The sequence below is a fragment of the Zoogloea sp. GW822-FHT05C07 genome, from assembly GCF_058800215.1.
The window spans coordinates 850,206-1,074,955 of record NZ_CM179510.1 but is presented as its reverse complement, the minus strand read 5'-3'; the positions used below and the strand labels follow the sequence as shown (position 1 = coordinate 1,074,955).

Here is a 224,750-nt window from a genome sequence, read left to right as displayed (position 1 = left end):
CCCGGAAATTTGCATGCCCACCATCCTCGTCACCGGCGGAGCCGGTTACATCGGGTCCCATACCTGCGTCGAATTGTTGGCCGCCGGCTACGATGTCGTCGTTGTGGACAATTTCTGCAACAGCAAGCTGGAGGCCCCGCGCCGCGTTGAGGAGATTGCCGGGCGTGCGCTGGCTGCCGTGCATCATGTGGATGTCCGCGACAAGGCGGCGATGCGCGAGGTCTTCCGTGCCCACGCCATCGATGCGGTGATCCACTTTGCGGCCCTCAAGGCGGTTGGCGAGTCGGTGGCCAAGCCGCTGCTTTACTACGAGAACAATATCGCGGGGACGGTGGCGCTGGCCGAAGTGATGGCCGAGGCAGGCGTCAAGTCCCTGGTCTTCAGCTCGTCTGCAACGGTCTATGGCGATCCGGCCAGCGTGCCGATCCGCGAGGATTTCCCCACCGGTCCGACCAATCCCTATGGCCGCACCAAGTGGATGATGGAGTTCGTGCTGTCTGATCTGGCGGCGGCCGATCCCGAATGGCGGGTCGCCCTGTTGCGTTACTTCAATCCGGTCGGCGCCCATCCGTCCGGCCGCATCGGCGAGGATCCGAACGGCCTGCCCAGCAACCTGATGCCCTACGTCAGTCAGGTGGCGGTCGGGCGCTTGCCGCAACTGCGGGTTTTTGGCGGCGATTATCCGACCCTGGATGGAACCGGCGTGCGGGATTACATCCACGTCGTGGATCTGGCGGTCGGGCATGTGGCGGCGGTGCGGCGTCTCACGGAACGACCTGGCGTTCTGACGGTCAATCTGGGTACGGGGCGCGGCTATAGCGTGCTCGAAGTCGTGAAGGCCTTCGAAAACGCCAGCGGTCGCAAGGTGGCTTATGAGATCGTCGCGCGGCGCCCCGGCGATGTGGCCCAGTGCTATGCGGAACCCGGTCTGGCCGAGCGTGAGCTTGGCTGGCGGGCGACTCGCGGCATCGAGCAGATGTGTGCCGACGCGTGGCGCTGGCAGAGTTCCAATCCCCAGGGGTATCCCGATTGAGCACTGAAGATCTTCCCGTCAGCAATGCCCTGAACGTGCTGGGTGGTCCGCTGCTGGCCTGCAGCTACGATCCGCTGACCGGCTGGGAGCGTACCGGCTGTTGCGATGCCAGCCCGGACGATCTCGGTCGCCACCACGTGTGTGTGAGGGTGTCGGCCGAGTTCCTGCGCTTCAGTGCGATGCGCGGCAACGACCTGAGCACGCCGCGCCCGGAATTCCGCTTTGCCGGCCTCAAGCCGGGCGACCGCTGGTGCCTGTGCGCGATGCGCTGGCGCGAGGCTTGGGAGGCCGGTTATGCGCCCCCGGTGGTGCTGGCCGCGACCCACATCGCCGCCCTCGAAGTGATTCCCCTGGAAGCCCTCCGCGAGCACGCCCACAAGGGCTGACCGACGCGGCGTAAGTTTTTCAGCGGTCCGCCACCCATTCCAGCATCGCGTCCTGGCTGTCGCGGCCGGCGCTGGCATTGGGGTGATTGATCAGCAGTACCACTGCGTAGCGGTGCCCGTTGCGTGCGAGCACATAGCCGGCCAGGCTGCGTACGCCGTCCAGCGTGCCGGTCTTGACGTGGGCCGAGCCCCGCGCCGGGCTGCCTGCCAGGCGCTTGCTGGCCGTGCCGTCGATGCCGGCAATCGGTAGCGACGCGATGAGTTCCGGCATCGTGCGGCTGCGCCAGGCGGCCACGAGCAGCTGACCGAGGCTGCGCGCGGTGACGCGTTCGACGCGCGACAGGCCGGCACCGTTCTCGATGACCAGTTGGTCGGTGTCGATACCGTTTGCCGCGAGGCTGCGGGCAACCCGCCGGGCGCCAGCCGTGGGCGAATCTTCTCCGGGTTCTGCGGTTGCGCCCAGCGTGGCGAGGAGGGTCCGCGCGATCACGTTGTTCGACCACTTGTTCATGTCCCGCAGTACCTCGGGAAGGCTGGCAGAACGGTTTTCGGCGAGCAGGCGCGCGTCGGGCGGTGTCCGTCCATCCCGGACGCGCCCATCCAGCTCGCCGCCCAGTTCGCGCCACAGGCTGCGGAACAGGCCTTCGAAGAGCTGGTCCGGCGGCAGTGGGGCGAAGTTCCAGTCGAAGCTCTCTGTGCAGGCCAGCGGCAGGCTGCCCTCGATGTGCAAGCTGGTGCCGCCGCCGGGGCTGGCTGCGGTCGTTGCGCTGAGCTGGGCGGTCGGGTCGCCGCAGGCTCCGTTCCCCGTCCGGCGGATGCTGCTGTCCAGCGACAGGCCGCTAGGCTGCGGGTCGATGGTAGCGCTGACACCCTCCGCGGAAGGCCTGAAACGGACGCTCACCGCGCCGTAATCCACGCTCAATGCGTCTGGGCCGACGTTGTAGGGGCGCAGCGGGCGCCTGTCGAAGGCCCCTGGGTCGTGCGGAGGGAGCCTGAAGAACGAGCGGTCGGTGATCACGTCGCCGGCGATGCGCCGGATCCCCTGGGCCCGTAGCTCGCGCAGCAGCAACCACAGCCGCTCCCGTGACAGCCTGGGGTCGCCGCCGCCGGTGATGAACAGGTCTCCGGGCAGCGTGCCGCCTTGCGGTTTTGTACCGGCGGCGCTCGATATGCGGGTGGTCCAGCTGTATGTGGGGCCGAGCTGGTCCAGCGCCGCAAAGGTGGTGACCAGCTTCATGACCGAGGCGGGGTTCATGGCCTGGGTGCTGCGGTGCTCCAGCAGCGCGGGGCTGCCGTCCACATCCTGTACGAGCACTGCAACCGCGGTGCGAGGGATGCCCGCACGGGTGAGGCTGGCCTCGAGCGCCGCCGGCAGCTCTTCTCCATGGGCATGGCCGGCGAGGATGAGTGGCAGCAGCAGGGTCAGCCTGCAAGCAAGGCGAGAGGTAATTCGTTTCAAGGCGTTGGCGAAGGCAGGCGCGGTCGGCGGCGGTTCCGGATTATGCCGTCGCTGTGTCTCAATTGCCTGTCGCGCTGCAATAAAAACGCACTTTCGATAGGCACGAAAAGGATCTTTCATGCCTCGATAAAGAACCCTCGAATTCCATATTTTCCAATGCTGGCGCGGGTTTAGCGTATTGGGACTTTTTTTGGATAAGGGTTTTCGCTATACTCCGCAAGTTTTCCGTATTGCGATCTTCGAAGTCTCTTTTATTGAGGTTAGTGGGCCATGAGCGTGGATCAAAAAATGGACGGTGGGCGACGCCAGTTGTTGCTGGCAACGTCGGCTGCGGGGGGCGTGGCCGCAGTGGCCGTCGCCGTTCCGTTCGTCGGTAGCCTGACTCCGTCCGAACGAGCAAAGGCAGCCGGTGCTCCGGTTGAAGTGGATATCAGCAAGCTGCAGCCGGGTCAGATGATGACCGTCGAGTGGCGCGGCAAGCCGGTGTGGATCATCAACCGCACCAAGGACATGCTGGATTCCCTGAAAAAAACGGATGAGCTGGTCAGCGACCCGAACTCCGACAAGCCGCAGCAACCGGCGTACGCCAAGAACGAAACCCGCTCCATCAAGCCGGAGATCATGGTTGCGGTCGGCATCTGTACTCACCTGGGCTGTTCTCCCTCCGACAAGTTCAAGACCGGTGCCGAGAGCGGCGTGAGCGCCGACTGGGCAGGCGGCTTCCTGTGCCCCTGTCACGGTTCGACCTTCGATCTGGCTGGTCGCGTCTACAAGAACAAGCCGGCGCCGGACAACCTCGAGGTTCCGCCGCACAAGTACCTGGCCGATACCAAGATTCTGATCGGCGAAGACGGAAAGGCATAAACGATGACCACCAAAGCTCAAGCGGTACTGGATTGGGTTGACGCGCGCTTCCCGCTGACGTCGTCCATCAAGGGGCACCTCACCGAGTACTACGCACCCAAGAACTTCAACTTCTGGTACTTCTTCGGTTCGCTGGCCCTGCTGGTGCTGGTGATCCAGATCGTGACCGGCATCTTCTTGGTCATGCACTACAAGCCGGATGCCGCACTGAACGCTTCCGGCATCCCGGCGGCCTTCGCATCCGTCGAGTACATCATGCGTGACGTGCCGGGCGGCTGGATCATCCGCTACCTGCACTCCACCGGCGCTTCCGCGTTCTTCGTGGTGGTGTACCTGCACATGTTCCGCGGCCTGCTTTACGGTTCCTACCGCAAGCCCCGCGAACTGATCTGGGTCTTCGGCACCCTGATCTTCCTGGCCCTGATGGCCGAGGCCTTCATGGGCTACCTGCTGCCCTGGGGTCAGATGTCCTTCTGGGGCGCCCAGGTCATCGTGAACCTGTTCTCCGCGATCCCCGTCATCGGCCCCGATCTCTCCATCGTGATCCGTGGCGACTTCGTGGTGTCCGACGCGACCCTGAACCGCTTCTTCTCCTTCCACGTCATCGCCGTGCCGCTGATCCTCATCGGCCTGGTCGTTGCCCACATCGTTGCGCTGCACGAAGTCGGTTCCAACAACCCGGATGGCGTCGAGATCAAGAAGAAGAAGGGCGCTGATGGCCACCCGCTGGACGGCATCCCCTTCCACCCCTACTACACCGTCAAGGACATCGTGGGCGTGGTTGGCTTCCTGATCGTCTTCTCCTTCATCGTGTTCTTCGCACCTGAAGGCGGCGGCTACTTCCTCGAGTACAACAACTTCATCCCGGCCGATCCGCTGAAGACCCCGCCGCACATTGCGCCGGTGTGGTACTTCACCCCGTTCTACTCCCTGCTGCGTGCGATGGTGTGGCCGCTGTTCGGCCTCGACGCCAAGTTCTGGGGTGTGGTTGCGATGGGTGCCGGCGTGGTGATCCTGGCCTTCCTGCCGTGGCTCGACCGTAGCCCGGTGAAGTCGATCCGTTACCGTGGCCCGATCTACAAGTCCCTGCTGGCTCTGTTCGTCATCGCCTTCGCTATTCTTGGCTTCCTCGGTACCAAGCCGCCTTCCTATGCTTTCTTCGGCGTGATCCCGGGCGCTCCCGTGGCCCAGCTGTTCAGCCTGTACTACTTCCTGTTCTTCATCACCATGCCGTGGTGGTCGAAGATGGACAAGTGCAAGCCCGAGCCCGAGCGTGTGACCGGTTAATGAGAATGAAAGCCATGAAAAAACTTTTGACAGCTCTTCTGTTCACGCCGCTGATGGCCCTGGCCAACGGCCCTGAACTGCACCTGGACAAGGCTCCGGTCTCCACCGAGCCGGCTGCGCTGCAGAACGGCGCCAAGCTGTTCGTCAATTACTGCCTGAACTGCCACGGCGCCAGCTACATGCGCTACAACCGCCTGCAGCAGATCGGTTTGTCCGAGCAGATGATCAAGGACAACCTGATGTTCACGGCCGACAAGATCGGCGAGCCGATGCGCATCGCGATGCAGCGTGACGAAGCCAAAGCCTGGTTCGGTGCCGCGCCTCCGGATCTCACCGTGATCTCCCGTTCGCGCGCGTCCGAGTTCGGCAGTGGCGCTGACTGGCTGTACACCTACCTGCGCAGCTTCTACCGCGACGACGCCCGTCCGACCGGCTGGAACAACAAGGTCTTCGAAAACGTCGGCATGCCGCACGTACTGTACGAACTGCAGGGAGAACCGACCGCCAAGATCAACGAGCACGACGACGGCCATGGCGGCAAGTCGAAGGAAATCGAGATCGAAGCGCCGGCCAAGCCGGGCAAGATGACGGCCGAAGAGTACGACCACGCCGTGGCCGACCTCGTCTCCTACCTGGTCTGGATGGGTGAGCCAATGGCCGAGACGCGCAAGTCCATCGGTACTGCCGTGATCGCTTTCCTTGGCCTTCTCTTCGTTCTTTCCTATCTTCTGAAGAAGAACTACTGGAGAGACGTGCACTAATCGGCGCATTCCGGTCGATGCAGTGCCTTGCTGTCTTTTAGCAAGACGCACCACGCGCTCGGCGCGTGGTGCATGTTTTTTTGTATCCGTGGGGTAACACAACGATGATGAATTTGTATTCCGGAACGACAGATCCTTTCAGTCACCGGTGCCGTATCGTGCTCTTCGAAAAGGGCATGGATTTCCAGGTGATTGACGTCGATCTCTTCAACAAGCCGGAAGACATCGCGGTCATCAATCCGTACAACCGGGTTCCGGTGCTGGTGGATCGCGATCTGGTGCTGTACGAATCCAACATCATCAACGAATACATCGACGAGCGCTTCCCGCATCCCCAGCTGATGCCGCCTGACCCGATCATGCGCGCCCGCGCTCGTCAGCTGCTGCACACCTTCGAGTTCGAGCTGTTCTCGCATATCGACGCCCTGGAGAAGAATCCCAAGGGTGCCGACAAGGAGCGCGCGCATGTGCGCGACCAGCTGACCCAGCTCGCGCCGATGTTCACGAAGCAGAAGTTCCTGCTCGGTGAAGAGTTCTCCATGCTCGACGTGGCGATCGCGCCGCTGCTGTGGCGCCTGGACCACTACGGCATTGAACTGCCGCGTTCCGCGGCGCCGCTCATGAAGTACGCCGAGCGCATCTTCAGCCGCCAGGGCTTCATCGATGCGATGACCCCGTCTGAAAAGGTCATGCGGCGCTGATTGCCAAACGGGGGCCGCCGCGTGGCGGCCCCGCTGCGACTCTTCATTTTGGCATTCGCCGGAAGGTCTTCGTCATGAGCGAAATCTCTACCAAGCCTTACCTGATCCGGGCGATCTTCCAGTGGTGTACCGATCAGGGCCTGACGCCCTATCTGGCGGTCGCCGTGGACAAGCATACGATCGTCCCGCTCAATTTCGTGCAGGACGGCCAGATCGTGCTGAACGTCAGCCCCACCGCGACCCAGAGTCTGGTGATGGGGAACGAGCTGATTGCCTTCCAGGCCCGCTTTGGCGGTGTCGCCCAGAACATCTCGGTTCCGGTCGACAACGTGGCGGCGATCTATGCCCGCGAGAACGGGCACGGCATGGCCTTCGAGGTTTCCGGGCTGCCCGACGGCGAGGCTGGTCTGGACGCCGAAGAAGCGCCCGAGCTTGCGGCGGCAACGCCCGACGACGACACGCCTGAGCCGCCCAAGGGGGGCCTCCGCAGTCACCTCAAGCTCGTCAAATAAAACTGCGCCGGGGCCTGGGTGGTGCTTGATCTGGCTCAGGGCCAGGCCGCGCCATTCGGGTTAGAGTGGCGCCCCGTTTCACTCTTTGAGGTTTTCCGTCATGGCTGCCATGGAATGGACTGACAAACTTGCCCTCGGCCTGGGGCCGATGGATCAGACCCACCAGGAATTCGTCGAGGCCTACAACGCCATGCTGGGCGTGTCCGGCGAAGCCCTGCTGGTGGCGATGGATGCCTTCATCGAGCACACCGTCGAGCATTTCGACCAGGAAAACCGTTGGATGGAAATCGTCGGCTTTCCCGGCTGCCACAAGGCCGAGCACGATCGCGTGCTGGCGGTCTGCCGCGATGTCCGTCAGCGCCTGGAGCGGGGGGATGCCGCCCTTGGCCGGCAGCTGATCCAGGAACTGCCGCTGTGGTTCGACAACCACGTGGCCTCGATGGATGCGGCACTCGCCGCGTATCTTGAGTCCATCGGTTTCGATACGGAAACCGGCGAGATCCGCAATCCGCCGAAGGACGAAGGCTGCGCCGACGGTTCGTCCGCCTGCTGCACGCCGCCCGCGAAGGCCGAGGCAGAGTCCGAAGCCGCTTGATCCGGGCTCCCTGGAGCAGGGCTGTGAACATTTTCGACGGTCTGGCGGAACAACGTATCTGCGAGGCCATCGCCCGCGGACAGTTGTCCGGCCTGCCCGGCGAAGGGCAGCCTCTGGTGCTGGACGACGATCTCCTGGTTCCCGCCGAAGTCCGCATGAGCAACCGAGTCTTGCGCAACGCCGGTTATTTACCGCCGGCGCTGGCCGATCTGAAGGAGTTGCGGCGACTGTGTGAGGATGACGGTAAAGTGGACAAGTTGGCCTCCGTGCGGCGGGGCCAGCGGATCACCGCATTGCTGGCGCGAATCGAGGCGGCGGGGTTGGCCCACGTGTCCGCGGCACTGTTGAGGCGCATGGCGACCAATCCAGACGCAAAATAGTGTTGCCGGCTGCTTGCTGGCCCGGTTGCTCCTAAAGTCGTAACGCGGCGTGTCGATATCTGCCCCATGTTGGGCAGACTGTGGGTGGCTTATGTCTTACATGCGAATCAAGACCGGTGACATCGAGATTGGCAAGCCGGTCGAGTGGCCGCTCTACGATGAGAACAGGCAGTTGCTGCTGGCCCGCGGCGTGGTTGTCGAGACGGAGAGCCAGAAGCGCGCCCTGATGGAGCGCGGGCTGTTCCGCAAGCTCAACGTTCGTGAGACGCGGTTGAATACGGACAGCGGAGAGCGCCCGTCGGACGACTTGTGCGCGTTCGATGACATCAAGCTGGATATCGGTGACACGCTGCAACTGCAGATGCAGAACGATGCGGGGCAGCAGCGCTACTACGTTAAGCTGATCGGCTACCTGAAGGGCAAGAGCATCCTGGTGACCACCCCGACCCAGGATGGCAAGGTGCTGCTGATGCGGGAAGGGCAGACCTTCGTGGTCCGCATGTTCTCCGGCAAGAGCGTGTATGCCTTCGGCACGACGATCTTCAAGGTCACCAATGTCCCGTTTCCCCATCTGCACCTGACCTATCCGAGCCAGGTCCGTGGCCTGGTGGTCCGTCGCGGGGCCCGTGCCAGGGTCAATCTGATTGCCGCGGTGAGCGGAGCGGACGGGCGTTCCCACGCGGCGACGATTCTCGATTTGAGCGTTGGCGGGGCGATGCTGCTTGCCAAGGCGCCGATGGGCGTCAGGGAGGATCGGATTGCGATCAAGTTCCGCGTGGTGGTGAATGAGATCGAGCAATATCTGACCATCCCGGCGGTGCTGCGCTCGGTGCATGCTACGGCCACGGTGGAGGGGGAGAAGCCCCAGGTCCACCACGGTGTCCAGTTCGAAGATATGCCGCACGCCGAACAGGTCGTGCTGTCGGCCTTCGTCTATCGCATCCTGTTCGAGGAGTCGGCCGACGCCTGAGGCGCCTAGCTGCGCTGCAGGAAGGGGAAGTCCGGCTCGGGTTGCCGCCCGCTGATGATGTCGGCGATGGCCTGGCCCGAACCACAGGCCAGCGTCCACCCCAGGGTGCCATGTCCGGTGTTGAAGAACAGCCTGCCGGTGCGGGCCGGGCCGATCAACGGCACGTTACCCGGTGTCGTCGGGCGCAGGCCGCACCAGTGTTCGGCCTGGCTGGCATCGGCGACGCCCGGCAGGTATTCGTCGAGCCAGCGCACGATCGCCGCGCGGCGAGCCGGGTCGGCCTCCAGGTTGTAGCCATCGAGTTCTGCGGTGCCGGCTACGCGCAAGGTATTGCCTAGTCGTGAGCACACCACGCGCCGCGCCTCGTCGGTCAGGCTGAGCTGCGGTGCGCGCTCCGCGTCGATGATCGGTGCGGTGATGGAATAGCCCTTGACCGGGTAGATCGGCAGCCGCTCACCTAGCGAGCGGGCCAGAAGGGGGCTGTAGCTGCCGGCGGCGAGCACGTAGGCGTCGGCCTGCAGCGTGTCCTGTCGATTGTCCGCGTCCCTTACGCGCAGGCCCTGGATGCGCTGTTCGCGCGCCTCGAAGGACTCCACTCTCGTATTGAACAGGAAGCGGACGCCGGCCTCCTGCGCCTTTGCGGCAAGCGCGCGGCAGAACAGGTGGGCATTGCCGCATTCGTCGTCGATGCCGTGCAGCACGCCGACGAGTTGATTGCGCATGGAGGCGAGGCCGGGTTCCAGTGCCACGGCCTGGTCCGGGTCGAGGATCCGGGCGCGGATGCCGAGGTCCAGCAGGATCTGCAGTTTGGCCGGGACGTGTTCAAACTCCTTGGCGTCCATGAACAGGTGCAGGATGCCGCCGGTGCCCGCTTCGTATTCGATGCCGGTGGCGGCGCGCAGGGCCCGCAGCTGATCGCGGCTGTAGTCGGCCAGGTGGGCGATGGCCGCGGTGTTGCGCGCCGTGCGTGCCGGAAGGCATTCTCTCAGGAAGGCCAGGGCCCAGCGCCACTGGGCAGCATCGGCGCGGGGATGGAACAGCAGCGGGGCGTCCTTGCGGCCGAGCCAGCGCAGCACCGTGGCTGGCGCGCCGGGGTTGGCCCAGGGTTCGGGGTGACTGACCGAGATCTGCCCGCCGTTGGCATAGCTGGTTTCCAGGCCCGGACCGGGCTGGCGCTCCACGACGGTGACCTTGCAACCGGCCTGGCTGAGATACCAGGCACTCGTGACGCCAGCCAGGCCGGCGCCGATGACGAGGACTTCCATGATGCCTTGTTTATAGTTTTCGGAAGGGGCGGGCGACCGTCCCGGGCAATCCAGCTGCTAATCATAAACGACGGAAGGCATCGTTCCGGGCGATAATCCGTACTTTCACAGGCAATTCCGGAGAATCGAGTCATGCGTCGAGTCACGCTTACCCAGTTTTTGATCGAACAGCAGCGCAAGGGCCTGATGGGCGCCGACCTGCGCCTGCTGATCGAAGTCGTCGCGCGTGCCGTCAAGGCCATCGCCGTCAATGTGTCCAAGGGCGCCCTGGCCGGCGTGCTCGGCGAGGCCGGCAGCGACAACGTGCAGGGCGAGGCCCAGAAGAAGCTGGACGTGATCGCCAACGACATCCTGATCCAGGCCAACGAATGGGGCGGCCACCTGGCGGCGATGGCCTCGGAAGAAGTCGAGGAGATCCGTCCGATCACCGGCGAATACCCGAAGGGCGCCTACCTGCTGCTGTTCGATCCGCTCGACGGCTCGTCCAACATCGACGTCAACATCTCGGTCGGCACGATCTTCTCGGTGCTGCGCTGTCCGGAAGGCGTCAGCGCGCCGACCGAAGCGGACTTCATGCAGCCTGGCACCGCTCAGGTGGCGTCCGGCTACTCGGTGTATGGCCCGTCCACCCAGTTGGTGCTGACCGTCGGCGACGGCGTGCATGGTTTCACCCTCGATCGGGAAATGGGCAGCTTCATCTACACCCACCCGTATATGACGATCCCCGAGGACACCAAGGAATACGCCATCAACGGCTCCAACGAGCGCTTCTGGGAAGCGCCGGTGCAGCGCTACGTGCGTGAACTGCGCGAAGGCACGGAAGGCCCGCGCGGCAAGGATTTCAACACCCGCTGGGTGGCCTCGATGGTGGCCGACGTGCATCGCATCCTGACCCGCGGCGGCATCTTCATGTACCCGCTCGACAGCAAGATGAAGGATAAGGGCGGCAAGCTGCGCCTGATGTACGAAGCCAACCCGATGGCGATGATCGTCGAGGCCGCCGGTGGCGCCGCCACCACCGGTCGCGAGCGCATCCTCGACATCCAGCCGACCAAACTGCACCAGCGTGTGCCGGTGGTGCTCGGCTCCAAGAACGAAGTGGAGCTGGTGACCCGCTACCACCTGGAAGGCTGACCGCCGTTCCTGCTTGAAAACCGGGCCCGTGTGCGGGTCCGGTTGAATCGTTTTCTCCGGCCGTGGTCGAACCGGGCGTACGCAGCTCTCGCCTGGTGATGACATGACCGCGCCGTTCGACCCCTCATGCCTGTCTTCCGATGCCGACCTGGCCGCCTTGCGCCGTCGGATCGAAGACGCCGCCCGACGACCGGAGGCGGAGGCGCTGGCGCCGCTGATCGACGGAGCCCGCTTTCCCCGACTGCAGGCCGCGCGCATCTCGGCGCTTGCCGAATCCCTCGCCACCAGCGTACGCAGCACGCGCCGCCGGGCCACCGGCGTCGATGCGCTGATGAACGAGTTCTCCCTCGACAGCAACGAAGGCGTGGCCTTGATGTGCCTCGCCGAAGCGCTGCTGCGCATTCCCGATGCGGCCGGGCGCGACGCGCTGATCCGCGACAAGCTGTGCCACCGGGACTGGGCGGCCCACATCGGGCGCAGTCCGTCCCTGTTCGTCAATGCGGCGGCCTGGAGCCTGTCACTGACCGGCCGCCTGCTGACGCCCGACGAGGAGCGGCGCATGCCGGGCGCCTTGCTCGGCCTGCTGCAGCGAAGCGGCGGGGCGCTGGTCCGCGAGGCGATGGAGCGGGCGATGCGTCTCGTCGGCCAGCAGTTCGTCGTCGGGCAGACGATCCACGAGGCGCTGGAGCGCACCGCCAGCGGCGCCGCGGCAAGTTATCTGTACTCCTTCGACATGCTCGGCGAAGCTGCTGTCACTGCGGACGATGCGGCCGGCTATGCAGCGGCCTACGCCCAGGCCATCCACGCGGTGGGCGCCCACGGCCGCTGGCGCGGCGTGTATCAGGGCAACGGCATCTCGATCAAGCTGTCGGCCCTGCATCCCCGCTATGGCTGGTCCCAGCGCCAGCGCGTGATGCGCGAGCTGGTGCCGCGGGTGCGCCAGTTGTGTCTGCTGGCCAAGGCCCAGGACATCGGCCTGACCATCGACGCGGAAGAGTCCGACCGTCTCGAACTGTCCCTCGACGTCCTGGCGGCGCTGGCTGCCGACCCGGCACTGGCCGGCTGGCAGGGGCTGGGCTTTGTCGTACAGGCCTACCAGAAGCGCGCGCCGGCGCTCATTGACTGGCTGGTGGCGCTGGCGCGCCGTCACCGCCGGCGCCTGATGGTGCGCCTCGTGAAAGGCGCCTACTGGGATGGAGAGATCAAGCGAGCGCAGCAGGATGGACTGGCCGATTACCCGGTCTATACGCGCAAGGTCCATACCGACGTGGCCTACCTGGCCTGCGCCCGCGCCCTGCTGGCGGCGCCGGATGCACTGTTCCCGCTGTTCGCCACACACAATGCGCACTCCGTGGCGGCTGTGCTGGAGCTCGGCGGCAACTTCCACCCTGGTGATTATGAGTTCCAGTGCCTGCATGGCATGGGCGAGAGCTTGTTCCAGCAGATCGCGCTGGCGGAGGACCCGGCCCTGCGCCGTCCGGTCCGTGTGTATGCCCCGGTGGGCAGCCACGCCACGTTGCTCGCCTACCTGGTGCGGCGCCTGCTGGAAAACGGCGCCAACAGCAGTTTTGTGAACCGGGTCGTGGATGAAGCGGTGCCCCTGGCCATGCTGGTGGCCGATCCCCTGCCCGGCGTGCTGGCGAGCGGCGGCAGGCCCCATCCGCTGATCCCGCTGCCCGCTGATTTGTACGCCGAACGCCGCAACGGCCGTGGTTTCGACCTGGCCGCGGCCGGGGTGCGGAGGGCCTTCCTGAGCGCCCTCGAACACAGCCGGGCGGACGTTCCGCAGGTGGGGCCGCGCATCGCGGCGGAGGTGAGTGATGGGATCGACAGGGCCGACGAACGGCCGGTCTGCAACCCGGCGCAGCTCGACGAAGTGGTCGGCCTGGTGCGCTGGGCCAGCATGGCGGACGTGGAGGTGGCACTGCAGACGGCCGCCGCCCACGCGTCGGGCTGGGCTGCGGACGCGCCGGAACAGCGCGCCCTGTGCCTGGAGCGGGCGGCCCTGGCGCTGGAGGCACGCAGCCATGCGCTGGTGGCGCTGATCGTGCGGGAGGCCGGCAAGACCTATGCCGCCGCCCAGGGCGAGGTCCGCGAGGCGGCGGACTTCTGCCGCTACTACGCCAGCCGCCTGCGCGCCGGCGATCTGGCCGGCAGCCGCCCGCTGGGGCCGGTGGTGGCGATCAGCCCGTGGAATTTCCCGCTGGCGATCTTCGTCGGGCAGATTGCCGCCGCACTGGCCGCCGGCAACCCGGTGCTGGCCAAGCCCGCCGAACAGACGCCCCTCATCGCCGACCGGGCTGTGGCGCTGCTGCATGAGGCCGGCGTGCCGCGCCCGATGCTGCAATGCCTGCCCGGGCCGGGCGAAACCGTCGGCGCGCGCCTGGTGGCCGACCCGCGTGTCTGCGGCGTGATGTTCACTGGTTCGACAGCGGTCGCCGCAGCCATCCACCGGGTGCTGGCGGCCCGGGGCGATGTGCCGCTGATCGCCGAAACCGGAGGCCTCAACGCGATGATCGTCGATTCGACGGCCTTGCCGGAGCAGCTTGTCGCCGATGTGCTCGCTTCCGCCTTCGACTCCGCCGGCCAGCGCTGCTCGGCGCTGCGCCTGCTGTGCGTGCAGGAGGACATCGCCGACCATGTGCTCGACCTGCTCGACGGGGCGATGGCCGAACTGAGCGTCGGCCGCCCCGACGACTTCGCCACCGACGTGGGCCCGCTGATCGATGCCGCCGCCCGCGTGCAGATCGACGCCTACGTGGATGCCATGCGCGCCAACCGCTACCCGGTGCTGGCCTGCAGCCTGCCGGATGGCTGCCTGAAAGGGCATTTCGTGGTGCCGACGGTGATCGAGCTGAATGCGCCGGACGACCTGAAACGGGAAGTCTTCGGCCCCGTGCTGCATGTGGTGCGCTACGCGGCGCACGAACTGGACGCCTTGCTCGACATGCTGGCGGCCAGCGGCTACGGGCTGACGCTGGGCATCCAGTCGCGGGTGGATGCCTTTGTCGAGCGCATCGTCCGGCGCATGCCGGTTGGCAACGTGTATGTGAACCGCAACATGATCGGTGCGGTGGTCGGCGTGCAACCCTTCGGCGGCGAGGGTTTGTCCGGCACCGGGCCGAAGGCCGGCGGGCCCCTGAGCCTGCGCCGTCTCGTGCGCAGGGCGCTGCCACCCTTGCCGGATCTGCCGCGTCCGGCAAGGCCGGCGCTTGATGTGCTGGATGCCTGGCTGGCGGGGCCAGTACTGTCCCTGCCTGACGAGTCGATCAAAGTTGGACTGCGCGAACGGATTGCCACCTATCGTCGGTCATCCCTGGCCGGCCTGAGCCTGTCGCTGCCTGGCCCGACGGGGGAGCGCAATACGCTCCATTTCCATTCCCGTGGTGCCGTCCTGGGGCTGGCAGACCGTCCCGAGGCGTGGTTGCACCAACTGGCCGCCGCGCTGGCCACCGACAATCGCCTGTTGTTCCCGGCGGAGGACGAGGCTGCGGCAGCCTGGTTGTCGTCGCTGCCGGAGGTGCTTCGTAGCTGGGTCGAGCCCAGCGCGGATGTGCTCACCTGCGTGTGGCTTGCCGTGCTGGCGGACCTGCCGCCGGAGGATACGGCGCGCTGGCGGAAAGTGTTCGCTGAGAGGGGCGGTGCGATCCTGCCCTTCCTCGCCCCCGCTCCGGATTACGCGCTGGAGCGCCTGGTCCACGAGCGTTGCGTCACCGTCAATACCTCGGCGACGGGCGGTAACACCGGCTTGCTGCGGATGGGGGATGGGTAGCACATGGCGCCAGCGGCAGAACGCGGATGGAATAGGGGCTGCTGGAAGGGGCTGCTAGAATTTGCCCCGTGCTGCGCCGTCCATTCGCCCTTCGCCTGCTGTTCGCTTGCCTCGCCCTTGGGGCGGCGGCCTGGGTGCAGGCCGTCGACACCCGTGTCGAGCTGGAGGCTCCGGATGAATTGCAGGCCCTGCTCAAAAAACACGTGGACTTCCTTGAGCAGCGGCCCGAAGGCGGGCTGGACGAGGGCGGGCGGGTGGCCATCCTGCGCCGGGCGCGCAAGGAAATCGGCGAGATTCTGGCGACCGAAGGCTATTTCTCCCCGTCCATCGAGAGCGCCGAGGCGGGCGGGGTCTTCCGCATCGTCGTGACGCCCGGGCGGCGGACCACGATCGGCCAGGTCAACCTGCATTTCAGCGGCGACGTGAGCCGCGCCGAAGGCGAGCGCCCGGCGCGCATCGCGGCCTTGAAGGCGGCTTGGGGCCTGCCCGCCGGCCATCCCTTCCGGCAGGCCGACTGGGACACCGCCAAGCAGCAACTGATGGACGCGCTGGGCGCCCGCGATTACGCCGCGGCGAGCATGACCGCCAGCCATGCGCTGATCGACCCGGAGACGGCCAGCGCGACGCTGTCGGTCGATGTGGACTCCGGGCCCGTCTTCCGTTTCGGGCAGATCGAGATCACCGGCCTCAGCAGTTACGAGCCGTCGCTGATCGAGCGCTATCAGCCGCCGAAGGCCGGTGAACCCTACAGCCTCGACCGCCTGCTGCGCTTCCAGACGGCGCTGCAGAACACGCCGTACTTCGCCTCGGTGGTGGTCGATGTGGACCGCGAGTCGGCCACGCCGGAGATGGTGCCGGTGCGCGTCCAGCTCACCGAAGCCCTGCCGCGCCGCCTCGGTTTCGGTGTCGGTGCCAGCAGCAACACCGGCTACCGGATCGAAACCACCTATCGGGATGCTCACTTCTTCGACCGCGCCTACAACCTTGTCAGCGGCATCCGCCTCGAACAGCGCCGTCAGCTCGGCTACGCGGATGTGTTTCTGCCGCCGTCTTCGGCGGGCTATCTGGACAGCGTCGGTGCGCTGGCCGAGCACACCGACATCTCCGGGCTGCAGACCCAGCGCCAGTCCATCGGTGTGGTGCGCACCATTCCGCGCGGCAACATCGAGAATCGTCTGTCCCTCAATTTCCAGCGCGAAACCCTGACCCCCGACGGCAGCCTGCCGTCCAGCCGCAAAGCCCTGGCGGCCAACTGGTCGTGGACCCGGCGGGCGGTGGACAACATCCTCGACCCGCGGGATGGCCAGGTGCTCAACCTGCAGGTGGGCGGCGCGGCCCAGATGCTGCTGTCCGACCGCAATTTCGCACGCTTCTATGGGCGTTATCAGCTCTTCGTGCCGGTGGCCAGGCGTGACGTGCTGATCCTGCGGGCGGAGGGCGGTGTTACGGTGGCGCCGTCCCGCGACGGCGTGCCCCAGGATTTCCTGTTCCGCACCGGCGGCGCCCAGAGCGTGCGCGGCTACGCCTACCAAAGCCTGGGTGTGCGCGACGGCACCGCCACGGTCGGCGGGCGCTATCTGGCGGTGACCAGCGCCGAGTACGTGCATTGGTATTCCGGCGACTGGGGCGTGGCGACCTTCGTCGATGCCGGCAACGCCAACGACGAGCGCCAGCTGTTCAAGATGAACTTCGGCTACGGTTTCGGCCCGCGCTGGAAGAGCCCGGCGGGGCCCATCGCGCTGGATCTTGCCTACGGCCAGCGGGACCATCGGGTGCGCCTGCAGTTCGCGGTGGCCATCGCTTTCTGAGCGCCCCCAGGGCCGGGCGCAGTCCGGCCCGTCCCCCGCGGGGGACGCGGAAACCGGGTCGGCCCGACGTCTCCTTGACACACACTGCACAACTTTTGCTTGGACCGGGGCTCCAACGCACGACGCCCTACAAAGCCGACAAAACCCAGCGGGAGCCCCCCAATGCCCAACCGACTGCAGCACGAAACCTCACCCTACCTCCAACAGCATGCCGACAACCCGGTGGACTGGTGGCCGTGGAGCCCGGAGGCCCTCGACCTGGCCCGCCGGGAAGATCGGCCGATCCTGCTGTCCATCGGCTACTCGGCCTGCCATTGGTGCCACGTGATGGCTCATGAGTCTTTCGAAGACCCTGAGGTGGCCGCGGTGATGAACCGCCTGTTCGTCAACATCAAGGTGGACCGGGAAGAGCGGCCCGACCTCGACCAGATCTACCAGGCCGCCCACCAGATGCTGGCGCGGCGTGGCGGCGGCTGGCCGCTGACGGTGTTCCTCACGCCGGACGGCAGCCCCTTCTTCAGCGGCACCTATTTCCCCAAGGAGCCGCGCTACAACCTGCCGGGTTTCCCGGATCTGCTGCAGCGGGTCCATGAAGCCTTCACGACCCAGCGTCAGACCATCGACGAACAGAACCGCGGCCTGCGCGCCGCGCTGGCCCGCAGCGAGACGACCGGAAGCACCCATCCGTCGGATTTCAGCGGCGCGCCGCTGCGTGCGTTGCAGGAGGGGCTGGCGTCCACCTTTGACGAGGAACACGGCGGCTTTGGCGGCTCGCCCAAGTTCCCGCACCCGGCCGACCTGGATTTCCTGCTGCGCCGTTTTGTCGCCACCGGCGACGTGGCGGCCCGCGACATGGCGCTGAAAACCCTGCGCGGCATGGCCGAAGGCGGCATCTTCGACCAACTGGGCGGCGGCTTCGCCCGCTACAGTGTGGATGGCTGGTGGAACATTCCCCACTTCGAGAAGATGCTCTACGACAACGGGCCCTTGCTTGCGCTGTATGCCGATGCCTGGGCGCTCACCGGCGAGCCGCTGTTCGCCCGGGTTGCCGAGCGCACCGTCGAATGGGTGTTGCGGGAGATGCGCCTGCCGGAAGGCGGTTTCGCGTCGTCGCTGGACGCCGACTCGGAACACGAGGAGGGCAAGTTCTACGTGTGGGACAAAGCCGAGGTGCGCGAATGCCTCGACGATCTGGAGTACCGCGTGCTGTCCCAGCACTACGGCGTGGCGCGGCCGCCCAACTTCGAGGAGACGCACTGGCACTTCTACGTGGCGAAACCGCTCGCCGGCGTGGCCGACAAGCTCGGCATGACGCTCCCCGACGCGGAGGCCGTGCTGGAGCGGGCCCGCGCCAAGCTGTGCGCCCGCCGGGAGGGCCGCGTGCGTCCCGGCCGCGACGACAAGCTGCTGGTCAGCTGGAATGCGCTGATGATCCACGGCCTGGCCCACGCAGCGCGCATCTTCGGCCGCGACGACTGGTTGGCGGCGGCGACGCAGGCCATCGATTTCATCCGCGGGACCCTCTGGCAGGATGGCCGCCTGCTGGCGACCTACAAGGACGGGCGGGCCCATCTGAACGCCTACCTGGACGATCATGCGCTGCTGATCGCCGCGCTGATCGAGAACCTGCAGGCGGCCTACCGGCCGGAGGACCTGGAGTTCGCCGAAGACCTGGCCGACGTGCTGCTCGATGCCTTCGAGGACCGGGCCGGCGGCGGTTTTTTCTTCACCCGCCACGATCATGAAGCGCTGATCCATCGTCCGAAGAGCGGCCACGACAACGCGATGCCATCCGGCAACGGCATCGCCGCGCAGGTCTTTGGGCGGCTCGGCCACCTGACTGGCGAGACGCGCTATCTGGCCGCTACCGAGCGCACGCTGCAGGCCTTCCACGCCGCGCTGGTGGCCAGTCCTATGGGCTTCGCGAGCCTCGCCGTGGCGCTGGCCGAGCATCTGCAGCCGCCGCCCCTGCTGGTGCTGCGGGGGGCGTCGAGTGCGCTGCCCGAGTGGTCACGTCGGGTGGCGGGAAGCTATCGACCCGGCCTGTTGTGTGTGGCGCTGCCGCCGGGCGTGCCCGACCTGCCGCCGGTACTCGACAAGCCGGCCGGGGAGGCCGTCAACGCTTGGCTGTGCTCGGGCGTTACTTGTCTGCCTCCGTTTGCTGCCTGGTCGGCGCTTGATCCCGCTCTCGCGGCAATTGGCAAACCCGAAGGCGGGGCGTAGACTCCGCGCAGCTTTTTTCCGCCACACAACTCGAGAGGATCACAATGAAGAAACTCGTTGCTGTCGCCGCCATCGCCGGCCTGATGGGCACGTCCGCCGCCTTTGCCGATGCCGGTATGGATCTGGCCAAGGCCAAGAACTGTCTGGCCTGCCACGCTGTGGACAAGAAGGTCGTCGGCCCCGCCTACAAGGACGTGGCTGCCAAGTACAAGGGCGACAAGACCGCCGAAGCCAAGCTGGTCGAGAAGGTCCAGAAGGGTGGTTCCGGCGTCTGGGGCCAGGTCCCGATGCCCCCCAACCCGCAGGTCACTCCGGCCGAAGCCAAGACCCTCGTGTCCTGGGTGCTCAGCCAGAAGTAAGTCGCCGGCTTTGCCGTCGCAAAAAAAAACCAGCCTTCGGGCTGGTTTTTTTTGCCTTGTCCCGCCCGCTCAGTGGTGTCCGGCGGCCTCGGCGGAATGGCCTGGCTTGTTGTTCGACGCCTGCTCCCAGCCGCCGCCGAGGGCCAGGAACAGGTTGACCTGATCCAGCGCCAGCTGGCTGTCCGACACGGCGAGGGCGGCATCGGCGCTGGTGAGGTTGCGTCGGGCGTCCAGGTCGTTGAGGTAGGGGGCGCGTCCGCCGCGGTACAGGGTTTCCACCTGGTGGGCCGCTTCGGCAGCGTCCTGGCGGGCGGTGCGCAGCGCGGCATTGCGGTCGAGTTCGCGGGCATAGACGGCCAGTGCGGTCTCGGTGTCGCGCAGGGCACCGAGTACCGCGCCGTCGAAGTGGGCGAGGGCTGCTTCGGCGCCGGCCTTGGCGATCTCGATGCGGGCGTATTCGGTGCCGCCGGGAATCGTCCAGCTGATCAGCGGACCGATGCCCCAGCGCCGGGTGTCGGGCTGGCCGAGGTCGTGGAGAAGGCCGGTAAGACCGGCGCTCAGACCGATGGACACCGTGGGGTAGAGGGCGGCCGTCGCCACGCCGATGCGCGCGGTGGCGCCGGCCAGCGCCCGTTCGGCCTGGCGGATGTCAGGGCGGCGCTTGAGCAGCGCGGTGCCGTCGCCGACCGGGATCGGTGCGTTCAGTCTGGGAAGCTGCATGCAGCTCGCAACGGCCTTCGGAAACTCCGCCGGCGGGCGGCCGGTGAGCGCGGCCAGTGCATACAGTGCGGTGCTGCGGCGGGCATCGTAAGTCGGCAGCGAGGCACGGATCTGCTCGACCTGGGCTCTGGCGCGGGTCACGTCGGTGACCGTGCCGCGCCCCGCGTCGACCAGCTTGCGAGCGACGCGGAGGTTGTCTTCCTGCTGTTGCAGGGCGCGTTCGGTGACCTGCTTCTGGTAGCCGGCCGAGCAGGCTTCGACGTAGGCGCGGGCCACGTCGGCGACGATATTGACGCGCACCAGGTCGACGGCGGCCTGGCTGGCTTCGGCGTCGGCTTCGGCCGCTTCGGTGAGGCGCCGCAACTGGCCGAACAGGTCGAGCTGGTAGGAGGCGGCGAGGCCGCCGATGCCGAGGTTCATCGGCGGAATGCTCTCGTTCAGCAGGTAGGCCTGGCCGGCGACCTTTTCGCGGGCCACCGCGGCGCTGAGGCGTCCGCCGGGCTCGCTGGCCGATTCGGCCTCGGCGACGATGGCGTGGGCCCGCAGCAGATTGGCAGAGGCCACGCGCAGCTGGGCGTTGGCGGCAAAGGCGGTTTCGATGAGGCCGTTGAGCGTGGCGTCGTCGTAGAGCTTCCACCAGTTGGCGGGCAGCGGCTCGCTGCGGACGCTGGCGTTGCTGCTGCCGATGAAGGCGCCCTGGGCGGCGGGCAGGTTGACGACGGCCTTTGCCGGCAGGTGGTAGTCGGGGCCGACCGTGGTGCAGGCGCCCAGGCCGAGGGCGAGGCCGACCACGCCAAGGGTGTGCAGGGCTTTCATTTGCCGGCTCCGCCCTTGTTTGCCGGGGCGACGCCTTCGACCTTGCCGTCCTTGTCGACGACGGCCACCGTGGCGGTCAGGCCGGCAACCAGCTGGAGGTCCTTCGGCACTTCGTCGAGGGCGATGCGCACCGGAATGCGCTGGGCCAGGCGCACCCACGTGAACACCGGGTTCACGTTGGGCAGCAGGTTGTTGCCGTTGGCGCGGTCGCGGTCCTCGATGCCGGCGGCGATGCTCTCCACGTGGCCGCGCAGTTCCTGTTCGCGGCCCATGATGCGGATCTTGGCGGCCTGGCCGATCTTGACGCCCTGCAGCTTGGTCTCCTCGAAGTAACCGTCCACGTGGAAGGAATGGGTGTCGAGCACGGCGAGCACCTGCTTGCCGGCGGTCACGTAGTTGCCCGAGCGCAGGGACAGGTCGCTGAGGTAGCCGTCCACCGGCGCGACGATCTTCGTGCGCCCCAGGTTGAGGGCGGCGAGCTCGCGATTGGCAATGGCCTGGGCCAGCTGGGCTTCGCCGAGTTCGACCTTTTCGCGGCTCTGTTCGACGGTTTCCTGGGCCACCAGGCTGGATAGCTGCGCGTTGCGGCGGGCTTCGCGGCGGGCCTGCTCGAGGTTGGCGCGCACGGTGGCGACCGCTGCGTCGGCCTGCTTGACGGCCAGGCGGTAGCGCTCGGTGTCGATCTGGAAGAGCTCCTGGCCCTGCTTGACGAACTGGTTGTCGTGGATCGCCACGTGGGTGACGAGGCCGGACACGTCGGGCGTGACCGGCACGATGTCGGCGCGCACGCGGCCATCGCGGGTCCACGGTTCGACCTGGTAGTGATCCCACAGACGCTGGGAGGCGAAGAGGGCGAGGACGACGGCCGCCAGGGTGACGGCGATGCGGAGCAGTTTGAGATGGAGCGGTTTCACGGGAGCATCACCTTCAATCAGAGGGAGGGCATGGGCAGGCGGATGACGAGGGACCAGACGATCATGAAGATCGCGGCGTCGAACAGGGCCGGGTGCCACACGATGCGGTACAGCCCGACCAGCGAGAACACGCGGCGCAGCAGGAAGGAGCAGACGAGCGCCAGGGGCGTCGACACGAGGATCGACGAAACCAGGACGCCGTCGAGGTTGAGTTCCCCGATCATGCGGAAGGTCCTTTCATCGAGAGCGGGCCGGTGGCGTGATAAGCCACGGCCTTGGGAAACAGGTTGCCGCGCAGGCCGACCATGGCCGACAGGCCGGCGAGCTTGGCCGTCGACGCCGGCTGTTCGGCGATGGCGTGCAGCGCCTGGTCGATATTGGCCAGCAGGCTGGCGGGGGCGTCCATCAGGCGGCCGGCGGAACGCTGCGAGTAATGTTCGCCAACACCGGCCAGCGCCCTCTCGGCCAGATCGCGCGTGATGACGTCGAAGCTCGGGCTGGCCTTCTGCAGCGTGACCAGGTTCATACCGATGCGCAGGTCGTGCAGCACATCGACGCCGCGCAGTTCGCCGCTCTGGGACGCAGCGGCGAGCTTGGGAGTGAGCAGGGTCAGGCGGTCGAGCAGGCGGCCGGCCAGCGCGATGGGGTCGGCCGACGCGCCGGCCCGGGCGTGGTGGGCGAGATCTCGCCAGTTGTGGCGCAGCAGGCGGCGCGCGCTGGTCTCGACGCTGATCGAGCGCATGAAGCCGGTGACCCACAGGGCGATGAGGACGCCGACGAACATCGCGGTGTTCACGTTCATGAAGTCGGCGAAGTCCTGGCGGCTCAGGGTCTCCTGCAGGGCCAGCGCGTTGCAGAAACCGGTGATCATGGCCATGGCGGGCACCAGGGTGCGCGGTGCGGCCATATAAACGCCCATCGGCAGCAGGATTGGCGCCAGCACCAGCACCAGCATCGGGAAATCGCTGATCTGCGGCATTACGGTGAACTGGAACACGGCGGCGATCGGCAGCGCGACCAGATTGAACAGGCCGAAGCTGGCGATGGTCGGCTTGGGGTCGTCCATCGTCGCGAAGAAGCAGCACACCACGGCAGCGATCATCGCGGCGGCGGCTCCGTCCCGCCAGCCGCTGGTGATCCACAGGGCACAGCACAGCAGCACAGCGATGCTGGCGGCAGCAGCGGACAGCAGAGCCATGCCGTAGTCCTTGTGCAGCGGACGGTGTTCGTGTGTGCCTACCTGCCCGGCTAGTTCTGCCGACAGGGGCTTGTTGCGGCGTACGTGATCGAGCAGGGTGTGGCTGTCGCCGAGAGTTTCGACGAGATCGACCAGGCGGGTCAGCAGGCTTGCGGAGAGCAGCGTGGCCCAGTCGGCGTCGTGGGGTGTGGCGGCTGCGACGGATTTCAGTTCGCTGAGCAAAGGGTCGGCACGGTCACGGTCCGCACCGTCCGAGATCCATGCCGCGACGGCGTCGATCAGGCGAGCGACCTCGGGCGAAAGCGCATGGCCATCAGCCCGCAGTGCGCTGAGCCGGTCGTTCAGGCCATCAATGATCGGGATCAGGACCAGCGTGCGGCTGTGCAGCGCATGGACGACGTTGGTGATCTCGCGCAGGTTGGACGTGTCGAAGGGCAGGTGCTTGGAGAGCAGGTGGATCTCTGTCTCCGCTGCGGCGAGCTGGCGGCGCTCGCGGTCCGTTTCGGCGGCGCTGCGCCCGTGGAGCACGTCGAGGGCCCACTGGTCGGCGCTGCCCAGCCAGCTGGTGAGGCGGCCGACGAGGGGCCCGCCGACCGGGCGCGGAAAGATGAGGCTATGGACGACGGTGGCGCAGACGATGCCGATCGAGATCTCCTCGAAGCGTGCGACGGCCACGTCGAAGATCAGGTCCGGTGCATTGACGCTGGGGAAGGCGATGATCGCCGCCGTATAGCCGGCAAGCATCAGCACGTAGCTGCGAGGGGTGCGGTCGAGCAGGGAAACGAACAGGCATGCGCCGATCCACAGCGAGATCACCAGGCACAGCAGCACCGGCGAATCCACCAGCGGTGGCACCAGCAGCAGGGCGACCGTCGAGCCGACCAGCGTGCCGCCCAGCCGGAAGATCGCCTTTGAGCGCACGGCGCCGGCCAGCGGGTGGCTGACGATATAGGCCGTCATCATCGCCCAGTAAGGCCGCGGCAGGCCGATGCTGAAACCTACGTACAGCGCGAGCATGGCCGCCGCGAAGCTGTTGAAGGAGAACAGCAGCGCACTCCGCTCGAAGCGCAGGGCCGTCAGGAGCTTATTCATTGCCGCTCTCGGGATGGAGTGCGGCATCGAAGGCGGCAAAGACCCGCAGGGCGGCCTCCAGGTCTTCGTCCGCCACGCGGGCGAGCAGCTTGCTGCGCAGGTCCTCGATCAGCTTCTCGACGGTGGCCGCCATCGCGTGGCCTTGCTCGGTGAGGTACAGCAGCTTGGCCCGCTTGTCGGCCGCGTCGCCGCGTCGCTCGATGAGGCCGGTCAGGCACAACTGGTCGAGTAGACGGCCCAGCGACGGCCCCTCGATCCCCATGTCTTCGGCCAGCACGCCATGCCGCACGCCGTCGCCGAGGCGGCTCAGGTGGATGATGGGCAGCACACGCGCGTCCGACAGGCCGTGGGCGAGGGCGGCGTCGTTGACGGCGCGGCGGTAGATGCGCGACAGGCGGACCAGGTTGCTGGTGACGGCGGCTTCACGAAGGATTCGGTTCTTGTCCATGATGGAAACGGGTCCGGTTGCAACGACGCTTAATAATATATAGCAAGCTTCCTATATTAATGCTGTGCCGCACACTGTGTAAAACCCGTACATCTGCAAGCCTTGTCATGCGGCTGTTGCACGGCGCGCCTGCTCTCCGTCTTCCGTGTTGCGAACTTGCAACACTCCATTGCTGCTTCGCATCCAAAAAACAACGCTGTCCTTGCCCTCGGCTTTGCCAAGCGCTGACAATGCAGGCCAACTTCTCGTTAGAGAGGTGAAATTGGTCGGCCCTGCGCAAGCAGCGCGTGCCAGTCTTCAATCAAGAGGAGAAACATATGCAAAAGAAACTGATCGCTCTGGCCGTTGCCGGCCTGGCCTCCACCGGCGCCTTCGCTCAAGCCAACGTTACCGTCTACGGTATCGCTGACGGCTCCTTCGACGTGGTTCGTGTTTCCAACACCAACGGCAACACCGACCTCGGCAACACCACCCGTGTTTCCGCCAACTCTTCCTACATCGGTTTCAAGGGCGCTGAAGCTCTTGGCAACGGCCTGACCGCCGTGTTCCAGTACGAAAGCGGTGTTTCCTTCGACAACAACGGCGGCCTGTCCACCAGCCGTGACAGCTTCGTTGGCCTGGCCAGCGGCTTTGGTACCGTGGTTCTGGGCAACCTGACCGGCCCGACCCGCGCTCTGGGCGTGGCTCTGGACGTCAACGCTGGCGCTACCGGCATCGGCGGCAATGCTGCTCTGCTGGGCAAGCTGGGTAACAACCTGGTTGGCACCACCAGCTCCACCGGTGGCTACGCTGGCGGCGGCGCTTGCGACCGTTCCACCACCTGCGCGTCCATCTTCGACACCCGCTGGAAGAATGCCATCGCCTACGTCTCCCCGACGTACTACGGCCTGAACGTTACCGCTGCTTACGTGGCTAACGAAAACAAGACCTTCCACAACGTCGGCGTTGCTGCTGCCAACACCACCGGCTACGACGTGGGTGTCAAGTACGCCAACGGCCCGATCATGGGTGCTGTGACCTACAACGCTGTTAGCCTCGGCAACGACGCTGGCACCAACATTGCCGATTTCCGTATCGGTGGTTCCTACGACTTCGGCATCGCCACCGTGCGTGCTCTGTTCGACCAAGCTCGTGCCAACCACTTCGGCGGCGCCACTGCTACCCAGAACGTCTGGGGCCTCGGCGGCACCTTCAACGTGACCCCGGCTGGCAAGGTGCTGGCTCAGGCTTACTTTGCTCGTGACGTCAAGGTTGACGGCAACAGCCAAAGCGACTCCGGCGCCAAGCTGTTCGAAGTCGGTTACGAGTACAGCCTGTCCAAGCGCACCATGCTTAAGGCTGTGTACGCTCACCTGAACAACGACAACAACGCCCGTTACGACTTCGGCAACAACGCTGTCGGCATCAACCCGACCACCAGCGTTGCCGGTCTGAACACCACTGGCGCTACCGTTCAGGGTATTCAGCTGGGCCTGCGTCACTCCTTCTAATTCAGACTTCGTCTGAATCGGAAATTGACGGGCACCTTCGGGTGCCCGTTTTTCATGGGCTTGTCGTTCGGTGTAGTGAAGGGCAGCCCCAAAAGCAAATGGCCACCGTTTGGTGGCCATTTGCTTTTGGGGCTTAGATGGGTTTTATCGGCCGATCTGAACCAGGTTGTCCCGATGAATCAGTTCCGGCTCCTCTGAGAAGCCGAGCAGCTCCTCGATTTCGCTGGACGCGTGGCGGGCGATGCGGCGGGTGTCGTTGCTTGCATAATTGATCAGGCCGCGGGCGACTTCTTTGCCGTTTTCTCCGCGGCAGGCGACGACGGAGCCGCGGAAGAACTCGCCGTCCACGGCGATCACGCCGATCGGCAGCAGGCTCTTGCCGTCTTTCAAGGCTTCGACTGCGCCGGCATCCAGGGTCAGGCTGCCCGCCAGTTGCAGGTGGTCGGCGAGCCACTGCTTGCGGGCGGCCAGTGGCGTGCTGGTGGCGTAGAGCAGGGTGCCGATGCTGTCGCCGGCAGCAACGCGCAGTAGTGCGTCGGCTTCGCGGCCGCTGGCGATGCAGGTGTGGGCGCCGCTGCGAGCGGCGCGCTGGGCGGCGCGCACCTTGGTGATCATGCCGCCTTTGCTGATGCCGGTGCCGGCACCGCCGGCCATGGCTTCGAGGGCGGTGTTTTCGGCGCGGTCCTCGGAGATCAGCGTGGCGGCCGGGTCCTTGCGCGGATCGGCGGTGTACAGGCCTTGCTGGTCGGTGAGGATGATCAGCGCGTCCGCGTCGATCAGGTTGGCGACCAGGGCGCCCAGCGTGTCGTTGTCGCCGAACTTGATCTCGTCGGTGACGACGGTGTCATTCTCGTTGATGATCGGCACTACGCCCAGTTCGAGCAGTGTGACGAGGGTCGAGCGGGCATTGAGGTAGCGCGTGCGATCGGCCAGGTCCTCGTGAGTCAGCAGGATCTGGGCAGTGTGCAGACTGTTCTGCGAGAAGACGCTTTCGTAGGCCTGGGCCAGGCCCATCTGGCCGACGGCGGCGGCGGCTTGCAACTGGTGCATTTCCTGTGGGCGGCTGGTCCAGCCCAGGCGCTGCATGCCCGCCGCGATGGCGCCGGAGGAGACGAGGACGATCTCCTTGCCGGAGGCCGCCAGGGCGGCAATCTGCCGGGCCCAGTCGGCCAGGGCTTCGACGGCCAGGCCTTCGCCGTTGTTGGTGACGAGGGCGCTGCCGACCTTGACGACCAGTCGGCGGGCGTTACGAATTGCGGATCTCATCGTCGTCTTCTTCGTCTTCGTAATCGGTTTCGTCGTCGTCGATATCCTCAGCGCCGTCCGCCTCTTCCTCGTCATCGATGCTGGCGGCGGTGCGGGCCGCTGCTGCGGCATCGGCGGCAGCCTGGGCGGCGGCCTTTTCTTCGTCGAGGATGTCCTGGATCGCGAAAACGACCTCCTGGCAGCCCGCGCGGCTGATGGCGGAGACCTCGAAATGGCGCTCTACCGGGCCGTAGGCTTCGAGGAAGGCGACGATGCGTTCCTGGCGTTCGTCGTCGTCGGGAATCAGGTCGAGCTTGTTCAGAACCAGCCAGCGGCGCTTGTTGACCAGCTCATCGTCGTACTTGCGCAGCTCTTCGATGATGGCATGGGCGTCGCGGACGGGGTCGGCCTCCGGGTCGAAGGGGGCGATGTCCACGATGTGCAGCAGGATGTGGGTGCGTTGCAGATGGCGCAGGAACTGGTGGCCGAGGCCGGCGCCGTCGGCGGCGCCTTCGATCAGGCCGGGAATGTCGGCGATGACGAAGCTGCGGTTCTCAGAGGTTCGCACCACGCCCAGATTGGGGGCGAGGGTCGTGAATGGGTAGTCGGCAACCTTCGGCTTGGCGGACGACACGGCGCGGATGAAGGTGGATTTGCCGGCATTCGGCATGCCGAGCAGGCCAACGTCGGCCAGCACCTTGAGCTCCAGGTTGAGGCTCTTGCGCTCACCTTCCTGGCCCATCGTCTTCTTGCGTGGGGCGCGGTTGGTGCTGGTCTTGAAGTGCAGGTTGCCGAGGCCGCCGCGACCGCCCTTGGCGATCATCACGCGCTTGCCGTCGTGGTCCAGGTCGGCGATGACTTCGCCGGTTTCCTGCAGCGTGATGATGGTGCCGACCGGCATGTGCAGCTCGATGTCGTTGCCGCCCTTGCCATAGCAGTCGGCGCCGCGGCCGTTCTCGCCGCGTTCGGCGAGGAAGGTGCGCTTGTAGCGGAAATCGATCAGGGTGTTGAGGTTGCGGTCGCCAATGGCGTATACATCGCCGCCCTTGCCGCCGTCGCCGCCGTCCGGGCCGCCCATGGGGATGTATTTTTCGCGGCGAAAAGTGGCGGCGCCGTTTCCGCCGTCGCCGGCGATGACTTCAATACGGGCTTCGTCGAAAAACTTCATGGGAGCTTCCGGTTGGGGCGTTTGATGATGCCCTGAAAGAAAAAAGCCCTATCCACAGATAGGGCTTTGAACGTGCGCGAGCTGAAATTATTCAGCGGCGGCGGGCACGATGTTCACGGTGCGACGCTTGCTGGCGCCCTTGACGGTGAACTGAACGGTGCCTTCGGTCAGCGCGAACAGGGTGTGATCCTTGCCGATGCCGACGTTTTCGCCCGGGTGGTATTCGGTGCCGCGCTGGCGAACGATGATGTTGCCGGCGAGGACGAATTGACCGCCGTAGCGCTTGACGCCAAGGCGTTTGCTTTCTGAGTCGCGGCCGTTACGTGAACTGCCGCCAGCCTTTTTGTGTGCCATGTCGGATTCTCCTTAGGCCGAGATCGCGTCGATGCGCAGCTCGGTGTAGTTCTGACGGTGACCCTGATGCTTCTGGTAGTGCTTACGACGACGCATCTTGAAGATCTTGATCTTGTCGTGACGGCCGTGGGAAACCACGGTGGCCGTTACGGTGGCGCCAGCCACAACGGGGGTGCCGATCTTGACCGACTCGCCTTCGCCGACCATGAAAACCTGGTCGAGAGTGATTTGCGAGTCCACGTCAGCCGGTATCTGTTCTACTTTGAGTTTTTCGCCGACGACGACGCGATACTGCTTGCCGCCGGTTTTTATGACCGCGTACATGGATGTACTCCGAGTAAAGAGTTTGCAGGGAACGCGCAAGTATATGTGAAGAAAGGGCAGTCGTCAAACTGACCTTGCCGGCCCTTCAGGGAAGGCGCAACAGGATGCGGGCGCCGGGCGGGACGTCGGCGCGCTCCATGTAACCGACCAGGTTGGGTGTATCGATCAGCCACTGGCGTGCTTCGGCGATCGAGCCGGCTTCCCGGGGGGGCAGGGCGCGGCCGGTGAATACCAGGCGGGACCAGTACGCGCGGATCTGAGCCGGGTTCTTGCCGGTGAGCTTCAGATAGAAGTCGTCGCGCGAGGCCCCGTTGGGCAGGTCGATGAGCTTGACGGGGGTGCCGTCGGCCAGGGTGGTGGTGGTGCCCAGGTAGAGGTTTTCGGCGCGCTCATGGCTGAGCTCGATGGCCGGGTTGCGGCCGTTGGCAACCAGTACGAGTTCTGCATGGCTCACGGCCGGCGCGAGCAGGCCGGCAAAGAGCAGGAGGAGGATTCCGGCCGGGCGCATGGGGCTCAAAACACGAAGTCCACGGCAAGGCTCAGGACGTGCGTCGGCCCGTCCGGCTTCAGGTAGTCGCTGACCTGGCTGGGCATGAGGATGCCGAGTCCGCCGGGACCGGGCTGGATGCGTTCGAGTTGGGCCTTCACTGCGATATTGCGTCCGGCGTCCCAGCGCAGGCCGGCGCCGATGCTGCGCTGGGATTTGTTGCGTCCGGCGTTGAAGGCTGCCAGACCCAAATCGAGCGCAGGGGTTCCGATGACCTCGGAGCTGACCGGCGCGATCTCCCGCTGGCGGGCGAAGGTCAGGTAGGGTGTGAAGCTGGCCATCCGGTAGCCGGCGGTGACGTACCAGCCAATTGCGGAGTCGATGTAGCGGTCCACATTGCGGCGCGCGACTTCGGTGATCAGCAGGATGCGGTCCTGGTCGTATTGCAGGGCTGCCGACATGAAGCTGGTCTTGCCGTCGGTGCCGGAGAGTTCCGGCACGATGGCGCCGTGGCCGGTCGCGATGAGGGCCTGCCGCAGGCTCAGAAAATGGTCGTCCGACCAGCGCAGGGACATGTCCGCCCGGGCATAGCTGATCTGGGCTGTGAGGCCGCCGCGGCTGAAGGAGGCTTTCAGGCCGCGGATCTTGTCGAGATTGGCCGAACCGCCGCGGATGTTCATCGCGCTGTTCCCGGTGTAAGCATGCAGTTCGACGTCGGTGTCGGCGAACTGCCGGCGGTACAGCGCGTCGGCACCGTCGATGTCGGACAGCGGGTTCAGGCTGTAGACCTCGACCGGCGGCCGGATCCACGGATTCGCATAATTGACGTTCAGCGAATCGGAGTACATGAAGAAGGGCAGCCGGGTGCGGCCGATCCGCAGCAGCAGTTCCGGGGTGGCCTGGTAGCTCGCGAATGCCCAGGTGATGCGTGGGTCGTAGCTGCCGGTAGGGCTCTTGCGGACCACGGATTGCACGGTCAGGTCGAGGCGGTTGCCGATCTGCAGGGATCCCTGCACGCCGAGCACGGAATCCACCGACAGGTCGAACGATGCGCCGGCGCCGGAGTCGCTGACACTGTTGGCGCGGAACGCGCGTGCGGCGTTGTCGGTGCGCACCGCGCCGAGGGTGCCGAAGCCGGACAGGCTCAGTGGGGATGGGGTGTCCGCCTGTGCTACCTGGGCAAGCGCCGCGGTGAGCGATAGCAGCAGAATATTCAGGCGCTTCATGTTCCACCTCTCTGGGCTTCGAGCCGCAGCTGGATCTTGTCGGCCGGTTCGGCGGCGGCAAACAGGTAGCCCTGGCCGTAGTCGCAGCCCAGATCCCTGAGCATCTCGGCCTGGCTGGGGGTTTCGATGCACTCGGCAACGACACTCATCCCCAGCTCGTGCGCCAGGCGGATGCTGCCTTCGACGATGGTGCGCAGGCGGGGAATGGTTTCGATCTCGCGGACGAAGGAGCCGTCGAGCTTGATCGTGTCGCAGGGAATCGAATGCAGGTAGCTGAGGGACGAATAGCCGGTGCCGAAGTCGTCGATGAGGATGCGCAGCCCCTTGGCCCGCAGCTTGCCGAGCTGGTGCATGGCCAGTTCCTTGCGCGTGACCAGGGTGCCTTCGGTGATTTCCAGCTTGAGGGCGCCCGGCGGCAGGCCGTGGCGCTCGATGCAGGCGACGATCTGGTCGGCCAGGTCGGCCTGGGTCAGCTGGCGGGCCGACAGGTTGACGCTGATCGACAGGTTCTCGTCGGCCAGGCCTTGCTCCCGCCAGTGCTTCATGCAGACACAGCTTTGTTCGAGCATCTGCATGCCCAGTTCATGGACCAGACCGAGGGATTCGGCGACGGGAATGAACACGTCCGGGCCGATGCGCCGGGCGCTGGCCTGGGGCCAGCGGACGAGGGCCTCGAAGCCGACCATGCGGCTGTCGCGCAGATCGACGATGGGCTGGAAGTGGGCAACCAGGTGCTGGTCCTTGAGGGCGGCCCGTAGCTGGGATTCGAGTTGCAGGTCGCGCAGGACCTGCTGGTGCATGGCCGACTGGAACACCGTGATGGAGGCTTCGGCACTGCTGCGGGAGCGGTGCATCGCATTGTCGGCGTCGCGCATCAGGTCTTCCGCGCTGTGGAAGCCGCCGCTGCCGAGGACGACGCCGATACGTGTTTTGGGGTAGAGCTGGTGGCCGTTGAGCTCGGCGCTGACGGCCAGTCGGGTCTGCAGGTTTTCCGAGAAGCGGATTGCCTCGCCGGCATCCGGGATGTCGTTGAGCAGCACCGCGAACTGGTCGCCGGCGACCCGCCCGACCACGTCGCCGGGGCGGGCCAGTGCGCAGATGCGCGAGGCGACGAGGCGCAGCAGGTCGTCGCCGGCAGAATAGCCGAGGCTGTCGTTCACCACGTGGAAGCGTTCGATATTGACGTGCAGCACCGCGAACAGGTTGTCGGTGGCCCGGTCGGCGTGGCGCAGGGTGTTCTGCAGGTGCTCGACGAACAGCGCGCGGTTGGCGAGCCCGGTGAGGCCGTCGTGCAGCGCATCGTGGATCAGCTGGTCTTCGGCGCGCTTGCGCAGATGGATGTCGCTGATCGAGCCGGCCATGCGGATTGCGCGTCCGCTGGTCGGGTCGTATACCGCCATGCCACAGATGAGGATCCAGCGGTAGTCGCCATCCGCATGAAGGATGCGGTGCTCGGCCATCAGCTGGGCGGATTCCCGCTTCAGGTGGGCGATCACGCGCAGGCGGAAGGGCTCCCGGTCGTCCGGGTGGAGGTGGTCGATGATCGAGCGCTGGTCGTCGGTGAAGGCGTTGAAGGACAGGCCAAGGATCTCGGCGAAGCGCGGGGCGAAGTAGGTCTTGCCGTTGGCGATGTCCCAGTCCCACAGGCCATCGTTGGCGGCCCGCGTGGCGAGGGCGTAGCGTTCCTCGCTGAGGGCCAGCTGGCGGGCTGTGCTCTCGAGTTCCTGGATGCGCGACTGCAGCGCGGCGGCCATGCGGTTGAAGTGGCGGCATAGTTGCGCGAGTTCGTCGTTGCCCTGCTCGGGCAGGCGGTGGGACAGCCGCCCCGCCGCGATGGCCTGGCTGCCGCGCAGCAGACGTCCCAGATTACGGGTCAGCAGGTAGCCGAGCGCGCCGAGTAGCAGTAACGTGAGCAGCACCTCGGCGCTTGCGATGGCGATGCCCTGGTTGAGGATGCGTTGCCTGGCCAGCACCAGTGGTGCGACGGAGACGCCGAACTGCGCGAAGCCCACCTGGTTGTGCTCCAGCAGCACCGGGCGGCGCACGTGGATCAGCGAGTGTCCGGTGTAATTGCCGAGGCTGCCGGCGCTCTCTTCGTTCGGTGGCGGCAGGGTATCCATTTCCGGCATGCCGGCACGGACCCGCAATTGCCCGGCGCTATCGGCGATGCGCACATAGACCAGGCCTTCATGGCTGCTGCCGAGCAGTTCGCCAAGGGCGTCCTGCAGATCCTGATAGCGCCCCTGGGGAACGTAGGCGGCAGTGACGACGTTGAGGATCGCGGCGTTCTGGGTGATGAGGGTGCTCAGGCTGGCTGTCGTCGCCTCGTTGATCAGTCGTCCGCTATTGGTCAGCAGCAGGGTCAGCATGACGACCTGAACCGCAGTGCTGGCCAGCAGCAGACGGACGCGGATCGAGAGCTTGCTCAGCATCGTGTCAGGCCTTGGGGGATGGCGGGGCTTCGGATGGTGGAAGGCCGGTCTCGCCGGTGCATGGCTGGCGTGATCGGTCTGTATTCACTTGTACTCGACTATTGTGCCAATAGCTTGAGACAAGTGCATCCTCGGTGGTATGTCAAGTGTGGGCAATTCCACAGGCATGCGCCCGCGGTGTTGTGGGCAGACACGCCCCCCGGCACTGCTGTCGCCGTGTCGGGGGGGAAATTGCCGGAATGACGTCCGGGCACGAAGTGGGCTTATTTCTTCCAGGTGTCCCGCAGGGTGACGGTGCGGTTGAAGATCGGTGCTCCGTCGTGGGAGTCCACGCGATCAGCCACGAAATAGCCGTGACGTTCGAACTGGAAGCGGGCTTCCGGCCTGGCGGCACGCAGCGCCGGCTCAAGCTGGGCGGTGATGACCTTCAGGCTGTTCGGATTGATGTCGTCGAGGAAGCTGCGCTCCAGGTCTTCCGCGTCGCCTTCCCGGCGGGCGCCGGGATAGGCATGGGCGAACAGGCGGTCGTAGAGGCGCACTTCAGCCGTGTAGGCGTGGGCCACCGATACCCAGTGCAGGTTGCCCTTCACCTTGTAGTTGTCGGCGCCCGGGGTGCCGGACTTTGAGTCGGGCATGTATTCGCACCGCACGGCGGTCACGTTGCCGTCGGCGTCCTTCTCGCAGCCGGTGCATTTCACCACGTAGCCGTAGCGCAGGCGCGCCGTGTTGCCCGGATAGAGGCGGTGATAGCCCTTGACCGGGGTCTCCATGAAATCCTCGCGCTCGATCCACAGCTCGCGGCCGAAAGGCATTTCACGCTTGCCGAGTTCCGGGTGCAGCGGATGGTTGGGCGCGTGGCAGCGCTCGGTGTGCCCTTCCGGGTAGTTGGTGATGATCAGCTTGAGCGGGTCGAGCACCGCGACGCGGCGTTCGGCGGCCTCGTTGAGGTGCTCGCGCATGCAGTCTTCGAGCACGCTCATGTCGATCCACGAGTCGGACTTGGAGACGCCGATACGCTCGGCGAACATGCGGAAACCTTCCGACGTGAAGCCGCGACGGCGTGCGCCGACGAGGGTCGGCAGGCGCGGGTCGTCCCAGCCGGCCACATGCTGCTCGTCCACCAGCTGGATCAGCTTGCGCTTGGACAGCACCACATAAGTGAGGTTGAGGCGTGCGAACTCGATCTGGCGCGGCACCGGGCGCGGGAAGAAGCCGCCTTCGGCGAGGCTGTCCAGCAGCCAGTCGTAGAACGGGCGCTGGTCTTCGAACTCGAGGGTGCAGATGGAATGAGTCACGTCCTCCAGCGCATCCTCGATCGGATGGGCGAAGGTGTACATCGGATACACGCACCAGCGGTCACCGGTACGGTGGTGGGTGGCGTGGCGGATGCGGTAGATGGCCGGGTCGCGCAGGTTGATGTTGGGCGAGGCCATGTCGATCTTGGCGCGCAGGATGTGCGTGCCGTCGGGGAACTCGCCGGCCTTCATGCGCTGGAACAGCTCCAGGTTTTCGGTGACGCTGCGGTTGCGGTAGGGGCTGTCCTTGCCCGGGGCCGACAGGGTGCCGCGGTAGGCGCGCATTTCCTCGGCGGACAGGGAGTCCACATAGGCCTTGCCAACGGTGATCAGGTGCTCGGCCATCGCGTACATCTTGTCGAAGTAGTCCGACGCGAAATACAGGTGTTCGCCCCAGCCGAAGCCCAGCCACTGTACGGCCTCGATGATCGCGTCGACGTATTCCTGTTCTTCCTTGGTCGGATTGGTGTCGTCGAAGCGCATGTGGCAGGCGCCGCCGTAGGCTTCGGCGAGGCCGAAGTTCAGGCAGATGCTCTTGGCGTGGCCGTAGTGCAGGTAGCCGTTCGGCTCCGGCGGGAAGCGGGTTTCGACCCGTCCGTCCCATTTGCCGAGGCGACGGTCCTCGTCGATGAGGCTGCGGATGAAATTGCTGGGCGTAGCGGCTTCGTCGGCCGGAGAAGTGGGTGCAGTCATCTGGTCTTACCTTGAGGCGGGCTGTTTGCCGCCGGAATGCCGGGGAAGGAATGTTGCAATTGTATCCGATGGTCGCCGGGCGACGGGCGGGCCGGCGGTGCGTGAATTTTCGCACAAGAGCCCGCCGACTCGTTGCGAGTTGGTTCGGGGTGCGCATTGTTAGGCATTCGGCGGGACGATGTTTGGGTAAAACGGTCGCCGGTGGCGGGGCCACAGCCCCTGCTGCCGTTGCAGACCTTGCTTCCGGTGAAACCCTTGAAACATCGAACTTCCGCCAAATCCCTCTTCCGGCCCGCCACGGATCGGACGCCGCCGCTGCCGGCGACCGATTCGCCCGGCGAGCCGGCGCTGGACCTGGACGCGCTGATGGCCCTGCCCGGGGTGAACGGCGATCGTGCGGCGCCGATGTTGAAGCGCTTGCTACCCTTGTTCGTCGCCGAAACCGAGCGCCACATCCAGGGGCTGCGGGACGGCCTGGCGGCGGGCAACGCGGAAGCCGTGCGCGCGCTGGCCCACAAGATGAAGTCAGGTTGCCATGCGGTGGGGGCGCTGCGCCTGGCCGCGTGCGCGCGGCGCCTGGATGAACGCATCAAGGCCGGAGAGCCGCCGCGGGCGGTGGACGTAGAGGGGATTGCGGATGCCTGGGAGGCCTGCCGCCAGGTTTTGCACAAGGAAGCCCTGATCGGGGAAGATGCGCCGAAATGAAGATGGTCCGGAGGGAAGGCCGGCTGGGACGATGACTGAGAGCGAACGCGCACGCATCCTGGTGGTGGATGACGATCCGGTGACCCGCATGATGGCAACCGAGGTCCTGCGGGATGACGGTTTTGTGGTGACGGAAGCCGAGGATGGGGTGCAGGCACTGGCCCTGTTCGATGAGATCCAGCCCGACCTGGTGCTGCTCGACGTGATGATGCCGGGGCCGAGCGGCTTCGACGTATGCCGGCGTCTGCGCCAGTTGCCGGCGGGGCGCCTGGTGCCGGTGATCATGCTGACGGGCCTCGACGACAGCGAATCGGTCGAGCGGGCCTTCGACGCCGGGGCGACCGATTTCATCTCCAAGCCGATCAACTGGACCCTGTTGCGTTTCCGCCTGCGCTACGTGCTGCGTTCCGCCGAAGTGCTGCAGGCACTGAGCCTCAGCCAGGAGAGCCTGTCGAACGCCCAGCGCATTGCCCGCCTGGGCAGCTGGGAGTGGGCGGTGAGGACCGGACGGGTACGGCGCTCGGCCCAGTTCTACCGGCTGTTCGGCTGCGAAGAGGAGGCCTTCGGCGATGACATGGAGGCTGTTCTCGAACGCGTCTATGGCCCCGACCGCGCCGCCGTGCAGCTCGCCCTGGCTGGTGCCCGGGATGGCGTTGGCTACCAGCTGACCTATCGGGTCGTGTGGCCCGACGGCAGTGTGCGCACGGTGCAGGAAACCGTCGAGCCGGCCCGTCGCGATGACGGGCGCGGTGCCAGCGGGCTGATCATGGAAGGCAGCGTGCAGGACATCACCGAACAGGTCGATGCCCAGCGGCGCATCCGCCAGCTGGCCTACTTCGATCACCTCACCGGCCTGCCCAACCGGGAGTATTTCCGCGAGAACCTGCTTGGCGCCACGGCCCGTGGCCTGCGCTACGACAGCCGTTGCGCGGTGATGGTGGTGGACATCGACCGCTTCGCGCGCATCAACGACAGCCTGGGGCCGGACAGGGGCGACCAGGTGCTGCAACTGATCGCCCATCGCCTGCGTGAAGCCATGGGCGATCGCCTGCCGGCGGAAGGCGCGGGGGGCGGCTATTCGACCCGCTTCCGCGTGGCGCGCCTGGCGGCCGACGAATTCGGTGTGCTGGTGAATGACGTGAGTTCGGTGGCCGATCTGCTCGATACGGCGGAGCGTCTGCTGGAGGTAGTGCGGGCACCGATCCGCGTGCCGGGGCAGGAGATCACCCTGTCGGCACGCATCGGCCTGGCCGTGATGCCGGATCATGCGACCGACGCCGATGCCTTGCTGAAGGCGGCCGAAACGGCGCTCAACCACGCCAAGCGTGGGCGGGGCGATCCGCTGGCGCTGTTCTCCGAGGACATGAAGGTGGCGGCTTTCCTGCGCTTCACGCTGGAGAGCGACCTGCGCCGGGCGATTGGCGACGATGAAATGCACATGTGTTACCAGCCGATCGTCGACATCCGGCGGCGAGTGGTCGTCAAGGCCGAGGCGCTGCTGCGCTGGCCCCACGCCAGCCGGGGGGCGGTGCCGCCGCCGGAATTCATCTCGCTGGCCGAGGAAACCGGGCTGATCGTGCCGCTGACCCGCCGCGTGCTCGAGAAGGTGTGCGCCGACCTACTGCGCCTGGAGCACCGGCTGGCGCCGGATTTCCGCATCAGCATCAACCTGTCCGGCGTCAATTTCATGGACGCCCAGCTGATCCCCACCGTTCGCGAAGTGCTGGCGAGCACCGGCGTGGCGGCGTCGCGGCTGGAGTTCGAGCTGACTGAGACCGTGCTGATGCGTGACCTCGACCATGCCACGGCCATCCTCGCCCAGTTGCGCGACATGGGGGTGCGTGTCGCGGTGGATGATTTCGGCACCGGCTACTCGTCGCTGGCCTACCTGCGCCGCCTGGCGGTGGATGCGCTGAAGATCGACCGTTCCTTCGTCAATGAGCTGGATGACGGGCAGGGCGTGGCGATCGTCGAGGCAGTGATCGGCCTGGCCCACAGCCTGGGGCTGGAGGTGGTAGCCGAGGGGGTCGAAACGGTCGCTCAGTTGGAGGCGCTGATCCAGCGGGGTTGCCACCTGATTCAGGGCTATCTGTTCGCGATGCCGATGGGCTGCGAAGCGCTGGTCGACATGCTCGGCAGCGCCTTCTTCATTCCGGAGGACGTGCTGCCGCTGTTGCCGCCACCGGCGGCGGGCTGAGGCGCTGCGGCCTACTTGCGCTCCGGGCGGATGGCGATCGTCAGCCGGATGCCTTCGGATGCCTCGAGTTCGCGCAGTTGGCGGATCAGGTTTTCGTCGAGGACGAAATCTGCCGCCAGCAGCATCACGCCGTCGCGGGTCACCAGGTCGCGGGCCAGCACCATGCCGGGCTTGAGGGATGACGGGGGATGTTCATTGCCGATCGCGGCTGCGGTGTCGGTCGCGCCCAGCTCGGCGATCAGCGCGTCCACCACCTGAGGGCAGTAGCGCTTGCCGCGGTTCTGCTGGATGAAGGTGACGGCCTCCTCGGCCTTGAGCTTGCGTGGCGACATGGCCCCGATCTGCAGGCTGTCGAAGTCGTTGGCCACCGCCAGTACCCGCGCGCCATAGGGAATCGCCAGGCCGGACAGACGGTCGGGGTAGCCCTGGCCGTCCCAGCGTTCGTGGTGGCCGCGGATGAACGTGCCGGCGCGGCGCAGGTTTTCCAGGCCCATCAGCGCGGCCTGGCCAGCCATCGGATGTTTGCGCAGCACGCCCAGTTCGTCGCCGCTCATGTGCGATATCGGCTTGGCGAGCAGTTCGTCGGGCAGCCCGATCTTGCCGATGTCGTGAAGCAGGCCGGCGATCATCACGTCCTGCGCTTCGGGTGGCGGGAAGCCGAGTCGGTTGGCGAGCTTGCGGCCGAGGTCGGCAACCCGGCGGGAATGCCCCGAGATGAGGCCTTCGCGCAGTTCGATCAGGTTGGAGAACACCCGGATCGAGGTCAGGAAGTTCTGCTTGAGCTTCTCGTGGGCGGCTTTCAGCTCAGCGGTGCGGGCTTCGACCTTTTGTTCGAGGCTGGCGTTGAGGCTCTTCAATTCTTCGTTCTGGGCGTGGGTGAGGGCTTCGAGGCGGGCTTTTTCCCGTTCCAGCGCCTTGCGCTCGAGGGCTTCCCGCACCGTCAGGACCACGTCCTGGTCGTTCCATGGTTTGGCGACGTAACGGGCGATCTGGCCGGCGTTGATGGCGGCGATCGTCGAATCCATATCGGCATAGCCGGTGAGCAGCAGGCGTACCGTGTCGGGGTACAGACGCCGCGCCTCGGCCAGGAAGGTGGCACCGTCCATGCCGGGCATGCGCATGTCGGAGATGATCAGGTCCACATGCTCCTTGGCCAGGGTCTCCAGGCCTTCGGCACCACCGCCCGCCACCAGGACGGTATATCCATGGGGGCGGAACAGCCGACGCAAGGAGGACAGAATGTTGGCCTCGTCATCCACGCAGAGGATCGTGAAGTTGGCGTTGTCGGTTGTCGGGGCGAGGGTCATTGGAGGGTTCCGGCCGGGGCCTTGCGGTGAATGGGAAGGGTGATACGAAAGGTGGTGCCGACGCCGGGCGTGCTGTTTACCGTGATCCGGCCCTGGTGTTTCTGGATGATGCCGTAGGAAAGCGACAAGCCGAGCCCGGTGCCCTTGCCAACCGGCTTGGTGGTGAAGAACGGGTCGAAGATCCGGTCGCACACGTCGGGGGGCATGCCGTTGCCGTCGTCTTCCACCTCGATCCACACCTCATCGCCCGCCGTGCCGGTGCGCACGGTGATGGTGCCGCGGCGGCCGTCGGGCATCGCCTGGGCGGCATTCACGAAGAGGTTCATGAACACCTGGTTGAGCTGCGGCAGCAGGCATGCGACGGGGGGCAGATTGCCGTATTCGCGCAGCACGTCGGCCTTGTACTTGATCTCGTTGCTGGCGATGTTGAGGGTGCTGTCCAGCCCGTGGTGCAGGTCGGCGGCTTGCCATTCCTGGCTCGTGTCGGCGCGGGAGAAGTCGCGCAGGTCCTGCACGATCTTGCTGACCCGCTCGGTGCCTTCCTGGGATTCGTTGATCAGCTGGCCGATGTCTTCGCACAGGAAGTCGAAATCCGCCGCTTTCCTGGCGGCCTGGATGCGCTGGCGCTCGGCGTCCGGCAGTGCCGCCGCGCAGGATTCGTAGACATCGACGACGTCCAGCATCTGCGCCATGTAGTCCTTGAGGCTGCGAAGGTTGGAATTCACGTAGCCGATCGGGTTGTTGATCTCGTGGGCGACGCCGGCAGCGAGTTGGCCGATGGATGCGAGTTTCTCCGACTGGACCAGTTGCTGTTGGGTTTCCTGCAAGCGGCAGTTGAGCTCGGTGAGTTCGGCGTAGCGCTTCAGGAGTTCCGTTTCCGCGGTTTCCCGCCGCGCGATGTCCTGTTCCAGGGAAGCCTTGGCCTGCTGGAGCTGGGCCGTGCGCTCGGTGACCTTGGCCTCCAGGTCGGCCTGCATGGCACGCAGCTCCATCTCGGCGGTCTTGCGCTCGGTGATGTCCTGCAGGGTCTCGATCGCGCCGATGACGGCGCCGAGGGCATTGCGCAGGGGGACGGCGGTGAAGTATAGCCAGCGCCCATGCTTGCCCATGCCTGGAAAGAAGTCTTCGGCTTCGTAGGCTCCTTCTATTACCGGCGAGCGGCGCAGCTTCTTGCGGCCGTAGAGGTGCAGCAGGTTGTCGATCTCGCCCGATACGATCAGGTCGGCCATGATCGGCCGTTCGGCTGGATAAAAGGCCGCCCATTGGCGGGTGGTGCCGACCATTTCGGTGGCCGGGATTCCGATGACCTGTTCGCAGGCGCGATTCCAGTGCGTGACCGTGTGGCGGGCGTCGATGACCAGGGTCGGGACCGGGTCACCGTCGATGATCTGCGTGAGCAGCTGCTGGGCCTGTTGCTGGGCGGCCTCGGCCTGCTTGCGGATGGTGACGTCGATGAAGCAGCCGATCACCGTGCGTTCGCCGAGGATCTCCCGGTGGGAAATGGACAATTCGATCCAGCGCAGGTCACCGGCTTGCGTGACGATGGCGGTCTCGCAGCGGGTTGTCGGTACGTTCTCCTGCACAAGATGGGCCTCGGCCCGCTCGCGGACGCGCTGCTGCACGCTGGGCGGAAAGAAGGCCCAGTGGTCGAGCGTCATCAGCTCGCCCGGCGAATAGCCGGTGAGGCGCGACATGGTGCGATTGGCGAACAGGATCTTGCCGCCCCGGTGCAGCGCAATGCCGGCGCTGACGGATTCGGCCAGGGGGAACAGGCTGGCGGGCAGCGGGTAGGCGTCGTGATCAGGCATGGCCTAGCCCAGCATCAGCCGGTAGCTGTCGAAACGGGTTTGTGTCTCGGCGAGGACGGCCAGCAAGGTATCCCAGTCAAGGCCAAGGCCATTCACCGCGTTGTCCTGCAGGCGTGCAACCTGGCTGTCTTCCGCCTCCTCCAGGTCCAGGGCCTGGGCGATGGCGTCGGCGTAATGGACGATGGCCGCCAACCCGTCGGCCTTGCCCCGGTCCGGTTGGTGATGCCAGGCGAGGGCGTCCACGATGTTCTCGGGAAAGTGCCAGTGTTCGGCGAGGCTGGCGCCGACGGCCGCATGATCGAAGCCGAAGTGTTCCAGTTCGATGTCCCGCAGCGTGCGGTCCTGTTCAAGGGCTGCGGCCAGCGTGGCCGCATAGCGGGCGGGATAGAGCACAACCAGCGCAAGGCGCCCGATGTCGTGCAGCAGGCCCGCGATGAAGAGGGCTTCCGACGGGCGGCCGAGGCGTTTGCCGATGGCCTGGGCCGCAGCGGCGGTACCCAGCACGTGGCGCCAGAAGCGATCCTGGCTGAACCCCGTGCACGGGCCGCCGGGCAGGCTGGCCATCACGGCCGCCGCGAGTACCAGGGAGCGGACCGCCGAGAAGCCGAGTACGGTGATGGCGTCGTGGATGGAGGCAACCCGCGATTGCAGACCGTAGAACGGCGAGTTGGCTACCCGCAGCACGCGGGCGGTGATGGCCTGGTCCTGCGCGATGCGGCGGGCCAGATCGGTCAGATCGGCCGATGACGCATCGATTTCAGTGAGGGTGTGCAGCAGTTCAAGGGCGACTGCGGGCATGGCCGGCAGGCTGCGGATACGTCCAGCCACGTCGGCCAGGTTTGGCGTGTCAGTCATTGCTCCTGCTCCTGACGGAAGGCCAGCACCGCTTGCTGCAGGGCCAGGGCTGCCGGGTCGTCGGCACTGTGGCGGAACAGGAACAGGATCCGCTCGCGGATCTTTTCGTGGCGGCGGGCAAGTTCCGCCGGATCGGGTGGTGCGGCGACGGCCAGCATGGAGATGTTGCGGCGGCGCAGGCTGGCGAGGTGTGTCTCGGTCAGGCTCAGTCCGGCCGGCAGCAGCACGGCGCCGTGGGCGTCGGCGACAGCTTCGGCCAGTACTGCGCCAGGCTGGATTTGATCGAGGGGCAGGCGTTGGATCTTGCTCATGGGTCAGGCCGGGTTCCGGCAGGTGAAGCTCAGCAGGGTGCCGCGATGAGGGCCGTTGCCGCCAAGGGGGCGGGCCTCGACGCAGAAGTGTACGCCGTCGAACAGGGCTTCGCAGTGTCCTTCCATGCTACCGGAGAGGGCGGCGAGCGGCGGTGGCAGGACTTCGTCAGCGCTCATGCCCATCAGTGGGGCCCGGTCGGCGAACAGGTGCTCGGCGGCTTGGTTGGCGAAGGCGATCATCCCGTCCGGATCGATGCCCAGCAGTGGCAGCGGCATGACCGCCAGCGCTTCCTGGGCCAGCGTCAACGCGGCTTCGTCCACGCCGAGGCGATGTTGCTGGGCGGCCAGCAGTCCTTCGAGGCGGGCATTGATGCGGGCCAGTTCCTGGTTGGCGTGCTGCAGTTCGGTGGCGAGGCGCTGGTTTTCATCGGACAGGGCCTTGCGCCGGAAGGCCTCTTCGATGTTGGCGCGCAGCATCGCGTCGTCCCACGGTTTGGTGAGGAACTTGTAGATGGCGCCTTCGTTGATCGCGTCGGTGACCGATTGCAGGTCGGTGTAGCCGGACAGCACCAGGCGCACGCTGTCCGGGCACATGTCCTTGGCTTTGCGCAGGAACTCCACGCCGGTCATGCCGGGCATGCGCTGGTCGGAGACGATCACGTCCACCTGATTGGCGGCGAGCACCTCCAGGCCCTGCTTGCCGTCGCTGGCGGTGAGGATCGTGTAGCCGTCGCGGCGCAGCAGGCGGCGCAGGGCGGACAGGATGTTGTCCTCGTCGTCCACCAGCAGCAGCGTGCGCTCGGTGGCCGGCCCCCGCAGCAGCGCTGCATCGAGCCGATGGTCGCTGGTCAGCAGCGCGGAAAAGTCGTCCGCCGGCAAGGGGGGGGCGATCAGCGAGCCCTGCAGCGTGTCGGCGCCGGCCGCCGTCATCACGGTGCTGGCCTGGGGGCTGGCAATGTCCGTCGCGCATACCTGGCGCCCCATCCGGTGGGCGCGGGTCAGCAGGGCCCGTACGATGGCGACTCCTTCCGGAGCGGCCGCCACGTTCTGGACGAGGCCGGCCGGCACTTCGATGCTGTCGATCGGCAACTGGGCCGTCCACGCCACCCGCGTGCTGGCCGGGCTGGTGGCGCAGATGGCGAAGCGGATGCCCAGTCGGTGCAGTTGCACCAGCGCGGCCAGCATCTCGTCAGGTACTTCGTCGCGGGTCGTGATGATGCTGATTTCCAGGCTGCGGGGGGCCAGCCTTGTTTCGAGCAGGATGGCGCCGAGGGCGTGGACGAAGCCCGGTTCGCACAAGGGCTCGAGGCGGGCGCCGAGCGCCAGGCACAGCGGCCGGCCGGTACTGCCCTGCCAGGCCGCAAGCTGCTGGCAGGCGCCGCGCAGCGTGTCGAGTTCGCTATCGCTGCCGGAAACCAGGAGCTGCACCTCGGGATGGGGTGAGCCTGCCGCCAGGACCTGCATGCCCACCAGATCGCCGGAGCGGGAATCGAAGCGCGCCTGGTAGAGGAGGGGGGAGGTCGCCGCGGGGCGGCTGTCGGGGGTGTGCATCGTGTCTCCATGTGCTGCGGGGTTCCGGTGTTCCTGTGCCACCAAGGTGGCTGCCGCGGCTCCGGTCCGGAAGGCATCCCGGCGAACATGATAGCTATCGGCTGCGGGATTGCTGTTCTTGAGTGCGCGGCCGGCCGGCAAGGGTTGCTGAAGTGAGCTCATCGGGCCGATTTGCAGCCTCGTCGGGCGGGGGGCGCGTCGCCGGGGTAAAATCCGCAGCCTTGTTCGATCACGCCCAACGCTTTCCGAGGCTGGCTTTCGTCGCCATTGGTGTCGGTGTGGCCTTCGGCACCTGGCTGCGCGGGTGTTTCGGTCTGCACTTCAACGTGTTGGTGCATATGCTCCTGGGGACGCTGTCGATGCCCGCACTGGGTATGGGATTGGGTCATAGTCTGCGCAGCTGAGCGCACCGCCTCGCCGCCCGCTGTCTGTCCTGGTTGTCACGGCAGGTCGGGGCACCTTCAACCGTTTTTTGTCGTATTCCCGCATGGCATCACCGCAACATCGGTCCGAACGTAACGATCCCCGCATGGATCCTTATTCCCTGCTCGAAGAATGCCTGTCCGCCGACCGGCCCGGTCTGCGCCGTGACCTGCGCCGTCTGCCCAAGCGCCCGCGCAGCCTCGACGAGCTGCCGGAGGCGCTGCGCTTGCGCATCGCCGACTCGGCGGCCAAACGCATCGCCCGTGCCAACGCGCTGCCCAAACCGGACTTCCCGCCCGATCTGCCGGTCAACCAGCGCAAGGACGAGATCGCCGCGGCGATCCGCGAGCACCAGGTGGTCATCGTGTGCGGCGAGACCGGCTCCGGCAAGACCACCCAGCTGCCCAAGATCTGCCTGGAACTTGGCCGTGGTGTCGCGGGCCTGATCGGCCACACCCAGCCGCGGCGGATCGCCGCCCGCGCCACCGCCAGCCGCATCGCCCAGGAACTGAAGAGCGAGCTGGGCAGTACCGTCGGCTACAAGATCCGCTTCACCGACCGCATCGGCCCGCAGAGCTACATCAAGCTGATGACGGACGGCATCCTGCTCGCCGAAACCCAGGGCGACCCGCTGCTCTCGGCCTATGACACTTTGATCATAGACGAGGCCCACGAACGCAGCCTGAATATCGACTTCCTGCTTGGCTACCTGCGCCAGCTGCTGGCAAAGCGGCCGGACCTGAAGCTGATCGTCACCTCCGCCACGCTGGACGCGGAGCGCTTCGCCCGCCATTTCGGCTCCGACGACAAGCCAGCGCCGGTCATCGAAGTGTCCGGCCGCCTGTTCCCCATCGAGATGCGCTACCGGCCGGTAGAGCGAGACGAGCCCAAGCCGGCCCGGCCCGGCGAGCCGCCACCGCGCCAGGACAACCGCGGCCCGGACCGCGACCTTTACGACGCGCTGGTGGACGCCGTCGACGAAGCCCACCGCAGCGGCCCCGGCGACGTGCTGGTTTTCCTGCCCGGCGAGCGGGAGATCCGCGAGGCTGCCGAAGCGCTGCGCAAGGCCCATCACGCCGCCGGCACCGAGATCCTGCCGCTGTTCGCGCGCCAGTCTGCGCAGGAGCAGGCACGGGTGTTTGCGCCGTCGAAGGGGCGTCGCGTCGTACTGGCCACCAATGTGGCGGAAACCTCGCTGACCGTTCCGGGCATCCGTTACGTGGTGGATACCGGCCTGGCGCGGGTCAAGCGCTACAGTCACCGCAACAAGGTTGAGCAGTTGCAGATCGAGAAGGTCGCCCAGTCCGCAGCCCGCCAGCGGGCCGGCCGTTGCGGCCGGGTGAGTGATGGCATTTGCTTCCGCCTCTACGACGAGGACGACTTCAACAAGCGTCCGGCCCACACCGATCCGGAAATCCTGCGCTCGTCTCTAGCCGGGGTGATCCTGCGCATGAAGTCCCTGAAGCTCGGCGAAGTGGCCGAGTTTCCGTTCATCGACGCGCCGCTGCCGCGCATGGTGGCCGACGGCTACCAGCTGCTGGCCGAGCTGGGCGCGGTGGAGGAGGTCGAGGGCGCGGCGACGATGAACCTCACGCCGATCGGGCGCGAGTTGGCCAAGCTGCCCCTCGACCCGAAGATCGGCCGCATGATCCTGGCCGCCCGCGACCGGGCCAGCCTTTCGGAGGTGCTGGTGATCGCCGCCGCGCTGTCGACGCAGGACGTGCGCGAGCGTCCGCCCGAGCGGCAGGCTGCCGCCGACCAGGCCCACGCCCGCTTCCGCGGTCCCGAGGAGAGCCAGAAGTCCGAGTTCCTGTGGTACTGGAACCTGTGGAAGGCCTGGGACGAAGTCCAGCGCCACGAGAGTTCCAGCAAGCAGAAGGCCTGGTGCAAGCAGAACTTCCTGTCCTGGCTGCGCCTGCGCGAATGGCGCGACGTGTTCACCCAGCTGCACACCCTGTGCACCGAGCACGGCTGGAAGGAGAACAAGGAGTCGGCCAGCTACGAGGCGATCCACAAGGCCTTGCTGACCGGCCTGATGGGCCACCTGGGCTGCAAGATCGAGGACGCCTCGGGCCCCGCCGCCGGCAGCTACCTGGGGGCCCGCGGCATCAAGTTCTGGCCCCATCCGGGCTCCGCCATCGCCAAGAAGGCCGGTAAATGGATCATGTGCGCCGAGCTGGTGGATACCTCGCGCCTGTTCGGCCGCTGCCTCGCGCGCATCGAGCCGGAATGGCTGGAGGAAGTCGGCGGGCACCTGCTCAAGCGCAATATCTCCGAACCCCACTGGTCGAAGGCCAGCGGCGCGGTGCGCGCCTGGGAGCGCGGCACGCTGTACGGGCTGACCGTCTATCCGCGCCGCGGCGTGAGCTACCGGGAGATCGACCCGGCCTTGTGCCGCGAGCTGTTCATCCGCGAAGGCCTGGTGCAGGGCGAGATCGCCGAGGGCCCGGCCCGCGGTATGGCCTTCCTGGCCCACAACCGGCGCCTGGTGGCGGAGATCGAGCGCCTGGAGCACAAGTCCCGCCGCCCCGACGTGCTGGTGGATGAGGAGCTGATCTACGCCTTCTACGACGCCAAGCTGCCGCCGGAAGTGCTCGACATGGCCAGCTTCGAGGCCTGGCGCAAGGCCGCCGAGAAGAAGGCGCCCAAGCTGCTGCAGCTGTCCCGCGACCAGCTGATGCGCCACGACGCCGAAGGCATCACCACCGACCGCTTCCCGTCGAGCCTGGAAGTGCTCGGCCAGAAGCTCAAGCTCGCCTACCTGCACGAGCCGGGCGAGGCTGACGACGGGGTGACGCTGACGGTGCCGCTGGCGATGCTAAACCAGATTCCCGCCAACCGCTGCGAATGGCTGGTGCCGGGCCTGCTGGAGGAGAAGGTGCATGCGCTGCTGCGCACCGTGCCGCAGAAGCACCGCCACCGCCTGCAGCCGATGGCAGACAGCGCGGCGGCCTTCATGGAGCGCTATGACGCCGATGAGTTCGACACCGACGAGTCGCTGGTCAAGATGCTGCAGCGCTTCGTCGAGGAGCGGGTGTCCCTCAAGCTGCCGATGGAGAGCTTCCGTCCGGAGAACCTCAATCCCCACTGCTTCATGAACTTCCGCGTGCAGGACGAGCACGGCCGCATCCTCGGTCAGTCCCGCAACCTGGCCGAACTGCGCGCCAAGTTTCGCGACCAGGTGGCGGCGCGCTTCCAGAGCGCGCGCATCGTCCCAGCGGCGCCGGACGCGCCGGCGCCAAAGAAATCCGCACCGTCCGCCGGCGGCAAGGCCACAGCGGCACCTGCCGCGGCGCCGGCCACCGTTGCCGAAAAGACCTTGTCCGGCTTTACGGGCTGGACCTTTGGCGCGCTGCCGGAACTCCTCGAAGTAAAGGTCGCCGGCCGCGAGATCGTCGGTTTTCCGGCGCTGCACGACGACGGCAACAGCGTGTCCCTGCGTCCCTACGACACCCCGGAGGAGGCCGCCAGGGTCCATCGCGGCGGCCTCGCGCGGCTGTTCGCGCTGGAGCTGTCGGCCCAGGTGAAGGCCATCGAGAAGCTGCCGGGCATCCGCGAGCTGGCCCTGCAGTTCATCAACTACGGCACCGAGGCGGAGCTGAAGGCCCAGCTGGTGACGGCGACGCTGGAGCGCTGCTGCCTGCTCGAACCCCTGCCGACGGACGCCGATGGCTTCGCCAAGCGCTGCCAGGAAGCCAAGCCGCGCATCACGCTGGTGGCCCAGGAGTTGATGCGCCTGACCGGCCAGCTGATCGTCGAACACGCCACGCTGACCAAACGCCTTGCCGGCCTGAAGACCTTCCCGGACGTGGTCGCCGACATCAATGCCCAGGTTGCCAAGCTGATGCCGAAGAACTTCCTGGTGGCCTTGCCCTACGAGCGCATCGCGCAGATTCCGCGCTACCTGAAGGGGGCCACCGTGCGCATCGACAAGCTGCGCACCAATCCCGCCCGTGACGGCCAGCTGATGGCCGACTGGAAGAGCCTGGCCCAGCCCTACGAGCGCGAATGGTTGGCCAAGGCAAAGGCCGGTGTCACCGATCCGCAGCTGGAGGAGTTCCGCTGGCTGCTCGAAGAGCTGCGCGTCGGCCTGTTCGCGCAGGAGTTGAAGACGCCGATGCCGGTGTCGGTGAAGCGTCTGCAGAAGATCTGGGAAAGCCGGCCCCGCTGATCGCGCCCCCCGGCGCGCAGGGCGCCGGGGTTCCAGACTGGCTTACTCGGTGAAACGGAACTCGATCCGGCGGTTCTGGGCACGCCCCTGGGGCGTGTCGTTGCTCCGGATCGGGGAGTCCGGGCCGGCTCCGGTGGTGCTCAGGCTTGCGGCGGGAATCCCTTTTTCCACCAGGTAGCTGCGCACCGCATTGGCTCTGGCAAGGCTGAGCTCGATGTTGGATTGGCGGCTTCCTGCGTTGTCGGTGTGGCCGATGAGACGAATGCTGGGGGTGTTGATGCGTTTCATGACTGCAGCCATCTCGTCGAGAATGGTCTTTCCTGCAGGCATCAGAGTGGAGGATCCGCTTTCGAATTCGATGATCCGGTTGGAGAGCGTCTGGTCGAGCAGATCCTGGCGGGAGTTGGAAACGGCAAGCGTATTGACCACCGAATAGCCGGGGCTCACGGATGCGGCAATGGAAGATGAGATTTGCTCGCGTAGCGCCGCATTGGCGACGTTGCCCTGGAGTGAAATCCGGGTTCCGTTGATCTGCATTTTCCCGTCGTGCACATTCCTGATGTTGCCGGTGAGTATCTTCTCCATGTTCTCAACCCAGTTGGGGCTGGGAAGTACGCCACCGACTTCAATCCGGTCCACAACCCGGTCTTCGCCGTAGAGGGCGATCAATCTTCCAATGATGGCCCGGCGCGCCGCCGCGTCAGGGACGTTGCCGGAGGCGACGACCTTGGCTCCGCTGTCATCGGCTGGCTTGGAGGGACGGGTGGAGGCGTCGGCCGTCTGCTGGGCGGTGGCATGCAGGCAAGACAGGGACAGGAGGCCGGCGGCAATGCGTGGAAGGATGTTCATGTTCATGCCGTCAGGAAGGCTTCCCGGAAGGTGACGAGAATGTGCTCCAGGCTCATGTCCGGCTGGGCGAGGTAACTGGTGAGCTTGGTCAATCCCTTGTCGCTGTGACGAAGGAGATGCTCGTCGACCCAGGGCGGGTCGATCAGGCATAGCCCGTGTTCGTCGGCGTGCGGCCCCATGAAAGCCGTGCACAGCGGTGCGGCGGTTGCTCCACTGAGTCCGACGCGCATGTGCGGCCGCGTTCCGTCCTGCTCGAATATGAGCTGCAATTCCATTGATGGGGCCCGGACAAAGGCGGTGATCAGGTACAGCCATAGTCCGGCCACCTGCCAGTACGCCTCATGGTTCCGGATGGGAAGCGGAAGCTCCAGCGCCTTGTCGATGGGGGAATTCCTGCCGCTGAGAAGCTGCTGCATGACGAGACCGACCGCGAGGACCGTTCTGGCCACGGCTTCTGTGCCGCTTCCTCCACCAAGGATGGTGGACAGCCCGGCCAGTGTCGTCCCGCGCAGGAAGTTGCCGAGCGGGTCGCAGGCCATCGCGTTGTCGACATCAAGGGCGCAATCCAGGTGGTCCAGCTTTTCCTGGAGGACGTCCAGGCTCATGCCCGTCAGCGCGGCATCCGCCAGGCCGGATAGCGTGTCACAGGTTTTTCCCGCTGCGGCCGGTGCGCATCGAAACAGGTTGGCATCATTGTTGTCGATCGTTGATGTCGTCAGGAACGGGAAGCGTCGGCCGGAGCTGTCCCGGCTTGTGCGCATGCTGCCGATCAGGGCGAGCTTGTTGGCGGGGCTGACGAAGGCGAAATCCAGCGCGCCGGTATTGTCGTAGGTGGCTTTCCAGTCCGTTTCGTAGGACAGGCGCTCCATGGCTCGCGACAGCCAGTCATCCAGCAGGCGGATGAGTTTCTGCTGTCCCTTGCCGCGTACGAAGTCGGCATGGTGCTGGGTCTTGCCGAAATAGGTCGCACGGGGATCCATCAGCGGGCCTCCACGGCTTGCACCTGTGGCTGCGGGGGCGCAAGCAGGACTACTTTGTCGGGTAGGGATAGGCCGCCCAGTCCGCGCTGCCCCTGGCTTTCGGCTGACGATCCTTGCGCTTGCGTGTTGCTCACAACTTTCAGATCGAGGCTTATTTCGGTGCCTTCGTTCTTCCAGCTCAAGCGGAAGCTCCCGTCCGCCTGCTTGCTGCGCTGGGCCGCGTTGATCATCTTTTCGAGGCCGAACCGGCCGGGGTGATTCACGATATCGACGGTCTTGCCGTCGTTGGTGATGGCGGTGATTCTTGCGCCGGGCGTACCCGAGGTGCTGGGCCACACGAAATTGGCCCATTGGGGCGCACTGTTACGGTAGCTGAGCTTCTGGCCGTCGATTTCCAGCGTGTAGGACGTCGTGCCGGGGGACGGCTGTGGCCTCAGCATGAAGACCGCCTGCGTCGGGATGTTCCCGCCCTGCCCGGAGTCACTTGCCGCACCGCCTTCCAGGGGCGAGACCCAGCGGGAAAAGCCGGCCGTGAATTCGGGCTGCAGGCTCAGCCCCAGATCTCCCCATGTGCGGGAGGTGATGGTGTTGCCGCGACGAATGACCAGGGCGCCCATGGTGGATTCCACATACTTCGAGATCGCGCCTTCCGGGCCGAACATCTGGGCAATCTCGGTAGGCGAGGCCTCGATCCCCGCCTTTGGGGAAAAGGGATATTTGATCGCCAGCCGGCTCGCGAAAGGGGCATGCACCTGAGCTGACCAAGTCTTGTTCAGATCCTCCGCGGCGGGTTTGATGATTGCCGCGTAGGTCTCCAGCAAGGGGCGGAGCAGGAGGGGACGAAGGGTGGCGCGCTGGCTGTCGGGGATTCCGGTCAGCATCTGCTCATCCACGAACTTGAGCGTGTCAGCTAACTCCGAGTTGTTGCCGTCCAGGGTTTCCCGCATGACCTTGAGCGCGCCAGGGCCGGGGTCGCCCTGGTTCTTCAACTGGTTCAAGCGGGAGCGGATCTTTGACAGGAGCTTGAGGTAGGTCTCGAGCAAAGGCTCACCGCCCTCCCGCGGGGCGGCAAGGTGGTCGATACCCGAGAATTCCCGGCCTACCGGCCCGAGGACCGGCTCCGCGGTCTTGGCGAGTGAGCTGCCATCCAGCGTGACCTGGGCCGGTGCCATCTGCAGCACGGATTGCTTGAACCATTCCATGAGCCCGCCCTGGGCTTTCTGCAGCGCGACGTGGGTCAGTTTCGGATTGTCCCAGGCCGTCTGTTCAAAAATGGTCCTGAGCAGTTTTCCGACGGGGGATGCCTGGGTGTCGCCGAGGCGTCCCATGGCGGTCACGGCATCCGGGAAGGTGGGGAAGGGGGTGATGCTGACCCCCAGGATGAATTGTTTCCATTCCTCGGCGAAATCGCGTTTGTACATCGCGGTCAGGGTCTTCTGGATCTGCTCGGGACTGCCTTCCAGCGTCAGATCGTCCTTGTTGGAAGTCTGCAGGACCCAGTCGACGCTCTTCTGGACACTGGTTGCCGCATCCTTGATTGCCGGCTGAACGTATTCCTTCCAGGCCTCGGCGGTCATGGCGCCCGAGACCACGCGGCTGCCACTCATCAGCGGGGCATTGTCAGTGCCGACGATGCTGGCTACGGTCATCGGTGCGAAGCGTGTCGAGGCCCTCGCGCGTATTTCTCCATATACGCGTTCGGCCGCCGGCATTCCACGGACGACCCGTCGCAGCTTCTCGCGTACCCCATCCACCAGCGCGACGTTGTTGCTGATCGTCGGCCAGTCGGCGGAGCCGGCGTGTTCCAGATGGAAGGACACGATGCGTCCTGCCAGGGCAATCATCCTGTCCCGCTCCATGGCGCCGCGGTTGGCTTCGAGCCAGCCGCGCCAGAAGCGGGTAATCTGGTCTGAAAGGTGCCCGACGTCGATATGTTCGTGGCTGGACAGCATGAGGTAGGTCTTCAGGGCGTTATAGCCATCCTCCACATCGGCGGCATTGGCGTTCTTGTATTGCGTGAGTGCGCGGGCGGGGGCTTCATTGGCCTGGGCCGGGGAGGCGGGCGTGTCGCTGCGCTGATTGACCTCACCAAGGAAGCCTTCCAGCGCGTTCTTGACGGGATGGAGCATCACGGCACTGACGCCCGCGAAGTACTCCCGGCGCAGTTTGTCGGCCATCTGCTGGCCGTGGTACAGGCCCAGCCCCAGGGACATCGGATGGGTTTCGTTGAAGTGCTCCAGTTGGAACAGTCGGTCCTGCAGAATTTCCAGTGCTTCGAGCCGGGACTGGAGGTCGGCGCGGCCCTCCTGGACCTTGATGGCCTTGGCAAGGTCCTGCTCGACGTTCCGGAGCAGGCTGAGGTTGTTCATGTGCGACCAGCTCCATCCGGCCAGTGCGAAACCGAGGGCTGCGAGTCCTCCGACGATGACGGCCTGACGCCACAGGTAGCGGGAACGGGTCGTGTGCTGTCGGACCAGGTTGCGGTCCGCAAAAATGACGTCCGAGAAGAGCTTCTTGAGAAAGTAGCCCTGGACCGAGTTTGCTGTATCCGGCGGGGGCGGAAGACCTGAAAGTCCGAATTCCTGGGCAATGCGTTCGCTGGAAAGTGCCGGCGCATGCGTGGTCTGGATGGCCGAGGTGAGGTAGAAGCCACGAAAGACCGGTTTGAACTGGAATGGGTTTTCCTCGAACAGGGTCGCAATGAATGAACGCAGGGCCGGCTTGACGGCTGCGAATTCGGCCGGGAAGGTCAGCAGCTCCGGTGAGGTGTCCCCGCTATTGTTGTGGGAGAGGTGGGCAATGCTCGCCGCACGCAGTCCGAGATAGAGCTCATCGAAATATTTCTCGAAGAGCGCGACTGCATCGAGTTTGCTCGCGTGTTCGTAGGGAATCGTCGCCCCCCATGCGCGCTCTCTTTCGGTCCAGTCCATGTCGGCAAAGAAATGGTGGAAGCCGCGCAGCAAGTCCGCCTTGGTGAAGAGGACATAGACGGGCGCGAAAACCTCCAGTTGCTCGGTGAGTTCCTGAACCCGCTGGCGGAGATCCTTGGCCAGGTTGAGTGCAAATTCGGGTTCATTGTGGATGAGCTCACCGATGCTGACGGCAACGAGGATCCCGTTGATGGGCGCGCGTGAGCGGTGCTTTTTCAGAAGGTGTAGAAAGCTCAGCCATTCAGGCTGATCTTCCTCGTTGACGGCGTATCGGCCGGCCGTGTCCAGCAGGATGCCTTCCGATGTGAAGAACCAGTCGCAGTTCCGCGTCCCGCCGATACCCTTGATGACAGCGTTGCCGCCATCGTCGAAGGGAAAGTGCAATCCCGAATTGACGATGGCGGTGCTCTTGCCGGCAGCCGGATTGCCGATGGTGATGTACCACGGCAGTTCGTACAGTGCTTCAGGGCCCGACAGCTGGCCAAGCTTGGAGGTCTTGATCTTCCTGACCGCGTCCTGCATGCGGCGTTTCAGGTCGTCCACCTGGTCGGGGTCTGCGTCCTCCCGGGGGCGTGGGGCATCGTGCTGGGCTTCCAGCATCTCGCCGATGGCCTGTCCTTCCCGCCGCGCCTTCAGACGCCGGGCCAGCCACACGCCACCTCCGACAAGCGCCAGCACAGCGCAGGTGACGAGTGCCCATGTCATGGGCAGATCGAGCAGCCGTGCGCCGAGGAGAAGCATGAGGGCCAGTGCAGCCATTCCGAGAAGGGCGAGAGTCCTGGGGGCGGTAAGTAGGTTTCGGTATATGGACATCGTAGATTTGTCAGCCGATCACACGGGGAGGTATCTGTTCAGGTCGCGTTTTAGCGAGCCGCCTGGCCTAGTACATTTTTCCGACGGAGTTCCACATGGCCGAAATCCTTGAGTTGCCATCGTCCACCCCAGGTCAGTCCAAGCTGCTCGGCAATCTGTCCGTAAAGCTCATAGCCGCGCATGGCCCAGGGATCGCGTTCGGAAATCACGATCTTTCCGTCCCTGAAAAATGCACAGTCCGCGGCCAGGCCATATTGGTGATAACTCATGTTGGCCTTGGCTTTTGTCACGTGTTCGCCTTCGGCAAATAGCTGTGCCTGCCGCTCCGGGCTCCGGTAACCCTCGATCAGCGTCATGCGGTATCCATGCCGCTCCTCCATCAATCTGAAGGCGATCAGAAGCCGCTGGGTGAACTCCGGGTCCAGCTGCTGCCAGTTGCGGCTGGCATGGGCGATGCCGGGGTGGACGATTTCCACTTCACGGGTCGTGAACACTTCGGGTGGAAGCGGAGGGGGCGGAATGAGGCGCTCGCCTTCGAGCAGGGCGGTGATCTGACGGTCGGCGCTGGTGCCATTACCGTCGAATTCGAAAACTCGGGAGATGTTCAGGCTGAAGATCGCCAGGGACGGGGCGGTCAACAGGATAACGACTCCAAGGCTGAGAACAGGGCGCTGCCATACCGCCTTAAGCAGATCCCTCGTCCTTGACAGTACGTTGCCAGTCCATTTGTTGGCCCGCGTATCCCGTGTGGGTGCCTGGTGTTGCTGCGGGAATGTTCTGTCGGGCTCGTGTCGTTTGCCCAGGAGGCGCCAGATCCGGGGTGAGGAGCCGGGCAGGACGAACAGGACCACCCCTGCCGCGATCAGCAGGAAGTAGGCCAGTACGCCATAGAGGATCACTCGGTTCGTCCTCGCCCCACTCCCCGCAGCGGGCGGGCCGGGACGCTGGACGTCATTGCATTGAGCCCGTCATTTTTCTTGAGGAGAGACATGGGTGGATATGTCATATGGGAAATTTTTGGTATTTTATCGAAATGGAAAAATATGACAAAGGAAAATTCATCATGGTGGATGCTGAAGTCGGGACGGCTCGCGAAAGGCGTCACGGGATGCCTGTGGATGCCGTGGCTTCACCGGTCAATATCCTGAGCGATCTGAGTTCGTCTGGAGGCGTGCAGGCATTGCCGAAGAGGGCAAGGAGGGTGGGGGGGCGCATCGCAGGCGTGGGGGGGCTCGTTGCTGGAGCGCTCGCTGTTATTGCGTGGATGGGACACGTCGGAGAGCGGACGGAGGAGGTTGGCGCTGCGCGTGACGCGCGGATGGCGGAAGAAAAGCGCATCGAGGTCGCCTCTTTGCGAGATGGCGGTGCTGCCCGAATCGTCGAGATCATGCGCGAGCCGCCCTTGCTGGAGGTGCCGCCTGAGCACGGTACGCCGGTGCGAACCGCGATGCCCGTCAATGCGGAAAAGAGGGTTCCGGTTGCGCATGCGGACGGTGTAAAGCCCTCCCGGGCGAAAGTGTCGCCCAAGCGAGACGTGCGTTCTGGCGTTGCACGAAAGCCGGTCGGTGTCGTCGCTGTGCGCAAAGAGCGGCAGCGTGGTGCCGTGCTTGCCGCAACTGGCCGAGTGGCAGCACAAAAGCCAGTCGATAGACGCCTCGCCGGCGTTACAAAACCGGCGGTGATCAAGGGGCAGGGAGCCGCTAGCGTAGGTAGGCCTGCTCCTGATGCGGGCGTTCAGCGAGTCGAACGCGATGTGGACATCATTACCGCCATCGTGAAGTAGCCGGGCCGGCTTCACTTGTTCGCCGGCAGGCCCAATCTGACAGTCACGGCAGCGTGATCGTCAGATTGGGTTGGTTCGCCGGTGACTGCACGACATTGGTGTATGCGCTGAGTGCGTCGGAGATGCTGTCCCGGCCGTGCCATAGCAGGGTGGAATAAGCCAGCAGGCCGAGCAGTGCAAGGACCGACATGACGATCCAGACGGGAATGTCGTTCCTGATGGTATGGATGATGTTGTCCGGTGGCGCCCAGTTGGGGGCGAACCCGCTGGGTTTGCCCTTGATATGCGTGATTTGATCGCCAAGTTGCGAGGTCAGGTAGCGGAGTTTCTCCGGGCCTTCGAGCACGTAGCGGCCCTTGAATCCGGTCAGCAGGCACATCTGGAATACCTCGAGCACGGCGAGGCGCCGCGTGCCATGGCTGCGTGCTTGCTCGAGGCGGTCAAAAAAGTGCTCTCCGGCCAACTGCTCGCCAAACAACAGGAGCTGGAGTGGCCGGCGCTCCCATGTCTCCCTGATCTGATTCCGGGAGGACAGGATGAACTCGTCCACGACTGCGCAAAATGCATATTTGGCATCGTGGATGTCGTCGCTGTCGAAGTTGAGCTTCTTCGCCTTGCGTTCGAATGCATCCAGCAGGTGTTCGACGGCGCTGGAAAACCGCTCCGCGTCTTCCGGCAGGCGGCCCGTGCGGAGCAGCATGAGCATGTGAAAGCCATCGTAGAGCAGGTCGACCAGCGTGGGCGTTCCCGGTTGGGGGATTTCGCTGACGGTCGTTGTGGGTTGCGGCGTTTCCGCAAAGAGGCTGGGTATTGAATTCATGCTGTGACCGCAATCATCTCGATTTCCAGATCCCGATAGCTTTCAGGGGCGTAGATCATGACGGACCGGGCCTTCAGCATCCGCTCATGGAGAGGGCCGTGCCCATCGAGGGAGAAGTAGCATGCGCCGGGCCGCACTGGGATGGCGGCTGGCACCTGAACGGCATGACTGAGCCGTACGCCGGCCATCGCTGAGAGAACCAGCTTCTCCACGTCATCCGGGGCTCCGACCTTCAGGCGGAACGGGACAGACTCGATGATCTCGGACTGGGGGTGCGCCGCGCGGATCGACAGGAAGAAGCGCGTCTTGTCATCGATCTTGTCGGAGTCCAGTTGCCCCAGATGGAATGAGGGCTTGGGTTTCGTCAGCGCAATAGCGAAATGCTGGGTGGGAATGACCGTGTCCAGGAGCTCCCGGATCAGCGCGTCCAGGCGTGCGAAGCAGGGGCCCGGATGCAGGTGGTCGTAGCCCGGAAGGTCGTTGAGCGTGTGGTGCCGGGAGAATGTCAGCAGTCCGCCGGACAGGCGCAGCAGTTCGTGAAACAGTCGTTCCGGGGAGTTCTGCGGATTGCGCAGCAGGTGGGTGAGCGTGGCGCAAGCCGTGCTGGCGGTATGCAGCAGCCAGAACGAGGCGATATCTCCCGAGCGGAATTCGATGATGTTCTTCGATGGCTCCCGGTGCAAACCATAAAGCGCTTCCACCTTTGCCAGGAGTGCATCGATCTGTCGTTGAAGCATGAGCAGGAGCCGCGGGCTGCTTCGCAGGCTGATCGAAGGGGGGATGAAGACGGGATCTACCTCGAAGCCGTTGCTCGAAGTCTTGCAGATCCGGATGAGCGGGAGGCTTTGAAACTGTTCGCTCGGTTCGCCTTCCCGTCTGATGTAGGCAATCTTGCTCAATAGGGCGATCTCCGTCTCGCTCGCGTCCGAGAACAGGTCATGCGTTTCCGACGATACGACCAGGTATCGGCTGCTGCACGAAGAGGAGAGGTCGTGGGTGCAATTGCTGCCCTGATGGTTCAGGTGTCGCAGGGCGACGTGAAACTCCGTTCCGCCGTCATTCAGCGCAGTTTCGTTCAGGGAGAGAGGCGGGGGCAGTTGGTCAACATCGGGGGCGAGCAGGGTGTCGCCGTTCGGGAAAACCACGTCTATCCGGTTGAAACGCAGAATGCCGCTGTTGATTGCATCCCGGTCGAGCTCCAGCTCCCTGACGCCCCAGGCAAAGGGGTTTGCCGTCAGGAGCGTGCGACGGTTCGTCGAGTCGAGATGAATGTCCTGTTGCTGAAAGTGCTGGGGCCGGAGAAACAGGCCTTCGCCCCATAAGGGTTGTGCATGGCTCATCGTCTGAAGTCACCTAGCGATTGCATCGGATCCCGGAAAGGGTGCTGGCCGGTCCGCGGTCAGGGTCGGGGATTTGAGTGGTTGAGCTCGTCGTGAAGGCGCAGGCATGGGCGCCAATGATGATTTCGGAAGCCGTGCCCGATGCGAAAGCGAGCTTCCAGCGTCCGGCATGGGGAGCGCGAAACAGGCCCGCAACACCGATGGCAGTTGTTTCCGGAGTGCCGCGGAATTGCATCGTGTAGTTCTTGCCTGGCAGCAGGACGAGTTCGCGAGCGGATATCAGGTCATCACCCAGGCCTTCCTTTTCCCCTTCGGGGGTTGTCAGCTGCTCATACGTGAGCGTCTTGAGGCGCTCCGTGGAACGCAGCGAATAGACCCTGACGACCAATGACAGTGGTTTGCCGTCGCTGGACGTATTGAGTTGTTCGCCAGCCTGAATCCTCAGCGGAATTTCGGCTGTTTGTTTGCCGTTTCCTGATCTGGCTGCGAGCCCTGAGGTGTTCAACGCAATGTCGATCACGCCACCTGCAGCCTGGACAAGTGCCGCGCCTCCACAACCCGTCAGCAATGCACAGGTTGCCAGGGCAAGCAGATGGAAGACGGGTGGGAGACTATGTTGAGGCATTGGCGTATAGTACATCCAGATATTCAAATTAGCTATTGTGTGAATTTTGATGGCTGTGTAATATCTTATTGTCATTTTCGTGAATGCCCTGTTCCCTGTTCGTGACGAATGAATCCTTATGTGGAAGAGAAGAACTTTTCAGTCGCTCGCCCTTGTCTTTCTGTTGTCGGGATGTACTTCTTCAGGCGGTCCTTCGCTGAAGCCCGATGAATTCAATGCGGCGCTTGAGGTGTCGGGAAAATCGGTGGACTCCCTGCTGCAGCAAGGCAGCCAGAAAGACGCCATTAAACTCCTCGATGACATGGCGAGGCGGAATCCGGAACGCAAGGAGCCATGGGCGCGCAAGGCCAAGATTTACTTTGATGCCGGCAGCTATGCTCAGGCCATCTCCGCCGCGGAGGAGGTCCTGCTCAGGGATCCTGCTGATCGCTCGGCCAAGGTCATTCGCGCTGTCGCCGGCCTGCGGGTTGCCGGGCAGTCGTTGAACGAATTGCGCAGCGATACCGAATTGAAGGGGAGCGCCCACTCCGATGCGGTGGGGCTCGTCAAGGTGATGCGGGAAACCCTTGGTGAGGACGTCCTGGTTCCGACTGTCGATTCCCGGCGAGACGCGCGCCCGGCCAAGCCCAAACCGCAGTCGGTCCCCATACCCCGGCGCAAAGGAGCTGCGGACAGTGACGCCCGTCCCTCAGCTGCGGGAGGAAATCCCTTCGACGCACTGAAGTAAGCGAGCCTGCCCGTCCTTCCGGGGAATCCGGGCTGACCAACAATCACAGGAATACAGCCGTGGCAAAAAAAGAGAGTATTCAGAAGCAGCTGCAAAGGGTACGGCCGCCGAGGGTCCAGCTTACCTATGACGTCGAAGTGGGCGACGCGATCGAAATGAAGGAGCTCCCATTCGTGGTCGGCGTGCTGGGCGATTTCGCCGCCCAGTCCGAGGTGCCGCAAGGAAAGGTGCGCGACCGGAAGTTCGTCAACGTGGACATGGACAATTTCGATGATGTGATGGCATCGATGGCTCCGCGGGCGACTTTCAAGGTCCCGAATGCGCTTCAGAAAGACGGAGGCGAACTCGGGGTGCAGCTCACCTTCAGGAAGTTCGATGACTTTCGTCCGGAGTCCGTCGCACGGCAGGTCGAACCCCTGCGGAGGTTGCAGGAGGCGCGGGCCAAGCTGGCGGACTTGCGTAACAAGCTCGCCGGTAACGAGAAACTCGAGGATTTGCTCAGCGAGGTACTGGCCAATACCGAGGATCTGAAGGCCTTGAAGGCCGGAACTTCCGGGGAGGGGCGGTAATGGCTGCTCCTCAACTCGTGGCGACCGTTGCAGAGAATGATGCCGAACCCAGTCTGCTGGACAGGATCGTCGAGGAAAGCAAGGTTGCCCAGTCGGCACCCGAACGGGCACGTGCGAAGGACATCATCGGGGAGCTGGTCAGCCAGGTTCTTGAGGGTGAAGTGACCGTATCCGAGAATCTTGCCGCTGCCATTGACGCGAGAGTCGCGGAACTGGATCGACTGATCTCAGCGCAGCTCAGTTGCATCATGCACGCGCCGGAGTTTCAGGCTCTGGAAGGGGCATGGACCGGATTGCACTACTTGTGCAAGAAGACATCCACGGGAACGCATCTCAAGATCAAGCTGCTCAACGCGAGCAAGCGGGACCTGGTCAAGGATTTCCGCTCGGCCATCGATTTCGATCAGAGTGCGCTGTTCAAGAAGGTTTACGAGGAGGAGTTTGGAACCTTCGGTGGCGCGCCGTTCGGAGCCCTTGTCGGGCAATTCGAGGTGACTCGCCAGCCCGAAGACATGTTCTTCATTGAACAGATGTCCCATATCGGGGCCGCGGCGCATGCGCCTTTCATCACGGCGGCGGCGCCCCAGCTCTTCGGTCTGGATTCCTATGTGGAGCTGGGCAAACCGCGTGATCTGGCAAAGATCTTCGATACCGTCGAATACGCGAAATGGAAGTCCTTCCGCAGCTCGGAAGATGCGCGCTATGTTGGCCTGGTATTGCCGCGCTTCCTTGGGCGTCTGCCGTACAACCCGATTGATGGGCTGGTGACGGACGGGTTCAACTATGTCGAGGATGTGGACGGCGCCGATCACGACAAATACCTGTGGTGCAACGCTGCCTTCGCCTTTGCGGCGCGCCTCACCGATGCCTTCGATCAGCACGGGTGGTGTGCCGCTATCCGGGGTGTGGAAGGGGGCGGGCTGGTTGAAGATCTGCCCACACACACTTTCCGGACCGACGATGGCGAGGTCGTCCTGAAGTGCCCGACGGAGGTGTCGGTAACGGACCGCCGGGAGAAGGAACTGAACGATCTGGGCTTCATCTCGCTGGTCCATTGCAAGAATACCGATTACGCGGCGTTCTTCGGCGCGCAGTCGGCCCAGAAAGCCAGAAAGTACGACACGGATTCCGCCAACGCCAATGCGACCCTGTCGGCCCAGCTGCAATACATCTTTGCGGTCTCGCGGATTGCCCATTACATGAAGGCGATGATGCGGGAGAAGATCGGCAGTTTCGCGACCGCGGCGAATATCGAGAGCTATCTGCAGCGCTGGATCGACAATTACGTGACGACCGACGATTCCGCCTCGCAGGAAACCAAGGCGCAATTTCCGCTGAGAGAGGCCGCAATCGAAGTCAGCGAAATACCCGGCCGACCGGGGGCATATCGTGCCGTTTCATTCATTCGTCCCCATTTCCAGCTGGACGAATTGTCCGTGTCATTGCGTCTGGTGGCAGAGCTACCGAACGGAAAGAATTGACCTTATCAACGTGAAGGGCGGAGGCAGGAATGAAGGATATCTACATCGAGTTCAAGGGTAGCGACATCAAGGGCGACTCCCGGGATTCCAAGCACAAGGACACCGTCGAGGTGTACAGCTGGAGCCACACGATGCGCCAACCGAAGTCTGCCACCGCCTCGGCTGCCGGCGGGCATACCGCGGAGCGCGTGGAGCATGATGAAATGGTGTTCACAAAAGACATCGACGGGTCCAGTCCGAAACTCTATCAGGCTTGTTCGTCGGGCTTGGTCGTGAACGATGTCATCATCTATTTCTATCGGGCATTTGGTGGAAAGAACACCACCGGAAATCCGTCGGCGACACAGAACCGGCACCAGTATCTGAAGATCGAGTTGAAGAACGTGATCGTCGCATCCGTCTCGCCGGTTGTCGCGGAGGAGGGGATTCCGAAAGAGAGTTTCACCCTCAAATACTCGGCGGTGAAATGGACCTACGATGAACTCAATATCGATGGGACCAAGTCTGGCAAGGTGAATATCCAGGGTGCCTGGAACCTCGCCAAGAACACGCCCAATCTCACGTAACACGCATTGGGGCGCGCGGGATCGGGATTGCCATGGCAAATGGATTCGAACCATCCCTGTTCGACAAGCTGTTCGAAGAATTGCCTGGTGCTGTCGCGCGTCGACGGCACAGCCTGGCGCAACTCATCGATGGCGTGGCGCGGGATCTCGAGGCACTCCTGAATACGCGGATCGTCGTTGATGATGTGCTGCACAAGGACTGTCCGTTGGCCGCCCGTTCGGTTATCGGTTTCGGGCTGGCGGACTTTGCCGGCCTGAACCTGGTCAGCGTTCATGACCGGCGCCGGATATGCAGTGCCATCGAGGCGGCCATCAATGCCCACGAGCCGCGTCTGAAGGATGTGCGGGTCGAACTCGAGCCTGAGCACAAGACCGTCAATGCGCTGCTTTTTTCAATCCATGCCATGCTGATCGTCAGTCTCGCCGAGGAGCGCGTCGCTTTTGATGCCACGCTGCAGCCGACCTGCCTGCAGTATTCCGTGAGTCAGCGATCGATGCGGGCGGGGGCTTGAATGAAGGATCTGCTGCCTTATTTCGAACGCGAACTCGCCTTTCTGCGCAATCACGGGCGGGCGTTTGCCGAACGTTATCCGAAGGTCGCCGCGCAGCTGTCGCTGTCGGGCGACGGCTGCGAAGATCCGCATGTCGAACGGATGATCGAATCCTTCGCGTTATTAACGGCGCGGGTGTCGAAGAAGATCGAGGATGGCTACCCCCAATTCACCGAGGCGCTGTTGAGCGTCCTCTACCCGCACTATCTTCGCGCATTTCCGAGTTGCGCCATCGCCTGCTTTTCCCCGTCGGAGCAGGAGGCGTCTGCGGATTCCTTCCTCGTTCCAAGGGGCACGGAAGTCCAGTCCAGGCCGATCAAGGGGGCCGCGTGTCGTTTCAGGACCGCATGGGAGCTTGCGCTTCCTCCTGTTGCCGTTGCCGATCTGAAGTTCGACCCGGTGGGGAGTGCCCCCGCGGGTGTCCTGCTGCCCCTGGGGTGCAACGCCATCCTGTCGTTCGCCCTGCGGCTGGACGGAGCGTCGGAAGGCCGTGCGATCCATGAGATGGGAAAGCTCCGTTTCTATATCGATGCCGAGCCCTCGGTCGCCTCGGCGCTACGGGATGCTTTGTTCCTGAACCGCCTGAAAATCTACGCAGAGGGTGATGATTCCCGCTGGGAAGCGGTTTCCAAAGAGATGCTCGGTACGGTTGGCTTTGCGCCCGATGAGGCGCTCATCGAGATGCCGCCGTCGGCTCACGAAGCCTATCGATATCTGACCGAGTATTTCTGCTTCCCTGAAAAATTCAATTTTTTCGATCTGGATCTGCGTAGCCTGCCCCCATCGATTCATGCCAAGCAGCGAGTCCGCCTGCATGTGGCGTTGGGGGGCCTGCGCTCCGACGGTGACCCATCGCGTTTGCTGAAGACCCTGGCAACGCACAATCTGCGCCTGGGGTGCGTCCCTGTCGTCAATCTGTTCGAGCAGTGCGGCGACCCCATCCGCGTATCGGGGCAGACGTCCACCTACCCGGTCGTGGCTGATGGGCGCCGGCCATCGGCATACGAGGTGTATTCGATCGACAGTGTGCACCGGGTGCGTCAGACCCCTGAAGGTGAGTCGATCGTGGAGTTTCGTCCTTTCTTCTCCCTGCGGCACGGGGAAACGCCCGATCTGCACGGCCATTACTGGTTTGCGCAGCGCGACAGCATGCTTGCGGAGAGCAGTCCGGGTTTCGAAACCCTGCTGTCGGTGGTCGATACGGACTGCGATCCGTTTCAACCCAAGAATGATGTCCTGAGCCTCCGGCTGACCTGTTCGAACCGGGAGTTGCCGACCCTGATGTCCTGGGGCGGGACGGATGGAGACCTGCTCCTCGGCGGCGGCTCTCAGGCAGTTGTTGTGCGCCTGCTGAAAAAGCCGTCGCAACCCTGGCGTTTCGATCACCGTGGCGACGCGCAGTGGCGTCTCATTTCCCATCTCTCCCTGAATCACCTCTCCCTGACCGGGAGCGGCCTGGCTGCATTCAAGGAAATGCTGGCGCTGTACGACCTGCCGCAGACGGCCACGTCCCGCCGGAGACTCGAGGGGCTGCTGTCCATCGAACGGCAGGAAAAGACCGTCTGGATGCAGGGCAAACCATTCGCCTGCTTCGTCAGAGGCTTCGAGGTTCGTCTGAGCATCGACGAGTCGAGTTTCGTGGGCAGCGGTCTCCATGTCTTTGCATCCTGCCTGGACCGTTTCCTGGGTTTGTATGTGGGCCTGAACAGCTTCGTTCAACTGGTGATCCTTTCGGGACGAACCGGGGAGGAATTGATCCGATGCGCACCTCGCAGCGGCGATTCGGTCCTAGCCTGATCGAGCACAGCCAGCAGGAGCCCGCGGCATACGAGTTCTTCCAGCTCGTACGCATGTACGAGTTGCTGTTGCGGAAAAAGGGCGGCGATCCGGTGTCCGAACGGATCCTGTTTCGCAACTCCCTGCGTTTGGGCTTTGCGCCCAGCCAGATCGACGCAATGTCCATCTCCTTCAACGGGCAGGATTCGGATCCGGACATCGAACGCGTCGAAATCACGCCGGGCTTCATCGGCATGCTGGGGGTGAGCGGCACGCTGCCGCTGCACTATACGGAAAGGGTTGTCGAGCGTGAGCGGCATGGTCGTGACGTCGCGGGGCGGGCATTCCTCGACCTATTCGTGAATCGTGCCGTTGGCCATTTCTATCGCGCGTGGAAGAAATACAAGCTTCCGTATCTCTACGAGACGGATCGCCGGAACCATTTCCTGCCGCAGCTGCTGTCCCTGCTCGGGCTCGGTCAGGCTGCACTTCGGGAGCGGCTGCAGCGGAAGACCGGGCCGATCGATGACGAGTCCCTGGCTTTCTTCGCCGGTCTCCTTCGTCAGCGTCCGGTTTCCGCCAGCGCCTTGAGGCAGGTCCTGGGCGCGTATTTCCAGGCGGATGTCGCCGTCGAACAGTTCGTTGGGCGCTGGTACGAGGCGCCTGCCGGCCAGCGGTCCGCAGTGGGCGGGCACAACGCGGTGCTTGGAGTTAACACCTTGCTCGGCGATAGGGTCTGGCAGCGGAATCTCCGCATCCGCATTCATATCCGCTCCCTGAACTACGACCGCTACGTCTCGTTTCTGCCCATGGGCGAGCTGGCAATGGCGCTTGCCAGGCTGCTCGGTTTTGCGACGGGAGGGCAGTTCGAGTGTGAGGTCTGCCTGCAATTGCGCGCTCCGGAGGTTCGCCCGGCCAGGTTGGGAACGTTGCGGGGCGGACGGCTGGGTTACGACACTTTCCTGAGATCCCGCGCGGAAACCCGCGATCGTGGGGATCTGCGCTTTCTTGTTCATTGTTCGGATTAAGGGCTTCCGATGACGGCTTCTCTCAAAGTGCTGATCAGCAAACTCAATCCCCGCTGCCGGGTGGCCGCGGAACGTGCCGCCAGCTTGTGCATGTCGCGCGGTCATCACGAGGTCGATATCGAGCACGTGTTCGTCGCGCTGCTGGAACAGTCCGATCTGGATCTTTCCCTGATCCTGGCGCGCAATGACATCAGCGCCCGGGCGGTGGAGCATGAACTGAACCGCGAGATGGAGGGCTTCAGGGCGGGAAGCAGCCGGACTCCGGTGTTTTCCGTCCGGATTCCCAAGCTGCTGGCCCAAGCCTGGTTGATTGTATCCCTCGACGCGAAGCTGCCGCTGATTCGTTCAGGGCATCTTCTGCTGGCCTTGTTGACCGAGCCGGAGTTGGCTCAGATTGCGGCGCGTAGTACATCCCTGCTGTCCCGGGTGAGGCTGGACGAACTGAAGCACAGGTTCGACGAAGTCACGCGGGGTTCCGTCGAATACACCGGAGGGGCTGATGCAGGGCTGGACCCGTCGTTCGGGGAGGACGAGCTGCCTGCCACGCCCGCCGAGAGGGAGAGCGCTGCACTGAATCGTTTCACCACCAACCTCACGCAGCAGGCGAGGGCGGGCGGGCTCGATCCTGTGATTGGCCGGGAGGCCGAGATCAGCCAGCTCATCGATATCCTGCTGCGTCGCCGGCAGAACAATCCCATCCTGACCGGGGAGGCTGGCGTCGGCAAGACGGCGGTCGTCGAGGGGTTGGCGCTGCGAATTGCCGCGGATGACGTTCCGGCTGCGCTGCGGGGCGTGAACATCCATGTGCTCGACATGGGCCTCTTGCAGGCCGGTGCCAGCGTCAAGGGCGAGTTCGAAAATCGCCTGAAGGGCGTCATCACGGAGGTCAGAGGAAGTCCGGCCCCGATCGTGCTGTTCATCGACGAAGCGCACTCCCTGATCGGTGCCGGCGGGCAATCCGGACAGAATGACGCGGCCAATCTTCTGAAGCCGGCATTGGCGCGGGGCGAGCTGCGTACCATCGCAGCAACGACCTGGGCGGAGTACAAGAAGTACTTCGAGAAGGATGCCGCGCTGGCCAGGCGCTTCCAGGTGGTCAAGGTCGATGAGCCTGCCGAACCCGTCGCAGCCGCGATGCTGCGCGGCATGGTGCCCTTGATGGAACAGCACTTCGGGGTGCGCGTACTGGACGAGGCGGTCACCGAAGCGGTACGCCTGTCCCATCGCTACATCAGCGGACGCCAGTTGCCGGACAAGGCCGTCGGCGTGCTGGATACGGCATGCGCCAGAGTGGCCCTGGCCCATGGGGCGACGCCCTTGATGATCGAACAATTGCGCAAAAAGCAGGAGCAGGTGGAGGCCGAGCTCGCGGCCGTGCGCCGGGAGTCGATGGAGCTGCCGCTTGATGTGGAGAGGATCGCGGAGCTGGAAGCCTGTATCCAGGAACTGCAATCCGAACTCACACGGAGTCACGCCCGTCTCGGTGAGGAGCGTCGCCTCGTCGAACGTGTCCTCGAGATCAGGGCGCGTCTCGAAGGCTGGCGGACGTCCCATCCTGATGGCCGCGTGCCGGGGATGGATGAGGCTGCAATGCCGGCGCTTCCTTCAGATGCAGATCGCCAGGCGCTGGAGGACACGCTGCAATGTCTGAGCGCCCTGCAGGGAGACCGGCCGATGGTGCCGGTGCATGTGGATCGTCACGTCGTGGCGGGGGTAGTCTCCTCATGGACCGGCATTCCGCTCGGCAAGATGGTGGGCGACGAGATCAAGACAGTTCTCAAGCTGGATCGCCTGCTCCGGGAGCGGGTCGTCGGTCAGGACCATGCCCTGGAGGCCATTGCGCAGCGCGTACGCACATCCCGCGCTGCGCTCGAGAATCCCGACAAGCCGAAGGGGGTCTTCCTGTTTGTCGGGCCGTCGGGGGTGGGCAAGACCGAAACGGCGCTGGCATTGGCGGACGTCCTTTACGGTGGTGAGCGGCGCCTGGTCACCATCAACATGAGCGAATACCAGGAGGCCCACACCGTTTCAGGGCTGAAGGGGGCGCCGCCGGGCTATGTCGGTTTCGGCGAAGGGGGCGTCCTGACCGAGGCTGTGCGGCGCAATCCCTATTGCGTCGTCCTGCTCGACGAGGTCGAGAAGGCGCATCCGGATGTCCTCGAGCTTTTCTTCCAGGTCTTCGACAAGGGTGTGCTGGAGGATGGAGAAGGGCGCGAAATCGACTTCCGCAACACGCTGATCATCCTCACCAGCAATGTCGGCTCCTCCCAGATCATGCAGGCTTGCCTGAACCAGCAGCCCGAGGCACTCCCGTCGGCTGATGAACTCGCCGATGCCCTGCGGCCGGTACTGTGCAAGGCCTTCAAACCGGCTTTTCTCGGACGCGTGAAGGTCGTGCCCTATTTCCCCATCCCGGACGAAGTGCTGCTGCAGATCATCCAGCTGAAGCTGGAGCGCATACGTGATCGTGTGGCGGCGAATCACCAGGCCGCCCTGGTCTGGGACGAGTCCGTCATCGACGCCATTCTCGAACGCTGCACCGAGGTGGATTCCGGTGCCCGCAACGTGGACCACATTCTCGATGGATCCCTGCTGCCCGGCGTCGCCGAGATCGTTCTGGCGCGCATGGCGGAAGGCGAGGGCGTGGCGCACATCCATATCAAGGCGAGCGAGCAGGGGTATTTCGAGTACGCGACGGCATAGACCGCGCCTCGGCCCTGAATCTGGAGCAGTTCCCAGGAACTGCATCCCGCACGGTTTCTTCGTTTTCTGGAGTATGACGACATGACGTATATCGGGTGGCTGGTGCGCGGTGTGGCGCTGGCTGTTGGGCTTGGCGGGGGGAATGCGCGTGCCGCCGAGCAGGTGCAGGGGATTCGTGGGGCGATGGAGTCGGGAAATCTGGGGCTCGTCTCCGCCACCAGTTTCCGCCTGGCCAATGGGGGTTGTACGGCGTGTCCGACGATTCCGCAGGCGCTGTGGTATTTCCGGGATGACTGGATCGCGGTGCCCAAGGTCGATCCGGCCGGTTTCAGCCGGGGGCTTCCGGCACAGCGCGACGTTGCGGAGTGGGCTGCGGCCGGCAAGGGTGTGCCTTCGGGTGGTCTGCCGCCCCTGGCCTGGGTTGGGGCGCCGCTGGTTGCCGAAGCGTGGCGGCTGGCTGCGGATGGCTCAACGATCACCGGCCCGGCCGGTATGAGCCTGCCGTTTGCGGTGGTACCCCGTCTCGCCAGCAACCAGTCCTATTACGACACGCAGAGCGCGCACTATTTCGCCGGGCGCGCGTTGTCCATGCGCGGGCACATGGACAACGGACGCTTCATTGCACGCAGCGTGTGGCCGGACGACTTCCGGCTCGATGCGGCGTCAGTGCCGTTCAAGCCTCTGGCCGAGAACGAGACGCTCGACTCCCTGGTGCGGGCGGAGGAGGGTGGCGCACGCCAGCCTCTTGCCGCACGCGTCCTGTGGCAGCGCGCGGCTCCGGGTCCGCAGGGGTGGAGCGGCAAGCCGGTGCTGGCGGTGATGCTCAACGGCGCCCAGGGCGACGACGACGAAGCGCACGGTGGTCATTTCGCGATCGCGACCGGGCGTTTCGGGGAAAAGGGGGAGTGGCGCGACTGGCTGGTGAATAACTTCTACAACCTGGATTCGGTCAGCGAGAAGGGCATCATCGCGTCATCGCTGCCGATGGACGCCTACATGGGCGATGTCAACAGCGGTCAGGCCTGGTATCGGCCGTCCTACATGCTGGTGGCGGTGTTGAAGCAGGACAGGGCGGCGGCCCTGTATCAAGGCGCGATCTCGCGGGTCTTCAACCATTTCTATCGCCACGATTTCGTCTATCGCCATGCCACTGCCAACTGTGCGGGCATCAGTATCGACACCCTGCGTGCGTTGGGTTGGCAGGTTCCGAAGCAGGGGCCGACGAGCATGCTGAAAGCGATTGCTGGCCTGCCGTACATGGCCGTGAAGGACGGCAGCCTCGACAGCGGGCGCAAGGCCTTCGATTACATGTCCGCGGAGCGGACAGCCCTTTATCCCTTCGTCGCTTTCGAGGCTATCGGCCGCGACATCCTTGCGCGACTCGTGGCCGGCAAGCAGTCTGCGTCCGGGCTGGAGGCGATGCTGGCGGAGGACATCGAGGCGCTGGTGTATGTGCGGATTCCCCAGTTCCCGTCGTCCCGGGCCTTCGGACAGGCTCCGGTCGCGTCCATCGACGAGTACATGCAGCGTGCGCCGGCAGATCGGAAGGACTGGAAGATCATTCCCGTGCCGCCCCGGCCGTTCCCCGCCGAATTGAAGGACGGCGATGGCAGCGATGCGCCGCTGGAGGCGTCCAGCATTGCCCTGGCGGCCTACGGTGGCTTCTTCGGCGTGACCGCCGTTGGCCTGTGGCACAGGCGCAGCAAGCGCCGGCGTGTCTGAGCGTGGAGCCCAAACAAGAAACCCCGCAAGTGCGGGGTTTCTTGTTTGATCAGGCGGGCTGGCTACACGTTAAACGGGAAGTAGGGGCCACAAAGCCGCATAGTTAATGGTAATCATAGTTTCATCTCTTTCCGTGTACCCGGTTTCGTACCCGGTTTTGTCGTCGCCACTGTCCATTGTGACAGGCTTGTGGAGTAAGGAAAACCTGACGCCCAGCATTCCGAGAGGCACGCCGTTACTTAGGCGTCCCCTTGTCATCGGAAGGAGAATAGAGCAGCCTGCCACGTTTTGCCGCTTCGGCCTGCCACTTGTCCCGCTCGGCTTTTTCGGCCGGCGTGTAGTGAATCAGTTCCTTGCAAACCTGTGACACCTTCTCGGCGTACACGTCCAGCACCTCATAGTTGCCCCTGTGGTATCCGGCCTGCTTCATCTCGGTAGCGAATTTTTGAACCATGAACTTGGCGTCGTCCATGACGTAAGTGAACGGGTACTCGGCGGCGTAAAACTCCACCATTTGATTTAGGCGGGTCGTGTCAGGGTGTTGCGCATCTAGCGTCGACTTCTTGTAGGCGCTCAAGGCAATTCTGATGGAGCCTAGGCAGGCGTTGGCATCGTCGGTGTTCGACGCGAGTGCTGGTAGCGAAAAAAACAGCATCAAAGCAAAGAGCAAGAGGTTCTTCATTTTTTGCAGCGCCCCCAAACTCGGTCAGCCCCGACTTGCCCATCGTTTCCCCAGCACCAATTTTTAGCCTTAATCTCGGCAAGTACAGCTTCGCGTTCATCGCACGCTGTAGCTGTTGCCGGATCGTCGCCCGAACCGCCTCTACATTTGTCGTTTAGCCTTTCTTCTTTAGCGATCAGCAATGCCACATCCTCGGGGGGAGATTCCCTAGTGCCTTTCTGGTTAGAACTAATCAGGCCCCCATCATTGATCTCGAACGAAAAGGTCTGAGAAGCGAACTTAATCGGCGTACCCGGCAAAGTGCTTACGTTGCTTCCTTGAAGGTTCGCTCCATTGATACCGAAAATCTTTATTTCTTCCGATTGGTCGTCTGGAATAACGGTATTCACCGTGAACTGGTATTTCCCTGCTGGAATAGACTCTCCAAGTTTGGAAAATGGGCCAAACTGAGCGACGTGGTTGTTCGATACCGAGCCGGGTGCTTGCGCCCCATAGCCAACTCCCCCTTGCGAGAGGGGGCTGGCCAGAAGCCCCATTAGCTTTATTTTTGGCGGAAGATTGGTCCCTATCTCGACGATTGGCATTCCACCGTTAGCAATTACCTTGAAGTCGAACATCACATTTAAGGGCGCCGTTTGAAGAGTCGTGACCGACTCCACTTGTGCCGTTATTTTTTTGCGTTGCGAGTTATCGTTTTTTGGACTAAACACGACAAACGCAATTACTCCTGCAAGCGCTATCCATATCAATGCAGCGGGTTTCGATGCCATCGAGTTGCTCCTATGAAAATTGGCAATCGGATTTTGCACCTAATTTATGTCTTTGTCTTCGATGTGTGACAGAGCGAAAAGTTAGCTTTTGTGGGGTAGTCCTTGGGGTTCGGTGAATTGTTTTAGGTTGCCAAGCCCAGCCAGCTTTCCTTTGTCGCTCTTCGGCCCCGTCGATAGTCCGCCGTGAAACTTACAGCGGCCATTCCTGTAAATCCGGTCGGACTTGCACGGCTCCCCGGTGCTTTTGGCCTTGGCCCCGCAAGTCATGCCCTCACACTCCGGCGGGAACTCGGGATAGTCAGGGAAGCGAACCGGCGGCGCGAAGCCATGGGCACAGAAGAACTCGAAGCGGGCTTTCTCGGCGGCTTTCACCGTGTCCACTATCCGGCGCCGCAGGGCTGCCACACGGTCCCATTCCTTCCAGAAGTCCCGCAGCTTGCGGCGTAGCTCAGGGGTGCTCATGATGGGTGCTTAGGAATTTGCCGACTTTGGCTAATGGGCATCCAGGCGCTAGCCTTTCGGCTTCACGCAAGGCGACGGCGGCTTCTGCCAGGCGTTCGATTGCCAGCGGTCCCCGTACAGCGCTTGTAGCCGCAAGGATGGCGTCATGGGCCAGGATGGCGGCCCGGTAGCGGCTGCTCCGGGACTTCTTGAAGTCTCCCCAAGCGCGGTCGAAGTCCGCTAGCTCCGCTTTCCGCGAATGGTAGGCCCGCGCAACGTCTAGCAGCGCCCGTGCCTTGCGGTTGTTGGGCCACAGGGATTCAAAGAGGGCAACGGCCGCGTCAGCATAGGTCAACGCCCACACCTTGGCGACTGCGCCGGGGCTACGTTTCGTTGCCTTGGCTTCCGCTCCAATCGCTTTCCGCAAAAGGTCTTCGATGTTCATGGGGTTTGCTCCTTGTTGCCTTACGCTCCTTACGCTTCTTACGGACCTCCGGGGTAATTGGGAATAAATTTAGAAATTCTTTTTGCTCTAAATAGAACCAGTGTAAGAAGCGTAAGGAGCGTAAGGCGCTGGGTTCGTCATGCCGCTGTGAGGTTGTCCAGATAAGCCCGGATTCCGCCAAACGGCAATTGCTGGGGAACCTTGGCAAGTTCCGCTGCAATCAAGTTGGCGTCCGCCCCCTCCCAGCGTTCAGGGTTGCGAAGGATGGACACGCGGCAAGTCGAATTGCCAAACCAAACCGGCTTTTTCCGTCCCCGTATTCCTCGACGCTCCAAGGCGTGCCGGTGTGCCGGTGTGATCTTCCCGCCAGGCAGTCCGGTAATCAGTTCCCCCAGCATTGACGACTGGATTACATCGGCGGGCCAGTGCTTGACCACGTCGACCAACGTTTCGTCGGCCTCGGTGCGGTTCGCCGATATCACGGCTTCCTTTGCAGCATTCATGACGGCGTGTGCCCCAGGGTTGAAGGTGGACAGGTCGCGGGTTCGCAGAAAATGGGCGACCCCGGCGATAAATCCCGGCTCCTTCAGTGCTGCATACAAGCGGGCGTAATAGTCCGGGGCTTGGGGTACGCCTTCCCTTATAACCACGTTGAAGCGGCGGTCGGTTTCATTCAAGGCCAGGGCGCCGCGATGGTTGGAAAAGACCAGCCAGCGGCAGGCGTTGAATTCCTCCCGGATGCGGCCAAACTTCGGGTTAATGGTCCGCTGCCCCTCGTTGACCAAGCTCTTCATGGTTTCCGCGTTACGCCATTTGGATTCGTTCGCCCCCTCGTTGATTTCGTCGACGACGGCAATGATCTTGGACGAAAGGCGGTCGTTAAACCCGGTGCGGAAGAAGGCGGACAGGTCGAAATTTACGGCTGCATATCCAGGCCACAGGCGGGCGATGACGCCGGCAATCCAGTTGCGCCCGGTCCCTTGCTTGTCTGAAATGTGCAGCCAGCCGAATTGCGGAAGCTCCCCCGGCCGCTGCTCTATGTGGGCCAGCCAATCGAGAAAGCGCGAGGTATCGTCGCCGAAGAGGTAGCCCACATGCTCAAGGAAAGTTGAGGGGTCGCCCGGTGGCGTAGAGCGTTCGGGCGGGTTCCAAGTATTCACGGCCTCCCGGCCCTTGGGGTCGCGCACGACACGCTTGCCGCCGGCCAGGAAGGTAACGGCTTGGGCAATTTGGCGTTGCGGGCTCTTCTCCCACAGGGCGGCCGTTTCGTAAGTCTTCGTCTTCGGCGTGCCGTCCATGTTGAATTGCCCCTTCACTTCAAGGGTCGTCATGGACGCCTTAAACGTCGCTTTCCAGTCCCCCAAGGCCGCGATGTGTTGCGGTTGCTGCAAGTCGACCACTTGCTGGCCGTCTTGGATGAAGACGAAGCGGGGCAGCATTTCGTCAAGCGTGATCGTGCCAGCAAGGCGGATTTCGTCGGAGCCCTCGCCGATACGCATAGCCTCTTCGATTTGCTCCCGGCGCCGGGTTGCCTCGTCGACGAAGACTTCAAATTGACGGGCGACCGCCCCCAGGATAGTGCGGGGCAAGTAGTCTTCCCGGTCCCACTTGTCGCGGGCCAGGGCGCTACGGTCCATTAGTCGCCGGATGCGTTCGCAGTCTTTACCCGTCCAGAAGGCCAAATGTTGGGCCAGGGCCGCGTCGGCTTGGCTGGCATCGTAAGGGGCTCCGTCGACGCGGCCGGCGGCCGGATATGCCCGCGTCAAAGCAACGGGGTCGGCTTGCCAAAGGTCCGCGAAGGAAGCGCGGCCGCCGAAGGCCGACGCGGCGCTTTTGCTTCCCATGGCCCGGCGTAGCAGGTCGTCGTTGTCCGCCGGGCCGCGCCATTCCTCGCACGGGGCGGCCGTCCACTCTTGGGCCACAGGGGGCGGGAGAGCAACCACGGGGGCAGCCGGCAACCACATGTCAACAATGATTGGCGGGGCATCGTCACAGCGCATTACCTGAGCCCCGCACAATGGGAGGTACAGGGGTTGCGACGTGCGGTCTTGGTTGGTATCCCGTAGCGCCCCCATGATTGGCCCAAGGGTTGCAGCAAGGGCCGCAATCTCGGCCGGTGTGGCTTCCCTATCCAATGGCGCTACGACGCGAATGCGGGGCCGCTGGGGCGTGCTGCTGGCCGTGTGGTGCCAAAGGCAACGGAACATAGCCCGGCACATGCCGACAAGCGTATCGAGGGCCGCCGGGCCGTCTAGGCTGTCGAAGTCGAAGGCTATCCAAGTCACAGGGGCGGCCAGTTCGTTGCAACGCCACGTAGCGACCGCCGCTTTGTCCGCAGGTTGGCCGGGCATCATCGGGCCGCAGAGATAGCGCCCGCCTTTTGCTACGGAACGGAGGATATCCGGGGCGTCGAAGACGGCGACGAACTCTTCCCAGCTTGCCGCCCTGTGTTGTTCCGGGCAATTGTCCCCAATGGTGTGCCCTTGGCTGTAAGCCAATGGGGTCATGATTTCACCCCCAGCTTTTCCAGCACACGGCGTACTTCTTCGTTTCCGTGCTTGGCATCATTCCCCATTGCGCGGATAGCTTGATGGAAAAGGCAGTACCCCCAGCCGTCGTTCACAGCGGTATAGGCGGCGCATTTCGCACCCCAGCATTGCCCCGGCTTGCCATCCGCCGGCCATGGCATCATGAAGCTGTAATGCTCAATAGAGCAAGGGAGAGTGACAGAAGACTCCTTACTGTTCATAATTTCAGTACCTATGCTGTATTTACCCTGTTCGTGCCTCTCCAAACACGAATGGGGTTTTTTGTTTTAGAAACGTGCGTCGGCGGCGTTAAGAATCTCAGTAAGGCCACGATTTCCGCGATGGCTAAGGATCGCCAGGACCACAGGAAGACGCAGGCGAAGGCGCAAGGCATCAAAGCACGGATACTTGTCCACCCCCAATTCCTCGTCGTAAGCCTGCTGCTGCTCTGGGTCTTTGAATTTCTGCCAGGTGGGCCAAGAGGCGGCGCACTTCATAAACGCCGGCTGGAGGTGTTCCATAGCAGCGTCGACAGCCTTCACTGCCGCCTCAACTTCCGCGACAACAGCTTCAAGCTCGGCGCGGGCTACCTTGTGGGCGTCGATCTGCTTGCGCGTGCATTCGGCGGCGTCGAAAGCTCGCTGGTGCTTGCGCTTGGTGCCTTCGGCCTTCGCTTGGATTTCATAGCGGGCGATTGCACGTTCAAGGCCGGCAATCTCGTTTTCTACGCCAACAGCTTCCGCGTGCTTCCCCTTGGCTGCCAGGTCATGCCACAGGGTGCGAAGCTCGGCAATTTTGGCGGTGACATTCTCAATATCGGTACGGATGCTCATTGTTGGCGCTCCTTGTAGTGTTGCCCGAATTCCTTGAGCAGCTGATATGCAAGATCAGGGTCGGCCATTGCTTCCTTAAGAGCGTTTTCAGGAACGCCCAAGGCTTCAAGAATCGCTGGCAGGGTGTTACGGGTAACACCTAGGACTTCGAGTGTTGCCCAGTTGTGCCCGTCATTCGGAGAGGGGAGCGGGGGCGCCGCGTCCATTGCCAAGGCAAAGCGTCTACGGGCGTTGGCGTCATTGATTCCCAGCATTGCGCGAGAGGCTAAACGACGGGCAATGTTGAGGTCGCTGGCTGCTTTGGCGACAGCACGCCAAGCGAGTCGATTGATTGCAATCATTTTAGAAAGCTCCTTTGAGTCGCTGGCCGATTGCCACATTCAGGCGTGCGAACTCTTCGCGGCGGCGGCGTTCGATTTCGGCGCGTTGTTCGCGGCAATTACGAGGGGGGTGGCCTTTCGCTTGGCGGCCAGGGATTAGGGGGAGTTTGATCGACATCGCGCCCCCTACGCTGCAAGGACTTTGCGAAGGTCGCCCACATTCCAGGCGGTCACGTTCGTCGACAGCTTGCGGGGGGCGGGCAGGGTGCCGCGCTTGACCATGCGCCAGACTGTGGCCGACGAACAGCCGACCAGCGCCTGTACAACGGGCTGGCGAACGTTCGCGGAATCGGGGAGGGAATCGAAGTTTCTTAGCGCGTCGGGGATTGCGCTAGGGTCTTTGCGGGTTGCCATGGTGTGCTGTCCTTTGCGATGAAGAGAGACAGCACGAATAATCTTGCATGGGTAGCCCGCCGTCGGGCTAAACGCTCAGTAGCGTTCGCTTCTCATTCATTCTCTTTCAGGCGGGCGCGGATGGTGTTTTCCGTGATGCCAAATTCCAGGCGTGCGGCCTTGATCCATCCACGCTCCCCGTCTGAGTCAAAAGCGAATTTCTCCCGGAAGGTTTCGAGGGCTGCACGCGTCACATTTGGCTTTTTGAGAGCCCGACCGCCGACAGAATTGGCGGTCGATTGCTTGAGTTGCTGCCGGCAACGTTCGACCGCACTTTCCTTAAACTCAGTTTTAATGCTCTGCTGAAACTGCTTAAGGTCGCGAATCGTCGTGGGCAAATTGGCAAGCCAGTCCGCGCGATCCCCGTCCGCCGCAATCAGGGTACGAATCTCCTTCTTCTTCATAGCTCAAAGCTCCTTTTTCTAGGCTGCGGCCCCGTGCAGCGGTATGACCTTGGAGCTGTCGCCCTTCTTCCACGAATCCAGCATGTCCGCCCATTGCTGCATCATCTTGGCACGGTCGGCCAGGTGTTCCGCGTGGTTATAGGTGCGGCGCACGGCGTTGGGCTCGGCGTGGGCTAGTTGGCGCTCTATCCAGTCCGCCGGGTAGCCCATTTCGTTTAGCCGCGTGCTGCCCGTGGTCCGGGTGGCGTGGGGGCTGTATTTCCCGCCCCAGCCCAGCACGTTAAGCATTTGCCGGAAGGAAGCCACGGCCATGGGCTTGTCCTTGTCGTCCCGGCCGGGGAATACGTGCTTATGGCGGCCGGTGATGCCGTGCAGCGCCCGCAGCAATTCCACAGCCTGGGCGGGCAACGGTACGACATGCGCCTTGCGCTTCTTCATGCGTTCCGCCGGGATACGCCAGATTGCAGCGTCTAGGTCGAACTCCGTCCACTCGGCTTCGACGGCTTCGCTTGGGCGGCAAAGGGTTAGCCACATGAGGCGGAAAGCGCCCATGGTTTCATGCCGGCCGCCGTGGGTTTCAACGTCCCGAAGAATTCGGCCAATCTCGTCGGTATCTAGGGGGCGCTTGTGCTGGGTCTTGTTCGCTGGAAGTGCCTTGCGTACCGGATGAACCGGGTCGGCGTCGGCCCTCAGTGTGGATACGGCAAGCTCGAAAACCCCGGACATGGTGCGCTTTGCCTCGGCTGCCACAGAAGGGCCGTTTTTCTCTTGGGCCGTTTTCAACACGTCCAAGATATGGGCGGGGGTAACTTGCTTCACGGGCAGAGCGCCAATTTTCGGGAAGACCACACGGGCCAGCATGTCTAGCCGGCGCTTCTTCGTGACTTCCTCCCAATCCTTGAGGGCCAGCCATTCACGGGCGACGGCGTCAAAGGTTGTGGCGTTTTCCTGCTCCCGCTTGATCTTGTCTAGCTGGCGGCTATGCGCCGGGTTGACGCCTTGCTTCACTAGGCCCCGCGCCTTGATTCGCTCGTCGCGGGCTTCGGCCAGGGTGAACCGCCCGCCGTCCCGACGTGCCTTCGCTTCCTCAGGGGTTTCCGTGCTGGGGGCGCTCACATACTCGCCGATGGCAAACACACTTTCCTTGCCGCCCAACTCGAAACGGTAGCGCCACGCCTTCACGCCGTTGGGTTTCACCTCCAAGTAAAGGCCCTTGTCGTCGGACAGCTTGTAAGGCTTGTCCTTTGACTTGGCGGTGCGGCATTTCGTGTCGGTCAACATGGCGGCCTCTCGGGGGGTCTCACTCATACCCGGTTTTTTTAAGGGGTCCGTTTACCCTGTACCCGGAATCGTACCCGGTTTTGACTGAGAGGAGAAGATTTCAGGTGATACGGCAAGAAACAGAAAACCCCGCATTCGCGGGGCTTTCGAGGGGTTTTTGATCCGGCCTGATATGCCGTGATAAAGCAGATTCGGTTTACACGTTGAACAGGAAATTCAGCACGTCGCCATCCTTCACCACGTATTCCTTGCCTTCGGAGCGCATCTTGCCGGCTTCCTTGGCGCCCTGTTCGCCCTTGAAGGCGATGAAGTCTTCGTAGGAGATGGTCTGGGCGCGGATGAAGCCGCGTTCGAAGTCGGTGTGGATGACGCCGGCGGCCTGCGGGGCGGTGTCGCCGACGTGGATGGTCCAGGCGCGGACTTCCTTCACGCCGGCGGTGAAGTAGGTCTGCAGGCCGAGCAGCTTGTAGCCGGCGCGGATCAGGCGGTTGAGGCCGGGTTCTTCGAGGCCCAGGTCGGCCAGGAAGGCCATCTTGTCTTCGTCGTCCAGGTCGGCCAGCTCGGCTTCGATCTTGGCGCACAGGGCGACGACCGGAGCGCCTTCCTTGGCGGCGTGCTCGCGCAGGCGGTCGAGGTAGGGGTTGTTCTCGAAGCCGTCTTCCATCACGTTGCCGACGTACATGGCGGGCTTGAGGGTCATCAGGCACAGGGGCTTGAGAATCAGTTTCTCGTCGTCGCTGAGTTGCATGGTGCGTGCCGGCTGGCCTTCGTTGAGGTGCGGCAGCAGCTTTTCGAGGATGGCGACCAGCTTCTGGGCATCCTTGTCGCCGGAGCGGGCCTTCTTGTTCTCGCGGTGGATGGCCTTTTCGACGGCGGCCATGTCGGCCAGTGCGAGTTCGGTGACGATGGTTTCGATGTCGGCGAGCGGGTCCACCTTGCCATTCACGTGGATGACGTTCTCGTCATCGAAGCAGCGCACCACGTTGACGATGGCGTCGGTCTCGCGGATGTTGGCGAGGAACTGGTTGCCGAGGCCTTCGCCCTTGGAGGCGCCGGCGACCAGGCCGGCGATGTCGACGAATTCGACGATGGCGGGCTGGACCTTCTGCGGCTTGACGATTTCGGACAGGGCATCGAGGCGCGGATCGGGCACTTCAACGATGCCCACGTTGGGCTCAATGGTGCAGAAGGGATAGTTCTCGGCGGCGATGCCGGCCTTGGTGAGGGCGTTGAAGAGGGTCGATTTGCCGACGTTGGGCAGGCCGACGATGCCGCATTGGAGAGCCATGGAATTCCTTTGAAAAAACAGGTCACTTCGGAGCCAGTGCAGGCATCGTCGAAGTGCGCGACCCGCGCCGGGGGCGAAACCGGGGCGGGGGTGGACTCAGGACAAGACAGCAGGACCGGGGCCGTGGCTCAACGGTTCTGGGCTGCTTTGTTCCGGAAAATCAGCATTGTACCGCTGTTGCCCAGCCCCTTCCAAAGGCTGAGTGCGTCGGCCTAGGGCTTGCCGGCTGGACTGGCGGAAAAGCGGACGGGCTGTTCGCGGAAGCCGGCGGGCGTGATGAGGACTTCCATGTAGCCCGGCGCGGGGCGGGCCGGATCGAAGAAGGGGTTGGCGTGCGCTCCGGAGGCCAGCGCAACGCCGAAGCCGTGAAGCGTTAGTTGGCCCTTGCCGCCGGGGCGGACAAGGTTGTCGACGGCGTAGGGCTCGTTGCCGGGAATGGCCTGGCCCGCGGGGTAGAGCCCGGTGATGGGATCGCCGTTGCGCTCGCCGCTGATGCTGGTGACACGATGGAGGCCGGCGGCGTCTGCCGTGTCGGTGGTGGTGAAGGTGCCACTGGCGCGGATGCCTGGGCCTTCGTAGTGCCAGTGCCACAGGGTGTCGGCGTGGGCGAGGGGCGTCAGCAGGGCGCTGATGGCGACGAGAAGGGCGGCGCGGCGGAGGTGCAGCATGTCGTCGGAGGTGCTTGTGCCATCCCCTGAGCCGGTCCTTGCGGGAGCCGGTTTCGGGGATGGCGTCGGCTACGTCAGGCCTTGCGGGTGGCGTGCAGCAGGGTGTCGAGAACGCCGATCATCTCGTCGATCTCGGCCGTGCTGACGGTCAGCGACGGCATGAAGCGCAGCAGGTTGGGGCGCGGCGAGTTGAGCAGCAAACCCTTGGGCGAATGCTCGAGGGCGCTCTTCACCAGCGCCGGGCCGCGTTCGTCGTCGAGGATCAGCGCGCGCAGCAGGCCCTGGCCCCGTTCGCCGACGAGGCCGTGGCGGACGACCAGGTCGTTGAGGGCGGCAGACAGATAACGGCCGGTTTCCTCGACCTGGTCCAGGAAGCCCGGGCTGGTCAGGCGGCGTATCACCGCCGCGCCGACTGCTGACATCAGTGGGTTGCCGTTGTAGGTGCCGCCCTGGTCGCCGGGCTCGAAACAGCATACCGCCTCGCGGGCCAGCAGGGCCGACAGGGGCACGCCGCCGCCGATGCCCTTGCCGAGGGTCATGATGTCCGGCTCGATGCCGGCATGCTCATAGGCGAACAGGCGGCCGGTGCGGCCCACGCCGGTCTGTACTTCGTCGACGATCAGCAGCAGGCCATGTTCGCGCGTGAGTTCGCGCAGGGCCTGCAGGAATTCCGGTTCGGCGGGGATCACGCCGCCTTCGCCCTGCACGGGCTCGAGCATCACCGCGACGGTCTGGGGGCCGATCAGGGCCTTCACCGAGTCGAGGTCGTTCAGCCTGGCCTTCGGGAAGCCCGGTACCTGCGGTGCGAAAAGGGTGTCCCAGCCCGGCTTGCCGGAGGCCGACATGGTGGCCAGCGTGCGGCCGTGGAAGGCGTGTTCGAAGGTGATGATCTCGTAGGCGCCGTCGCGGTTGAGGCGGCCCCACTTGCGGGCCAGTTTGATGGCGCCTTCATTGGCCTCGGCGCCGGTGTTGGCGAAGAACACCCGGTCGAAGACGGAGTGGCGGGTCAGAAGGCCGGCCAGTTCGATGGCCGGACCGTTGTAGAAGGCCGGGCTCGGGTTGATCAGCTGAGCGCCCTGGGTGGCGAGGGCCTCGCTGATTTCCGGCGGGCAGTGGCCCAGGCAGTTCACTGCCCAGCCCTGCACGAAGTCGAGATAGGCCTTGTCTTGTTCGTCGTACAGCCAGGAACCACTGCCTCGGACGAAGACGAGCTCGGGCCGGTTTGTGATGTACATCAACGAATTGGCATCGAATTCGCCGTATTGCATGGCGCTATCTCCTTGCGTAAAGCGATAGATGGTAGCGCGCGGAGCGCGCAGGCGCGACCTTTCACGGAAAATTCATGGGCCCGCGCCGGGCCGTCAGCGCACCAGCAGCAGGTACACCAGCAATACGTTGAGCACCAGTGACGTGGCCGCCAGCAGCTTGAGGCCGAGTTGCGGGTCCCGTTCCATCAGCGGCGATTTGCGCGGTACGACCAGCGGGCGGCGGGCGCCCCGTTCGAGGGCCAGCAGGAATTCCTCGGCGGTCTCGAAGCGTGCCTTCGGTTCGCGGGCGACCGCCTTCAGCAGCACCGCTTCGAGCCAGTCGGGAATGTCCGGGCGGTAGCGCGTCGGCGGTACCGGGTCACCAAACTTCGGGTTCTGGAAGGGTTCGATCTCGCCGTAGGGATATTTGCGGGTGAGGAGCTGGTAGAGGGTCACGCCAATGGCGTAGAGGTCGGTCTGCTCGCTGGCCGCCACGCTCTTGCCGCCGTAGAGCTCCGGCGCCATGTAGCTGGGCGTGCCGGGGTTGTTGATCTCCTCGAACTTTTGGCCCTGTGCGGTGGCGTCGGAGGCGGCGACGCCCAGGTCGAGGATGCGCAAGCGGCCTTCGGCGTCCAGGTGCAGGTTGTCCGGCTTGATGTCCCGGTGCACGATGGACAGCCGGTGCAGGCTGGCAACACCTTTCAGAATACGCTCGCCGAGGTCCGCCACCTCTCCGGTGCCGAAGCGGTGGCCGCTGTCCAGCCGGGCCTTGAGGGTGGAGCCCTCGTGCCAGCTCATCAGGTAGTACAGGTGGTTGCGCTGCGGGTAGGGGACGACCTGCGGGAACCAGCTGTCGTTGATCCGCCGGGCCAGCCATTCCTCGTGGGCGAGGGCGGCGGCGGCTTCCGGGTCGTCGTGCTCCGGGCGCAGCGTCTTGAGCACGCGGGGCTGGCCCTGCTCGTCGCTGACCCGGTACAGCAGCGTGGCGATGGACTCATGCAGCACCGCGTCGACGGTCAGTCCGTCCAGCGTCTGGCCGACCTTCAGGCGCGGTGGCAGCGGCAGGTGCTGCAGGCGGGCGATGTTGTCGCGCAGCTTGTCGGCCGGCAGCGTATCCACGCGCAGCACCAACGCGGTGCAGTTGTCCTGGCTGCCGCCGTCCTCGGCGCCCATCGCCAGGCGCGCGGCGGCGTCCTGCGGGTCCTGCTCGGCACGCAGGATGTCGCCGATCTTGCGATCGCCGAGCTGGCCCCACACGCCGTCGCTCATCAGTGCGAAGACGTCGCCGGCTTCCAGTTCGCCGTCGGCGTAATCCACCGACAGGTGGGCGTCGAGGCCGACCGCGCGGGACAGCACGTTCTTGAGTTCCGGGTGTTCCCACACGTGGTCGGTGGACAGCTGTTCCAGCTTGCCGGCGCGAAGCCGGTAGATCCGAGAGTCGCCCACGTGGGCCAGGTAGTAGCGGCGCCCGCGCAGTACCACGGCGGACAGCGTGGTGGCCATGCCGGCCGCTTCACGCGTGCGCGCCGCATGGGAGATCAGCCAGCGGTTGAGGGAGGCCAGTACGGTGTCGAGGGACTTGTTGACGGCCCAGGTGTCGGGCGTCGCGTAGTAGTCGGAGAGCAGGCCGCGGACGGTGTATTCCGAGGCTTCGCGGCCGTTGGCGTGGCCGCCCACGCCGTCGGCCACCACCGCCAGGATGCCCTTGGCGTCGAGCTCCGGGCCTTCCGGCGTAACGGCGCCGCAGAAATCCTCGTTGCGCGGCCGGGGGCCGGTGAGGGACGAATAGCCGAGGGCGGCGAGGAGGCGGGGCGCGGTCATGGTCGTAAACGGCGCGGATCGGAAGCGGGGAGTATGCCCCGGTTCCGATCCGTTCAGATGAGTGGCAGGGAAGGGATGCTCAGATCTTGGCGCTGGTCAGGTGCGGAGCGCCCCAGGTGGTGCGCCAGCGGCTCTTGACGGCGGTAAGACCACCCAGCGCGACGATGGCCAGGCACGCGAAGATCAGGAAGCCGGCCTGGTAGCTGCCGGTGACCTGCTTGCTGTAGCCGAGGCTGGAGGCCAGGTAGAAGCCGCCGACACCACCGGCCATGCCGACCAGTCCGGTCATCACGCCGATCTCCTTGCGGAAGCGCTGGGGCACCAGCTGGAACACCGCGCCGTTGCCCATGCCGAGGGACAGCATGGCGCAGACGAAGACCGCGAGGGCCATCCAGGCCGCCGGCAGGTCGAAGCTGACGATGGCCAGGAAGATGGCGGCCAGGGCATACATGGTGGTGAGCATCTTGATGCCGCCGATGCGGTCGGCCACGTTGCCGCCAATCGGGCGCACCATGCTGCCGGCGAACACGCAGGCGGCGGTGAAGAAGCCGGCGGTCTTCGGGTCGAGCCCATACTGGGTGTTGAAGTAGATGGTCAGGGACGAAGCCAGGCCGACGAAGCCGCCGAAGGTCACCGAGTAGAAGAACATGAACCACCAAGAGTCCTTGTCCTTGAGCACCTTCAGGTATTCGGCGAAGGACTTGGCCGGCGGGCACTCGGGGGCGTCCTTGGCCAGCACCAGGTAGAGCACGAAGACGATGGACAGCGGGATCAGCGCCAGGCCGAACACGTTGGTCCACCCGTAGGCGGCGGCCAGACCGGGGCCGAACAGCGCGGCCATGGCGGTACCGGAGTTGCCGGCGCCGGCAATGCCGAGCGCAGTGCCCTGGTGTTCCGGCGGATACCAGCGGGAGGCCAGCGGCAGCGCGACGGCGAAGGACGCGCCGGCTACGCCGAGGAAGAGGCCCAGCACCAGCGTCTCTTCATAGCTGTGGATGCCGAAGTGCCAGGCGAAGGCCAGCGCGCACAGCACGATGACTTGGCCGATGGCGCCGGCCATCTTGGGCTTGAGGTGATCCACCAGCACGCCCATCACGAGGCGCAGCAGCGCGCCGGCGAGTACCGGCGTGGCAACCATCAGGCCCTTCTGGGCGTGGGTCAGGCCAAGGTCCTTGGCGATCTGCACGCCCAGCGGGCCGAGCAGCACCCACACCATGAAGGCGAGGTCAAAGTAGAGGAAGGCCGCCAGCAGGGTGGGGGTGTGGCCGGCTTTCAGGAAGGATTTACGGTCCATTTCAAACTCCTGGGTACGAACGGGGCCTGGCTGCGCCTTTCGGGGCGCTGCCTGGGCATTTTGGGAAATCGGGAAAGGGCTGAAGGGGATCACGCGACGGGGGCGGTAGGGGAGACTGCTTGCGCAGGACCGCCCCCGCGCGTGAAACCCTTACAAGGAGAGGAAGACCTCTCCGTTTTCGACCTTGACCGGGAAGGGCTTCACACAGCCCACGTCCGGCGGTACGACCTGGCCGTCGTCGAGCTGGATCTTCCAGCTGTGTAGAGGGCAGGTGACCGTGGTGCCGTGGACCAGCCCCTGGGATAGCGGGCCACCCTTGTGGGGGCAGCGGTCGCGTACCGCGAAGACCTGGTCGGCCGAGTTGCGGAACAGCGCGATGCGGCCTTCGTCCTCGCTATGCACCACGCGGGAGCCCAGTACCGGCACGTCGCTGACGGCGCAGATTCGTTTCCATTCGCTCATTTGCGGGCGCTCCTCAAACCTTGATGATCTCGAATTGACGCTTGTGGATCCCGCCGCTCTTGTCTTCGAAGATCTCGGCCCACGGATCCTTGTAGTTCTGCAGCGCGAAGAGGAGTTTTTCGTAGAGCGCCTTGCGGTTGGCCTCGTCTTCGAGGACCAGTTTCTTGATGTGCTCCATGCCGACCCGCTCCAGGTAATGGCAGGTGCGTTCCAGGTAGAAGCCTTCCTCCCGGTAGAGCTGGATGAAGGCGCCGCCGTATTCCATGACCTCGTCGTCGTCCTTCACCTTGCAGAAGAACTGAGCCACTTCGGTCTTGATGCCGCCATTGCCGCCGATGTACAGCTCGTAGCCGGAATCCACGCCGATCACGCCCACGTCCTTGATGCCCGATTCGGCGCAGTTGCGAGGGCAGCCGGACACCGCCAGCTTGACTTTGTGGGGGCTCCACATGCCGAACAGCATCTTCTCCAGCTTGACGCCCAGCTCCATCGAGCGCTGGGTGCCGAAGCGGCAGTGTTCGGCGCCGACGCAGGTCTTCACGGTGCGCAGGCTCTTGCCGTAGGCGTGGCCGGAGCACATGCCGGCCTTGGCGAAGTCCTCCCACATGGCGGGCAGGTCTTCCTTCTTCACGCCGAGCAGGTCGATGCGCTGGCCGCCGGTCACCTTGACGGTCGGCACCTTGTACTTCTCGGCGGCGTCGGCAATGGCGCGCAGTTCGTCGGGGGTGGTCAGGCCGCCCCACATGCGCGGTACCACCGAGTAGGTGCCATCCTTCTGGATGTTGGCGTGGGCCCGCTCGTTGATGAAGCGGCTCTGCGGGTCGTCGATGGCCTCGTGGGGCCAGGTGGACAGGCAGTAGTAGTTGAGGGCCGGGCGGCAGGTGGCGCAGCCGTTGGGCGTCTTCCAGGCCAGGAACTTCTGCGTGTCGGCTACCGACAACAGCTTGTTGTCCCGGATGGCCTTGCGCACGTCGCCGTGGGAATGGTCGGTACAGCCGCACACCGCCTTGTTGTTGGAGTCGGCCGGCTGGTAGGCGCCGCCGATCGTCGAGGCGAGGATCTGCTCGACCAGACCGGTACAGGAGCCGCAGGAGCTGGAGGCCTTGGTGTGCTTGCGCACGTCCTCCAGCGTGAAGAGGCCTTGTTCCTTGATGGCCTTGACGATGGTGCCCTTGCACACGCCGTTGCAGCCGCACACCTCGGCGGTGTCGGGCATGCTGGCGGCCAGGCTGTTGCCCTTGTGGCCGACGTCGCCCAGGTGGGAGTTGCCGAACACCAGGTTGTCGCGGATGTCGCGGATGTCCTGTTCGTCCTTAAGCAGCTGGAAGTACCAGGCGCCGTCCTTGGTGTCGCCGTACAGCACGGCGCCGACCAGCTTGTCGTCCTTCAGCACCAGGCGCTTGTAGACGCCCACGCCCGGGTCGTGGAGGACGATGTCCTCGGTGCCTTCGGCGCCTGAGAAGTCGCCAGCTGAGAACACGTCGATGCCCGTGACCTTGAGCTTGGTGCTGGTCACCGAGCCCTGGTAGCGGCCGATGCCGTACATGGCCAGGTGGTTGGCGGCGACCTTGGCCTGCTCGAACAGCGGCGCCACCAGGCCATAGGCGGTGCCGCGGTGGTTGGCGCATTCGCCGACGGCGTAGATGCGCGGGTCGTAGGTTTGCAGCGTGTCATTGACGACGATGCCGCGGTTGCAGTGGATGCCGGCCTTCTCGGCTAGTTCGACGTTGGGGCGGATGCCGGCGGCGATGCAGACGAGGTCGGCGGGGAGGCTGTCGCCATCCTTGAACTTGATCGCACAGACGCGGCCGGATTCGCCCTGCACCAGCTCGGCAGTCTGGGCGTTGAGCTTGAACTTCATGCCCTTGGCTTCGAGGGCGGCCTGCAGCATCTTGCCGGCGGTGCGGTCGAGCTGGCGCTCCATGATCCAGTCGGAGATGTGCACCACGGTCACGTCCATGCCGCGCAGGGCCAGGCCGTTGGCTGCTTCCAGGCCCAGCAGGCCGGCGCCGATGACCACCGCGTGCTGGTACTTGGACGCCGCGTCGATCATCTCGTCGGTGTCCTTGATGTCCCGGTAGGAGATCACGCCCGGCAGGTCCTTGCCCGGAATCGGCGGCATGAAGGGGGTCGAGCCGGTGGCCAGCAGCAGGCGGTCGTAATCGACGGTGATCGGCTGGCCATCTTTGCCGGTGGCGACGATGGAACGGTTGCGACGGTCGATCCCGGTGACCCGCGCGCCCAGGTGCAGCGTGATGTCGTTATCCGCGTACCACTGCAGGTCGTTGAGGATGATGTCCTGGATGGTCATCTCGCCGGCGAGCACCGGGGAGAGCAGGATGCGGTTGTAGTTGGGATGCGGCTCGGCACCGAAGACCGTGATGTCGTACATGTCCGGGGCAATTTTCCGCAGCTCTTCCAGCGTGCGGACGCCCGCCATCCCGTTGCCGACCATGACCAGTTTCTGTTTGCGCATGATTCCTCCGACATTGATTCTCCCCGGACCGGACGCACAGGACCGATGCGGGCGGGTAAGCCTTGAGCAGGAGAGAGATCGTCGTTGATCGCGGCGGGGCCGTCGTTGGCCGGACCGCGTCGCCAGCCTCGGGGGCGGCGCGCAACAAGCACCTGGATTCAGGTAGTGCGCAATGCAGCAAAGCCTTTATTGCTTCATGCGCACATTCGTTGAATGGCTATAAAGCAATGGCCGTGCCATTACGTCAAACCCGGCAAATACGGGGAAAACGAGGAGGAGGGGAGGGCGGAGAGGCAGCGAGGCGCACTTGGCTGGTGCGCCTCGCCCTGAGCTGGGGCGTCGGTTCAGGCTGCGGACTTGCGATGCTGCAGCAGATGCACGGCGAGGCTGACCAGGATGGTGGCGAAAGCCAGGAAGGACCAGTTGGCGATGGACAGGCCGAGGAAGGTCCAGTCGACAATGGAGCAGTCGCCGGCGCCGCGGAAGATCATCGGCAGTGCGGAGGACAGCGGGAAACTCTCCAGCATGTATTCCAGGCCTGGGCCGCATTCGGAGACTTCCGGCGGATACCACTGGATCCATGACTGACGTGCTGCCACGCCGGCGCCGGCCAGGGCGGCGACCGCCAGCAGCGTCGACCATGCGTAGCGCCCCTTGGTGGCGGGGTTGTGCAGGCCGGCGCCCAGGCCGATGAGGCCGCAGGCCAGCAGGGCATAGCGCTGCATGATGCACATCGGGCAGGGTTCGATGCCCTTGACGTGCTGGAGGTAGAGGCCGAAGGCGAGCAGGCTGCTGCAGACGACGAAGAGGGCGAGGGCGAGGGGGCGTGTGTGGCGGTCGGACATGGAGGCGGAGCGGAAAAGCCGGGGCTGGGGGAAGTGCAGAGTATCCGACCGGCCCCGGAGTTCCATAGAGGTAGCGGACTTACTTGCTCTTGATCATCGTGCCGACGCCGTGGTCGGTGAGGATTTCCAGCAGCAGACAGTGTTCGACGCGGCCGTCGATGATGTGCACGCTCTTTACGCCGTTGCGGGCGGCGTCGAGGGCCGAGCCGATCTTCGGCAGCATGCCGCCGGACAGGGTGCCGTCGGCCACCAGTTCGTCGATCTGGCGCGGGGTCAGGCCAGTCAGCAGCTTGCCGTCCTTGTCGAGCACACCCGGGGTGTTGGTCAGCAGCACCAGCTTCTCGGCCTTCAGCACTTCGGCCAGCTTGCCGGCCACCACGTCGGCGTTGATGTTGTAGCTCTCGCCGTCGGGGCCCACGCCGATCGGCGCGATGACCGGGATGAAGTCGCCCTTGTCGAGGAAGGAGATCAGGCTTGGGTCGATCTGCGTGATGTCGCCGACCTGGCCGATGTCGATCAGATCGCCTGGGGCGTCCTTGTTCTCCATCATCAGCTTCTTGGCGCGGATAAAGTTGGAGTCCTTGCCGGTCACGCCCACCGCCTTGCCGCCGGCCTGGTTGATCAGATTGACGATCTCCTTGTTCACCTGGCCGCCGAGCACCATTTCCACGACTTCCATGGTCTCGGCATCGGTGACGCGCATGCCCTGCACGAACTCGCCCTTCTTGCCGACGCGGGACAGCATGTTCTCGATCTGTGGCCCACCACCGTGCACCACCACCGGGTTGAAGCCGACCAGCTTGAGGAGCACCACATCGTGGGCGAAACAGGCCTTCAGGTGCGGGTCGGTCATCGCGTTGCCGCCGTACTTGATGACCAGGGTCTTGTCCTGGAAGCGCCGGATGTAGGGCAGGGCTTCGGCGATGATGGCGGCTTTCTGGGCCGGGGTCAGGTCGGAGGTGTCGATGGCAGCGGTCATGATGTGTTGCAGCGCAAGGTTGTTTTGGTGTGCCCGCGATTGTAATGAGGCGACACTCAAACAAGAAGCGGGAAGAGTGAAACAAAAAGAGCGGGAGGATCGCTCCTCCCGCTCCATGCTGCCGCTCAAATGTTGCGTGGATGGAGCCTTACTCGATGACGAGGCGCTTGCTCCGGGCCGGAGCCTTCTTGGGCAATGTCAGTTCGAGCACGCCGTCGGCGAAGCGTGCCGAGGCATTTGCTTCATCCACATCGGCGCCAAGCTGGAAGCTGCGGGATACCTCGCCGAAATAGCGCTCGGTGCGCAGTACCCGTTCGCCTTCCTTCACCTCCTTTTCCTGCTTGCGTTCGGCGCTGATCGACACCACCTGGCCGTCGATGTGTATGTGGATGTCTTCCTTCTTGACGCCCGGCAACTCCGCATGCACCTGGTAGGCGTCAGCGGCCTCCTTCACGTCTACACGCATCTGCGGTGCTTCGACGGGCGCGCCCGCATACTCGACCGGGCGAACGAAAAAGCCGTGGAACAGATCGTCCAGAGGGTCACGGCGAGTGATGTTGCTCATGGTGGTCTCCTTCTTCTGCTGGCCTTGATCGAGGGTTTTCGGCCCTCCCTGCTTGTTGTATAGGGAGAGGGGCGCCGTCGTTCAAGGGCGGGGCAGGGTAGACTTGAGGTGGATCAAACGGAGCGAGACGATGGAACAGAAGGACAAGGTGGCGGCCACCAACCGGTGCCCGGCCTGTGGTGCGGCTTTCACCTGTGGCATGAACGCTGACCTGACTGAGTGCTGGTGTGCCAGCCTGCCGCTGGCGCTGGATGTCCCGGCGATACCAGCCGGCGACGTGGGAGCCTGCTACTGCCCGGACTGTCTCAAGCGTCGGATCGCGGAGGCTGCGGCGCAGCGCGCGGTGCCGCGTTGATACGCTGCGGCAACAGGCGGATGGCGTCCCGGTTAGTCCATGAGAAGACCTTGCCGGCAGCGGTCTGCCAGGGCAGCCACAGGGCTGCGGTATGTTCATCGGCCGCCAGTTGCACGGGGATCGGCGTGGGCACGCACAGGCTGAAGACGTGTTCGGTGTTGTGGGTCACGCCCGGGGCGTAGCGGCCGCGCCAGCGCGGCAGGATCACGAAGCGGTTGGACAGCTGCCAGTCCACCAGCGTGTCGGGCGATGCCTGGATGCCGGTCTCCTCGGCGACTTCCCGCAGCGCTGTGGTGGCCAGGCTTTCGTCGTCTTCGCGGCTGCCGGTCACCGATTGCCACAGGCCGTTGCCACTGGCCCGTTCCAGCAGCAGGACATCCAGAGCCGGCGTGTGGATCAGGACCAGCACCGAGACCGGCTGTTTGCAGATACTCATTCCAGGTCGCGCAACCAGGCGATGCCGTCGGCGGTGATGCCGACCAGGGTCCAGAAGGGCACACCGTCCTCCCGCCAGGCGTCGGAGGCTTCCTGCAGGATCGACAGGGCTGTGCCGAAATCGGTTGGGTTGGCGGCGGCAAAGGCATCCGCATGGTCGAGGACCAGCACGTAGCCGTCCGCTTCCATCCAGGACATGTCATTCAGGCAATCGGCCAGCGCGTCCCAGTTGTGCCCGTACCAGTCGGGGAAGTCCAGGGCTTCGCCGATGGCGGCCAGGAAGCCTGCCTTGTCGGTGATGCGGGCGAGATCGAGGCGGAACAGCGCATAGCCCAGGCTTTCGGCGGCCTCTTCAAGGGCCAGGTCGGTCGCGTAGGGCAGGTGATAGATGCCGGAGCGTTCGGCCCGGGGCAGCAGCGTGTGAAAGGCAGGGGCGTTCATGTTCAATCCTGGATCCGCCGGAAGCTGCGGTAATGATCGTCGGTGTAGTAGAACACCGTGGCGGGGCGGCCACCGCTGATGATGCGCCGGGCGCCGCGGTCGCGGGAGCCCGGGGTGGTGACGGTGTATTCCCGGTAGAAACCGTTCGGGGCATCCGGCAGGCGGCCTTCGCGGTTCTGGAAAGTGACGCCGTCGCGCCGGTAAGGGTAGGGGCCGCCCTGGCGGATCAAGGCCAGGGTGTCGCGGGCTTCAGGCGGTAGCGTAGCGGCCGCCAGGCTGGCCGGCTCGCGGCGCAGCCAGTCGGGTAGGTCGCGGGCCTGGGCGGTGAAACCGACACACAGAAGGACGACGACGAGCAGTCGGAAAAGTGCAGACATGGCGGGCCGGAAGCGCGGGTGACGCCGCCAGTGTAGCAGTGGCACCTCAGGAGGAGGGGCGGATGCCGTACTTCTTCAGCAGGTTGTAATAGTAGGTGGTGAGCGCCGGCAGGCGTGAATTGCCTGGGTCGAGCTGACGGGCTCGTTCCATCAGACTGCGTGCCTGCTCGGCGAAGCGCTCGTTCCAGCCGCAGTTCTCCACGTACTTGAGCAGCGCCAGGGTGGCATTGAACAGCACGTGGATGTTGGTCGGCATCTTGCGGACCGCGCTGAGCATGAACTGCACCGCGCCTTCGTAGTCGCCGCCCTGGGCCTTGCGGGCACCTTCGGCGACCAGGTCCTTGACCTCGCCCTGGGTACGCGACAGCAGTTGCTCGCACAGTTCGCTCTTGCCGGCCTCGCGCAGGATGCGCTTGGTGCTTTCCAGCGAGCGCTCGTCGGTGGCGTTGCGCATCAGGTCGAGGATGACCTCGGTGCCGTGCTCCTCCATCTGGCTGGCGAAGCAGGCCCGGGCGAGTTCCTTCTTGAGGTTCTGGGACAGTGCGGTGCCGGCGCCGTCATTGGCTATGGCCTTGATGGCTTCGCCGGCCTTGACAGTATCGCCCTTCTTCAAATGCACGAGGGCGCTCGACAGGGATGAGCAGCTGCGGGTCTTGTCGAGCCCCAGCATGGAGCGTTCGAGGTCGCGGATGGTGGCTTCCGCCTGGGTGGTGTCGCCTTTGCCGAGCTGGGCCTGGACGAGGCGGACGTGGTCTTCCGGATCACGAAAGTCCGAGTACTTGCCCTTGCGCACAACCTCGCTGAGCACCTTTTCGGCGGTCTCGTGGTCGCCGGTTTCGATTGCCAGTTCGCCCAGCCGGCGCAGGCGGCCGACCCGGTGCGGGGACAGGTTGGTGGCTGTGGCCAGCACGTTGCGCGCGCCCTGCAGTTCGCCGGCGGCCTCGCGGGTGCGCGACAGCCAGTCGTAGGCATCTAGGAACATGTCGTTCTCGGCCACCAGCCCCTGCAGGATGTCCTCGGCTTCGGCGTAACGGCGCTGCATGTGCAGGGCCTTGGCCAGCCCCAGCCGGGCCCACGGAATGCTGCGGGTGGCGAGGATCTTGTCATACAGCGCGAAGGCTTCATCGCCGTTGCCGCTTGCTAGATGGAGCTCGGCACGCAGGCGCATGAAGTCCACGGTCCACTGGGGGTGCTTTTCCTCACCGGCGAGGCTGGCGGCGATGGCGTCCGGCGCATTGCCGAGTTCGATCAGCCGATAGACCGGCATGAAGGCATCGCGCTTCTCGAGGGCGCGCTCGATGCGGTCGTGCAGCGTGTCGGCGGCGAAGGGCTTGAGGATGTAATCGTTGGGCGCCAGTTCGGCGGCGCTGATGACCCGCTCGTACTGGCGTTCGCCGGTGACCATCAGGAACAGGGTGGTCAGCGGGATGATGTGGTGATGGCGCAGGTCTTCCAGCAGATGCTGCCCATCCTGGCCGTCGCCGAGGTGGTATTCGCACAGGATCAGGTCGAAACGCGACTCCCGCAGCTTGCGGACGGCCACGCCGGCCGTGACGGCGAACTGTACCTTGCTGATGCCACTCATGTTGAGCATGTTGCGGAGCTGGGTCCGCATGCTCGGATTGGCTTCAACGACGAGGGCGGAGATGTTGTTGAGGTCGATCACGGCGGCAGGAGTCATATCGGGGACTGCTAAGAGCTACGGCTGCGGGTGACCATTCTTGAGGGCTGAGCCCGCGAGAATGGCGCGGCGGAGGTTTGGCCCGTCCGCCAGAAAAAAGGGCGAACAGCCTCTGGCCGTTCGCCCTTTGTCATGAGTGCGCTGGCACTCAGGCTGCCGGGGCTTCCGGAGCCTTGCTGCGCAGGCGGATGTGCAGTTCGCGCAGTTGCTTCTCATCCACCGGCGACGGGGCGTTGGTGAGCAGGCACTGGGCGCGCTGGGTCTTCGGGAAGGCGATCACGTCACGGATCGATTCGGCACCGGTCATCATCGTAACGATGCGGTCGAGGCCGAAGGCCAGGCCACCGTGCGGGGGGGCGCCGTACTTGAGGGCGTCGAGCAGGAAGCCGAACTTGGCCTGCTGTTCTTCCGGCCCGATGTTCAGGGCAGAGAAGACCTGCTCCTGCACTTCGGCACGGTGGATACGCACCGAGCCACCGCCGATTTCCCAGCCGTTGAGGGCCAGGTCATAGGCCTTGGCCAGGCACTTGCCGGGATCGCTGGTCAGCAGTTCCAGGTGCTCGTCCTTCGGGCTGGTGAAGGGGTGGTGGCAGGCGGTCCAGCGCTTGTCTTCGTCGTCGTACTCGAACATCGGGAAGTCCACGACCCACAGGGGTTCCCAGGCCTTGCCGTTGACGTAGCCCTTCTCGTGGCCGAGCTTGATGCGCAGTGCGCCGAGGGCGTCGTTGACGACCTTGGTCTTGTCGGCGCCGAAGAAGATCAGGTCGCCGGACTGGGCGCCGGTGCGCTCGAGGATGGTGCGCAGCGCGGTTTCGTTGAGGTTCTTGACGATGGGAGACTGCAGGCCGGCTTCGTTCGGCTGGGAAGCGTCATTGACCTTGATGTAGGCCAGGCCCTTGGCGCCGTAGATGCTGACGAACTTGGTGTATTCGTCGATCTCGCCGCGGGACAGGCTGGCGCCGCCCGGTACGCGGATCGCCGCGACGCGGCCGCCGGAGTTGGCCGGGCCGGAGAAGACCTTGAAGGCCACGTCCTTCACCACGTCGGTGACGTCGGTGAGTTCGAGGGTCACGCGCATGTCGGGCTTGTCGGAGCCGAAACGGTCCATGGCCTCGCCGTAGCTCATGCGCGGGAAGGGGTTGGGCAGCTCGACGGACAGCACTTCCTTGAAGATCGTGCGGATCATCTCTTCCATCATCGCCGTGATCTCGGCTTCGGTCAGGAAGGAGGTCTCGATATCGACCTGGGTGAATTCGGGCTGGCGGTCGGCGCGCAGGTCTTCGTCACGGAAGCACTTCACGATCTGGTAGTAGCGGTCGTAGCCGGCGACCATCAGCATCTGCTTGAAGAGCTGCGGGGACTGGGGCAGCGCGAAGAACTGGCCATCGTGCACGCGGGACGGCACCAGGTAGTCGCGGGCGCCTTCCGGGGTGCTCTTGGTGAGCATCGGCGTTTCGATGTCGATGAAGCCCTTGGCGTCGAGGAAACGGCGGAAGGCCATGGCCGTGCGGTAGCGCAGCATCATGTTCTTCTGCATCTGCGGGCGGCGCAGGTCGATGACGCGATGGGTCAGGCGGGTCGTCTCGGAGAGGTTTTCCTCGTCGAGCTGGAACGGGGGCGTGGCGGAAGTATTGAGGATTTCGATCTCGTGGCACAGCACCTCGATCTCGCCGGAAACCAGGCCGCTATTTTCGGTGCCGGCCGGACGGCGACGGACCTTGCCGGTGATCTGCAGGACGAACTCGTTGCGGACCGATTCGGCCACCTTGAACGTCTCGGCGCGGTCTGGATCGCAGACGACCTGCACGAGACCTTCGCGGTCGCGCAGGTCGATGAAGATCACGCCACCATGGTCGCGGCGACGATGGACCCAGCCACTGAGGGTCACGATTTGATCGAGGTAGGCGGCGGAAACGAGGCCGCAGTATTGAGTTCGCATGGTGGGATCAGTATTCCTGGAAAAAGCGGAACGCGGTTGGAAGGCAACCGCGTTTAGTGATTCTGAAGGGCTGGCGCCGGCCGTGGGGCGGGTGTGCGATGCACGGGCGGTGCCACGACCCCCATCGAGATGATGTACTTGAGGGCCTCGTCGACGCTCATGTCCAGTTCGATGGCGTCCTTGCGGGGCAGCATCAGGAAGAAGCCGGAAGTCGGGTTCGGCGTCGTCGGCACGTAAACACTGACGAAATCGGGACCCAGGTGGTGGGCTGCGTCGCCGCCTGGTGCGCCGGTCTGGAAGCCGATGGTCCACATCCCTTCACGCGGGTACTGGATCAGCAGCGCCTTGCGGAAAGCCTGGCCGTTGCTGGACAGCAGGGTGTCCGAGACCTGCTTGACGCTGTAGTAGATCGACTTGACGACCGGGATGCGCGACAGGGCGCCTTCCCAGAAGCGCACCAGGCGCTGGCCGACGAAATTGGCGGCGGCCAGGCCGGTGACGAGGATCAGCAGCACCGAGACGATGACGCCGATGCCGGGCAGGTGGAAGCCGAGGAAGGCCTCGGGGCGCAGGGCCTCGGGGACCAGCAACAGGATCTGATCGAGGGTGTTCACGATCCAGGCCAGCACCACGAAGGTGATGACCACGGGGATCCAGATCAGCAGCCCGGTGACGAAGTATTTTTTCATTCAGCGCAGTTCGCGTGCGTCGGGGTCAGTGGCACGCGCAACTGCCGCCGCAGGGCGTCGGCGCCGGGCTTTCGGATTTTGCTGCCTCGGTCTTCGGGCTGGAGCCGCTGCCGCCCTTGAAGTCGGTGGCATACCAGCCGCTGCCCTTGAGCTGGAAACCGGCCGCCGACAGTTGCTTGGCGTAGGTTTCCGCGCCACAGGCCGGACAGGTGGTGAGCGGGGCATCGCTCATCTTTTGAAGGTGGTCTTTTTGGTGGCCGCAGCTGCCGCAGCGGTACTCGTAGATAGGCATGACGAGCTCCGGAAAGTCAATGGGGCGAAGTTTAACGCATCGCAACATCGGGCGAAACAGACCCGCAGTCCACCATGTGGGGGCGCGGGTGCCAGTTTCAAGGTCCGGAGGGCTACAGCATGTCCAGGTAGGCCTGCGTCAGCGGACGCCCCCAGTACAGGGCCAGCAGTCCGGCGGCGGCCAGATAGGGACCGAAGGGAATCGGGATTTCCCGGCCGTGCCGGCGCAGGACGATCAGCGCCACGCCCACCACGGCACCCACCGCCGAGGAGAGCAGGATGGTCAGCGGCAGGACCTGCCAGCCCAGCCAGGCACCCAATGCGGCGAGCAGTTTGAAATCGCCGTAGCCCATGCCTTCCTTGCCGGTGGTGAGCTTGAACAGCCAGAACACCGCCCACAGCGTGAGGTAGCCGGCCGAGGCGCCGACCACTGCGCTGGAGAGGTCCGTATAGGTTTCCGACAGGTTCAGCAGCAGGCCCAGCCACAACAGCGGCAGCGTGATGCTATCGGGCAGCAGCTGGGTGTCCAGGTCGATGAAGCACAGGGCGATCAGGGCCCACACGAAGACCAGCGCACCCCAGCCGGCCATGCCGAAGCCGAAGTGGTGGGCGGTGAACCAGGACAGGGCCGCGCATAGCATTTCGATGAGCGGGTAGCGGACGCTGATCGGTCCGTCACAGTGCCGGCAACGTCCGCGCAGCAGCAGGTAGCTGACGACCGGGATGTTCTCCAGCGCCCCGATCAGATGGCCGCAGTGCGGGCAGCGCGAGCGCGGCGTTGCGAGGTTGAAGCGCGGCTGCGGTGTGCCCGGCTCCTCGCCGCGCAGGGCTGCGGCCTCCTCCTGCCATTCCCGCTCCATCATCAGCGGTAGGCGATGGATGACCACGTTGAGAAAGCTGCCCACGAAAAGGCCGAGCAGCGCGCAGAGTGCCGGGAAGACGAGCGTGTCCTGCAGGATGTCCATGTTGCGGTAGGCAGGTCAGCCGACGACGGCGCCGAGCTTGAAGATGGGGAGGTACATGGCCACCACGAGGCCGCCGATCACCACTCCGAGGAAGACCATGATCAAGGGCTCGAGCAACTGGCTCAAGCCGGCGACAGCGTCGTCCACTTCGCGTTCGAAGAAGTCCGCCACCTTTCCGAGCATCGAATCGAGCTGGCCGGATTCCTCGCCGATGGAGACCATCTGCACCACCATGGTGGGGAAGACCAGCGAGTTCTGCATGGCTACAGTGAGGCTGGTACCGGTGCTCACATCGGACTGGATCTGCTTCGTGGCGTTCTTGTATACCACGTTGCCGGATGCGCCGCCCACCGAGTCTAGCGCTTCGACGAGGGGCACGCCGGCGGCGAACATCGTGGAGAGGGTGCGCGTCCACCGGGCGATGGTGGCCTTGCGAACCACTTCACCGATCACCGGAATCTGCAGCATGGCCTTGTCCACGGCGACCTGCATCGGCACCGAGCGCTTGTAGGTGTATGCGATACCGAAGACAGAGCCGAAGATCAGCGCGAAGCCGATGTACCAGTACTGGACGAAGAAGTCGGAAATGGCGATGACGAACAGGGTCGGCGCGGGCAGGTCGGCACCGAAGCTGGTGAAGACCTTCTTGAACTCGGGCACCACGAACAGCATCATCACCGCCACCACCAGGGTGGCCACCACCACCACGGCGATCGGGTAGAACATGGCCGACTTGATCTTGCTCTTGATGGCAAGAATCTTTTCCTTGTAGACGGCCAGACGATCGAGCAGGGAGTCTAGGATACCCGCCTGTTCACCAGCCTCGACGAGGTTGCAGAACAGGGCGTCGAAATGTTCGGGGTGGCGGCGGAAGGCCTGGGACAGGCTGCTGCCGGTTTCCACGTTGGCGCGCACGTCGTTGAGCAGGCGGCTCAGCGAGGGATTGCCGCAACCCTTGATAGCGATGTCGAAAGACTGCAGCAGCGGCACCCCCGAGCGCATCATTGTGGCCAGCTGGCGGGTGAACAGGGCGATGTCCTTGTCGTTGATCTTGCGGCCGCGGGCAAAGGATTGCTTGCGGACCTTGTGGGCCAGCACGCCCTGGCGCCGCAGGATGGTCTGGACCACGGTTTCCGTGGCTGCACGCATCTCGCCACGGATGATTTTCCCGGTCTTGTCCTTGCCCTCCCACACGAAGAGATGCTCGCGGGTGGTGCTGGCGCCTCGGGGGGCGGGCTTCTTTGTGCTCGTTGTGGCCATCAGGGGGTTCCGCTTGAGGCGATCACTCGTTCGTACAGGCTAGGACTTCGCTCAGGGAGGTGACGCCCTGCTTGACCTTAAGCAGGCCGGATTGACGCAGATCTCGGACGCCTTCCAACTGGGCTTGGGCTGCAATGTCCATCGAATTGCCGTTTGTCATGATTATACGTGCGATCTCCTCGGAGATCGGCATTACCTGGTAAATGCCGAGGCGCCCCTTGTAGCCGCTGCCCTTGCAGCGTTCGCAGCCCTTGGGGCCGTAGGATTGCCAGCTGCCGTCCAGTTCGGCTTCGGAAAAGCCGGCCGAAATCAGTGCTTCGATCGGGATGTCCACTGGCTGCTTGCAGGTGCACAGGCGACGGGCCAGGCGCTGGGCGGTGATCATGATCACGGACGAGGCGATGTTGAACGGCGCGACGCCCATGTTCTTCAGGCGTTCCAGCGTCGACGGGGCGTCGTTGGTGTGCAGCGTGGAGAGCACAAGGTGGCCGGTCTGGGCGGCTTTGACGGAGATTTCGGCGGTTTCCAGGTCACGGATTTCGCCGACCATGATCACGTCCGGATCCTGGCGCAGGAAGGCACGCAGGGCGAATGCGAAGGTGAGGCCGGCCTTTTCGTTGACGTTGACCTGGTTGATCCCCGGAAGGTTGATTTCCGCCGGGTCTTCCGCCGTGCTGATATTGACTCCGGGCTTGTTGAGGATGTTCAGGCAGGTGTAGAGCGAGACCGTCTTGCCGCTGCCGGTTGGGCCAGTGACGAGGATCATGCCGTAGGGGCGCTCGACCGCGGCCATCAGGGCGTCCCGCTGATCCGGCTCGTAGCCAAGGGCCTCGATGCCCAGCATCGCCGAGGTCGGGTCGAGAATCCGCATCACGATTTTCTCGCCATGCAGCGTGGGGAGCGTCGACACCCGGAAGTCGATGGCCTTGTTCTTTGACAGCACGAGCTTCATCCGCCCATCCTGGGGGATGCGCTTTTCGGAGATGTCGAGCCGGGAGATGACCTTGATGCGCGCCGCGATCTTCTCCTTCAGCACCAGCGGTGGCTGGGCAATCTCGCGGAGGATGCCGTCGGTGCGAAAGCGGATCCGGTAATACTTTTCGTAGGGTTCGAAGTGGATGTCCGACGCACCTTCGTTGATGGCGTCGATCAACAACTTCTGGATGAAGCGTACGACCGGCGCGTCGTCCACCTCGGATTGCGTCTCGTCCTGCTGTTGCTGCTGGGTCTCGGCGGCGCCCTCCTTGCCAAGGAGGTCCATGTCGAATTCGTTGCCGGTGAGATCCTTGATCACGTCGGCGGCCGATTCCGACAGCTTCTCCACCAGGGCAATGAGCTTTGGGGCCTCGACGACCACCGGATCGACAGCCAGCCCGCTCTGGAAGCGGATCTCGTCGAGCACGCGCAGATTGGACGGATCGGACAGCGCGAGGGCCAGCCTGTTGCCGCGCCGACCGAGGGCGACCACCTGATGCTTGTTCATCAGCTTGCGGTCGATGGCGTCTGCCGGGATGAAGGCGTCATCGAAGGCAGCGAGATCGAGCACCGGCGAGCCGAAGGTCTCGGCGGCGAAGCGGGCGATGTCCGGCGCGCTCATCAATCCGCGCTGGATGACTGCCATGATGAAGTCGTTGGGATTGCCCGATGGCGACGAACAGCCGACCGCCTCTGCTTCAAGCAGGCGGCCATGCTGGATGAGGGCGCGGGCGAGGCCGCTCAGTGCGACCTGGGGATTAGCAGACATGCCGAAGCGTCGATAGGGTTGAGCGGCCGCCGGGGGCGTGCGGCGATCATGCCGCCGCGGACAAGGCTTGTAAAGCCTGCACACCAGGTACGGTCATTTGCGTTTGTGTGGCCGGAATATACGGGCGGTCTTGATCCTGCGGTCTTCGGCCTGGACGACCTCGATGGGGACATTGGCGATCTTCACCGAGACGCCGGATTCCGGAATGTCCTGCAGGCATTCCAGGATCAGGCCGTTGAGGGTCTTGGGGCCGTCGAGGGGCAGGGACAGGCCGAGCTTGCGGTTCAGGTCACGCAGGTGCTGGCTGCCATCCGTCAGCACGCTGTCGTCGGCTCCCCAGCTGAGTTTGTCCGCAGCGTCGGGCGCCGTCGTGGTGAACTTGCCGATCAGCTCCTCGATGATGTCCTCGAGCGTCACGAGGCCCAGCAACTCGCCGTATTCGTCCACGACGAGGCCGAGGCGCTCGCGGTTTTCCTGGAAGAACTGGAGCTGCGAGTAGATCGCCGTGCTGGCCGGGATGAAGTAGGGCCTCGACAGCATGGTCCGGATGTCGGCCACTGCCAGGTCGTGATCCAGCGTTTGGCCCAGTACGCGGCGAACGTGCAGCACGCCGATGACGGCGTTCATTTCCCCGTCGAAGACCGGCAGACGGGTGTGGTAACAGGTGGCCAGGTGGCGCTGGATGACGTCCAGCGGATCGGCGACGTTGACCGCCTCGATCTGGTTGCGCGGGGTCATCACGTCTTCGACGGTGATGTCCTCCAGCTCGAACAGGTTGAGGAGGATGCTGCGGTGTTTGGGGGGAATGAAGGCGCCGGATTCCAGCACCAGCGTACGCAACTCCTCGGTGGACAGCGTGTGGGTGTCGTGGGCGTTTCCTCCGTCGAGGCGCAGCAGCCTGAGCAGCCCTGTCACGAACAGATTGATGAACCAGACGACGGAGTAAAGGCCCTTGAGGAGCGCCGCCAGGGGGTAGCTGACGAAACAGGCCAGACGGTTGGCATGGTTGGCGCCGACGACCTTGGGTGTGATTTCCGAGAAGACGAGGATCAGGAAAGTCACCAGCAGGGTGCTGATGCCCAGTACCCATTCTTCGCTGCCGAACAGCTGCACGGTGATGACGCTGACCAGGGTGGCGGCGGCGGCATTCACCAGGCTGTTGAAGAGCAGGATGATGCCGAGCAGTTTGTCTGTCTGGTCGAGCAGTTCGAGGGCCAGCCGGGCACCGCGGGAGCCGAGTTGGGCCGCCGAGCGCAGGCGGTAGCGGTTGGCGGCCATCATGGCCGTCTCGGCCATCGAGAAGAAGCCGGACAAGGCCAGCAGTGCGGCCAGGATGGCGGACTGGGCGGAGAGGGGGATGCTGTCCACGAGGCGTGGGAGAAATGACGTGCGGGCGAGTATTCAGTCCGGGTGCAGTCTTGTCAAGCCGGCCGGCTGAGCAGCACGTCGGCGACGAAACGGCTGCCCACGTAGGCCAGCATCAGCGCCACGAAGCCGGCGAGGGTCCAGTGCAGGGCCTTCCTGCCGCGCCAGCCCCAGGCCTGCCGCCCGATCAGCAGGCTGCCGAAGATACCCCACGACACGATGGCGAAGACGGTCTTGTGGTCGAAGCGGAAGGCCTTGCCGAACAGGGCCTCGGAGAACAGGATGCCTGAGCCCAGCGTAAGGGTCAGCAGCACGAAGGCGATACTGATCAGCCGGAACAGCAGGGTCTCCATCGTCAGCAGAGGCGGCAGGGATGCGAAGGCGCGGGTCAGGCGGGCGCCGTGCAGGCGGCGTTCGGCGATGGCCATCAGCATGGCGTGCAGCGCGGCTAGTGTGAACAGGCTGTAGGCCAGCATGGCCACCACGAAGTGGGCGCGGAACAGTGGCGAGGCGGTGTTCTCCAGCAGGTGCGGGGCCGGCAGGATGGCTGGTAGTGCCGCGCAGATCGCGGCAACCGGCATGCCGAGGGTCTGCAGGCCTTCGAGGCGGGCGTAGAGGCTCTCGATCCAGTAGAACAGCATGGCCAGCCACAGCATCAGCGACAGCGCCAGGCTGAAGCCGAAATGCAGGCCCTCCGGCGAGAAGAAGGCCCCGTGCAGGGAGACGCCGTGGGCTGCCAGCGCCACCAGCATGGCGATCCGCTCCCGCAGGCTCAATCCCTGACGGGGAGGCTGGGTCGGCGCATGCCAACGGCTATGCCAGAAGTGCAGGCCGAGCAGCGCATACAGGGAGGCGGGGAGCAGATGAAGTAGAATCGCGGGCATTGTTCAAGTTTACTCCAAGGCCTCGGTTCCAAACCATCATGCTGGATAACCTCACAACGCGACTGGCCAAAGTCGTCAAGACCCTGCGCGGCCAGGCTCGCCTCACCGAAGAAAACATCCAGGACGCGTTGCGCGAAGTGCGCATGGCCCTGCTCGAAGCCGACGTGGCGCTGCCGGTGGTCAAGGACTTCATTGCTCGGGTCAAGGAAAAGGCCGTCGGCACCGAAGTGCTCAGTTCGCTGACGCCGGGCCAGGCCCTCGTGGGCGTGGTGCACCGCGAGCTCACCGAGCTGATGGGCGGCGCCCATACCGGGCTCAACCTGGCTACCCAGCCGCCGGCGATCATCCTGATGGCTGGCCTGCAGGGCGCCGGCAAGACCACCACCACCGGCAAGCTGGGCAAGATGCTGGCCGAGCGGATGAAGAAGAAGGTGCTGGCGGTGTCCACCGACGTCTATCGTCCGGCCGCCATCGCCCAGCTGGAAACCGTGTCCCAGCAGGCCGGGATCGAGTTCTTCCCATCCACGCCGGACCAGAAGCCGGTGGACATCGCGCTGGCTGCGGTCGATTACGCGCGCCGCCACTACATGGACGTGCTGCTGGTGGATACCGCCGGCCGGCTCGCCATCGACCAGGCGATGATGGAGGAGATCCAGGCCCTGCATGCGGCGGTCAAGCCGATCGAAACCCTGTTCGTGGTCGACGCGATGCTCGGCCAGGATGCGGTCAACACCGCCCGCGCATTCAACGACGCGCTGCCGCTGACCGGCGTCGTGCTCACCAAGCTCGACGGTGATGCCCGCGGCGGTGCTGCCCTGTCCGTGCGCCATGTCACCGGCAAACCCCTCAAGTTCGCCGGCGTCGGCGAGAAGCTGGCCGGCCTCGAGGAATTCCACCCGGAGCGGATGGCCAGCCGGATCCTCGGCATGGGCGACATCCTGTCCCTGGTCGAGGACGCCCGTCGTGGCGTCGACGAGGAAAAGGCCAAGGCCTTCGCGCAGAAGCTGAAGAGCGGCAAGGGCTTCGACCTCAACGACTTCAAGGAGCAGCTCGGCCAGATGAAGAAGATGGGCGGTCTGGCGAGCCTGATGGACAAGCTGCCGGCCCAGTTTTCTCAGGCAGCCGGCCAGCTGCAGGGCGGCGTCGAGGAAAAGGCCGTCAAGCGCATCGAGGGCATCATCAACTCGATGACGCCGATCGAGCGCGCCAAGCCGGAACTCCTCAAGGCCTCGCGCAAGCGCCGCATCGCTGCCGGTGCCGGGGTCACGGTGCAGGAGGTGAATCGCCTGTTGAGCCAGTTCGAGCAGACCCAGAAGATGATGAAGCAGTTCTCCAAGGGCGGCATGCAGAAGATGATGCGCGCCATGAAGGGGCTGATGCCCGGCGGTGGCCTGCGCTGAAGGTGGGGCAGCTCGCCGGGCGAGTGCATTTGCCCGGGAATGTGTCCATGTGTGTCGATGTCAGGCTGGTGGAGGCGGCGGGGCTTGCATTCCTGCATCTGCCCGTCTTTATTCGGACTGAGGGCGCCCCGTTGGGGGCGCGAAGCCGCCAAGGGGCTGCAGGTGGAACGCGAAGGCGGAGGGAGCACCGTTTTGGCGAACCTGAGCGAGGATGAGGAGCGCTGGCGTCTGGCCCTTGAGGTGGCTGGCGAGGGCGTCTGGGACTGGGATCTCCACAGCGGAGTGTTGTACCGGAGCCCGTTGTGGAGCGAGATGCTGGGGTATGTGCCCGAGGAAACCGCCAGCCTCCAGTGGGGAGCCTTGCTGCACCCGGACGACCGGGATGAGGCACAGCGCAAGCTCTCCGCCTGCCTGTCCGGCGAATCGCCGGATTTTGTCGCCGAGTTCCGGCTGTGCTGCAAGAGCGGCGAGTATCGCTGGATGGCGTCGCGGGCGCGAGTGGTCGCCCGCGACGCCGTGGGGCGGCCCCGCCGCATGATCGGCGTATATCGGGACATCCATGAAGCGCGTAGCTTGTCTGATGCATTGCAGGCGTCCGAGCGGCTGTGGCAGTTTGCCCTCGAGGGGCATGGTGACGCCCTGTGGGACTGGGCGCTGGAAAGCGGTGAGATAAACGTCAGCCAGACGTTTCGGGCGATCATCGGCTTGCCGGCAGACCGGCCGCTGCGCGGCAACGATATCTGGCCGTCCCGTTTGCACCCGGATGACGTGCGTACGGCTGTGGCAGCTTTCTCCGCACACTTGGCGGGTGTGCGGCCGATCACCGAGGTCGAGTTCCGGCTGCGCACCGAGGACGGGGCGTATCGCTGGGTGGCCCTGCGCGGCAAGATCATGGAGAGGGACCGTAACGGCAAGCCCTTGCGCATGATCGGCACTGTCCGCGATGTGCACGACCATTACCTCCGCGCCGAACGGGAGAGACGTCAGCAGCAGGAACTGGCCCGTGCCGCCCGTTTGATCCATGTGGGTGAGATGGCCTCGGCCTTGGCTCACGAACTCAATCAGCCCCTCACTGCCCTGCGCAATTTCAGCGCTGTGGCCTTGCGGCGTCTGGACGAACTGGGGGCTGTGGGCGAATGCATCCGGGGGCCACTGCAGCTGATTGCCGAGCAGGCGCTGCGGGCGGGAGAAATCGTGCATCGCGTGCGCGGCTTCGTCCGCAGGGACGATCTGTTGACCGCGCCGCTTGCCATCAATGGCGTCGTGACCGATATCGTCCGTTTCATGGAATTCGAGGCGCGCGCCCATGCGGTGCAGTGGCAACTGGCGCTGGCCGAGCCGTCCCCCTGGGTGCAGGGGGATCAGGTGCAGCTGGAGCAGGTGCTCAGTAACCTGGCCAAGAACGCCATTGATGCGATGAGCGAGGTCGCGGGCGAGCGGCTGTTGCGCATCGAGACCCGCGAGGGCGCCGACGGGATGGTGGAAGTGGTGGTCAGCGACAGTGGCGGCGGTCTGGCCGAGACCGTGCGCGAGGATCCCTTTGCGCCCTTCGTCACCACCAAACCCGATGGGGTCGGTCTCGGCCTGGCCATTTGCCGGACCATCATCGAGAACCATGGCGGTCGCATGTGGGTCGAAAGAAGTACACGGCTGGGCACTACGTTCTGCCTGTCCCTGCCGCCGCCTGCTGGGTAGGGGCGTACATGCAAGAATGGGGGGTGCGACCCTGTTGGGACAACGATAAGAAGCAGTGATTTCCGACCGGGAGACGAATATGAACAGGCCGCTTGTCTGTGTGGTCGACGACGACGATGCCGTACGTCTGTCGATCGGTTTGCTGGTCGAAACCCTCGGTTTTCCGGTGCGTTGCTACCCGGGCGCGATGGAGTTCCTGGATGACGGCGAGGCGCTGGAGCGTGCCCATTGCCTGGTGCTCGACGTGCGCATGCCGGGCTTGAGTGGCGTTGGATTGCAGGACCGCCTCGGACGAATCGGCCAGCGCGTGCCGATCATCTTTGTGTCCGCCTATGGCGACGTGCCGATGGTGGCGCGGGTCATGCGTGCGGGTGCCTTCGATTTCCTGCAGAAGCCCTTCAACGAACAGGTGCTGCTCGACCGCGTCAGCGAAGCGGTGCAGGTGGCCACCCAGCGCCGGCGGGAGGGGGCCCGGTGGAATGCTGTGCAGGGGCGTCTGGACGGCCTGACGACCCGCGAGCGGGACGTCATGGACGGCATGGTGGCGGGACGCCTCAACAAGCAGATCGCCGAGGATCTGGGCATCAGCATCAAGACCGTCGAGCAGCACCGGGCGCGGGTCATGGAAAAGCTGCAGGTCGAATCCCTGGCTGAACTGGTCAGGCTGGTGATCGAAGCCCGCTACTACACGGACTGAGTTTCGATGGGATCAGGGTTTTCCCTGTATTGACGCGGGGAAAATGCCGTCTTCATGGCCGCGGCCGACAATGACATACTCCGCCCAACTTCTTTGCTGCACCTCGATGCGCAGCGCCGGAATGGCCTGCGTGCCGTCCGGGACCGAATCTGGAAGGATGGGGGAGACACCCATGGAAAACCGTCAAATTGACAGGAGATTTGAATGACCGTGGTCAGCATTGCACGTTTCGCGCCGCTGCAGGGCGCCGAGCTCGACAAGTTCATCGAACTGGCGCAGGGCCTGGCGGATCAGGCTGAAAAGCTCGTTCGTCTGCAACTTGAAAGCAACCTGGAGTTCACTCGCGAGGCCTTGGCCGGTTCCGCCGGCTTCTTCGAGGTTCGTGACGTGGCAAGCCTGGCTGACTGGCAGGCCCGCTTCTTCCAGCCGCAGCTGCAGCGTTCCTCCGAAACGGCGCGTCAGCAGTACGAAGTGCTGCTCGAGGTTGGCCAGCTTTTCGCCGAGGCTTTCCGGAATACCGCCGCAACGGCTTCCGGCCAGATCCGGCACAACATCGACCGTCTGGCGGAAGGCGCGCCGACCGGTTTCGATGCATGGTTTGATGTCCTGCGTGGTGGCGTCGAGGCCCAGGTGGCGGCCTTCGAGAACTTCGGCAAGATCGGTGAGCAGCTCAAGGATGTGGCGTTTGCCGTACAGGCCGCCAAGCCGGCTGCCAGCTCTCGCCGGGAGGCTGCGCGCAAGACTGCGTGATTGAGGGGGGAGAAAGAGGCGCGTCATCGCGCCCGCGGAAGGCCGCCCATGTAGGCGGCCTTTCGTTTTTTGGTGGTGTACCATCGCGCCATGCCGGAAACCCCTGAAGATATGTACGCCCGGGCCTACGCGGCCCTGATGTGTCCTGATCCCGCCGAAAAATCCAGACTGGTGGCGCAACTGTGCCGGGACTGGAAGCAGGGCTTGCTGCCGCGCCCTGCCGATGAAGGCGCCTGCCCCGTGTTGCCGGTGATCGATGCCGGCCGGCCGGATCGACCCGAGTTGATCGCCCATACCTCCGTGCCGCACCGCAAACCCTCTTCTACCGAGGGGCTGGCGGCGCTGCTGCACGCAATTGCCCATATCGAATTCAACGCCATCAATCTGGCGCTGGACTGCGTCTATCGTTTTCGTGGCTTGCCGGCGGACTTCTACGCCGGCTGGTTGCAAGTGGCGGAGGAGGAGGCCTACCACTTCGGCCTGGTGACCGAGCGGCTTGCCGCGGCGGGCTTTGCTTACGGCGACTTTTCCGCCCATCGCGGTTTGTGGGACATGGCCGTCAAGACTGCCGACGATCCGCTGACGCGCATGGCCTTGGTGCCGCGGGTGCTCGAAGCGCGGGGGCTGGACGCCACGCCGCCGATCGTTGCCAAGCTGAAAAAGATCGGCGACGACGCGACGATTGCGGTGCTCGACATCATCCTGCGCGACGAGATTGGCCACGTGGCGCTGGGCGACCACTGGTTCCGCCATTTTTGCGCCGAGCGTGGGTTGGAGCCGGAAGCGACCTATCTCGCCCTGATGACCGAATTCGATGCCCCCTGGCCACCCAAGCCGCTGAATGTAGAAGCCCGCCGAAAGGCGGGCTTCAGTGCCGGAGAGATCGCCCGCCTGGAAGGCGGCCGGCCCCGTCGCAACGAGGCTTAGGCAGTGCTCACAGCGAGCCGTAGGAATGCAGGCCTGACAGGAACATATTGACGCCGACGAAGGCGAAGGCCGTCACCACCAGGCCGATCACCGCCCACCAGGCCAGCATCGGGCCGCGCAAGCCCTTGGTCAGGCGGATGTGCAGCCAGGCCGCGTAGTTCAGCCACACGATGAAGGCCCAGGTCTCCTTGGGGTCCCACTGCCAGTAGGTGCCCCAGGCTTCGGCGGCCCACAGGGCGCCGAGGATGGTGGCGATGGTGAAGAACGCGAAGCCGATCGCGATCGCCTTGTACATCACGTCGTCGAGCACCTCCGCAGGCGGCAGGCGGCTGGCCAGGATGCCCTTGCGCACCAGCAGGTCGGCCACGCCGATCATCGCCGCCAGCGCGAAGGCGCCGTAGCCGATGAAGTTGGCCGGCACGTGCACCTTCATCCAGTAGCTCTGCAGCGCCGGAATCAGCGGCTGGATCTCCTGGGCTTCGCGGGAGAAGGTGTACCACAGCAGGAAGGCCACCGCCGCCGAGATCACCAGCAGCACGAAGGCACCCATCCGGCGCGTTGCATAGTGGCCCTCGTAGTATAGGTAGAGCAGGCCGGTGATCAGCGAGAACAGCACGAAGACTTCGTACAGGTTGCTGATGGGGATGTGACCCACGTCGGTGCCGATCAGGTAGCTCTCGTACCAGCGCACCAGCAGGCCGGTAGTGCCCATCGTCACGGCGCTCCAGGTCAGCGCCGAGCCGGTCTTCTCGGCAAAGTCGGAACGGGCGATGAGGCCGATCCAGTAGGCGCCGGTGGCGATGAAGAACAGCGCGCTCATCCACATGATCGCCGTCTGGCTGGAGATCAGGTACTTGAGGAAGAAGGCTTGTTCGGCGCGGGCCAGATCGCCGCCGTACAGGGTGATGCTCAGCAGGGCCAGCGCCGCGGCGGCGACGAGGAAACCGCGGAAGGGCTTCCAGGCCCAGCCGATGGCGGCCAGGGACGGGACGACGGCAGCGAGGATCGCCTTGTCGTAGATGTCCATGAAGCGGCCGTACTGGCTCAGGGCGAAGCCGGCTGCGCAGACCAGAGCCAGCGCGAACAGGCTGTCGCCAAGGCCGATGCGGCGCAGCGGGGACGGGGTTCCGGAGTGGGCGATGTCCATGGGTATGACCTCGGATCAGGATTGGGCGGGCGGCGCGGTGGCCGGGTCGAGCAGGGCCGCGATAGCCTTGCGGTGGCGCTGGAAGGCTTCTTCCACGTCCATCGACTTGCGATTGGCGCTGAGGGCCACCAGTGCGTCGCCGTTGTGTTTGATCAAAACAAAGAGCCGGCGTTCGCGAATGTAAAGCATTGCGAAGACACCCAGCACCAGCAGCAGGGAGCCGAAATACACCACCGGCTTACCCGGCGAGCGGGTCACCTGCAGCACCGTGGCGCGTACTTCCTCGAAGCTGGCGAGCTGGAAATACACCGGCGCACCGTAATGCAGGCTGTCGCTGGTGGCGTTCAGGGAGTCGCGCAGCAGGCGGCCGAGCTTCTGGTCCAGTTCCAGCGGAGGCTGGCCGGCAGCGCTGCGGGCCAGTTTCCAGGCTTCCCAGGTCGAGCCTTCGAGGATCTTCACGAACACGTCGGCAGCCTTGTCGCGCTCCGCGGCGGGCACGGTGCTCTCGATGAACTTGCCGAGGCTCTCGAAACCGCCGAGCGCAAACAGCTCCAGCGTCTTCCGGGTGGTTTCGCGCAGGCGCTCGCGCACCGTCTCGCCCGCATCCGGGCCCAGGGCGGTGGTGACGAAGCGGTTGGCGATCTCCGCGTGGCGGCTCTTGTCGAGGAGCATGCCGCGGATCGTGAACCAGCTGTCCGGTTTGCCGTCCTGGTCCATCGGGATGCGCATGAAGCGGAACGGCGCTGCCGGCGTGTCGCGCATGCCGGCCAGCATGTACCAGGCGCCGTCCTGCTCGATCGGCAGCATGTAATTCTGGTACTCCCGGGCCTGGCCGGCGGAGTCACGCAGCTTGTATTCGAAGCTCGGGCCGACGTTGCGCAGATCCTTCTTCGATACCGAGCGGGCGCCGCTGCCGAGGTGCTTTTCGAGCCTGGACACCGTGCTGGTCTCAGCCTCCGGCTCCTCGTTGGCCATGTTCTCGATATTGAAGGGGCGGAAGCTGCCCAGTTCCAGCGTGTAGTCGAGGCCGTCCTGCTTGAGCTTGATGGCCTCGCCGACGGTAGCGTCGGCCTGGAAGGGCGTCTTGCCGCCGCTGCGCAGGTCGTGGCCGAGCAGGTGCAGGCGCGAGCCGCCATCCTCGAAGCTGGCCTGGTACATCATGATGCCGTCGAACTCGAAGGGCTTGTTCACCTCGATGGTCTTCTCGACGGACTTGCCGCTGGCCTTGTCGGTGATCAGGATGTCGCTGGCGAAGCGTTTCGGCATCCCGGTCGAATAGTGCTCCAAGTGGAACTTGCGCAGGGACACCGTGAAGGGCAGGTCCTGCAGCAGGATGCCGTCCTTCACGTTGAGGATCGCCACGTTGGCGCTCTTGCCTTCCGGGATGAAGACGTTGCCGCGGAAACTCCAGTTGTCCAGCCCCAGCCGGCTTTCCGGCTTGATGTCGGAGATCAGCTGGTTGCCCGAGGTGGTCGTCTTGCCGCCGAGGGCCATCTGCATCTTGAGGGGCAGGTTGCCGTCCAGGAGGCCGCCGATGCAGATCAGCACGATGGCCGAGTGGGCCAGGAAGTAGCCGACGCGTGTCCAGCTGCCCTGCTTGGCGGCCAGCAGCACGCCGTCCTCGCGGGCGCCGCTCCGGCTCTGAAAGCCGTTGGCGGCCAGGTAGGCCTGAACCTTCTGGGCAGCGGAGTCGGTGGGAAGGGCTGTATGCAGGCGTTCGTGGTGTTGGAAGGCGGCCAGTGAGGCTTCCTTTGCGTGCTCGCGGAAGCTACGCATGTCCTTCAGCATCGGCTGCGTCTGGCGCACGATGCAGGCCGTGGTGGACAGCACCAGGAAGGCCAGGATGACCAGGAACCAGGCCGAGTTATAGACCGCGTAAAGGCCCAGCTCTTCAAAGAACGGGAACCAGTAGGGGCCGAACTGGTTGAGGTAGTTGTTGTAGGGCTCGTTCTGCTTGAGCACCGTCCCGATGATGGAGGCGATCCCGAGGATGGTCAGCAGGCTGATCGCAAAGCGCATCGAGCTGATCAGCTCGTAGAAGGCGCGGGAAGTGCTGCGCTGTCGCATGAATGGCGTCGAGATAAGCGGGGCGGAAATGGAAAAAGGGGTGGTCGGAACCACCCCTTTCTTTATAGTCGGACAGCGCGAAAAGGCGCCTTGACTCAGCGCAAGCCGGCAGCGAAGTCGGCGACGGCCTTGATTTCCGGATCGGTCATCTTGAGGGCGATGGTGCGCATCATCTTGTTCGGGTCGTTGGCACGCTCGCCGGCACGGAAGGCCCTCAGCTGGGCTTCGGTGTAGTCGGAGAACTGGCCGGACAAGCGCGGGAACTGGGCGGGCAGGCCGGCACCGGCAGGGCCGTGACAGGCGGCACAGGCGGGGATGCCGCGCTTCAGGTCACCGGCACGCCACAGCTTCTGGCCGAGTTCGATGGTGGCCTTGTTCTTGGCGGCTTCGGGCTTGAGCTGCTGGCCGGCGAAGTAGGCCGCCAGGCCCTTGATGTCGTCGTCGGACAGCGGAGCGGCCATGCCACCCATCACCGGGTTGGCACGCTCGGCGGGCTTGCCGTCCTGGCTCTTGAAGTTCCGCAGCTGCTTGGCGAGGTATTCCTGATGCTGGCCCGCGAGCTTCGGGTTGGTCGGGATCTGGCTGTTGCCGTCTGCGCCGTGGCACGCAACGCAGACCGTTTCTGCAGTCTGCTTGGCCTTGGCCAGATCGGGTTGGGCCGAAGCCTTCTCTTCAGCCTGAACTGCACCGGTGGCCAGAAGCAACGAAAGCAGCAGGGAACGCTTGATCATGATGTCCTCGGAAGCCAAGAATGTGGAAGTCTCAAACCTGCTATTCTATAGCAATTCCAGTCATTTGCGCGATGCAATAAAGCTCCAGCGCGCAAGCTCCACGCCATTCCCCATGCCTCTCTTCCGTAACGCCCAGTTCGAAATTTCCATTGCCAAGGCCAGCGGCCTGCCTGCGCCCCGTGGCCCCGAGATCGCCTTTGCCGGGCGCTCCAATGCCGGCAAGTCGAGTGCCATCAACACCCTCGCCAACCACACCCGGCTGGCTTTTGTGTCCAAGACGCCGGGCCGCACCCAGCTGATCAACTTCTTCCGCCTGCAGAACGGCGCCGTGCTGGTGGACCTGCCCGGCTACGGCTATGCCGAAGTGCCGGAGGCGGTGCGCCGCCAGTGGCAGCATCTGCTCGAGGACTACCTGACCCGGCGCCCCAATCTGATCGGCCTGGTGCTGATCATGGATTCCCGCCATCCCCTCAAGGAACTCGATCGCACGATGATCGGCTGGTTTGCGCCGAGCGGGCGGCCGATCCACGTGCTGCTCACCAAGAGCGACAAGCTCACCCGCAGTGAAGCCGCCGCAACCCTCGCCGCGGTGCGCAAGGAACTCGAGCCGCTGGGTGAGCATGTGACGGTGCAGCTCTTCTCCAGCCTCAAGAAAACCGGCGTCGAGGATGTTGAGAAGGTGGTTGGCGGCTGGCTTGCCGGCATGGAAGAGGGCATGCCGGATATGTGAATCGTGAATGACGGGGGAGTTTTATTGGCAACTTTGTGTTAAAACATATGGCATTGTGCAGCGCTTCAATTTTGTGAAAGTCCTCATCGAGCCATGGAACTTCAACCCGTCATCCTCTCCGGGGGCTCCGGCACCCGCCTGTGGCCCCTGTCCCGCGAGCAGTACCCCAAGCAGTTGCTGGCGCTGGTCGGCAACGAAACGATGCTGCAGGCCACGGCCGGGCGGCTGAACGGCTTCGGCGGCCGCCTGCCGGTGGCCGCCGAGCCGGTGGTCGTCTGCAACGAGGAATACCGTTTCGTCACCGCCGAGCAGCTGCGCGCGAGCGGCAAGAGCAGCAGCAACATCGTCCTTGAGCCCTTCGGCCGCAATACCGCGCCGGCCCTCACTCTGGCGGCCCTGGCGGTGCAGGAGGCCGATCCTGTGCTGCTGGTGATGCCGGCCGACCACGTGATCCGAGATCTGGACGGTTTCCAGGGCGCGATCGACGCGGGCATCCCGGCTGCGCTGGACAACGCCATCGTGACCTTCGGCATCGTCCCCGACCATGCCGAAACCGGCTACGGCTACATCCGTTTCGGTGCCGACCGTGCGGATGGCAGCAAGGCCATCGCCGCCTTCGTCGAGAAGCCGGATGCGGCGACCGCCCAGCGTTATCTCGAGAGCGGCGAATACCTCTGGAACAGCGGCCTGTTCATGGTCCGTGCCAGTGTCTGGCTGAAGGCCATGGCACAACTGCAGCCCGAGATGCACGCGGCATGCGTGGCAGCCTGGCAGGCCGGTTCCCGTGACGTCGATTTCGTGCGTGTCGGCAAGGATGCCTTCAAGGCCTGTCCGTCCGATTCCATCGACTACGCGGTGATGGAAAAACTGGCAGGTGCGACCGATCTGGGTATTTCCGGTAGCGTCGTGCCCATGTCCGCCGGCTGGTCGGATGTCGGCGCGTGGGACGCCCTGTGGCAGATCGCCGACAAGGATGACGCCGGCAACGTGGCCCGTGGCGATGTGTTGTTCGAGGACAGCCGCAACACGCTGGTGTACGCCCAGGACCGCATGGTCGCCTGTGTCGGCCTGGATGATGTAGTCGTCGTCGAAACGCCCGATGCGGTGCTGGTTGCGCGCAAGGACAAGACCCAGCACGTTAAGCAGATCGTCGCCACCCTCAAGGCTGGCCAGCGCAGCCAGGCCTCGGCGCACCGCAAGATTCACCGTCCGTGGGGCTGGTATGACTCCATCGACGCCGGCCCGCGTTTCCAGGTCAAGCGCATCGTCGTCAATCCCGGCGCGCGCCTGAGCCTGCAGATGCACCACCACCGGGCGGAGCACTGGATCGTCGTGAAGGGCACCGCCGAAGTCACCAATGGCGACAAGGTCTTTCTGCTTGGCGAGAACGAGTCCACCTACATCCCGCTGGGGCACGTGCATCGTCTGGCCAACCCCGGCAAGCTGCCCCTCGAGATCATCGAAGTGCAGTCCGGCGCCTACTTGGGTGAAGACGACATCGTTCGTTTCGAAGACAAGTACGGCCGCGGCTGAGTGGCAGAGAAGGGGGCGGCTGCGTGCCGGCCCTTGCTGTAGCGGCAGCCGGCCGGATCAGGCCGGTTTGTCGATGAAGCCGAAGCGCGCCGACACCTCGGCCTGGCGGATACGCCCGACGGCCAGGCGTTGGCTGCCCCAGTTCAGCGTGATGGCGCTGTCGTCCGCTTCCAGGTCGCCATCGAGGTGGTCCAGCATCGCCGCCAGGTCGCGGTCGTCGAGCAGCGCAATGCCGTACTCGCTACCCAGCAGCAGATTGCCGTGTTCGTCCAGCCAGGCGCTGTCGAGCGCGGCCACGGGCAGGCCGGTATGGGTTTCCAGCCGGTCGGGGTCGGCAAGGCGCAGCACCATCGGCGTGTAGTCGAGATCCACGAAGACCTGCTGCGGACCGTTCTGGAAAAACCAGCGTCCGTCCGTCGTGGTCAGGTAGTTGCGGCCGATGAAGCCGCGCAGCCCGGCATGACGGATCGGTCCTTCGGGTACCCACCACTCCCCGCGCCGGCTCAGGCGCAGCCAGCCCGTGCACGAGGGTACGTTCGGCCATTTGGCGAGAGCCAGGCGGACTGCTTCATCCATGGAGATTCGCTGTTCCGGCGTTCACCACATCTTCCACCACGGAGCGTTGCTGGACGTCGAGCCGTTGGCGGCGAAGTAGCGGCTCTTCGGGAAGTTCTTGTGCAGCACGCGGTCGGCGTCGTCGCGCAGGTCGTTCATCTTCAGCGCGTCGTAGCTCTTGACCATCAGGAACAGGGCCTCTTCCATGGCCGGCGACTGGGGAAAGTCCTTGAGTGCGCCCTGGGCCCGGTTGGCCGCCGCCACATAGGCGCCGCGGTTGTAGTAATAGCGGGCCACGTGCACTTCATAAGACGCCAGCGCATTCACCAGGTAGCGCATGCGCAGCTTGGCATCCGGCGTGTACTTGCTGTCCGGGAAGCGTTGGGCCAGTTCCTTGAACGTGTCGAAGGATTCACGGGTCGCCTTCGGGTCGCGCTCCGACAAATCCTGGTTGGCCAGCGAGCCGAGCAGCCCCAGGTCTTCGTTGAAGTTCGCCAACCCCTTCAGGTAGTAGGCGTAATCCACGTTCGGGTGGTTGGGGTGCAGCTTGATGAAGCGGTCGCAGGCGGCGACGGCCGAGGCCGGCTCGTTCGACTTGTAGTAGGCGTAGGCCACCTCGAGCTGGGCCTGTTGCGCGTAACGGCCGTAGGGGTAGCGCGACTCAAGCTTCTCGAACATCTTGATGGCGCGGTCCCAAGCGCCATCCGACATGGACTCCTTGGCTTCTGAATACAGCTTCTGGGCGTTCCAGCCGACGGTTTCGTCCACCTGGTCGGGGAGGCTGCTGCAGCCGGCAAGCAGCAGGAAGCCGGTAAGCGTTAAACTACGCAGGGTGAAATGCGCCATTGAAAACTCATTGGAAGAAGACTGGCTCGATTATAGCCCAGCCTCTTCTTCCCCTTCGCCGCGACGCGAGTCGATTCCCGATGATTGTGCCGGTCTGCGTGTCGACCAGGCCCTCGCTCGCCTTTTTCCTGAACATTCCCGCAGTCGCCTGCAGTCCTGGCTGAAGTCCGGGCGGATCCTCGTCAACGGCGCTTCGCCGGATGCCAAGTCCAAGGTGTGGGGCGGCGAGACCCTCTTCGTCAGTCCGGAGCCCTCCGAGGCGATGCTCGCCGAACAGGCCGAGGACATCCCGCTGGAGGTGGTCTTCGAGGACGACACTATCGCCGTCATCAACAAGCCGGTCGGCCTGGTCGTCCATCCGGGCAGCGGCAACTGGTCGGGTACCCTGCTCAACGCGCTGCTGTTCCACAGCCCAGTCTTTCGCGAACTGCCGCGGGCTGGCATCGTGCATCGCCTGGACAAGGACACCAGTGGCCTGCTGGTCGTCGCCAAGACCCTCGAAGCTCAGACCGACCTGGTGCGCCAGCTGCAGGCGCGCTCCGTCAAACGTCACTACTATGCGCTGGTGCATGGCGAGCCGTCGCCGAGTGGCGTGGTGGACGCGCCCATCGGGCGCCATCCGGTCCAGCGCACCAAGATGGCTGTCGTGCCTGGCGGCCGCGAGGCGGTTACTCATTACCGCGTCATCGAGCGCTTTGCCCGTGCAAGCCTCGTCGAGTGCCAGCTGGAAACCGGCCGTACCCACCAGATCCGTGTACATATGGCGCACATCGGCCACCCGCTGGTCGGCGACACCACCTATGGCAAGGCCCGCAGCGCCGATCCGCGGCTCGATGCCTTTCCGCGCCAGGCGCTGCACGCCTGGCAGCTTGGCCTCATCCATCCGCGCAGCGGCGAGGCCGGCCGCTGGGATGTGCCGCTGGCCGCTGACATCGAGAGCCTGCTGGCAATCCTGCGCGAGAACCCCAAGCCATGAGTGCCGCTTCCTGGATTCATCCCGACTGGCCAGCGCCTGCCAACGTGCGGACCCTGTCCACCACCCGCCTCGGCGGCAGCAGCACGGCGCCGTACGACTCCCTCAATCTGGGCGTTCATGTCGGTGACGAGCCGGCCCTGGTGGCTGCCAACCGGGCGGTGCTGCGCGCCGAACTGCCGGATGAACCCTGCTGGCTCAACCAGGTGCATGGCATCCACGTTGTCGACGCCGCCGGGCAGCATGCGGGCGTGCCCGAGGCGGACGCTGCGGTGAGCCGGGTGGCGGGCAAGGTCTGCGCGGTGATGACTGCCGACTGTCTGCCGGTGCTGCTGTGTGACCGTGCCGGCACCGTCGTCGGCGCGGCTCATGCGGGCTGGCGGGGCCTGGTTGATGGTGTCATCGAAGCGACCGTAGCCAGGATGGCGGTGCCGCCGTCTGAGGTATTGGCCTGGCTCGGCCCGGCCATCGGCCCGCAAGCCTTCGAAGTCGGCGACGAGGTTCGTGCCGCCTTCCTGGCCGTCGATCCCGCCGCCGATGCGGCCTTCCGCCCCGGCGCGCTACCCGGAAAATGGTTTGCCAACATCTATCTGCTGGCCCGCCAGCGCCTGGCCCGGTTGGGTGTCCACGCCGTTCATGGCGGCGACGCCTGTACCGTCACCGACGCGGCGCGCTTCTTCTCCTACCGGCGCGATCGCCGGACCGGCCGCATGGCCAGCCTGATCTGGCTGGCTTAAGTCCCCGCAGTCGAGACGGCGACTAAAGCTATACTGCCCGGCCCCCTGAAAGCTGTAGAGCCATGACTCCCCTTGCCTGGATCATCTTCATGAGTTTCGCCGGCGGCCTGCTCAGCGTGCTGGTCGCCTCCGGGTTCGCCTTTGCGGCGCGCCCCAACTGGGTCCCCATCCTGATCAGCTACGCCATCGGCGCCTTGCTCGGCGCCTCCTTCCTGGAGGTGCTGCCCCACGCCATCGAGGCGGCGGAAAGCCCCGAGCGCGCCGCGATGAACGTGCTCGGCGGCATCCTGATCTTCTTTGTGCTCGAAAAACTGGTGCTGTGGCGCCACTGCCATGACGAAGGCTGCGACGGCCACGAACATCACCACCATGGCGGCGGCGGTCACGACCACGGGCGCAGCGGCCTGCTGATTCTCGTCGGCGACACCTTCCACAACTTCGTGGACGGCATCCTCATCGCGGCGGCTTTCGTCGAGAGCACGCCCCTCGGCATCGTCACCGGGCTGGCCATCATCGCCCACGAAATCCCGCAGGAAGTCGGCGATTTCCTGATCCTGTTGCACTCCGGCTACAGCCGCGCCAAGGCCCTTGCCTTCAACCTGCTGTCCAGTGTTGCAACCCTGGTCGGCGGCCTGCTGGCCTATTTCGCGCTGTCCCGCGTACAGGCGCTGGTGCCGATGTTCCTCGCCCTGGCAGCCGCGAGTATGATCTACGTGGCCGTGGCGGATCTCATTCCGGGTTTGCACAAGCGAACGGAATTGCGCGCCACCATCCAGCAGGTATTATTGATTGCCGCCGGCATTGCCTCCATCGTCTTCGCCCACCCCCTCGCCGAGCGGGCGCTGGGCTAAGCGGCGACGGCGGCGGGCCGATGTGCCAAAAATCCACAAAAACAGGGAGAGCGGCGCAAGCCCGTAGAACAAGAACGTAAGAACGGCGCCGACAACCGTGGTTTCAGTCACGGTAGCCATCAAGGCGACGAAAATCCAAGCGATAGCGACAATATACATACCCGGATTCTACAGGCCGTCGTACGGGCCCGGGGTCGAGACGCGTGCAGTTCTGCATCGCGTCTGCCCGCTCCGGCAACAACTGCGCTGTGATTTTCCTGGTCGGATACAACAAAGGAGAGCTGGATGTCTGTAACACCGGAGCAGTCCGCAGAAGCCCTGCAGGGCATGTTCAAGTTCGGCCAGTCCCTGGCCGAAGGTTTCCTCGATTTCCTCGGCAAGCAGAACGCCGCCATCCAGCAGGTGGCGCCGGCAGCGGCTCAGCAAGTCCCGCCGCCCGAAGCCGCGGAGCTCGCCGCACTGCAAAAGTCCCTGGCCGAGGCCCATGCCCGCTTGTGGGCGAGCATCGCCCAGACCAAACCGGGCGAGCCTGTCGAGCCGCAGGTGAAGCCGCAGCCCGGCGATCGCCGCTTCAATGCCCCCGAGTGGTCCTCCAGCCCGGTCTACGACTACATCCGCCAGGCCTACCTGCTCAATTCCGACTACCTCGGCAAGCTCGCCGATGCGCTGCCCATCGCCGACGGTCGCGCCAAGGCGCGCATGCAGTTCCTCACGCGCCAGTACGTCGAGGCCATGTCCCCGTCCAACTTTGCGGCGACCAACCCCGAGTTCATCAAGACGGCCCTCGACACCCAGGGTGAGAGCATCACCCAGGGCATCAAGAACCTGATCGGCGACATGGAGAAGGGCCGCATCTCGATGACCGACGACTCGGCCTTCGAGATTGGTCACAACCTGGCCACCACGCCGGGCTCGGTCATCTACGAAAACGAGCTGATCCAGCTCATCCAGTACGCGCCGCTGACCGACAAGGTCCACAAGACGCCGCTGCTGATCGTCCCTCCGTGCATCAACAAGTTCTACATCATGGACTTGCAGCCGGCGAACTCCCTGGTGCGCTTCATCGTCGAGCAGGGCTTCACGGTCTTCCTCGTGTCGTGGAAGAACGCCAAGGCCGAAGAGGCCCACTTCGGCTGGGACGACTACCTGGAAAAAGGCCCGATCACTGCGCTGCAGGTCGTCCGTGAAGTCACCAAGGTGCAAAAGCCCCATGTGCTCGGCTTCTGCGTCGGCGGCACCATTCTGTCGTCCGCGCTCGCCGTGCTGCGCGCCAAGGGCGAAGATCCGGCCGAGAGCCTCACGCTGATGACCACCTTGCTCGACTTCAGCGACGCCGGCGAAATCGGCTGCCTGGTGGACGAAGCCTCGGTGGCCGCCCGCGAGGCCGCCATCGGCAAGGGCGGGCTGCTGCGCGGCCAGGAACTGGCTCAGGTCTTCTCCAGCCTGCGCGCCAATGACCTGATCTGGCAGTACGTCGTCGGCAACTACCTGAAGGGCAAGACCCCGGAAGCCTTCGACCTGTTGTACTGGAACTCCGACAGCACCAACCTGGCCGGCCCCTTCCTCGCCTGGTACCTGCGCAACATGTACCTCGAGAACAACCTGCGCGTGCCCGGCAAGCTCGACATGCTCGGCGTCAAGGTGGACCTCGGCAAGGTCGACCTGCCGGCCTACCTGCTCGCTACCCGCGAAGACCACATCGTGCCGTGGGCCAGCGCCTACCTGGTCCGCCAGATCCTCGGCGGTGAAACCACCTTCGTGCTCGGTGCCAGCGGCCACATCGCCGGCGCCATCAATCCGGCCTCCAAGAACCGCCGCAGCTACTGGACCAGCGAGTCCACCGCCTCGGTTCCCGAAGAATGGTTGCAATCTGCCACAGAACAGAAGGGCAGCTGGTGGCTGCACTGGATAGAATGGCTCAAGCCGCGCAGTGGTAGCCAGGTGGCTGCGCGCAACAAGCCGGGCAATGCCAAATACAAAGTGATCGAAGCGGCGCCCGGACGTTACGTAAAAGAAAAAGCCTGAATCGGCTTGCGATTGAAGACCGACAAAAACCAATAAAGAACACGTCGGCAGTGAGTAGGTGGTGGGGGCACTGTCGACGTCTGCGCGACCCCCGCATACATCGAAACAAGGAGGGAGAAAAACATGGCACGAGTAGCACTGGTGACCGGTGGTATGGGTGGCCTGGGGGAATCGATCAGCATCAAGCTGGCTGCCCTTGGTTACAAGGTGGTCGTAACCTATTCGCCGGGCAACGAAAAGGCCGGCGAGTGGCTGCAGACCATGAACAACATGGGCTACGGCTTCAAGGCTTATCCCTGCGACGTGGCCGACTTCGACGCGTGCAAGCAGTGCGTCGAAAAGGTGGCCACCGACATCGGCCCCGTGGACGTGCTGGTCAATAACGCCGGCATCACCCGCGACATGACCTTCAAGCGCATGACCAAGGCTGACTGGGACGCCGTCATGAGCACCAACCTCGACAGCGTCTTCAACATGACCAAGCAGGTCATGGACGGCATGGTCGAGCGCAAATGGGGGCGTGTCATCAACGTGTCGTCGGTCAATGGTATCAAGGGGGCCTTCGGGCAAACCAACTACTCCGCCGCCAAGGCCGGAATGCATGGCTTCACCAAGGCGCTCGCGCTGGAAGTGGCCAAGGCAGGGGTGACGGTCAACACCATCTCGCCGGGCTACATCGGCACCAAGATGGTCACCGCCATTCCGCAAGAGGTCCTCGAAACCAAGATCCTGCCGCAGATTCCGATGAGCCGCCTCGGCAAGCCGGAGGAGATCGCCGGTCTGATTGCCTATCTGGCATCGGACGAGGCGGCCTTCGTCACCGGGGCCAACATCTCTATCAACGGCGGTCAGCATATGTTCTAATCGGTGTTCATCTGGCACCGCAACAAAAAGGAAAGTGAAATGACTCAACGCATCGCTCTCGTTACTGGCGCAGTCGGTGGTCTCGGCACTGCAATCGTCAAATCCCTGGCTGCCGCTGGTGTCCGTGTGGTCGGCAACTTCTTCCCGGGCGACCCCGCCAAGGATGCGTGGGTTGAAGCCCGCAAGGCCGAAGGCCTGGACGTGCCGGTGTACGGCTTCGACGTCTCCGACTACGAGCAATGCAAGGCCGCGGTTGAGCAGATCACCGCTGAAGTCGGCCCGATCGACATCCTGGTGAACAACGCCGGCATCACCCGCGACAAGTTCTTCCCGAAGATGGAAAAGGGTCAGTGGGATGCCGTCATCGCCACCAACCTGACCAGCCTGTTCAACGTCACCCACACCATCTCCCCGAAGATGGCCGAGCGTGGCTTTGGCCGCATCATCAACATCTCCTCGGTGAACGGCGTCAAGGGCCAGGCCGGCCAGACCAACTACTCCGCCGCCAAGGCTGGCGTGATCGGCTTCACCAAGGCCCTGGCTGCCGAGCTGGCCACCAAGGGTGTTACCGTCAACGCCATCGCCCCGGGCTACATCGGCACCGACATGGTCATGGCGATCAAGGAAGAAGTCCGTAACGCCATCATCGAAACCGTGCCCGCCAAGCGTCTCGGCAAGCCGGAAGAAATCGGTGCAGCCGTGGCCTACCTGGCCTCCGAGCTGGCTGGCTACGTCACCGGCGCCACCCTCAACGTGAACGGCGGCCTGTACTACCAGTAATCGGTTGCAAAATGGCTCACGGAAGCCCCGCCCCGTGCGGGGCTTTTTCTTGCGCAGCGCAGTATAATCATCCGCGGCGAACCTTTCGCCGAGGAGAAGACACAGATGGCTGATCAAATTCGCCTGATAAAAAAGTACCCGAACCGCCGCCTTTACGATACCCAGACCAGTTCCTACATCACGCTCTCTGACGTGAAGGAACTCGTCCTCGAAAACGCCAATTTCCAGGTTGTCGACGCCAAGACGGGTGAAGAACTGACCCGCAACATCCTGCTGCAGATCATTCTCGAAGAGGAGGCCGGTGGTGCACCCATGTTCACCAGCGACCTGCTGTCCCAGATGATCCGCTTCTATGGCAATGCCATGCAGGGCATGATGGGCAAGTATCTCGAGAATAACATCAAGGCCTTTACCGACATGCAGGCCAAGATGCAGGAGCAGGTCCGTTCGGTCTACGGTGACAATGCCACCGTCAACCAGGATTTGTGGGCCCAGTTCCTGAACTTCCAGGGGCCGGCCATGCAGAGCATGATGGGCGCGTACATGGAACAGAGCAAGAAAATGTACACGCAGATGCAGGAGCAACTCGACAGCCAGACGCGCAATCTGTTCTCCGGGTTCCAGTTCCCGAATTTCGGCGCAGGTTTCCCCGCCGACAAGAAAGACCCGCAGGCGCCGGCCAGTGAGCCGCCTCCTGGCACGCCGAACAAGTAACTCAACGGGGCCGCGCTGTTGTCGCGGCCCTTATGCTTTTCCCTTCAGGTTTTCAGCGCATGACCCAAGCCAAGCACCCGGTCGCCCCCAAAGTGGGGTTTGTCTCTCTCGGATGTCCAAATAACAATCTATCTATACATTTGCATCAGACAAAAAAATAGCCCGGCTTAGCCCGGGCTATTCGCTTTCTATCAATGGCTTACGCTACCTTCTTGAGTTCCTTGTGAGTGCAGGTCCGCATACCGGCGGGAGAGGTATAGACAACCAGATGGCCTTGGGACTGGAGGACGTTATTGTAGACCGATACAACGACTGCCCAGGCTTCGCGGGCTACGTCGGGGCTGTCATCGATCACGTTGCCGGCATCGTCTACGATAGCCAGCTTGGCAGTTCGGCCGTCCTTAGTCTTGATAATCAATCCTGTAGCGGTTGATCCGATGATTGTCGCATTCTGCAGGGGTGCTGAATCGGGGAACATGCAGCCTCCTAAGTAGCGCCTAGAACGGAATATCGTCGTCAAATCCGCCGAAATCAGCTGGCGGCATGGTGTTGTTGGCAGGGCGGTTGGCGCTGGGCTGTTGCGCGGGCTGGCTTGCCGGTGCGCCTTGGCCTTGTTGGCCAGCCGGCCGTTCCGGCGCCTTCCCGGCAAACTCCAGCCGCAGCACCCTCGCCCGCAGGGCAGCGCCTACGGTGCCATCACTCTTCTTGAACTGCTCGACATGCGGCTCCTCGAGCACCACGTCGATTTGCTGTCCCTTCACCAGGTATTGCGCTACCTTCTGCGCACCCTCTCCGAAGTAGCTGCCTTCAATCCACTGTACCTTGCGGTTGCCTTGTGCGTCCTTCTTGCCGAAGTTCGTTGCCAATGCCATCTGGACGACGGGCGTGCCGTCGGGTAGAAAGCGGACCTCGGCATCGCGGCCGAGTCGTGCGAGTCCGGTCAGAAACATGCTGGCCTCCTCAGCGCTTCGGTGCCGCGCGATCGCAGCCCGGGGTGGTGGAGTTGTCGAGGACGACGGCGTCGCCGGGCAGGGCCTCCAGGCGCTGGACATCGATCCAGTGATTGTCGGGGAGGGTGAAGCCGTCGGCCGACTTCGGCGAGATGAGCGCCTGGTTGCAGCCGGACAGGTACTGCACAAAGCCCGTCGCGATGCCGGTAAAGTTGGTGATGCGGTCGCGATAGGATTTGCCGAGAGTGATGATCGTCATAGGTTCTTTCAGTGTGAGTGGGGTTCTTAAGGTTTGTCGTAAGTCTCGATATACGGCCCATGAGTTGCTCATGCAGCCATCCCGTCCAGGCTGCTCTGCGCGTCGGCCTGGCCCTTCTGGCCGGCCTGGCGCTGTTTTTTCGTCCCTCCAGCCGGGCTTGACCGGCTGCTCTTAATCCCTTCGTCCCTCGCCGCGCCAGCGGCCTCGATAACCGCCTCGCCGGCCTCCGCTCCCCCCGCCTGCGCAGCCGTAGTCGGTTCCGCGGCTTCCTGGCCTTGCGCAGCCGCCTCCTCCCCCTCCGCCTGCGCAGCTTCGATCGGTAGGGGCAAGTTTTCAGGCGGCGGATTCTTGCCCGACTTGGGCTTCTTGGTTGCGAGCTCGGCCTGTATGGCGGCAGGATCGACGTGATAACGGCGCGCGGTGTCGAGTAGCTGGGACGGCGTGGTGATATCGCTGGAATAGCCCGGAACGTCCGTCATTCCAACCAGCGCGCACTCGATGCACAGCCGGGTCAGCTCGGGGAATGGCATGTCCTCCACCATTCCAGTCAGGTGGTGAATGCGGGCATGGTCATCGGAAAAGAGCTGATCAATATCGGCTGTCCAGGCCCGCGCAATGCGCTTTTGGCTCTCGTGGTAGATCCGCGTCCAGAACTGCCGCGTGATCAGCCGCATGTCGGCCAGGTCCGGACCGCCTGGGTAGCGTGCCGGCTTGCCGAGCAGGGTCTTGGCGCTGGTCGAGATCGCCGCGAACAACGCCCGCCGAAATACCGCCTCCGCCGCTGCGGCTTTTTCTCGCGCCTTCTCCTGGGCGATATGGCTGGGCAGCGCCTCCACGTCCTTCCGTAGCAAGCGATTGATGGCCTTCTGTGCTTCGTCCCTGTCGACAATCTCCACCAGTCGCCCCGTCTCGGGGTGGGGAAGCAGGCGCGTCGGGATGGGCGTGTCCTGCAGTACCTCCCGATAGGTCTTGTGCTGGCCATTCTCCGACGCGACCTGGAAGCACTTCTCGTCCAGCTTGATCGCACCGTCCAGGCTCGATGACAGCCCCCACGGCGCAACCTTTTTGGCTTCCTTTTCACTCAGCACCACCTGGCCGGCCTTCTTTGCCTCGGCGATCAGCTCCTGCAGGTGCATTTCCTTTTTTTCGACATAGCAGGAGGGGTCTGTACACACGTCTGCACTGCGCACGTCGCGATACAGATCCGGCTGGTTGCCGGTGCGCTTTTCGCAGGACTTGCAATGGCCGTGCACCAGCTCCAGCGTATTGCCGGGAAAGGGGGCCGTTTTCAGGTCCAGCATGTACCGCCGGCCAATGTGCTCGGCTGCCACCTTGGCGGACATGGGGTGCCCGTCGCCGAGCACCTCGGCCAGCGCCTTATCCTGCAGCTGCGGCGGGATCCGCGCCACCATCAGCGCTACGCTCTTCTCCAGCTCACCGCTCCGGTAGGCCTCCCGTCCTGCGGGCCCCAGGGCGAGCAGCTTGAGGCGCCCGTACACGTAGCCTCGGCTCTTGTTGAGCTTCATGGCCAGCAGCTCGGCCGTGTAATTCCCGAATTTAAGCAGCGCCTCAAATCCCTCTGCTTCTTCCAGCGCATTGAGGTCATCGCGCTGGAGATTCTCGATCACTTGGATCTCCAGTACCTCTTCATCGCCAAGATGCTTGACCATGCCAGGTATCAGTTCGAGGCCCGCATCGCTTGATGCCCGCCACCGGCGCTCACCGGCGATAAGGTGGTATAGCGGACGATCCATTCCTTCTGGAGTTTCATAGTGTGCCGGCCATGGGCGCACTATGATCGGCTGCAGCACTCCATGCTTCAGCACGCTGGCCTTCATCTCTTCATGCTTGATCGGGTTAAACGTCTTGCGTGGCTGATACGGTCCTGGACAAATCGTCTTTACCCCCAGCACTTGCGACTGCATCGCCTTTGCGTAGGGAGCATCGGGATCGTAGTCTTGGCTATGCATATTCAATCCCCGCTCTTCGCTTGTTGCCCAGCACCCTGAACGATGATCGCGTACTGGAATTCGGCACCTTCATGAGCAGCCCAATAGGCATACTCATCTTCGTCTCCGGCGTCATTCCATGCACCGAAGTCAGGCCATGTCGGAAGCTTGACGCGCCATGCCGCAGGCGGCCGGTTGCGCAGCTCGTCCAAATCAACTTGGGCCTTCCTCAGCCGGCGCACCAGCTCAAGCACGACGGCGGGGTTCGCGGCGGCGCAATAGGCCGCGTGCTCCGGAACATCGAATGTCCCCACGTGATGCCTGCTGCGCCCCTCATCAGCCAAGCTGAAGTCAGAGAAAAGGTGCAGGCTCTCCCACCTCTCGTTGTACTGCTTGGCCTCTTCCGAAAACCGTTTCGTCTCAGTCGTGTCGAGCAGCCGACCCTGCTGCCATCCCTTGCCGCCGGCCGCCTTCGCCAGCTGATCCAGCTTGTCCAGATCAATCCCCATGGTTGCCTCCTTGGTTCGCGCCATATGCTCGGGCAAGTTCTGCCTCCAGTGCGTCCTCGTCATTCGCCAGATCTTCGTTAATTCGATCGCAAGCTTCTTCTGCCGCCTCTTCGCTTTCAAACCCAGCGATGGTTTCAAAAGAGCCGTCATCGAGTTGTCGCTGGCATGCCCATCGTGTGCAGTCGTCATCGAGAGCGACGACGTGAAATCGCGGAATTAGGCTCATCTTTCAATCCCCATTTTTCATTCACCGAAAATTGGTGACTTTGCAAACGAGCTCACGGATCGCCTCACACGTGCGCCGCTGGCCCAGATAGACATTCGGGCCGTACTCGTTCTTGCGATACAGCAAATAGCGGATGCCTGTGGAAGTCGCTCTCTCGACCACGAGACATCCGTGGTCGCGAGCGATCTGCTTGGCTTCGATCAGCTGCTGCAGCGGGCTGTGGCGGCGGCACATCGCGTGGACTCCCAGGGCTGGATGCTCGGCCGCACTTCGGCCACCTGCAGCGGACGGGCGATGACAACTGTGCCGGTGGTGCTGGCCAGTGCCATCTGCACGGCCGCTTCGTTTGCCGCCTCGAGGCCGTCGCACACTTGGTAGCCGGCGCTGATCACGTAAGGGCCGCCCGATGCGTCGGGTGCTCCAGTCAGGTGGTCGGCCACGGCCTTGGCCACCACGCACAGGCCCAGATCGGACGGATCGCGCGGATCGGTGGCTGGGAAGAGGGGCGCCAGCACGTCATACGTCGCCTCGATCTGCCGGTCATCTTCCACGGCCTGGCTGGTGATCCGCAGCACCTCGGCCTCGAACAGCTCCAGCGGGTCGGCGCCCTGGATCTGCGCCATCACGCCAATGCCCATGGAGCCAGACAGCCGCTTGACCATGTCGACTAGCCGCTGGTTGACATCGAGCATCGTGCTCTGTGCGTCGATCAGTCTGCTCATGATCTGCACCGTCACGTGCATCGGCTCGCCGTCGCGGCTGTAGGGCTCTACGATTGGAAGGATCTGGCCGAACTCGTCATAGGCCTTGCCCAGTAGGCCCTGGATGTTCTTCTCCGTCTCGACTCGGGCATTGTTCTCGGCTAGCAGCTGCTCGTGGCTCTGCACCAGGCCTGCCACGATCTCGGGTAGCGGGATGTGACCCATGTCTTCAGTGATGTAGCCCTGGAGGGCCTCCCGAATCTGCAGGTGCATCTGCAAATGCCGCGGGAGCATGTCCATGTCCAAACCGTCGCCCCCTTCCGTCGGCGCCGGGGGAGCAGCGCTTTCGGAAGGGGCGTTCTCGGGACGGACGGCGCCTTCGGAAAGGGAGGAACGCCCCTCCGCAATCGCCGCATCCGGGGTTGTTTCCGACACTCCCGGCTTGTCGTCCGCGGGCTGGTCCGCCACCGCGGTGGAAATCTTGCGGGCCTTCGTCTCGGCCTTGCCTGCCGCCGCCTTGATATCGTCATTCAGTGCTACCGCCTTCTGCGCCCGGGCCACCCACTTCTTGCCCTCGGCCGTCAGTCGGTAAGCCACGCTACCGCCCGCGTCGTCGCGCTTGCGGGCCACAAGCGGCAGAGTGATGTTGATGCACGCGTTGACGTTGCTCGTGAACACCTTCCGCTCCAGCCCCGTCTCGGCCAGCAGCGTCTCGATGCCGGCTTCCACATGCTTGGCAATGGTGGACAGGATCAGATAGCGGGGGCTTTGGCTCTGCGGAATGCTCATGATTGCGTGCTCCGGGTCGAAGGAATGGGGTCGCGGCTGTAGGCAAGCTGGGCGCAGGGCACCGGCACCGCCTTGCGGCCATCGGGGAGGGGGACGAAGTGGGTGCAGGCAAGCTGCATATGCAGGCCATGGCTGCAGGTCCAGCGATGCACCTGGCTCGGGCTGATCGAATGGATCACCCCCGTGCAGCGCTGGCAGTTTTCATCGGGAGGAACCTGCGCCCGGGCATCGGTGTGGGAATAGCTCACGGCTGGGCCTCCGCAAGTTGCGGGCGGGAATCCGCCCAGTCGTCGGAGATCTGCGTGGCCACCAGGGCGGCCAGCAGGCAGGCAACGAACACCGCCGTATCGCGGTGCTCGCGCAGGTAGCGGATCACACGGCGCATGTCGGCACCTCCATCACAAGGTGCAGCTGCCGGCCGTCCTCGGAGCGCAGGCCGATCGTCACGCCTTTGCCGCCCTGCATCGGTCGGGCGTTCGCCGCCCGATAGCCATGCCGTGCCAGAAAGTTGATCCACGGTGCGGCCAGCGCGTCCTCCACCACCACGAAGAACTCGCGCCAGGCCAGCCAGCCCACCTCGGCCCGGCTCAAGCCGGCGGCATCGGCTGCGTCCAGCAGGTCCTCGAGGTCGTAGATGTCCGGTGCCGCGTGATGGGCCTTGTCGGCCAGGTGGGGCAGGTGTCGGCGAAAGATCGCAAAGAGATCCATGTCAGCCTCCGAGCACGCTCGAAAGGCCGAGCAGCACGCCGGCGCCCACGCCAGCCAGCATCAGCAGGCCACCGACGACGATCATCAAGAACAGGCCGAGTCCGCAGGGTTCGCCGTTGCGGCACGGGGGGATGGGCGCGCGGCGCATGGTCAGCGCTCCAGCACCGGAAGGCCTTCGGAGCGGCGACGCCAGTGGCGGGCATGGGCAGCCTTGATCTCGTTATGTGCACTCATAGCCTCGCAGGGGTCCAGCAGGCCGAGTAGCTTGAGTGTGATCAGTACTGCTCGCTCGAAAGAGTTGGTATCCCCAAGGTTCGCGGCCTGGAGTGCGCCAAGCTTGGAGTCATCAAAGAAATATCGAGCTGTCTGCTCCATCTTGGAGAGCTCGTTGGCCAGCTTGAGGATGTCCTTCTTTGCCTCGCCGAGTAGGTCGAGCGCGTCTTCAATAGCCCAGAAGGGCACATCGGTGTGGGTCTTTGACCAGCGATCGGCAATCACCGATGCCTCTTGTGCAATCGTTTTCACACTGTCCTCCACACTCCCCGCCCGGTGGTCAGCGACCAGCTTCGGTGGGTGTGATGGACTGATTACACATCTTGTGTGTTTTGTTGTCAAACAAAATGTGTGAGTCGGGCCGAAAAAAAACCCGCATGAGCGGGCGTCGGATCGGCGGGTTTGATCTATGTTGGCGAGTCAGATGGGGCAATGTCCCGCCCGCAGTGTTTGCACACCTTGGCCTCACGCTTTACCAGCTCGGCACAGTGCGGGCAGGCTACAGACCGGGCTGCTTCTCGCGCAGCTGCGGCCTGCTCGGGGTTGTAGGTCTGGTCAAACTCCGCGTCGGACGAAATGAAGTAGTAGATGCCCTCCAATAGGCCCAGGATAGCCGGCACATACGTCCAGCAAAAAAGCAGGTACAGGATTCCGGTGATGTATTTGCCCAGGTACATCCGGTGGATGCCCAGGCCCCCGAGAAAGAATGCCAGGATGGCTGCGGTTGTTCTTGATTTCACGGTCCGTATGCCTATTTTAGGTAGTAAAATATCGATATATTGAAATTATCATTTTTATCAGATTTGCATGCCTATCAAGCGCGGACCGTACCATATTCGATCCACCAACTCGGCTCGAACTGCAACTGCACTCCGTGAGGCGGCCCGAGTGGCCGATCGGGGTGAGGCGGATGGGGCCGGCATCACGTTGCTCAAGCACGACAATAAATACGACTCCAGGCTTGTCGGGCTCATGGATACCCGGCGAGAAATCGCTGTGAAAGCGTTGCTTCGGTTCCTGATCGCAACGGCATTGTTAGATGACTGAAAAGCATAGCGCCTGCCGGGTGCCTCCGGCAGGTCGGGTCGAGGTGTGACTGTCGCCATGCTGCATCCACAAGAGCGGCCCTTCGTCCGTTAAAGCTAACTCCCGTCCCCAGCCTTGCCAGCTGGGGATTTTTTTTGCATAAGCCCGGCCAGTTTTGAATCCATATTTTCTGACGCAAACCTTGCATGCCGTTCGGGATTGTGCGGTGCGGGTCCAGGATTATTTGCGGAATTTTTCACATTTGCAGTTTGTAATAGTCCCAAACTAATTTTGTTGAATAAGCTTTCCCGGCCACCGAGGGTTTCAAGGGTAAGTCCAACGGCGCCAAGTGCGCCTTCAATGCATGTCAGCAGCTGCTCGGTGCAGGCGCTGACCGACAGATCGCCATAGCCGGCGGTCGGCTCCATTGCTACGTGTAGCGGATCAGGCGTTCCTCCGTCACCCTCCTCAAGCCACCTGGCCGGCACGCCGATGCGCTTCTCTGCCTTGATCATCGCTTTATGGGGCATCCCTCGCGAAACCCAATTGCCAAGCGTCTGGCCGGACACGTCGAGCTGGGCGGCAAGGCGCGCCGGCTCTTTGATGCCGAGCTTCTCCGCTGCGAATTGATATAGGCGCTGTGTTGTTTCGTGCATGGCCTATTGTCCCCGGCTACACATTCTGTTTGGACACAAACTGTTTGCATTGAGCGCACACATATTGTGTAATGTGTGCATGGACGCAGATCTCTCCCGCAAAGTCATCGATGCCGCCGGCGGAAGCACGGCTTTTGCCGGCCTGCTCGGTATTGCCAACGCCCCGCATGCCTCGTCCCGCGTCAATAACTGGCGCAGCCGCGGCATACCAGACAAGGTCCATGTCGCCCACTTCGATTTAATCCGCGGTCTCGTCGCCAAAGCCGTCCAGTCCGAGCAAGGCGTCCCGACGCCCGGTCCTGCCGCGCCATCCAGTACCGCAGCAGGCGAATGACCATGATTACTGTCTCCTCCGCAGTAGCTTCCCCGTCCGTGTCGAAAGATGCGGACGGGATTTTTTTGCTGCTCGGATGTGACATCGCTGTACCCCAAAACAAGAACTTGATGGCTCAACTGTAGGAGGAATGCAGTCATGTCGACACGTGAAAAACCCCCGGTGCACACGGTCCCGAAGGCCCCGGTAAAAGACCGCTACCGTCCTTTCTTTGTCGCCCTCCGGGCTGCGGCAGACCGTCACCCCGGCGGAATCACCGCCCTGGCTCACCTGCAGGGGCGCAATGCCCAGGTGATGGCCAACGCCCTCAATCCCAACTACGACCAGGCCACCCCCTCGGCCGACATGCTGCTTGCCACCATCGAGCAGCTGCAGCCCGTCGAGGCCATCAACTACCTCGCCATGATGTGCGCCCGCACCACGGTGCCGGTAGGCGTGGGATGCAGTCCCCGCGAGGCGATGCTGGGCTTCCTGCAGCTCTCGGCCGCGGTCGGCGAGGCCACGCAAGAGGCCTCCAGCGATCTGCAGGACGGCCGCCTCGACCCCGACGAGCGCACCCGCCTCCTGCCGTTGCTCGACCAGCTCATCACCGCCGCCGTCGAATTTCGCGCAGTGGTGGCGTCATGACCGACGATGACCGCGCCACCCAGCAAGAGGAACTGGCCCGCGAGGCCTGCCTCAAGCTCCGCAAGCCCGAAGGCCCCGCCGCCACCGGCCATTGCCTCAACTGCGGCGAGCCGCTTGAGGCCGATCACCGCTGGTGCGATGCCGATTGCCGCCGTGACTGGGAGGCCCGTACAGGGCGCTGACCATGTCCCTCATAAAGTTCGATGTGCTCGCTGAGAAGGCTCTCGCGCGCGCGGAGTGGCTGCTGGGGCAGTGGCTGCCGGGCGGTTACAAGCTCGGCGGCGAATGGCGCTGCCGAAACCCCTTGCGCGCCGACCAGCATGAGGGCAGCTTCAGCGTCTCGCTCGTCAATGGCGCCTGGGGTGACTTTGCGTCCGACGACAAGGGCGGCGACCTGGTCGAGCTCTACACCTACCTCTTCCATGGCGGCGGGAAGCCCACTGCAAAGCAGCGCGTTACGGCCGCGCGCGAGCTGGCCGACCTCCTCGGCTGCCCGGATCTCGTTCCACCGCCGCCCAAGGGTCAGGCCGCGCCCGTCGAGCACCGGGCGGGCACTGCGCCCCCATCGCCGACGGCTGGCGAGGCTACCCGCGAGCGTCGCACCAGTTGGGTTCCCGTGCTGCCCGTGCCGGATGATGCTGAGGCAGCGCCCCTGGCCCACGAATTCCGCGGTATCCCTGAGCGCAAGTGGATGTACCGGGGAATTGATGGCGAACTCCTCGGCTACGTCTGCCGCTTCCGCTCGTCTGACGGCGGAAAAGAGATCATCCCGCTCACGTATGCCCGCAACGAAAAGTCCGGCCGCTACGCCTGGCGCTGGCTCCAGTGGGATGCCCCGCGCCCCCTCTATGGCCTCCACCGCCTGGCCGCGCGACCTGATGCGACCGTCCTGGTGGTCGAGGGCGAGAAGTGTGCCGACGTGGCCTGGGAGCAGCTTCCCGATCTCATCCCCATTGCCTGGCCCGGCGGTGGAAAGGCCGCCGACAAGGCCGACTGGTCCATTCTGGCCGGCTGCAAGGTCATTACTTGGGCAGACTGCGATTCCAAGCGCCGCAAGCTCTCCCGGGCCGAGGCTGATGCCGGTGCCGATCCGGCCGCGCAGCCCTACCTGCCCGCCGCCGAGCAGCCCGGCATCAAGACCATGCGCCAGATCCGCGAGATCCTCGCCGAGCTCGACTGCCGCATCTGGGACGTGACTCTGCCGGCTGTCGGCGAAGTGCCCGACGGTTGGGATATCGCCGATGCCGTCGAGGGTGGCCTGGTCGGTGACGAGCTGGCCGCCTGGATGCGCCAGCGCCTCGTTCAGTGCCATCCTGCTCCAGCCCCGGCACCTTTGCCGCCCGAGTGCTCCACGGCCCCCGATCCTGAGCCCCCGGAAGCCCCTCCACCGTCGGAAGATGCTGCGCCGGCAAAAAAGGGCAGGGGAGGCAAGCCCCCTCGCGCCCCGAAGCCGCCGCCCGACTGGGACGACCCCGACGCCTGGCGCTACCGCCTGCGCACCGACAAGGACGGCAACGTCACCGGCTGCCTCGCCAACATTCACGACGTGCTCACGCGCCGCGAAGAGTGGGTTGGCGTCATCGCCTACGACGAATTCGCCCAGCGCACCGTGAAGCTGCGTCCAGCTCCGTACGATGCCCAGGAGGGTATAGGCGAGTGGTCTGGTGTTGATGACACCCGTACAGCCATTTGGCTGACACACGAAGAGCGGATGACTCCGACCTCAGCCAATGTCGCCGAGGCCGTAGAGGTCCTGGCACGCCTGAATGCCTTCCATCCCGTGAAGGACTGGCTTGCGAGTCTCCCTGTGTGGGATGGGGTCAATCGGATTGATCACTGGCTGTGCGACTTCATGCAGGTGATCGATTCGCAGTACGTCCGCATGGTGGCGAGGTTTTACCTTATCGGTATGGTTGCCCGCGTGCTCGATCCGGGCTGCAAGATGGACAACTGCCTAGTGCTCGAAGGCGACCAGGGCCTCCAGAAATCCACTGCATTACGCGCGCTGGCCGGCGAGTGGTTCATGGATACCGACCTCGACCTGCACAACAAGGACGCCATGTCAGCCCTGCAAGGGGTTTGGCTGCACGAGTTCGCCGAGCTAGGCTCCTTGGCACGGACCGAATCCACGAAGCAAAAGAGCTTCCTTTCCCGCCGCGAAGACAAGTACAGGCCGGTCTATGGCCGCCGAGACATCCGCGTCCCGCGGCAGCTCGTTTTCGCGGGCTCAACGAACGAATGGCAGTGGAACAAGGACCCGACTGGCGGCCGCCGCTTCTGGCCCGTCGATTGCACGGATGAGCTGGACATTGCAGGCCTGCAGGCGGCAAGGGTCCAGCTCTTTGCTGAAGCGCTTGCTGCCTACAAGGCGGGTGAGCGCTGGTGGCCTACCCGTGAAGAGCAAAAGACCATCTTCGACCCGGAGCAGCTCAAGCGTGAAGCGCCAGACGATCTTGTCGACGCCTTACACGACTGGGTCTATGCCCGCGTAGCGGACTTTAGCGCCTACATGGCGGCGACCGAATGCCTCAAGCTGGACGCCTCCAAGCTCACCCGTGACATGCAAACGCGCATCGGCATCGCCCTGCGCAAACTCGGCTGTACGCGCATCGAAAAGCGCAACGGCATGACCAGGTATTGGTACAAGCCCCCCGTTCGAAATGGGGCCACGTCGCACACTGGTCAGCCGTCAGCGTCCATCGAGCTCGAAGAGGACGACATGGAATCCGGAAGGAGGTATCGTGCGCCCTTCTGACAGCCGTTTCGCTCTTTCCAACTTCCTAACGTTGGGAAGGTTGGGAACAGGTTGGGAACCCCTGGAAGCCGCGCTAGCACTGGCGCTTCCTAACCTTCCCAACCTTCCTAACCTGTTCTCCCGCGTGTACACGCGTACACACACGGGGGCGTGCGGGCAGGCGGGCGGGCGGGCACGCGTGCGCGCACGCGCCCACCCATCATTTCATGTTAGGAACGTTAGGAAGGTTAGGAAGGGGCAGCAATGGCGCGGGTTTCAGCCTTCCCAACCTGCTCCCAACCTTCCCAACGTTGGGCAGATCGGTGCGCATCATGGCTGATCTCGCCCACATGCGCCGCCAGTGGGCCGCCCTCATGCCCATGCTGGCCTACACTGGCTGGACCGAAGCCGACATCGAGGCCCTCACTGCCCAGGCCAAGGCCGACATGGCCAGCGGCAACCCCGTCCTCCTCGACGCCTGGGCCACCTGGCTGCGCATCACCACCTCCACGCTCATCGTCCGTAGCTGCACCACCTGCGCCTACCAGGCCCATCCCGGCCTCGGCAACACCTACTGTGCCGGCCCCCGTGCCGACCTCCATCCGGTCTATACCCCCAACCATCCCCTGCGCCGCTGCCCGCCCGACAGCGGCCGCACCTGCACGTTCTGGATTCGCCAGCCATGATCCCGATCACCATCACCATCAAGCACGACTTCCCGAAACTCATAGAAGAAATGAAGGCTGTGAGCGACCGCCACGCCAACTCGGCGACTATGCGTGCCCTTAATTCAACCATCCGCCAGGGTGAAGCCGAGATGGCTCGGCAAATCAGCCGCGCTTACCGCATCAAGCAGTCGGAAGTGCGCGATCGCCTCAGTACCAAGCCCGCACGAAAGGTGGGCGAAGGCTACAAGCTCGAAGTCTTTCTTGAGGCATCCAAGCGCGGACAGGGCCGCTCGATGAACCTGATTGCATTTCATACAGGCGGCGGCCGGCTGCTCAAGTCTGGCCAGCGTCAGCAGCTGAAATTCCAGATCCGTCGAGACGGCGGCCGAAAGCTGATCCCCGGCGCTTTCATCGGTAACAAGGGGCGCACGGTGTTCATTCGAGAGGGAAAGCGCCGCCTTCCCATCAAGGCAGTGAACACCATTGATGTAGTCCAAATGTTCAATGTTCGCAGGGTCAATGAGGCAGTGCGGAGGTTGATGCTAGACCGCTTTGAAGACAACTGGCGCCGCGAGCTTCACAACGTCGCGTGGATCTACAAGTGATCGTCCTCGCCGCCCACCCCATGCCCGGCGCCACCGCCACCGGCCCAAACTTCCGCTCAGGACGGTGGTCCAGCCCCGAAACCAGGCCAGCCGACCCCCTTCTGGGTCCTTCCACGCCGCCTCCCCTACGGCGCGAGACGACCCCGAATTTTCTCCAGTTTTTTGTTGAGCAGCGAGGTAAGTAAGTGCGGATCATCGGGCAGGAACAGATTGCAAGCCTGTTTGGCGTGGCGCCGAAGACCATCGTGGAGTGGCAGGAGGCCGGGTTTCCGATCGCGCTGCGCGGATCGCCGGGGATCCCGTCGGAGTACGAGAGCGACGCCTGCATCAACTGGTTGGTCGCGCGCGAGGTCCGCAAGGCTTGCACCGAGACGCCTTCTGATCGCTTGGCTCGCGTAAAGGCCGATCAGATCGAGATGGCCAACATGAGGGAGCGCGGCCTGCTGATCCCCGCTGCTGAAATTGAGCCCCGCATGACCGGGGCCATCATCGCAGCGCGTGAACGGCTGCGCGGCGATGCGGTACCGCTGGCGCGGCGAGCGCTCGGAAAGACCGCCGACGAAGTCGAGGCGATGCTGACTGAGACATTCGACGCCTTCCTGACCGAGCTGAGCCGGTGGAACCAGGACGACCTCGACGAGGACGAGGACGACCAGCTGGAGGGCGACGACGAGTGAACGCCCCCGGCAAGCGCATCCACGCCCCCTGGGCCATGCGATCGCTCAACGCGATGCTTGCGCGCGCCTTCACGAAGTTCCGGCCGAGGCCAAAGGAGCCCATGATCGAGTGGGTCGAGAAGTACCGCCGCCTCAGCACCGAGGAGTCCCCCGACTTCGGTGGTGATCCACCGCGCCCGTTCTCGCTCGACAACATCCCGGCAATGCGCGGGATCTTTGCCGCCTGTTCTGAGCGAAAGGTCCGTCGCGTCGTACACCAAAAAGCTGCGCAGGCGGCGCACACGGGTGGCCTCGTCTGCTCGATCCTCGGCTACCACATACACCGCGACCCCTGCATCATCGTGGTCATGTTCCCGCGCGTGCAGTCCTCGAAGGACTTCGCGACCGAGAAGTTTGACCCGATGATCCGGAGCACCAAGGCTCTGAGTCGCCGCCTGCGGCTCAAGTCCCGCACCGACGGCAATAGCACCACCCGCAAAAAATTCGATGGCGGCCTCATCAAGTTCGTTGCCTCCAATTCCCCGGCCGACGTCAAGTCCACCACCGCCAAGGTCCGCATCGTCGAAGAGCCGGACGACACTGCCAAGGACGTCCGTGGCCAGGGTAACTCCATCGCCCTGCTGCGCGAGCGCGGCAAGACCGTCCGCGAATCCTTCGAGCTGATCGGCGGAACCCCCACCGCCAAGGGCGCGTCGCAGGTCGAGAAGGAGATGCAGACCACTGACCAGCGCTACTTCTACGCCTTCTGCCACCACTGCGGCGAATCGCACAGCCCCGAGTTCGAGCACGTCACCATCCCCGGCCTCAACCTCAGCCCCGAAGAGTTGGCCGACCCGACCATCGACGAGCGCTATCCAGCCCGCCCGATCTATGGTCGTGCCCGCTGGGAGGATGCCTTCTATACCTGCCCGCACTGCGGCGGCCTATGGACCGACGAAGAGCGGGTCGCCAACATTCGCGCGGCGGCGGCTGTACCGCCGCTTTACGGCTGGCTTCCCACCACTGAAAGCCCTGATCCTGGCTTCTACAGCAACGAACTCCTGGCTGTTTTCGAGGGCTCCTACGTTCCACGGCTGGCCGAAAAATACCTGCGGGCGCTGCACCTGCTGGAGCAGGGCGACCCTACCGAAATGATTGCCTTCGAAAACAGCACCCGCGGGCGATGCTGGGAGTACAAGGGCGAGCTGCCGGAAGAAGACGAGCTCCGTGCCCGCGCCGAGAAATACCTCGAATGGTCCATCCCCGTCGGCGGCATCGAGGTCGTCATGAACGTCGACGTCCAGCACGACCGCCTGGCCGTGACCGTCTGGGCCATCGGCCGCGGTGACGAAATGTGGCTCGCCTACTGGGGCGAACTCTACGGCCAGACTATCGTTGCGCACGCCGGTTCCTGGCTCGAGCTCGAGCTGCTCATGGCCCGCAAAGTCCACCACGCCACCGGCGCCCGGATCCCCGTTCGCGCCGTGTCCATCGACTGCGGCGACGGCAACACCTCGGACGCCGTCTATGCTTTCGTCCGTCGCCACAATCGCGCCGATCGTCCCGTCCTTGCGACCAAGGGCGCCCCCGACGACGAAGGCCGCGTCGAAATCTGGACGCCGCCCAAGGCCATCGATCCCAACAACAAATCCACTAAAGCCAGCCGCTTTGGCGTCCAGGTTCACATCATCGGTACCGCCAAGGCCAAGGACCTCATCCTCGGCGGCGCCACCGGCCACGGCCGCATCCGCCTCACCGGAAACGGCCCCGGCCGCATGCACTGGTATGAAGGCGTCCGAGACGATCTCTATGAGCAACTGCTCTCCGAAATCAAGATCCCATCACGCTTTGACCCCCGGAAGAAGCGCTGGAAGGCCCGCACCGACCGCCGCAACGAGGCTCTCGACTGCACTGTCCAGGCCGTCTATCTGTCGCGCCACCTCAAGCTGCACCTCCGCAAGCCCCACCAATGGGACCTCGCCGAGCTCCGCCTGCGCCAGATCAACATGCTCGACCCGGAAGAGGAGGGTGCCCAAGTGCACACGCCTGCACAGGCCTCCGTGCAGCCGGCTCCGTCGGCGGCGGAATCCACCCCCGCATCCTCTGCCGCCCAGACCACCGCGCCGAGCTGGGCCTCGCTTATGGCCAAGCGCAAGGAAGCACGCCGTGGATAACCTGACGGAAGTCCTCGCCCTGGCAAAGCGCGAACTCAAAGACGTGCCGCCCGACGTCTGGGACCGCTTCGAGCGCCTCATCCGCGCCAACTTCGGCACCCGCCGCATCTACGTCCAGTCCCAAAAAAAGCGCACCCGCCTCGACCAGATCGCCGCGGCTGGTGACCAGGCCGACGCCGCCACCATCTCCCGCATGCTCGGCATCTCCGTCCGCCGCGTACAGCAACTAAAAAACCTAAAATAAATTTTGACACGAACAATATTCGTGCTATTGTAAACACATGGACGCGATGAATGCGACCGACAGCCAGCTAGGAGCAAGATCATGAAAACCATGTCTTTCGACAAATGGATGGATCAAGCCGACATGCCGCGTCAGGATCAGTTCGGCCAGTGGTACGACGGAGAGACCGGTATTTATTTCGATCCTGAATCCAAGGCGCCCTTCAACAAGCAGCTTCCGCAGTTCTGGGGCAAGCGCGTTTTTTTTACCGAGCTGCGCAACCGTCAGATGGAAATTCTGGTGCAGAACAGCCGTCTGTCTGAAGTAGGCCGCCGCGTGATTCCGCGCCAGGTGTTCGACACCCGCCCGGAGGGCGACGAAGCCCAGACCGAATGGGCCTGTAATCTCGTCGGAGTATCGATGCGATGAGATCCACCGTCATCGTGAGCTGGTGTCCGCGCACGCTGCGCTATGAGATAACCATCGTCCAGAAAAACGGCCGGCACCTGACTGGTCTGGATGGCGGCGGTAGTGAAGATCACGCGGCAGCAGCTCGGGCTGCCATGTATTCGGCCTGCCATTGCCTCCCCAACCCGCAGGGCGGTGACGTGATGGGGCCAAAAGCTGTGCTCGATCTAATCCCTCAGCATCTTCGCAATGTTCCTCCCGCATCTCAAAGAAAGGACTAAATCATGCCCAGCACATTTGCCGTCGTTAATGCCCCTGGATTCGAAAATGGCGACCCAGAAATGCGCATCTACAGCACCCACGAGAATGCGGACCTTGCGGAGAGGGAAGCCCGTTGCCACGACTACATCGAGGCCGGAACCCATCGCTACATGAAGCCGCGCGGCGTTATCGAGGTTTTTGAATCAGTTGAAAAAGGGGATGTCGTCTGGAACGATACTCCGGGCCGCACTGCCTGGAAGTGGGTATGACTCCGATCCAACTCACCAACCGCCCGCCCGCCGCCCTGGTCACCGCTACCCGCCAGGCCCACGGCTACACCCAGCTCCAGTGCGCCACCATCGTCTCCACCACTGCCCGCACCTGGCAAAAATACGAAGACCGGGATGAAGCCATGCCCCTCGCCATCTGGTGGCTCTTCCTGCTGCGCCTCGGCGAAATAACCCCGGGTCAGCTGCCGCCCATCCCCCAGCGCCAGCGCATCCCAGCCGCTGCCTGAAATTCCTTGCCTAGAAATTTCCACCCCTAAAAACCATCCTCCGGGGCATGACAAGCCCCGATACCCTCCGCGCCGGCGACTCCGCCGACTGGACCGAAAGCCTCCCCGACTTCCCGGCTGCTGACGGCTGGGTCGCCAAGGTCCGCATCCTCTTCAAGGCCGGCACGGCGGAGGACCTCACTGGCACAGCCTCGGGCACTGACTGGGCCTTCTCCGCCTCGGCCACCCTTACCGCCGCCTGGCCTGCCGGCCCGGCTACCCTGGTGCTCTATGTCGAGCGTGGTGCGGGTGGTGCTGCCCAGCGCGGCACCTTGCGCCAGCGTGCCCTCAGCGTCCTGCCCAACCTACTGCAGGCCAGCACCTTCGACGGGCGCAGCCCCAACCGCATCGCCCTGGCCGATTGCGAATCCGCCCTCGCCAAGTATGTCAGCGCCGGCCAAGCCCACGTCCAGTCCTACACCATCGCCGGCCGCACCATGCAATTCCGCGGCACCGCCGAAATCCTCGACCTCATCCGCTACTACAAGGCCGAAGTCGCCAAAGAGGATGCCGCTCTCGCCATCCTCAGCGGTGGCACCCCCGGCCGCGTCTACACAAAGATCTGACCCATGGGCTTCCTCGACCGCATCTTCCGTCCGGCGGCCCCCGCCGAAGCCGCCGCCGATCGCCAGGCCTGGCTCGACCGCACCATCTCCAGCGCTGCCGGGCAAGTCCAGCAGCAGATGCACGCCGCCATCCGCCACGCCGCCCGCAGCTTCGAGGCCGCCGAGACCCCAGCCTGGACCGACTCCTGGCCCACGCACTGCGGCGCCATCAATCAAGACTTGCAGATGCAGCTCCCCACGCTCATCGCCCGGGCGCGCGGCATCGCCCGCAACAACGAGTGGGCCATCAAGTACCTGTCCGATCTGCATGACAACACCTGCGGCGATACCGGCATCCGCATGCAGTCCCGCCTCAAAAAGCCTGGCCCTGGCGGGAAGTCCGTCTCCGATACCGAAGCCAACGCTGCCCTCGAATCCCTGTGGGAAAAGTTCTGGGCGCGCCCCGATGTCGCCGGCTACACCGGCCGCCAGATCGAGGATCTCGCCCTCAACGCGCTGGAGACCGATGGCGCCATCCTTTACCGCCTGCGCCCCGGCGCTGGCCCGCTCGGCTTCCAGGTCCAGATGCTGCCGGTCACGCTCCTCGATACCACCCTCAACCGGGACTGGGGGAGCAACCGCATCCGCATGGGCATCGAGATCAACAACGACAACCTGCCCGTCGCCTACTGGCTGTTGCTTGCCGACCCCAACGACTCGCCCACCAGCTACATCACGGTCGGCCGCCACGTCCGCATTCCCGCCGCCGAGATCCGTCACTACTACCACGTCCAGGAAGTCGGCCAGCTACGTGGTGTTCCGGGCCTCGTCAATGGCGCCCGGCGCATCTGGCTCACCAAGGCCTTCGAAGAATCCGCCGCCGTCGCCTCCATCAACGCCGCTCGGCGTGAAGGCTTCTTCAAGTCCATTGACGGCGAAGCGCCCAGCGGCTTCGCCGACCAGATCGTCTCCGCCACCCTCGACGCCGCCAAAGCCGCCGGCAAAGAGCTCACGCCGGAAGAGGTCCGCCAGATCATGGCCGCGGCCGAGAAGTACAACACCACCATGCCGGGCCAGTTCGACACCCTCCCGCAGGGTTACGACTTCACGCCCTTCGAAAGCAAGTGGCCCAACGTCAGCGCTGAAGGCTTCGTCAAGGGGCATCTGCGTGCCTGGTGCAGCGCCCGCGGCGTGTCCTATACCTCCATCGGCAACGACCTCGAAAGCGTCAATTACAGCTCGGCGCAAGTCGGTATGACCGCCGAGCGCTACCACTACCAGCGCCTGCAGGCAGATCTCATCAGCTGGCTGCACGCCTGCATCTTCGAGGCCGCGCTCCCTTACCTGCTGCTCCGCGCACCCGCCATCCTCAAGTACAGCCGCCTGCCGGACTACCTCTCCGCCGCCGCCTTCCAGGGCCGCCGCTGGGAACCCATCGATCCCCACAAGGGCGCCGCTGCCAACGAAATCCTCCTGCGCGCCAAGCTCATCAGCCGCCGCCGCATCTGGCTCAACGCCGCGCAAGACCCCGACGAGATGCAGGCCGAGATCGATGAGGACATCGCCCGCAACGGCGCCGTCGCCACCCCCAACCAGCCCGCACCCTCTGCCGCCCAGGATTCCGCCGACGGTGGCGCCGATACCGGCGGCGACAAGGCCTCCGCCTGAAATTCCTTGCCTAGAAATTTCACCCCCTCGCCGCGAGACTCCCACCATGCCCACCGCCACCACTCCTCACGCTATCGGGACGCGCAGCCGCATTGACGGGCGCCTCGAGCGCTACTTCCCGGCCCAGCTCAAGATCCGCCTCCTCGACCCCGCCGACCCGCCCGCCGATCCCGAAATGGACGGCGGGGAAGGGGAGGGCGAGGACGATCAGCCCGCCGCTCAACTCCTGCGCCTCGAGCTATCCGTCTCGTCCGAGGAACCCTACCTGCGCTGCAGCTGGTGGGACGACGACTGGATCGAGGTGCTCGGCCACAAGGCGACTGAAGTGGATCTCACCCGCCTCAACGGCGGCGCCCCGCTGCTCGCCAACCACAACCGTTGGAGCAGCATCGGCGACACCCCGCTCGCCGGCATCGGCGTCATCGAAAAAGCCTGGCTCGACGGCACCCGCCTCATGGCCAATGTCGCCATTTCCCGCCGAGGTGCGCTGGGCGATCTGCGCCAGGACATCGCCGACGGCCTCGTCCGCAATGTCTCCATCGGCTACAGCATTGACGAGCGCATCCTTGTCAAGTCCACCGAAGGCATGCCCGCCGAATACCGCGTCACCCAGTGGACGCCCTTCGAAATCTCCCTCGTCGACATCCCCGCCGATGCCACCGTCGGCCTCGGCCGTAGCGCCAGCCCCCTCGAAGCCAACCAGGGCGACCCCGCCCAACCGCAATACCGCGTCATCCAACTTTCGCCCACCGCGGGCGCCACCACCGGAGCACGATCCATGACCACCCCCGACAACGCCCCCGCGGCCACCTCGACCGCACCCGCTGCCCCCGCCGACGGCCTTAAGGCCGAACGCGAACGCATGCGCGAGATCCAGAACACCGCCGCCCACTTCCGGCAGCTCGACGGCATCGACGATCTCGCCAATGTGGCCATCGATTCCGGCACCACCGCCGAAGCCTTCCGCGCCCAGGTCACCCGCAAGCTGCAGGATACCGGCCAGTTCCGTGCCGCCGAATCCCCCGAGATCGGCATGAGCCCCCGCGAAGTCAAGAGCTACAGCCTCTGCCGCGCGCTCCTCGCTGCCTCCGATCCCATCAATGCCCACACCCTGGCCCCGTTCGAACTGGAGTGCAGCCGCGCCGCGCAAGACAAGCGCGGCGATACCCGCCCTGGCAAAGACCGCGACGCTGCTCTCACCATCCCGATGGATGTCCTGTCCCGCGGCATCGAGCTGTCTGAAAAGGATGCCTGGCGCGCCGCGCAAGCCCTTATCTCTCGCGCTCGCGCCGGTGGCGCTGCCCAGAATTTCCGCGACCTCAACATTGGCACCAGTACGGCCGGCGGCAATCTCGTCGCCACTCAGCTGCTGGGCTCCAGCTTTATCGAGCTCCTGCGCAATGCTCTGGTCCTCGACCGTATGGGCATCACCACGCTCGCCGACCTCAACGGCAACATTGCCATCCCCAGCCAGACTGGCGCTGCCACCACCTACTGGGTCACCGAAGGCAATGCCCCGACCGAGTCGCAGCAGACTATCGGCCAGGTCACCTACACTCCCAAGACCATCGGCGCCTTTACCGACTACACCCGCCGCCTGCTGCTCCAGTCCAGCATCAGCGTCGAGGCCTTCGTCCGCGCCGACCTCGCCGCGCAGATCGCCCAGGGCATCCTGTCTGCCGCCATCAACGGCGCTGGCTCCGGCGGAGAGCCCACCGGGATCCTCAACACCTCCGGCATCGGCGCCGTCGCCGCCGGTACCAACGGCAGCGCCCCCTTGTACGACCACCTGGTCGACCTTGAAACGGCTGTTGCCGTTGCCAATGCGGATGTTGGAACCCTGGCCTACCTCACCAATGGCAAGGCCCGTGGCAAGCTGCGCAAGACCCAGGTTTTTAGTGGCACCAACGGCCAGCCCGTGTGGACCAAGGGTCGCGAGTCGGGTGTCTATGACGTCATGGGCTACGACGCCTACGTCACCAATGCCGTGCCCTCCAACCTCACCAAGGGCACCAGCACCGGCGTCTGCTCCGCGGGCATCTTCGGCAACTGGTCCGATTTCATCCTCGCCCTGTGGGGTGGCCTCGACGTCATGCTCGATCCCTACGCCATGTCCACCAGCGGCGGCAAGCGCGTCGTTGCCCTGCAGGACTGCGACATGGGGCCGCGGCGCACGGCCAGCTTTGCAGCCGTCAAGGATTGGCTCACCACCTGACCCCGTAGTGCACACGTAATCACATTGCCCCTCGGCCCCTTGCGGGCCGAGCACCCACCCGGAGCTCACCATGCAAGTCCTCATCATCGATACCACCATCGTCAACTTCGGCGACGACCGCGGCGGCCAGGTCGTCGAGGCCCCCAACCTCCCCGACGTCAACAAAGAAACGGCCCGCGCCCTGGTCATCTCCGGCCGTGCCCTTTACGTCAGCAAGACCGACGACCCCGAGAAGGGCGCCCCCAACACCGCCGGCCCCGAAATGATCAAGGCCGCCAAGGTCGCCATCGCCGACCGCGACAAGGCCGTCAAGGCCGGCGCCGAAGAAAACGCCTGATCCACCTGTCGCCCCGGAGCCCCCATGTCCATCAAAGCACTTGCCCCTTTCTTCGGCCCCTCCGGGGCGCTCGTCTCAGTCGATGGCGCCACGCTCACTTACGGCGCCGCCTTCGAAGCCGACCTCGTCCAGCGTGGCGTGGCAGCCTATGTCACCAAGCCCACCAGTCCGGGCAATAAGGTCCCTGTCGAGGCAAGCCTCTTGGATGGGGGGATTAAAAACGGCCTGATCCAATCGACGGTTGGTGTCATTTCGCAGTGGGGGGCACGACTGCTTCCGCGCATCGATGTGGGCGACTCAACGGTGGCGAACGGCTGGGGGCAGGATACGCCCACCTTCGTATATGCATCTCCGCTGTCTTACTACCAGGGCGGCGGTTACGTCGGGATCGTGGACAACAGCCAGTTTGAGGAGGGCAATGCCCAGCTCGGCGCCCCGACTTACTTAATCCGCAATGCGGGCATCGGCGGCAACAACACCGATGACGTGCTGGCCCGATTGGATGCTGACGTGCTCGCATACAAGCCCGCTGTGGTCAATGTGGCGCTCGGCACCAACGACATCGTCCAGGGCAAGAACGCTGCATACATCATCGCCAACCTGGCCACGATCTTCGACCGGATCTCGGCCAAGGGCACGGTCATCGTGGTAACTGACATCGGGCCGCGCCAGTCTTTCACCTCCCAGAACATCATCGATGCCCTGGCCGTCAACAAGTGGCTGTCTGCGCAGGAGACCGTTCGCGCGGGCTATGCCCACGTCCGCACCTGGGGTCTGCTGGCCGATGAGATCACGGGCGCTCCCAAGGCCGGCTACACGTGGGATGGTACGCACTGGACCAACATCGGCGCCTTCTTGATCGGCAGTGCCTACGCCCGCCGCTGTGCCGGCCTGTTTGGCGACGGCTGGAGCTTCGTCCCCAACGGCGACAGCTACCTGCTGGACAGCACGTCCGAGATCCGCAACGACAACCCGCTGGCTGGCGCCGGTACGCCCCCGGCGCTCAACACAGGGGTAACGGGCGCGCTGGCCCAGGGTTTTGACTGCGGTCGCGGCGTTGGCTCCCCGAACGTTGTGGCCTCACTGTACGCGGCACCCGATGGTGTCGGCTACATCCAGCGCCTGGCGATTACCTTCGCGGCGGCCGGCGACATGGTGTATTTCGGCACGCCGGGCCTCGCCGCTCGCTACTTGGGTGGCAGGCTGCTGGAGACGCAGGCGGATGTCACGGTTGTGGCCGGCAGCCAGGCGGTGCTCAAGCAGATGACCCTGAGTTGCGGTGCAACGGTAACGGGCGGCGTGACTTACTCGACCAAGGTTTTCGACCAGACCGCCGGGCGCGGCGCAGGCGCTATTCCGTTCGGGGCCGCGGGCTTCAGCCGCCGGATGCGTACTCCTCGCATGCTGATGCCGACCGGCGTCACCTCTTCGAGTTGGAACAACCGGATCAACATGTACGCCAGCGCAGCCGGTACTGTGACCGTCGATGTACGCCAGTTCGCGGCTCGTCTCATCACGCCGTAAGTCTAATCCCCCTCGCGCATTCATTCGCAGCACTGACCCAGCAGGATCTGGGCGCCGAGTTCATCGGTATGGAAACCCGGCCTGGAGCCGGGTTTTCTATTTCTTCGCTGAAATTCCTTGCCTAGAAATTTCACCCCCTGCCCGCCATCCTGCGGGCATGGACATCTCCGCCGACCTCGCCCTGTTCTACGCCGACTTCGGCACTTCTGCCACGCTCACTCCCGCTGCGGGTGGCGCTGCATCTGACCCGCACCTGGTGCTCTTCACCCGTGCGTCCGGCGGCACCTTCGGCGGTGAGTTTGTGATGACAGCGCCCACCATCCAGTACATCAGTGCCGACTTCCCGGCGGCTACAACCGACGACGTCTTTCAGCTCGGCGCCGAATCCTGGCGCATTGTCGAGCAGCCGCAGCCCACCGAGGATGGCCTCGAGCACGTCGCGGCCGTCACCCGAATCGCCTGACCATGACCGCCTCCGTCATCGAGACTGCGCTCGCCCGGTTTGAGACCGTCCTCTCTGCCGCCCTTTCCACGCATCGAGTAGAGCGGGGCAGGGACACCGCCTTCTCTCCTGCCGAATGCCCGGCTATCAACATCCGCCGCGCCAGCGCCGACTTCGATGCCATCGGTCTCTCGGTCCTGCAGATCGATCTCGTCGTCGAGCTCGACATCTGGGCTGTTGGTGCCAGCCACGAAACCGCTACCGACGCCACCCACGTCGCCGCCCACTTGGCCCTGCTGGCCGATGCCACCCTCGGCCCGAAAATCGCGGCTCCCGTCAGTACCGAAACTGAATCCGACACGGGCGAAGCCCAGGTCGGCCACCTCACCGCGCGCTACCGGATCCTGCTCCAGTGCGCTCGAAACAACCTCTCCATCCCGATGTAACAGGAGTCCATCATGCAACTGCCCAACGGCTCTACTCTCGACATTGCCAGCACTTACGGCACCGCTGCCGTCATGACGGCTATCACCAATGCGGCCTCTGCAGTCGGCACGCTGGCTGTCGGCCATGGCGTGGCGATGAATGACATCGTCGAAATCACGTCCGGCTGGGGTGGCATCGATGGGCAGATCGCTAAGGTTTCTGCCCTGTCGACCAACGATGCCACCTTCCTCAACGTCGATACCGTCGGCGTCCAATATCCGGCCGGCTCCGGCATCGGCTCCGTCCGCGAGATCACCGCGTGGACGCAATTCCCCCTGGTTCTCGACCTGGCTGACCAGGGCGGCGATCAACAATTCTGGAACTACCAGCCGCTCTCCGCTTACAAGCAAAAGCAGCTCCCCACCGTCGCCAACGCCGTTTCGATCAGCTTCAAAATCGACGACGACATTACCCGGCCCAGCTACATCGCCTGCCGTGCTGCGGCCAAGAGCAAGGCCCGCACTGCCTTCCGCCTCACACTGCCGAATGGCGGAACGGTCTACTGGAACGGCTACGTATCCATGACCGAAAACTCCTCCTACACCGTCAACGTCGGCATGACCTACACCGTCACCCTGTCCCTCGACGCCCCCGTCACCCGCTACTAAGGCGCCCGTCATGGCCATCCGCTTCTGCCCAGCCCCCACCTTTGTCGCCCCGATCCAGCTCACCATCCCCGGCAAGGCCGAGCTGGCTACGCTGCGCTTCGAATTCCGGCACAAAACCGTCGACGAGCTCAAGATCCTCTTTGCCAGCTGGATCGATCAGGATGGCCTGCAGGCCATCTCCCGGGCGCTGGCCAAAAGCGGCGAGCTCATCGTCCCCGATGTGCTCGTTCAAGTCATGGCCCTGGCCGACCTCCATGCCGGCCGCAAGAGCATCGAAGACGTGCTCGGCGAGCTCATCGTTGGTTGGCCGGACGGGCCGCTCTATGAGGACGGCACGCCTGTCCCCTTCAGCCTCGACAACCTCGCCGCCTTTATCACGGCATATCCGGCCTCCCGAAAAGAGGTGCTCAAGCAGTACGTCAAGCACCTCACGGAGTCCCGCCTGGGAAACTGACCGCGGCCGTCGAGATGCTCTACACCCGGCGGCCGCAAGGACAGCTCGCTCGCCTCGGCCTCCGGCCCGAGGACTACGACCACGACGTGCGCGTCTGGCCCGAAAACTGGCCCGTCCTAAGTCTCCTGCAGGCGATGGATGGCCAGTGGGACATTGCCCTTGGTGAGCGCCGCCCGGTCTACCTCAAGCTCGACTACACCGCGCTGCCGCTCATCGCTGCCGCGCACGGTATCGCCCTCGATGAGCCCGTGCTCACCCTCCTGCAGCACGCCGCACTCACTGCCCGCGCTTGCCTCAACAGCTGATCATGGCCACAAACGAATCCAAGATCATCCTCACCGCTGAAGACCGGACCCGCGCGGCATGGGACTCCCTCAAGCGCCAGGGTTCGGCAGCCTTGTCCGAAACGCAAATGCAGGTGGCCGGCATCGCCGCCAGCTTTGCCGGCGTCTTCGGTGGCTTTGCTGCAGCCGGGATTTACGGCGCTTTCGTCACCGAGACTGTCGCCGTCCTCGGTACCCTCAAGGATCTGGAGGAGGGCTTCGGCGCCACCGCAGAAGGGCTTTCCCGCGTCCGTGCCGGATTTGCCCTCAACGGCGCGCCAATGGAAGAAATGGACACCGCCATCAAGCGCCTGTCCCGATCCATGACGGATGCGAAAGACCCCACCACCGCTGCCGCCCGCGCCATTCAGGCCCTCGGCCTCAACACTGACGAGTTCCTCAAGCTCAGCCCGGACCAGGCCCTCATCAAGATCGCCGAGTCCATCCAAAAATACAGCGATGGCACCGGCAAGGCTGCCGTCGTCTCCGCACTCCTGGGCAAAGAGGGCGGCAAGCTCATCCCCGTGCTCAACGATATCGTTGAGGTCGGCGACAAATACACCCGCATCACGCAGCAGCAAGTAGAGGAGGCCGATAAATTCGACAAGTCCGTCAAGCGCCTCAGCGCCTCCTTTGCCGACTTCAAACTTTCCGTCGGCAACGACGTCATCCCCGCCCTCAACGAGATCATCGATTTCACCCGCCGCGCCCGGCAGGAATACGGCGCCTTTTGGGGCACGCTGATCGGCGGCCTCGGCGGCAGCGGTGCCAAGCTTCTCGGTATCGATCTGGACGAGCTCAAGCGCGCTGAGACGACGGTGACCGAAACCTTCGGCAAGCTCACCAAAGCCCGGCAGGAACTCATTGATCAGCAAAAGCTCAAGGCCTCCGGGCTCGGCATCGGCTGGGTTATCGATCGCAATATCAAGGGTGCTCAGGAAGAAATCGCTCAGTACAGCAAAGAGCTCAAGGACGCCATCAAGGCCCGTGACGGGCTGCTGAAAGAGCGCGCCAACGGCGGTGCCAAGGCCAACGCCAAGTCCGATGCCCTGCAAGGCTTCGACCCGCGTGTCCCCAGCAAGGATAAAGAAGGCAAAACCCCCAAGGAAGACCCCACTCTCGGCCAGGACGTCGGCTCTGCACAAGCCTACGCCCGCGCCATGGACGGCCTTTTTCGAGCCCAGCGCACCGCCGGCGATGTCGGCCGCGAGCTCACCGCCTCCCAGCAAGTCCTCTACGACCTCATGCGCCAGCCCGAGTGGGAGCGCATGCCCGACGCCTGGCGTGAGCTCGTCATCGCCCAGACCGCCGCCACCGTCGAGGCTGAGCGCACTGCGGCCGCTACCAAGCGCCTCAACGATCTGCTTGCCAACACCGAAACCGCCAAGCTCGACCGCACCCGCGACACCATGCAGTTCCTCGCCGACGCCTTCGAGCGCGGCACCATCTCCGCAAAGGAGTTCGAGGAGGCCGCCACCGCAGCCCTCGGCAACGTCGCCGACAAAGGCAAGGGCGAGTTCGAGCTCCTTTTGGAGGCGATCGAAGGTTGGGGCCGCGATGCCTCCAAAGAAATTGCCCGCGTCGTTTTCGATGGCGAGCTGTCCTTCAAGTCCCTCGGCAAGATCATCGACAACGTCGCCCAGCAGATCTTCTCGATGCTGCTCCAGCAGCAGCTCATGGGGCCGCTCATGCAGTCCATCGGCGGCAGCGTCAAGGGCGCGGTCGGCGGGGCATCCGGCGGCGGCAGTGGAACGCTCTTCGACAGCCTGGCGTCTCTCGGCTCCAAGTTCATCGGCTCGTTTGACGTCGGCACGCCCTACGTCCCCAAGACCGGCCTGGCGATGATCCATGAAGGCGAGCGCATCCTCACCCGCAAGGAAAACGCCCACCTCCCGCAAATGCTCGCCGGTGCCGGAAAGGGCGACCAGAACGTCACCATGCACATCAACGTCGGCGGCGTGGCCGACAGCCGCACTGCCCAGCAGATCGGCGCCGAAGCCGCTGCCGCCCTTCGCCGCGCCAGCCTCCGCAATGGATAGGAGCCCCGCCATGCAGCCCCCAAAAGTCACCGTTCGTGCCTCGCTGCCCTGGTGGGCACACTACTACATCGCCAGCTGCAGCCTCTTCGCTGTACTGACCGGCGCCAAGCCCGACACCGACAAGATCGTCCGCACCGTCCTGCGCCACACCCGCTGGCGCATCGTTGCCGAGGACTGAAATGGCCTTCCTCGAAAGCCCACGCTTCCCCTTCGAATTCGTCAGTGGCCTCGTCGGTGGCCCATCCTACTCCACCGACATCGTCACCTTTCGCGCCGGCACCGAGCAGGCCAACGCCAACTGGGAGCAATCCCTTGGCGAATGGAACGGCGACAACGTTCCCTTCGACGAAGTCCGCAAGGCCATCCTGCTCGACTGGGTACATGCCCTCAAGGGCCGTGCCATTCCCTTCCGCTACCGCGACACGGCGGACTTCTCCGACGCTGGCCGCGGCATTCTCGGCGCCGGCGTCGGCACTGGCCTGCCCACCTATCAGATGGTCAAGCGCTACACCGTCGGCAGCCTCATCACCGACCGCAAAATCCAGAAGCCCACCGGCACCATCGGCGTCACCCGCAATGGCAGTGCCGTCACATACGGCGCTGGGGCAGGGCAGGTCAGTCTCGACAGCACCACCGGCATCGTCACTTTCAAGTCCGACGCCAGCGCCAACATCTCCAGCATCACCCCCGGCGCCAGTACCGTCGTCACGCTGGCCAGCGCCATCGGCCTCTCCACCGGCCAAAAGCTCTACCTGTCCGGCCTGTCCGGCACCCTTGGTGCCGCTCTCAACGGCCAGGCCTGGACCATCTCGGGAGTCTCCGGCGCTGCCTACACTCTCAGTGTCAACACGTCTGCACTCACCGGATCTGGAGGCACGGGCGCCAAGTACCCGCAGGCCGCTGATGCCCTGGCCTGGACCGGCCTGTTCGACGTCCCGGTCCGCTTCGCCTCCGACGCCCTCAAGCTCACCGAGATCGCTCCCGGGCTCTTTGTCGCCCAGGGCCTCACCCTCCGTGAAACCCGGAGCATCGCATGACCCTCTCCGCCCCCCTGCTGGCTCACTACGCCGGCACCAGCACCACCCTGTGCACCCTCGTCACCGTCACCCGGCTGGATGGTGTCGTCTCCGGCTTTACTGACCACGACGCGGACATCCGCTACAACGGCGTCACCTACCTGTCCGGCACCTACAGCCCCTCCAGCATCGTCTCCACCGCCGACATGGCCGTCGACAACCTCGAAATCACTGCCATGCTCAACGACCAGGTCATCCCCGCGGCCGATCTGGAGTCCGGCTTGTGGAACTACGCCACCGTCCTTATCGAGCAGATCAACTACCGGGATCTCACGGCTGGCAGCCGCATCCTGCGCAAGGGCCGCCTCGGCGCCGTCACTCTCGGCAGCACTATTCAGGCCGAATTCCGCGGACTCGCGCAGGCCCTGCAGCAGACCGTCGGCGAGCTCTCCAGTACTCGCTGCCGCGCCGACCTCGGTGACGCTCGCTGCGGTATCGACCTCACCGGCTACACCGTCACCGGCACCATCACCGGCGTCGACCCCGACAATCGCACCCTCGGCGATACCGCCCGTACCGAGCCCGGTCCGACCGGCGCGCTCACCATTACCGGCCTCACCCAGGCGCAATACGCCATCGCCACCGTCACCAGCACCGTCGGCCTCACTGCCGGCCAGACCGTCCTGCTCTCCGACGTTGTCGGCATGACCGCGCAAGAGCGCGTCAATGGCCAGCTGGCCTACGGCCTCACTAGTGTCAACGGCACCTACACCACCATCCGCTCCATCACCGACAGCACGCACCTGGTACTCAACCTCGACACCCGCAACTACAGCGCCTACACCGGCGGCGGAAAGCTGCAATTCCCCGGCGCCGTCGGCACCTTCGACGGCGGCAAGATCACGTTCACCAGTGGCCAGAACCAGGGCCGCAGCATGGAGATCAAGGGCTATGTCCCCGGCCTGCTGGTGCTCGCGCTACCCATGCCGTACCCCGTCGCAGTGGGCGATGCCTACAGTCTCATCCCTGGCTGCGGCAAGCGCGTGGTCGAGGACTGCTACACCCGCTATTCCAACGTCGTCAATTTTCGGGGCGAGCCGTGGAGACCGGGGATGGACGAGCTGCTCAAGGCAGGGGGCCTGTAATGCCCACGCCCGACGACATCATCGCCACCGCCCGCTGCTGGATCGGTACGCCCTTCCACCACCAGGGCCGCCTCAGGGGCATCGGCGTCGATTGCATCGGCCTGATCGTCGGCGTCGCCGCCGAGCTCGGCATCGCTACGCCCGACCAGACCGGCTACGCCCGCACCCCGTCGGGCGGCCTGTTGCGCAACGCCCTCGATGCCGCGCTCTTTGTCGCCCCTGATCTGACGCCGGGCTGCATCGTGCTCATGCGCTGGGAGTCCGAAGACATGCACGTCGGCCTGCTCGCCGAGCACCCCGCCGGCGGCCTGTCCCTCATCCATGCCTACGCCCAGGCCCGCCGCGTCGTCGAGCACTACCTGGACGACGTCTGGGGCGATCGCATCACCGCTATCTACTATTTTCCGGAGTCCGCGCTGTGAGCACCTCCACCGTTACCGCCTTCGCCGGCGCCGCCATCGGCTTTATGGTCGCCGGCCCTGCCGGTGCCCAATGGGGCTTCATGGCCGGCAGCCTGGCCGGCGCGCTCATCGACCCGCAAAAGATCAGCGGCCCGCGCCTTACCGACCTCACTGTCCAGTCCGCTACTGATGGCACGCCCATCCCGCTGGTATTCGGCGCCGTCCGCATCGCCGGCAACGTGCTGCAATGCAGCCCCAAGCGCGAGCGCAGCCATACCAGTGGCGCTGGAAAGGGCGGCCCGCAGAGCACTACGTACACGTACGATGTCGACCTCGCCGTCGGCTTGTGCGTTGGCCCCATCGTCGGTGTTCGACGCATCTGGGCCAACGGCGCCCTGATCTACGATACCCGCCCGTCCGCCAGCGCCTCCACGCTGCTCGCTTCGGGCAAGATCGCCGCCGGCATCAAGATCTACCTGGGCGATGAAACCCAGATGCCAGACCCCACCCTCGAAGCCCTGTCCGGCATAGGAAAAACGCCGGCTTATCGGGGCATGGCGTATGTGGTTTTCAGCGTCCTGCAGCTCGAAAAGTTTGGCAATTCCGTTCCCAACCTGACGTTTGAAGTCATTGCATCCGGCATCTCTGTGCCATTCCGACGCCTGGCTGCAGCGACCATCCCGCAGCAATGGCGCACAACTGCCATCGCCGGCCTCGGCTACCCCACAGTGTATTCTGCCGACGATGTCATTCGCGTCGGCGTAGCCGGCGGAGTAGGGGGCACGACCTATATTTACGATTTCGACGGCAATTACCTCGGATCCGAAGCTCGGGTCTCGTCGGAGTCTCAATGGCCCATCATTCAATACACCTCCGGCTCTAATACATATTGGAGTGTGGGGCGCCTGTGGGATGGGCGTCCGCTTTACTTCCTCAGCTCATACCGTCAGATCATCGGGAGTGCCCAGCTGCTGCGGGCTGGAGGCGCGGCTGATTTCGCGCTCCAGGCCGACGGCGGATTGCCTGTCGGTCGGCAATTACTTACATGCTGCCTCTCTGCTGACGGTCGTCATATCTTGTCGATCACAGCGCCAGCGGGATCTTTCAACGGGAGTAATACGGGAGATCAGTGGCATATCACAGAATGGACGGGCTCCTCGGCGGAGCTGATCAAGCAGGGCACAATCGCAAGCTACGAATCTGAATATTTGTTCGGGCCGGGCAGTAGCGCGCACGCCAATTCGGCGGGGATGATGGAGTCGAATCTCGAATACGTCTGGGCTTCTCGCGGCGCCGGCGGCGGCGAAGTAAGGCTTATGCAGATCGGCTCCGACAATGTAATGCGAGTGATCAAGGTCTTCGTTCAGTACGGCAACAATGAAGGCATTACGCCCTATGAATTCACCAATCCGTCCGTATTTGCAGAGAATGGCCTCTGCGTAACAATCACCAGCAACGGCCTCTGCGTCCACACCCGCCTGCCGGCCCTGTCCGGCGCCTCACCCAGTCTCGCCAGCATCGTCTCCAGCCTGTGTACCCGCGCCGGCCTGCAGCCCAGCGACATCGATGTCACGCAGCTCACCGACACCGTCACCGGCTACGTCGTCGCTCAGCAGGGCACGGCCCGGGCGGCCATTGACCCCCTGCGCCAGTTCCGCCCGTTCGACGTTGCCGAAGACGCCGGCAAGTTGGCCTTCGTGCCCCGCGGTGGTGCACAGGTCGCCGTCATCCCGTGGGATGATCTCGCCGCCCACGACAGCAGCGACACCCCCGACCCCCTGACGATCACCGCCGCCGACGAAACCGAGCTGCCCACCGTCGCCACTGTCGTCTATAACGACCCCGCGGCGGACTACCAGATCGCCGGCCAGACAGCACGCCGCAATCGGCTATCCACGTCCGGCCAGCTCTGGCCCATTGCGCCAGCCACCAACGTGGCCCGCCTCGAGCTGCCCATCGGTATGTCTGCCGCCCAAGCCAGCCGCGCGGCGGACGTCCTGCTGTGGGATGCCTTCACAGCCCGCAAGACCGTCACCTTTGCCGTCGGCCTTAAGTACGCCGGCCTGCGCGTTACCGACCCCGTCCAGATCGTCGGTCCCACGGCCACCTACAATCTGCGCATCACAAAAATCGAAGAGCAGGGCCTCATCCGAAAGATGAGCGCGGTCTTTGACGATGCCTCCATCTATCAGTCTGCACCGCCCGCTGCCGCCGCCGCTGGCGTCCCGGCTCAGTCCGTCACGCTCAATGGCCCCACCCGCCTTGCGCTGATGGACATCCCGCTCCTGCGCGATGCAGACGACAGCGCCGGCTACTACGTCGCCATGTCCGGCTACCTCGGTGCGTGGCCTGGCGGAACGCTCTATGCCTCTGCAGATAGTGGCGCGACATGGTCTGGCGTGCAGACTGTCGCCAATGCCGCAACCATGGGTACCGCAAAGACCGCCCTCGGAAACTGGTCGGGCGGCAACGCCGTCGATGAGACCAACACCGTCACAGTGCAAGTCGCGGCGGGGCAAGAGCTGGCTGGCATCACGCTGCTCGGCATGCTCAATGGCGGCAACGCCGCGCTGCTCGGCGACGAGCTCATCCAGTACCGCGATGCGACCCTGATCGCTGCAAATACCTACACGCTGTCCGGCTTTCTGCGCGGTAGAAAAGGTACGGAAGACGCCATGTCCACGCATGCCGTCGGCGAGCGCTTTGTGCTGCTCGAAGGCATCGCAGGCCTGGCGCGCATCGACGGCGCCCTCGGCGATCTCGGCGTTACCCGGCTCTACGCGCCCGTCACCGCCGGCGCCAGCCTGGATGACGCATCCCGTACGAGCTGGGCAAACACGGGCCGAGGCCTCAAGCCCCTGTCGCCCGTGCTCGTCGGCGCCGGCCGCGACGCCGCCGGCAACATCGTCATCAACTGGACGCGCCGCACCCGAGTCGGCGGCGAATGGCGCGACGGTGCCGACGCATCCCTCGGCGAGACCTCGGAGTCCTATGCCATCGAGATCCTGTCCGGCTCTACCGTCGTCCGCACGCTGACCGCGACAGCGCCGACGGTTGTGTACGCGTATGCACTGCAGCAAGCCGACTTTGCCGCGCCGATCCTAAGCTTGAGCCTGCGCGTCTATCAGATCAGCGCTACAGTCGGGCGCGGTCTGCCGTGCGCGGCCACGCTTTCCTTGCCGCTCTCGGCCGCGAGCATCGTGACCACGCCGCCCACGGCCATCCCCGACGGCCTGGCCCAGCAAGTCCTGGTCGGCGCATGCAACGGCAAGCTGCTCGTCTCGGACTGGGGCTGGGTGTCCGGTGCATACGTCGCGCGGTATCACGGCTCGACGGATGGCACGACGTATTCGCAGATTGGTGCGGACACGCCGGCTCCGCTATTTTCTGGCTTCTGGCCCAAGTTCGCGGCAGCGGGTTCCGCGTGGTGCGCATGGATCAATAGCAGCATTTCCACGGGCGGCGATACTCTAGCAATCTACGGTACGGACACCAGCAAGCCGCTGCAGCGCAGCTCGCCAGTTATCGGCGGTCAGTTCCCTGTCGCCCTCGGAAGTGACGGCAGCAAGATGGTTGCGCTCACGTACCCGTCTCCCCGGGCCTTCCGCTCGACGGACGGCAACACGTGGACCGACGGCGGGCCGCTTGGCGGTGAGCTGGCTGGCCTGGGGGTCGATAGCCTGCACTACATCGCAGGCCAGTGGCTCGCCGTCGTCGGAACGAAGATCTACCGGACGGCCGATCCGGCCGCGGCTACGGGCTGGATCAAGGCCCTCGACATTGGCGACTACGCTTACTACGCCGACTATCCCCTGTGGGGTGGCATCGCAAACGGCGTGGCCATCTTCGGCAGCGTGTCGCTTGACGGCGGAGGCGTCCGGCGTCTGCGCATTTGCGAATCGGCCGACGGTGTCGCATGGAGCAATACCGTCACGCAGATCGTTAATGCCGCGGATCGGCGCTGGAGCGGCGTGGATTGTGGCTACCTTCGTGGCCCGTACTACCTGGGCACGTCCAGCTATCTGTATGACTCGGCCGGCAAGATCCTGTCCCGCTCCAGCGGTGGCTCCTGGTCCGCGGGCGCATCGATCACGGGCATTCCTGCACTGACCCGCGACGGCTCCAATGCCCCGGCGCTTTTCCGTCTCGCTCAAATCAGCGGCGTGCTCGCGATCATGGCCAGCACGGATACCGGCCCGCAGCTCTACCGCAGCACAAACGGCACAACTTTTACTGCGGCCACTGCAATCACGTACCCGTAAGGACTCATCATGGCGAATAGCTCCAGCAATCTCGACACAATCAGCACTTCCCAGGCGCAGAAAGAAGTGACTGCGAATGCGCTTTTCGATGCCGCCAGCCCCGCCACGCACTTCGGGCGCCGCGCTGCCGGATCCAGCGCACTCACATGGGCCTACTACGGTGCCGTCCTCATGATCTCCGGCACCCCCACGCGTATCGCCAACGGCTCTCTCTCGCTGCCAGCCAGCGCCACGGTTTACGTCGAGGCCACGGCAGTGGGTGTCGTCAGCAGCAATACCACGGGCTGGACTTCCGGCCGCATGCCCCTCTACAAGATCGTCACCGGTGCCAGCACGGTCACGTCGTATGAGGATTTCCGCTGCTTGGCATTCGCGGCCATGCCGTAAAGGAGCGCGCATGCCGGAGCCGACCACTACAACAGGCGCCACGGCCCTCGCCGGCGGCCTCATCACCGTCGCCGGCGTCGCCACCGGCCTGCCTATCGACCTGGTGCTGCCCGGCTTCGTCGGCAGCATCTGGGCGTTGCGCAAAGCCGCCGAGGGCGGCGTCGCGTGGCGCATCGTCCAGGTCTGCTCCAGCACGCTCCTAGCCGCCTGGTGCGCCACCCCAGCCACCCTGGTCGCCGGCGTCCTCATTCCCAGCATCGAGCGCATCCCGGCTGAAATGCTCCGCTATCCCGCTGCTCTCGTCATCGGCTGGGCCGGCATCGCCGGCATCCTCGAATACCTCGGCGAAAAAATCGGAGCAGCCCGCAAATGACCCTGCAGCTCCTCTTCTTCGTCGCCTGCGCCGCCGCTGTCCTCTGCATCAAAACCATTGCGGTCATCAACCGCGCCACCCGCGACACCTCGCTACCCTTCATCCTCGCCTGGGTCGCCCTCGGCGGCCCGGCGGCCTGGGTGCTAGCGTCGGTGCTGCTCGCTCACGCCATCCCCGACCTCGCTGCCGCCCTGCTCATCGTCGGCGCAGCCATGGTTATTGCCCTGGATCGTCGCCGCCCATGACCCTCTCCGAACTCCTCAAGATCATGCCCAAGTCCGGCAGCAAGCGCGCCAGCCTCTTCGTCGGCCCGCTCAACCGGGCCATGAAAAACCGCAAGATCACCACCTCTGCCCGCCAGGCCGCCTTCCTCGCCCAGCTCGCCCACGAGTCCGGCCAGCTGCTCTACACCCGGGAGATTGCCGACGGCCGCGCCTATGAAGGCCGACGCGACCTGGGCAACTTCGAAAAGGGCGATGGTCCCCGCTTTCGGGGGCGTGGACTCATCCAGATCACCGGCCGCGCCAACTACCGCGCCTGCAGCCTTGCCCTCTACGGCGACGAGCGCCTGCTGGTCAACCCCGAGCTCCTCGAAACGCCCGAAGCCGCAGCCCAGTCCGCCGCCTGGTTCTGGGCTGCCAACAGCCTCAACGACCTCGCCGACCACGGCAACTTCGCTGCCATCACCCGCCGCATCAACGGCGGCGCCAATGGCGCCGAAGAGCGCCTGGCATTCTACCAGGCTGCCCAGCGTGTCTTTGTGTAACCCGGAGTCCATCACTCCGCAGGCCCTGTAGGGTAAAGAGGCCTCGCCACCGCCTGCGCATTCCATCCGGCGGTGTAGTCGCCTGTGCGGCGGTCAATCATCAGGATGCGCCGTACGCCGGTTTTCGACGTCAGCTGTACTTGTATGGGCGGCTTCTTACCCTGCTGAGGGGGTGTGCCACGGTGGTAGATCTCGATTTTTGAAAACGTATCCAACACCAACTTTCGCACCTGCAGGCGGGCCTCTGAGTCCATCTCAAGGGCGGCGTCTCTAAGACGTATCCACACCTCTGCGCTACTTTCCGTCGACGTTCTGGCTAGCCTCGCCAGCTGGCCTTCCGCGTCGAGGATCTCCGTCTTCTGGGACTCCAGCTCGGCCTCCAGCTCCCGTGCTTTTCGGGCAAAGGCAGCCGGTGGAGCATCATCGGAAAACAGCGCTTCGGTGATTCGCTCGATTTGCGCCTCGATCTTTGCCGCCCGACTGCGTAGCTCAGTCACCCTGCCGCGAATCGCTTCTGCCTGCCCATCGCCAGCAACCAAGCTAGTCAGGTTCATCTGGTCGCCGCACCACGTCAATAGCGCACGCTCAACGGGGACAATGGAAATGCTCCCGGGAACAGGGCATTGATTCCCAGCGCTATACCCGCAGCAAATCAGTCGTCGATGACCATCCGCCAGGGTGCCGTCTGGCCGCACCCTGTGCATGATGTTTTGCGCGACCATCGCCTCGCCGCAGTACCCGCAATACGTCATGCTCATGCCCGTGATGAATCCGACAATCTCCCCGCGGCCACGCCGGCGGCGCCGATCGCTTAGTAGGTGCTGCAGCTCAGCCCATTCCTGATCGGATAGCAGAGGAGGGTAGTACCCCTCCAGCTCGTAAGACTCTCCGTCCACTTCAATGCGCTTTGCGCCTCGTAGGGCCGGCACCCGCATCATCTTGTAGAGATTCGCAGCCGTTCCTCCGGCTGGTGTCAGCGTCAAGCCGGCGCTGCCAAGGTGCTTGAAGGTCCGTACGGCACCATCTCCCATCCGATATCGCGCGATCGCCAGTCGAGTGGCTTCTGCCCGCTCCGGAATCAGCTCGAAGGCCGATCCAGTCCAGCGCACCCATGCGGGGTCTTTTCCGTTGCGGATCACGCCGCGATACGTCCCAGCAATCCACTGCTCGCACTGCCGCCGGATGGCCGCTTTGACGCGCCGGCTCTTCGTGTCGGATTCCTCGTAGGCCCGGATCATCACAAGCAGCGAATACACCAGGTCCATGGGCTGGGCGCGCAACGTCTCTCGGTTGTACTCGCGACCGTCGGATGCCGTCACCACCGTCACGCCGGCCGAGATGATCTGAGAGAGCTGGGCCTGCGCTAGGATGGGTTCCGCCCGACTCAATCGGTCGAGGCCCTCGACGATCAGCACTGATCCCGCTGCGATCCGGCCGTCCGAGATCGCAGCGAGAAACACGCCCAGGGCACCCTGGGTCACGTGCCGCTGGTGATACGCGGACAGGCCTTCGTCGCGCATTGTCAGTCCCTCGTCCAGCACCATCCCGCGTTCTGCCGCCCACCGCCTGGCATACTCAGTCTGTCGGTCGGCTGACGATCCCGCCGACTGCCGCGGGTCGGAAAACCGTAGGTAGCTGTATACTCTCGGTTTGGTCATCTCAATTCCGCATTATGAGCAAGAAACCGCCAAGTATAGGTGTAGTATCTCTAGGGTGTCCTAAAGCCCTCGTGGATTCCGAACACATCCTTACCCGCCTGCGGGCCGAGGGTTACGAGATTTCCCCATCCTACGAGGGCTCCGATCTCGTCGTCATCAACACCTGCGGCTTCATCGACGCCGCAGTGGAAGAGTCCCTCGACGCCATCGGCGAGGCCCTGGCCGAGAACGGCAAGGTCATCGTCACCGGCTGTCTGGGCGCCAAGGATGACGTGGTGATGGCGGCTCACCCGCAGGTGCTGGCCGTCACGGGCCCGCACGCCACGGAAGAGGTCATGCACGAGGTGCACAAGCACCTACCCAAGCCCCACGATCCCTTCATCGATCTGGTGCCGCCGCAGGGCATCAAACTCACCCCCAACCACTACGCCTATCTCAAGATTTCCGAAGGCTGCAACCACCGCTGCACCTTCTGCATCATCCCGTCGATGCGTGGCGACCTGGTCAGCCGGCCGATCGGTGACGTGATGCGCGAAGCCGAAAACCTCGTCAATGCCGGCGTCAAGGAACTGCTGGTGGTGTCCCAGGACACCAGCGCCTACGGCGTCGACACCAAGTACCGCACCGGCTTCTGGGGCGGCAAGCCCGTCCGCACCAAGATCTACGACCTCTGCAACGCCCTCGGCGACCTGGGCGTATGGGTGCGCCTGCACTACGTGTACCCGTACCCCAGCGTGGACGAGCTGATCCCGCTGATGGCCGAAGGCAAGATCCTCCCGTACCTCGACGTGCCCTTCCAGCACGCCAGCCCGCGCATCCTCAAGGCCATGAAGCGTCCGGCCAGCACCGAGAACAACCTCGAGCGTATCCGCCGCTGGCGGGAGATCTGCCCGGATCTCACCATCCGTTCCACCTTCATCACCGGCTTCCCCGGCGAGACCGATGCCGATTTCGAAGAACTGCTGCAGTTCCTCGAAGAAGCCAAGCTCGACCGCGTCGGCGCCTTTGCCTACTCGCCGGTCGAAGGCGCGACGGCCAACGATCTGCCCGGTGCAGTGCCCGAGGAAATCCGCGAAGAGCGCCGCATCCAGCTGATGGAGTTCCAGGAAGACATCTCCACCGAGCGCCTGGAGCGCTTCATCGGCCGCGAGATGACCGTCCTTGTGGACGAAATCGACGAGGAGGGCGCCCTGGCCCGTTCGCCGGGCGACGCGCCGGAAATCGACGGTCTGGTGATCATCCCCGCCGGTGAGAACCTGGAACCCGGTGAATTCGCCCGCGTGCGCATCACCGACTGCGACGTGCACGACCTCTACGCCGAGCCGATCTAAGGCAATCCCATGAAGCGCGCTCCCCGCATCGGCATCGCACTCGGCAGCGGTTCCGCGCGGGGATGGGCGCATATCGGCGTGTTGCGGGCGCTGGTCCGGGCCGGCATCGAACCGACCATCATCAGCGGCTGCTCCATCGGCGCCTTTGTCGGTGCCGTGGCCGCCGCCGGTGATGTCGAAAAGCTTGCCACCTGGGTCGAAAGCCTGGGCTGGCAGCGCGTCGTCGGCTTGATGGACATGGGCCTGCGGGGCGGCCTCATCAAGGGGGATCGGCTGATCTCCTTCTTTGAGCGCCAGTTTGTCGACCGCGACTTTACCGCGCTGCCGCACCAGTTTGGTTGCGTCGCCACCGATCTGCACAGTGGCCACGAAATCTGGCTGCGGGAAGGCAGTGTCTCCGCCGCCGTGCGTGCGTCCATCGCGCTGCCCGGCCTCATCGCCCCGGTCTGGCAGGACGGCCGCCTGCTCGTGGACGGTGCCCTCGTCAATCCGGTGCCGGTGTCCCTCGCCCGCGCCATGGGGGCCGACCTGGTCATCGCCGTCGAACTCAACTCCGACGTGGTCGGCTGGGCCTGGCGCAATAGGCCGCCGGCAGGGCAGGGGAGTGTCGGGAATGGCAACGGCAACGGTGTGCCCCATTGGTCCCGCAAGCTCCTCGCGCGCTTTGGCCGCAACGGCAATGGCAGCGGCGATGACAATCAAACGCCAGCAGGCGATGGCGAAGAACTCCCCTCCATGCTCAGCGTGATGCAGGACAGCATCTCCATCATGTCCGTGCGCATTGCCCGCAGCCGTCTGGCCGGTGAGCCCGCCGACGTGCTGATCTCACCGCGCCTTGCCCAGCTCGGGCTGATGGACTATCACAGAGGCGCAGAAGCCATCGCCGAAGGCGAAGCCGCCGTCGAAGTCGCCCTGCCGGCCATCCGGCGCGCGCTGGAACAACGCTGACACCGCGTCTGTTGCAGCCACGCTGCGGGTTCATGTTTCCACCTCCTGCCTAGCGAGTTCCACCCCATGTCTGCCCTGATCGACACCCTGCGCGAAATCGTCGGCACCACCCATTGCCTCGCGGCGTCCCACGACATGGCGCCTTTTCTCACCGACTGGCGGGGCCGTTACACCGGCGCGGCGCAGGCTGTGGTGTTTCCGGCGGATACCGCCGAAGTGTCCGCCGTCGTGGCAGCCTGTGCCGCCAGCGGAACGCCCATCGTGCCCCAAGGCGGCAATACCGGCCTGTGCGGTGGCGCCACGCCGCTGACCGACGGCGCCGCGGTGGTGGTCAACATGTCCCGCCTGCGGCGCATCCGACGCGTGGACCCGGCCAACAACGCGATCACCGTCGAAGCCGGGACACCGCTGGCCGTCGTACAGGCCGCTGCGCTGGAGGCCGACCGCTTCTTTCCCCTGTCCCTCGCCAGCGAAGGCTCCTGCGAAGTTGGCGGCGTCATCTCCACCAACGCCGGCGGCGTGCAGGTTCTGCGCTACGGCAACACCCGCGAACTGGTACTCGGACTGGAAGTGGTCCTGCCCGACGGTCAGGTGTGGAACGGCCTGCGCAGCCTCCGCAAGGACAACACCGGTTACGACCTCAAGCACCTCTTCATCGGTGCCGAGGGGACGCTGGGCATCGTTACCGCTGCCACGCTCAAGCTGTTTCCCCGCCCGCGCAACACTGTCACCGCCTGGCTGGCGGTCGACAGCCCCGCCGCCGCCGTGGCGCTGCTGTCGCGCCTGCGTGGCGTGGCCGGCGACCGGGTGACTGCTTTCGAACTGGTCAGCCGGATCTCCCTTGAACTCGTGCTGCTGCACATTCCCGGCGCCCGCGACCCGCTGGCTGCGGCGCACCCGTGGTATGTGCTGGTGGAACTCACTGATACCCGAGAAGATGCCGGCCTGGCCGAACTCCTGGAGGCCGAGCTTGAACAGGCCGTTGCCGATGCCGCCGTCCATGACGGGGTCGTCGCCCGTTCGGGAAAGCAGGCGGCCGCTCTGTGGTCCCTGCGCGAAAACATCTCGGAAGCGCAAAAGCGCGAAGGCTTCAGCATCAAGCACGACGTTTCCGTGCCGACCAGTGCCATCCCCGAATTTCTCGAGCGGGCAGGGCGGGCGCTCGAAGAGGCTCATCCCGGCGTTCGCGTCGTCGCCTTCGGCCACCTTGGCGACGGCAACCTCCACTACAACCTGTCCCGCCCGCTACGCGACGAAAACGACACCTTCATCAGTCGTACGGCTGAAGTCGGGCGCATCGTGCACAGCCTGGTTGCCGCCCTCGACGGATCCATCTCGGCCGAGCACGGCATCGGTCAGCTCAAGCGGGATATCCTTCCGGTATACAAATCGTCCATTGAGCTGGAATTGATGCGTCGCATCAAAAAAATCATGGATCCAGCTGGAACAATGAATCCGGGCAAGGTCGTATGACGCAAGGGAGTTCCTCCCAGTCATTTAACAAAAAGTGTCAGTTTTTTTTACACATGCTGACGGAGAGGGAAACCCAGCATGAGATTCCTTTGTAATTACCGAAACTTAATATAGCTGGCACGCACTTTGCATTCGCCCTGGTCGTGATACGTCTTCGTCAATCTCATAACCCATATGAATTGGCATTCAAATTCCCGGATTCAATTCTGTGAACTCAGCGGAAAGGGCTAAAGCATGATCAAGAAGCAACTCGCAGTCGCCATCGGTGCAGCACTGACCTTCGGTGCGGCCAACGTCGCCCACGCCGGCGTGTACACCTCCACCGCCAACTTCGGCGGCTCCTTCTCCATCAGCGGCTTCGCCGATGCCACCCCCGACACCTACCAAATCAAGCTGACCAACGTCACTGGCCTGGTGGATCTGTATGTCCCGAGCAGCGGCATCATCTCCGCCGAGCGCAAGGGCACCACCGCTATCGACGTGTCCCCGCTGATCCCCGGCCCTGAACTGGTTTCCAACGTTCCGACCTGGGTTGCTCTCGGTTCCGGTCAAGTCTCCAGCTCCGGCCTGACCGGTAGCCACTTCATCTACGACTTCACCAACAACACCTTCACCTCCAACGGCGCTGCCGTGACGGGTGGTGCGTTCTCTGGTGGTGCCTCCGCCCTCAACCTGCTGCTCGGCAACCTGTTCGGTTCGCTGGGTGGCGCCATCGGTGACGGTACCGTTTCCGTGGCCCACAGCCTCGGCAACGGTACCTGGACCATCGACGTGACCGAAACCGACAAGAACGGCACCGGCTTCAGCGGTCTGTTCTCGAGCCTCGACAATCTCCCGGGCCCCCTGGGCAATGGTGATGGCAAGATCGACGGCACCTTCGCAGTCAATGCCGCTGTGCGCCTGACGGTTCCGGAGCCTGCTTCCATGGCTCTGGCTGGCCTGGGTCTCGCCGGCATGGCTGCCCTGCGTCGCCGCAAGTCCGCCTGATCAATCGACACTTTCTGTCGAAGGGTCAAACCCCGCTTCGGCGGGGTTTTTTATTGCCCTGTGGGCGCTGCTCTAGTCCTCCCCCTGCGATGAAGTCTTCTTGTACGGTCTTTTGAGCCGCTTCTGGGGGAGGGGGCTGAACTCGGCTGCAAGTGGCCCATAGCGCCGTAGCAGAGCTCTCCAGAGAGGCGATTCCTGTGTGGGCGATCATTCGGCTTTGAGTGTGTCCTGCGCATCTCTGCGGCCGCATAAACGCCACTGGCAGGTGGGCATTTCACCCTGATTCATAAAAATTCAAAAAGAGGTTTACAAAGATCGATAAGGCGACTAGAATGCGCACTTCTTCGGGGGGGGTATAGCTCAGCTGGGAGAGCGCTTGCATGGCATGCAAGAGGTCATCGGTTCGATCCCGTTTACCTCCACCACAGAATTCAAGTCCTGCAGCAGTAGGCAGGCAGTTTCAGCCTCGACGGGCTGAAGCAGAAGGTTTAAGTGCGGAGTGGTAGTTCAGTTGGTTAGAATACCGGCCTGTCACGCCGGGGGTCGCGGGTTCGAGTCCCGTCCACTCCGCCAAAATTTGTAGGTCCCCATCGTCTAGAGGCCTAGGACACCGCCCTTTCACGGCGATAACCGGGGTTCGAATCCCCGTGGGGACGCCAGTATAAGTGCAGTATCGTGGGGGTATAGCTCAGCTGGGAGAGCGCTTGCATGGCATGCAAGAGGTCATCGGTTCGATCCCGTTTACCTCCACCACAAGTTAAGTAGTACCGGGTCCCCATCGTCTAGAGGCCTAGGACACCGCCCTTTCACGGCGATAACCGGGGTTCGAATCCCCGTGGGGACGCCAGGATTCAAGTCCTGCACTAACATGCAGGCAGTTTCAGCCCCGACAGGCTGGAGCAGAAGGTTTGAGTGTGGAGTGGTAGTTCAGTTGGTTAGAATACCGGCCTGTCACGCCGGGGGTCGCGGGTTCGAGTCCCGTCCACTCCGCCAAAATTTGTAGGTCCCCATCGTCTAGAGGCCTAGGACACCGCCCTTTCACGGCGATAACCGGGGTTCGAATCCCCGTGGGGACGCCAGTATAAGTGCAGTATCGTGGGGGTATAGCTCAGCTGGGAGAGCGCTTGCATGGCATGCAAGAGGTCATCGGTTCGATCCCGTTTACCTCCACCACAAGTTAAGTAGTACCGGGTCCCCATCGTCTAGAGGCCTAGGACACCGCCCTTTCACGGCGATAACCGGGGTTCGAATCCCCGTGGGGACGCCAGGATTCAAGTCCTGTTGCAACATGCAGGCAGTTTCAGCCCGAGCGGGTTGAAACGGTGAGGTTAGCGCGGAGTGGTAGTTCAGTTGGTTAGAATACCGGCCTGTCACGCCGGGGGTCGCGGGTTCGAGTCCCGTCCACTCCGCCAAGCATAAAAGAGGAGCCCAAGGGCTCCTCTTTTTGCGTTTACGCGCCCATCATGCAAGCCCGCTGTCAGGAAAATGCAGAATGGCAGGGCAGGCGCGTAAAATGCACGGCTGATTCGTCCATTCGAGACCATTCTCCGTGTTCCACAATATCCTGACTGTCTGCACCGGAAACATCTGCCGTAGCCCCGTCGCCGAATATCTCCTGCGTCATGAACTCCAGTGCGCAGCCCGACCGGCTGACGTGCGCTCCGCGGGCATTGGGGCGCTCGTCGGTCATGCTGCTGATGAAACTGCGCTGGCCCTCATGGAAGCCCGCCAGGTGCCCATGGAGGCTCACCGTGCGCGCCAGATCGAGCGGGAGCATACCCGTTGGGCCGATCTCATCCTGGTGATGGAAAAACACCATCTTGACTACGTTCTTGGTCTCGATCCCACTGCCCGCGGCAAGACTTTCCTGATTGGTCACTGGAACAAGCTTGAAATCCCCGATCCGTATCGTCGTGGCGATGCGGCTCACCAGGCCGCGTATGACCTGATCCATCAGCAGATACTGGTGTGGCTCAAGCGCATTTGATATGTAAATAATTATTTTGCGTTGCAAAATGCCATCGGGTTCATTCCAATGTTCTTGGAAATGTTAAAATCTATGCCGAAGGAAACCTTGTAACTCTCGCGGGAATGGAGCCGCCGTCCCACGGCAGTCCTCCAGGGCCCGCTCATGACAGGAGTGGTGTTTTGGCAAAAGGCATGATCCTTGCCGCAGGGCAGGGCACGCGGGTTCGTCCGCTCACCAAGAATCTTCCAAAACCCATGGTTCCGATCCTGGGCAAGCCGGTGCTCGAATATCTCATCGAGCATCTCGCGCGCTATGGCATCCGCGAAATCATGATCAACGTGGCCTACAACCACTACAAGATCGAAAACTACTTCGGTGACGGCCATCGTTGGGGCGTTTCCATCGGCTACTCCTACGAAGGTGTCCGCGACCATGGCGAAGTGGTGCCCAAGCCCCTCGGCTCCGCCGGCGGCATGCGCCGGATCCAGGATTTCAGCGGCTTCTTCGATGAGACCACCCTTGTCATCTGCGGCGACGCCATCATTGACCTGGATCTCGGCGCCGCCATCCACGAGCACCGCTCCAAGAAGGCCGTCGCCAGCGTCGTCACCCTCGACGTCCCTCGCGACCAGGTGCAGAACTACGGCGTCGTCGTCGCCGACGACGACGGCCACGTCAAATCCTTCCAGGAAAAGCCCAAGCCTGACGAAGCCAAATCCACCCTGGCCAGTACCGGCATCTACCTGTTCGAGCCTGAAGTACTCAGCCTCGTCCCGCCAGGCAGGGCCTTCGACATCGGCAGCGAACTCTTTCCGCTGCTTGTCGAAAAGGAGCTGCCCTTCTACGCCCAGAAGCGCTTCTTCAACTGGATCGACATCGGCCGCCTTAGCGACTATTGGACCGTTCTGCAGCGTGTGCTGAGCGGTGAAGTCGCCCAGATGGACATGCCCGGCAAGGAGATCCGTCCGGGTGTGTGGGTTGGCCCCAACACCTCCATCGCGTGGGACAGCGTGCAGATCGTCGGCCCCGTCTATATTGGCTCCAGTGTCCGTATCGACCCGGGCGTGTCCGTCATCGGCCCCACCTGGATCGGCCATGGCAGCCACCTCAAGCCCGGTGTGCGCGTCGAGCGCAGCATCCTCTTTGAGTACACCCGCCTCGCCGAAGGCCAGCGCTTCAGCGAAATGATCATTTCGCCCCAGTATTGCGTGAATCGCCAGGGTGACGCCTATTACGTCGGTGACGACGAGTTCCCGCTGCGCTGGGGGGATGCCCGCGGTCGCTGAGCATCACGCACCATAAAGGCCCTCATGCACGATGTGAGGGCAAAAAAAGAGGCCAGGATCATCTCCTGGCCTCTTTTTCGTTCCGTGCTGGCTTGATGATCAGTACGCGTTCTTGTCCTTGACCACCACGGCCACGGTCTTGAAGATGATCCACAGATCAAAGCCCAGCGACCAGTTGCGCAGATATTCCAGGTCGAACTCGATGCGCTTCTCCATCTTGTCCACCGTCTCCGTCTCGCCTCGATAGCCGCTCACCTGGGCCCAGCCGGTGATGCCTGGCTTAACCTTGTGGCGGACCATGTAGCCCTTGATCAGCTTGCGGTAAGTCTCGTTGTGGGCCACTGCATGCGGGCGGGGGCCAACGATGCTCATGCGGCCTTGCAGCACATTGATGAACTGGGGCAGCTCGTCCAACGACGTTTTGCGGATGAAGGCGCCGAGGGGCGTGATGCGGGGGTCGCCCTTGGTAGCCTGCTTCACCACCGGGCCGTTGTCGGTGGTGCGCATGGAGCGGAACTTGTAGACCAAGATCTCCTTGCCATCCAGCCCATAGCGACGCTGCTTGAAGATGACCGGGCCAGGGGAAGACATCTTCACCCCGATGGCCAGTACCAGCATGATCGGCGCCAGCAGCACCAGGAAGATCGACGACAGCACGATGTCCGACAGCCGCTTGGCGAGGCCACGGAAGCCTGTGAACGGCGTTTCGCAGACCGCCACCACCGGCGTGTTGCCCACCGAGTGCAAATGCCCCTGGATCAGGTCGGTCACAAAAATATCCGGCACAAAAAAGATCGATGCCGTGGTGTCCTTGAGATCGTCAAGCAACTGCAGGATGCGCGGTTGGCTGGCCATCGGCAGGGCCAGATAGATGTGGTCGATACGGTTCAGTTTGACGAACTCGGCCAGCTCGTTGATCCGCCCCAGCGTGGGCAGGCCATTGGTCTCGGGCAGGCGGTCCAGCGAACGGTCATCGAAGAAGCCGGCAACCCGGCAGCCCAGGTAGGGGTTGTCGAGAAACTGCTGTGCGACGCGCAGGCCCACTTCATTCACCCCGCCTACCACCGCCGTACGCTGCCGCTCGCTCTTGGCCAGCACACCCAGCAGCACGTGGCGTGAAACAAAATGGGTAAGCAGCAGCGCAAACGGTGTGATCAAAACCCAGCCTACCAGGGAGGGGCGGGGAAAGTGATCGAGGTAGCCGCTGGCCAAGCCAAAGCTGCCCAGCAGCAGCACAAACAGGAACCAGCTCGTCATCACCTTGCGGATAACCCGGCGGGGCGGCTCGTTGAAGCGCGTGACGCCTGGAAAAAGCAGCGAAAACGAGAGCAGTGCGAGCACCACGTAGGCAGACCCGAAGTGCGCCCCGGCTGCCAGTGCCGACGCCGCCAGTATGACAACCGCGGTCACCGGGTAAAGAAATGCCTCCACGGCCGACGTGAGTGTGTAGCTGGGACGCAAAAAACTATGATGGTTTTCAACCGAGCCGTACATTTTGATTCCGCCAGGATTGTGCACTGCAGTATTCATGGAGCTGAATATACCAAATGGCTACAAAACCCATTTTGAGCGTATCAAAATTCATAGAGCCCAAATTGGTTTTGTGATAAACGGAATAAAATCTTTTATAAACAACAACATAACTTATGTTACATGAATTATCAATTCGTGGCTATGCCATTTTTATGGCACTGAACAGCGTCTATAACTTTAGTTAGTGTCGGAAAATTTAACAGTCGACACAAACTTTTGCGCTCCATGCTGCAGTCGCAAAAAACGCCCCACATCACAACACAATGAATTGTTGTGAATTTAACAAATCCCATGCCCGCGTCACAACCATCTGGCCTGATATTTGCTGTATGGCATACATCCATAATTGAAGTGGTTTTGCTGCCATCATGAACAAGACTTTTCTTCCATTCGTTGTAGCCGTCGGGATGTTCGCTGCAAGCCCTTCGTGGGCGGTGGGTGGTGAAGGGGGCCATGCTGTTGTGGCCCGCGGTCTCGAAGGCGGTGTTCAGGTTGCCAGCGGCATGGCTTCCACTGTGGTGGCCAGTGCCGAGGGGCTGCTGTACGGCGGCCAGGGCGTGTCAGCTCAATTGATGGGGCGCAGTAGCACCAGTGCAGACAAGACCCGCTCCGTCTCGCAAGAAGGGGCAAAGGACGACGCCGAAGGCGGTCTTGCGCAACTCCTGAGCGGGCTGGCCCTCGCCCTTTTTCTGATCGGCAAGCGCGTTTCCTAGCAGGACTTGCTTACAAAGTGTGACGCTTTGTTTGCCCCTTCCGGGCAGCGGCGGATCATCCATATGCAATAAATGCGCCGTATGCATGTTAGGATTCGCCGGCAAAAATCAGTACCCAAGCTCTTTGCAAAAAACCTGGGCCGGGCCGGTTTTCTACTGCTTACCGGCGGCCCGCTAGTGCTTTCGTCATCTGTATAACAGGGGGTGTCGGCCTGGCCGAAGACTGTTCACCTGATCGTTTCTGGCGCGGGGAAAGATGCCGGAAAGGCTGGCTGGTGCAAGGTGCCGGCAGCCAGAATGGGTCTTCGGAAAGGCGGCTCCCGCAAGCGAATTTGGACCATGAGCGACTCCACAGATCTGCCCACATCACCCAGCTTTTCCTGTTCCTCGCTTAAATCCCTCTCGCGTGCGCTTCTGGTAGCGTCCGTGGCATCCCTGCTTGGTGCGGGCTGCGCCATGGTGCCGGGCGATCGCGCGTATTCCATGCGGGATCAATCCGCCATCAAGCTGCCGGTCAGGCAGCCGGATGCCGCCGAGCCAGTGCCGGACAACGTCAAGATCAAGCCGATCACGGCCGAACTGATCATCGAGCAGTTCCGTAACGCGCAGCCGCCCAAACCGGCCGCTAGCCAGTCCGCGCTGGCTGGTGAAGGCCGCCGTGTGGCGCCTACCATTCCGGCCCCGCCGGATTACAAGATCGGCCCCGGCGACATCCTCACCATCGTCGTCTGGGATCACCCTGAGCTCACCACCCCGGCCGGTCAGTACCGCTCAGCCGATCAGGCGGGTACCGTGGTGTCGGAAAACGGCACCATCTTCTATCCTTACGTGGGCGTGCTCCCGGTGGCAGGCAAGACCACCCGGCAGATTCGTGAACTACTGATCGGCAAGCTCTCCAAGTACATCGAAAAGGCCCAGATCGACGTACGCATGGCAGCCTTCCGCAGCCAGCGTGTCTATGTGGTGGGTGAGGTCAGCAAGCCCGGCCAGCAGTACATCACCGACATCCCCATGACGGTACTTGAGGCCGTCAACCTGGCGGGCGGTTTCACTCCGGAAGCGGACTACAGCAACGTGCTGCTCACCCGCAAGGGCCTTACCTACCGTGTGGATATCCAGTCCATGTACGAAAACGGCGCCACCGAGCAGAACGCGCTGCTCGAAGCCGGGGACATCCTCAACGTGGCCGACCGCAGCTTCAATAAGGTCTTCATTCTGGGTGAGGTCACCAAGCCCGGCTCCCTGGTCATGACTAAGAAGCGTTCCACTCTGGCCGAGGCTCTTGCGGATGCTGGCTATATCAGCCAGGAAAAGTCCAATCCCAAGTGGATCTACGTGATGCGCGGAGAGGGTGATACGCCTGAACTCTTTCATCTGGATGGCAGCTCGCCGGATTCCATGCTGCTGGCAGACAAGTTCCCCTTGCGCCCGCGGGACATCGTCTACGTGGACGCTGCCGACGTGGTGCGCTGGAACCGGGTGATTTCAAACATCCTGCCCACCGCCCAGATGCTCTACCAGACCAGCAACGCGCGTTATCCGCTGTTTGGCGGCCGGCAATAATAAGCTTGGAGAATTCGGCCTAGGCCAGTAATTCATACAGCCCCGCCCTGCCATGACGGCGGGCGCATGCGAGACATATGACTACGGACCGTTCATGGAACACGATCAACTTAAATTAGCTCCGGTGCCCCAATCGCAAATCTATTCGCGGCTAGATGACGAGGATGAAGAAGGCCTGTCTCTAGGGGAGATTCTCGGCATCCTCATGGAGTACCGTTGGATCATCGCAGCAGTCACCGCACTTGGCGTGCTGCTGGGTGCGGCATGGGTGTTCATCGTCAAGCCGGTATATCGGGCGGACGCGCTCGTGCAAGTTGAGGAAAGTGGACCAGGGGGGGCAGGCAGTGCAATGGCGGCACTGAAGGACTTAGGCCCCCTGTTGGGGATCGGTGGCGACACAACGGTCGCTGCTGAGCAGGAAATCCTCAATTCCCGCATGGTCCTGGAAAAGGTCATTCAGAAAAAACGTCTTAACATCCAAGCTGATCCCGTCCATTTTCCCTTTGTTGGGCAAGCGATTGCGCGACGATATAAGGATGAAGGCCTAAATACGCCTTGGCTCGGCTTGTCTAGCTACGCGTGGGGTGGTGAGGAAATCCAGGTTGATGCACTGGACGTCCCCCGAGACTGGCTCGACAAGAAAGTGACTCTTGTGCTCGGGGAAGGGGGCGCGTTTGAACTATTTTCCGACGATGATGCCCCTGTTCTTGTCGGGAAGGTCGGAGAGCGAGCATCGGCAAAAGGTTACTCCATCTTTGTTCCAAGAGTAGTTGCTCGTCCGGGAACGCGCTTCAAGTTGGTTCGCTTGTCGCCAGATGAAGCGCTCGACAAACTCACCAAACAATATGCGATTAAAGAGCGGGGTAAGAAGTCTGGCATTCTAGAGGTCAGCTTGAAAGGTGAGGACCCCGACAAGATCGGTGTAGTGCTGGACGACATTCTTAACACTTACGTGCGTCAGAACGTCGAGCGTCGCTCGGAAGAGGCGGAGAACACTCTTAAGTTTCTCGAAACCCAATTGCCCGAAGTCAAACGCCAGTTGGATGCTGCTGAGTCGGCCTATAACGGCTACAGGCAGAGTCGGGGCTCGCTGGATCTATCCATCGAAACTCAGAGCGTTCTCGGTTCTATCGTTGACGTCGATAACCAGATAGTAGCCTTGAAGCAGGAGCGAGACGAACTCCGCCAATACTTCACGTCTGAGCATCCGCGTATTCAAGCGGCCGACGCCAAGATGGAGAAGCTCAAGGCCCGCCGGGCTCAGTTCGATGGGGTCATCTCAAAACTGCCGGATACTCAGCAGACCGTGTTGCGTCTAGCTCGGGACGTAGAGGTCTACACCACGCTGTACACTGATTTGGTAAATACAGCCCAACAGCTACGTGTCACCAAGGCTGGCACGATCGGCGATGTGCGTATTGTCGACCCGGCGGCGGTGACGACTCAACCAGTTGGGTTAAAGCCCATTGCCATCTTTGCGATTGGCGGCTTCTTGGGGGTGATTGCTGGTTTTGCTGTTGTATGGGTGTTGCGTAGCTTGAATGTAGTGGTCGAGGATCCGGAAGAGGTGGAGTCGAAGCTCGGACTGCCGGTGTATGCGTCGATTCCCCATAGCAAGGAAGAAGCCACAATCAATAAACATGGTAAGAGCGTCAAGGGGGCAGGTTCCTTGTTGGCCATCTCAAATCCAGAGGATGATGCCATCGAGAGTTTGCGCAGCCTGCGTACGACGATCCATTTCGCACTACTCGATGCACAGCAGAACTCTCTGCTGATTACCGGCTCAAGTCCTGGCTTAGGCAAGAGCTTCATTTCCAAGAACCTTGGTGCCGTGCTGGCGCAGGCTGGAAAGCGTGTGGTCATCGTCGATGCCGACCTGCGACGTGGCCACATCAACAAGGAATTCGGTCTCAGTCGGGAAAACGGTGTGTCGGAATATGTGGCGGATAGCGCTAGCATCGACAGCATCGTCAAGCCGACGGCGGTCGAGAATCTGTGGGTCATTACCACCGGCCAGATCCCGCCCAATCCGTCCGAACTGCTGATGCACCTGCGCTTCGAGGAGTTGCTTGAACACCTGAGCGAGCGCTTTGATACGGTCATCGTCGATGCACCGCCGATCCTCGCTGTGTCGGACGCGGCCATCATCGGCCGCCACGTTGGCGCAACGTTGATGGTCGCCCGCGCGGGCCGCCACCCGATCCGCGAACTGGAGCAGGCTGTCAAACGCCTGCATCAGTCTGGCGTACACGTGAAGGGCTTCGTGTTCAACGATTTGAATACGGACCGCCAGCGCTACCGCTATGGCTACAAGGGCTATGTGTATCGCTATTCGTACAAGGAAAAGGCGTAACCAAGGACGTCACGTTACGACTTTTGGCCAGAAAAGGCGTTTCGGCGCCTTTTTTGCGGACATAGGTTAATCATTGGTCATTTGTGCCGCCGATGTTCAAGTGCGGCGGCACATCGAAACGGAAACAACGATGAAGCACGATCTGCAGATTTCAATATTGGGTATCCGGGGGCTTCCAGCTGCACATGGCGGCTTTGAAACTTTTGCCGAACGCCTGGCACTTTATCTGCGTGACCGCGGCTGGAAAGTGACGGTTTATTGTCAGCACGAAGGTACAAATCCGGTTTATGAAGACGAGTGGCAGGGTATCCGCAGAGTGAATATCCCGGTGAAAGGTGATGGGGCGGCAAGCACTGTCGTGTTTGACTGGCTCACGATTGCGCATGCCGCCAAGGAGAAGAGCGGTGTGATGCTGACTCTTGGCTACAACACGGCTGTCTTCTGCGCCCGTTTGCGTTTGGCTGGCCTCAAGAATGTCATCAACATGGATGGCATCGAATGGGCGCGAGCCAAATGGGGAATTGTTGCAAAGACCTGGTTTTGGCTGAATGACTGGGCGGGCTCTCTTTTTGGTGATCATCTGGTCGCAGACCATCCACAAATCAAGCGTCACCTCGAAACGCGGGTCAAATCGGAAAAAATCACTGTCATTCCCTATGGCGCCCCGTCTGTCAAAGCCGCTGACGAGGCTCCTGTCAGGGGCATGGGGTTGGAGCCGGGGAAGTTTGCAACGGTGATTGCACGTCCTGAGCCTGAGAACTCGCTTCTCGAAATCGTTTCTGGTTTCTCTCGGCGGCCCCGCGGTATCAAGCTGGTTGTTTTGGGAAAGTACGATCGAGCCAACCCTTATCACCGGTCGGTACTTGACGCAGCTAGCGATGAAGTCAAGTTTGTCGGTGCAATTTACGATTCGGCCGTGGTGTCGGCATTGCGGTTTCATTCGCTGTTTTATGTCCACGGACATCAGGTCGGTGGAACGAATCCGTCATTGGTGGAGGCGTTGGGGGCAGGCAATGCCGTCCTGGCCCACGATAACCGCTTCAATCGCTGGGTCGTAGATGGTGGGGCTGTTTATTTCGATGGTGCAGATCAAGCCGATACGGCCATCACCGATCTATTGTCGAATCCCGAGCGCCTGGATGCGCTGCGTTCGGTGAGTCGTGAGCGTCATGAACATCATTTCACCTGGGGAAAGATTCTCGGGGAGTACGAAGCATTGCTGCTCCGTTATGTGCCCGGGGAATCGGCGCAGAACTCGTATGAATCGAACAGGGCGTAATACGTCTTTCTAGGCTTTTTGAATTTCTGTGGGTGAAGGTACCAACATGATTCTCGTAACCGGCGGCGCCGGCTTCATCGGCGCCAACTTCGTACTGGACTGGCTTGCAACGCGTGACGAGCCGGTCGTCAATCTGGACGCCCTGACCTATGCGGGCAACCGGGAGAACCTGGCCTCCCTGGCGGGCGACGCCCGGCACGTGTTCGTGCACGGCGACATCTGCGACCGCGCCCTGATCGACCGCCTGCTGGCCGAACACCAGCCCCGCGCCATCGTCCACTTCGCCGCCGAAAGCCACGTGGACCGCAGCATCCACGGCCCCGGCGACTTCATGCGCACCAACGTCGAAGGCACCTTCACCCTCCTCGAAGCCGCCCGTGCCTACTGGCAGGGCCTCGAAGGCGAGGCCAAGGCCGCCTTCCGCTTCCACCACGTGAGCACCGACGAGGTCTATGGTTCCCTCGGCCCGAACGACCCCGCCTTCACCGAAACCAAGACCTACGAGCCCAACAGCCCGTACTCCGCCAGCAAGGCCGCCTCCGACCACCTCGTGCGCGCCTGGCACCACACCTACGGCCTGCCCGTTACCACCAGCAACTGCTCCAACAACTACGGCCCGTACCACTTCCCCGAGAAGCTCATCCCGCTGATCATCGCCAACGCACTGGCCGGCAAGCCGCTGCCCGTCTATGGCGACGGCCAGCAGATCCGCGACTGGCTGTACGTCACCGACCACTGCAGCGCCATCCGCGCCATCCTCGACGCCGGCACCCCCGGCGAGGTCTACAACGTCGGCGGCTGGAACGAGAAACCCAACATCGACATCGTCAAGACCCTCTGCGCGCTGCTCGACGAACTCAAGCCCGACCCCGCCGGCAGCTACAGCCGCCTGATCACCTACGTCGCCGACCGCCCCGGCCACGACCGCCGCTACGCCATCGACGCCCGCAAGATCGAACGCGAACTCGGCTGGCGCCCGTTTGAGACCTTCGACACCGGCATCCGCAAAACGGTGGAGTGGTACCTCGCGCACCAGGACTGGGTCGCCCACGTGCAAAGCGGCGCCTACCGCGAGTGGCTCGAAAAGAACTACACCGCCCGCTGAAAGGACGCCCCCGATGAAGATCCTCCTCTTCGGCAAGAACGGCCAGGTCGGCTGGGAACTGCAGCGCAGCCTCGCCCCCTTGGGTGAGGTCATCGCCCTCGACCACGACGGCGCGCCGGGCCTCTCCGGCAACTTCGCCGACCCCGACAGTCTCGCCGCCACCGTCGACGCCGTCGCCCCCGACCTGATCGTCAACGCCGCCGCCCACACCGCCGTCGACAAGGCCGAAAGCGAACCCGACTTCGCCCGTGCGCTCAACGCCCTCGCGCCGGGCGTCCTCGCCCGCGAAGCGGCAAGGCAGGGTGCGCTGCTGGTCCATTACTCCACCGACTACGTCTTCGACGGCAGCGGTGATGCCCCGCGCACGGAAGAAGCGCCCACCGGCCCCTTGTCCGTGTATGGCCGCACCAAGCTCGAAGGCGAAGACCTCATCCGCCAGAGCGGCTGCCGCCACCTCATCTTCCGTACCAGCTGGGTGTACGCCGCCCGCGGCGGCAACTTCGCCAAGACCATGCTCCGGCTTGCCGCCGAACGCGATGCGCTTACCGTCATCGACGACCAGCACGGCGCCCCCACCGGCGCCGAGCTCCTCGCCGACGTCACCGCCCACGCCGCCCGCGCCACCCTCGCCAACCCGGACCTCGGTGGCCTCTACCACCTCGTCGCCGGTGGCGAGACCACCTGGCACGCCTACGCCTGCCACGTCATCGAATTCGCCCGCGCCCGCGGCATCCCGCTCAAGGTCGCGCTGGACGCGATCCGCCCGGTGCCCACCACGGCCTTCCCGACCCCCGCCGCCCGCCCGGCCAACTCCCGCCTCGACACCCGCAAGCTGCAGGCCGCCTTCGGCCTCACCGTGCCCGCGTGGCAGCAGGGCGTCGAACGCATGCTCACCGAAATCCTCCCGAACTGACCCAGGACCCCACCATGCAACGCAAAGGCCTCATCCTCGCCGGCGGCTCCGGCACCCGGCTCCATCCCGCCACCCTGGCGGTGTCCAAGCAGCTCATCCCGGTCTACGACAAACCGATGATCTACTATCCCCTCAGCACCCTCATGCTGGCGGGCATCCGCGACATCCTGATCATCTCCACCCCCCAGGACACCCCGCGCTTCACCCAGCTGCTCGGTGACGGCAGCCAGTGGGGCCTCAACCTCCAGTACGCCGTCCAGCCCAGCCCCGACGGCCTCGCCCAGGCCTTCCTGATCGGCGAAGACTTCGTCGGCAATAATCCCAGCGCCCTCGTGCTCGGCGACAACCTCTTCTACGGCCACGACCTCGCCGCCGACCTGCGCGCCGCCACCCAGAAAGAAGACGGCGCCACCGTCTTCGCCTACCCGGTCACCGACCCCGAACGCTACGGCGTCGTCGAATTCGACGCCCACGGCCACGCCATCAGCCTCGAAGAGAAGCCCAAGGTCCCCAAGAGCCGCTACGCCGTCACCGGCCTCTACTTCTACGACCAGCGGGTCGTCGACGTCGCCAAGTCCATCCAGCCCAGCCCGCGCGGCGAGCTCGAGATCACCGACGTCAACCGCCAGTACCTCGACTGGGGCGCCCTCGACGTGCAGGTCATGGGCCGCGGCCACGCCTGGCTCGACACCGGCACCCACGAAAGCCTGCTCGACGCCAGCCTGTTCATCCAGACCATCGAAAAGCGCCAGGGCCTCAAGATCGCCTGCCCCGAAGAGATCGCCTGGCGCGCCGGCTGGATCGACGCCGCCCACCTGCAAAAGCTCGCCGCCCCGCTCGCCAAGAACGGCTACGGCCAGTACCTGCTGCGCCTCCTCGAAGAGAAGGTGTTCTGATGCAGGTCACCCCGACACGCATCCCGGGCCTCTTGATCCTCGAACCGAAGGTCTTCGGGGATGCCCGCGGCTTCTTCATGGAAAGCTTCAACGCCCGCGGCTTCCGCGAGGCCACCGGCCTCGACGTGGATTTCGTGCAGGACAACCACTCCCGCTCCGGGAAGGGCGTGCTGCGCGGCCTGCACTACCAGATCCAGCAACCGCAGGGCAAGCTCGTGCGGGTCGTCAAGGGCCGCGTCTTCGACGTGGCGGTGGACCTGCGCCAGGGCTCGGACACCTTCGGGCAGTGGGAAGGCGTCGAGCTGTCGGAAGACAACCACCGCCAGTTCTGGGTGCCGGCGGGCTTCGCGCACGGCTTCGTGGTGCTCAGCGAGTCGGCGGACTTCCTGTACAAGACGACCGACTACTACGCCCCGCAATTCGAGCGCAGCCTGGCCTGGAACGACCCGATGGTGGGTGTCGACTGGCCGCTGCACGAACTGGACGGTGCGCCGCTGCTGTCGGCCAAGGATCAGGCGGGCAAGGTGCTGGCCGAGTGCGAACAAATCTAATGAAGTCACAAGTACTTCGCTTGTTGTTCTCATCTTTTGGTGCCGCGATCGCAACACTTGCAATTCAATTGCTACTGTCACACCGCCTAACTAAGGTTGAGTTTGGAACGTATTCAACGATAGCCGCTGTGCTTGTTATTGCTGCGCCACTTTGTAGCGCTGGTGTCAATGGGCTATTGCTGAGAAGAGTTTCGATGCGGCCCGAGGATGCCGATACGCTGATTCCGATTGCTTTGTCTGCGTTGGTCTTTCTATGCGCAACCTTTTTTCTCGGAACAGTGATTGCATTCAATTTCGGAGGCGTTAGCGCGTGGTTGGTTGCGCTCCTAGCGACGTATTACTTTGCGTTCGGTGTCCAGGGATTTGTCACAACATTAGGGCAGCTGAGCGGAAATGGTCGATCTGTTGCAAATACTCAGGCGGTACTTCCATTCGGGCGCCTTATTGTGTTGTCTGGCGGGCTTCTATTTAATATGAATTTAGTCGCGGCTGCTTGGTTGCTAGGTGCCGCAAATGTGTTCGTCGGGCTCGCATTCTGTTTTGGTTTTCGCGAAAAAAAAAGTGAATGGTCTCTAAGGTTGCTGCACCTTAAAAGCCAGTTCTTTCATGCTCTGAAATTTATAGCGAGTGGTGTTCCGTATGCACTAAATGGTGTTGTGAATGTTGCTCAAATTCAAATAATTGTTGCACTAGCTGGAGTTTCATTAGGGGTTGAGGCCGCCGCGAATTTTTCGGTTGCAAATACGCTAATTACAGCAGCCTACCTCTTGCCTAACGTTATTTTTGGTTTGCATATGCTTCCAAAATATCACCGTCTTCAGGCGGAGGGCGTTCTTGGGTGGTTGCCGCTTCGACATTCCGCAATTGGATTTGTGGCTGGGGCGGTTGTCTCAGGGATCCTCTACTTCATTTCGCCGTATATTATTCCTGCTTTGTTTTCAGAGAAGTATATTTCAGCTATTGATATTGTTGGTGTATTAGTGATTGCGATACCTTTCAGATACTCCCTGACCGCCTTTGGGGCCGCGCTTATGTCGGAGTACTCGGTGAAGCGAAAGGTTCTAATTTCCGGGTTCGCAGTTCTTTTGCAGGTGATTTTTATACTCTACTCGGTGGCTGAGGGAGGGAACTCTAAAGTTGCCTGGTCTGTCGTTGCGTCAGAGTTCTTTGTTTTTGTCTTGTATCTTAAGTTGTTCTTGGAATCCATAGACCGCGCTGGCTTGAATTGAGATGTAGGGGCAAAAGATGAAGTGTGTGGTGATTGGATACTACGGGGGGAATTTCGGAGATCTCCTCATGTTGAGCGTTCTAATTGAAAATCTCTCGCAGCGTTGTAAGGAGATCGTGCTCTGTACATACGGCGATCAAGAGATGTTGATGTCAATGACGTCTCAGTACGCAGACAGAGTGAAGATTGTCGTTTATCGCGTAGGGAGAGGTAGCCGTGTCTCTGACTATGTACGCCTTGTAGCGGGTGCCAAGTTCATCGTATGGGGTGGAGGAACATGCTTTATGGATGAGGGAGGTACGGGCGGAGTTAAATATATGTTAATTGCGCGGCTCGTAGGCACCCCCGTCTATTACATGGGAATTGGGGTGGATAAGTGTCGTAAGCTCAAAACCAAATTCACCTTGGTGTTGGCGTCCCTATTGGCAAAAAAAGTTTTCTTCCGTGATGAGGCGTCACGGAAGTGCTTTTCAAAGTATGCAGTCAAGGGCGAGTCTCATTTGAGCTCCGTTCCCGACTTGGCGTTTGGCGCTCAATTTGGAGAGAAAACAAAAAGATCCGAAGAGGTCGCTATTTGCCTGCGTGACTTGACGCAATATGTGAATAATCCAAGTAATGTGCTTTCTTCCCTGTTGTCTCACGCGCTCGAGGTATGTACTAGGAGCAATGTGAAGGATATAAGCATCATTGTTGGGGATGTCGAGATTGACCAGGATGTCAGCAGCACAGCCGAGGCTTTTTTCCGGAATCACGGATTGAGGTGCAGAGTAGTCAGCGGTGCATCCGTACGCAATGTTGTTGGTACTATTGCTCAATCTGTGTATCTCCTTTCTATTCGCTTGCATCCAGCCGTTGTTGCTCACTGCTTAGGAGTGCCCTACGGCTTGTATAACTACTCTGACAAGAATGTAAAGTTTCTCGAATATGTAGGCGAGGCCGATCGCGCAATTGATATGCAACAATATGATTATGATAAGTTGCTGTCAAAGCCGAGTGGCATTGATTCGGATGGCGCGCGCCGAGAAATTGTGGAAAAAATTTCTACGATGTTTGCCTAAGGGGTTATTGAATTGTATTCCTCTCGTAATCACCATGCATTTTATTCTGAGTTGGAGTCCATACGCGGAATAATGGCGTGGTGGGTCGTTTTGGGGCATATATATAGTTATCTTGCTGTGTCGCTCGATTTCTTGCCGATGGTTGCTAAGAAATTTCTTCTGGCGACTGTTATGCCTGTTAATGTTTTTATATGTTTGAGCGGCTTTGTTATCGCTACAGCCATTTTGGCAAAAGGAAGTTCGGGGTACGGGGCATTTATTGTAAGACGATGGTTTAGGATATTTCCCGTATATTTTATCTGTCTTTTTATATCGATCATCTTTTTTGATGAGCGCATCGTAGCTAGGACCCAAGCAAGTTGGCTTTCTGTAGCTCAAGTTGAGGCGTATTCCGATTACGCGATGGTGTTAAAGCGTGACTTCTACAGTTACTTGGTATTGGCGCTTAGTCTGATGCAAGGAAGCGTGCCGGATCAACTAATGGCGCATGCGGGCGATGCTTTTTTGCCGCCGGCTTGGAGCCTTTCCCTTGAGTGGCAATTTTATATTGTGGCTCCAGCGTTGGTTGTTCTTATAAGTAGGTCCGCAATGATGGGGGGGCTCACTCTTGCGGCAATGCTGTTTTTTTCTCTCGTGCTCAGTCACCTTGGTTTCACTTTTTCTTATGGGGCATTTTTCCCCACTAGATTCTCGTTCTTCTTTATTGGAATCTGTACCGCAAGTCTCTTTAGTGGAGGATCTGGTGGGAGAAATAAAAACAAATTATTTCTTGTTTGCTTGGCTCTTGCACTTGGTGCAATAGTTGCATCAGGCGAGGGAGTATCTTCCTTTATTTCGGCCGGATTGTGGGTGATGTCCGTGACGGTCCTTGTTTTTCAGGAGCGCTTCGAGATTATTCGGCCTGTTGTCGCTAGGGTACGCTCCGTGCTTCAAGGGCGTGCGCTAGCTTGGATTGGGAAGATTTCATATTCCACTTACCTTATACATGTCTTTGTTATTGACATGGTGGGCTTTTTGTTTTTCAAAAATGGATTTCCTGTTCAAGGTTCGATTTTGAATCTTGGTGGATTCGTTTGCGCTGTTGTTTTTCTGACTCTTGGCTCCTCTATTCTTGTACATCACTGGATTGAAAAGCCATTTATTCGACTAGGTAAGTCGTTGACCACTTAGGAGGATATTGTGGAAAAGCGGTCGTTATCATTCTATGGCGTTTTTTTCCTCCTGTTTGCGGGGGCGCTAAACTTTAGACTTCGATTGTTAGGCGATTCAATTCATATTGGTGGGGCTGAGTTCGCGCTAGCACCGTACGATTTGGTGTTGTTTGTACTTTTTCCGTATTTGATCAACAAGTATTGGGATGGCAAGTTTAGAAGGGCGTCTGATTTTATTAATGTTTCGGCGTTCTTGTTTGTCTGCCTTTCTTCCTTGTCTATTTTTAATTCGGTGAAGCCAGAGTTTACCGTTTATGAAATAGCTAGGCACTTCAAGGTCTTCGTTCTGTTCTTGTTGCTGCGTCGCTCATTTCGTTCCACTAACTCCTGGGGGGCGCTTATTCCCGCTGCAATGCTTTTGATCTTTGCGGAGTTTTTAGTTTCTCTTGGACAGCTGGGGGCGGGTGAAGCCGAGGTTACGGAGGACGCCGCTGAAGTAAAGGAAGTGTTTGTGGAGGGGGGGTTGGTTCGCGTTTCTGGAACTTTGCGCCATCCAAACTTATTGGGTCTGTTTGTTAATATGCTTTTGCCGTTTTGTGTTATGGGAGCGATACACTTCAAAGGCAAATTCCTATATGTAGCTTCAATTGCTGCGGCGTTTGGAATGCTGCTGTTGACTTATTCGAGAACGCAAATAGCTTTATATGTTTTTGTTCTTGTTGCTATATTTTTTACCTTTCAGTCTTCCCGTGGGAAGGGGCTTTACAAAAATAGAGCTGCTTGGTATGCGCTGGCGCCTTTGTTCGTTGTTTTTTTGATGGCCGTTTTGATTAATTTCGAATCTCTGTACGAGCGATTTTTTAATGCTCCGGAGTCGAATACAGAGACAAGATTTGTCTTGGCTGCAATCGCACTTGAAATGATCGTGGATAAGCCTATTTTAGGTATAGGTTGGAATACCTTTATCTATTCAATGTCGGGCTATGATTTCTACAAAGCTGCTGCAGCGTTCCAATACCCTGTTCATAATATGTATCTGCTTATCGCCTCTGAGACGGGGGCGCTTGGATTCTTTAGTTTTCTTGTGCTGCTTTTTGCTATCGCAAAAGCCTATTTTTTTGCAAAGAAGAATCTTCAGACGGTCGAAGAGAGAAATCTCTTGCAGTCTGCATTTGTTGTCCTATCTTTGGTTTTGGTTACCGGGATGCAAGGGTGGTCCTTCAGAGCTGACAGTATTCAGTTAATTATTTGGATTTGCTATGCAATCGTGGCTGCTATGTACGATAGGGCTCGGGTTGTTAGAGCTGCCGCGATTAACCAACGATAATGGAGTAGTTATGCGTAAAGCTATTTTGACGCTGCTTTTCTCTACATTTGGTGTGGCGGCTAATTCCTATTCTTGTGGGAATCCTGACGCGGTATGGCGGGGGGTGAATGTAGGTACTTCTCTTTCTTTAAACGATTTTTCGTTTTTGAAGAGTGTCAATGTAAACGTCGTTCGCGTTTCATTTGTAAATCCGTCCTTGTTTTTGGAGGATGGAAAGCTTAATGACGCCGCTACTAAAGTGTTAGATGGGTATGTTGATTTTGCCCGAAAGAATGGAATTGGAATCGTAGTTGATTTTCATACTTATCCTGGGGGTGTGAAGAAATTCAGTGGTTCTCCAGGGGATCGAATTTGGTTGGATCCAGTATTTCGAAAATCAGTGCAGACGGGGTTTCGCCAGTTTGCCGATCGGTATAGAAATGAGAAGTATATAGTTGGGATTGATGTGATCAATGAGCCGGCACCGTCTGATAAAAATGAAGATGTGTATGATTCATTTTTGCGAGATGTTGCAGACGTCTTTAAAGAGCGCAGTTACCACATTCCGATATTGGTTCAGCCGCCAATTAGGTTGGGGCCGACGGGAGTTCCGTCTGGTCAATACAAGAGTGTTGGGTGGTTGTCCAAATTCAGTGGTGAAAATTTTGTGAAATCTATTCACTACTATGAGCCTGGTGAGTTCACGCATCAAGGGGTTTTGGCTTTCGCTAAGAAAAAGGGGTTGCCGTTTCCATTGACGACACAGTACGGGTTGAAATCATATATTGATATGACGTTGGCTCTGTTGAAGGCTCAGGGGGGGCGAGTTGTTATTGGGGAGTTTGGCGCGTCGAACTATGCTGGAGTTCAAGGCGATTGGTACGTAGATCAGCTGATATCTGTATTTGAGTCAAACGGTTGGGGGTGGTTTTATCACTCCTTCAGAGAGGCCGATGTATGGAGTCCGGAAGTAACGCTTGACAGTGAGGGAAAGTTATCAAAGACCTCCGACTCCCCTCGTTTGAGTGTTCTAAAGAAATTCTTTTCTAAAAATCAATCTGTCGTGTGTGACGAGAAATAGGGTTTGTACAAATGGTGGCGATAATTGAGCCTGTCGGTGGACATGGTGGAATGGATTATTACGATTTTGGCCTGGCCGATGGATTGTCGGAGGCTGGGGAGCAGGTAACTATTTATACGTGTGACAAGACCAAGCCTAAGGAAAATGCATCTTTTAAGTGTGACTTGGTTTTTAAGGGGATATATGGGGATGGCAGTAAATTCCTGCGCGCGTACAGGTACTTGAAGGGACTGCTCGTCTCGCTCAGGGCGTCTAGTGCCAGCAATGATCGCGTTGTTCACTTTCATTTCTTTCACACTGGATTGATGGAGTATGTGTCGCTTGTCTTGGCGAAACTCTTTGGACGAAAAATCGTCGTTACCGTACATGATGTTGAGAGTTTTTCTAGCGGCGGTGGCGGGAAGATGGCCAGTCTAGTTTTTGGGATGGCCGATAAGCTCATTGTGCATAACGAGGTGAGCCAGAATGAGTTGCTCAGATATTCTGGCGTTGAGCACCCTCGAGTGGCAAAAATTCGCCACGGTAACTATATCCCGTTTATCAATAATCAGATCTCAAGAGGGCGGGCAAGAGAGTATTTAGGGTTGGGTAAAGACGAGGATGTTGTGCTTTTTTTTGGACAGATCAAGTCGGTGAAGGGGCTGGATGTTCTTATTGAAGCTATGGCGAAAGTTGTGCAGCATCGGCCAAAGGCCAAGTTGCTGATCGCCGGGAAGGTTTGGAAGGATGATTTTCAGACTTATGGTGCGCTCATTGATAAGCTGAATTTGTCTGGCAGCGTTATAAAAAATATCCGGTATATCCCAGACGAAGAGGCTGCCTATTATTATTCAGCTGCTGATGTTGTCGCCTTGCCCTACAGAAAAATTTACCAAAGTGGTGTTCTTCTCATGGCAATGAGTTATGAAAGAGCTGTGATTGCATCTGACTTGCCAGGGATGGTTGAGGTTATTACCGATGGGAAGAATGGAGTGGTTTTCCCTCAGGGTGACTCTTCGGTGCTGGCTGATAAAATAGTAAGGGTTCTAGAAGACACTTCTTTACGAGATAGGCTCGCATCAGAAGGGGCTGCGCTCATGAGGGAGTCTTATGATTGGAGAAGGATCGGCCGTTTCACTTCGGAGGTGTATCATTCCTTGAGGTCGGCGTAGATGCGCGGCTTTGCTTTTCGAGCGGGGTGTTGGCGTAGATGGGTAGGAGTCCCTTGCTTATAGCTTTAGCGATCTTGCGGGGGTATGAATTGCCGGCCTTTTCTTGGGAGTTCGGTAGTCGCGAGTTGATTTAATTGACTTGTTTGTGCTTTAAGAAAATTGTATATGCTTAATGTTAATACGCCCGCTTGGAAAGCCTTGATTAGGCAGCGTGAGGCTACTGCCTCTGCGCATCTTCGTGAACTGTTCGCGGCGGATCAGGAGCGTTTTTCGCACCTCTCCTTCGAACTCGAAGGCATGCTCGTCGACTTCTCCAAGCAGCGTGTCGATCAGCGCACCATCGAGCTTCTGCTTGAGCTGACGAAGGCCGCCGATCTGGAAGGTTGGCGCAAGCGTCTATTTGCCGGCGACAAGATCAACGTCAGCGAAGACCGTGCGGTTCTCCATACGGCCTTGCGTTACATGAAGCCTGGCGTGTTTCCTTCCGCCACTTGCAACGTGATGCCTGAAGTCCGTGCTGTGCGGGCCCAGATGCGGGAGTTTTCCGAGAAGGTGCGTGGCGGTCTGTGGCGCGGTTTTTCCGGCGAGGCGATCCGCGATGTGGTGAATATCGGGATCGGCGGGTCGGACCTGGGGCCGAAGACGGTGGTGCGGGCCTTGTCGGCCTATCAGCACCAGGGTCTGAAGATGCATTTCGTGTCCAACGTGGATAGCGCACATCTGGCCAAGCTGTTGAATACCTTGAATCCGCGTTCGACGCTGTTCGTCGTGGCGAGCAAGACCTTCACGACGCAGGAGACCATGCTCAATGCGCACACGGCGCGGGAGTGGTTGTGTGCGGCGGCGGGGGACGATGCGGCGCGGGCTTTGCCGCTGCACTTTGTGGCCGTGACGTCGGCGACGGAGAAGGCGCAAGTCTTCGGGCTGCCGGCCGCCAACGTGTTCCGTATGTGGGACTGGGTGGGCGGGCGTTATTCCCTGTGGTCAGCGGTGGGCCTGCCGATTGCGCTGGCGATCGGCATGAATGGCTTTGAGCGTTTGCTGGCCGGCGCACAGGCGATGGACAACCATTTCCGCGAGGCGCCTTTCGAGCGCAACCTGCCGGTGCTGATGGCGCTGATCGGGGTATGGAACACCAATTTCCTTGGGGCGAGTACCAGCGCGGTGCTGCCTTACCACGAGTCCCTGCGTTTCCTGCCGTCCTTCCTGCAGCAACTGGAGATGGAATCCAACGGCAAGACGGTGGGGCGCGATGGACAGCCGCTGTCCTGTCAGGCCAACCCGATTGTATGGGGTGAGATCGGCAGTAACGGGCAGCACGCGTTCTTCCAGCTGCTGCACCAGGGCGGCTGGCTGGTGCCCTGTGACTTCATTGCCAGTGCGCAGAGCGATTTTCCGCTGCCGGGGCACCAGGCGCCGTTGATGGCGAACTTCCTGGCCCAGAGCGCGGCGCTGGCTTTCGGCAAGACCGAAGCGGAGGCCCGCGCCGAACTGGAAGCCGCCCGCGTGCCGGCGGACCAGATGGCATCCCTGCTGCCGCACAAGGTGTTTGCCGGTAACCAGCCATCCACCACCATCATCCTGCCGCGCATCGTGCCTTACTACCTGGGCATGCTGCTGGCGCTGTACGAGCACAAGGTGTTCGTGCAGGGGGTGATCTGGGGCATCAATTCCTTCGACCAGTGGGGCGTGGAGCTCGGCAAGCAGCTCGCCGGCCGCCTGTTGCCGGCGCTGAACGGGGAGACGGATACCGACGGGCTGGACCAGTCCACGCGGGCACTGATCGCGTGGATTCAGGAGTACGGGGACTGTTAGTCTTCCGTGGAGTGGAAAGCGAACAACGCCCGGTTTAGCCGGGCGTTGTTGCGTTTGGGGCATCTGCAATATAGGCACGCCGACCACCCCCGGGCAAGACTGGGGAGTAGGATGCGAGGGTATCTGCGGGTATTGGCCTTGGTTTGCTAATGCTTGCGATGGTCAGTCCGCCGCGTCCGGTGACCCGCAACTCTGCGTCAAGGCGTGTTTTTGTGCTTTTCAATGATCAGATTACGTTTTTCCGCTGAGCTCAATTACGACGTAATGTCGCCGGGCTGCGACTTCATTTTCAATATTCACGCCGCCCACACCCGCTACCAGCGGGTCGTCACCGAAATGATGGAGGTCGGCCAGTTCCTCCTGCCACAGGTTTATACCGACGCCTTCAGCGGTAACCGTTACATGCGCCTGCGGGCCGAGGCAGGGCCGCTGCGCCTGCGCTATAGCGCCACGTTGGAGTTGCAGCACCACATGGCGGTGGCGGACGTGATTCCAGAGGTGCCGGTGGCGCAGCTGCCAACCGATGCGCTGGTCTATCTCTATCCCAGCCGGTATTGCCAGTCCGATCTGCTGTACGACGTGGCGATGCGTCAGTTCGGACTGATGCCGCGGGGCTATGCCCGGGTGCGGGCGATCTGCGAGTGGGTGCAGGCGCATGTGCAGTTCAAGTCGGCCACCTCCAACGCGAGTACCTCGGCAATGGATACGCTGCGCGACCGGGTCGGGGTGTGCCGCGATTTCGCCCATCTGATGATCGCGCTGTGTCGGGCCCTCAGTATTCCCGCACGGTTTGTAACCGGCATCGACTACGGTGCGGATCCTGCGCTGGGGCCGAGCGATTTTCACGCATACGTGGAGGTTTTCCTGGGGGGGCGCTGGTATCTGTTCGACCCCTCGGGCACGGCGATTCCCCTGGGGCTGATGCGTTTCGGCTCCGGCCGCGACGCAGCGGATGTGTCCTTTGCCACCATTTTCGGCGCCGTTGGCGCGCATGCGCCCAAGATCGACATCGAGGCGATCCAGGACCCCGTAGCGGGGGCTGTGCTGCCTTGGCGCTGTGCGGAGGCCTTGTCCACCGACGATGGCGCAGGCCTGCTGGTCGGTGCCCGCCTTGTTCCCCTCGGCTGAACGCCGGGCCTTCGCTTTTCATTCAATAAGGAGATTTCCCCCATGAGCACGATCGACGAGATTGCCCTCAAGCATGGTTTCAGCCCCGACGCCGGTCGCGCAGCCTACTCGGCCCTGCGGGCCGGCGGCTTCAGCCAGGCCCAGTTCAGCCACCCGGAACTGGGCGGCATGGGGCAGTGGATGAGCGGCGGCATGATGATGATCGGTGACATGTTCAATGACGGCCTCAAGTGGCGCGTCGGCGCATTGCTCACCGAGTTGTCGCAGCACCGCGAACCCGAGCCGGCAGCGATGCCGCAGGCGGGTGGCGGCTTCATGTCTTCCGGCAACTGGTGGCCCGAAGGCTTCGGCGCCCCGGCCAGTTCCGGCAGCCAGAACGACATGGCCTACGCCTGGTTTCCCAATACCGCCAAGCTGCTGGTGAAAATCGGTGCCGACGTGTTCGCCTTCGACACCGGCAACCTGAGTATCTACGGCGTGCAGCAACAACAGGGCGGTGGCATCGCATCGGTGGTGCTGAACACTTCGAATGGCCCCATGGGCTTGCTGGGACTCAACCGCGGCTGATTCCGCCTCGTTCCAGTGGAGGGGCAAGGGGCCGGAAACGGCCCCTTGCCCTTTTTGCCGGTCAGCTGCCGACGGCCACGCTGATCACATCGCTCCAGTTGCCGACCTGCTCATCGCGCGGGCGGTAGATGGCCTTGTATTTCCATAGCGCGGACGTGCCCGGGGCGGGGCTGGCGTCGGTGTAGTTGCGGGCCGTCTTGATGCGGGCGATCAGCGCGGTGACGCGCGGGATGATGCCGGGCGGCACGGTGGGCACCGGGGCGGAGAGGTTGGCCGCGACGCGGCAGGCGAGTGCCGATCCGTCAGCGGTCCAGTTGAGGGAGGGAAGTGCTTGTGGACGTTTGCCGTTGATCGGTGAGGCGTCATTGCCCGCCGTGAAGACCTTTGATGCCGCCCCCCGAGTACCAGTCGGTGGCGATGCCCTTGGAGAGTTCGTAGCGCCAGAAGGCTTCGCGCAGGACTTCGCGGAGGGCGTCGTTGTCCCAGGGCTTGGCCAGAAACTTATATACCGAACCTTGATTGACCGAGGCGGTGACGGTATCGAGATCGGTATAGCCGGACAGGACGATGCGGATCGCATCGGGGTAGATGTCCTTCACGCGGCGTAGAAACTCGGTGCCGCTCATCTCGGACATGCGTTGATCGGCCAGGATGACCCCCACCCGGTGGGTGGCCAGCAGTTCGAACGCCTCGATGGGGCCCGACGCGACCAGTATCTGGTAGCCGTCGCTGCGCAGCAGGCGGCGCAGGGCGTTGCGAACGTTCTCTTCGTCGTCCACCAGCAGCAGGGTACGCCGGGCACTCTGTTCCGAGGCCAGCTTGATCAGGGGTTCGTGCCCGCGCAGCAAGGTCGTGATCTCGTCCGCCGGTACGGGCTTGCTGAAGTAATAGCCTTGCAGGCTTTCGCAATAGTGGCGGGCCAGGTAGCTGGCCTGGCCTTCGGTTTCCACCCCTTCGGCCACCACTCCCAGGCGCAGGTTGTGGGCGATGGCGATGACGGCGCGGCAGATCGAGGCGCTGGCCGGGTCGCGGGTGATGTCGCGGACGAAGCTGTAGTCCACCTTGAGCCGGTCGAGGGGCAGGCGCTTCAGATAATTGAGGCTGGAATAGCCTGTGCCGAAATCGTCGATGGAGATCTGTATGCCCATTTCCCGGGTGCGCTGCAGGAAGGCGATCAGCATTTCCGGGTTTTCCATCATCATGCTCTCGGTCAGTTCCAGCTCCAGATAGCGAGGATCGAGGCCGGTCTCGTCGAGCACCTTGCGCACACAGGTGAGCAGGCGGTTGTCGCGCAACTGGGCGATAGAGACGTTGACCGATACCGGGAAGTCCGACAGACCCTCGTCGTGCCACGCCTGATTCTGCCGGCAGGCTTCCTGCAGCACCCACTCTCCGATGGGAATAATCAGCCCGCTCTCTTCGGCCACGGGGATGAACTGCCCCGGGGGCACCAGGCCAAGTTGTGGGTGGCGCCAGCGGATCAGGGCCTCCATGCCGCACACCACGCCGTTCATCGCGCTGACCTGGGGCTGGTAATACACCACCAGCTCCCCGGCCTCCAGCGCCGCACCGAGGCGGTTTTGCAGCTTCACCCGCTCGGAGACCCGGGTATCCAGTTCGGCGGTGAACAGGCGATGCTGGTTGCCGCCCCGCTCCTTGGCCTGGTACATGGCCAGCTCGGCGTATTTGACCAGGGTGATCGGATCGTCGCTGTCCTGGGGGTAAGCGCTGACGCCGATGCTGGCGGTCAGATTGGTGTTCTCTTCGCCGATGGAGATGGGGGTGCGCAGCACCTCTTGCAGCCGTTCGATGACGGGGGGGAGATCATCCGCGTCGCGCAGGTCGGCGCAGATCATGACGAACTTGTCCGCCGCCAGCCGGCCGACCGTGTCTCCGTCGCGCAACAGGCCCGACAGCAGGCTCGCCACGGTCTGGAGCAGCTTGTCGCCGACATAGTGGCCGAGGCCGTCGTTGACGATCTTGAAACGATCCAGGTCGAGGCAGATCACCGCCACCGCGCTGTTGTGGCGCTGGGCAAAACCGATGCTCTGGCGCAGGCGCTCCAGCAGCAGGTCGCGGTTGGGCAGGCTGGTCAGTGCGTCGTAGTAGGCCAGGTAATTGATGCGTTCTTCCTTCGCGATATGGTCGAGCGCAAAGGAGATGTTTCCGGCCAATTCCTCCAGCAGGTGCATCTCGTCGGCATTGAATACCTCGGGGGTGTGCGCATAGAGGAACATCAGGGCCACCGTCTGTTTGTCGACCTGCAAGGGCAGGGCGCACAGGGCGTGGTAGCCGTGCGATGCGGCAAGCGCCGCCAGGGGCATGCCGCCGGCGTGGGCCAGGTTGCGGCAGACGAAGGGCTGTCGCTGCTGTATCGCCTCGTCGATCAAGGCCCCGTCCAGGTGGACCACATCGGTCGCGGCGAAGCCGACACTGCCGGCCCACAGGTCCCCGCCATGCCAGGCTGTGGGCTTTATCTGCTCGCTGTCCGCACCCGCCATCCCCACCCAGGCCAAGCCGAAGTGGCCGAACTCCACTGCGACTCGGCAGGCTTCGCGGAACAGCTCCTCCCGTTCATGCACCCGCACGATCAGCGTATTGATGCTGGAGAGCATCGCGTAGATACGGTTGAGGCTGACCACCCGCTCTTCGGCCCGGCGCCGCTCGACCACCTCGGCCTGCAGGGCCGCGGTGCGCTGCTCCACCAGGTTTTCGAGGTGCTGGTGCAGGTGCGCCCGCTCCAGGGCCACGGCCACTTGGTTGCCGATCGTGTCGAGGACGTTCAGGTCCTCGTCGTTGAAGCTCTCGCCATCGACGGCCAGCAGCTGGATGACCCCCAGGTGGCGCCGCTCCAGGGCGAGCGGCACGCGGGCCTGGCGTCCGGTGGCGGTGGCAGACGAGATGTCCCCGATCCAGTCCGGGGTGTCCGCACTCTGCGGTGCAGTGGCGGCGCCGGCCTTGCTGGCCGCGACGAGTCGGTAGCGCTGCTTGCCCTCCGCTTCGGCGAGATAGATCCAGCCGGCCTCGAACTTGGGGAGGTCCATGGTGGCCTGCAGGGCCAGTTCGCAAACCTGGGTCGGTGTGCTCACCCGGTTCAATTCGTCCGCGATGCGGTAGAGCCCGGCCAGGGTCTGGCTGGAGCGGGTAATCTCGATCTGTTGCTGCTGCATCTCCTCGTTCATGCGCACCGCTTCTTCGTAGGTGGAGATCAGCAGGTCGATGATCTGCTCCCGCTCCGAAGTGATGTAGTGCTTCTTGCCGCCCAGGTAGACTTCGAGGCCGATGTTGATCCGCTTGCCCTTGCGCAGTTCCAGGTTGAGCAGGATGTATTCGACCCGCGCCAGCAGCGTGTGGGGTTCGTAGGGCTTGCGGATGAAGTTGTCGGCACCGCATTCCAGGCTGCGGGCAATGTCCTGGATGCCGGACAGGGAGGTGACGATCACCACCGGGATGTCCTTGAGCTCGGCGTCGGCCTTGATGGCCCGGCACAGGGCGTAACCGTCCATTTCGGGCATGACGATGTCGCTGATGACCAGCGTCGGTTTGCAACGCCGGATTTCTTCGAGACCGAGGCGGCCATTGGCCGCCGTGCGGGTCCGGTAGCCATGCTGTTGCAGCAGGTAGCACAGTTGTTCGGCCTGGGTGGGGCTGTCCTCGACGATCAGGATATCCACGGCGCTCGGTTCATTGTGGGGGGGCATGATGTACCTCGATTTCTCAACGCTTTGACGGTTCGTGAATGCTGTTGCCGTTGCGGCGTTTCACCAGGATCGCCAGCAGGCCGCCAATCTCGGCCGGCGCCAGGATGTGGGCCGCTGCATCGAGCCGGATGGCTTCCCCGGGCATTCCGGCCACGACTGAACTTTCGCGGCTCTGGGCGATGGTGACGGCCCCCTTCTGGCGCAGGAGGCCCAGTTCGGCCGCGCCGTCCTTGCCCATGCCGGTCAGGAGTACGCCCACCGCCTTGTCTCCCACGGCCCCCGCCACGGAGTTGAAAAGGCGGGAGACGGAAGGCCGGTGTCCGTTCTCCGGCTCGTCGCCGGTCAATACGATCCTGTGGCCGCCACGGCCGTCGTCCTTGACCGTCATGTGCAGGCCGTCGGGGGCCACGTAGGCCCGGCCGGGTTCCAGTCGGCTGTCCTGGGTGGCCATCTGCACGGGAAAGCCGCTGGCCGCGGCCAGCCATTCGGTGAATCCTTCTGTGAAGCCGGGGCTGATGTGCTGGACGATGAGCACGGGCGCGGGGAAGTCCCGCGGCAGGTTGGCCAGTATGGTCTGCAGGACCAGGGGGCCACCCGTGGATGCGCCGATGGCCACCAGGCTCACCGGAGCCGTCGGGTCCGGCTCGGTCCGCGCCGGCGCGGTTTTTCCCGTCTGGGCGGCGGGCCAGCGCCGCACTACCTTGACCTCGGCCATCAGCTTGACGGTTTCGACCATCTTGCGGGCGGCTTCGCTATCCGGCAGGTAGGGCTTTTCGATGACGACCAGCGCGCCGGCGTCCAGCGCCCGGAAGGTTTCGGCCACTTCATGCTGGGCAGAGCTGCCGGAGATCACCACGATGGGCACCGGCTGGCTTTCCATGATGATGCGGGTGGCCGCAGCACCATCCAGGTGGGGCATGTGGAAATCCATGGTCACCACGTCGGGCAGGCAGCGCCGTACCTGTTCTATCGCTTCGCGCCCGTCCCTGGCGGTACCCACCACCTCCAGTTGCGGATCGCTGTTGAGCAGGTGCACCTGCAGCTCGCGCTGCACGGCGGAGTCCTCCACGACCAGGACACGGATACGTTTGGCGCCGGTCATCACAGGAGCCTTCTGATGGCTGTCAGCAGGTTGCTCTGGTCGAAGCTGCCCTTGACGATGTAGGCATTGGCGCCCGCTTCGGCGCCCCTCTCCAGGTCTGCGCGGGAGCTCAGGGCCGTGACCAGCACGACCGGCAGGTCCGCCAGGGCTTTGTCGGTGCGCACCTTGGTGGTGAGATCGAAGCCGTTCATGCGCGGCATGTCCACGTCGGACACCAGCAGATCGAAGGGCTCCGTGCGCAGCTGGGTGTAGGCGTCAAGGCCGTCCACCGCGGTCTTCACGTCGTAGCCGGCCGCTTCGAGGATGCCCTTGAGCAACATCCGCGAGGTGATCGAGTCCTCCGCCACCAGCAGGGATTTGCGCGTCGCGTCGGCCTCGGTGGCGGGCTCCGGGGAAAGCGCGGCATGCCGCGCCGATTTGAGCAGATCGGGGACGTGGAGGATGGGCACCACCCGGCCAGTGCCCAGCACGGTGGCGCCGGCGATGTTGCGCACGCGCCGCAATTGCCGGCCCAGGCCCTTGAGCAGTACTTCCTGCTCGCCCAGGACTTCATCCACCAGAAAGGCGATGCGGTTCTCTCCCGTCCCCGCGACCACCAGTTGCATGCTCTCCGTTCGCACTTGCGCCTTGTCGGCGGGGATGCCGAGCACCTGGGCGAGGCGTGCCAGGGACACGGTCTGGCCGTTCAGCGGAACGGTCTCCCGGTTCTCCACCGTGGCAATGGCCTGTCTGGCGACCCGCGCCACCTGGGCCAGATGTGTGGTCGGGAAAATGAACTCCTGCTCGCCGCAGCGCACATGTACGCCGCGGAAGGTGGCCAGCGTCAGGGGCAGTACGAGCCGGAAACGGGTTCCCCCGGCGGGGGGCGCGCTGACCGAGACCGAGCCGCCCAGGCGCTCCACCTTCTCCCGCACGATGGTCAGCCCCAGGCCGCGGCCGGACAGATCGGTGACGATCGGGCTGGTGGACACGCCGGACTGGAAGATCAGCTCCAGGCAGGCTGAGTCGTCGAGCACCGTGCTGCCGGCGTCGCCGTTGCCAGGGGGGCGGGCCAGCCCCAGCCGATGGGCTGCATCGCGGACCTTGTCGAGGGGAATGCCGGCACCGTCGTCCGCGATGACGATCTCGATGCGGCTGCCTTCGACCTGGTTGGCGCTCAGCTCGATCAGGCCTCGTCGCGGCTTGCCCGCCGCCAGCCGCGTTTCCGGCTTCTCGATGCCGTGGTCGAGGCTGTTGCGGACCAGATGGATCAAAGGGTCGCGCAGGTCTTCCAGGATGCGCCGGTCGATCTCCGTCTCGGCGCCGCGAATCCTGAAATCCACGTCCTTGCCCTGGCTGCGGGCGCCGTCCCGGACGAATTTGGGCAGCACCTCCGCGACCGAGGAGACGGGCAGCATCAGCGCCATTTTCACGTCGTCGAGCAGGCCGTCGGCCATGCTTCCCAGGCTGCGCCAGTCGTGTTCGGCCGCCTTGGCCAGGGCTTCCAGGCGCATCGCGTGGGTCTTGATGAAGTCATCCTCCTGCAGCAGGTATTCCAGCAACCGGCGCAAGCGCGTGTCGCCCTTGCGCCGGTTGCCCGCGTCCCCGCGCTGTTCGCTGCGTTCCAGGCGCCGCTGCAAGGCCCTGGCCTCCGGTGCGATCCGGGCTCGCTGCCGGGCCAGCGCAATGAAGCCGGCCTGGGCCGCGCGAATGTCCACGACCCGCTGGTGGGCCGTGAGCTTGGCGGCGAGCAGGGATTCCGACTGGAACAGGATGGCGTCCAGCCGTGCCACGGGTACCCGCACCGTATCCCCACTGCGGAGCGGGGGCGGATCGGGGGGGGCTTTGCCCGCCGCGGGGCCGGCGTCGCCGGCCCTGTCTTCGGGCGGTGAGGCGCTCGGCGTAGCCTGGGGATTCGGGGGCATCTCATTCCGAACAACGGGGGCGGGCGCCTCCGTGTTCCGGGGGCCGTTGGCACCCAGGCGCTGGCGCAGCTCCCGGACTGCCGCCAACTGGGCCTTGGTAGGCGCCTCTTCGACGCTGCCCAACAGGGCGCTCAGCACATCCACGGCTTCGTTGAGCAGATCGAACTGCCCTGCGGAGAGGTCGGCCTTGCCCTGCTTGAGCAGGGAAAAGAAACTCTCCATGGACTGGCAGAGCGTCTCGATCTCGCTCTTGCCCACCGCCCGGGCGGCGCCCTTCAGGCTGTGGGTCTCGCGGAAGACGGTTTCGACGATGTCCTGCCGCTGGTCGGGCTCCGCTGTCTTTTCAAGGGCGATCAAGCCCGAGGAAAGCGCCTGGACATGCTCCGCCGCCTCGTTCCGGAACGTGGCGAGGAGACGTTTGCGGAAGGCCTCGTCGTTCTTGTCCATGGCTTTCTTGGGGCTGCGCCGTCAAGTCTGGTAGCGGGCGATCAATTGTTTGAGCCGCATGCCCAGTTCATGGAGGTTCTGCGCGGTGCTTTCGGTCTGCTTGGTGCCCGCCACGTTCTGGATGCTGGCTTCGCGGATGTTCTGAATGGCCAGCACGGCCTGGTCCATGCCCACCAGCTGCTGCTGCGACGAGACGGCGATCTGCGTGGCGGCCCGTGCCGCCTCGGCAATGCTCTCGGCCAGTATGCGGATCGATTCGCCCACCTCGGCTGATAGCCTGACGCCGGCTTCCACCGCCTTGTTGCCCTGTTCGGTCGCCATGACCGCGCCGCCCGTGGCTTTCTGGATGTCGCCGAGGATCGCCCGGACTTGTGCCGTGGCCTGTTTCGACTGGGCGGCCAGGCTCTTCACTTCCTGCGCCACCACCGAGAAGCCCTTGCCCTGGTCACCGGCCTTGGCGGCCTCGATCGCCGCATTGACCGCGAGCAGGTTCGACTGCTCCGCCAGATCGTTGACGGTGGCGATGATCTCGCCGATGGCCTGGCCTTGTTCGGAAAGCCGCACGATGCTCTCGGCGATGGACTCCATCTGTTCCTGGATCCGGTGCATGGACTCCAGCGAGTCTTCCACCGACTTGCGTCCGCTCTTTGAGATTTCCATCGTGCGCATGGCGGTTTCCGAAACCTGCTTGGCCTTGTCCGCCGCCAGCAGGGAGGTCTGCTTCACTTCTTCGACGGTTGCCATGGTCTGGCTCACGGCGGTTGCCGTCTCTGCCGAGCTCGATGCCACCTGGGCTGTTGCCGCCACGATCTCGCTCGACGAGGCGGCCAGTACGTTGATGCTCTCCCCGACCTCCTGGGTCATCTTGCTCAGGTTCGTCACCATCGTCGACAGGGCGTTGCCCAGCACGTCCTGGCTCGATTGTGGGGCGATCCGGGCAGTCAGGTCGCCGGCGGCGATCCTGTCCGCCACCAGGGCGATGTCCTGCAGGGATCTGGCCATGAGGGCGAAGGTGCGCATCAGGACCCCGACTTCGTCGTCCCGCGCGCCTGGAGACAGATCGACGGCAAGATTGCCGGCGGCGATCTGCTCGGCCGCGTCGCTGACGGCCCTTAGCGGCTGGGCGATATGCCGGGTCAGGAAGAGTCCGGCGCAGAGCACCAGCCCCATCGCCGCGAGCAAGCCACCGACGATGGCCAGCGCCGTGTTGTCCGTTTGTACGCGGGCCTCCTCTTCACGCACTTTGAGGAGTGAGAGTTCCTGGTTTTCCATGTCGTTCAGCAAGCCGCGGATGTCGTCCATGGCTTTCTTTCCCCGGTCCGTCACGACGATTTGCCGTGCCGGCTCGAAGCCCTTGTCCTTCCTCAGGGAGATGGTCTCCTTGAGTTCGTCGAGCTTGCCCGACAGCAGCGGGCCCAGGGTGTCCAGCCGCCTCTGCTGGGCGGCGTTGTCTGCGGTCAGTTCCCGGAGCGACCGCAACGCGCTGTCGATGCCGTTCAGCGCCGAGCTGAAAGGGGACAGATAGCGGTCTTCGCCGGTGATGAGGTAGCCCCGCTGCCCGGTTTCGGCATCCTGCAGCAAGATCAGCAGATCCTTCAGCTTTCCTTGCACATCCCGGGTGTGGGTGACCCATCGCACGGTTTCCGCCTGTCTTATCGTGCTCAGGTAGGACAGCCCCGCTACCGCCACCAGGACCGCCAGGACCGCCAGCAAACTCAGCCAGAGCTTCGTACCTATCGAGGCTTTCATCGTCGGCTCCTTTTTTCGGTAGTTGTCCCCGTCATGCGTCCACCGATTCGTCGATGACGATGCGCGGGTCGGCCAGCAGCTTGGCTGCGTCGAGAATGACCATGGGGTCGCCGGTCACGCCCAGAAGGTATCTTTCCCGCAGGCCTGTCAGGGTCGGCAGGGAGGGCTGCAGTTCGCTCCGCGGTACGGTCCGGACCCCCGCAACGCTATCTGCCAGGATTCCGAAAGTCATCGCCGCCGAGTGCAGGACGATGACCTTGTTGAGATCGCCGAGCCCGTTTTCTGGCAGGTCGAAGAACTTGCGCAGATCGACCACGGAGACGATCTCGCCACGGACATTGACGATGCCGAGCACGAAGGGTGGGGTGCAGGGCAGGCGGGTCAGGTCGAGGAGGGGAAAGATTTCCCGTACATACGTGAACGCCATGCCGTAGCGTTCGCCGGATAGCAGGAACTCGATCACGTCGATGGTCTCGCCGTCGGCTTCGGCCCGGTTGGGCGTGGCCAGGGCTCGGGCCCTGGCCGCCAGGATGCGTGCCGTTTCCTTGGCGTCCGGGGTGGCGCCGCTCTCCACGGCATGCCGGACCTGTTCCACGCGGCGGTGGACATCGCTCCAGTCGATGCCGCGCCGGGGCGCAGCCGCTTTCTGCCTGCTCATGTCGTCACCCCATTTGACCGGGTTGTGGCTTTGCCACCTGCTTCGAGGGTTGCTGCGATGTACTCCCGCAGGCGTCCGGCGGTCATCCCGTCGGCCTCCAGCGGAACCTCTTGCGCGTCTAGTTGCGCGAGCAATTCCAGGGCATTGCGGTAGTGCCTGCACGCACTCGCATAACGGCTGCGGCGCTGCAGCAGATTTGCAAGGGTGACGTGGGCCATGACAAAGTCGTGGTCCAAGTACAGTGTGCGCTGCAAGGCCGCGGCTGCGTCATCGTCATACCCCAGTTCGAGCAGTATGGAGGCCCGCAGGAAAGCCCAGGCCGGGTTGAGTTTGTCGTGGGCGATGGCGGTGTCGCAGGAGGCCAGGGCCTCGGCGAGCAGACCGTGATTGGCCTGCTCGCGTGCCTGCCGGACCATGATCTGCGCGAGGTCCGCTGCAGCTGGGGGAGGGGAATGGAGCGGGGGTGGGCTGGGGGATGAGGCGGGGACTGACGGAGGGGACGAAGGCTCGGAAATCGGGGGTGATATTCGCCCATGGGATCCGGCGCCGCTCGATGCCGGTTCGAGGGGATGCGCTATGGGGCCCGGCGCAAGGGGCGGGTTGCCGTCCGTTTCAGCCTTTTGATAGAACAGGACGCCCGGCAGGTGGCGAGGGCGTAGCGGGGGGGCGGTGACCAATGCGCTTTCTACCGGGCTGAGCACGAGCCAGCCGCCGTCCAGCAGGCTGTTGCCGATCCGCTCGAGGACTTCCGCCACCCGTTGTGGATGGAAGTACATCAGGACGTTGCGACAAAAGATCAGATCCATGGCGTTGGTGTTGGTCTCGACCGCCGGGTAGCGGTCGTCCATCAGGTTGAGGTAGGCGAAACTCACCAGGGATTTGATCTGCGGTGCAACGGCCCGATGGCCGGCGCGCGGGACGGAAAACCAGCGTTGCGACGCCAGAGGGAGCGGCGCGCGGAAAGACCAGTTGCCGTAGATGCCTTCCCTGGCCCGGGCCAGGGCGTGCAGGTTGATGTCGGTGGCCTGGATGGAGATCGTCCACTGCTTCAGGTCGGGCAGCATGTTCGCCACGGTGATGGCGATGGAATAGGCTTCCTCGCCGCTGCTGCAGCCGATGCTCCAGATGCGGATGCGCCGCGTGGTGTCGCGGCGGTGGCGGATCAGGTCGGGCAGCAGGTGCTGCGTCAGGGCCGCGAAGATCTCGGGGTCGCGGAAGAAGTAGGTTTCTCCCACGGTCAGGTGGCGCCCCACCACCTCAAGCTCCCGCTGCCCCAGGGGCTTGGCCAGCAAACCGTGCAGGCCGTCCTGAACCGTTTGGTAACCCAGTTCCGAAGCTGCGGGGGCCATGCGGCGCAGGAGGTCTGGCCAGCGCTCCGGTGGAAAATGCAGACCCAGGCGTATCGACAGCATTTCGCAGAGGGCGCTGCGAAGCGGATCGTCGAAGGTGTCGGCCGGTGTGTCCATACTGCTGGCCTAGCTCGTCAGCTGGTCGAGCTGTTGATGTTCGGCCGGCAGGAAGAAGGCGCCCGGATCGTACATCAGGATTACGCCGGCCTGGTTCCGGAGTACGCCGCCGAGAAACTCGACCCCCGCTACCACCGCCTCGGCCGGGACTACGTCCTCGTCGCGCCATTCCGCGACGTCCAGGATCCTTTCGACCGCGAATGCGATGGGGCGATGGGGCGTGCGCGCAATGATGATCTGATCGGAGAGGGCGATGGGCCGAGGTGGCAGGCCGAGGCGGAGACGGATGTCCATCACCGGCACGATCTCGCCGTGGAAGTCGATGATTCCCGAGACGATGGCGGGGGCTTTGGGTAAAGGCGTGATGGCCAGCGCCCGCACGATCTTTTCCACCATCGGCAGCGGCAGCGCGAACTGCTGCCCGTCCAGCGCGAAGATCACAGAGAACTCGGTATCTTTATCCATGGCATGAACCATTCAATGGGATCGGTACGGGGCAGCCTGGAAACAACCGGGTAAAGCCTGTTGCACGAATGCTCAGGCCTATCGCGTGACTGCTCCGGCCAATGACCACCCGATAAGCCGTAATGACATTGATATTGCGGTCAATCCAGGCCAGGAGTCTGTGACCTGCGGCATCGGATTCCGGCTCTTAATTCACTTGAGACCGTTCACTTGAGACCGGCTGCCGGGGTGCTTCGGCAGGGGGCGACAGCGCCCCCCAACGGCTGTGCCAGGCCCGGCACAGCTGGCGTTCAGCTGCCGACGGCTACGCTGATCACATCGCTCCAGTTGCCGACCTGCTCATCGCGCAGGCGGTAGATGGCTTTGTATTTCCACAGGGCAGACGTGCCCGGGGCGGGGCTGGCGTCGGTGTAGGCCGGGTCCGTGGTGATGGTGTGGAAGTTGAGGCCCTTGTCGTCGCCGCGGTCGGCCCAGATCTCGATGGAGTCGGCGTCGCCCTTGGTCCATTGGATGACGGGGCGGCCGGCCTTGAGGGCGATGTCGATGATGGGCTTCCAGCCGTCGGGATCGACGACCTGGTTGCTGCCGACGATGCTGAGGTCTTGCCCGATGGCTTCGGTGTAGTTGCGGGCCGTCTTGATGCGGGCGATCAGTGCGGTGACGCGCGGGATGATGCCGGGCGGCACGGTGGGCACCGGGGCGGAGAGGTTGGCGGCCGGTGGAAAGGCGCCGGTGCCGGCGCCGCCGTCGCGCTGCAGGTTCTTGAAGGCCGTCCACAGGCGCGCATTGCCCTGGATGACGTTATAGGCATTGATCGTGTAGCGGAAAGCGGCTGCGTCGGCTTGCAGGCTGGCAAGGTCGGCGGGGCTGATCTCGAGGGTGTCCGCGTAGATCGGCAGGCGGGTGGCCAGCAGGTCCAGTAGGGCCACCTTGCCGTTGTCGTCCTTGGGCATGTAGTAACTCTTTGCCATTCCATCGTCTCCAGTTTGTGCTGCTTGGTTGAAAGAAGCGCTCAATGAACCTTGAAGCTCTTGCGCAGGTTTGGGCATGAGCCTGGAAACCCGCGCCCCGCCTGGCTTTGCGGGGTTTTTAGGTGCTCTGACGTGGGGAGTTGGCGGCGCCGCCGGACGATTTTTTCTCGGGGAAAAATCTTTTTTTCATCCGAAAAACCGGATTTTTCTTGCCGACGGAAGGTTTTTTCATATGACGAAATCGGGCGTCGGCGTGAAGAAAACAGCGGGCGGCGTGCCCCGCGTTTTGCGCCATGCGTCAAAAACATTGCGTCACGCGTCTTGATGGTTTTGCGGCGTGACGCCCGCGCGGCGGGGTGTGACAAGATGGATTTGTCGCGCGAAAAAATATTTTTTTCATATGAAATATTGTTTTTTGGGGTCCGAAAAATCGTCCATCGGCTCCGCTGGAGCTTTGCGTCAGGCGGCGGAACGGATTTTTCTTGTGTCGCCACCGTTTGGTTTTGCGGCCCAGGCCAAACGTTGCGCGGATCTGCAGATTACTCTAATTGAATATCTGTTGTGAATATTTTGTGGCGCTGGGGCGGGGGAGTGCGGGAGCACTGTGGAAGGGAGGGCGTACGCCGGAGGACGGCACGCACGCCGCCGGCGGTGGGCGGCCTGCGCGGGGCGGTGGGAGGTGTGGCGAAGGGCGCTTGGTGGGCGCGGGGAGGCGGGATGCCCCGCGAGCGGGGAGAACGCGGGGTGTTCGGTCTGAGGGCGTTCAGCCCCAGCGTTTGAGGAAGTCGAGCAGGGCTTCGCGGCGGGCGGGGGTGAGCTTGCGGTAGGCGGCCTGGAGGTCGCGCTCGTCGGCGGGGAGCGGGGGCGCGACCCGGTATTCGGGTGGTTGGGGTTGGTTGGGATCGTAGTCGCGGGCGCCGCGTCCGGTGACAAGCCATTCGAACCACAGGTCGAGTTCCACGGCGATGGTGCGGAGGTTCTCGACGGTGGGTTCGGTCCGGCAGCTTTCCCATTCGGATGCTGCAGGCTGCGATACGCCTACTCTGCGGGCGAGTTCTCCCTGGCTGAGTCCTCTCAGTTCCCGCGTTGCCTTGATTCGTTGTCCAATTTTCATGGGACTAAAAATATAGGTAATACCTATATTTCAGTAAATAACAAATACTGTTGACTTGTCTAATAATCGAAACTTATAGTTTGTGATACACGTTTCGCATATGAGGTTTGCTTGATGACAACACCGCTGCGCCTTGTACGCATGAGCCTTGGGCTGACGCAGAAACAGTTGGCACGTTTGGTCCAGGTGACCCAGCCGCATATCTCGGCGCTGGAGTGCGGTGTGCAGCGCCCGTCGCCGGAGCTGGCGGCACGTCTGGCGGAGGCGCTGGGCCGGCAGGTGATCAACGAGGAGCAGTTGCTGTATCCGGAGCGTTTCAGCCCGGCGGTGCGCGTGGAGGAGAAAGCCGGTGATAGGTGATGGTGATGAGCGCGCTGCCGGATGGGATTCCGCCGGGATATGCGGCGACGCGGGGCACGGGCAGGGGGCGTTCTGTCTGTTTTTCCAGCCCAAGGTGGCGCTGGGCGAGCGCCGGCTGGTGGGTTTCGAGGCTTTGCTGCGGTGGCGCCATCCGACCCGTGGGGTGTTGCTGCCGCAGGACTTTGCCGGGTTGCTGGCCGATCCGGGGACAGCAGAGCGGATCGACCTGTGGGTGTTGCAGGCGGCGGTGGGGCAGTTGGCGGCATGGCGGCGGGCGGGTTTCAGGACGTCGGTGAGCGTGAATGTGTCTCCCCATGCGCTGCGGCGTGGCAGTTTGTGTGCGTATCTGCAGGGCTTGTTTGCGCGCAGTTCGGAGGTGTCGCCAGTGGATCTGGAGCTGGAGATTCTGGAGACGGCCTTGATTGCGCCGATTGCCCAGGTGCGGGCGCAGATTGAAAGTTGCGCTGCGGGGGGAATCAGCTTTGCCCTCGATGATTTCGGTACGGGCTTTTCGTCCCTGAGCCATCTCAAGTGCCTGCCGGTGGGCTGCCTGAAAATCGATCGTTCCTTTGTGGCGGGCATGGTGGACGATGAGCAGGACCGCGCCATTGTGGCGGGCGTGCTGGGCCTGGGGCATGCGTTCCATCACACCGTGGTGGCTGAGGGGGTGGAGACGGCCGCGCATGCGAGCCTGTTGGCGGAGTTGGGCTGCGATGTGATCCAGGGCTTTTGCGTGGCGCCGCCGATGCCGGCCGAGCAGGTGCGGGCCTGGGCGGAGTGCTTCCGGTTTGACGATGATTGGGGCGTGAGGCGTGCCGATGTTTGAGTGTGACAACCCGGATGCCCTGCTGAATCTGGCGACGGCGCACCGGCTTGGGCGAGGGTTCGAGTGTTTCGCACGCGGGGCGTTCTGCTTGTTCTACCAGCCCCAGCTGGGGCTGCGCGAACAGCAGGCGACGGGGCTGGAGGCCTTGCTGCGCTGGCGCCACCCGGACCGGGGAGTTCTGCTGCCGCGGGACTTTCGCGCGCTGCTGGACGACGCCGAGGCCGCCGAGAAGATCGATCTGTGGGTGCTGCACGAGGCCGTGCGCCAGATGGCGGCGTGGCGTGCGGTGGGGTTGCGGATGCCGGTCAGCGTGAATATCTCGGCACGTTCGCTCCAGCGCAGCAATTTGAGTGCTTACATCGGGGCGTTGATCGATGCCTATCCGGATGTGTCTGCCGCCGATCTTGAGTTGGAGGTGCGGGAGCGGGCATTGATCGAGCAGATGCCGGAATTGCTGATGCAGGTGCGGGCGTGCAGGGAGCGGGGCATCCGTTTTGCCATCGATGGCTTTGGGGTGAGTCTTGCGCGTTTCACCTATCTGAGCGGCCTGCCACCGGTGCGTTTGAAGATCGACCGTCGCTTTGTCGGGCGCATGCTGGAACATCCGGATGAACGTGGCGTCGTGCGGAGCATCCTGGCCCTGGCGGATGCGTTTCGCTGGCCGGTGGTTGCCATGGGGGCCGAAACGCTGGCCCACGTGGTCCAGCTGACGCGCCTGGGGTGCGAAACCGCCCAGGGCTTTGCCATCGCCCGCCCGATGCCGGCCGGCAAGGTGAGGGCGTGGGTGACAGACGGCAAAGGCTAGCGGCGCCGCGAAGCCCCGCCGGGGTTCAGCCGTGGTGGAGGCAGAAGCGGGATACGGGGGAGCAGGCGGTGTCCTGGCTTTGGGTGCGGGCGAGTTCGGCGGCGAGGGCGGCGAAGCTGGCGAGGCCGGCGCTGCGCAGGGGGCGGTAGGGGACGCCGTGGCGTTCGCAGGCGCGTTTGAGCAGGGTGACGGCGTTGTGGCCGACGCAGTCGGTGGGGAAGACGACCAGGTCGGTATTGGCCAGGCTAGTGGCGAAAAGGCCGCGCCGGTCTTCGATGCCGCCGTCGTGGAGGACGAGTTCGCCGCCGGCGGCCTTGACCATGGCGTGGATGGCCTGGGAGGAGTGGGGGCGGCCGCCGACATAGAGGATGCGCTTGCCGCGCAGGGCGTCGGCGATGCTGCTCTGGGGGCCGCTGGTGTCGGAGAACTGGGCTGTGAGGTGGCGGTCGAGGGCTTCGAACTCGGCGCGGATCTCGTCGCCGAAGCGGCGCGATTCGGTGAGGGCGGTCTTGAGTTCCCAGGCCTTGCCTTCCGCTTCCTGTAGGCGTTCTTCGAGCCGGTTGGCGCGGGCCTCCTGGTGGGCGGCTTGCTGGTTCTGCGTTTGCAGGGCGGCTTCGAGGGCGAGCAGCTGGGCTTCGAGCTGGGCGATGCGGATGTCTGCGGGGGCGGGCAGGCTGTCGGTGGCGAGCTGGTGTTCGAGGGCGCTGCGCTGCTGGGCGAGGTCCTGCAGGCGGGTTTGCTGGCGTTCTACCTTCTCCTTGAGGCGGGCGTTGTCTTCTTCCAGCGCGAGCAGGCGGCGGATGTCCGCGCGGTTGGCGGCACCCACCAGGTGGGACAGCATGTGCACTTCGCCAAATACCAGCTGGCGCAGGCTGAGCGAGGTGGCCGGGTGGGTCATCAGGGCCCAGTAAACGCCGGGGATGTCGCCGTGCTGCAGGCATTCTGTCCAGGCGGCATAGAGCTCGTCGTCGTTCTTGTGGCGCTGGAAGCGTTTGAGTTCGGCCGCGTAGAGGGTGTCGAGCCGCTTGTTGAGGGCCTTGGCGCCGGGACCGCCTTCGCCGGACAGGCGGACGGCCATGTGGTGGATGTCCAGGTCGCTGGCCTTGTTGCGGTCCAGCTCGGAATACTTGGGGACGAGCTTGCGCAGGTCGGCGGTGCTCAGGCAGGTGCCGATCAGGGAGCAGTGGAAGTAGCCGTCCAGTTCGTGCAGCCGGGTGCGCCGCCGGACGAAGCTGCCGGCGGGCAGCTTGGCCTGCGGGGCGAAGGCGTCTTCCATCCAGGCGGGTGTTGAGGCGGCGGCGTTGTCGGCCTGGAAAAGATGGGTGGGGTGGTTCATGACGGCAGCTCCGGAAATTTCGTTGTACACAAAGATATATAGCGAAGGCTCGGATGGCAACGTCGATACAGGGCTTGGGCTTGCGTGGGGTGGGCAGCTTGATCCGCGCAAAGCGCCAGCTTATGTGTATGGAATTTTTGGTAAGGCCGTATAAACTGCATTCCCATGAATGCAAACATCATCCATCACGGCGCTTTTGACGGGGTGACGGGTTCGTGTCACCAGTTTTTCATCGACGACATCAACAGCTTGTTGATCGACTGCGGCTTGTTCCAGGGGGCGGAGACGGCGCCGGACGGGCTGTCGGCGCAGGACCGGCTGGAAATCGGCTTTCCGCTCGACGCAGTGCGGGCGCTGGTGGTGACCCACGTGCACATCGACCACGTGGGGCGGATTCCGTGGTTGCTGGCGGCGGGTTTCAAGGGGCTGATCCTGTGCAGCGAGCCGTCGGCCAAGCTGTTGCCGGTGGTGCTGGCGGATGCCTTCGCGTTTGGGGTGAGCCGCGATGCGCGGCTGGTGGAGCGTTACCTGGAGATGGTCGAACAGCGCATCCGCCCGCTCAAGTGGAATACCTGGTACCGGGTCTTCGACGGGAAGGGGGAGAAGGGCGCCGGCTGCCGGATTCGCCTGCAGCGCGCCGGGCACATCCTCGGTTCGGCCTACGTGGAGGTGGAGGTCATCCGGGCCGGTGGCGATGTGCGGCGGGTGGTGTTCTCCGGTGATCTGGGGGCGCCGTTCACGCCGCTGCTGCCGGCGCCGCGCTCGCCCGAGGCGGCGGACGTGGTGGTGCTGGAGAGCACCTACGGCGACAAGATCCACGAAAACCGCCATGACCGGCGCCGGCAGCTGCAGGCGGTGGTGGAGAAGGCGCTGGGCAATGGTGGCACGGTGATCGTGCCGGCCTTCAGCATCGGCCGTACCCAGGAGCTGCTCTACGAGTTCGAGGACATCCTGTACCAGCAGCAGCGCGAGCCGGGGCCCCACGCGGCAAGCTGGGCGACGCTGCCGTTCTATCTGGATTCGCCGCTGGCCGGGCGCTTCACGCGGCTATACGGGGAGCTGCAGCCGTTCTGGGATGAGGAGGGGCTGGCCCGCGTGCGTGCCGGCCGCAAGCCGCTGGCCTTCGAGCAGTTGCGTGGTGTCGAAGACCACGCGGAGCACGAGGCCACCGTGCGCCGCCTGGCGCGCAGCGGTGAGCCGGCGGTGGTGATCGCTGCCAGCGGCATGTGCGCCGGCGGACGGGTGATGAACTACCTGAAGGCGATGCTGCACGACCCGCGCCACGATGTGCTGTTCGTCGGCTATCAGGCCCGCGGCACGCCGGGGCATGCGATCCAGACCTGGGGGCCGCAGGGGGGCTATGTGGACATCGACGACGAGCGCATCGACATCCGCGCCGGCATCCACACCCTGTCCGGCTATTCGGCCCACGCCGATCAGAACGACCTGGTGCGCTTCGTTACCCGCATGCCGGTCTTGCCGGCCGAGGTGCGCCTGATCCACGGCGAAGCCCATGCCCGGCAGGCGCTGGCCGAGCGCTTGGTGCGGGAGACGGAAGGGCGTGTGCGGGTGCTGAATGCACCCGCTGCGTGAGCTTCGATGCGGCGGCCGGGCCGCTCAGGGGGTTTTAGGTTCTGGGGCGGCTTTCTTGGCTGCCGTCGGGTGGGAGCGGTGCTTGCACGGGTGCTTGGCCGACGCGTGGGCTTTGTGGTGCTGCGGATGCATGACGGCCTTGAAATCGGCCTGCTTACCCGGTGCGGTCGCCGGCTGCCCGGTGGGCACATCGGCCGGCGGCGGCACGGGGATGACCTGGTGCGGTGGGGTGGCCACCGCTGTTGGGGGCGGTTCCACCGCGTAGAGCGATGCTGCGGCGCAGAGCAGGCTGGCGGCGACGGCGGCTTTGAGGGCTTCCATGATGCGGCTCCTGGAGTTTCCGCTTACTTGGCGGTCACGGTGATGGGAACGCTGGCCTGGGCCCTGAGCCCGGCTGAGTCGACGACGGTGACGAGCAGGGTGTAGCTGCCGGCGACCGGCGAGTTCCATGAATACTGGACGGCCTGACCACTGAGGGAGAACTGCATGCCGAGCGGTGCATTGGCAATGGTGATGGTGACGTAGCTGGCGCCCGGATCGGTGATACCGATGGAGCCGCTGAGCCGCGTGCCCACTACGCCGGTGCTGCCCGCTGCGCTGATGGCAGGGCCGGTCGCCGCGCTGATCAGGATGCTGTAGGTCGCCTGGCCGGTGAGGCCGGTTTTCGTATCCTTGACGGTGACGACGACGCTGTAGCTGCCGGCGACGGGCTTCGCCCAGCTGACGATGCCGGTGCTGCCGATGGTCATGCCGCTGGGGGCGCCGCTGAGGCTGTAGGTAACGGGGTTGAGGCTGGTGACGGTGACCTGGAAGGACAGTGCGGTCTTGGGCTTGCCGGTGATCGATCCGCCGCTGACGAGCGGGGCGCTGGCGGCGGCGATGGTCACCGTGTACAGCCCCTGGCCGCTCAGGCCGGTGACGGTGTCGGTGGCGGTGACGGTTACCGGGTAGGTGCCGGCGACGGGGGCGGCCCAGCTGACCACGCCATTGCTGCCGATGCTCATGCCGCTGGGCGCGCCGCTCAGGGTGTAGCTCAGCGCATTAGGGGCGCTGGCGGCGACGGTGAAGGTCAGTGCGACGCCGGTGCTGCCCGAAATGCTGGCCGAAGTGACGGTCGGGGCGCTGGCGGCACTCGGTGTGCTGGTGCTGCCGGTAGTGAGCTGGGTGACCAGGCTGCTGACGTTCGGGGTGCCCAGGCCGGACGGCGTGTCGTAGCCGGAATGGGCCGAGCAGGTGGTGCAGGTGCCGTTGCTGCCCTGGGTGATGTCGGCGAAGGCGGCCGCGTAGTTGCCGGGGACGGTGGAGATCTGGGTGTACAGCAGCGGGTGCGGGAGGCCGACTGGAGCCTTGCTCACTGTTGCGCGGGAGGCGTTGGCCACTGCGATCAAGCCGGCCCACTGGGGCGTGGACAGGCTGGTGCCGCCGGCGCTGAGCCAGCTGACGGTGCTGCTGCTCGGGGACTGCACCGCGACGTACTGGCCGGTGGTCGGATCGGCGTTGAACGCCACATCGGCAACGGTGCGCTTGGCGACGGTGCCCATGCCCGGCACGCTGTTGGTCTGGTAGCTGGGCGTGGCGGTGTAGGCGCTGGTGCCGCCGCCGGTGCCCGACCAGCTGACTTCGCTGCGTGCGCTGGTGCCGCTGTAGGTCAGGCGGGTACCGCCGACGGCGAGCACCTTGCTGGAAACGGCGGGCCAGGAGACGCCGGCGCCGGAGTCGCCGGTGGCGGCGAGGTAGGTCATGTTGGTGCCGGTGAAGGCGCTATCGACCGAGCTGGTCCAGCTGCCTTCGCTGGCGCCGAAGCTCATCGAGACGACGCCCGGGCCCATGGCGTTGGCGACTTTGATGGCGCCAAGCAGGCTGTTCAGGGAGGCATCCGATGCTTCGAGCAGGACGATGCGGGCCAGCGGAGCGGTTGCGTGGGCCCATTGCACGTCGAGGGCGATTTCCGTTGCCCAGCCCGAGTTGTAGGCGGGCGTTGTGGTGGTCATGGCGCCGGCGGCGGTGGCATAGACGACGGAGAACTCGCAGGCGCTGCTGCTGGCCGCCGTGAGGGGCAGGCTGGCCGTGCTGGCAATGGCCTTGGTGGTGCAGGTGGGGAGGGCGAACTTGGTGTTGAAGGTGGCGAGTTCGTTGGCGACGTTCGGGTCGTGATAGGCGGCGATGATGTAGATCGTCTGCCCGGCGCCCAGCTGGGCGGCCTGCGTTGCGGTGAGCGTGCTGCCAGCGGTGGGCAGCGCGGTCATGCCGTAGGCGGCGCGGATCTGCGCCGGGGTGTAGGTGACGACGCTGCTGCTGGTGGCCAGCGGGGTGAGGCTGGTGCTGTCTTCCAGGTACGGGATGCCGGTGGAATGGACACGGCGAAACGCGGCGATGCCCTGCGGCGTGAGCTGCCGCGAGGACAGGGCGCGGAGTTCGCTCGGGATCTGCTGGGAATGGGGGTGTCGCTGAGCGGAGGCGCTGTTGCCGGCCAGGTCGCTGTTGTCCGGTTCGTCCAGCAGGGCGGGGGCCATGTGGAAGGCCGGGGTGACGGTCTGCGCGGCGACTTCCGCGGGCAGGGCGGCCAGGTCCATCGTGAGGACGGTGGCGGCTGACGCCAGGGGCGCTGCGCTCTGCTGGGAGGATGAGGTGTCGGAGTTCGTTCCACTGCCGCCGCATGCGCTGAGCAAGGCGGAGGCGATGGCTGCCGAGACGACGGCGCGCTGGAATGCGAAGCGGCGGGAGGTGGCTGTGTTCATGACCCTGATTCCTTGAGTGTTTCAGGGCCACGCTGACGACGTCATCGAATGCATTAAGTGGAGCACGGAGCTTCGAGGTGCCGGCAACCCCGCTACCGTAGCGCCTTGTGCGCTTTAGGCCGGAGGTTTTGCGTCCTCATCTTTCGATGAGTTTGCCCTTCATTCCCATTGTCGAGATGGGGTTGCCTGCATCTTAGTCCTTTGAGCGCGCCTGCGAAAGAATTCATTACCGCGATGTCGGAAATTACGCCGATGGAGCGCTCAACGGGGCGGATGCGGCCAGTGGGCAAGCTGGATGTCGTCGGGGCGGAAGGACGCCACGAGGGTGGCGGCGTGCGTGGGGGCGAGCTGGATGGAGGTGGGGTGCCAGGTGCGCCATGCGCCGCTGTCGTCTGGCAGATCGCGGGGCGTGGTGTCCGTCTCCAGGCCGTCCAGCGGCGGTGGCGGCGACATCACGATGCCGGTGCCACGGGCCTTGGCGAAGGCTTCGATGCGGGTCCACCAGTCGTAGAAGGCGTGCCGTTGCCGGGCGGGCGGGGAGTGGAGAAAGGTGGCGTAGGCGGCCGGGGTGAGGTGGGGCTGGAGAATGGCCGGGTCCAGTGCGTCGTCGAGCCGGCGTTCCACGTCGATGCCGACGCGACCGTGGCGGGTGACGGCGACGACGGCGAGGCCGTCGCTGTGGGAGGTGTTGAAATCCAGTGCGATGCCGGCTAGAAAGGGGCGCTCGAAGGGATTGCGGGTGAAGGGCAGGGCGTGGGGCGACAGCCCCGTGTGTTGCGCCAGGATTTCGCGCAGCGCGGCACGGCGCAGCAGGAAGCGGCGGCTGTCACGCTCCCGCACAAAGCGCTGCGCCCGTGCCTGCTCCCCCGCATCGAGCAGGGACCAGGCACGGGCGCAGTCTTGGGTGGGGCTGTCGAGATCCAGCACCCACAGGGTGATGCTCCGATCCACGTGGATCAGACGACGGCTTCCTGCTTTTCCTTCTTGGGCTGCATGAACTGCTCGCGGGACACGCCGAGCCACATGACCAGCGGGCTGGCGACCAGCACCGAGGAGTAGATGCCGAAGCAGATGCCGATGGTCAGCGCGAGGGCGAAGTAGTACAGGGTCTCACCACCGAACAGCAGCATGGACAGCACCATGATCTGGGTGCAGCCGTGGGTGATGATGGTCCGGCTGATGGTGCTGGTGATGGCGTGGTCGAGCACCTGCGGGGTGGTGAGGCCGCGCTTCTTCTTGAAGATTTCGCGGACGCGGTCGAAGACCACCACCGATTCGTTCACCGAGTAGCCGAGCACCGCGAGGGTGGCGGCGAGCACCGGTAGCGAGAACTCCCACTGGAACAGCGCGAAGAAGCCCAGGATGATGATCACGTCGTGCAGGTTGGCGATGATCGCCGAGACGGCGAAGCGCCATTCGAAGCGCATCGCCAGGTACACCACGATGCCGCCGATCACCAGCAGCAGGGCCATGGCACCGTCGGAGGCGAGCTCCTTGCCGACCTGCGGGCCGACGAACTCGACGCGGCGCAGCTCGGGCTTGGGGCCTTCGATGGCGCCGAGGCTGGCGATGACCTTCTCGCTGACCTTGCCGGTTTCGATGCCGTCCCGGTTGGGCAGGCGGATCAGCACGTCGCGGGAGCTGCCGAAGTTTTGTACCTGGGCGTCCTGGTAGCCTTCCTTGGCGAGGGCTTCACGCAGCTTTTCGAGGGCCGGCGGTTCGCTGTAGCTGACTTCCATCAGCGTGCCGCCGGTGAATTCGACGCTGAAATGCAGCCCTTTGGTGGCGAGGAAGAACACCGCGAGCAGGAAGGTGATCAACGAAATGACGTTGAACACCAGCGCGTGCTTCATGAAGGGGATGTCTTTGTGGATCCGGAAGAATTCCATTTTGCGTGTCCGTTTCGTGTTCTGTACGCGTCAGACGCCCGGCTTCCAGACCTGGCCGATGGCCAGTTTCTCGAGCTTGCGCTTCTTGCCGTAGATCAGGTTCACCAGGCCGCGGGAGACCAGGATGGCGCTGAACATGGAGGTCATGATGCCCAGGCAGTGCACCACCGCGAAGCCGCGCACCGGGCCGGAGCCGAAGATGAGCAGCGCGATGCCAGCGATCAGCGTGGTGACGTTGGAGTCGAGAATGGTGTCGAAGGCGCGGTCGTAGCCGGCGTGGATGGCCGCCTGCGGGCTGGAGCCGTTGCGCAGTTCCTCGCGGATGCGCTCGTTGATCAGCACGTTGGCGTCGATCGCCATACCCAGCGTGAGCGCGATGGCGGCGATGCCGGGCAGCGTCAGCGTGGCCTGCAGCAAGGACAGCAGGGCCACCAGCAGCAGCAGGTTGGAGGCCAGGGCGATCACCGACACGAAGCCGAACAGCATGTAGTAGATGCACATGAAGGCGGCGATGGCGATGAAGCCCCACAGCGTGGAGTGGAAGCCCTTGTTGATGTTGTCGGCGCCGAGGCTCGGGCCGATGGTGCGTTCCTCGATGATCTCCATCGGCGCGGCGAGGGAGCCGGCACGCAGCAGCAGCGCGGTGTCGGTGGCTTCTTCGGAGCTCATGCGGCCGGAGATCTGCACGCGGCCACCACCGATTTCGCCGCGGATGACCGGGGCGGTGACGACTTCGCCCTTGCCCTTTTCGATGAGCAGGATGGCCATGCGCTTGTTGACGTTCTCGCGGGTCACGTCTTTGAAGATGCGCGCGCCGGCGGCGTCCAGCGTGAGATGCACGGCGGGCTCGTGGGTCTGGCCGTCGAAGCCGGGCTGGGCGTCGGTGAGGCGCTCGCCGGTCAGCACGACCTGCTTCTTGACCAGCAGCGGACGGCCGCCGCGCTCGTTGTAGAGCTCGGTGCCGGCCGGCACGGCGCCGGTCATGGCGGCTTCGAGGGCACCCGGGGTCTCGTCCACCATGCGGATTTCGAGGGTGGCGGTGCGGCCGAGGATGTCCTTGGCCTTGGCCACGTCCTGCACGCCGGGCAGCTGGACCACGATGCGGTCGAGGCCTTGCTGCTGGATCACCGGCTCGGCCACGCCGAGTTCGTTGATCCGGTTGTGCAGGGTGCTGATGTTCTGCTTGATCGCGAATTCCTGGATGGTCTTCTGGGCCAGCGGGGTGAGGTTGGCGGTCAGCTTGAAGTCGGCGCCGTCCTGGCCTTCGACCAGCTGCAGGTCGTTGGTGTTGGCGGTGATCACGGCCTTCGCGCGGGACTGGTTTTCGGTGTCGCGGAAACGCACGACGACGGTCTGGCCTTCACGGGTGATGCCGGTGTGGCGGACGTTCTTGTCGCGCAGCAGGGTGCGCAAGTCGCCGGTGGTGGCGTCGAGGCGCTTGGTGACGGCGCCCTTCATGTCGACCTGCAGCAGGAAGTGCACGCCGCCGCGCAGGTCGAGGCCCAGGTACATGGGCAGCGCGTGGATGCTGGTGAGCCACTGGGGGCTGGCCGACAGCAGGTTGAGGGCGACCACGTAGGACGGGTCGCTGGCGTCGGGGTTGAAGGCCTTTTCGACGACGTCCTTGGCTTTCAGCTGGGTGTCGGTGTCATGGAAGCGGATGCGCACGCTGTTGAGGTCGGCAAACAGGCCGTCATGCTGGAGCCCGGCTGCGGCGAGGCTTTCTTCCACGCGCTTGAGGGTGGCGGCGGCGTCCAGCTTGAGGGTGGCCTTGCCGCTGGATACCTGGACAGCGGGCACCTCGCCGTAGAAATTCGGCAGGGTGTAGATCAGACCCCACAGCAGCACGAGGCCGATGAGGAGGTTTTTCCAGAGGGGGTAGCGGTTCATGGTCGGGCGGAAAGGGTGGATGACAGGCGCAGTGGCGCAGCGGCGCATCAGCACGGCCGAGGTGGGGCCCCGGCCGTCAGCCGGATCAGATCGACTTCAGGGTGCCCTTGGGCAGCACGGCGCTGATGGCGCCCTTCTGCACGACGATCTGGGTGTTGGCGGCGATTTCGACGGTGACGTAGGCGTCGTTGAGGGCGACGACCTTGCCGACGATGCCGCCCTGGGTCAGGACTTCGTCGTTCTTCTGCAGACCGTCGAGCAGGGCCTTATGTTCCTTGGTGCGCTTCATCTGCGGGCGGATCATCAGGAACCACAACACCGCGAACATGAAAATCAGCGGCAGGACGCCGGTGAGGCTGGACAGGGGGTCTTGTCCAGCGGCCGGGGCGGCCTGGGCAAAGGCGTTGGAAATCAGCACATTAAACTCCGGTGGGCAGATGCAAAGCGTCGGATTATAGCAGCAGCCCGTTGCAGGCTTTCGACCGGCCACGCCCGGCATGGAGTGCGGACGCTATGACAAAAAAAAGCGGCGTCTGCCTTGCGACAGACGCCGTCAATCTCCACGAGGGAGAGGAGGGAGAAAAACCCGGTTGGCTCGGCCTCTGGAGGGCCGTCTGGCAGCGCTCAGGCTGCCTTGCTCATCTCGTCGCAAAACCGCTGCCAGTTGGCGGACATTGCAGAAAACATTTGCTCGGCGGCCAGCAGGGGCAAGAGGCCCATGCGGTGCTGGCTGCGCATGAAGGTTTCCATGTGCGGGGTGCAGAGGGTGTTCTGCTCTTCTTTCAGAAGCTCGAGGAAGCGGCCTTCGGCGGCGCCCCAGAACTCGGACGTGCCGACCCAGCCGGTATCGGCGGTGGCTTCGCGCAGCGCCTTGCGCCACAGTGCTTCTGCTCTCTCGACGGACACGCCGGCCTTGCGGGCGTGCCAGGGTAGGGTTTTAGGTGTCTTCATTTGCTGTTACTCCGGTATGGGGAGCATCAAACAACGCGGGGCTACTTCTGACAGCCGCTCGTTGGCGGCTTTGTGGTGCGCTGCAAAACCGTGTTTTGCGGCGCGTTTCCCTGATTCTACGTAGCTTTGTTAGCCCTCGATACGGCTTGTTTGCTGCATTGCACAACTCAAGTTTAGGTGCTTGCGACTCCGGCCGCAAGTTGTGGCGGTGTTTTTTTCATTTTCGGCGAGGTAATTTGTCACAAAAAACCTGGGCCTCGGTTGAGCTCCGGGCGGGCGCTAGAATGGCGGCCTTCGCTGCCTTACGTATCGCTCCATGTCCCAGCTGCTCGACAATCTCAATCCTGAACAACTCGCAGCCGTCACGCTCGAGCCCCAGCACGCCCTGATTCTGGCCGGCGCCGGTTCGGGCAAGACGCGGGTGCTCATCACACGCATCGCCTGGCTGCTGCAGAACGGCTACTGCAGCCCGCAGGGCATCCTGGCCGTGACCTTCACCAACAAGGCCGCCAAGGAGATGCTGACCCGCCTGTCGGCGATGTTCCCGGTCAATACCCGCGGGATGTGGATCGGCACCTTCCATGGCCTGTGCAACCGCATGCTGCGCGCCCACTACCGTGATGCAGGCCTGCCGCAGCTGTTCCAGATCCTCGATTCCGGCGACCAGCTGGCGGCGATCAAGCGCCTGCTGAAGGCCCTCAACGTGGACGACGAGAAGTTTCCGCCCAAGGAGCTGCAGCACTTCATCAATGGCCAGAAGGAGGCGGGTACCCGCCCCGCGGCGGTCGAGGCCTGGGACGACTACACCCGACGCCGGGTCGAGCTTTACATGGAGTATGAAGCACAGTGTCAGCGCGAGGGAGTTGTGGATTTCCCCGAGTTGTTGTTGCGCAGCTACGAATTGCTGGAGCGCAACGAGCCGATCCGCCGCCATTACCAGGGGCGCTTCCGCCACATCCTGGTGGATGAGTTCCAGGATACCAACGTGCTGCAGTACCGCTGGCTGAGCCTGCTCGCCGACGGCGGGCGCGAAGGCTGCGCCAGCCTGTTCTGCGTGGGCGACGACGACCAGTCGATCTACCGCTTCCGTGGCGCCGAGATCGGCAACATGCGCGACTTCGAAAAGGACTTCAAGGTCGGCAGCGTGATCCGCCTGGAGCAGAACTACCGCTCCCACGGCAACATCCTCGATGCGGCCAACGCGCTGATCGCCAACAACAGCAAGCGCCTCGGCAAGCAGCTCTGGACCGACCGCGGCGCCGGCGAGCCGATCCGCGTCTACGAGGCTTTCACCGATACCGACGAGGCGCGCTGGGTCGTCGAGGAGATCCAGTCCCTGGTGCGAGATGGCATGAGCCGTGCCGACATTGCGTTGCTGTACCGCTCCAACGCCCAGTCGCGGGTGCTGGAGCACCAGTTGTTCTCCAGCGGCATTCCCTACCGTGTGTATGGCGGCCTGCGCTTCTTCGAGCGCCAGGAGGTGAAGCATGCGCTGGCCTATCTGCGCCTGATCGCCAATCCGGACGACGATACGGCCTTCACGCGGGTCGTCAATTTCCCGACCCGCGGCATCGGCGCCCGCTCGCTGGAGGTGCTCGGCGATGCGGCGCGGACGTGGAACACGCCGCTGTACCAGACGGTGCCGCACCTCAGCGGCAAGCCGGGGGCGGCGCTGGCCCAGTTCGTGGCGCTGATCGAGCGCCTGCGCCAGGAGACGGCCAGCCTGCGCCTGCACGAGATGGTCGATCACGTGATCGAGCTGTCCGGCCTGCGCGCCCACTACAAGGCGGAGAAGGAAGGCCAGGAGCGCCTGGAGAACCTGGATGAACTGATCAACGCGGCGGCCAACTTCAGCGCTGAGTTGGGCGCCGGCGATGTGCCGGGGGAACACGGCTCGACGCTGGCCGAGTTCCTCGCCCATGCCTCGCTGGAAGCCGGCGATCACCAGGCCGACGTGGGCATGGAGGCGGTGCAGCTGATGACCGTCCATGCGGCCAAGGGGCTGGAGTTCGACGTGGTCTTCCTGTCCGGCCTGGAGGAGGGCTTGTTCCCTCACGAAAACAGCGCCCTCGAACTGGACGGGCTGGAGGAGGAGCGGCGCCTGATGTACGTGGCGGTGACGCGGGCCCGCCAGCGCCTGTATGTAAGCTTCACGCAGAGCCGCATGCTGCACGGCCAGGTCCGCTACAACCTGCGCTCGCGCTTCCTGGAAGAGATCCCCGAGGGCCTGCTGAAGTGGCTGACGCCGCCCAATCCGCGGCGCAGCTTCGTGTCCGAGCCGTCCACCCGCTACTACAACCCCGGTACGTCGCGGCCCGCCGCGCCGAGCATGCCGCCGCCTCCGCCGCAGAAGTCCCGCGACCTGGGTGGGCTGGCGATCGGCCAGAGCGTGCGCCATGCGCGCTTCGGCGACGGGGTCATCGTTTCGGCCGAAGGAAGCGGCAATGACGCGCGTGTCCAGGTCAAGTTTGCCGAGGCCGGCAGCAAGTGGTTGATGCTGGCAGTGGCAAAGTTGATACCCGTGTAATGGATTTCAATGACAATATTGTTTGCATGTTGTTTGAATGAATTCATTTGGAGGCGGCGAATTGGAGTCGGAACTGGATAGCAAGTCCCTGATCGAGGTGCATGTCGAAGCGTCCGCCGCGCCGGCGGCCGAGCTGGCGATCCGCCAGGACGGCGATCAGTGGGTGGGGGAATGGTGCGGTGGGCGCCTGCGTGTCCGGCGTCCGGCCGCCCTGGCCGAGAAGGACGGCTTGGTCTGCATCGTGCGCGGCAGCCCGCGCAGCGGCGCCAGTGGCGGCATCCGTCCGGCCGACCATTGGCTGGGCCTGTTTGCCAGCCGCGGGAGCGCGGCCATCGAAGACATCGCGGGGCGCTTCGCCCTTGCCTTCATCGACACCCGCCGCAACGCGGTCACGCTGTTCAACGACCGCTTCGACTCCGATCCCTGGTGCTATGCCGAGGACGGGGGCGCGCTGGCCCTGTCGGACCGGGCCAACGGCGTGCCGGTGCGGAGCCGCTCCGTAAGCGCCCAGGCGGTCTTCAACTACCTCTACTTCCACGTCATCCCGTCGCCGAACACCATTTTCAACGAGGTGAGCCGCCTGCTGCCGGCATCGCGGCTGGAGTGGCAGGGCGGCGTGCTGAAGCTGGCGCGCCACTGGACGCCGCGTTTCGAAGAGCGCCCCGGCATGAGCCTGGAGCAGGCCAAGGGGCGCTTCATGGAGATCGTGCAGACCTCCGTCGAGCGGGAATACGTGGGCGAGGGCACCGGTGCCTTCCTGTCCGGCGGCACTGACAGTTCGACGGTGTCCGGCATGCTCTGCCGCATCAGCGGCAAGCCGGCCAGGACCTACTCCATGGGCTTCGATGCCCAGGGCTACGACGAGATGGAGTACGCGCGCATCGCGGCGCGCCATTTCAAGACCGATCACCACGAGTATTACGTCACCCCCGACGATCTGATCGACGGCATTCCGAAGGTGGCGCGGTCCTACGACCAGCCCTTCGGCAATTCCTCCGCCGTGCCCGCCTGGATCTGTGCCAGCCAGGCCAGGGCCGATGGCATCACCAAGCTGCTGGCCGGCGATGGCGGCGACGAGCTGTTCGGCGGTAATGCCCGCTACGCCATGCAGCGCATTTTCGGCTGGTACAACACCATCCCGTCCCTGCTGCGTTCCGCGGTCGTCGAGCCCATTTCCGCCCTGCCGGGGATGAAGCGCATTCCGCTGGTCCGCAAGGGCGTGAGCTACGTCGAGCAGGCGTCGATCCCGCTGCCCGACCGGATGGAGATCTACAACCTGCTGATCCGCCTCGGCATGGACAAGGTCTTCACGCCGGCCTTCCTGCAGGGCATCGACGTGCATGGGCCCGGCCAGCTGCAGCGCGCCACCTGGGCCGAGGTGGGGGAGGCCAGCCTGGTGAATCACATGCTCGCCTTCGACTGGAAATACACGCTGGCCGACAACGACCTGCCCAAGGTCGTCGGCACGACCCGCCTGGCTGGGCTGGACGTGGGTTTCCCGCTGCTGAGCGACGAGTTGCTCGACTTTTCCCTGAGCCTGCCCACGGAGTGGAAGCTCAAGGGGCTCAAGTTGCGCTGGATGTTCAAGGAGGCCCTGCGCGGTTTCCTGCCGGACGAGATCATCACCAAGAAGAAGCACGGCTTCGGCCTGCCCTTCGGCGTGTGGGCCATCAAGCATCCGGGCCTGCGCAAGCTCGCCAGCGATGCGCTGGAGTCCTTCGGCTCCCGTGGCGTCATGCCCCAGGCCTTCCTGCGCGAGGTGCTCGACAAGCACCTGCCGGAGCATCCCGGCTACTACGGGGAAATGGTCTGGATCGTCATGGCGCTGGAATACTGGCTGCAGGCTCACGCACCGGACTGGCGTTTCACCGGTGCCTGATGGCGCAGGGTCGTAGTCAGCCGGAAATTCCACACGGCGGCGACCGAAAAGTGCGGGAATGTAAGGCGGTTTATGCAAAAATGAAGTCGGCCGCTTGCCCTTTTCGCACTTTCCAGAAGGCTCGCCGATGCCCGCGCCCCCAGCGCCGAGAGTCTGCCGGGGGACGTTCGATCACCCGATCGTCGACATTCATCTCCTCTTCGAGGATTCGAGAAAAATGACTGCGCTTGCTGAAAAGCTTCTGGATAAGTACTACAAGGACAGCCCGCACCCCTACCGTCTGTACGAGGAGGAGGTGAACCGGCTGTTGAAGAGGACGGACACCCTGCTGGACGCGGGTTGCGGCCGGACGATGCCGGTCCTGAGGAAATACCTGGGCAAGGCCGAGCGCCTGATCGGTGTCGAGCTGGTCGATTTCACCGACAGCACGCCCGGTATCGAGACCTACAACGCCGATCTCGGCCGCCTGCCGCTGCCGGACGCCAGCGTGGATCTCATCATGTCGCGCAGCGTCTTCGAGCACCTGACCGATCCCGAGTCCGTGTATCGCGAGTTTTCGCGGATTCTCCGGCCGGGCGGCTCGGTGGTCTTCCTGACCGCCAACATCTGGGATTACGGCACGATGGTGGCGCGCATGGTGCCCAACAACTTCCACGGCAAAATCGTGAAGTACGTGGAAGGGCGCGCCGAGGAGGACACCTTCCCGACCGCCTACAAGACCAACAGCCCGCGTCAGGTGGCCGATCTGGCCGCCGCTGCGGGCCTTGAAGTCAGCGGCTTCCAGTACGTCAGCCAGTACCCCAACTATCTGATGTTCAACGGGCTGCTGTTCTTCATGGGCATGTGCTTCGAGAAGCTCATCAGCCAGGTCGAAAGCCTGGCCTTCCTGCGCGGCTGGATTCTCGTGACCTTGCGCAAGCCCTTGAAGTGAGCTCGGCGCGCCCGGCAGCTCTCGCTTGCCGGGCGGGCGGGATCAGGCGCCGCGCAGTTCGGCGTGGAGGGCGGTGAATTCCTGGGACAGCTTGTGCTTCGGGTCCAGGTGGATCATCGGCTTGGCCTGTTCGTGGCTTTCGCGGATCTTGATCGAACTGGACAGGTAGGTCTTGAAGATCGGCAGGCCTTCGTCGATCAGTTCCTGCACCAGCTTCTGGGGCAGGCTGGCGCGGGGCTGGAACTGGTTGACGACGATGCCTTCCACTTCGAGGCCACGGTTGTGGTCGGCCCGGATCTCCTGCACGTTCTCCATCAGCGCGTAGAGCGCCCGGCGGGAGAAATCGTCGCAGTCGAAGGGGATCAGGCACAGCTGCGTCGCGATCAGCGCCGAGCGGGTGTAGAAGTTGAGCGCCGGCGGCGTGTCGATGAACACAGCGTCGAAGTCGTCGGCCAGTTCGTCGAGGGCGTCGCGCAGCTTGAAGATCTTGTAGCGGGATTCGAGCTTGCTCTGCAGCTCTTCCAGCATCGGGTGCGACGGGAGGATGGACAGCTTGTCGAAGGGCGTCGGGTGGACGAACTCGGCGGTCTTCTTGGGGCTGAACTTGAAGGACAGGGTCTGCTCGAACAGGCCGGCGAGGGTGTCGTCCACGTTGTCGGCGGCGTCGCCGAGCAGGTAGTGGGTGGAGTTGCCCTGCGGGTCCAGGTCCACCACCAGCGTGCGCAGGCCTTGCTGGGCGCTGATCGCCGCCAGGTTGCAGGTGATGGTGGACTTGCCTACGCCACCTTTCTGATTGAACACCACGCGTCGCATCTTCGTTCCTCTGTTTGTCTGTCCGTGCATTTTCAGGCGGGTGCGATTGTGCCACGCAATCGGGGGGAGTCCGTATTTACCGAAGGTGCGTTATCGCGCTTGCTCGGTTAAACTCCCGGCAAACAAGACGTAGCGGGTATGCCATCTCCCGGCATGCCAGCTCCAGTCGGACTTTCGGCGATCCCGGCGTTCGGCTGTCATATATAAGACTCATGCCCGATCCGGGCATCCACATATTTCAGACTTTCGGCACACATCGCTTTCGCTGCCGCCGCTGCCGACCCGACGTCGGTTCCGGGGACGGACGCGATATACCCGTTTTGAGAGAAGAGAGAACATGGATAAGGATTTCATTGCCGCCGCCCTCGAATACCACCGCGCACCGACGCGCGGCAAGATCGCGGTGGTGCCCACCAAGGGCCTGACCAACCAGCGCGACCTGGCGCTGGCTTACTCGCCCGGCGTGGCGGCAGCCTGCGACGCAATCGTGGCCGATCCGGCTGACGCGCAGGAATACACCTCCCGCGGCAACTTGGTGGCGGTGATCACCAACGGTACCGCGGTGCTGGGCCTCGGCAACATCGGCCCGCTGGCCGCCAAGCCGGTGATGGAAGGCAAGGGCTGTCTGTTCAAGAAGTTCGCCAACATCGATGTGTTCGACATCGAGCTGGCCGAGAACGACCCGGACAAGCTGATCGACATGATCGCGGCCCTCGAGCCGACCCTCGGTGGTGTGAACCTGGAAGACATCAAGGCGCCCGAGTGTTTCTACATCGAGCAGAAGCTGCGCGAGCGGATGAACATCCCGGTTTTCCACGACGATCAGCACGGCACCGCGATCATTTCTGCCGCGGCCATGCTCAACGGCCTGAAGGTGGTCGGCAAGAAGATCGATGAAGTCAAGGTGGTGTGTTCTGGCGCCGGCGCCGCGGCCATCGCTTGTCTGGACCTGTGGTGCGGCCTCGGCATCAAGCGCGAGAACGTCTACGTCTGTGACTCCAAGGGCGTGATCTACGTCGGTCGCGACGAGAAGATGGAGGCCAACAAGGCCCGCTACGCGCAGGACACCGAATACCGTACGCTGGCTGATGCGATGGTCGGCGCCGATGTGTTCCTCGGCCTGTCCACTGCCGGCGTGCTGAAGCAGGACATGGTCAAGACCATGGCCGCCACGCCGCTGATCTTCGCGCTGGCCAACCCGACGCCGGAAATCCTGCCGGAACTGGCCAAGGAAGTCCGTCCCGACGCGATCATCGCCACCGGCCGTTCGGATTACCCGAACCAGGTCAACAACGTGCTGTGCTTCCCATTCATCTTCCGTGGCGCGCTGGACGCCGGCGCTACCAAGATCAATGAAGAAATGAAGCTGGCCTGCGTGAAGGCCATTGCCGAGCTGGCCGAGGCCGAGCAGTCCGACGTGGTGGCTCAGGCCTACGGCGGCGCCGACCTCAATTTTGGCCCGAACTACCTGATTCCGAAGCCCTTCGATCCGCGCCTGATCGTCAAGATCGCGCCGGCCGTCGCCCAGGCTGCCATCGATTCCGGTGTGGCGACCCGCCAGATTGACATGGACGCCTACGTCCAGAGCCTCAATGAGTTCGTGTACCAGTCCGGCATCATCATGAAGCCGGTGTTCACCACCGCCAAGGCGATCCCCGTCGAGCAGAAGCGCGTGCTCTACGCGGAAGGCGAGAGCGAGCGCGTGCTGCGCGCCGTGCGTGCCGTGGTCGACGAGCACCTGGCCCGTCCGATCCTGATCGGCCGCCCGGCGGTCATCGACATGCGCATCGAGAAGTTCGGCCTCAACCTCCAGGCCGGCCGCGACTTCGACGTGGTGAACGTCGAGTCCGATCCGCGCTACCGCGAGCTGTGGCAGGAGTACTACCGCCTGATGGGCCGCGACGGCGTGACGCCGGACTCCGCCCGCGAGGCCCTGCGCAGCGACTCCACGCTGATCGGCTGCATGCTGCTGCGCCGTGGCGACGCCGATGCGCTGGTGTGCGGCACCACCGGTTCCTACGACCACCACTACCGCCACGTGGAGAGCCTGATCGGCCTGAAGCCGGGCGCCAAGCTGTTCGCGGCGATGAACATGCTGCTGCTGCCCAAGCGCATCCTGGCGATTGCCGACACCTACGTGAACGAGCTGCCGAGCGCCGAGGACATTTCCGAGATCTCGCTGATGGCGGCCGAGGAAATGAAGCGTTTTGGTATCGAGCCGAAGGTGGCGTTGCTGTCCCACTCCAACTTCGGAAGTGCCCGCAGCACCTCGTCCCTCAAGATGCGCGCGGCCCGCGACATCCTGCGCGACAAGGCGCCAGCGCTGCAGTGCGATGGCGAGATGCACGGTGACTCCGCGCTGTCCGCCGAGATCCGCGACCGCCTGCATCCGGAATCGACCCTCACCGGTGAAGCCAACCTGCTGGTGATGCCCAACCTGGACGCCGCCAACATCGCCTTCAACCTGCTGAAGGTGGCCCATGGCGAAGGCGTGTCGGTCGGCCCGATCCTCCTCGGTGCCGCCCGTGCGGTGCACATCCTGACCCCGTCGGCCTCCGTGCGCCGCCTGGTCAACATGACGGCCCTGGCCGTCGTGGATGCCCTTGAGCAGCGCACCGAAAAGTCGGTCTGAGTCAGTACCTCGTTGCGGTGGAGGCGATCCCGCCTCGCCGCAGCGCCAGGGATGGATGCCTGAGCGCCCCTACTGTGGCTTGCCACGTAGGGGCGAATTCATTCGTCCTCCGGGATCACGATGTTTATGCGCCTCCGGTACAATTCAGTTACAACTGATGCCTGTGCGAGGTGCAGCATGTCTCATCTGATCCGTTTCGAGCGTACCGGCGGCCCCGAGGTCCTGCAGTGGGTCGAGGTCGATGTGCCGCCGCCCGCTGCGGGCGAGGTGCAGGTCCGCCATCATGCGGTCGGCCTCAATTACATCGACACCTATCATCGCTCCGGCCTCTATCCGCTGCCGCTGCCGTCCGGCCTGGGGCAGGAAGCCGCCGGCGTCATCGAGGCGGTAGGGGAGGGCGTCACCGAATTCCAGCCGGGAGACCG

Annotated in this window: 212 protein-coding genes, 10 tRNA genes and 1 riboswitch (1 of these 223 only partly in view); of the genes, 121 read left to right on the top strand and 101 right to left on the bottom strand. The window is 63.6% G+C overall.

What is annotated here, in order from left to right:
• Positions 1–13: 13 nt before the first annotated feature.
• On the top strand, positions 14–1,033 hold the full coding sequence (galE, locus tag AC3QL2_RS05065) for a UDP-glucose 4-epimerase GalE (RefSeq protein ID WP_493232117.1): 1,020 nt from the start codon (positions 14–16) through the stop codon (positions 1,031–1,033).
• A complete protein-coding gene (locus tag AC3QL2_RS05060; protein ID WP_493232119.1) occupies positions 1,030–1,419 on the top strand; it encodes a DUF2237 family protein in 390 nt (129 codons plus the stop codon). Before galE ends, AC3QL2_RS05060 begins: the two co-directional genes overlap by 4 nt.
• 19 nt (positions 1,420–1,438) lie before the next feature.
• Here AC3QL2_RS05060 and dacB read toward each other — a convergent pair whose 3' ends face one another.
• The gene (gene dacB, locus AC3QL2_RS05055; protein ID WP_493232120.1) at positions 1,439–2,878 is read right to left on the bottom strand and encodes a D-alanyl-D-alanine carboxypeptidase/D-alanyl-D-alanine endopeptidase; all 1,440 of its coding nucleotides are present in this window, start codon (positions 2,876–2,878) and stop codon (positions 1,439–1,441) included.
• A 270-nt stretch (positions 2,879–3,148) separates the two neighbouring features.
• On the opposite strand from dacB, the gene petA reads away from it, so the two are divergent.
• The 8 genes from petA to AC3QL2_RS05015 all read left to right on the top strand — a co-directional run bounded on the left by petA (position 3,149) and on the right by AC3QL2_RS05015 (position 8,948).
• Positions 3,149–3,742: a ubiquinol-cytochrome c reductase iron-sulfur subunit gene (gene petA, locus AC3QL2_RS05050; RefSeq protein WP_493232122.1), complete on the top strand. Its 594-nt coding sequence runs from the start codon at positions 3,149–3,151 to the stop codon at positions 3,740–3,742.
• Positions 3,743–3,745: 3 nt separating this feature from the next.
• Positions 3,746–5,029, top strand: a complete 1,284-nt coding sequence (locus AC3QL2_RS05045) for a cytochrome b (RefSeq protein WP_493232124.1) — start codon at positions 3,746–3,748, stop codon at positions 5,027–5,029.
• Positions 5,030–5,043: 14 nt separating this feature from the next.
• Positions 5,044–5,790: a cytochrome c1 gene (locus AC3QL2_RS05040; RefSeq protein ID WP_493232126.1), complete on the top strand. Its 747-nt coding sequence runs from the start codon at positions 5,044–5,046 to the stop codon at positions 5,788–5,790.
• A 104-nt stretch (positions 5,791–5,894) separates the two neighbouring features.
• On the top strand, positions 5,895–6,491 hold the full coding sequence (locus AC3QL2_RS05035; protein ID WP_493232128.1) for a glutathione S-transferase N-terminal domain-containing protein: 597 nt from the start codon (positions 5,895–5,897) through the stop codon (positions 6,489–6,491).
• A 74-nt stretch (positions 6,492–6,565) separates the two neighbouring features.
• On the top strand, positions 6,566–7,003 hold the full coding sequence (locus AC3QL2_RS05030; protein WP_493232129.1) for a ClpXP protease specificity-enhancing factor: 438 nt from the start codon (positions 6,566–6,568) through the stop codon (positions 7,001–7,003).
• 100 nt (positions 7,004–7,103) lie between these two features.
• Positions 7,104–7,598: a hemerythrin domain-containing protein gene (locus AC3QL2_RS05025; RefSeq protein WP_493232131.1), complete on the top strand. Its 495-nt coding sequence runs from the start codon at positions 7,104–7,106 to the stop codon at positions 7,596–7,598.
• 23 nt (positions 7,599–7,621) lie between these two features.
• Positions 7,622–7,978: a DnaJ family domain-containing protein gene (locus tag AC3QL2_RS05020; protein WP_493232133.1), complete on the top strand. Its 357-nt coding sequence runs from the start codon at positions 7,622–7,624 to the stop codon at positions 7,976–7,978.
• 100 nt (positions 7,979–8,078) lie between these two features.
• Positions 8,079–8,948: a flagellar brake protein gene (locus AC3QL2_RS05015; RefSeq protein WP_493232135.1), complete on the top strand. Its 870-nt coding sequence runs from the start codon at positions 8,079–8,081 to the stop codon at positions 8,946–8,948.
• 5 nt (positions 8,949–8,953) lie between these two features.
• On the opposite strand, the gene AC3QL2_RS05010 is transcribed toward AC3QL2_RS05015, so the two are convergent.
• Complete coding sequence (locus tag AC3QL2_RS05010; protein ID WP_493232137.1) at positions 8,954–10,213, bottom strand: D-amino acid dehydrogenase; 1,260 nt, start codon at positions 10,211–10,213, stop codon at positions 8,954–8,956.
• 132 nt (positions 10,214–10,345) lie between these two features.
• On the opposite strand from AC3QL2_RS05010, the gene AC3QL2_RS05005 reads away from it, so the two are divergent.
• The 5 genes from AC3QL2_RS05005 (at position 10,346) to AC3QL2_RS04985 (ending at position 19,509) form a co-directional block, all read left to right on the top strand.
• Entirely contained in the window at positions 10,346–11,347 is a 1,002-nt protein-coding gene (locus AC3QL2_RS05005; RefSeq protein ID WP_493232138.1) for a class 1 fructose-bisphosphatase, read from the top strand.
• A 103-nt stretch (positions 11,348–11,450) separates the two neighbouring features.
• Positions 11,451–15,119: a bifunctional proline dehydrogenase/L-glutamate gamma-semialdehyde dehydrogenase PutA gene (putA, locus tag AC3QL2_RS05000; RefSeq protein WP_493232140.1), complete on the top strand. Its 3,669-nt coding sequence runs from the start codon at positions 11,451–11,453 to the stop codon at positions 15,117–15,119.
• A 68-nt stretch (positions 15,120–15,187) separates the two neighbouring features.
• Positions 15,188–16,927 (top strand): autotransporter assembly complex protein TamA, encoded by a 1,740-nt coding sequence (locus AC3QL2_RS04995; RefSeq protein WP_493232141.1) that lies wholly within the window; start codon positions 15,188–15,190, stop codon positions 16,925–16,927.
• A gap of 162 nt (positions 16,928–17,089) precedes the next feature.
• The gene (locus AC3QL2_RS04990) at positions 17,090–19,150 is read left to right on the top strand and encodes a thioredoxin domain-containing protein (RefSeq protein ID WP_493232143.1); all 2,061 of its coding nucleotides are present in this window, start codon (positions 17,090–17,092) and stop codon (positions 19,148–19,150) included.
• 44 nt (positions 19,151–19,194) lie between these two features.
• Positions 19,195–19,509, top strand: a complete 315-nt coding sequence (locus AC3QL2_RS04985; RefSeq protein ID WP_493232144.1) for a c-type cytochrome — start codon at positions 19,195–19,197, stop codon at positions 19,507–19,509.
• Between the two features lie 69 nt (positions 19,510–19,578).
• On the opposite strand, the gene AC3QL2_RS04980 is transcribed toward AC3QL2_RS04985, so the two are convergent.
• The 5 genes from AC3QL2_RS04980 to AC3QL2_RS04960 are packed head-to-tail and all read right to left on the bottom strand — an operon-like array spanning position 19,579 to position 24,697.
• A complete protein-coding gene (locus AC3QL2_RS04980) occupies positions 19,579–21,045 on the bottom strand; it encodes an efflux transporter outer membrane subunit (protein ID WP_493232146.1) in 1,467 nt (488 codons plus the stop codon).
• Positions 21,042–21,959: an efflux RND transporter periplasmic adaptor subunit gene (locus AC3QL2_RS04975; RefSeq protein WP_493232147.1), complete on the bottom strand. Its 918-nt coding sequence runs from the start codon at positions 21,957–21,959 to the stop codon at positions 21,042–21,044. Before AC3QL2_RS04975 ends, AC3QL2_RS04980 begins: the two co-directional genes overlap by 4 nt.
• A gap of 17 nt (positions 21,960–21,976) precedes the next feature.
• Positions 21,977–22,183, bottom strand: coding sequence for a DUF1656 domain-containing protein (locus AC3QL2_RS04970; protein ID WP_493232148.1), 207 nt, complete (start codon positions 22,181–22,183; stop codon positions 21,977–21,979).
• The gene (locus AC3QL2_RS04965) at positions 22,180–24,249 is read right to left on the bottom strand and encodes an FUSC family protein (protein ID WP_493232149.1); all 2,070 of its coding nucleotides are present in this window, start codon (positions 24,247–24,249) and stop codon (positions 22,180–22,182) included. Before AC3QL2_RS04965 ends, AC3QL2_RS04970 begins: the two co-directional genes overlap by 4 nt.
• Positions 24,242–24,697, bottom strand: coding sequence for a MarR family winged helix-turn-helix transcriptional regulator (locus tag AC3QL2_RS04960; RefSeq protein WP_493232151.1), 456 nt, complete (start codon positions 24,695–24,697; stop codon positions 24,242–24,244). The genes AC3QL2_RS04965 and AC3QL2_RS04960 overlap by 8 nt, the downstream gene beginning before the upstream one ends.
• A gap of 317 nt (positions 24,698–25,014) precedes the next feature.
• On the opposite strand from AC3QL2_RS04960, the gene AC3QL2_RS04955 reads away from it, so the two are divergent.
• The gene (locus AC3QL2_RS04955) at positions 25,015–26,187 is read left to right on the top strand and encodes a porin (RefSeq protein ID WP_493232152.1); all 1,173 of its coding nucleotides are present in this window, start codon (positions 25,015–25,017) and stop codon (positions 26,185–26,187) included.
• 144 nt (positions 26,188–26,331) lie between these two features.
• Here AC3QL2_RS04955 and proB read toward each other — a convergent pair whose 3' ends face one another.
• From proB to AC3QL2_RS04915, 8 genes are all read right to left on the bottom strand, one after another.
• Positions 26,332–27,453 (bottom strand): glutamate 5-kinase, encoded by a 1,122-nt coding sequence (gene proB / locus AC3QL2_RS04950; RefSeq protein ID WP_493232153.1) that lies wholly within the window; start codon positions 27,451–27,453, stop codon positions 26,332–26,334.
• The gene (obgE, locus tag AC3QL2_RS04945) at positions 27,434–28,600 is read right to left on the bottom strand and encodes a GTPase ObgE (protein WP_493232154.1); all 1,167 of its coding nucleotides are present in this window, start codon (positions 28,598–28,600) and stop codon (positions 27,434–27,436) included. Before obgE ends, proB begins: the two co-directional genes overlap by 20 nt.
• A gap of 87 nt (positions 28,601–28,687) precedes the next feature.
• Complete coding sequence (rpmA, locus tag AC3QL2_RS04940; protein WP_493232156.1) at positions 28,688–28,954, bottom strand: 50S ribosomal protein L27; 267 nt, start codon at positions 28,952–28,954, stop codon at positions 28,688–28,690.
• 12 nt (positions 28,955–28,966) lie between these two features.
• The gene (gene rplU / locus AC3QL2_RS04935; RefSeq protein WP_299863693.1) at positions 28,967–29,278 is read right to left on the bottom strand and encodes a 50S ribosomal protein L21; all 312 of its coding nucleotides are present in this window, start codon (positions 29,276–29,278) and stop codon (positions 28,967–28,969) included.
• An 85-nt stretch (positions 29,279–29,363) separates the two neighbouring features.
• A complete protein-coding gene (locus tag AC3QL2_RS04930; RefSeq protein WP_493232158.1) occupies positions 29,364–29,786 on the bottom strand; it encodes a hypothetical protein in 423 nt (140 codons plus the stop codon).
• Between the two features lie 5 nt (positions 29,787–29,791).
• On the bottom strand, positions 29,792–30,991 hold the full coding sequence (locus AC3QL2_RS04925) for a porin (RefSeq protein WP_493232160.1): 1,200 nt from the start codon (positions 30,989–30,991) through the stop codon (positions 29,792–29,794).
• The gene (locus AC3QL2_RS04920; RefSeq protein WP_493232162.1) at positions 30,988–33,423 is read right to left on the bottom strand and encodes an EAL domain-containing protein; all 2,436 of its coding nucleotides are present in this window, start codon (positions 33,421–33,423) and stop codon (positions 30,988–30,990) included. The genes AC3QL2_RS04925 and AC3QL2_RS04920 overlap by 4 nt, the downstream gene beginning before the upstream one ends.
• A gap of 263 nt (positions 33,424–33,686) precedes the next feature.
• Positions 33,687–35,411, bottom strand: a complete 1,725-nt coding sequence (locus AC3QL2_RS04915; protein ID WP_493232163.1) for a glutamine--tRNA ligase/YqeY domain fusion protein — start codon at positions 35,409–35,411, stop codon at positions 33,687–33,689.
• Positions 35,412–35,666: 255 nt separating this feature from the next.
• Here AC3QL2_RS04915 and AC3QL2_RS04910 point away from each other — a divergent pair, with 255 nt between their 5' ends.
• Together AC3QL2_RS04910 and AC3QL2_RS04905 are read left to right on the top strand one after the other, a co-directional pair.
• A complete protein-coding gene (locus AC3QL2_RS04910; protein WP_493232165.1) occupies positions 35,667–36,116 on the top strand; it encodes an Hpt domain-containing protein in 450 nt (149 codons plus the stop codon).
• 31 nt (positions 36,117–36,147) lie between these two features.
• Positions 36,148–38,313 (top strand): putative bifunctional diguanylate cyclase/phosphodiesterase, encoded by a 2,166-nt coding sequence (locus tag AC3QL2_RS04905; RefSeq protein ID WP_493232167.1) that lies wholly within the window; start codon positions 36,148–36,150, stop codon positions 38,311–38,313.
• 11 nt (positions 38,314–38,324) lie between these two features.
• Here AC3QL2_RS04905 and nosR read toward each other — a convergent pair whose 3' ends face one another.
• Genes nosR through AC3QL2_RS04880 form a run of 5 tightly spaced genes read right to left on the bottom strand, consistent with a single transcriptional unit; the run spans position 38,325 to position 44,145 of the window.
• A complete protein-coding gene (nosR, locus tag AC3QL2_RS04900; RefSeq protein WP_493232168.1) occupies positions 38,325–39,620 on the bottom strand; it encodes a response regulator c-di-GMP phosphodiesterase, NosR family in 1,296 nt (431 codons plus the stop codon).
• The gene (locus tag AC3QL2_RS04895) at positions 39,617–41,428 is read right to left on the bottom strand and encodes an ATP-binding protein (RefSeq protein WP_493232170.1); all 1,812 of its coding nucleotides are present in this window, start codon (positions 41,426–41,428) and stop codon (positions 39,617–39,619) included. The genes nosR and AC3QL2_RS04895 overlap by 4 nt, the downstream gene beginning before the upstream one ends.
• A gap of 3 nt (positions 41,429–41,431) precedes the next feature.
• Complete coding sequence (locus tag AC3QL2_RS04890; RefSeq protein ID WP_493232172.1) at positions 41,432–42,283, bottom strand: HDOD domain-containing protein; 852 nt, start codon at positions 42,281–42,283, stop codon at positions 41,432–41,434.
• Positions 42,280–42,594 (bottom strand): hypothetical protein, encoded by a 315-nt coding sequence (locus AC3QL2_RS04885; protein WP_493232173.1) that lies wholly within the window; start codon positions 42,592–42,594, stop codon positions 42,280–42,282. The genes AC3QL2_RS04890 and AC3QL2_RS04885 overlap by 4 nt, the downstream gene beginning before the upstream one ends.
• A 3-nt stretch (positions 42,595–42,597) precedes the next feature.
• Complete coding sequence (locus AC3QL2_RS04880; protein ID WP_493232174.1) at positions 42,598–44,145, bottom strand: response regulator; 1,548 nt, start codon at positions 44,143–44,145, stop codon at positions 42,598–42,600.
• Between the two features lie 221 nt (positions 44,146–44,366).
• Between AC3QL2_RS04880 and AC3QL2_RS04875 the strand changes: the two genes are divergently transcribed.
• Positions 44,367–44,549, top strand: a complete 183-nt coding sequence (locus tag AC3QL2_RS04875; protein ID WP_493232176.1) for a hypothetical protein — start codon at positions 44,367–44,369, stop codon at positions 44,547–44,549.
• Positions 44,550–44,674: 125 nt separating this feature from the next.
• Positions 44,675–48,739, top strand: coding sequence for an ATP-dependent RNA helicase HrpA (gene hrpA, locus AC3QL2_RS04870; RefSeq protein WP_493232178.1), 4,065 nt, complete (start codon positions 44,675–44,677; stop codon positions 48,737–48,739).
• Between the two features lie 42 nt (positions 48,740–48,781).
• On the opposite strand, the gene AC3QL2_RS04865 is transcribed toward hrpA, so the two are convergent.
• The 4 genes from AC3QL2_RS04865 to AC3QL2_RS04850 form a co-directional block, all read right to left on the bottom strand.
• Positions 48,782–49,594 carry an OmpA family protein gene (locus AC3QL2_RS04865; RefSeq protein ID WP_493232180.1) on the bottom strand — a complete coding sequence of 271 codons (813 nt, stop codon included), beginning with the start codon at positions 49,592–49,594 and terminating at the stop codon, positions 48,782–48,784.
• Positions 49,591–50,568, bottom strand: a complete 978-nt coding sequence (tagF, locus tag AC3QL2_RS04860) for a type VI secretion system-associated protein TagF (RefSeq protein ID WP_493232181.1) — start codon at positions 50,566–50,568, stop codon at positions 49,591–49,593. The genes AC3QL2_RS04865 and tagF overlap by 4 nt, the downstream gene beginning before the upstream one ends.
• Positions 50,568–54,257 (bottom strand): type VI secretion system membrane subunit TssM, encoded by a 3,690-nt coding sequence (gene tssM / locus AC3QL2_RS04855; protein ID WP_493232183.1) that lies wholly within the window; start codon positions 54,255–54,257, stop codon positions 50,568–50,570. The genes tagF and tssM overlap by 1 nt, the downstream gene beginning before the upstream one ends.
• Positions 54,258–54,361: 104 nt before the next feature.
• Positions 54,362–55,210, bottom strand: a complete 849-nt coding sequence (locus tag AC3QL2_RS04850; protein WP_493232185.1) for a M15 family metallopeptidase — start codon at positions 55,208–55,210, stop codon at positions 54,362–54,364.
• A 107-nt stretch (positions 55,211–55,317) separates the two neighbouring features.
• Here AC3QL2_RS04850 and AC3QL2_RS04845 point away from each other — a divergent pair, with 107 nt between their 5' ends.
• Entirely contained in the window at positions 55,318–56,094 is a 777-nt protein-coding gene (locus AC3QL2_RS04845; RefSeq protein WP_493232187.1) for a hypothetical protein, read from the top strand.
• 43 nt (positions 56,095–56,137) lie between these two features.
• Here the strand turns inward: AC3QL2_RS04845 and icmH are convergent, their stop codons facing one another.
• From icmH to tssJ, 3 genes are read right to left on the bottom strand one after another with little or no spacing between them, the layout of a single operon-like run.
• Positions 56,138–56,914: a type IVB secretion system protein IcmH/DotU gene (gene icmH / locus AC3QL2_RS04840; RefSeq protein WP_493232188.1), complete on the bottom strand. Its 777-nt coding sequence runs from the start codon at positions 56,912–56,914 to the stop codon at positions 56,138–56,140.
• Entirely contained in the window at positions 56,911–58,254 is a 1,344-nt protein-coding gene (gene tssK, locus AC3QL2_RS04835) for a type VI secretion system baseplate subunit TssK (RefSeq protein WP_493232190.1), read from the bottom strand. The genes icmH and tssK overlap by 4 nt, the downstream gene beginning before the upstream one ends.
• Before the next feature lie 13 nt (positions 58,255–58,267).
• The gene (gene tssJ, locus AC3QL2_RS04830; RefSeq protein WP_493236671.1) at positions 58,268–58,879 is read right to left on the bottom strand and encodes a type VI secretion system lipoprotein TssJ; all 612 of its coding nucleotides are present in this window, start codon (positions 58,877–58,879) and stop codon (positions 58,268–58,270) included.
• Positions 58,880–58,997: 118 nt separating this feature from the next.
• Here tssJ and AC3QL2_RS04825 point away from each other — a divergent pair, with 118 nt between their 5' ends.
• From AC3QL2_RS04825 to AC3QL2_RS04785, 9 genes are all read left to right on the top strand, one after another.
• On the top strand, positions 58,998–59,606 hold the full coding sequence (locus AC3QL2_RS04825; RefSeq protein WP_493232194.1) for a tetratricopeptide repeat protein: 609 nt from the start codon (positions 58,998–59,000) through the stop codon (positions 59,604–59,606).
• 59 nt (positions 59,607–59,665) lie between these two features.
• Positions 59,666–60,175, top strand: a complete 510-nt coding sequence (gene tssB / locus AC3QL2_RS04820; RefSeq protein WP_493232196.1) for a type VI secretion system contractile sheath small subunit — start codon at positions 59,666–59,668, stop codon at positions 60,173–60,175.
• Complete coding sequence (tssC, locus tag AC3QL2_RS04815; RefSeq protein WP_493232197.1) at positions 60,175–61,656, top strand: type VI secretion system contractile sheath large subunit; 1,482 nt, start codon at positions 60,175–60,177, stop codon at positions 61,654–61,656. Before tssB ends, tssC begins: the two co-directional genes overlap by 1 nt.
• Positions 61,657–61,685: 29 nt before the next feature.
• A complete protein-coding gene (locus tag AC3QL2_RS04810; protein ID WP_493232198.1) occupies positions 61,686–62,222 on the top strand; it encodes an Hcp family type VI secretion system effector in 537 nt (178 codons plus the stop codon).
• A gap of 32 nt (positions 62,223–62,254) precedes the next feature.
• Positions 62,255–62,734, top strand: coding sequence for a type VI secretion system baseplate subunit TssE (gene tssE / locus AC3QL2_RS04805; RefSeq protein ID WP_493232199.1), 480 nt, complete (start codon positions 62,255–62,257; stop codon positions 62,732–62,734).
• A complete protein-coding gene (gene tssF / locus AC3QL2_RS04800; RefSeq protein WP_493232200.1) occupies positions 62,735–64,570 on the top strand; it encodes a type VI secretion system baseplate subunit TssF in 1,836 nt (611 codons plus the stop codon).
• On the top strand, positions 64,534–65,577 hold the full coding sequence (gene tssG, locus AC3QL2_RS04795) for a type VI secretion system baseplate subunit TssG (protein ID WP_493232202.1): 1,044 nt from the start codon (positions 64,534–64,536) through the stop codon (positions 65,575–65,577). The genes tssF and tssG overlap by 37 nt, the downstream gene beginning before the upstream one ends.
• Positions 65,578–65,586: 9 nt before the next feature.
• Positions 65,587–68,280 (top strand): type VI secretion system ATPase TssH, encoded by a 2,694-nt coding sequence (gene tssH / locus AC3QL2_RS04790; protein WP_493232203.1) that lies wholly within the window; start codon positions 65,587–65,589, stop codon positions 68,278–68,280.
• A gap of 81 nt (positions 68,281–68,361) precedes the next feature.
• The gene (locus tag AC3QL2_RS04785; protein ID WP_493232204.1) at positions 68,362–70,002 is read left to right on the top strand and encodes a hypothetical protein; all 1,641 of its coding nucleotides are present in this window, start codon (positions 68,362–68,364) and stop codon (positions 70,000–70,002) included.
• 235 nt (positions 70,003–70,237) lie between these two features.
• Here the strand turns inward: AC3QL2_RS04785 and AC3QL2_RS04780 are convergent, their stop codons facing one another.
• The 21 genes from AC3QL2_RS04780 to AC3QL2_RS04680 all read right to left on the bottom strand — a co-directional run bounded on the left by AC3QL2_RS04780 (position 70,238) and on the right by AC3QL2_RS04680 (position 89,804).
• Complete coding sequence (locus AC3QL2_RS04780; RefSeq protein ID WP_493232205.1) at positions 70,238–70,684, bottom strand: hypothetical protein; 447 nt, start codon at positions 70,682–70,684, stop codon at positions 70,238–70,240.
• Positions 70,681–71,454: a hypothetical protein gene (locus tag AC3QL2_RS04775; protein WP_493232206.1), complete on the bottom strand. Its 774-nt coding sequence runs from the start codon at positions 71,452–71,454 to the stop codon at positions 70,681–70,683. The genes AC3QL2_RS04780 and AC3QL2_RS04775 overlap by 4 nt, the downstream gene beginning before the upstream one ends.
• A gap of 81 nt (positions 71,455–71,535) precedes the next feature.
• Complete coding sequence (locus tag AC3QL2_RS04770; protein WP_493232207.1) at positions 71,536–71,916, bottom strand: HGGxSTG domain-containing protein; 381 nt, start codon at positions 71,914–71,916, stop codon at positions 71,536–71,538.
• Positions 71,903–72,340, bottom strand: coding sequence for a hypothetical protein (locus AC3QL2_RS04765; RefSeq protein WP_493232208.1), 438 nt, complete (start codon positions 72,338–72,340; stop codon positions 71,903–71,905). Before AC3QL2_RS04765 ends, AC3QL2_RS04770 begins: the two co-directional genes overlap by 14 nt.
• A gap of 137 nt (positions 72,341–72,477) precedes the next feature.
• Positions 72,478–74,847 carry a phage NrS-1 polymerase family protein gene (locus tag AC3QL2_RS04760; RefSeq protein WP_493232209.1) on the bottom strand — a complete coding sequence of 790 codons (2,370 nt, stop codon included), beginning with the start codon at positions 74,845–74,847 and terminating at the stop codon, positions 72,478–72,480.
• Positions 74,844–75,089 carry a hypothetical protein gene (locus tag AC3QL2_RS04755; protein WP_493232210.1) on the bottom strand — a complete coding sequence of 82 codons (246 nt, stop codon included), beginning with the start codon at positions 75,087–75,089 and terminating at the stop codon, positions 74,844–74,846. The genes AC3QL2_RS04760 and AC3QL2_RS04755 overlap by 4 nt, the downstream gene beginning before the upstream one ends.
• A 66-nt stretch (positions 75,090–75,155) precedes the next feature.
• Complete coding sequence (locus AC3QL2_RS04750) at positions 75,156–75,701, bottom strand: hypothetical protein (protein WP_493232211.1); 546 nt, start codon at positions 75,699–75,701, stop codon at positions 75,156–75,158.
• Positions 75,698–76,042, bottom strand: a complete 345-nt coding sequence (locus AC3QL2_RS04745; protein WP_493232212.1) for a hypothetical protein — start codon at positions 76,040–76,042, stop codon at positions 75,698–75,700. The genes AC3QL2_RS04750 and AC3QL2_RS04745 overlap by 4 nt, the downstream gene beginning before the upstream one ends.
• A 165-nt stretch (positions 76,043–76,207) precedes the next feature.
• The gene (locus tag AC3QL2_RS04740) at positions 76,208–76,435 is read right to left on the bottom strand and encodes a helix-turn-helix transcriptional regulator (protein ID WP_493232213.1); all 228 of its coding nucleotides are present in this window, start codon (positions 76,433–76,435) and stop codon (positions 76,208–76,210) included.
• A 92-nt stretch (positions 76,436–76,527) separates the two neighbouring features.
• On the bottom strand, positions 76,528–76,878 hold the full coding sequence (locus AC3QL2_RS04735) for a hypothetical protein (RefSeq protein ID WP_493232214.1): 351 nt from the start codon (positions 76,876–76,878) through the stop codon (positions 76,528–76,530).
• An 18-nt stretch (positions 76,879–76,896) separates the two neighbouring features.
• A complete protein-coding gene (locus AC3QL2_RS04730; protein WP_493232215.1) occupies positions 76,897–78,159 on the bottom strand; it encodes a tyrosine-type recombinase/integrase in 1,263 nt (420 codons plus the stop codon).
• Positions 78,160–78,355: 196 nt separating this feature from the next.
• Positions 78,356–79,447, bottom strand: a complete 1,092-nt coding sequence (ychF, locus tag AC3QL2_RS04725; protein ID WP_481121506.1) for a redox-regulated ATPase YchF — start codon at positions 79,445–79,447, stop codon at positions 78,356–78,358.
• Between the two features lie 212 nt (positions 79,448–79,659).
• A complete protein-coding gene (locus AC3QL2_RS04720; RefSeq protein ID WP_493232216.1) occupies positions 79,660–80,115 on the bottom strand; it encodes a hypothetical protein in 456 nt (151 codons plus the stop codon).
• A 74-nt stretch (positions 80,116–80,189) separates the two neighbouring features.
• On the bottom strand, positions 80,190–81,383 hold the full coding sequence (locus tag AC3QL2_RS04715; RefSeq protein ID WP_493232217.1) for an acetylornithine transaminase: 1,194 nt from the start codon (positions 81,381–81,383) through the stop codon (positions 80,190–80,192).
• Positions 81,384–81,476: 93 nt separating this feature from the next.
• Entirely contained in the window at positions 81,477–83,183 is a 1,707-nt protein-coding gene (locus AC3QL2_RS04710) for a bifunctional protein-serine/threonine kinase/phosphatase (protein ID WP_493232218.1), read from the bottom strand.
• 79 nt (positions 83,184–83,262) lie between these two features.
• Positions 83,263–84,477 (bottom strand): nitrate/nitrite transporter, encoded by a 1,215-nt coding sequence (locus tag AC3QL2_RS04705; RefSeq protein WP_493232219.1) that lies wholly within the window; start codon positions 84,475–84,477, stop codon positions 83,263–83,265.
• A gap of 150 nt (positions 84,478–84,627) precedes the next feature.
• A complete protein-coding gene (nirD, locus tag AC3QL2_RS04700; protein ID WP_079436643.1) occupies positions 84,628–84,939 on the bottom strand; it encodes a nitrite reductase small subunit NirD in 312 nt (103 codons plus the stop codon).
• Between the two features lie 13 nt (positions 84,940–84,952).
• On the bottom strand, positions 84,953–87,415 hold the full coding sequence (gene nirB / locus AC3QL2_RS04695; protein ID WP_493232220.1) for a nitrite reductase large subunit NirB: 2,463 nt from the start codon (positions 87,413–87,415) through the stop codon (positions 84,953–84,955).
• Positions 87,416–87,759: 344 nt separating this feature from the next.
• Positions 87,760–88,260, bottom strand: a complete 501-nt coding sequence (locus AC3QL2_RS04690) for a disulfide bond formation protein B (RefSeq protein WP_493232221.1) — start codon at positions 88,258–88,260, stop codon at positions 87,760–87,762.
• Positions 88,261–88,339: 79 nt separating this feature from the next.
• Positions 88,340–89,239 carry an acetylglutamate kinase gene (gene argB / locus AC3QL2_RS04685; RefSeq protein WP_493232222.1) on the bottom strand — a complete coding sequence of 300 codons (900 nt, stop codon included), beginning with the start codon at positions 89,237–89,239 and terminating at the stop codon, positions 88,340–88,342.
• A gap of 148 nt (positions 89,240–89,387) precedes the next feature.
• Positions 89,388–89,804: an Hsp20/alpha crystallin family protein gene (locus tag AC3QL2_RS04680; protein ID WP_493232223.1), complete on the bottom strand. Its 417-nt coding sequence runs from the start codon at positions 89,802–89,804 to the stop codon at positions 89,388–89,390.
• A gap of 130 nt (positions 89,805–89,934) precedes the next feature.
• Between AC3QL2_RS04680 and AC3QL2_RS04675 the strand changes: the two genes are divergently transcribed.
• A complete protein-coding gene (locus AC3QL2_RS04675) occupies positions 89,935–90,159 on the top strand; it encodes a cysteine-rich CWC family protein (protein ID WP_493236668.1) in 225 nt (74 codons plus the stop codon).
• Here AC3QL2_RS04675 and nudB read toward each other — a convergent pair.
• From nudB to AC3QL2_RS04615, 12 genes are all read right to left on the bottom strand, one after another.
• The gene (gene nudB / locus AC3QL2_RS04670) at positions 90,110–90,595 is read right to left on the bottom strand and encodes a dihydroneopterin triphosphate diphosphatase (RefSeq protein ID WP_493232224.1); all 486 of its coding nucleotides are present in this window, start codon (positions 90,593–90,595) and stop codon (positions 90,110–90,112) included. The two genes, AC3QL2_RS04675 and nudB, sit on opposite strands and share 50 nt — an antisense overlap.
• Positions 90,592–91,035 (bottom strand): barstar family protein, encoded by a 444-nt coding sequence (locus AC3QL2_RS04665; RefSeq protein ID WP_493232225.1) that lies wholly within the window; start codon positions 91,033–91,035, stop codon positions 90,592–90,594. The genes nudB and AC3QL2_RS04665 overlap by 4 nt, the downstream gene beginning before the upstream one ends.
• Before the next feature lie 2 nt (positions 91,036–91,037).
• Positions 91,038–91,412, bottom strand: coding sequence for a guanyl-specific ribonuclease (locus AC3QL2_RS04660; protein ID WP_493232226.1), 375 nt, complete (start codon positions 91,410–91,412; stop codon positions 91,038–91,040).
• 46 nt (positions 91,413–91,458) lie between these two features.
• The gene (locus AC3QL2_RS04655) at positions 91,459–93,093 is read right to left on the bottom strand and encodes a tetratricopeptide repeat protein (RefSeq protein ID WP_493232227.1); all 1,635 of its coding nucleotides are present in this window, start codon (positions 93,091–93,093) and stop codon (positions 91,459–91,461) included.
• A gap of 148 nt (positions 93,094–93,241) precedes the next feature.
• The gene (gene aspS, locus AC3QL2_RS04650) at positions 93,242–95,032 is read right to left on the bottom strand and encodes an aspartate--tRNA ligase (protein WP_493232228.1); all 1,791 of its coding nucleotides are present in this window, start codon (positions 95,030–95,032) and stop codon (positions 93,242–93,244) included.
• 53 nt (positions 95,033–95,085) lie between these two features.
• Entirely contained in the window at positions 95,086–95,721 is a 636-nt protein-coding gene (locus AC3QL2_RS04645) for a DUF502 domain-containing protein (RefSeq protein ID WP_493232229.1), read from the bottom strand.
• 25 nt (positions 95,722–95,746) lie between these two features.
• Positions 95,747–96,013 (bottom strand): FmdB family zinc ribbon protein, encoded by a 267-nt coding sequence (locus tag AC3QL2_RS04640; RefSeq protein ID WP_493232230.1) that lies wholly within the window; start codon positions 96,011–96,013, stop codon positions 95,747–95,749.
• A 112-nt stretch (positions 96,014–96,125) separates the two neighbouring features.
• Complete coding sequence (locus tag AC3QL2_RS04635; protein WP_493232231.1) at positions 96,126–96,977, bottom strand: prepilin peptidase; 852 nt, start codon at positions 96,975–96,977, stop codon at positions 96,126–96,128.
• A gap of 15 nt (positions 96,978–96,992) precedes the next feature.
• Positions 96,993–98,237, bottom strand: coding sequence for a type II secretion system F family protein (locus AC3QL2_RS04630; RefSeq protein ID WP_493232232.1), 1,245 nt, complete (start codon positions 98,235–98,237; stop codon positions 96,993–96,995).
• Positions 98,238–98,259: 22 nt separating this feature from the next.
• Complete coding sequence (gene pilB, locus AC3QL2_RS04625) at positions 98,260–99,981, bottom strand: type IV-A pilus assembly ATPase PilB (RefSeq protein WP_493232233.1); 1,722 nt, start codon at positions 99,979–99,981, stop codon at positions 98,260–98,262.
• Positions 99,982–100,074: 93 nt separating this feature from the next.
• Entirely contained in the window at positions 100,075–101,349 is a 1,275-nt protein-coding gene (locus tag AC3QL2_RS04620; protein ID WP_493232234.1) for an HlyC/CorC family transporter, read from the bottom strand.
• A gap of 53 nt (positions 101,350–101,402) precedes the next feature.
• Positions 101,403–102,230, bottom strand: a complete 828-nt coding sequence (locus AC3QL2_RS04615; RefSeq protein WP_493232235.1) for a cytochrome C assembly family protein — start codon at positions 102,228–102,230, stop codon at positions 101,403–101,405.
• A 38-nt stretch (positions 102,231–102,268) separates the two neighbouring features.
• Between AC3QL2_RS04615 and ffh the strand changes: the two genes are divergently transcribed.
• The 5 genes from ffh (at position 102,269) to AC3QL2_RS04590 (ending at position 107,699) form a co-directional block, all read left to right on the top strand.
• Positions 102,269–103,630 (top strand): signal recognition particle protein, encoded by a 1,362-nt coding sequence (ffh, locus tag AC3QL2_RS04610; RefSeq protein WP_493232236.1) that lies wholly within the window; start codon positions 102,269–102,271, stop codon positions 103,628–103,630.
• A gap of 162 nt (positions 103,631–103,792) precedes the next feature.
• Positions 103,793–105,325, top strand: a complete 1,533-nt coding sequence (locus AC3QL2_RS04605; RefSeq protein WP_493232237.1) for a PAS domain-containing sensor histidine kinase — start codon at positions 103,793–103,795, stop codon at positions 105,323–105,325.
• 79 nt (positions 105,326–105,404) lie between these two features.
• Positions 105,405–106,022, top strand: a complete 618-nt coding sequence (locus AC3QL2_RS04600; RefSeq protein ID WP_493232238.1) for a response regulator transcription factor — start codon at positions 105,405–105,407, stop codon at positions 106,020–106,022.
• Positions 106,023–106,226: 204 nt separating this feature from the next.
• Positions 106,227–106,772, top strand: coding sequence for a phasin family protein (locus tag AC3QL2_RS04595; RefSeq protein ID WP_493232239.1), 546 nt, complete (start codon positions 106,227–106,229; stop codon positions 106,770–106,772).
• Positions 106,773–106,862: 90 nt separating this feature from the next.
• Positions 106,863–107,699 (top strand): ferritin-like domain-containing protein, encoded by an 837-nt coding sequence (locus AC3QL2_RS04590; protein WP_493232240.1) that lies wholly within the window; start codon positions 106,863–106,865, stop codon positions 107,697–107,699.
• 7 nt (positions 107,700–107,706) lie between these two features.
• On the opposite strand, the gene ccsB is transcribed toward AC3QL2_RS04590, so the two are convergent.
• The 3 genes from ccsB to AC3QL2_RS04575 form a co-directional block, all read right to left on the bottom strand.
• Positions 107,707–108,846 carry a c-type cytochrome biogenesis protein CcsB gene (gene ccsB / locus AC3QL2_RS04585; RefSeq protein ID WP_493232241.1) on the bottom strand — a complete coding sequence of 380 codons (1,140 nt, stop codon included), beginning with the start codon at positions 108,844–108,846 and terminating at the stop codon, positions 107,707–107,709.
• Positions 108,847–108,861: 15 nt separating this feature from the next.
• The gene (locus AC3QL2_RS04580) at positions 108,862–110,913 is read right to left on the bottom strand and encodes a cytochrome c biogenesis protein ResB (RefSeq protein WP_493232242.1); all 2,052 of its coding nucleotides are present in this window, start codon (positions 110,911–110,913) and stop codon (positions 108,862–108,864) included.
• A gap of 95 nt (positions 110,914–111,008) precedes the next feature.
• A complete protein-coding gene (locus AC3QL2_RS04575; RefSeq protein ID WP_493232243.1) occupies positions 111,009–111,644 on the bottom strand; it encodes a c-type cytochrome in 636 nt (211 codons plus the stop codon).
• Between the two features lie 112 nt (positions 111,645–111,756).
• Between AC3QL2_RS04575 and yihA the strand changes: the two genes are divergently transcribed.
• Together yihA and AC3QL2_RS04565 are read left to right on the top strand one after the other, a co-directional pair.
• Positions 111,757–112,374: a ribosome biogenesis GTP-binding protein YihA/YsxC gene (gene yihA, locus AC3QL2_RS04570; RefSeq protein WP_493232244.1), complete on the top strand. Its 618-nt coding sequence runs from the start codon at positions 111,757–111,759 to the stop codon at positions 112,372–112,374.
• A gap of 93 nt (positions 112,375–112,467) precedes the next feature.
• The gene (locus AC3QL2_RS04565; RefSeq protein ID WP_493232245.1) at positions 112,468–113,907 is read left to right on the top strand and encodes a mannose-1-phosphate guanylyltransferase/mannose-6-phosphate isomerase; all 1,440 of its coding nucleotides are present in this window, start codon (positions 112,468–112,470) and stop codon (positions 113,905–113,907) included.
• A 57-nt stretch (positions 113,908–113,964) separates the two neighbouring features.
• Here the strand turns inward: AC3QL2_RS04565 and AC3QL2_RS04560 are convergent, their stop codons facing one another.
• Together AC3QL2_RS04560 and AC3QL2_RS04555 are read right to left on the bottom strand one after the other, a co-directional pair.
• On the bottom strand, positions 113,965–114,483 hold the full coding sequence (locus AC3QL2_RS04560; protein ID WP_493232246.1) for a DUF2946 family protein: 519 nt from the start codon (positions 114,481–114,483) through the stop codon (positions 113,965–113,967).
• Positions 114,484–114,504: 21 nt separating this feature from the next.
• Positions 114,505–115,308, bottom strand: coding sequence for an outer membrane protein assembly factor BamD (locus AC3QL2_RS04555; protein WP_493232247.1), 804 nt, complete (start codon positions 115,306–115,308; stop codon positions 114,505–114,507).
• Between the two features lie 10 nt (positions 115,309–115,318).
• Here AC3QL2_RS04555 and rluD point away from each other — a divergent pair, with 10 nt between their 5' ends.
• The 7 genes from rluD to phaR all read left to right on the top strand — a co-directional run bounded on the left by rluD (position 115,319) and on the right by phaR (position 122,252).
• Positions 115,319–116,284 (top strand): 23S rRNA pseudouridine(1911/1915/1917) synthase RluD, encoded by a 966-nt coding sequence (gene rluD, locus AC3QL2_RS04550; RefSeq protein WP_493232248.1) that lies wholly within the window; start codon positions 115,319–115,321, stop codon positions 116,282–116,284.
• The gene (pgeF, locus tag AC3QL2_RS04545; protein WP_493232249.1) at positions 116,281–117,018 is read left to right on the top strand and encodes a peptidoglycan editing factor PgeF; all 738 of its coding nucleotides are present in this window, start codon (positions 116,281–116,283) and stop codon (positions 117,016–117,018) included. Before rluD ends, pgeF begins: the two co-directional genes overlap by 4 nt.
• A 62-nt stretch (positions 117,019–117,080) precedes the next feature.
• Positions 117,081–117,869 (top strand): ZIP family metal transporter, encoded by a 789-nt coding sequence (locus AC3QL2_RS04540; protein ID WP_493232250.1) that lies wholly within the window; start codon positions 117,081–117,083, stop codon positions 117,867–117,869.
• A 285-nt stretch (positions 117,870–118,154) separates the two neighbouring features.
• Entirely contained in the window at positions 118,155–119,894 is a 1,740-nt protein-coding gene (locus tag AC3QL2_RS04535) for a PHA/PHB synthase family protein (protein ID WP_493232251.1), read from the top strand.
• 123 nt (positions 119,895–120,017) lie between these two features.
• The gene (phbB, locus tag AC3QL2_RS04530) at positions 120,018–120,758 is read left to right on the top strand and encodes an acetoacetyl-CoA reductase (protein WP_493232252.1); all 741 of its coding nucleotides are present in this window, start codon (positions 120,018–120,020) and stop codon (positions 120,756–120,758) included.
• A 39-nt stretch (positions 120,759–120,797) separates the two neighbouring features.
• Positions 120,798–121,538: an acetoacetyl-CoA reductase gene (phbB, locus tag AC3QL2_RS04525; RefSeq protein ID WP_493232253.1), complete on the top strand. Its 741-nt coding sequence runs from the start codon at positions 120,798–120,800 to the stop codon at positions 121,536–121,538.
• A 105-nt stretch (positions 121,539–121,643) separates the two neighbouring features.
• Positions 121,644–122,252, top strand: a complete 609-nt coding sequence (gene phaR, locus AC3QL2_RS04520) for a polyhydroxyalkanoate synthesis repressor PhaR (RefSeq protein WP_493232254.1) — start codon at positions 121,644–121,646, stop codon at positions 122,250–122,252.
• 199 nt (positions 122,253–122,451) lie between these two features.
• On the opposite strand, the gene AC3QL2_RS04515 is transcribed toward phaR, so the two are convergent.
• The 15 genes from AC3QL2_RS04515 to AC3QL2_RS04445 form a co-directional block, all read right to left on the bottom strand.
• The gene (locus AC3QL2_RS04515) at positions 122,452–122,730 is read right to left on the bottom strand and encodes a hypothetical protein (RefSeq protein WP_493232255.1); all 279 of its coding nucleotides are present in this window, start codon (positions 122,728–122,730) and stop codon (positions 122,452–122,454) included.
• Positions 122,731–122,749: 19 nt separating this feature from the next.
• On the bottom strand, positions 122,750–123,202 hold the full coding sequence (locus AC3QL2_RS04510; protein ID WP_493232256.1) for a single-stranded DNA-binding protein: 453 nt from the start codon (positions 123,200–123,202) through the stop codon (positions 122,750–122,752).
• A gap of 10 nt (positions 123,203–123,212) precedes the next feature.
• Positions 123,213–123,461 carry a hypothetical protein gene (locus AC3QL2_RS04505; protein WP_493232257.1) on the bottom strand — a complete coding sequence of 83 codons (249 nt, stop codon included), beginning with the start codon at positions 123,459–123,461 and terminating at the stop codon, positions 123,213–123,215.
• Between the two features lie 68 nt (positions 123,462–123,529).
• Positions 123,530–125,431 carry a ParB/RepB/Spo0J family partition protein gene (locus tag AC3QL2_RS04500; RefSeq protein WP_493232258.1) on the bottom strand — a complete coding sequence of 634 codons (1,902 nt, stop codon included), beginning with the start codon at positions 125,429–125,431 and terminating at the stop codon, positions 123,530–123,532.
• Between the two features lie 2 nt (positions 125,432–125,433).
• Positions 125,434–125,919: a hypothetical protein gene (locus tag AC3QL2_RS04495; RefSeq protein ID WP_493232259.1), complete on the bottom strand. Its 486-nt coding sequence runs from the start codon at positions 125,917–125,919 to the stop codon at positions 125,434–125,436.
• Positions 125,909–126,145: a hypothetical protein gene (locus tag AC3QL2_RS04490; protein WP_493232260.1), complete on the bottom strand. Its 237-nt coding sequence runs from the start codon at positions 126,143–126,145 to the stop codon at positions 125,909–125,911. The genes AC3QL2_RS04495 and AC3QL2_RS04490 overlap by 11 nt, the downstream gene beginning before the upstream one ends.
• Positions 126,146–126,166: 21 nt before the next feature.
• Positions 126,167–126,379 (bottom strand): hypothetical protein, encoded by a 213-nt coding sequence (locus AC3QL2_RS04485; protein WP_493232261.1) that lies wholly within the window; start codon positions 126,377–126,379, stop codon positions 126,167–126,169.
• Positions 126,346–127,635 (bottom strand): hypothetical protein, encoded by a 1,290-nt coding sequence (locus AC3QL2_RS04480; protein ID WP_493232262.1) that lies wholly within the window; start codon positions 127,633–127,635, stop codon positions 126,346–126,348. Before AC3QL2_RS04480 ends, AC3QL2_RS04485 begins: the two co-directional genes overlap by 34 nt.
• Complete coding sequence (locus AC3QL2_RS04475) at positions 127,632–127,883, bottom strand: hypothetical protein (protein WP_493232263.1); 252 nt, start codon at positions 127,881–127,883, stop codon at positions 127,632–127,634. Before AC3QL2_RS04475 ends, AC3QL2_RS04480 begins: the two co-directional genes overlap by 4 nt.
• The gene (locus AC3QL2_RS04470; protein ID WP_493232264.1) at positions 127,880–128,020 is read right to left on the bottom strand and encodes a hypothetical protein; all 141 of its coding nucleotides are present in this window, start codon (positions 128,018–128,020) and stop codon (positions 127,880–127,882) included. Before AC3QL2_RS04470 ends, AC3QL2_RS04475 begins: the two co-directional genes overlap by 4 nt.
• Positions 128,008–128,343, bottom strand: coding sequence for a hypothetical protein (locus AC3QL2_RS04465; RefSeq protein ID WP_493232265.1), 336 nt, complete (start codon positions 128,341–128,343; stop codon positions 128,008–128,010). Before AC3QL2_RS04465 ends, AC3QL2_RS04470 begins: the two co-directional genes overlap by 13 nt.
• Position 128,344: 1 nt before the next feature.
• Positions 128,345–128,491 (bottom strand): hypothetical protein, encoded by a 147-nt coding sequence (locus AC3QL2_RS04460; RefSeq protein WP_493232266.1) that lies wholly within the window; start codon positions 128,489–128,491, stop codon positions 128,345–128,347.
• Positions 128,492–128,493: 2 nt separating this feature from the next.
• Entirely contained in the window at positions 128,494–128,868 is a 375-nt protein-coding gene (locus tag AC3QL2_RS04455; RefSeq protein WP_493232267.1) for a hypothetical protein, read from the bottom strand.
• A gap of 155 nt (positions 128,869–129,023) precedes the next feature.
• Positions 129,024–129,356, bottom strand: a complete 333-nt coding sequence (locus AC3QL2_RS04450; protein WP_493232268.1) for an NINE protein — start codon at positions 129,354–129,356, stop codon at positions 129,024–129,026.
• A gap of 402 nt (positions 129,357–129,758) precedes the next feature.
• On the bottom strand, positions 129,759–130,298 hold the full coding sequence (locus tag AC3QL2_RS04445; protein ID WP_493232269.1) for a helix-turn-helix domain-containing protein: 540 nt from the start codon (positions 130,296–130,298) through the stop codon (positions 129,759–129,761).
• A 79-nt stretch (positions 130,299–130,377) separates the two neighbouring features.
• Here AC3QL2_RS04445 and AC3QL2_RS04440 point away from each other — a divergent pair, with 79 nt between their 5' ends.
• The 33 genes from AC3QL2_RS04440 to AC3QL2_RS04280 all read left to right on the top strand — a co-directional run bounded on the left by AC3QL2_RS04440 (position 130,378) and on the right by AC3QL2_RS04280 (position 158,535).
• Complete coding sequence (locus AC3QL2_RS04440) at positions 130,378–130,632, top strand: helix-turn-helix domain-containing protein (protein ID WP_493232270.1); 255 nt, start codon at positions 130,378–130,380, stop codon at positions 130,630–130,632.
• A 138-nt stretch (positions 130,633–130,770) separates the two neighbouring features.
• Positions 130,771–131,259 carry a phage regulatory CII family protein gene (locus tag AC3QL2_RS04435; RefSeq protein WP_493232271.1) on the top strand — a complete coding sequence of 163 codons (489 nt, stop codon included), beginning with the start codon at positions 130,771–130,773 and terminating at the stop codon, positions 131,257–131,259.
• Positions 131,256–131,441, top strand: a complete 186-nt coding sequence (locus tag AC3QL2_RS04430; protein ID WP_493232272.1) for a hypothetical protein — start codon at positions 131,256–131,258, stop codon at positions 131,439–131,441. Before AC3QL2_RS04435 ends, AC3QL2_RS04430 begins: the two co-directional genes overlap by 4 nt.
• A gap of 2 nt (positions 131,442–131,443) precedes the next feature.
• Entirely contained in the window at positions 131,444–134,014 is a 2,571-nt protein-coding gene (locus tag AC3QL2_RS04425) for a virulence-associated E family protein (protein ID WP_493232273.1), read from the top strand.
• Positions 134,015–134,325: 311 nt separating this feature from the next.
• Positions 134,326–134,679, top strand: a complete 354-nt coding sequence (locus AC3QL2_RS04420; protein ID WP_493232274.1) for a hypothetical protein — start codon at positions 134,326–134,328, stop codon at positions 134,677–134,679.
• Positions 134,676–135,266 carry a phage tail protein gene (locus AC3QL2_RS04415; RefSeq protein WP_493232275.1) on the top strand — a complete coding sequence of 197 codons (591 nt, stop codon included), beginning with the start codon at positions 134,676–134,678 and terminating at the stop codon, positions 135,264–135,266. The genes AC3QL2_RS04420 and AC3QL2_RS04415 overlap by 4 nt, the downstream gene beginning before the upstream one ends.
• 185 nt (positions 135,267–135,451) lie before the next feature.
• Positions 135,452–135,943, top strand: coding sequence for a hypothetical protein (locus AC3QL2_RS04410; RefSeq protein ID WP_493232276.1), 492 nt, complete (start codon positions 135,452–135,454; stop codon positions 135,941–135,943).
• Between the two features lie 101 nt (positions 135,944–136,044).
• The gene (locus AC3QL2_RS04405) at positions 136,045–138,096 is read left to right on the top strand and encodes a terminase gpA endonuclease subunit (protein ID WP_493232277.1); all 2,052 of its coding nucleotides are present in this window, start codon (positions 136,045–136,047) and stop codon (positions 138,094–138,096) included.
• Positions 138,089–138,340, top strand: a complete 252-nt coding sequence (locus AC3QL2_RS04400) for a hypothetical protein (protein WP_493232278.1) — start codon at positions 138,089–138,091, stop codon at positions 138,338–138,340. Before AC3QL2_RS04405 ends, AC3QL2_RS04400 begins: the two co-directional genes overlap by 8 nt.
• Positions 138,341–138,421: 81 nt before the next feature.
• The gene (locus AC3QL2_RS04395) at positions 138,422–138,748 is read left to right on the top strand and encodes a hypothetical protein (protein WP_493232279.1); all 327 of its coding nucleotides are present in this window, start codon (positions 138,422–138,424) and stop codon (positions 138,746–138,748) included.
• On the top strand, positions 138,745–139,008 hold the full coding sequence (locus AC3QL2_RS04390; RefSeq protein WP_493232280.1) for a hypothetical protein: 264 nt from the start codon (positions 138,745–138,747) through the stop codon (positions 139,006–139,008). Before AC3QL2_RS04395 ends, AC3QL2_RS04390 begins: the two co-directional genes overlap by 4 nt.
• Positions 139,009–139,011: 3 nt before the next feature.
• Positions 139,012–139,257, top strand: coding sequence for a hypothetical protein (locus AC3QL2_RS04385; protein ID WP_493232281.1), 246 nt, complete (start codon positions 139,012–139,014; stop codon positions 139,255–139,257).
• Positions 139,254–139,505: a hypothetical protein gene (locus AC3QL2_RS04380; protein ID WP_493232282.1), complete on the top strand. Its 252-nt coding sequence runs from the start codon at positions 139,254–139,256 to the stop codon at positions 139,503–139,505. Before AC3QL2_RS04385 ends, AC3QL2_RS04380 begins: the two co-directional genes overlap by 4 nt.
• A 47-nt stretch (positions 139,506–139,552) precedes the next feature.
• Positions 139,553–140,110, top strand: coding sequence for a hypothetical protein (locus tag AC3QL2_RS04375; protein WP_493232283.1), 558 nt, complete (start codon positions 139,553–139,555; stop codon positions 140,108–140,110).
• Between the two features lie 3 nt (positions 140,111–140,113).
• A complete protein-coding gene (locus tag AC3QL2_RS04370) occupies positions 140,114–141,757 on the top strand; it encodes a phage portal protein (protein ID WP_493232284.1) in 1,644 nt (547 codons plus the stop codon).
• A 46-nt stretch (positions 141,758–141,803) separates the two neighbouring features.
• On the top strand, positions 141,804–143,972 hold the full coding sequence (locus tag AC3QL2_RS04365; RefSeq protein WP_493232285.1) for a phage major capsid protein: 2,169 nt from the start codon (positions 141,804–141,806) through the stop codon (positions 143,970–143,972).
• Positions 143,973–144,042: 70 nt separating this feature from the next.
• Entirely contained in the window at positions 144,043–144,309 is a 267-nt protein-coding gene (locus AC3QL2_RS04360) for a hypothetical protein (protein ID WP_493232286.1), read from the top strand.
• A 24-nt stretch (positions 144,310–144,333) separates the two neighbouring features.
• Entirely contained in the window at positions 144,334–145,833 is a 1,500-nt protein-coding gene (locus tag AC3QL2_RS04355) for an SGNH/GDSL hydrolase family protein (RefSeq protein ID WP_493232287.1), read from the top strand.
• A gap of 157 nt (positions 145,834–145,990) precedes the next feature.
• Positions 145,991–146,296 (top strand): head-tail joining protein, encoded by a 306-nt coding sequence (locus AC3QL2_RS04350; protein WP_493232288.1) that lies wholly within the window; start codon positions 145,991–145,993, stop codon positions 146,294–146,296.
• 2 nt (positions 146,297–146,298) lie between these two features.
• A complete protein-coding gene (locus AC3QL2_RS04345) occupies positions 146,299–146,721 on the top strand; it encodes a hypothetical protein (protein ID WP_493232289.1) in 423 nt (140 codons plus the stop codon).
• Between the two features lie 12 nt (positions 146,722–146,733).
• The gene (locus AC3QL2_RS04340) at positions 146,734–147,369 is read left to right on the top strand and encodes a phage tail protein (RefSeq protein WP_493232290.1); all 636 of its coding nucleotides are present in this window, start codon (positions 146,734–146,736) and stop codon (positions 147,367–147,369) included.
• A gap of 10 nt (positions 147,370–147,379) precedes the next feature.
• On the top strand, positions 147,380–147,823 hold the full coding sequence (locus AC3QL2_RS04335; protein ID WP_493232291.1) for a phage tail assembly chaperone: 444 nt from the start codon (positions 147,380–147,382) through the stop codon (positions 147,821–147,823).
• Between the two features lie 14 nt (positions 147,824–147,837).
• Positions 147,838–148,128, top strand: a complete 291-nt coding sequence (locus AC3QL2_RS04330; RefSeq protein WP_493232292.1) for a DUF1799 domain-containing protein — start codon at positions 147,838–147,840, stop codon at positions 148,126–148,128.
• 2 nt (positions 148,129–148,130) lie between these two features.
• Positions 148,131–150,185 carry a hypothetical protein gene (locus tag AC3QL2_RS04325; protein ID WP_493232293.1) on the top strand — a complete coding sequence of 685 codons (2,055 nt, stop codon included), beginning with the start codon at positions 148,131–148,133 and terminating at the stop codon, positions 150,183–150,185.
• A 10-nt stretch (positions 150,186–150,195) separates the two neighbouring features.
• Positions 150,196–150,363: a hypothetical protein gene (locus AC3QL2_RS04320; protein WP_493232294.1), complete on the top strand. Its 168-nt coding sequence runs from the start codon at positions 150,196–150,198 to the stop codon at positions 150,361–150,363.
• 1 nt (position 150,364) lies between these two features.
• On the top strand, positions 150,365–151,222 hold the full coding sequence (locus AC3QL2_RS04315; protein WP_493232295.1) for a DUF2460 domain-containing protein: 858 nt from the start codon (positions 150,365–150,367) through the stop codon (positions 151,220–151,222).
• Positions 151,219–152,346, top strand: coding sequence for a phage/gene transfer agent baseplate hub protein (locus AC3QL2_RS04310; RefSeq protein ID WP_493232296.1), 1,128 nt, complete (start codon positions 151,219–151,221; stop codon positions 152,344–152,346). Before AC3QL2_RS04315 ends, AC3QL2_RS04310 begins: the two co-directional genes overlap by 4 nt.
• Positions 152,346–152,768, top strand: a complete 423-nt coding sequence (locus AC3QL2_RS04305; RefSeq protein WP_493232297.1) for an NlpC/P60 family protein — start codon at positions 152,346–152,348, stop codon at positions 152,766–152,768. Before AC3QL2_RS04310 ends, AC3QL2_RS04305 begins: the two co-directional genes overlap by 1 nt.
• Positions 152,765–157,009: a phage tail protein gene (locus AC3QL2_RS04300; protein ID WP_493232298.1), complete on the top strand. Its 4,245-nt coding sequence runs from the start codon at positions 152,765–152,767 to the stop codon at positions 157,007–157,009. Before AC3QL2_RS04305 ends, AC3QL2_RS04300 begins: the two co-directional genes overlap by 4 nt.
• A 9-nt stretch (positions 157,010–157,018) precedes the next feature.
• A complete protein-coding gene (locus tag AC3QL2_RS04295) occupies positions 157,019–157,396 on the top strand; it encodes a hypothetical protein (RefSeq protein ID WP_493232299.1) in 378 nt (125 codons plus the stop codon).
• 10 nt (positions 157,397–157,406) lie between these two features.
• On the top strand, positions 157,407–157,769 hold the full coding sequence (locus AC3QL2_RS04290) for a hypothetical protein (protein WP_493232300.1): 363 nt from the start codon (positions 157,407–157,409) through the stop codon (positions 157,767–157,769).
• Positions 157,766–158,014 (top strand): hypothetical protein, encoded by a 249-nt coding sequence (locus tag AC3QL2_RS04285; protein WP_493232301.1) that lies wholly within the window; start codon positions 157,766–157,768, stop codon positions 158,012–158,014. The genes AC3QL2_RS04290 and AC3QL2_RS04285 overlap by 4 nt, the downstream gene beginning before the upstream one ends.
• Positions 158,011–158,535 carry a glycoside hydrolase family 19 protein gene (locus AC3QL2_RS04280; RefSeq protein WP_493232302.1) on the top strand — a complete coding sequence of 175 codons (525 nt, stop codon included), beginning with the start codon at positions 158,011–158,013 and terminating at the stop codon, positions 158,533–158,535. The genes AC3QL2_RS04285 and AC3QL2_RS04280 overlap by 4 nt, the downstream gene beginning before the upstream one ends.
• Before the next feature lie 11 nt (positions 158,536–158,546).
• Here AC3QL2_RS04280 and AC3QL2_RS04275 read toward each other — a convergent pair whose 3' ends face one another.
• The gene (locus AC3QL2_RS04275) at positions 158,547–160,193 is read right to left on the bottom strand and encodes a recombinase family protein (RefSeq protein ID WP_493232303.1); all 1,647 of its coding nucleotides are present in this window, start codon (positions 160,191–160,193) and stop codon (positions 158,547–158,549) included.
• Between the two features lie 14 nt (positions 160,194–160,207).
• Between AC3QL2_RS04275 and rimO the strand changes: the two genes are divergently transcribed.
• The 16 genes from rimO (at position 160,208) to AC3QL2_RS04195 (ending at position 168,187) form a co-directional block, all read left to right on the top strand.
• Positions 160,208–161,524: a 30S ribosomal protein S12 methylthiotransferase RimO gene (gene rimO / locus AC3QL2_RS04270; RefSeq protein ID WP_493232304.1), complete on the top strand. Its 1,317-nt coding sequence runs from the start codon at positions 160,208–160,210 to the stop codon at positions 161,522–161,524.
• A 9-nt stretch (positions 161,525–161,533) separates the two neighbouring features.
• A complete protein-coding gene (locus AC3QL2_RS04265; RefSeq protein WP_493232305.1) occupies positions 161,534–162,472 on the top strand; it encodes a patatin-like phospholipase family protein in 939 nt (312 codons plus the stop codon).
• Positions 162,473–162,538: 66 nt separating this feature from the next.
• The gene (locus AC3QL2_RS04260; RefSeq protein WP_493232306.1) at positions 162,539–163,945 is read left to right on the top strand and encodes an FAD-binding oxidoreductase; all 1,407 of its coding nucleotides are present in this window, start codon (positions 162,539–162,541) and stop codon (positions 163,943–163,945) included.
• A 234-nt stretch (positions 163,946–164,179) separates the two neighbouring features.
• Positions 164,180–164,932 carry a PEP-CTERM sorting domain-containing protein gene (locus AC3QL2_RS04255; RefSeq protein ID WP_493232307.1) on the top strand — a complete coding sequence of 251 codons (753 nt, stop codon included), beginning with the start codon at positions 164,180–164,182 and terminating at the stop codon, positions 164,930–164,932.
• Between the two features lie 349 nt (positions 164,933–165,281).
• Positions 165,282–165,357 (top strand) — tRNA-Ala (locus tag AC3QL2_RS04250).
• Between the two features lie 71 nt (positions 165,358–165,428).
• Positions 165,429–165,505: transfer RNA gene (locus AC3QL2_RS04245), tRNA-Asp, on the top strand.
• Positions 165,506–165,515: 10 nt separating this feature from the next.
• Positions 165,516–165,591 (top strand) — tRNA-Glu (locus tag AC3QL2_RS04240).
• Between the two features lie 18 nt (positions 165,592–165,609).
• A tRNA-Ala gene (locus tag AC3QL2_RS04235) sits at positions 165,610–165,685 on the top strand.
• A gap of 18 nt (positions 165,686–165,703) precedes the next feature.
• Positions 165,704–165,779, top strand: a tRNA-Glu gene (locus AC3QL2_RS04230).
• Between the two features lie 69 nt (positions 165,780–165,848).
• Positions 165,849–165,925: transfer RNA gene (locus AC3QL2_RS04225), tRNA-Asp, on the top strand.
• 10 nt (positions 165,926–165,935) lie between these two features.
• Positions 165,936–166,011, top strand: a tRNA-Glu gene (locus tag AC3QL2_RS04220).
• A gap of 18 nt (positions 166,012–166,029) precedes the next feature.
• Positions 166,030–166,105, top strand: a tRNA-Ala gene (locus tag AC3QL2_RS04215).
• A gap of 18 nt (positions 166,106–166,123) precedes the next feature.
• Positions 166,124–166,199, top strand: a tRNA-Glu gene (locus AC3QL2_RS04210).
• Positions 166,200–166,267: 68 nt separating this feature from the next.
• Positions 166,268–166,344: transfer RNA gene (locus AC3QL2_RS04205), tRNA-Asp, on the top strand.
• A gap of 137 nt (positions 166,345–166,481) precedes the next feature.
• Positions 166,482–166,919, top strand: coding sequence for a low molecular weight protein-tyrosine-phosphatase (locus AC3QL2_RS04200; RefSeq protein WP_493236366.1), 438 nt, complete (start codon positions 166,482–166,484; stop codon positions 166,917–166,919).
• Positions 166,920–167,023: 104 nt separating this feature from the next.
• A complete protein-coding gene (locus tag AC3QL2_RS04195; protein WP_493240362.1) occupies positions 167,024–168,187 on the top strand; it encodes a nucleotidyltransferase family protein in 1,164 nt (387 codons plus the stop codon).
• 99 nt (positions 168,188–168,286) lie between these two features.
• Here AC3QL2_RS04195 and AC3QL2_RS04190 read toward each other — a convergent pair whose 3' ends face one another.
• Positions 168,287–169,681: an undecaprenyl-phosphate glucose phosphotransferase gene (locus AC3QL2_RS04190; protein WP_493236369.1), complete on the bottom strand. Its 1,395-nt coding sequence runs from the start codon at positions 169,679–169,681 to the stop codon at positions 168,287–168,289.
• A gap of 407 nt (positions 169,682–170,088) precedes the next feature.
• Between AC3QL2_RS04190 and AC3QL2_RS04185 the strand changes: the two genes are divergently transcribed.
• The 17 genes from AC3QL2_RS04185 (at position 170,089) to AC3QL2_RS04105 (ending at position 189,578) form a co-directional block, all read left to right on the top strand.
• Positions 170,089–170,433: a hypothetical protein gene (locus AC3QL2_RS04185; protein WP_493236371.1), complete on the top strand. Its 345-nt coding sequence runs from the start codon at positions 170,089–170,091 to the stop codon at positions 170,431–170,433.
• 426 nt (positions 170,434–170,859) lie between these two features.
• Positions 170,860–171,996, top strand: coding sequence for a polysaccharide export protein (locus tag AC3QL2_RS04180; RefSeq protein ID WP_493240360.1), 1,137 nt, complete (start codon positions 170,860–170,862; stop codon positions 171,994–171,996).
• Between the two features lie 94 nt (positions 171,997–172,090).
• On the top strand, positions 172,091–174,349 hold the full coding sequence (locus tag AC3QL2_RS04175; protein WP_493236373.1) for a polysaccharide biosynthesis tyrosine autokinase: 2,259 nt from the start codon (positions 172,091–172,093) through the stop codon (positions 174,347–174,349).
• 130 nt (positions 174,350–174,479) lie between these two features.
• The gene (locus tag AC3QL2_RS04170) at positions 174,480–175,628 is read left to right on the top strand and encodes a DUF1972 domain-containing protein (RefSeq protein ID WP_493236375.1); all 1,149 of its coding nucleotides are present in this window, start codon (positions 174,480–174,482) and stop codon (positions 175,626–175,628) included.
• A 46-nt stretch (positions 175,629–175,674) separates the two neighbouring features.
• The gene (rfbB, locus tag AC3QL2_RS04165; RefSeq protein ID WP_493240359.1) at positions 175,675–176,733 is read left to right on the top strand and encodes a dTDP-glucose 4,6-dehydratase; all 1,059 of its coding nucleotides are present in this window, start codon (positions 175,675–175,677) and stop codon (positions 176,731–176,733) included.
• A gap of 13 nt (positions 176,734–176,746) precedes the next feature.
• Positions 176,747–177,646, top strand: coding sequence for a dTDP-4-dehydrorhamnose reductase (gene rfbD / locus AC3QL2_RS04160; RefSeq protein WP_493236440.1), 900 nt, complete (start codon positions 176,747–176,749; stop codon positions 177,644–177,646).
• 14 nt (positions 177,647–177,660) lie between these two features.
• Positions 177,661–178,542 (top strand): glucose-1-phosphate thymidylyltransferase RfbA, encoded by an 882-nt coding sequence (gene rfbA, locus AC3QL2_RS04155; RefSeq protein ID WP_493240357.1) that lies wholly within the window; start codon positions 177,661–177,663, stop codon positions 178,540–178,542.
• Entirely contained in the window at positions 178,542–179,093 is a 552-nt protein-coding gene (rfbC, locus tag AC3QL2_RS04150) for a dTDP-4-dehydrorhamnose 3,5-epimerase (RefSeq protein ID WP_493240355.1), read from the top strand. Before rfbA ends, rfbC begins: the two co-directional genes overlap by 1 nt.
• Positions 179,093–180,322 carry a lipopolysaccharide biosynthesis protein gene (locus tag AC3QL2_RS04145; RefSeq protein ID WP_493235382.1) on the top strand — a complete coding sequence of 410 codons (1,230 nt, stop codon included), beginning with the start codon at positions 179,093–179,095 and terminating at the stop codon, positions 180,320–180,322. The genes rfbC and AC3QL2_RS04145 overlap by 1 nt, the downstream gene beginning before the upstream one ends.
• Positions 180,323–180,389: 67 nt before the next feature.
• Positions 180,390–181,379 carry a polysaccharide pyruvyl transferase family protein gene (locus AC3QL2_RS04140; RefSeq protein WP_493240354.1) on the top strand — a complete coding sequence of 330 codons (990 nt, stop codon included), beginning with the start codon at positions 180,390–180,392 and terminating at the stop codon, positions 181,377–181,379.
• A gap of 72 nt (positions 181,380–181,451) precedes the next feature.
• Positions 181,452–182,549 carry an acyltransferase family protein gene (locus AC3QL2_RS04135; RefSeq protein WP_493240353.1) on the top strand — a complete coding sequence of 366 codons (1,098 nt, stop codon included), beginning with the start codon at positions 181,452–181,454 and terminating at the stop codon, positions 182,547–182,549.
• A 9-nt stretch (positions 182,550–182,558) separates the two neighbouring features.
• Positions 182,559–183,857, top strand: a complete 1,299-nt coding sequence (locus AC3QL2_RS04130; RefSeq protein ID WP_493235384.1) for an O-antigen ligase family protein — start codon at positions 182,559–182,561, stop codon at positions 183,855–183,857.
• Between the two features lie 10 nt (positions 183,858–183,867).
• Positions 183,868–184,917: a glycoside hydrolase family 5 protein gene (locus AC3QL2_RS04125; protein ID WP_493235385.1), complete on the top strand. Its 1,050-nt coding sequence runs from the start codon at positions 183,868–183,870 to the stop codon at positions 184,915–184,917.
• Positions 184,918–184,967: 50 nt separating this feature from the next.
• Positions 184,968–186,068 carry a glycosyltransferase family 4 protein gene (locus AC3QL2_RS04120; protein ID WP_493235386.1) on the top strand — a complete coding sequence of 367 codons (1,101 nt, stop codon included), beginning with the start codon at positions 184,968–184,970 and terminating at the stop codon, positions 186,066–186,068.
• Between the two features lie 165 nt (positions 186,069–186,233).
• Entirely contained in the window at positions 186,234–187,883 is a 1,650-nt protein-coding gene (pgi, locus tag AC3QL2_RS04115) for a glucose-6-phosphate isomerase (RefSeq protein ID WP_493235387.1), read from the top strand.
• A gap of 222 nt (positions 187,884–188,105) precedes the next feature.
• On the top strand, positions 188,106–189,011 hold the full coding sequence (locus AC3QL2_RS04110; protein WP_493235388.1) for a transglutaminase-like domain-containing protein: 906 nt from the start codon (positions 188,106–188,108) through the stop codon (positions 189,009–189,011).
• Positions 189,012–189,053: 42 nt separating this feature from the next.
• A complete protein-coding gene (locus tag AC3QL2_RS04105) occupies positions 189,054–189,578 on the top strand; it encodes a hypothetical protein (RefSeq protein ID WP_493235389.1) in 525 nt (174 codons plus the stop codon).
• 61 nt (positions 189,579–189,639) lie between these two features.
• On the opposite strand, the gene AC3QL2_RS04100 is transcribed toward AC3QL2_RS04105, so the two are convergent.
• From AC3QL2_RS04100 to AC3QL2_RS04060, 9 genes are all read right to left on the bottom strand, one after another.
• Complete coding sequence (locus AC3QL2_RS04100; protein WP_493235390.1) at positions 189,640–189,825, bottom strand: hypothetical protein; 186 nt, start codon at positions 189,823–189,825, stop codon at positions 189,640–189,642.
• Between the two features lie 115 nt (positions 189,826–189,940).
• On the bottom strand, positions 189,941–193,279 hold the full coding sequence (locus AC3QL2_RS04095) for an EAL domain-containing protein (RefSeq protein WP_493235391.1): 3,339 nt from the start codon (positions 193,277–193,279) through the stop codon (positions 189,941–189,943).
• Positions 193,280–193,295: 16 nt separating this feature from the next.
• Complete coding sequence (cheB, locus tag AC3QL2_RS04090; RefSeq protein ID WP_493235392.1) at positions 193,296–194,381, bottom strand: chemotaxis-specific protein-glutamate methyltransferase CheB; 1,086 nt, start codon at positions 194,379–194,381, stop codon at positions 193,296–193,298.
• The gene (locus tag AC3QL2_RS04085; protein ID WP_493235393.1) at positions 194,381–196,732 is read right to left on the bottom strand and encodes a hybrid sensor histidine kinase/response regulator; all 2,352 of its coding nucleotides are present in this window, start codon (positions 196,730–196,732) and stop codon (positions 194,381–194,383) included. The genes cheB and AC3QL2_RS04085 overlap by 1 nt, the downstream gene beginning before the upstream one ends.
• A gap of 21 nt (positions 196,733–196,753) precedes the next feature.
• Positions 196,754–198,481 (bottom strand): methyl-accepting chemotaxis protein, encoded by a 1,728-nt coding sequence (locus tag AC3QL2_RS04080; protein ID WP_493235394.1) that lies wholly within the window; start codon positions 198,479–198,481, stop codon positions 196,754–196,756.
• Between the two features lie 31 nt (positions 198,482–198,512).
• Positions 198,513–199,139 (bottom strand): chemotaxis protein CheW, encoded by a 627-nt coding sequence (locus tag AC3QL2_RS04075; RefSeq protein ID WP_493235395.1) that lies wholly within the window; start codon positions 199,137–199,139, stop codon positions 198,513–198,515.
• Positions 199,136–200,605, bottom strand: coding sequence for a CheR family methyltransferase (locus AC3QL2_RS04070; protein ID WP_493235396.1), 1,470 nt, complete (start codon positions 200,603–200,605; stop codon positions 199,136–199,138). The genes AC3QL2_RS04075 and AC3QL2_RS04070 overlap by 4 nt, the downstream gene beginning before the upstream one ends.
• A gap of 9 nt (positions 200,606–200,614) precedes the next feature.
• A complete protein-coding gene (locus tag AC3QL2_RS04065) occupies positions 200,615–201,070 on the bottom strand; it encodes a chemotaxis protein CheW (protein WP_493235397.1) in 456 nt (151 codons plus the stop codon).
• A 290-nt stretch (positions 201,071–201,360) separates the two neighbouring features.
• Entirely contained in the window at positions 201,361–202,041 is a 681-nt protein-coding gene (locus AC3QL2_RS04060; RefSeq protein ID WP_493235398.1) for a hypothetical protein, read from the bottom strand.
• A gap of 76 nt (positions 202,042–202,117) precedes the next feature.
• Between AC3QL2_RS04060 and AC3QL2_RS04055 the strand changes: the two genes are divergently transcribed.
• Positions 202,118–202,366: a hypothetical protein gene (locus tag AC3QL2_RS04055; protein ID WP_493235399.1), complete on the top strand. Its 249-nt coding sequence runs from the start codon at positions 202,118–202,120 to the stop codon at positions 202,364–202,366.
• A gap of 438 nt (positions 202,367–202,804) precedes the next feature.
• Here AC3QL2_RS04055 and AC3QL2_RS04050 read toward each other — a convergent pair whose 3' ends face one another.
• Positions 202,805–203,155 (bottom strand): helix-turn-helix domain-containing protein, encoded by a 351-nt coding sequence (locus AC3QL2_RS04050; protein ID WP_493235400.1) that lies wholly within the window; start codon positions 203,153–203,155, stop codon positions 202,805–202,807.
• A 168-nt stretch (positions 203,156–203,323) separates the two neighbouring features.
• Here AC3QL2_RS04050 and AC3QL2_RS04045 point away from each other — a divergent pair, with 168 nt between their 5' ends.
• From AC3QL2_RS04045 to AC3QL2_RS04035, 3 genes are read left to right on the top strand one after another with little or no spacing between them, the layout of a single operon-like run.
• Positions 203,324–203,515 (top strand): helix-turn-helix domain-containing protein, encoded by a 192-nt coding sequence (locus tag AC3QL2_RS04045; protein WP_493240352.1) that lies wholly within the window; start codon positions 203,324–203,326, stop codon positions 203,513–203,515.
• A complete protein-coding gene (locus AC3QL2_RS04040) occupies positions 203,505–204,341 on the top strand; it encodes an EAL domain-containing protein (protein ID WP_493235402.1) in 837 nt (278 codons plus the stop codon). Before AC3QL2_RS04045 ends, AC3QL2_RS04040 begins: the two co-directional genes overlap by 11 nt.
• Positions 204,334–205,146 (top strand): EAL domain-containing protein, encoded by an 813-nt coding sequence (locus AC3QL2_RS04035; RefSeq protein ID WP_493235403.1) that lies wholly within the window; start codon positions 204,334–204,336, stop codon positions 205,144–205,146. The genes AC3QL2_RS04040 and AC3QL2_RS04035 overlap by 8 nt, the downstream gene beginning before the upstream one ends.
• A gap of 25 nt (positions 205,147–205,171) precedes the next feature.
• On the opposite strand, the gene AC3QL2_RS04030 is transcribed toward AC3QL2_RS04035, so the two are convergent.
• Positions 205,172–206,482 carry a DUF2325 domain-containing protein gene (locus AC3QL2_RS04030; RefSeq protein WP_493235404.1) on the bottom strand — a complete coding sequence of 437 codons (1,311 nt, stop codon included), beginning with the start codon at positions 206,480–206,482 and terminating at the stop codon, positions 205,172–205,174.
• Positions 206,483–206,647: 165 nt separating this feature from the next.
• Here AC3QL2_RS04030 and AC3QL2_RS04025 point away from each other — a divergent pair, with 165 nt between their 5' ends.
• Entirely contained in the window at positions 206,648–208,075 is a 1,428-nt protein-coding gene (locus AC3QL2_RS04025; RefSeq protein ID WP_493235405.1) for an MBL fold metallo-hydrolase RNA specificity domain-containing protein, read from the top strand.
• Between the two features lie 24 nt (positions 208,076–208,099).
• Here AC3QL2_RS04025 and AC3QL2_RS04020 read toward each other — a convergent pair whose 3' ends face one another.
• The 7 genes from AC3QL2_RS04020 to AC3QL2_RS03990 all read right to left on the bottom strand — a co-directional run bounded on the left by AC3QL2_RS04020 (position 208,100) and on the right by AC3QL2_RS03990 (position 215,543).
• Complete coding sequence (locus AC3QL2_RS04020) at positions 208,100–208,396, bottom strand: hypothetical protein (protein WP_493235406.1); 297 nt, start codon at positions 208,394–208,396, stop codon at positions 208,100–208,102.
• 23 nt (positions 208,397–208,419) lie between these two features.
• A complete protein-coding gene (locus AC3QL2_RS04015; RefSeq protein WP_493235407.1) occupies positions 208,420–210,813 on the bottom strand; it encodes a S53 family peptidase in 2,394 nt (797 codons plus the stop codon).
• A 79-nt stretch (positions 210,814–210,892) separates the two neighbouring features.
• Positions 210,893–210,980: riboswitch (cyclic di-GMP riboswitch) on the bottom strand.
• 94 nt (positions 210,981–211,074) lie between these two features.
• Positions 211,075–211,764, bottom strand: coding sequence for a 4'-phosphopantetheinyl transferase family protein (locus tag AC3QL2_RS04010; protein ID WP_493235408.1), 690 nt, complete (start codon positions 211,762–211,764; stop codon positions 211,075–211,077).
• Between the two features lie 5 nt (positions 211,765–211,769).
• Positions 211,770–212,702: a protein translocase subunit SecF gene (gene secF / locus AC3QL2_RS04005; protein WP_493235409.1), complete on the bottom strand. Its 933-nt coding sequence runs from the start codon at positions 212,700–212,702 to the stop codon at positions 211,770–211,772.
• Between the two features lie 30 nt (positions 212,703–212,732).
• On the bottom strand, positions 212,733–214,592 hold the full coding sequence (gene secD / locus AC3QL2_RS04000) for a protein translocase subunit SecD (RefSeq protein ID WP_493235410.1): 1,860 nt from the start codon (positions 214,590–214,592) through the stop codon (positions 212,733–212,735).
• A gap of 85 nt (positions 214,593–214,677) precedes the next feature.
• Positions 214,678–215,010 (bottom strand): preprotein translocase subunit YajC, encoded by a 333-nt coding sequence (gene yajC, locus AC3QL2_RS03995; RefSeq protein WP_493235411.1) that lies wholly within the window; start codon positions 215,008–215,010, stop codon positions 214,678–214,680.
• Between the two features lie 206 nt (positions 215,011–215,216).
• Entirely contained in the window at positions 215,217–215,543 is a 327-nt protein-coding gene (locus tag AC3QL2_RS03990) for a hypothetical protein (protein ID WP_481119190.1), read from the bottom strand.
• Between the two features lie 316 nt (positions 215,544–215,859).
• On the opposite strand from AC3QL2_RS03990, the gene AC3QL2_RS03985 reads away from it, so the two are divergent.
• The 3 genes from AC3QL2_RS03985 (at position 215,860) to AC3QL2_RS03975 (ending at position 220,880) form a co-directional block, all read left to right on the top strand.
• Positions 215,860–218,070 carry a UvrD-helicase domain-containing protein gene (locus AC3QL2_RS03985; protein WP_493235412.1) on the top strand — a complete coding sequence of 737 codons (2,211 nt, stop codon included), beginning with the start codon at positions 215,860–215,862 and terminating at the stop codon, positions 218,068–218,070.
• A 37-nt stretch (positions 218,071–218,107) separates the two neighbouring features.
• The gene (locus AC3QL2_RS03980) at positions 218,108–219,949 is read left to right on the top strand and encodes an asparagine synthetase B family protein (RefSeq protein ID WP_493235413.1); all 1,842 of its coding nucleotides are present in this window, start codon (positions 218,108–218,110) and stop codon (positions 219,947–219,949) included.
• 217 nt (positions 219,950–220,166) lie between these two features.
• Positions 220,167–220,880, top strand: a complete 714-nt coding sequence (locus AC3QL2_RS03975; RefSeq protein ID WP_493235414.1) for a class I SAM-dependent methyltransferase — start codon at positions 220,167–220,169, stop codon at positions 220,878–220,880.
• 42 nt (positions 220,881–220,922) lie between these two features.
• Here AC3QL2_RS03975 and AC3QL2_RS03970 read toward each other — a convergent pair whose 3' ends face one another.
• Positions 220,923–221,693: a ParA family protein gene (locus tag AC3QL2_RS03970; protein WP_493235415.1), complete on the bottom strand. Its 771-nt coding sequence runs from the start codon at positions 221,691–221,693 to the stop codon at positions 220,923–220,925.
• A gap of 337 nt (positions 221,694–222,030) precedes the next feature.
• Here AC3QL2_RS03970 and AC3QL2_RS03965 point away from each other — a divergent pair, with 337 nt between their 5' ends.
• Positions 222,031–224,325 (top strand): NADP-dependent malic enzyme, encoded by a 2,295-nt coding sequence (locus tag AC3QL2_RS03965; RefSeq protein ID WP_493235416.1) that lies wholly within the window; start codon positions 222,031–222,033, stop codon positions 224,323–224,325.
• A 177-nt stretch (positions 224,326–224,502) separates the two neighbouring features.
• A protein-coding gene (locus AC3QL2_RS03960) for a quinone oxidoreductase family protein (RefSeq protein ID WP_493235417.1) crosses the window boundary here: on the top strand, positions 224,503–224,750 show its beginning. 727 nt of this gene lie beyond the right edge of the window; the window shows 248 of its 975 coding nt (coding positions 1–248); its start codon is at positions 224,503–224,505; the stop codon falls past the right edge of the window.

What these genes read in the sequence shown, in the direction of transcription:
- AC3QL2_RS04630 (WP_493232232.1), bottom strand. Translation starts at nt 98,237, where the DNA reads ATGGCCACAACGAGCACAAAGAAGCCCGCCCCCCGAGGCGCCAGCACC.
- AC3QL2_RS04740 (WP_493232213.1), bottom strand. Translation starts at nt 76,435, where the DNA reads ATGGCAACCCGCAAAGACCCTAGCGCAATCCCCGACGCGCTAAGAAAC.
- AC3QL2_RS04185 (WP_493236371.1), top strand. Translation starts at nt 170,089, where the DNA reads ATGAACAAGACTTTTCTTCCATTCGTTGTAGCCGTCGGGATGTTCGCT.
- rpmA (WP_493232156.1), bottom strand. Translation starts at nt 28,954, where the DNA reads ATGGCACACAAAAAGGCTGGCGGCAGTTCACGTAACGGCCGCGACTCA.
- nirB (WP_493232220.1), bottom strand. Translation starts at nt 87,415, where the DNA reads ATGCGCAAACAGAAACTGGTCATGGTCGGCAACGGGATGGCGGGCGTC.
- AC3QL2_RS04425 (WP_493232273.1), top strand. Translation starts at nt 131,444, where the DNA reads ATGTCCCTCATAAAGTTCGATGTGCTCGCTGAGAAGGCTCTCGCGCGC.
- AC3QL2_RS04020 (WP_493235406.1), bottom strand. Translation starts at nt 208,396, where the DNA reads ATGGAAGCCCTCAAAGCCGCCGTCGCCGCCAGCCTGCTCTGCGCCGCA.
- AC3QL2_RS04640 (WP_493232230.1), bottom strand. Translation starts at nt 96,013, where the DNA reads ATGCCTATCTACGAGTACCGCTGCGGCAGCTGCGGCCACCAAAAAGAC.
- AC3QL2_RS03965 (WP_493235416.1), top strand. Translation starts at nt 222,031, where the DNA reads ATGGATAAGGATTTCATTGCCGCCGCCCTCGAATACCACCGCGCACCG.
- AC3QL2_RS04705 (WP_493232219.1), bottom strand. Translation starts at nt 84,477, where the DNA reads ATGGACCGTAAATCCTTCCTGAAAGCCGGCCACACCCCCACCCTGCTG.
- nudB (WP_493232224.1), bottom strand. Translation starts at nt 90,595, where the DNA reads ATGAGTATCTGCAAACAGCCGGTCTCGGTGCTGGTCCTGATCCACACG.
- AC3QL2_RS04925 (WP_493232160.1), bottom strand. Translation starts at nt 30,991, where the DNA reads ATGAAGCGCCTGAATATTCTGCTGCTATCGCTCACCGCGGCGCTTGCC.
- secF (WP_493235409.1), bottom strand. Translation starts at nt 212,702, where the DNA reads ATGGAATTCTTCCGGATCCACAAAGACATCCCCTTCATGAAGCACGCG.
- AC3QL2_RS05040 (WP_493232126.1), top strand. Translation starts at nt 5,044, where the DNA reads ATGAAAAAACTTTTGACAGCTCTTCTGTTCACGCCGCTGATGGCCCTG.
- proB (WP_493232153.1), bottom strand. Translation starts at nt 27,453, where the DNA reads ATGAGATCCGCAATTCGTAACGCCCGCCGACTGGTCGTCAAGGTCGGC.
- AC3QL2_RS04730 (WP_493232215.1), bottom strand. Translation starts at nt 78,159, where the DNA reads ATGTTGACCGACACGAAATGCCGCACCGCCAAGTCAAAGGACAAGCCT.
- AC3QL2_RS04145 (WP_493235382.1), top strand. Translation starts at nt 179,093, where the DNA reads ATGAAGTCACAAGTACTTCGCTTGTTGTTCTCATCTTTTGGTGCCGCG.
- AC3QL2_RS04095 (WP_493235391.1), bottom strand. Translation starts at nt 193,279, where the DNA reads ATGCCCCCCCACAATGAACCGAGCGCCGTGGATATCCTGATCGTCGAG.
- AC3QL2_RS04690 (WP_493232221.1), bottom strand. Translation starts at nt 88,260, where the DNA reads ATGTCCGACCGCCACACACGCCCCCTCGCCCTCGCCCTCTTCGTCGTC.
- phbB (WP_493232252.1), top strand. Translation starts at nt 120,018, where the DNA reads ATGGCACGAGTAGCACTGGTGACCGGTGGTATGGGTGGCCTGGGGGAA.
- AC3QL2_RS04515 (WP_493232255.1), bottom strand. Translation starts at nt 122,730, where the DNA reads ATGTTCCCCGATTCAGCACCCCTGCAGAATGCGACAATCATCGGATCA.
- AC3QL2_RS04895 (WP_493232170.1), bottom strand. Translation starts at nt 41,428, where the DNA reads ATGCCTGATCACGACGCCTACCCGCTGCCCGCCAGCCTGTTCCCCCTG.
- galE (WP_493232117.1), top strand. Translation starts at nt 14, where the DNA reads ATGCCCACCATCCTCGTCACCGGCGGAGCCGGTTACATCGGGTCCCAT.
- AC3QL2_RS04320 (WP_493232294.1), top strand. Translation starts at nt 150,196, where the DNA reads ATGCAGCCCCCAAAAGTCACCGTTCGTGCCTCGCTGCCCTGGTGGGCA.
- phaR (WP_493232254.1), top strand. Translation starts at nt 121,644, where the DNA reads ATGGCTGATCAAATTCGCCTGATAAAAAAGTACCCGAACCGCCGCCTT.
- AC3QL2_RS04440 (WP_493232270.1), top strand. Translation starts at nt 130,378, where the DNA reads ATGGACGCAGATCTCTCCCGCAAAGTCATCGATGCCGCCGGCGGAAGC.
- AC3QL2_RS04305 (WP_493232297.1), top strand. Translation starts at nt 152,346, where the DNA reads ATGCCCACGCCCGACGACATCATCGCCACCGCCCGCTGCTGGATCGGT.
- cheB (WP_493235392.1), bottom strand. Translation starts at nt 194,381, where the DNA reads ATGACCGGCGCCAAACGTATCCGTGTCCTGGTCGTGGAGGACTCCGCC.
- AC3QL2_RS04035 (WP_493235403.1), top strand. Translation starts at nt 204,334, where the DNA reads ATGTTTGAGTGTGACAACCCGGATGCCCTGCTGAATCTGGCGACGGCG.
- AC3QL2_RS04390 (WP_493232280.1), top strand. Translation starts at nt 138,745, where the DNA reads ATGAGATCCACCGTCATCGTGAGCTGGTGTCCGCGCACGCTGCGCTAT.
- AC3QL2_RS04420 (WP_493232274.1), top strand. Translation starts at nt 134,326, where the DNA reads ATGGCTGATCTCGCCCACATGCGCCGCCAGTGGGCCGCCCTCATGCCC.
- AC3QL2_RS04710 (WP_493232218.1), bottom strand. Translation starts at nt 83,183, where the DNA reads ATGACCGCGCCCCGCCTCCTCGCCGCCCTCGGCTATTCGTCCCTCACC.
- AC3QL2_RS04370 (WP_493232284.1), top strand. Translation starts at nt 140,114, where the DNA reads ATGGGCTTCCTCGACCGCATCTTCCGTCCGGCGGCCCCCGCCGAAGCC.
- AC3QL2_RS04265 (WP_493232305.1), top strand. Translation starts at nt 161,534, where the DNA reads ATGAAGCGCGCTCCCCGCATCGGCATCGCACTCGGCAGCGGTTCCGCG.
- AC3QL2_RS05025 (WP_493232131.1), top strand. Translation starts at nt 7,104, where the DNA reads ATGGCTGCCATGGAATGGACTGACAAACTTGCCCTCGGCCTGGGGCCG.
- AC3QL2_RS04575 (WP_493232243.1), bottom strand. Translation starts at nt 111,644, where the DNA reads ATGATCAAGCGTTCCCTGCTGCTTTCGTTGCTTCTGGCCACCGGTGCA.
- AC3QL2_RS04780 (WP_493232205.1), bottom strand. Translation starts at nt 70,684, where the DNA reads ATGAAGAACCTCTTGCTCTTTGCTTTGATGCTGTTTTTTTCGCTACCA.
- AC3QL2_RS04260 (WP_493232306.1), top strand. Translation starts at nt 162,539, where the DNA reads ATGTCTGCCCTGATCGACACCCTGCGCGAAATCGTCGGCACCACCCAT.
- AC3QL2_RS04845 (WP_493232187.1), top strand. Translation starts at nt 55,318, where the DNA reads ATGGGAAATTTTTGGTATTTTATCGAAATGGAAAAATATGACAAAGGA.
- AC3QL2_RS04930 (WP_493232158.1), bottom strand. Translation starts at nt 29,786, where the DNA reads ATGCGCCCGGCCGGAATCCTCCTCCTGCTCTTTGCCGGCCTGCTCGCG.
- AC3QL2_RS04535 (WP_493232251.1), top strand. Translation starts at nt 118,155, where the DNA reads ATGTCTGTAACACCGGAGCAGTCCGCAGAAGCCCTGCAGGGCATGTTC.
- argB (WP_493232222.1), bottom strand. Translation starts at nt 89,239, where the DNA reads ATGACCGCTGCCATCGACACCTCCGACCTGACCCCGGCCCAGAAAGCC.
- AC3QL2_RS04865 (WP_493232180.1), bottom strand. Translation starts at nt 49,594, where the DNA reads ATGAACATGAACATCCTTCCACGCATTGCCGCCGGCCTCCTGTCCCTG.
- pilB (WP_493232233.1), bottom strand. Translation starts at nt 99,981, where the DNA reads ATGTCTGCTAATCCCCAGGTCGCACTGAGCGGCCTCGCCCGCGCCCTC.
- AC3QL2_RS04190 (WP_493236369.1), bottom strand. Translation starts at nt 169,681, where the DNA reads ATGTACGGCTCGGTTGAAAACCATCATAGTTTTTTGCGTCCCAGCTAC.
- AC3QL2_RS04135 (WP_493240353.1), top strand. Translation starts at nt 181,452, where the DNA reads ATGGCGTGGTGGGTCGTTTTGGGGCATATATATAGTTATCTTGCTGTG.
- AC3QL2_RS04970 (WP_493232148.1), bottom strand. Translation starts at nt 22,183, where the DNA reads ATGATCGGGGAACTCAACCTCGACGGCGTCCTGGTTTCGTCGATCCTC.
- AC3QL2_RS04920 (WP_493232162.1), bottom strand. Translation starts at nt 33,423, where the DNA reads ATGCTGAGCAAGCTCTCGATCCGCGTCCGTCTGCTGCTGGCCAGCACT.
- AC3QL2_RS05045 (WP_493232124.1), top strand. Translation starts at nt 3,746, where the DNA reads ATGACCACCAAAGCTCAAGCGGTACTGGATTGGGTTGACGCGCGCTTC.
- ffh (WP_493232236.1), top strand. Translation starts at nt 102,269, where the DNA reads ATGCTGGATAACCTCACAACGCGACTGGCCAAAGTCGTCAAGACCCTG.
- rfbD (WP_493236440.1), top strand. Translation starts at nt 176,747, where the DNA reads ATGAAGATCCTCCTCTTCGGCAAGAACGGCCAGGTCGGCTGGGAACTG.
- AC3QL2_RS04080 (WP_493235394.1), bottom strand. Translation starts at nt 198,481, where the DNA reads ATGAAAGCCTCGATAGGTACGAAGCTCTGGCTGAGTTTGCTGGCGGTC.
- AC3QL2_RS04195 (WP_493240362.1), top strand. Translation starts at nt 167,024, where the DNA reads ATGGAGCCGCCGTCCCACGGCAGTCCTCCAGGGCCCGCTCATGACAGG.
- tssG (WP_493232202.1), top strand. Translation starts at nt 64,534, where the DNA reads ATGCGCACCTCGCAGCGGCGATTCGGTCCTAGCCTGATCGAGCACAGC.
- AC3QL2_RS04565 (WP_493232245.1), top strand. Translation starts at nt 112,468, where the DNA reads ATGGAACTTCAACCCGTCATCCTCTCCGGGGGCTCCGGCACCCGCCTG.
- AC3QL2_RS04395 (WP_493232279.1), top strand. Translation starts at nt 138,422, where the DNA reads ATGAAAACCATGTCTTTCGACAAATGGATGGATCAAGCCGACATGCCG.
- AC3QL2_RS04325 (WP_493232293.1), top strand. Translation starts at nt 148,131, where the DNA reads ATGGCCACAAACGAATCCAAGATCATCCTCACCGCTGAAGACCGGACC.
- AC3QL2_RS04590 (WP_493232240.1), top strand. Translation starts at nt 106,863, where the DNA reads ATGCCGGAAACCCCTGAAGATATGTACGCCCGGGCCTACGCGGCCCTG.
- AC3QL2_RS04750 (WP_493232211.1), bottom strand. Translation starts at nt 75,701, where the DNA reads ATGAGCATCCGTACCGATATTGAGAATGTCACCGCCAAAATTGCCGAG.
- AC3QL2_RS04980 (WP_493232146.1), bottom strand. Translation starts at nt 21,045, where the DNA reads ATGAAAGCCCTGCACACCCTTGGCGTGGTCGGCCTCGCCCTCGGCCTG.
- AC3QL2_RS04675 (WP_493236668.1), top strand. Translation starts at nt 89,935, where the DNA reads ATGGAACAGAAGGACAAGGTGGCGGCCACCAACCGGTGCCCGGCCTGT.
- AC3QL2_RS04715 (WP_493232217.1), bottom strand. Translation starts at nt 81,383, where the DNA reads ATGCAATACGGCGAATTCGATGCCAATTCGTTGATGTACATCACAAAC.
- AC3QL2_RS04785 (WP_493232204.1), top strand. Translation starts at nt 68,362, where the DNA reads ATGACGTATATCGGGTGGCTGGTGCGCGGTGTGGCGCTGGCTGTTGGG.
- pgi (WP_493235387.1), top strand. Translation starts at nt 186,234, where the DNA reads ATGCTTAATGTTAATACGCCCGCTTGGAAAGCCTTGATTAGGCAGCGT.
- AC3QL2_RS04555 (WP_493232247.1), bottom strand. Translation starts at nt 115,308, where the DNA reads ATGGCGCATTTCACCCTGCGTAGTTTAACGCTTACCGGCTTCCTGCTG.
- AC3QL2_RS04175 (WP_493236373.1), top strand. Translation starts at nt 172,091, where the DNA reads ATGGAACACGATCAACTTAAATTAGCTCCGGTGCCCCAATCGCAAATC.
- AC3QL2_RS04770 (WP_493232207.1), bottom strand. Translation starts at nt 71,916, where the DNA reads ATGAGCACCCCTGAGCTACGCCGCAAGCTGCGGGACTTCTGGAAGGAA.
- aspS (WP_493232228.1), bottom strand. Translation starts at nt 95,032, where the DNA reads ATGCGAACTCAATACTGCGGCCTCGTTTCCGCCGCCTACCTCGATCAA.
- AC3QL2_RS04255 (WP_493232307.1), top strand. Translation starts at nt 164,180, where the DNA reads ATGATCAAGAAGCAACTCGCAGTCGCCATCGGTGCAGCACTGACCTTC.
- AC3QL2_RS04755 (WP_493232210.1), bottom strand. Translation starts at nt 75,089, where the DNA reads ATGAACAGTAAGGAGTCTTCTGTCACTCTCCCTTGCTCTATTGAGCAT.
- AC3QL2_RS04070 (WP_493235396.1), bottom strand. Translation starts at nt 200,605, where the DNA reads ATGGACACACCGGCCGACACCTTCGACGATCCGCTTCGCAGCGCCCTC.
- AC3QL2_RS05035 (WP_493232128.1), top strand. Translation starts at nt 5,895, where the DNA reads ATGATGAATTTGTATTCCGGAACGACAGATCCTTTCAGTCACCGGTGC.
- AC3QL2_RS04085 (WP_493235393.1), bottom strand. Translation starts at nt 196,732, where the DNA reads ATGGACAAGAACGACGAGGCCTTCCGCAAACGTCTCCTCGCCACGTTC.
- AC3QL2_RS04285 (WP_493232301.1), top strand. Translation starts at nt 157,766, where the DNA reads ATGACCCTGCAGCTCCTCTTCTTCGTCGCCTGCGCCGCCGCTGTCCTC.
- AC3QL2_RS04470 (WP_493232264.1), bottom strand. Translation starts at nt 128,020, where the DNA reads ATGCGCCGTGTGATCCGCTACCTGCGCGAGCACCGCGATACGGCGGTG.
- AC3QL2_RS04735 (WP_493232214.1), bottom strand. Translation starts at nt 76,878, where the DNA reads ATGAAGAAGAAGGAGATTCGTACCCTGATTGCGGCGGACGGGGATCGC.
- AC3QL2_RS04560 (WP_493232246.1), bottom strand. Translation starts at nt 114,483, where the DNA reads ATGGATGAAGCAGTCCGCCTGGCTCTCGCCAAATGGCCGAACGTACCC.
- AC3QL2_RS04125 (WP_493235385.1), top strand. Translation starts at nt 183,868, where the DNA reads ATGCGTAAAGCTATTTTGACGCTGCTTTTCTCTACATTTGGTGTGGCG.
- AC3QL2_RS04760 (WP_493232209.1), bottom strand. Translation starts at nt 74,847, where the DNA reads ATGACCCCATTGGCTTACAGCCAAGGGCACACCATTGGGGACAATTGC.
- AC3QL2_RS04885 (WP_493232173.1), bottom strand. Translation starts at nt 42,594, where the DNA reads ATGAGCAAGATCCAACGCCTGCCCCTCGATCAAATCCAGCCTGGCGCA.
- tssF (WP_493232200.1), top strand. Translation starts at nt 62,735, where the DNA reads ATGAAGGATCTGCTGCCTTATTTCGAACGCGAACTCGCCTTTCTGCGC.
- AC3QL2_RS04540 (WP_493232250.1), top strand. Translation starts at nt 117,081, where the DNA reads ATGACTCCCCTTGCCTGGATCATCTTCATGAGTTTCGCCGGCGGCCTG.
- AC3QL2_RS04720 (WP_493232216.1), bottom strand. Translation starts at nt 80,115, where the DNA reads ATGCTGCACCTCCGCCGCGCCGCCCTTCTCGTCGCCATCAGCGCCCTG.
- AC3QL2_RS04965 (WP_493232149.1), bottom strand. Translation starts at nt 24,249, where the DNA reads ATGAATAAGCTCCTGACGGCCCTGCGCTTCGAGCGGAGTGCGCTGCTG.
- AC3QL2_RS04295 (WP_493232299.1), top strand. Translation starts at nt 157,019, where the DNA reads ATGGCGAATAGCTCCAGCAATCTCGACACAATCAGCACTTCCCAGGCG.
- AC3QL2_RS04060 (WP_493235398.1), bottom strand. Translation starts at nt 202,041, where the DNA reads ATGGCAAAGAGTTACTACATGCCCAAGGACGACAACGGCAAGGTGGCC.
- tssK (WP_493232190.1), bottom strand. Translation starts at nt 58,254, where the DNA reads ATGAGCCATGCACAACCCTTATGGGGCGAAGGCCTGTTTCTCCGGCCC.
- AC3QL2_RS04905 (WP_493232167.1), top strand. Translation starts at nt 36,148, where the DNA reads ATGACTGAGAGCGAACGCGCACGCATCCTGGTGGTGGATGACGATCCG.
- AC3QL2_RS04310 (WP_493232296.1), top strand. Translation starts at nt 151,219, where the DNA reads ATGACCCTCTCCGCCCCCCTGCTGGCTCACTACGCCGGCACCAGCACC.
- AC3QL2_RS04355 (WP_493232287.1), top strand. Translation starts at nt 144,334, where the DNA reads ATGTCCATCAAAGCACTTGCCCCTTTCTTCGGCCCCTCCGGGGCGCTC.
- rimO (WP_493232304.1), top strand. Translation starts at nt 160,208, where the DNA reads ATGAGCAAGAAACCGCCAAGTATAGGTGTAGTATCTCTAGGGTGTCCT.
- AC3QL2_RS04580 (WP_493232242.1), bottom strand. Translation starts at nt 110,913, where the DNA reads ATGCGACAGCGCAGCACTTCCCGCGCCTTCTACGAGCTGATCAGCTCG.
- AC3QL2_RS04345 (WP_493232289.1), top strand. Translation starts at nt 146,299, where the DNA reads ATGACCGCCTCCGTCATCGAGACTGCGCTCGCCCGGTTTGAGACCGTC.
- putA (WP_493232140.1), top strand. Translation starts at nt 11,451, where the DNA reads ATGACCGCGCCGTTCGACCCCTCATGCCTGTCTTCCGATGCCGACCTG.
- AC3QL2_RS04385 (WP_493232281.1), top strand. Translation starts at nt 139,012, where the DNA reads ATGCCCAGCACATTTGCCGTCGTTAATGCCCCTGGATTCGAAAATGGC.
- nosR (WP_493232168.1), bottom strand. Translation starts at nt 39,620, where the DNA reads ATGACCCTCGCCCCGACAACCGACAACGCCAACTTCACGATCCTCTGC.
- obgE (WP_493232154.1), bottom strand. Translation starts at nt 28,600, where the DNA reads ATGAAGTTTTTCGACGAAGCCCGTATTGAAGTCATCGCCGGCGACGGC.
- AC3QL2_RS04460 (WP_493232266.1), bottom strand. Translation starts at nt 128,491, where the DNA reads ATGCGCCGCGCGCCCATCCCCCCGTGCCGCAACGGCGAACCCTGCGGA.
- AC3QL2_RS04315 (WP_493232295.1), top strand. Translation starts at nt 150,365, where the DNA reads ATGGCCTTCCTCGAAAGCCCACGCTTCCCCTTCGAATTCGTCAGTGGC.
- AC3QL2_RS04915 (WP_493232163.1), bottom strand. Translation starts at nt 35,411, where the DNA reads ATGACTGCACCCACTTCTCCGGCCGACGAAGCCGCTACGCCCAGCAAT.
- AC3QL2_RS05005 (WP_493232138.1), top strand. Translation starts at nt 10,346, where the DNA reads ATGCGTCGAGTCACGCTTACCCAGTTTTTGATCGAACAGCAGCGCAAG.
- AC3QL2_RS04810 (WP_493232198.1), top strand. Translation starts at nt 61,686, where the DNA reads ATGAAGGATATCTACATCGAGTTCAAGGGTAGCGACATCAAGGGCGAC.
- AC3QL2_RS04490 (WP_493232260.1), bottom strand. Translation starts at nt 126,145, where the DNA reads ATGAGCCTAATTCCGCGATTTCACGTCGTCGCTCTCGATGACGACTGC.
- AC3QL2_RS04055 (WP_493235399.1), top strand. Translation starts at nt 202,118, where the DNA reads ATGAGCCTGGAAACCCGCGCCCCGCCTGGCTTTGCGGGGTTTTTAGGT.
- AC3QL2_RS04960 (WP_493232151.1), bottom strand. Translation starts at nt 24,697, where the DNA reads ATGGACAAGAACCGAATCCTTCGTGAAGCCGCCGTCACCAGCAACCTG.
- AC3QL2_RS04360 (WP_493232286.1), top strand. Translation starts at nt 144,043, where the DNA reads ATGCAAGTCCTCATCATCGATACCACCATCGTCAACTTCGGCGACGAC.
- secD (WP_493235410.1), bottom strand. Translation starts at nt 214,592, where the DNA reads ATGAACCGCTACCCCCTCTGGAAAAACCTCCTCATCGGCCTCGTGCTG.
- AC3QL2_RS04595 (WP_493232239.1), top strand. Translation starts at nt 106,227, where the DNA reads ATGACCGTGGTCAGCATTGCACGTTTCGCGCCGCTGCAGGGCGCCGAG.
- AC3QL2_RS04615 (WP_493232235.1), bottom strand. Translation starts at nt 102,230, where the DNA reads ATGCCCGCGATTCTACTTCATCTGCTCCCCGCCTCCCTGTATGCGCTG.
- AC3QL2_RS04665 (WP_493232225.1), bottom strand. Translation starts at nt 91,035, where the DNA reads ATGAACGCCCCTGCCTTTCACACGCTGCTGCCCCGGGCCGAACGCTCC.
- AC3QL2_RS04105 (WP_493235389.1), top strand. Translation starts at nt 189,054, where the DNA reads ATGAGCACGATCGACGAGATTGCCCTCAAGCATGGTTTCAGCCCCGAC.
- AC3QL2_RS04645 (WP_493232229.1), bottom strand. Translation starts at nt 95,721, where the DNA reads ATGAAAAAATACTTCGTCACCGGGCTGCTGATCTGGATCCCCGTGGTC.
- AC3QL2_RS03990 (WP_481119190.1), bottom strand. Translation starts at nt 215,543, where the DNA reads ATGAAGACACCTAAAACCCTACCCTGGCACGCCCGCAAGGCCGGCGTG.
- AC3QL2_RS04825 (WP_493232194.1), top strand. Translation starts at nt 58,998, where the DNA reads ATGTGGAAGAGAAGAACTTTTCAGTCGCTCGCCCTTGTCTTTCTGTTG.
- AC3QL2_RS04990 (WP_493232143.1), top strand. Translation starts at nt 17,090, where the DNA reads ATGCCCAACCGACTGCAGCACGAAACCTCACCCTACCTCCAACAGCAT.
- AC3QL2_RS04065 (WP_493235397.1), bottom strand. Translation starts at nt 201,070, where the DNA reads ATGGATAAAGATACCGAGTTCTCTGTGATCTTCGCGCTGGACGGGCAG.
- AC3QL2_RS03980 (WP_493235413.1), top strand. Translation starts at nt 218,108, where the DNA reads ATGAATTCATTTGGAGGCGGCGAATTGGAGTCGGAACTGGATAGCAAG.
- AC3QL2_RS04880 (WP_493232174.1), bottom strand. Translation starts at nt 44,145, where the DNA reads ATGCACACCCCCGACAGCCGCCCCGCGGCGACCTCCCCCCTCCTCTAC.
- hrpA (WP_493232178.1), top strand. Translation starts at nt 44,675, where the DNA reads ATGGATCCTTATTCCCTGCTCGAAGAATGCCTGTCCGCCGACCGGCCC.
- AC3QL2_RS05010 (WP_493232137.1), bottom strand. Translation starts at nt 10,213, where the DNA reads ATGGAAGTCCTCGTCATCGGCGCCGGCCTGGCTGGCGTCACGAGTGCC.
- AC3QL2_RS04435 (WP_493232271.1), top strand. Translation starts at nt 130,771, where the DNA reads ATGTCGACACGTGAAAAACCCCCGGTGCACACGGTCCCGAAGGCCCCG.
- tssH (WP_493232203.1), top strand. Translation starts at nt 65,587, where the DNA reads ATGACGGCTTCTCTCAAAGTGCTGATCAGCAAACTCAATCCCCGCTGC.
- AC3QL2_RS03975 (WP_493235414.1), top strand. Translation starts at nt 220,167, where the DNA reads ATGACTGCGCTTGCTGAAAAGCTTCTGGATAAGTACTACAAGGACAGC.
- AC3QL2_RS04765 (WP_493232208.1), bottom strand. Translation starts at nt 72,340, where the DNA reads ATGAACATCGAAGACCTTTTGCGGAAAGCGATTGGAGCGGAAGCCAAG.
- AC3QL2_RS04350 (WP_493232288.1), top strand. Translation starts at nt 145,991, where the DNA reads ATGGACATCTCCGCCGACCTCGCCCTGTTCTACGCCGACTTCGGCACT.
- AC3QL2_RS04505 (WP_493232257.1), bottom strand. Translation starts at nt 123,461, where the DNA reads ATGACGATCATCACTCTCGGCAAATCCTATCGCGACCGCATCACCAAC.
- pgeF (WP_493232249.1), top strand. Translation starts at nt 116,281, where the DNA reads ATGAGTGCCGCTTCCTGGATTCATCCCGACTGGCCAGCGCCTGCCAAC.
- icmH (WP_493232188.1), bottom strand. Translation starts at nt 56,914, where the DNA reads ATGAATTCAATACCCAGCCTCTTTGCGGAAACGCCGCAACCCACAACG.
- AC3QL2_RS04375 (WP_493232283.1), top strand. Translation starts at nt 139,553, where the DNA reads ATGACAAGCCCCGATACCCTCCGCGCCGGCGACTCCGCCGACTGGACC.
- tagF (WP_493232181.1), bottom strand. Translation starts at nt 50,568, where the DNA reads ATGGATCCCCGTGCGACCTATTTCGGCAAGACCCAGCACCATGCCGAC.
- AC3QL2_RS04050 (WP_493235400.1), bottom strand. Translation starts at nt 203,155, where the DNA reads ATGAAAATTGGACAACGAATCAAGGCAACGCGGGAACTGAGAGGACTC.
- AC3QL2_RS04495 (WP_493232259.1), bottom strand. Translation starts at nt 125,919, where the DNA reads ATGGGGATTGATCTGGACAAGCTGGATCAGCTGGCGAAGGCGGCCGGC.
- AC3QL2_RS04485 (WP_493232261.1), bottom strand. Translation starts at nt 126,379, where the DNA reads ATGTGCCGCCGCCACAGCCCGCTGCAGCAGCTGATCGAAGCCAAGCAG.
- AC3QL2_RS04680 (WP_493232223.1), bottom strand. Translation starts at nt 89,804, where the DNA reads ATGAGCAACATCACTCGCCGTGACCCTCTGGACGATCTGTTCCACGGC.
- AC3QL2_RS04170 (WP_493236375.1), top strand. Translation starts at nt 174,480, where the DNA reads ATGAAGCACGATCTGCAGATTTCAATATTGGGTATCCGGGGGCTTCCA.
- AC3QL2_RS04380 (WP_493232282.1), top strand. Translation starts at nt 139,254, where the DNA reads ATGACTCCGATCCAACTCACCAACCGCCCGCCCGCCGCCCTGGTCACC.
- AC3QL2_RS04655 (WP_493232227.1), bottom strand. Translation starts at nt 93,093, where the DNA reads ATGACTCCTGCCGCCGTGATCGACCTCAACAACATCTCCGCCCTCGTC.
- nirD (WP_079436643.1), bottom strand. Translation starts at nt 84,939, where the DNA reads ATGAGCGAATGGAAACGAATCTGCGCCGTCAGCGACGTGCCGGTACTG.
- AC3QL2_RS04030 (WP_493235404.1), bottom strand. Translation starts at nt 206,482, where the DNA reads ATGAACCACCCCACCCATCTTTTCCAGGCCGACAACGCCGCCGCCTCA.
- AC3QL2_RS04280 (WP_493232302.1), top strand. Translation starts at nt 158,011, where the DNA reads ATGACCCTCTCCGAACTCCTCAAGATCATGCCCAAGTCCGGCAGCAAG.
- AC3QL2_RS04890 (WP_493232172.1), bottom strand. Translation starts at nt 42,283, where the DNA reads ATGACTGACACGCCAAACCTGGCCGACGTGGCTGGACGTATCCGCAGC.
- AC3QL2_RS04405 (WP_493232277.1), top strand. Translation starts at nt 136,045, where the DNA reads ATGATCGAGTGGGTCGAGAAGTACCGCCGCCTCAGCACCGAGGAGTCC.
- AC3QL2_RS04025 (WP_493235405.1), top strand. Translation starts at nt 206,648, where the DNA reads ATGAATGCAAACATCATCCATCACGGCGCTTTTGACGGGGTGACGGGT.
- AC3QL2_RS04275 (WP_493232303.1), bottom strand. Translation starts at nt 160,193, where the DNA reads ATGACCAAACCGAGAGTATACAGCTACCTACGGTTTTCCGACCCGCGG.
- AC3QL2_RS04745 (WP_493232212.1), bottom strand. Translation starts at nt 76,042, where the DNA reads ATGATTGCAATCAATCGACTCGCTTGGCGTGCTGTCGCCAAAGCAGCC.
- tssC (WP_493232197.1), top strand. Translation starts at nt 60,175, where the DNA reads ATGGCTGCTCCTCAACTCGTGGCGACCGTTGCAGAGAATGATGCCGAA.
- AC3QL2_RS04430 (WP_493232272.1), top strand. Translation starts at nt 131,256, where the DNA reads ATGACCGACGATGACCGCGCCACCCAGCAAGAGGAACTGGCCCGCGAG.
- AC3QL2_RS04290 (WP_493232300.1), top strand. Translation starts at nt 157,407, where the DNA reads ATGCCGGAGCCGACCACTACAACAGGCGCCACGGCCCTCGCCGGCGGC.
- AC3QL2_RS04985 (WP_493232144.1), top strand. Translation starts at nt 19,195, where the DNA reads ATGAAGAAACTCGTTGCTGTCGCCGCCATCGCCGGCCTGATGGGCACG.
- AC3QL2_RS04335 (WP_493232291.1), top strand. Translation starts at nt 147,380, where the DNA reads ATGGCCATCCGCTTCTGCCCAGCCCCCACCTTTGTCGCCCCGATCCAG.
- AC3QL2_RS04110 (WP_493235388.1), top strand. Translation starts at nt 188,106, where the DNA reads ATGATCAGATTACGTTTTTCCGCTGAGCTCAATTACGACGTAATGTCG.
- AC3QL2_RS04660 (WP_493232226.1), bottom strand. Translation starts at nt 91,412, where the DNA reads ATGTCTGCACTTTTCCGACTGCTCGTCGTCGTCCTTCTGTGTGTCGGT.
- AC3QL2_RS03970 (WP_493235415.1), bottom strand. Translation starts at nt 221,693, where the DNA reads ATGCGACGCGTGGTGTTCAATCAGAAAGGTGGCGTAGGCAAGTCCACC.
- tssJ (WP_493236671.1), bottom strand. Translation starts at nt 58,879, where the DNA reads ATGCCTCAACATAGTCTCCCACCCGTCTTCCATCTGCTTGCCCTGGCA.
- AC3QL2_RS05030 (WP_493232129.1), top strand. Translation starts at nt 6,566, where the DNA reads ATGAGCGAAATCTCTACCAAGCCTTACCTGATCCGGGCGATCTTCCAG.
- AC3QL2_RS04445 (WP_493232269.1), bottom strand. Translation starts at nt 130,298, where the DNA reads ATGCACGAAACAACACAGCGCCTATATCAATTCGCAGCGGAGAAGCTC.
- AC3QL2_RS04365 (WP_493232285.1), top strand. Translation starts at nt 141,804, where the DNA reads ATGCCCACCGCCACCACTCCTCACGCTATCGGGACGCGCAGCCGCATT.
- phbB (WP_493232253.1), top strand. Translation starts at nt 120,798, where the DNA reads ATGACTCAACGCATCGCTCTCGTTACTGGCGCAGTCGGTGGTCTCGGC.
- petA (WP_493232122.1), top strand. Translation starts at nt 3,149, where the DNA reads ATGAGCGTGGATCAAAAAATGGACGGTGGGCGACGCCAGTTGTTGCTG.
- AC3QL2_RS04340 (WP_493232290.1), top strand. Translation starts at nt 146,734, where the DNA reads ATGCAACTGCCCAACGGCTCTACTCTCGACATTGCCAGCACTTACGGC.
- AC3QL2_RS04480 (WP_493232262.1), bottom strand. Translation starts at nt 127,635, where the DNA reads ATGAGCATTCCGCAGAGCCAAAGCCCCCGCTATCTGATCCTGTCCACC.
- AC3QL2_RS04510 (WP_493232256.1), bottom strand. Translation starts at nt 123,202, where the DNA reads ATGTTTCTGACCGGACTCGCACGACTCGGCCGCGATGCCGAGGTCCGC.
- AC3QL2_RS04415 (WP_493232275.1), top strand. Translation starts at nt 134,676, where the DNA reads ATGATCCCGATCACCATCACCATCAAGCACGACTTCCCGAAACTCATA.
- tssE (WP_493232199.1), top strand. Translation starts at nt 62,255, where the DNA reads ATGGCAAATGGATTCGAACCATCCCTGTTCGACAAGCTGTTCGAAGAA.
- AC3QL2_RS04635 (WP_493232231.1), bottom strand. Translation starts at nt 96,977, where the DNA reads ATGGACATCCTGCAGGACACGCTCGTCTTCCCGGCACTCTGCGCGCTG.
- rfbB (WP_493240359.1), top strand. Translation starts at nt 175,675, where the DNA reads ATGATTCTCGTAACCGGCGGCGCCGGCTTCATCGGCGCCAACTTCGTA.
- AC3QL2_RS05015 (WP_493232135.1), top strand. Translation starts at nt 8,079, where the DNA reads ATGCGAATCAAGACCGGTGACATCGAGATTGGCAAGCCGGTCGAGTGG.
- AC3QL2_RS04775 (WP_493232206.1), bottom strand. Translation starts at nt 71,454, where the DNA reads ATGGCATCGAAACCCGCTGCATTGATATGGATAGCGCTTGCAGGAGTA.
- AC3QL2_RS04140 (WP_493240354.1), top strand. Translation starts at nt 180,390, where the DNA reads ATGTTGAGCGTTCTAATTGAAAATCTCTCGCAGCGTTGTAAGGAGATC.
- AC3QL2_RS04330 (WP_493232292.1), top strand. Translation starts at nt 147,838, where the DNA reads ATGCTCTACACCCGGCGGCCGCAAGGACAGCTCGCTCGCCTCGGCCTC.
- AC3QL2_RS04015 (WP_493235407.1), bottom strand. Translation starts at nt 210,813, where the DNA reads ATGAACACAGCCACCTCCCGCCGCTTCGCATTCCAGCGCGCCGTCGTC.
- rfbC (WP_493240355.1), top strand. Translation starts at nt 178,542, where the DNA reads ATGCAGGTCACCCCGACACGCATCCCGGGCCTCTTGATCCTCGAACCG.
- AC3QL2_RS03985 (WP_493235412.1), top strand. Translation starts at nt 215,860, where the DNA reads ATGTCCCAGCTGCTCGACAATCTCAATCCTGAACAACTCGCAGCCGTC.
- ccsB (WP_493232241.1), bottom strand. Translation starts at nt 108,846, where the DNA reads ATGGACATCGCCCACTCCGGAACCCCGTCCCCGCTGCGCCGCATCGGC.
- AC3QL2_RS04955 (WP_493232152.1), top strand. Translation starts at nt 25,015, where the DNA reads ATGCAAAAGAAACTGATCGCTCTGGCCGTTGCCGGCCTGGCCTCCACC.
- AC3QL2_RS04465 (WP_493232265.1), bottom strand. Translation starts at nt 128,343, where the DNA reads ATGGATCTCTTTGCGATCTTTCGCCGACACCTGCCCCACCTGGCCGAC.
- AC3QL2_RS04500 (WP_493232258.1), bottom strand. Translation starts at nt 125,431, where the DNA reads ATGCATAGCCAAGACTACGATCCCGATGCTCCCTACGCAAAGGCGATG.
- yihA (WP_493232244.1), top strand. Translation starts at nt 111,757, where the DNA reads ATGCCTCTCTTCCGTAACGCCCAGTTCGAAATTTCCATTGCCAAGGCC.
- AC3QL2_RS04600 (WP_493232238.1), top strand. Translation starts at nt 105,405, where the DNA reads ATGAACAGGCCGCTTGTCTGTGTGGTCGACGACGACGATGCCGTACGT.
- rplU (WP_299863693.1), bottom strand. Translation starts at nt 29,278, where the DNA reads ATGTACGCGGTCATAAAAACCGGCGGCAAGCAGTATCGCGTCGTCGTC.
- AC3QL2_RS04075 (WP_493235395.1), bottom strand. Translation starts at nt 199,139, where the DNA reads ATGAGCAGGCAGAAAGCGGCTGCGCCCCGGCGCGGCATCGACTGGAGC.
- ychF (WP_481121506.1), bottom strand. Translation starts at nt 79,447, where the DNA reads ATGGCTCTCCAATGCGGCATCGTCGGCCTGCCCAACGTCGGCAAATCG.
- tssM (WP_493232183.1), bottom strand. Translation starts at nt 54,257, where the DNA reads ATGGCTGCACTGGCCCTCATGCTTCTCCTCGGCGCACGGCTGCTCGAT.
- AC3QL2_RS04120 (WP_493235386.1), top strand. Translation starts at nt 184,968, where the DNA reads ATGGATTATTACGATTTTGGCCTGGCCGATGGATTGTCGGAGGCTGGG.
- rfbA (WP_493240357.1), top strand. Translation starts at nt 177,661, where the DNA reads ATGCAACGCAAAGGCCTCATCCTCGCCGGCGGCTCCGGCACCCGGCTC.